The following is a 229,810-nucleotide window of genomic DNA, read 5'->3' as shown; positions in this document are numbered from 1 at the left end:
TACCAGTAAAGGTGGCGTGCAGAAGGGACCCTTCTGAGTCGGACTGTCGAATGCAGACAGAGACTCGCTGATGGGGTGCCAGCATGCGAAACTGATAGGGCGCCTTCATAGGCATAAATGGAGAGACGTAAAAGCTCTTTTCACTGCTTTGACGAATCTGATCACTCTTACTGTTGGTTGGGATCAGGTAGCTGTGTCGTTCACCGAAGGTGTTGTTTACTTCGTAAAGAATGACACCAAGGTTGCCGTCACAGTCGTAACAGTAGAAGACACTGAGTGGATTAAAGACGTACCCAAACATTCTGGGGTAGCAGAGTAATTTGATACTGTGACCATACTCAGACAGCTCGTATTGCAGCAGCTGCTCTCTCACCTGTTCAGCGAGGTCTCGGTCGCTCCCTTCGCCATGATCACGGTTTTTAAAGCTAAATAGATTCCAACGCTCTTTTGAGAACAGAGTCAGATTAGCGTCGAGGCTATCTAGCTCATCAAGGTCAATCAACATTGAGGCAACTGAGTAGATGAAACGGTGACGCTTAGGCTTGAAGCGGTGATGCATCACCTTGCCTTCATAGAGCGCGGAGCTAAACATTAGGCTGCGCTCTCGGATGTTTGCGTTGTTCTAACGGGCTCTTGAACATGAATACGTCCATTGGGGTTGTCGACGGTCCAAGGTCGCAAAGCGCCTCCGAGCTGTTCCGCAACTGCGAGGCCTGATTGGATACCATCTTCGTGGAAACCATAGCCCATCCAAGCACCGCAGAACCAACTGCGTTGTTGACCTTGAATGGCCCAAATCTCCTTCTGTGCCTCAATGGAACGTTGATCAAACGCAGGGTGGTCGTATAGGAAACTGCCAAGAATCTTATCGGCTTTAGGTTCTTCGATAGGATTGAGTGTGACAAACACATCTTGTTTGGTTTGCAGAGGCTGCAGTGCGTTCATCCAATAGGTCACTGCAAGCTCACCTTCGCCTTGATCGCTTGAGGCCAGATAGTTCCAAGCTGACCAAGCACCTTTACGGACTGGCATCTGGTTAGTGTCAGTGTGTAACAGCGCACGATTGCGTTGGTAAGGAAAGGCGCTCAGAAGTCGCTGCTCTTCCGGTGTTGCGTCAGACAGCATCTCAAGGGTCTGATCAGCATGACATGCAAATACCACCTGGTCGAAGCGACGCTTCTGTCCGTGGTGATCGATCAGAGTAACTCCGTCAGCATCGCGTTCGACACGGTGTACGCGAGCATTCAAGATGACGCCATCACCCAGTTGCTCAGCGATTTTATTAACGTATTGGCGACTACCACCTATCACTGTACGCCACTGTGGGCGGTCCTTCACTTGAACGAGACCATGGTTCATGCAGAAACGCATAAAGGTCTCTGCAGGGTAGTCCAGCATCTTATCCATGGGCGTTGACCAGATTGCAGCGCTCATGGGCAGAAGGTGCTCATTAATGAAGGTTTGACTGTAACCCTCGCGCTCCAAAAGCTGTCCAAGCGTTAATTCGGCCAGACTAGGGTCGTTATGGAGTCGATCAGAATCTTTGTAAAAAGCTAAGATCTCACGAAGTAGACCCCAATGTTTAAAAGAGAGGAGGTTGCGGCGCTGTGTAAAAAAGCCGCCCAAGCCAGAGCCACTATACTCCACTTTGCCTTTCTCTAGTGAGACGCCGAAGGTCATATTGGTATCGGTAGTGTCTACTTCGAGATATTTGAAGAACTCGACCAGATTGGGATAGTTAACGGGGTTGAATACAATAAACCCTGTATCCACCGGAACGTTGCCTTCGGGAGTGTCGATCTCAACGGTATTTGAGTGGCCGCCAAGGCGATCATCTTTTTCAAAAAGTGAAACGTTATGGCGTTTACTTAAAAGCCAGGCGGCGGATAATCCGGAGATACCAGAACCGATAACTGCGATATTCAATGGTTTTAAAGGCCTTACATTCATTATTGAGTCCATGCAAAAACAAGCTTGAATTTCGTTACGAACAGTCTACCTTGATAGATCAAAAGATGTCGGTTATTTTCAAAAAAGTGGCCAACGGTCAATTTTTACTATTTACTGTTCAAAATGTGATCCATTTATAAACCCTCTAACGTAGTGAAAGCGATGACTGATAACAGATCCGAGGAAACTGATGTGACTGCAGCAGTGGCAATAGCGGAGCAAAAAAAGAAGAAGGAGCGGGATGCATGGTCAGACCTGCTCGCGTCGCTTTCTGAAACCCGCAGTAAAGCGGATTTCAGCCGCTTATACGAACATTTTGCACCCAGAGTGAAAGCGTACATTATCCGTTTTGGAATGCCGGTAGCGGCAGCCGAAGAGCTGACACAGGAATCGATGCTGGCCGTATGGCGTAAAGCGCACCTGTACACGCGCAGTAAAGCCAGTGCCAGTACCTGGATTTTCACATTGGCAAGAAACCAATGCATCGATCGCCTTCGCAGAGAGAAAGCGGTTGAATACGAGTTACCTGAAGAAGAGATCGATCCCGATCAACGTCATTACGGCGAGCATGCCGTTCTCGAAGAGAGAATGAGCGGAGCGATCGCCAAGTTGCCTGAAGCTCAGGCACAGGTTCTCTACCTCTCATATTATGAGGGTAAGAGTCATTCAGAAATTTCCGAGCAGTTAGGTATACCGCTCGGCAGCGTTAAATCGAGATTGAGATTGGCATTCAGCAAACTCAAAGCTCATTGGGGAGAAGAAGAGTGAAAATAAGTCATCATCTTGACGATGCTACCCTTATGGCACGTGCCGCCGGCGCGCTGTCTGATGGTATGACACTGTTGGTTGATAGTCATCTTCACTGGTGCAAGACCTGTCAAACTAAAGCTTGGGAAGCAGAGTGTATCGGCGGTGAGTTACTTGCTGACATCCAACCGCAAGCGATGAGCGAAGGCTCTTTAGACTCCATTTTGGGTATGCTCGATGGTAGCGAAGAGGTGGTTGCTGAACGAGCTGTTAAATTCAAAGGCAGTGCAGAAGTTCCAGAACCTCTGGCGCAAATTGTCGGATCTGACCTGGATGCCATTGAGTGGAAGCGTCTTGGCCCGGGTGTGCAACATTACGATTTTAATTTCCCTGGAGAGGGAGCGTGTCGTCTTCTTAGAATTCAGCCTGGCGTCTCTGTGCCGCACCATACCCACAAGGGTAATGAGCTGACGATGATCCTTCGTGGCTCGTACAGTGACGATGTGGGGCGTTTCTGTCAGGGCGATGTCGCAGATCTTGATGAAGAGATCAAACACCAGCCGATCGTTGATACCGGTTCTGAGTGCATCTGTCTGATCGCAACTGAAGCGCCACTTAAATTTACAGGTATTATGGGTCGTCTGGCTCAGCCATTCATTGGTCTGTAATCACTATTGAAATAAGAAGACCGGTTTTAAAGCCGGTCTTTTTTTTGGGGAAAACATGAATATCGTCTGGTTTCGCAATGACCTTAGAGTAGCCGCAAACCCAGCATTGGAAGCTGCGCAACGTAATGGATTGGCCACGGTGGCCCTTGTCTGTCTGACTCATGAGAGCTGGTCGGAACATAACGAATCGCCTCAACGTATGGGGCTATGGCGAGATCGGTTACTGCAGGTTAAAGGCGAGCTTGAATCTCTCAATGTGCCCTTAAAAGTGATTCAGGCAGGGCACTTTGATCACTGTGCCAGTGCCATTAGAAACCTGGCAACAGAGTTGTCAGCAACTCACTTTTTCTTCAATCACGAGTATCCACTAAATGAGCAGTTGCGCGATGATGCAGTCGTTGCAGCCCTTCAACCTGATGTGAGCTGTCAGGGTTTTCATGGTGAGGTGATCATTCCACCCGGAGAGGTTAAAACTCAAACGGGTACAGACTTTAAAGTCTATACCCCATTCTCTCGTGCATGGCGGGCAGCGTTACCTCGATTTGACTACTCAATTAAAGCGATGAACACCCCTTTCCCAGAGACCGCACTTCACTCTGATGACATCCCAGACGATCTTGGCTGGCGCCCACTGTCCTATGATAAAGAGTTGTGGCCCGTTGAGACCGAAGCGATCCGTGAACGTGTCTACGAGTTTGTCCGTGAACGGGAGTTGGATTACAAAGAGCATCGTGACTTTCCAGCAATCAACGGGACCTCCCAGTTATCGCCTTACTTGACCATTGGTGCTGTGTCACCACTACAGTTGATGCATGTTCAAAGACAGGAGCGTGAGAACGATGGCTGGTTAGAGAGCAGTTGGCTCAATGAGATCATCTGGCGTGAGTTCTATCGTCACCTGACGGTTGCGTTTCCAGAGCTGTCTAAACTTGAGCCGTTTAGACCAGAAACTGAGCAGAAGATTCAGTGGTTGGATCGTGAGCCGCTGTGGCAGGCTTGGTGTCAGGGTGAGACAGGGTTTCCGATTGTCGATGCAGCGATGAAACAGCTGTTAACAACAGGTTGGATGCACAATCGACTGCGTATGGTCGTGGCCAGCTTTTTAACTAAATTAATTGGCATCGATTGGCGCCGCGGTGAGAAGTTCTTTATGGAGCATCTGATTGATGCTGATTTCCCATCCAACAACGGTGGTTGGCAGTGGTCTGCTTCAGTGGGTGCTGATGCCGCTCCCTATTTTCGAATCTTCAACCCGACTGCGCAAAGCGAGAAGTTCGATGCCAAAGGTGAATTTCTTGTGAAGTGGTTGCCAGAGCTGGCCGCGCTACCGCCTAAAGAGCGTCATAAGCCGGGGGCAGGGCAGGCGTTTGGTCGTCCCGCGCCGATCATTGATTACTCTCTTGAGCGAAAACGCGCGTTGGACGCTTATAAAGAGGGCTAGGATCTGGCACACTTCCTTCCAAGTTTTTTGGGAGAGTGTAAATGGATTGGGAAAGGCTGCTAACGCGCAAACGTTATGGTCACGACGAAGTAGAATCGGCGGAGCAGGGTCGAAGCCACTTCCACAAAGATCATGACCGAATCATCTTTAGTAGTGCTTTCCGTCGCTTGGGTCGTAAGACGCAAGTGCACCCTATGTCCCTCAACGATCACATCCATACTCGTCTGACTCACTCCATTGAGGTAGGCAGTCTTGGGCGTAGTCTGGGCATTCGTGCCGGCGAGTTGATTGCTGATCAGCTGCCAAAGGGCATATCGCCTGATGACTTGGGGATGATTGTTCAGTCGGCCTGTCTGGCTCACGATATTGGTAACCCCCCTTTTGGTCATGCTGGCGAGTACGCCATTCGTGATTGGTTCCGTCAGCGTCAAGAGGATCAGCGTTTCTCGCAGCTCTCTGAAGACGAGTTTTTAGATCTAAAAACCTTTGAAGGTAATGCGCAGGGGCTCAGGGTCGTCACCAAGATCGAGAACCATCTCTTTGATGGTGGTCTGCGCTTAACCTACCCAACTCTAGGAACACTATTGAAATACCCTTGGACAGCTCGTCACGGTGGTAAGAAGGGTAAGTTCAGCTGTTATCAAGCGGAACTTCCTTTAGTAGCATCACTGGCCAAAGATCTTGGTCTGCCTCAGCTTGAAGAGGATCGCTGGGCGCGTCACCCTCTGAACTTCCTAATGGAGGCGGCGGATGATATCTGTTACGCCATATTGGATCTTGAAGATGCTATTGAGTTGAACCTGCTTAGTTTCGATGAGGTTAAACCTATCTTGTCAACGCTCTGCGGCGACCTGGAGTTTGATGATGAGATCTTCGCGACCCAGGCCTCTGCACGACGTAAGATTTCGGCACTTCGTGGTCGAGCGATGGAGAACATGGTCGACTCAGCGGTGCAGGTTTTTGCCGATCAGCTGCCAGAGATCTTGTCAGGTCAATATCAGGGTGAGCTTCTCAGTGATGGCGATCCCATGGTTAGAGATGGGTTGGCTGCAGCGAAACGTATCGCCCAAGAGCGGGTCTTTCCAGACAATCGAAAAGCAGAGCTAGAGGTGGGTGCCTATACTATTCTAGGTGTGTTGGTTGAGGCTTTTATCGAGGCGGTCTGGGAGCAGCACCAAAAGCAGGGAGAAGATCTCTGTTATCGCAGTGAAAAGATTATCGGTCTGATGGGGATTCATGCCCCCTCTTCGGGTGAGTCGCTCTATCAAGGCTACATGCGTGCCTTGGACTTTATTAGCGGTATGACCGACTCCTATGCAAGCTACCTTGCTCGACAGATCGGTGGAGGAATAAAGGTTTAATATGGCATCACTTCAAGATCAGCTTAGTCGACTCGTCTACAGCACGGAAAAAGGTAACCTCTGTCCTGATTGTGGCGAAGCGTTAACCGCTTGTATCTGTTCAGAGCAGGCAGAGCAGACGCGCATTGCCGCAATGGATGGGGTAGTTCGCATTCGTCGTGAAACCTCTGGGCGAAAAGGCAAAGCCGTCACTACCATTTCCGGTGTGCCAAGAGTTGAGTCTGAATTAAAGACGCTTCTGAAAAAGTTGAAGCAGGGGTGTGGTTCAGGCGGTGCTGTCAAAGAGGGAATTATTGAGATTCAAGGTGATCACCGCGACAAACTTAAAACCCTCTTAGAGAAAGAGGGTTTTACCGTTAAGTTAGCGGGCGGTTAGAGGCCGATTGCTCGCTCCGAGAGTGCCAGTTCCATTCGGGCGCGCAGCAAAGAGTAAAGCTGTATTGCCGCATCAATCTCCTCTTTGCGGTTCGTAAGACTCTCGATATTTAAGCCCAGCGGTAGATCCAATTCGGCGCAAGATTCCAAAATCATCTGCAAGTTGGTGTAACAGATCTTAATAGACTCTTTAAGTGGCTGATCGGCATCCAAAATTCGGTAGCTGGTCGCCTCTGGTACCGAAATACCCAACCACTTCATAAACTCAAGGGTCTTCTCACTGCCACAAGGTGTGAAAGTCAAAATGATTCGTGCCGGCTCCATATCGAGCTGTTTGCAGCGACGAGCATAGGAGGTCAGCATGTCGATGGTCGCTTGTGCGTTATAAACCGCTTGCGAGATGAAGAAGTGACAGCCCTCTTTCTGCTTGGTCACCATGCGCTCGTGTTCATCGCCTTTTTTCTGATGGCGCTCTGCGATACAGACACCGCCAAGGGCAATTGTTTTATGAGACTCTTCCAGTGATTGGTAGGCATCATTCAAACTGAACTTGTAGTCACCTTCCGAGGAGGGGGCGCCAACCAGGACGATATTGTTCTGGTGGTAGGTCTCAGTCGTCTCTTCTACCCACTCTTCAAACTCTTGTCGACTACCTTGAGCAACACTGTTGTAGGTGATGGTTCCGCAGCCGCTCTTTTCGTGAAGCAATTTAGCGTAGTGGCGCGGGTCACGTGTTTGAGCAAAGGGGAATGGGCGAGGTGTGTCGATGCGAGTGCTCTCGTCCTGAATGTCATAAACGATAATGCCATCGAACGCGATATGGTCGAGTCGTTCCAGCAGCTTGTCAGCAATGCCTGACATCACTTCATCTTCGGTGCCCATTTTGGGTGGGGTAGTACCGATGACATAAACCCCTTGGTCCGTACCGATTAATTTGTCCTGAAGTGAGCAGCTCATCTCTATTCCAATTGCTTCTTTTAAGTGTGGCTTAGTATAAACGTGAGTGGATTTCATGAAAATTGCATATCCCATGAAATTTTTTTCTTAAGATATGCATGACGTTCAATTTAGAGCTTTCGAACGACGTTGACACCGTCGCGCAGAGTCAGAAAGACGTTTTCCACCTCGGGGTCCTCTGCAATCAGTCGGTTTGTTTCAACTAACACATCATCGATATCGGATTCTGGTTGAATGACCTTGCCAGACCAGAGCACGTTATCAAGTACGATTAAGCCACCTGGGCGAGTCAGCTCTTTAACCTTTAAGTAGTAGTTTAGGTAGTTGCGTTTGTCGGCATCGATAAAGGTGAAATCCAATGGGCCATCAAGTTGATCTGCAAGAGTTTCAAGGGTGTCGATGGCAGGACCAAAGATCACGTCAATCTTTTTGCCGTGTTCGCTTCGCTCATAAAAGGTTTTTGCGAAGTCGATCGCGCGTGGGTTGGTTTCACAGCAGATAAGCTTGCCATTATCCGGCATGCCTTCCGCAATGGATAGCGCTGAATAGCCTGTGAACATACCAATTTCAAGGGCGCGTTTCGGCTGAGCAATCGCAGAGAGCATCTTAAGTGTTCGGCCGACCAGGCGGCCAGATAGCTTTTGTGGCCATCCCATATTTTGGTTGGTTTGGTCGATCAACTCCTGCAGGAGTTCGGGCTCTGCTGAAGTAGAGATAAAGGCATAGTCTTCGACCTGTTCGTCGACGAGAAAGTCAGGCATGGGATACTCAGTTATTGATTAAGGGTGGAGATGATGGCGCTGCCCCACATGGTGACGCTCTTTCCATCTTCGGTCCAAAGGTATTGGCAAAGTTTAATATCAGACTCAATGCAGCTTTGCTGGCTGATTGCGACACCGGTAGGTAGGGTTTGGCAGCCCTGTTCTGGCTCCTTGCCCACTCCATACAGACGTGCGCTCAACAGCGAGCGATAGAGAGACTCGGTTTCGCACACCCAGTGCTTTCCTTCATCGCTAAGAGCGTTGGCGGTTGGAGTGAGTGCAAGTGCAGCGAGCGATCCTAAAATTATTTGTCTAACTTTCATTTTAATCTCTGTGCAGGTCCGTACAATATCGCTAAAAGGAGATTATAACTATGAACGAATCGCTATACATCTTTCTGTTAACCGGCGTCTTCTCAATGTCGGCTGCGCTGAGTGTAGGTGCCATCAACAAAATGCCAGAATCTGATCGTCCTGCATGGTTTGCGGTGAAGCAGAATATGGTCATGATGGTGGTGCTCGGTAATCTTGCTGCGCTAACGCTGGTGGGTTCTCTGGCCTATGGATTTCAGACCTTGCACTGGTCGATTCCATTGAGCTCAATGTTCATCACCTTCCCGATCGTGCATCAGTTATTGGTGGTCAAATTGATCGGTGCTACCAAGGCACTATTCTTAACAGTTCCTGCTACCTTGGCCTCTATTGCGGTGCTCTATATCTACTGGCCCTAATCGTTAATTTGTCCTACCTAAAAACGCAGCCTCGGCTGCGTTTTTTGTTTTTAGTTCTTATGACGCAAAAATGTTGCGATGTTATGTGTAAATCTAATGTAAACCTAAGAGAGTGTTTTTTGCCGTTTATCAATAATATATTTTGATTTTGTGCTTACAATCTAATTTTAATGCAAATATTTTGCATAAATTAAAAATTATTGGCGTTTTATTTGTGTGTTAGTATTGTTTTTTCATATCTATAATTTGCATTAGTTTCGTTAATTTTTTGTAAATATAATTAAGTTACTGTCTATTTCTCAATAATGACGCAAAATTTGTGCGTAAATTAGAAAATATTGTTATTTATATGATTTATATGGGTTGCATTGGTAGTTTTTGCAAAAATTTCTCATTAAATTAAAGATAAACGCAAATATTTTGCGTTAAGTGTTGGAATGCTTGGTTGGGTTGTGTATATTTTGAGCAATGGACGATTTAATCGTCATCACTGGCTTTAGGATTTGTAATCTGTGGATGCAAAAGATTGGGAGATAATTCGTGCGCTCCAGCAAGATGGACGTCGCACCACGAATGAGATCGCGGATAGCGTTCGTCTCTCAGGCTCGGCCGTGTCTCGCCGTATCGCACGTCTAGAAAAAGACGGCATCATTTCTGGTTACACCGCACTCGTAGATCCCGATAAGGTTGGTTATACCGCCACCGTCATGGTTGAAATTACGCTCGATAGCCAGTCTGATGCGGCTCAATCAGAGTTTGAGCGTGCGGTTGCTAAGGTCCCGAGTGTCAGATCCTGTTACCTAATGAGCGGCGATGCGGATTATCTATTAAAGGTAGCAGCAAGAGATTTGCGTGACTTTGAACGGTTGCGCCGAAAGGTTTTGAGTGATTTACCGCATGTTTCACGTATGCAGACGTCGTTTGCTTTACGCGAAATCGTCAATCACTTGGAGTACGCGCCGGAGAGCGCATAAAAATGGTTAAACGTAATGAAAATTGGGTGTGAATCGTGGATTCAAAAATGATTGTAGCTCTTGATATCGGTACCTCTAAGGTCGTCTGTATGGTGGCCGAGATCGGTACGGACGGTGATATTGAGGTCGTGGGCGTCGGCTCTCACCCATCACGCGGTTTAAAACGCGGTGTGGTCGTTAACATCGAATCTACTGTGCAGTCGATCCAGCGAGCGGTTGAAGCGGCTGAGTTGATGGCGGGAGTCAAAATTCACTCAGTCAGTGTGGGCGTCTCTGGTAGCCATATTGCGAGTCAAAACTCACACGGTATTGTTGCTCTGCAGAGTAAAGAGGTGACTCAATCAGACGTAGAGCGTGTCATTGAGGCTGCTCAAGCGGTCGCGATTCCGGCGGATCAGCGCATTCTGCACATCCTTCCGCAAGAGTATTTGATTGATAACCAAGAGGGCATCAAAGAGCCGCTTGGCATGTCCGGTGTGCGTTTGGAAGCTAAGGTTCATCTGATTACCGGTGCGACTAACGCCATTCAGAATATTGAGAAGTGTGTTCGCCGCTGTGGTCTTGAGATCGATGCCGTAGTTCTTGAGCAGTTGGCATCGGGTTACGCGGTGTTGACTGATGATGAGAAGGATCTGGGTGTCTGCATGGTTGATATCGGCGGTGGTACCACCGATATCGCGATCTTTACTCAAGGTTCAATTCGTCACACAGCTGTGATTCCTGTTGCGGGCGATCAAGTCAGCAATGATATTGCCATGGCATTGCGCACCCCAATGCAGCATGCCGATCAGATCAAAATGAAGTACGCCTGTGCATTGGCGCAGTTAGCGCGTGCTGATGAGACGATCAAAGTTCCAAGCGTCGGTGATCGTCCTGCGCGAGATCTATCACGCCAAGCTCTGGCTGAAGTGGTGGAGCCGCGTTATGAAGAGCTGTTTACCCTAGTTCAGCAAGAGCTTCGCCGCAGTGGGTTTGAAGATCTAGCGGCAGCCGGCATCGTCCTGACCGGCGGTACTTCGAAGATGGAAGGCGCGGTTGAGCTCGCTGAAGAGATATTCCACATGCCTGTTCGTTTGGCTAAGCCAACGGGTGTAGGCGGTGTTGATGATCTGTTGAGTAACCCTATCTACGCAACGGCGATTGGTCTGTTGCTCTACTCGGCGGATAACGACCTTGATCAGCATGTGGATGCCGAAACAATGACCGATTTTGGTTTGATGCCGGACGATATTGCTGAGCATCAGCCTGAGAAAAAACGAGTTAAAAAAGAGCCATCAGAAGGGTGGGTCTCTAAAACAAAATCTTGGTTAAAAGGTAACTTTTAATCAGAGCTTAGTTGGCAGTAACCGGCAAAGATCGGGCCTGCCTTACATAAAACCTGGAGGAAGATATGTTTGAGTTAGTAGAAGATACAAACGAGAACGCAGTAATCAAAGTTGTCGGTGTCGGTGGTGGTGGCGGTAACGCAGTCAACCACATGGTCGCGTCGGATGTAGAGGGTGTAGATTTTATCTGTGCCAATACCGATGCTCAGGCACTTGGAAAAATGGCCGCTAGTACAGCCCTTCATATCGGTGGTGATATGACGAAAGGCTTGGGTGCGGGCGCTAACCCGGATGTTGGTCGTCAGGCAGCGGTCTCTGACCGTGAACAGATTGCCGACTCTCTGCGTGGTGCCGACATGGTCTTCATCACTGCTGGCATGGGTGGTGGTACCGGTACGGGTGCTGCACCGATCGTTGCCGAAGTGGCTAAAGAGATGGGAATTCTGACGGTGGCGGTCGTCACTAAACCCTTCCCATTTGAAGGCAAAAAACGCATGAAGATTGCGGAAGAGGGTATTCGTGAGCTGCAGGAGCAGGTCGACTCTCTGATTATTATCCCTAACGAGAAACTGCTTCCTGTGCTAGGTAAAAACACCAGCTTGATCAAAGCCTTTGGTGAAGCCAACGATGTACTTAAGGGCGCCGTTCAAGGCATTGCTGACCTCATTATCCGTCCGGGCATGATCAACGTCGACTTTGCAGACGTTCGCACGGTGATGTCTGAAATGGGCATGGCCATGATGGGTACCGGTCATTCGCGTGGTGATGAGCGTGCAGCAGAAGCGACGGAAGCGGCGATTAAGAGTCCACTGCTTGAAGATGTTGATCTGAAAGGCGCAAGTGGCATTTTGGTGAACATCACAGCGGGTATGGACCTTAGCCTGGGTGAGTTCGCTGAAGTGGGTGAAATTGTTGAAGAGTACGCGTCAGACAATGCGACCATTGTGGTCGGTACCGTTATCGATCCAGATATGAGTGAAGAGCTCAAAGTCACGGTAGTAGCGACTGGTTTAGCTCAGGCTCAACAGGCGGGTGCCCGTGTTGTAAACAGTGATGTGACAACCGGTGGCCCAACGCAAGTAGAGGTGAAAACGGCGCCACCTACAGCCTCTGATTTCAGCCAGCTTGAGTTGCCAACAGTAATCCGTAATCGTCAGGCTCAACAAGCCGAGCAGGCGGTTGAGATGGAAGAGCCAGTACAACAGAAAACCGGTACTGATGATATGGAGTTCTTGGATATCCCAGCCTTCCTGCGTCGTCAGGCCGATTAATTAAGTTTTAAACCGTCCAGGTTTCCCGCTCCCCATTATTGGGTGAGCGGGTCTTTTACTGCGACGAGCAGAAACTCGTGATTCCCATCACCCCCTTTAATAGGGCTGTCGATGTAGGTCACTACTCTCATCTCTAACTCGGACATCAGCGTTTTAAAACGCTCCTCCAGCTCTTTATAGAGATCCGTCGATTTGACGATTCCCCCCTTGCCTATGTGCTCCTTTCCTAACTCAAACTGAGGTTTCACCAGTGTGACTAGGTAGCTCCCTCTGTCCAGTAGTTGGCAAAGTCCCGGCAAAATAAGGGTTTGCGAAATGAATGAGACATCCATAACGGCTAGATCAAACTGTCCAGTGGGGCTGTGTGCTTTTAGCTCAGGCTTGAGTTCACGCGCGTTATAGCCTTCAAGGCAGGTCACCTTTGGGTTGGATCTCAGCTTCTGTGCCAGCTGGTCATGTCCCACTTCAATACCTAGTACAGAGGCGGCACCCTGTTGAACGAGGTAATCGGTAAAGCCACCGGTTGATTGTCCAACATCGATGGCATGAACATCGTTAAGATCAATTTGGCAGATCTCAACGGCGCCTTTCAGTTTCAGTGCACCACGCGAAACGTACTGGTCGACTTCAGACAGAGTCACCTGAAACTCAGTCGACTCGGGAAGCTTGATGCCGGGTTTGCTTAAGATGCGCCAGGCTTTATCAAGGTAGCTAACGCGCCCCTCTTTAATGGTACGTTGTGCTTGCGTGCGACTATCACACAGACCTTTATCCAGCAGTAGTTGATCAGCGCGTTTCATCTTGGCTCCCAAATTAGTTGGCTAATAGTAAACAAAGTTCTACTACTTGTCAGAACCAGGATCTCTGCGATAATGGCCTGAGTTTAATATTCTTGATCAGGAGCGCTTCATGTCTAATCGCAGCACCATCTCTACACCCAATGCACCGGCTGCCATTGGTACCTATTCACAAGCTGTCAAAGTGGGTAACACGGTCTACATCTCAGGTCAGATTCCTTTGATTCCAGAATCGATGGAGCTGGTGACTGAAAGCTTCGAAGCGCAGGCCGTTCAGGTGTTTGAAAATTTAAAAGCGATTGCTGAAGCGGCAGGTGGCTCGCTCAACGAAGCAGTGAAATTGACTATTCTTTTGAGTGATATGTCGCACTTTGCCAAGGTCAATGAGGTGATGGCGCGTTACTTCGACGAGCCCTATCCAGCGCGTGCTGCGTTTGCTGTGAAAGAGTTGCCTAAGTCAGTCGATATCGAGATCGATGCCATCATGGTGACAGCCGACTAATCATGCCTCGTCCTCTTGTTGCTGAGATCGATTTAGCTGCCCTCAAACATAATTTGGCACTGGCCAAGCAGCAAAATCTGCAGGCCAAAACTCTGGCCGTGGTTAAAGCGAATGCTTATGGTCATGGCGCTGTTAAGGTGGCGCTAGCCTTAGAGTCTGATGCCGATGCCTTTGGTGTTGCCTCTATCGAGGAAGCGCTAGAGCTGCGTGAGGGTGGCCTTAAAGCGCCTGTTCTGCTGCTTGAAGGTTGCTTTTCAGAGGAGGAGTTAGCCTCTTGTGAGCGTCAAAACTTTTGGGTGGTCTGTCACAGTGACTATCAAATTGAGTGGCTAATTCGCTATCTGTCGACGACCGATTGGCGACCACAGATCTGGTTAAAAGTGGACTCTGGTATGCATCGCCTCGGTTTTGATGCAGATGCCGTAGCGGGTGTAATGGAGCAGTTCTCCTCTATAGAGGGACTGCCTATACCGGTTATGATGAGTCACTTTGCCTGCGCCGATCAGCCTGCCCATCCTCGTAATGAGGTTGCACAGTCGCGGTTTAATCCAGTCAAAACTAACCTCAGTAGTTTTGCTAACTCTGCCGGAATTTTTACCCAAGCAACGCCTGCTGATAGTTGGCAGAGGCTAGGCATTGGGCTTTATGGTGGAACGCCGAGTGAGCTGGGTTTGCAAGGTTTGCAGCCTGCTATGACGCTGAAAACAGCCATTATTGCGTTGCGCGATATTTCACCGGGTGAGTCGGTGGGTTACGGTGCAACCTATACCGCGGAATCAACTCGTAAAATTGCGACGATCGCCATTGGGTATGCCGATGGCTATCCGCGCCAAGCGAAGCAAGGTACACCTGTGTTGGTTAATGGTGTTGAAGCACCGATCGTCGGTCGTGTCTCAATGGATATGATTACCGTTGATGTGACCGATTTGCCGTCAGTGTCGGTAGGTGATGAGGTGATCATGTTCAATGAACAGTTACTTGCGGATAGGGTCGCTAAATGCTGCGATACCATCGACTACACGCTGTTTGCGGGGCTAACAGCGCGTGTTCCTAGGCGGTATTCTGAGTGAGTCTCTGGAAAACGCTGTCAGAGCGGGTGACAGGCTGAAGGCCAGTCACCATGACTCCGTAATACGTTACGTGCACCGGTGACTGGCTTTAGCCTGTCATCCGCCTTCTATTTACGCTCCAACCTACCACATCAAATCATCAGGAATCGCGTAATCCGCATAAGGATCATCCTCATCACTCACCTGTTGATCGCTAGACAGAGGAATGATTCGTTCAGGACGACGCTGTTCTATTCGTTCTGCCACAACGGCCGGTACTAAAGCATAACCTTCACCGAGTTTAGCGACCCGTATCTGGGCGCGAGTAAGCGGCTGAAACATCGATTCATCGATGTAGATGTGCTTGATGGTCTTGCCATCAGCGAACTGGTAACGAGTCTCTGCGCGCTCTGATATCGTAATTTGATGATGTTCAATCAGCTGCTTCACTTGAGCATCGATCGCTCTCTCGGCCTGTTCGGCATCACGTGCCTCATTCAAGGCGCGATCTTGTGCCGCTTTCTGCTCGCGTTTGGCTTGGATATCCGCTTGCTGTTTGGCTTTTTCTGCAGCGACCTCATCAGGAGACTGCTTTTTCTTTTTGCGCTTCTCAATCGTCGCCTTTTTTGCCTGTTGTTTGTTAGCAAGGCCCGCTTTTAACAATTGGTCTTGAAGTGATCCCGCCATGACACCTGTTTCCATAAGTTCTAGAATGCGCGGAGTTTAACATAGCTTTTTCATTGAGGTATTTGTGAATTTAGTTGAGTGGTTAACCCTATTAGCGGTCTGTACTTTGGGGGCAGTTTCACCCGGTCCCAGCCTTTTGGTTGTTGTAAACCAGGCGTTAAATGGATCCCGTGTTCATGGTCTATTAACTGCAATCTCGCACGGTTTAATGGTCGGTGGTTGGGCTCTATTGACGGTCGTAGGGTTAAGTCAGCTGCTGGCTCGTTTGCCTTGGATAGAGGTGGGTTTAACCGTCATCGCCGCCCTTTATCTACTGAACATGGCACGCGGCGCTTGGCAGGGTGGATCGATGAAGATTGCGCCTGAAGAGCGCGCGCGAACCAGTTATTGGCAGGCGATTCGTGATGGGGCCGTTATTGCGACCTTCAATCCTAAGTTGATGCTCTTTTTTATTGCGATTTTTGCCCCTTTTGTCGGCTCTGAATCAACCTTTGAAACGCAGACGCTGCTGGTCGTAACGCCCTGGGTTACTGATACCCTCTGGTACATCATCGTTTCGCTACTGCTAAGTACACGCAAAAGCTTGGCGCTACTGGAAAAGCACGAGCAGCGAATCAATCGAGGCATGGCGGTGGCATTGACGCTTCTGGCGGGTGTGATGCTGTCAGGTCTGCTTTAACTTCATTTGCAATAGCCTAGCGGGGTGCTTATACTTCGCGCTCCTCATTCGAGGTGTTTTTGTGGTGGCTCCATTGGTCCTCCCGCAATGATAAACCGTGAACCTGGTCAGGCCCGGAAGGGAGCAGCCACAGCGGTCGACTCATGTGCCGGGATGTGGCTGGTGGGGCCATCTCCATTTCTGGTAAAAATTCCCGCTGTTTGACTCTCCCTCACCAACGATAAATGTTAGTATCGGGTTAAAATTTTCCGACCACTGAGGATAGGATGAGTTATCAGGTTTTAGCCCGTAAATGGCGTCCCCGTCGTTTCGTTGAAACGGTAGGGCAGGAGCACGTTCTAAAAGCGCTTGTGAATGCGCTCGACGAGAACCGGTTGCACCACGCCTATCTGTTTACCGGCACGCGAGGTGTGGGTAAAACCTCCATTGCACGTCTGTTTGCTAAAGCGCTGAACTGCCAAGAGGGCGTCAGCTCGGAGCCATGTGGTCGTTGTAGCTCCTGTATCGAAATTGCTGAAGGTCGATTTGTTGATCTTATCGAGGTCGATGCGGCTTCACGTACCAAAGTGGAAGATACCCGTGAGCTGTTAGAGAACGTGCAATACGCACCAACTCAAGGTCGCTACAAAGTCTACCTAATAGACGAGGTACACATGTTGTCGACCTCGTCATTCAATGCCTTGTTGAAGACGTTGGAAGAGCCACCACCGCACGTTAAATTCCTACTGGCGACAACCGATCCACAGAAACTGCCAGTGACCATTTTGAGTCGTTGTCTTCAGTTCAACCTGAAGAACATGGCGCCAGAGAAGATCGTCTCTCACCTTCAGTTTGTACTGGGCGAAGAGTCCATCCCCTTTGATGACGCTTCACTCTGGCTGATTGCGCGTTCTGCGGATGGGTCTATGCGTGATGCGCTGTCGTTGACCGATCAGGCCATTGCGTTTGGCTCTGGTGCGCTGCGTGAAGGTGATGTGCGTGCTATGTTGGGTACCATTGATCATCGCTTGGTGTTTGATCTACTGGATGCGATTGTGGCCGGTGACGGTAAAGCAACGATCGATCGAGTAGCAGCCATGGCTGAGTTTTCGCCCGATTTTGCTGGTGTATTAGCTGAGATGATCTCGATTCTGCATCGAGTAGCCTTGGCTCAAGTGGTGCCTGCTGCGATCGATAATAGCTTAGGGGATCAGGCTCAGATTCAAGCGCTTGCTGGCAAGGTGCGTGCAGAAGAGATACAGCTCTACTACCAAATCGCATTAACAGGCCGTCGTGATCTGCCGATGTCACCGAACCCTCGTGAAGCATTAGAGATGTGCTTGTTACGTATGTTGGCCTTCCGTCCTGTCGATCAGCGTCCTATCGATGCGCCACCCGTTAAGCCGTCTGAGATCTCTAGGCCTGTTGAAAATGAGCCTGCTGTCAGTGAGCCGGAACCACAGCCAGCGATCGAAACGCCAGTTGTTGAAAAGCCGCTAGAGACTCAAGCGACGCTAGCGCAGCCAGAGTCTGCTCCAGTGAATGATCCCCCGCCATGGGAGGATATTCCCGCTGAGGCCTATGCAGATCAGGAGCCAACGGCAAAAAAGTTTGAAGCGGACTCGATGGAGGCCGTATCGGCTCCGTTGGAGTCCGCTAGGGTTGAGCCATCTGAACCATTTAAGCCAGCTGAGCCCATGGATAAACTCATGGATGAGCCGGCTATTGACCCTGTTGAATCTAACGACAGTGCGATTGATCTGTTTGGCGAAGAGACGCCACTAGCCACTTACGATAAGCCGGATGAGCAACCAGTAGTTGAAGAGGTTAAGCCAGTAGAGGCAGTTGAGCCGGTTGAGCAGAAAGAACAGGCTAAAAAAACGCTAGAAAAATCAATTACGCTCTCCAATTTTGCGCTTGAAGATTGGGTGCATTTGATTGCCCAACTGGATCTAACCGGTATGACCGAGAGCTTGGCTAAGGCGATGTCCCTTGAGACACTTCAGGGGAACCGTATGGTGTTGCACTATACGGCTGAGCAGGAAGCGCTCTTCAATGATCAGCACAAACAACGTATTGCTGATGCGATTACCGCCTTTTTCCAAGAGCCGATGTCGGTTGATTTTCAGCTGGCTGAACAGACTCGTGAAACGCCGGTGAACTACCGTATTCGCCGTGCTGAAGAGCGACGCATAGCGGCGGTAAGGCATTTGAAACAAGATCCCAATGTGGAACGATTAATTGAGATGTTCGATGGACAGTTAGATGAACTCTCCGTTGAGCCTTTAGAGATAGAGTGAGGTCATAGTTATGATGAAAGGTGGAATGGGCAACCTAATGAAGCAGGCCCAAAAGATGCAAGAGGACATGCAGAAAGCGCAAGAGGAGATCGCTCGCGCTGAAGTGACGGGTGAAGCGGGTGCAGGTCTTGTCAGCATCGTTATGAACGGTCGTCACGACGTAAAACGTGTCAGCATCGATGACTCTTTGATGGAAGAGGATAAAGAGATTCTAGAAGATCTTATCGCTGCAGCGGTTAATGATGCGGTGCGTAAGGTTGAAACCACCAGCCAAGAGCAGATGTCGAAAATCACCCAAGGTATGGGTATGCCACCTGGCTTTAAGATGCCGTTTTAATTATGTCGTTAACCCCTAAGCTAGAATCGCTAATCAGCGCACTGCGTCGCCTACCGGGAGTGGGCCCTAAGACGGCTCAGCGTATGGCGTTGCACCTGTTAGAGCGTGATCGCGATGCTGCCATCCAGATCAGTGGTGCGCTGGCTGATGCTGCTCAGAATATTGGTGAGTGTGAACAATGCCACTCGCTCTCTGAGCAGGCCGTCTGCGATATCTGCAGTAATGCAGCGCGTGATCGTAAAACCTTGTGTGTTTTGGAATCACCGATTGATCTGATGGCGATCGAGCAGACGGGGGGCTACGCAGGCCTCTATTTTGTATTGGGCGGGCACCTGTCGCCGATCGATGGAGTAGGGCCGGAAGATTTGAAAATCGATCAGCTTTTGGATCGAGTCTACCAGGGCGAGATTAACGAACTGGTGTTGGCCACCAATCCAACGGTAGAGGGTGAAGCGACCGCTCACTACATTGCCGAACAGCTTCGCGATGTTGATGTCAGTATCAGTCGTATTGCTCACGGGGTGCCTGTAGGTGGCGAGCTTGAGTACGTAGATGGCGGTACTCTGGCGCATGCGCTGGCCGGTCGCCGCCAGATGGAGCGATAAGTTGATAGATTTTAGCGGTTACGACTTTGCCAAGCTGAGACAAGCGGCCAAAAACCCAATCTGGATCGATACCGAAGAGCAGTTGGCTCACTACTGTCAGCAGTGGTTAGAGGTGCCGTTGATTACCTTGGATACTGAGTTCATTCGTACCTCCACCTTCTACGCAAAGCCAGGCCTGATTCAAGTCGCTGATCAGCACAGTGTTTATCTGATTGATCCACTGCCTATAAAACGCTGGCGCCCATTCAGAGAGCTGCTAGAAGCGCCTCAGGTCTTAAAGGTTCTGCACGCTTGTGGAGAAGATGTTGAGTTGTTTAAACATCGCTATAAAGCGGCACCCTCACCGATGTTTGATACCCAAGTCGCGGCCGCTTTTTGTGGTTGGGGTTTCAGTATGGGACTTCAGCGTCTTGTTAAACATGCGCTGGATATCGATCTGGATAAGGGTGAAACCAAGTCCGACTGGCTACAACGCCCGCTAACTGATAATCAGACACTCTATGCGGCACTGGATGTCTGCTACCTAGCCGAAATCGTTCAGATGCAGTTTAAAGAGCTTGAGAAGTTGGGGCGCACCGAGTGGGTCAAAGAGGAGTGCGAAGAGCTAGTTGCCAGTGTCATTGCTAACGAAGCGAATATTGATGACTACTATCGACGTTTCTCACAGCTCTGGAATATTCCGACGCGTAAGTTAGCGGCTCTGCGAGACCTGACCATTTGGCGTGAACGCACCAGCCGTTTGAGGGATAAAGCCCGCAATCGCATCTTGTCTAACCATCAGATTATCGATGTGATTCAGCAGTGGCCCAATAAGCGCGACGATTTGAGAAAAATTGAAGGGTTGCGTTCAGGCAACGTCTGGGATTTTGGTAACGATATTATTCGCTGCCTGAAAAATGCCGATAAGTCAGCCCAAGATAACCCGCCAGAGCCGATTGAGCAGCCGCTGAAGTTCAAGTTTCATGCTCACCTTAAAGCCTTGCGTGCAGTTGGTGCCAAAGCGGCGGAGCAACACAATGTGGCGCCGGAGCTGATGCTGAGAAAACGAGATATTGAAGCGTTGATTCGCACAGGTGTTGAGACGGGTCATTATGAATTGCCAGATAGCCTATGTGGATGGCGTAAACCTTTGATTGGTCAGGCTCTGCTTGATCAGCTAGCAGAATTAAACGAGTCAAACTGATGTTAATTTGTTCTATTTATAAAAGCTCAAAAAAAGATGAGATGTATCTCTACGTTGATAAGCGTGAAGGCTTAGAGCGTGTTCCGGATGCCCTTATCGAGATCTTTGGTACTCCTGTTCACTCTATGGATATGCCATTAACTGCCGAACGTAAATTGGCGCGCGCCGATACCGCAAAAGTGCTTGAAAGCATCCGTGACCAAGGTTTTTACCTGCAGATGCCGCCTCCTAAAGAGGACTATATGCTCGATATCCACATGGATCGTCCAGAGACAGGCGTCCGCTAATGTCAGAGGTGTTTTGGCGCAGTAAATCACTGGAACAGATGACCCACGACGAGTGGGAGTCTCTCTGTGACGGCTGTGCCCTCTGTTGTCTGCACAAACTAGAGGATGAGGATACAGAAGAGGTCTACTACACCACCGTCGTCTGTCACCTTCTGAATACCGATAACTGCCAGTGCACGGATTATCCTAACCGATCCACTCGCCAGCCCAGTTGTGTCAAATTGCATCCAAAAGATGTCGAAGAGTTCCACTGGCTTCCGCAAAGTTGTGCCTACCGCCTGATCTATGAGGGGCATGAGCTTCCACAATGGCATCCGTTGGTCAGCGGTGATCAGCGCAGTGTCATCGAAGCTAACGCTTCTGTCTTGAGCTACTACGAAGTCAAAGATAACGAAATCACAGAAGATGAGTTCATCGATTACGTGATTGAGCCTGAATAATCTTCTTTTGCATGATCAATAAATCCTTAAATTTTGGTTTAAATGATTATGATTCTCATTTAGAATTGTTAGATAGGTTAAAGGATATTCATTGTGTCTCAAATTCAATGTGCCAATCTCTGGCAGATGAAACGGGGTATTCAAAGTGTTATTGAAGGGTTTACCCCCGCTTTGGATGCTGCTGTGAAAGCGCGTTTGGAGGAGCTGGGGTTCCATCAAGGCGCTCGCGTTTTATGTACTCAAGCACCTCGTTTGGGCGCTCCTAAATTGTATAAAGTGGGTAACGCAGTCTACTCACTTGAAAAGACAATCGCAGAGTGTGTGATTGCACATCCGGTCACGTCTGAATAATGAAACAACTACTACTGGTCGGAAGCCCCAACTCGGGAAAATCGATGCTGTTCAATCGTCTTACCGGTATGAATCAGCGTGTGGCAAACTTTCCTGGAATTACAGTCGATACCTCAACAGGGCCAGCGGTCGGTCGATCAGACTTATTAGTAGTCGATTTTCCTGGCGCTTACTCTTTAACCCCTCTTTCGGGCGAAGAGCAAGTTGCTGTAGATGCCTTCTATAAATTGTTGGACGTTCCTGTCGGTCACATAGAAGCCGTTGTCTGTGTTGTCGATGCGACCCGCATGGAAAAAGGTCTGGTATTTGCGTTGCAGGTTAGGGAGGCCTGTCGACGTGCTGGTCATCCAGTGATGATTGTGACCAATATGCATGATGTTCTTGAGCGTCATAATCAGAGCGTTGATGCTGAAGGGCTGTCGCAACGCTTGGATATGCCGGTCATTCCGATCTCTGCAAAGAGCGGTGTAGGCGTCGATCAAATCATTACACGCTCAGGGCAGGGGATAGAGGTTCCAAAGAGCGAGCTAAAAGAGGATCTGATTGCGTTTGACGCATCTGTGTTCCGAAATCTAGCGGAATCGTTGGCGAATGAGTTTGGTCCCAAAGGGGACTACCTGCTTCTGGTTCATAACCGAGCGGATCAATTCTTCCTCAGTACCCTGACGGGTGGTCTGAGTTTTCTGTTGATCATGTTTTTACTCTTCCAAGCGATATTCAGTTGGGCCGCTCCTTTGATGGATGGCGTAGAGTCACTGATTGGACTCACGGCAGACTCTGTGTTGCCTCTGATACCAAGCGGTATGCTGCATGACTTTGTTAAAGATGCTCTATTTGGCGGGCTGGGTGCTTTTTTGGTGTTTGTACCTCAGATTTTTATTCTGACGTTGATCGTCGGTTTTATGGAAGATTCAGGGTACCTTGCTAGGGCCGCTGTCATCTGTCACAGACCGCTTCGCGCTTTTGGTCTAACTGGTAAAAGTTTTGTCCCAATGTTATCGGGTGTCGCCTGTGCTATCCCAGGCATCTATGCAGCACGAACCATAGAGTCACCAAGACGTCGCTGGTTAACCTACTTTGCCATTCCGCTTATGCCTTGTTCGGCTCGACTACCTGTCTATGGGCTTCTTATTGTCGCGTTTATTCCCAATGAGTCACTTCTAGGTGGTGCAGTAGGGTTGCAAGGTCTGGCCATGTTGGCGATCTATCTATTCGGAATCGTTATGGCCTTGTTGATCGTGTCGTTACTCTCTAGAGTAAAGGCAGGTAAGGGGAGTGATCTCCCATTTGTTCTCGAGATGCCTCCCTATCGTCTACCGGGTGCAAAAACTTTAGGCCAGTTGGCCTGGTCACGCAGTGGTGATTTTGTGAAACGTGCAGGCCCCGTGATCTTCTGGGTCAGTGTGGTGGTCTGGGTGTTAGGCTACTTCCCTAATCAGGGGGCAAATTTGGGTGAATCCTGGTTGGGGGCTATTGGTAAATTCATAGCGCCTATCTTTGAACCCATCGGCCTGGATTGGAAGTACGGTGTTGCCATTATCGCGTCGTTCCTAGCGCGTGAGGTCTTTGTCGGCACACTGGGTACACTCTATGGTATTGAAGGTGCCGAGGAGGAGTTTACATCCTTGGCTCAACAGATTCAGGATTCTGGCATCTCTTTGGCTTCTGGAGTCGCTCTGTTTGTCTTCTTCGCCATTGCTGCGCAGTGTGTCTCAACTCTAGCAACGTTGCGCAGGGAGAGCGGTAGCTGGTCGCTGCCGGCCGGTCTGTTTGTGGGGTATGGTGTTTTGGCTTACAGCTTGGCTTTTGTGGCTTTTACTCTGATAGTTGGCGATTAGAGACTGGATTGTTTCCTGGACAGTGAATGACTACATCATTTTGAATTAAAAGATTGGCGAACTGATCATCGGGGCAGTCATTCGTAAACAGTCTTGATATGTCCTTAATGTGCCCTAGTTTCACCATGGGTGTTCTGCCAAATTTGGAGTTATCGCTACAAAGGAGTACCTCTGAGGCATTTGCTATAATGGCTTGTGACACTCTGACCTCCCTGAGGTCGTAATCAAGCAGGGTGCCATCTTGTTGAATACCGCTGATGCCTATGATTGCGTACTCCATCTGAAAGGTGTTTATGAGGTCTGTCGCTGGAGAGCCGACAATGCCACCATCACTGTTTCGAACTTCGCCACCTGCAACAATGACTGTGAAGTCACTCTTAGAGGATAAGGTAACAGCGACATTCAAGTTGTTGGTCACTACGGTCAGATTTTGTTTGCTCAACAGGGCTTCGGCGACTGCCTCTGTTGTGGTGCCGATATTGATAAATAGGGATGCGCCATCGGGGATATAATCAGCAACGAGTTTTGCAATAGTTTGTTTAGCGTCCGAATTAACACTTTTACGAGTTTTATAAGAGCTGTTTGTTGTGCTGTTTTCAACCGCACCAACACCACCATGATAACGTTTTACGCGCCCCTCCGTTTCCAATTGAGTGACATCACGTCTTATAGTTTGGGGCGTCACTTCAAGTGATGAAGTGAGTTCATCTATAGTCACAAAACCACTTTCAGCGATCTTATCGAGTATGAATTCAAACCTGCGATGTTGGCGCATCTAACATTCCGTAATTAACTTTTTTATTATCATAGTCATATATCAGACTTATAGCTATTGGGCTTTTTTACACTCCATCTGCTGCAAGGTAAGCATTAAGTTTGGCTTTGTTCTCTGTATCGATTCTTAAGCCAAGCTTCGTTCTTCGCCAAAGGATATCTTCAACAGTTTTTGCCCATTCATTATCCTGTAACCAGTTAACCTCTAATTCATAAAGGTTATAGCCAAAATGCTGCCCCAGCTCTTCAATATTTGTTGTCTTACCAAGTATATTGAAAGTGTCTGTTCCATAGGTTCTTAGCATTCGTTTTGCCCAACGGTTGTCTAGGAATGGGTATTTCATCTGAATCTTACTAAGCAGATTGTCACTATCTGTTAGTTCATAGTCTCCACCAGGAAGAGGGATACCCGCTGTCCATGCTCTACCCATTTGGGGATGAAATTTTTCAATCTCTCTCAAAGCGGACTCGGCAAGTTTTCGATAAGTGGTAATCTTTCCACCAAACACATTGAGTGCTGCTGCTCGTCCGTTGACAGAATCTACCTTTAGAACATAGTCCCTAGTTGCCTCAGTGGCTGAGGAGGCATTGTCATCGTAAAGGGGACGAACGCCAGAGTAGGTCCAGACAACATCAGAATCTTTTAGTGGTTTCTCAAAGTACTCAGAGGCAGCTTTCAAAAGATATTCTTGTTCTTCTGGAGTACAGTAAGCTTTTTCGGCTGGACCTTCGTGATCCACATCAGTTGTGCCAATTAAAGTGAAGTCATCTTCATAGGGGATAGCAAAAATGATCCGGTTATCACTCTGTTGGAAGATATAGGCTCGATCGTGAGCATAAAGTTTCTTTACAACGATATGGCTTCCGCGAACTAGCCTGACGCCATGTTTTGAGTTCAGGTGAAGACTGTTATTAAGGACATCTGCTACCCAAGGACCAGCGCAATTGATAACCGTTTTCGCGTGAACTTTCATTTCTTCATTAGTGATTAAATCTCTGACGGTAACCCGCCATAAACCATCCACTCTTTCTGCGGTCTCAACACGTGTCCTAGTGTGAATTGTGGCGCCACGATCTTCTGCGTCTCTTGCATTGAGGACTACTAGACGAGCGTCATCAACCCAGCAATCGGAATACTCAAACCCTTTCTTTAGTGACTTTTTAAGAGGGATACCTGTTTTGTCTTCAGCAAAATTAAGAGTTTTAGTGGCAGGTAAAATTTTTCTGCCCCCTAGATGATCATAGATAAACAGTCCTACTCTTAATAACCAACTTGGACGAAGCCCTTTGTGGTGCGGTAAAACGAAGCGAAGTGGCCAGCTTATGTGCGGCATGGCTTTTAGTAAACGCTCTCTTTCGATAAGTGCCTCGCGAACCAATCTGAACTCATAATATTCAAGGTAGCGTAATCCGCCATGAAACAACTTAGTTGAGCCTGAGGAGGTTGCTTGAGCCAGATCGCCCATCTCGAAAAGAGAGACCGTTAATCCTCTACCAGCTGCATCACGTGCTATGCCACAACCGTTTATGCCACCACCTATAATAACCAGGTCTTTTACATCATTATGTTGTATTTCGTTCATTTGTGTTGTTTTTCTTCATTCGTTTATATTCGTATTAGGTGAAAGCTAACAAAAAGAAAATTTAAGTCAATAAAAATTTTCTCTTGACTTCGTTTGCTTTCGTTTGCGAGTATCGACTCTAACGAATGATTTCTAGATCACTTCGTTGATAAAAATAATGAAGATGGAGAAAGACCATGAAGAAAAAGCTAGCCTTGGCTGTCGCGTTTGCTTCGGCAACAATCACAAGCGCTGCTTATGCAGACATCAACGCTGCTAAGAAGTGGGTTGATAGTGAGTTTCAACCCTCCGCACTCACTAAAGAGCAACAAATTGAAGAGATGCAGTGGTTCATTAATGCTGCGAAACCATTCGCTGGAATGGAAATCAATGTGCTCTCAGAAACTATCCCTACACATACCTACGAGTCTACGGTTCTCGCAAAAGCCTTTGAAGAAATTACGGGTATTAAGGTAAATCACCAATTGTTGGGTGAAGGGGAAGTTGTTCAGGCCGTTCAGACTCAAATGCAGACTAAACGTAATCTTTACGATGCTTATGTGAACGACTCAGATTTGATTGGTACTCACTCTCGTCTTCAGTTGGCTCATAGCTTGACTGATTTCATGAACGGTCCCGCTAAAGACATTACTAACCCTAATCTTGATCTAGACGATTTCATGGGTCTTGAGTTTACGACTGGTGCAGATGGTGAAGTATACCAACTGCCAAGTCAGCAGTTTGTTAACCTTTACTGGTTCCGTAAAGACTGGTTTGATCGCGAAGATCTCCAAAAACAGTTCAAAGATATCTATGGCTATGATCTAGGTGTGCCTGTTAACTGGTCCGCTTATGAGGACATTGCGGAGTTCTTCTCCGTTCACGTCAAAGAGATTGATGGAACTCCAATCTACGGCCATATGGATTACGGTAAACGTGCCCCTGACCTTGGTTGGCGTATGACGGATGCCTGGTTATCTATGGCGGGTGCCGGTTCTGCTGGTCAACCAAACGGACGTCCTATTGATGAATGGGGTATCCGTATGGAAGAGGGTAGTTGTAATCCAGCTGGTGCTAGTGTTTCTCGTGGTGGTGCCGCAAACGGTCCTGCTGCAGTTTACGCTATTCGTAAGTGGGATGAATGGCTACGTAAATATGCTCCTCCAGGTGCCGCATCTTATGACTTCTACCAATCACTTCCTGCACTGAGCCAAGGTAATGTTGCTCAACAGATTTTCTGGTACAGCGCGTTTACGGCTGACATGGTTAAATCTCAAGCCGAGGGCAATAATACGGTTGATGCTGAAGGAACACCATTGTGGCGTATGGCTCCAAGCCCCCACGGCCCATACTGGCAAGAAGGTCAGAAGGTCGGTTACCAAGATGTTGGTTCTTGGACCATCCTAAAATCGACACCTGAAGATCGTGCCAAGGCGGCTTGGTTGTACGCTCAGTTTGTGACTTCAAAAACAGTTGATGTGAAAAAGTCTCACGTAGGTCTTACCTTCATTCGTGACTCTTCTATTAATCACGAATCATTCACAGAGCGAGCTCCAAAACTGGGTGGTCTAGTTGAGTTCTACCGTTCGCCAGATCGTAATATGTGGTCTCCAACCGGTGTCAACGTTCCTGACTATCCTAAGCTTGCTCAAATTTGGTGGCAGCAGATTGGTGACGTGAACTCGGGCGCATTCACACCTCAAGAAGCAATGGATCGTCTAGCTCAAGAGATGGACATCACCATGGCTCGTATGGAGCGTGCAGACAAAGGTGCAAACGTTTACGGCGGTTGTGGTCCTCGTCTGAACGAAGAGAAGGATCCATCTTACTGGTTGGGTCGTGAAGGTGGTCCTAAGGCTAAACTTGCTAATGAGAAGCCTCAGGGTCAAACCGTTAATTATGATGAGCTAGTGAAAAGCTGGACTAACTAACGGTTAAAACGGGGGGGCCGTAGGCCCTCTCGATTTCTTTCTCAGAGATATTTCCATGAATTTAGAATTAAAAGATGTTGCAAAGCGCGTCGGCGCCGAAATGCATATACACGAGACAAATCTCGTTCTTGAACCAGGTGAGTTTAATGTTTTACTTGGTGCGACAAATGCCGGTAAAACAACCCTGATGAAACTGATGGCAGGACTGGATTCGCCAACAGCTGGTTCGGTTTTGTACGGCGGTGTAGATGTTACGAAAACACCACCTCAGAAGAGAAGCATCAGTTTTGTGCATCAGTTCTTTATTAATTATCCCCATTTAAGTGTAAGAGATAACATTATTTCGCCACTTAAATTATCAAAAATGTCTGATGCGGAGATTAATAAACGACTGGAAGCTACCGTTGATCTGCTTCGTTTAGGACCTATGTTAGATCGAAAGCCTCATGAGCTTTCAGGTGGCCAACAGCAACGTTGTGCGTTGGCTAGAGCCCTTATTAAAGACTCTACAGCTGTATTTCTTGATGAACCACTTGCGAACTTAGATTATAAGTTGCGCGAAGAGTTGCGTGCAGAGTTGCCCAGTATTTTTGCTGATCGTGGCTCAATTGTTGTTTACGCAACTTCAGAACCTGCTGAAGCTTTGATGTTAGGTGGTCATACCGCTGCTATTAATGAAGGTCATATTGCGCAGTTTGGTGCCACCTCTGATGTTTATCGTACGCCAGTCAATCTGACTGCTGCAGAAGTATTTTCCGATCCTCCTTTAAATACAATCAGTGTTAAAAAGTATGATGGTTGCATTCATTTGAGTGAAACTTTGAGTTGGCCGGCACAGGGCACAGCCCAACATATGCCTGATGGAAACTATACACTGGGTATTCGTCCTCATTTTGTTAGACCGACTGGACATGGAGATAGTGCAATTGAGTTAAACGGTCGTATTCAGGTAACTGAGCTATCCGGTTCAGAAAGCGTCGCTCATTTTTCCATGGGGGGTGGCACTTGGGTCTCGCAAGCGAATGGACTGCACCCATTTAAGGTGGGAGAGCGCCACCATTTTTATCTTGATAGCAGTAAATGCTTCTACTTTGATTCCCACGGACAAGCGGTTAGGTAGTAACAATGGCTAAAATAAAACTCGATAATATAAGACACTCCTACTACCCCAATCCATCGTCTGATGATGATTTTGCCTTGAAACGGGTTCACTTTGATTGGGATGATGGCGGTGCTTACGCGCTACTGGGCCCCTCTGGTTGTGGTAAAACGACCTTGCTAAATATCATTTCGGGTCTTTTAGAACCAAGCCACGGCAAGTTGCTTTTTGATGATAATGAAGTTACGAGCCTCTCTCCATCGGAGCGTAATATTGCTCAAGTGTTTCAGTTTCCCGTGATCTACGACACGATGACGGTTTACGATAACTTGTCTTTTCCATTGAGAAATCGTGGGGTCGATGAAGCTAGGATTGATGTAAAAGTCAGAGAGATCTCATCCATGCTGGAGATCGATGATCTTTTACAAACTAAAGCGGCAGGGCTTTCCCCAGATAACAAGCAAAAAATCTCCCTAGGTCGAGGTCTGGTGCGAGAGGATGTTAACGTGATCATGTTTGATGAACCGTTGACCGTCATTGATCCACATTTGAAGTGGAAGCTTCGCTCGAAGCTGAAAGAGCTGCACCAGAAGGTCAAAACAACAATGATCTATGTGACGCATGATCAGACAGAGGCGCTCACATTTGCGGATCAGGTTGTAGTGATGAACTTCGGTCAGGTACTGCAGGTTGGCACTCCAGATGCGCTTTTTGAAAGACCTGAACATACCTTTGTTGGTCATTTTATTGGTTCACCAGGTATGAATGTATTGCCTGTTGAAATAGTTGACGGTCAAGTATCCCTTGGTGGCCACTTCCTTGAAGTAAGCAGTCCTATTGTTGAAGCTGAAGGTAAATCTTTAGAGATAGGTGTGCGTCCCGAGTTTGTGCGAATCGCCGAGCAAGGCATACCGGCAACGGTGGTCAATGTTATGGATGTTGGGCGTCATAAGGTCTTACAAACGTTAGTAGGCTCACAAAAGGTCTTCGCAGTTTTAAATGAGGATCAGCCTGTTCCTGAAGGGAGCACTTACCTTACTTTCGATAAGCCGCAAACTCGTCTTTACAAAGATGGGTGGTTGGTAGATCTAACCTATGAGTACGAGGTTTTATAACAATGAAAACCGAAAACCCTAGAGCTTGGCTCCTCGTTTTACCTGTTATTTTATTGGTGGCTTTTAACGCACTAATACCACTGATGACAGTAGTGAATTACTCCGTTCAAGAGACGTTTGGTAATAATGTCTTTTTTTGGCAGGGCGTAGATTGGTTTGAACAGGTTCTGCATTCAGAACGCTTCCATGATGCCTTGGGGAGGCAGTTCCTCTTCACAGGTATTATTCTCGCGGTGGAAATTCCTCTCGGTGTTGCAATAGCCTTGGCGATGCCTAGAAAGGGAATATGGGTTCCTATTTGCTTGATCTTAATGTCGCTGCCACTTCTTATTCCATGGAATGTTGTTGGCGCAATGTGGAACATATTTACTCTTCCAGATATTGGTCTAATGGGCTACGGATTAAACTGGCTTGGTATTGATTACAACATGACACAGAGCCCATTGGCTGCTTGGGTCACGCTAATAGTTATGGATGTTTGGCATTGGACTTCGTTGGTTGTACTGCTCTCTTATGCAGGTCTTGTCTCAATTCCCGATGCTTACTATCAAGCAGCTGAGATTGATGGGGCCTCCAAATGGTCTGTGTTCAGATACATTCAATTGCCCAAGATGAAGCAGGTTTTGATGATTGCGATACTGTTACGGTTTATGGATAGCTTCATGATCTATACAGAACCCTTTGTATTGACCGGTGGTGGCCCTGGTAATTCCACAACTCTGTTGTCTATCGACCTGGTTAAAGTAGCGCTTGGTCAGTTTGACTTAGGACCAGCAGCGGCTATGTCACTCATATACTTCGCGATCACTCTACTGGTGAGTTGGGTGTTCTACACAATAATGAATAAAGATGTGAAGGATTAAGGGGGCGTTATGAAACTTAAAAGCTTAGCTCCAATTTTTTATATTATCTTTTTGATGTTGCCAATTTACTGGTTGCTATCAATGAGCTTTAAAACAACCAATGAGATTCTGAGTGGCTTCTCCTTTTTTCCGCAAGAGTGGACTTTGGAAAACTACGCAGTCATTTTCAATGATCCAACTTGGTATTGGGGCTACATAAACTCGACAACTTATGTGCTCATAAATACAGTGATTTCACTCTGTGTTGCACTGCCAGCGGCCTATGCTTTTAGCCGCTACCGTTTCATGGGTGATAAACATCTATTCTTCTGGTTGCTGACTAACCGAATGGCACCGCCAGCAGTATTTGCCTTGCCATTCTTTCAGTTGTACTCAGCCGTTGGTTTATTTGATACTCATATTGCTGTGGCTTTAGCCCACTGTCTTTTCAATATCCCGCTTGCTGTGTGGATTTTAGAAGGGTTCATGAAGAGTATTCCGAAAGAGCTTGATGAGACCGCTTATGTTGATGGTTACTCCTTCCCACGATTCTTTGTGACTATTTTTATGCCCAATATTAAAGCGGGTATCGGTGTCGCCGCGTTCTTCTGCTTCATGTTCTCTTGGGTCGAATTGTTGTTGGCAAAAACATTAACATCAATTGATGCTAAGCCGATTGCAGCGACAATGACTAAGACAGCATCGAGTGCTGGTTATGAGCTGGGTCTGCTTGCTGCTGCGGGTTGTTTGACCATAATTCCTGGTGCCATTGTTGTTTACTTCGTAAGAAATCACATTGCGAAAGGTTTCGCGATGGGGAGGGTGTAATGTTTAGTTGGATGGCTTGGACTTTGCCTACGGCGTTGGTGTTTGTCTTTATCTTTTCATGTATTGGAATTCTAGCCTTTCTGGAGGTGAAGTACCCAGGTGGAGCAGAGCGCACAGGTGTGCTTGGCCTAACCACGACTCGTGGAGATCGTCTATTTATCTCGATCTTAGGTACAGTGTTTATTATGCTTGGGTGGTTGGGCTTGATGGGTACACCTCTCTGGGGTGGTTTGATTCTATCTATTATTTGGGCCGTATTCGTTTTTAGGAAAGTCTAGTGGAAAATTACGTTCTATCTATAGACCAAGGAACCACCTCTTCACGGGCAATCTTATTTGACCAAGATCTTAAGATTGCAGCCTCTGGTCAACAGGAATTTACTCAGTACTTTCCGAAGTCTGGTTGGGTTGAACATGATCCTGAAGAGATCTGGTCAACCACAGCTGGAGTGTGCCGACAGGCCATCGAGAGAGCGGGAACCGATAGTTCGCATATTAAAGCGATAGGCATAACGAATCAGCGTGAGACGGTTGTTGTCTGGAATAAACACACTGGCAAGGCTGTCTACAATGCGATTGTTTGGCAGGACCGAAGAACGGGTGAATTTTGTAATGATCTGAAATCTAAGGGCTATGAAAAAACCTTTACTGAAAAGACAGGTCTGCTGCTTGATCCCTATTTTTCTGGAACAAAGCTAGCTTGGATCTTAGATAATGTCGAGGGCGCTCGTGCCTTAGCTGATTCAGGCGAACTGCTTTTTGGAACGGTCGATAGCTATTTGATTTGGCGTCTTACTGGTGGTGCGGTGCATGCAACTGATGCTACCAATGCTTCACGAACACTGATCTACAATATTCATGACGGGTGTTGGGATGAGGAGCTTCTTGCGATTCTGAATATCCCAAGGAGTATGTTGCCAGAGGTAAAAAACTGCGCCGATGACTTTGGTAAAACTCGCGAAGATCTGTTTGGCGGTAATGCGATACCGATTTGTGGTGTGGCAGGCGACCAACAGGCCGCATCAATAGGGCAGGCTTGCTTTCAACCTGGAATGCTCAAATCGACTTACGGTACGGGTTGCTTTGCTTTGCTCAATACAGGTGACCACTGCGTTAAATCAGAGCATAGACTGTTGAGTACGATTGCTTACCAGTTTGATGGAAAACCTACTTATGCTTTAGAGGGATCCATTTTCATTGCGGGTGCTGTCGTGCAGTGGTTACGTGATGGTTTGAAAATCATTCGTGATGCTAAGGATACCGAGGCTTTAGCGAGTGAGGCTAAGCCGGAGAATCGTGTCTATCTTGTTCCTGCTTTTACAGGGCTTGGAGCACCGTATTGGGATACGGAGTGTCGTGGCGCCATTTTTGGTCTTACTCGTGATACTGGCTTTGCTGATCTGGCTAGAGCCGCGCTTCGATCGGTTGCCTACCAAACTCGCGACCTATCCGACGCCATGCGATCAGACTGGCTTAATTCAGGTGGAAGTAAAGCAGAGGCGGTGCTGCGAATTGATGGCGGTATGGTGGCTAATGATTGGATGGCACAGTCTCTTGCAGATATCTTACAGGCACCTGTAGATCGACCTGAAATTATTGAAACCACTGCCTTGGGTGCTGCGTGGCTTGCAGGTATGCATGTTGGCTTCTATCCAGATCAAGAAGGGTTCGCAAAAACTTGGGCTCTGAATAAGCACTTTGAACCCGTTATGACGGTTGATGACGCCAACGAGCGTTATGCAGGTTGGCGTGACTCAGTTGCTAGACTGCTAATTTCGAAAGATGACCTCTGATGTACCATTAAAGACACAAGCTCTTCCTAGCGTATTAGTCTTGCCGGCGTGTTTAACGCCGGTTTTTTTATGGTATTTCCGAGCCTTTTGCTGCGGTCATAAGCTCAAACCAGGTCTCTCGATCAAGCTCAACATGATTGACCTGATGCAGCGCCTTTATTCGATCTAGATTGTTTGTGCCAACAACAGGAAGAATATTGGCAGGGTGCACTCTTAACCACGCCAGTGCGATATGTTCACGCTGACACTGTTGGCTCTGCTCGATTCTGTTTAGTAAGCCCTCAAGCTCTGAATTGAGTGGTTGGTTAAACAGTTGTCCACCCGCCAGTGGTGACCAAGCCATTGGCAGTAGCTGATCGAGTTGCATCGCTTCCAGCGTTCCATCCCAGAGTGAACACTGTTCAAAGAGATTGATCTCAATTTGATTGGTGATCAGTCGATTCGTCATTTTCGACTGCAGTAGTTTCCACTGCCACACTGAAAAGTTAGAGACACCTACGGTTCTGACTAAACCCTCTTTAATGAGATCGTCCAGTGCTTCTCCCGTCTCCTCGGCATCCATCAGTGGATCAGGTCTGTGAATTAATAGGGTGTCTAGGTAGTCGGTATGTAAGTTCTTCAGACTCTGTTTGACCTGCTGAAATAGGTATTCACGCGAGGTGTCATAATATTTAACTCGTCGCTCTGGGTAGTGATCTGAGATCAAAGCGATATCACATTTGCTAATCAGCTCCATCTGGCCTCTTAGGGATGGATTGGCTTTCAGCGCGCCGCCAAAGAGTTGCTCACACTGATAGTCACCATAGATATCTGCGTGATCAAAGGTCGTTATTCCCTGAGCCAAACAGGCTTGGATTTTGGTTTCGGTACTGGAAGTGGTTGGCTTGGACTCTGCGAGTCTCCAGACACCATAAGCCAGTTCGCTAAATGTTAGATCGGAATGAAGAGTTTTGATTCGTTTCAATCTAGAGCCCCGATTTTTAGATTTTTTACCAGTCTAAAGATTGTCAATTTGAGGTTCAATATAGCAATCAAATAGCCAAAAAAAAGAGCGCCGAAGCGCTCTTTTTCAGTGTGTCGGTAATCTTAGGATTACTGACCCATCTGCTGCTTGATAAGGTCACCGATAGTCGTTGGACCAGCAGTTTCAACTTCAGCGTTCTGTACCGCTTTAAGAGCAGCTTTCTCTTCAGCTTGATCTTTCGCACGGATAGAGAAGGTGATAACGCGGTTGCGACGATCAACACCTACAATCTTACCTTCAACGCTGTCGCCAACGTTTAGAGCAGTTGTAGCGTCTTCGATGCGCTCTGCAGCGATGTCAGATGCTTTAAGAACAGCTTCGATACCTTCAGCAAGTTCAACAGTAGCAGCGCGTGGCTCAACTGCTGTAACAGTACCAGTAACGATTGCGCCTTTCTCGTGGCCCGCTAGGAACTCAGAGAATGGGTCGCTTTCTAGCTGTTTAACGCCAAGAGAGATACGCTCTTTCTCTGCGTCAATAGACAGGATAACTGCTTCAACTTCGTCGCCTTTCTTGTAGTCGCGAAGTGCAGCTTCAGCATCAGCTTCCCAAGTGATGTCTGACATGTGTACTAGGCCGTCTAGATCGTTGTCTAGACCAACGAAGATACCGAAGTCAGTGATCGTCTTTATTGTGCCAGATACTTTATCGCCAGCAGCGTACTGCTCAGAGAATGCAGCCCATGGGTTAGTTGTACACTGTTTGATACCCAATGAGATACGACGACGCTCTTCATCAACGTCTAGAACCATAACTTCTACAGCATCACCAACCTGAACGATTTTAGATGGGTGGATGTTTTTGTTAGTCCAAGACATTTCAGAAACGTGTACTAGACCTTCTACGCCATCTTCTAGAGATGCGAAACAGCCGTAATCAGTTAGATTTGTAACCTTACCTGATACACGAGTACCTGCTGGGTAACGGTTCTTGATCGCTTCCCATGGATCTTCAGATAGCTGCTTAAGACCTAGAGAGATACGACCGCTCTCTTTGTCGAATTTGATGATCTTAACGTCGATCTCATCACCTGGAGTTAGCATTTCGCTTGGGTGAGAGATACGTTTCCAGGCCATGTCAGTGATGTGTAGAAGACCGTCAACGCCGCCAAGGTCGATGAACGCACCGTAGTTAGTAAGGTTCTTAACGTAACCTTTAACTGCTTGGCCTTCTTCAAGATCAGCAAGGATCTCATCACGCTGCGCGCTGTTAGCTTCTTGAAGCACTGCGCGGCGAGAAACAACAACGTTGTTACGCTTCTGATCAAGTTTGATCAGTTTGAATTCAAGTTCTTTGCCTTCTAGGTGATCAACGTCACGTACTGGGCGAACGTCTACCAATGAACCTGGTAGGAAGCCTTGGATGTTGTTGACGTTTACAGTGAAACCACCTTTAACTTTGCCAGAGATGTAACCTTTTACGATCTCTTCCGCTTCAAACTTAGTCTGAAGAACTTCCCATGCTTCTGCACGTTTCGCTTTCTCGCGAGAAAGTTTAGTTTCACCGAAACCATCTTCTACAGCTTCTAGTGCAACTTTAACGTCATCGCCAATGTTGATTTCAAGTTCGTTCGCATCGTTAAGGAACTGAGAGCGTGGAATAACCGCTTCAGACTTAAGACCAGCGTTAACAGTTACCCAATCAGCATCGATATCAACAACAGTACCAGTGACTAGGGTACCTGGAGTCATCGCAAGTTCTTGGAGGGATTCTTCAAACAGTTCAGCAAAGCTTTCGCTCATGAAAGTGTCCTATTTTGGGTGCCAGGGGATGGCACACTAGCCTATGACATCAGCTTCATAGGGTCGGTTCATCGTCATCTCCGATGACTTGCTAAGCTGATGGATGCAAGCTGACGGAGTTATAAAGAGGGCGAAATTATACAGGAGTGTCAGCGGTGTGCAAAGCGGAATTGGTGTTTTTTTGAGCAGTGGACAGCGGTTGGGAATAGTCTCGAGAAGAAGGGGAAAGAATTACAAATCGCTAGAGCGGTTTGATCGCGTTTTGTCGCTGCGCTCCAATTCGCTCCTACAGTCGAGCTACGTAGATAATTTTTTCCGAAGTCCTGCTGTAGGAGCGAATTGCCCGAAGGGCAAGCCGCGAAAGATTCGCTTAGCGAATCGTATCTCACATTCCGCTATCAACCCGCCAAACGAGACTGATCCTCTTGGAAGAACATCTCGATCATATCGATGCTCAGCTCACTGGCTTCGCGAAGCACGGCTTCACTGTCGGGATCAGTGATCTCTTCACCGGGTGCTGTCTCTGTCAGTAGCTCATCAAGCGTCTTAATAGGTTGTTCACCCTTTGCCATGCGACGCTGATTCTCTAGAACGATTTGAGCCTGCTCCATCTGATCGCGTTGGGACTTTAACTGCTCCTCATTAAGCGGTAGCCACTGCATCGATTTCTGCTCATTGATCAAGGCGATGGTGTCACGCATGTGCTGAAAATCAGGATCAGTTTGCGTTCTTTGAGTATGGCGGTTTTGCAGCTCAGGAACCCAACGATCGAGTGATGAGTAGCTGCCATAACGAACAGGCCTTACTTTGTCCCAAGGTAGGGCAAAGTCGAGAGCGCTTTCACCGATTTCGCTCTGATCAAACATCGATGGAAACTCGATATCTGGAGCTACCCCTTGGTGCTGAGTACTCTCACCAGAGATACGATAGAACTTTGCGGTTGTGAATTTTAGCTGCCCATGACGCAGTGGTTGAAGAGTCTGCACAGTCCCTTTACCGAATGTGCGACTGCCAACGACCAGCCCTCGGCGGTAATCTTGTATGGCACCGGCGAAGATCTCCGAAGCCGATGCACTGAGTCGATCAATCACAACGGTCAAGGGTCCAGTCCAAGTGGTCTCTGGGTTGTAGTCGCCCAGCACATCGACCCGACCTTCAAGATCACGAATCTGCACGGTTGGACCACGGCTAATAAATAGACCCACCAGTTCATTGGCCTCTCGCAGTGAGCCACCTCCGTTTTCGCGTAGATCAACAACCAGAGCATCAACCCCCTGTTGCTTGAGGTCTTCAATCAGTACCGCTACATCACGAGTCGTGCTGCGGTAATCCTTGTCCCCTTTTCTAAGGGCAGCAAAATCGATGTAGAAGGTTGGGATGTCGATGATGCCAACTTTATAGATGTTGCCGTCACGCTCAACCTCCATGATCCGAGACTTGGCCGCTTGCTCTTCAAGCTTTACACGCTGTCGCTCTAATTTGACGATCTTGCGTGTGCTCTTGTCAGCCGAAGTGGATGGGATGATCTCTAAGCGTACGATGGATCCTTTAGGTCCACGGATCCTGTCAACGACATCATCCAAGCGCATACCCACCACATCTTCGATCTCACCATCCATGTCTTGTCCGACACCCACGATCAGGTCGGCAGGTTTCAGCTGGCCGCTCTTATCGGCCGGGCCCGCCGGTACAAGACTAACGATCTTGGTGAACTCATCTTCTCTCTGCAGGACAGCGCCGATCCCTTCAAGTGATAGACTCATGTTGATCTCAAAGTTCTCTGAGGTCGCGGGTGAAAAATAGGCGGTATGCGGGTCGTAAAGACGTGCCAAGGCATTAGCATATGATTGAAAAATATCTTCGCTATTGGTCTGCAGTGCACGATTAAGTTGCGATTCGTAACGTTTGATCAGTGTCTCTTTAGCTTCAGAAACACTCTTGTCAGAAAGTTTTAGATTTAACACGGCGCTTTTAAGACGCAGTGACCAGTATTGATCCTGTTCGCCTTTCGATTGAAACCAAGGTTTCTCTTCACGACTGATCGGAAGTCTGTCGTCTAGAGTGAAATCAAATGTTTGGTCCGATTTTAGAACGTCGATCATCTGCTCTGTGCGCTCCTGAAAACGGGTCAAAAAGCGTTCGTAGGCGGCAAATGCAAAGGTTAGATTGCCGGAGCGCATGTCGTCGTCCAGAGTGCGCTTGAAGTGAGCTAAAGAGTCGATATCGCTCTGCAGTAGGTAGCTTCTTGTTGGGTCGATAGTTTCAAAGAAGTTGTTGAAGAGCTTCTCAGAGAGTTCATCGTCGACGGCCTGTTCACGGTAGTGATGAGATTCCAATCCCGCGACCAGCGACTGAATGGCATTCGAGTGGACGGCCTCAGGCTTAAGAGAGGCCTGTGCTCCTGTCGCTATCGATAATGATAAAACCAAAAAGAGCTGTAACGCTCGCATCCCAACACTCCAAAATCGCAATAAAAGTAAAAATCTAATAGAGAGCAGTTTAGGCCAGCTCTCCTCATGATGTAAAATAACTTTCTTTTACTACGCGGGAGTGGTTGCGGTGGTTTTGCGAATTGCGGGTTTAGCGATTTTTTCTCTGATGTTGGCCGGTTGTGATAGCGCCTCTGACCGTGACGAGATCGAAGATAAAGAGGCGTTTCGAAAAGAGCTAATAGAGAAGGCACTGAATGACGATACTCGCAAAGCAGGGGAGGCTTTCCTAGCTGAAAATCGTCAAAAGCCGGGTGTGATTGTTCGTAAGTCGGGACTGCAGTACCGTGTCATTTCCGAAGGACAGGGCAAGCAGCCAGAGTACGACAGTGTTGTACTGGTTGAATATGAAGGTCGCCGTGTCGATGGCGGTGTCTTCGATAAGACCGAAGCCGGAAAGCCGATCAAATTCCCGCTCAATCAGGTGATTAAAGGTTGGCGAGAAGGCTTGGGGTTAATGAAAGAGGGGGCTCAATATGAGCTCTACATTCCTGCTGACTTGGCCTACGGCGCGCGCAGTCCCAGTCGTGAAATTCCACCCAATTCAGCTTTGATATTTGATGTTAGGTTAATAGAAGTACTCGAGAAGGGTGCGGAGAAACAGTAATGGAACAAGAGCGTTTTAACCAAGATCTACTGACCTTTTTAGCAGATAGTCCAACCCCTTTTCATGCCACGCAGCAGATGGCAGATCGCTTAAGTCATGCTGGCTTCAAAGAGCTGTTGGAACACGAAGCCTGGAATCCTGTCACTGGCGAGAGTTACTTTATTCGTCGTAACGGTTCATCGATCATCGCTTGGCGTCATACCGGCAACTTTGATGCAGGATTTAGAATGGTGGGCGCTCATACCGACTCACCCTGTCTTCGCGTCAAGCCGACGCCAGAGCTATACCGACAAAACTATCTGCAGCTTGGCGTTGAAGTCTATGGCGGAGCGCTGTTGAACCCCTGGTTTGATCGCGACTTGTCATTGGCTGGTCGAGTGACCTATCGCCAAACCGATGGCTCTTTAGACAGCTCGCTAATCGATTTTAAAGAGGCGATCGCGACGATTCCAAGTCTTGCGATTCACCTAGACCGCGAGGCCAATAAAGATCGAACGGTTAACCCACAACTTCACCTCCCTGTACTGCTAGGCCAGGCGGAACAGAAGCATGATTTCAGAGCCTTATTGAAATCTAAATTGCTTGAACAGGGGGTGACAGAGGTCCAGGAGGTTCTAGATTACGAACTCTCTTTCTACGATGTTCAAACGCCTGCAATGGTGGGATTGAACAGAGAGTTTATCGCCTCGGCTCGCTTGGATAATCTGTTGAGCTGTTTCATCGGTTTGCAGTCTCTACTCGACAGTGATGGTCAGCAGGCCGCTGTTTTGGTCTGTACCGACCACGAAGAGGTAGGCAGTGCGAGTGCCTGTGGTGCTCAAGGCCCAATGTTGGCCCAGTGGCTAGAGCGACTCTTGCCGAACAACGAAGAGCGTAACCGTGTGATTAGCCACTCCATGATGATCTCCGCCGATAATGCCCACGGTGTGCACCCCAACTATGCCGATAAACATGACGAGAATCATGGTCCGCTGATTAATGCAGGACCGGTCATCAAAATTAACTCTAATCAGCGCTACGCCACCAACAGTGAAACCAGTGCAACCTTCCGCGCCATTGCGCAGGATGTAAATGTGCCAGTACAGAGCTTTGTGGTTCGATCTGATATGGGGTGTGGTAGCACGATTGGTCCGATTACCGCATCGGAAGTCGGTATTCGTACTGTGGATATCGGCTGCCCGCAATTTGGTATGCACTCAATTCGTGAGTTATGCGGCAGTGAGGATGCACACTCGCTCTATCTGATTCTGCAACACTACTACGATAAAGCCAGAGTGTAAGAGGATTTAGACGTGTTACAAACGGTTCAAGAGCTGAATGATTTTTTAACAAACCACTTTCCGCAAGGTGAAGGCTTTGGTGCCGTTGAAGAGGCGGGAGATGGTTGGGTATTGATGCGATTAACGGTTGAAGATAGTCATTTGCGTCCAGGTGGTACGGTCTCAGGTCCAACCATGATGGGGATGGCGGATGTGGCCATCTGGTCTGCGTTGCAAACTAAGATTGGCCCATCGCCGATGACCGTGACCGGTAACCTAAACATCAACTTCTTAAGTAAGCCTAAGCCCGTTGATATGTTGGCACGTGCACGTGTACTTCGCGTTGGTCGAAGAAACGGGGTTGGTGAGTGTTACATCTACTCGGGTGATGAAGATTCGATGGTGGCGCACGTTACAGCAACCTATTCGATACCGGCAAAGTAAGGCCTTTAAAACAGACTCAACGACAAGGATTGGTCGATCATGGAAATTCAAGTTAACTACCTCGATAACTTACGCCTAGAAGCGAAGTTTGACGACTTCACCGTGATCGCCGATCAGCCCGTTCGCTACAAAGGCGATGGCTCAGCTCCCGGTCCATTTGACTACTTTTTGGCTTCATCAGCGCTGTGTGCTGCCTATTTCGTAAAGGTCTACTGCGAAGCGCGAGGCATCTCTACCGATAATATCCGTCTTGCTCAGAACAACATTGTCGATCCTGAGAACCGCTACAAACAGATCTTCAAAATCAGTGTTGAGTTGCCAGAAGATCTCAGTGATAAAGATCGCACCGGTATCCTTCGCTCCATTGAACGTTGTACCGTGAAAAAAGTCGTGCAAGAGGGTCCTGAGTTCCAGATAGAGGTCGTCGACAGTCTTGATGAGGATGCCCAAGCTCTACTAGCGATTGCTACCGACAGTGAAACCTTCATTGAAGGTAAAGACGCGCCACTTGAACAGACCATCGCAAAGATGACACAAATTCTTGCTGATCTGGGGATGAAAATAGAGGTAGCCTCCTGGCGCAACATTGTCCCCAATGTCTGGTCACTGCACATTCGTGATGCGGCCTCTCCCATGTGTTTTACCAACGGTAAAGGGGCCACAAAAGAGGCGGCACTGGCCTCTGCTTTGGGTGAGTTTTTAGAGCGACTCTCCTGTAACTTTTTCTACAACGATCAGTATTTTGGCCAAGAGTTGGCTGAATCAGAGTTTGTCCACCGCCCAGATGAATGCTGGTTTGAACTGACAGAAGAGGATGATATCCCAGAGGGGTTATTGGATGAGTACACTCTTGAGATCTACGACCCTGATCAGGATTTAAGTGGCTCTAACTTAATCGATACCAACTCTGGTAATGAGGATAGGGGGATCTGCGCTCTACCATTCCAGCGTCGATCGGATGGTGAAACGATCTACTTCCCATCGAACCTGATTGAAAACCTCTTTTTGAGTAACGGTATGAGTGCCGGCAATACCCTTGAAGAGGCTCAGGTTCAGTGTCTTTCTGAGATTTTTGAACGTGCGGTTAAACGTCAGATTCTTGAGCAGGAGATTGCGCTTCCCGATGTGCCCTCGCAGGTGCTTGAACGCTGGCCGGGTATTGTGGAGGGCATCAAGGCGCTAGAAGAGCAGGGCTTTCCTGTTTTGGTTAAAGATGCCTCGTTGGGCGGTCAGTTCCCAGTCGCCTGTGTCACGCTAATGAACCCTAAAACGGGCGGTGTGTTTGCCTCGTTCGGTGCCCACCCCAGTCTGCATGTCGCTATTGAAAGAAGCCTGACTGAATTGCTGCAGGGCCGCAGCTTTGAAGGGTTAAACGACCTGCCACCACCGACCTTTAACTCACATGAGCTGACTGAACCGAATAACTTTGTTGAGCACTTCATCGACTCCAGTGGTGTTGTGAGCTGGCGCTTCTTCAGTGACGCCTTTGATTACGAATTTGTGGATTGGGATTTCTCAGGTACCAACAGAGAGGAGGCTGACAGGCTGTTTGGTATTCTGGAGTCGATGGGTAAAGAGTCCTATCAAGCGAACTATGATGACCTGGGTGTACCGGCGGTTCGAATTCTGGTCCCAGATTACTCTGAGGTCTATCCCGTTGAAGATCTGATTTGGGATAACACCAATAAATCACTGGAGTTTCGCGAGGCGATTCTCTGTCTGCACGAGTTGTGTGATGAAGACCTAGAGGAGTTGCTGGTTCGTCTAGAAGAGAGCGAGCTGGATAACTACACTGATATCCGCACGTTGATCGGCATTGAGTTTGATGAGAACAGCGTCTGGGGGCAGCTCACCATTCTTGAACTAAAACTGCTGATTCACCTAGCACTAGGTCAGTTACCTCAGGCTAAAGAGTTGGTTGAGGCCTTCTTGCAGTACAACGATAACACCCTAGATCGCGCGCTGTTCTATCGTGCAATGGATGCTGTCATTGAGGTGGAGTTAGATTCAGATATGGCCCTTGAGCACTATCTAAACAACTTTACCCGCATGTTTGGTAAAGATCGGATTGAGGCTGTGGTTGGCTCGGTGAATGGAACAATTCGTTTCTATGGTCTTGAGCCAGTCGGTATGCAGCTCACGGGATTAGAGCGCCATCAACGACTGATACAGAGCTATCAGAAACTGCATCAATGGCGTGCCTCTAAATAGTTAGGCCCTCAGTTACTGAGAGCGCTAACCTGTTTACTGGTCTGTTCAACCGAATACTTGCCTTTAGCATCCTTGGCCACACGACCCATCGCTACAAAAGGGTCGTGTACAAAGAGTAAACGTCCACCCCGACTTTCAAGCCCTTCAAGCAGTTGTCGTTTTTCATCAATCAACTGCTCTGGAAAACGGTCATAGCCCATGGTGATGGGGAGATGAACCCAGGCGCTGCCGGGAATAAGATCCCCAGGGTAAACGACCGGTCCCTCTGGCATCTCGACTTCTGGCAGTATTTGGCCGGGTGTATGCCCTGAGCTCTCATGCAGTGTCCAGCCATCTCCCAGTGTTGCTGACTGTTGGCCCTCAGGAATGATCTCTAATCGACCTGACTCCTCCAGCAGTTTGATCAACATAGGTATGTAAGAGGCGCGATCACGAGCATGAGGGTCGTTTGCGCGCTGCCATTGGACTTCACCGACTAAGTATTTCGCATTTGGGAAGAGCAGGTAAGGATCCTCACCCTCTTGCCACTCAGACAGTAGCCCGCCTGCGTGGTCAAAATGGAGGTGGGTCAATAGAACAATGTCGATCTCTTCGTGGGAGACACCTTCAGCCTGAAGATTTTTGATCAGGCAGTGCTCTTGCTCTTGAATACCATAGCGATCTTTCATCTCGGGGCTGAAGAATGCGCCAACGCCAGTCTCAACCAAGATGTTACGTTTTGGGCTGCTCTCCTGAACCAGCATGGCGCGGCAGGCTAAGGGAATACGGTTAAGCTCATCAGGCTCTATCCAGCGTTGCCATAACGCGCGAGGCGCATTACCAAACATTGAACCGCCATCCAGCTTCTGTGTATTCCCCTCTATCGAGGTAATGCTACGCATGATTAAGCAAACTCTTCGGTGTCGATCTCAGTTTGTTGACCGGCACTATAGCGCTCACCGGCCACGGTATCGCGGTTAATGAGTTGTTCTAACTCATTAACAATGTCGCTACTCAGTGTGACATCGGCTGCGCCTAGGTTGTCACGCATGTGCTCGACAAAGCGAGTGCCTGGAATCGAAACAATCGAGGGATCCTTTGCACGGATCCAGGCCAGCGCTAATTGCGCTGGGGTACAGCCAGCACGCTCAGCAATGGCAACATAGTCACTCAGTAGCGCTCTGTTCTGTTCAAAGTTCTCTGGGTAGAAGCGTGGCATGGCACGGCGAATGTCTTTTTCAGCCAGTTCGTCCAAGTTGTCGATTGTGAGACTTAAAAAGCCACGTGCCAGTGGGCTGAAGGCGACGAAGGTAACGTCTAGTTCACGGCAGGCGTCGAGAACCGCGATCTCTGGGTTGCGAGTCCAAAGTGAATACTCAGTTTGGATAGCGGCAACGGGGCACTCTTTATGGGCGGCTCGCAAGGTGTCAGCTGACATTTCTGAAAGACCGTAGCTCGCAATTTTACCCTCTTTGATAAGGTCAGCCATGGCGCCTGCACTCTCTTCAATTGGAACGTCAAAGTCACGACGGTGCAGGTAGTAGAGGTCGATTTGATCTGTTTGAAGGCGTTTTAAGCTGGCTTCACACTGTGCTTTGATGGTTTCAGGGCGGCCGTCTAGTGCTTTACCTTTTTCAGGGTCGATGTAGAGAACACATTTTGATGCCAAAAAGATCTCATCGCGGACCGACTTGAGCGCTTCGCCAACAACTTTCTCATTTTTGCCGCCACCGTATAAGGTCGCCGTATCAAAATGGCGGTAGCCCATCTCAAAGGCTTCACGAAACCCTTTGATCGCCTCGTCATCTGATACCGGGGTGTTGTAGGCGTGTGACATGTTCATACAACCCAAACCGATTGGGTTATTGCGTAGCATCTCAAGTTTGCTCATGAAAAATCCTTAAAAATGAGTCAATTTGTACAGAAGATTAACAAGTTAGTGCGGACGAGTGAACTCGAAAAGGGGAATTAGGTATTCGAAAAAAGAAAAACGATTCGGTGCCAGAATGGACTCTGGCACCGTTATTGAGGTTAGGCTGTTGCAGCGTTTAGAGCGGCATCGTAGTTAGGCTGTTGCGCAATCTCTGGAACCAGTTCTGAATGCAGTACTTTGCCATCACGAATCACCACAATGGCTCTAGCCAGAAGCCCACGCATACCTGAATCGATGATTTCGACGCCAAAGCTTTTACCAAACTCTGGGTTACGGAAGGTGGATGCATTACTGACCCTCTCTAGACCTTCGGCACCACAGAAACGTGCTTGTGCAAACGGTAGGTCTGCTGAGACATTAATCACCTCAACGCCATCATGACTCGCCAACTGCTCATTGAACGTGCGGACTGAGGTGGCACAGGTTGGAGTATCGATACTCGGAAAGATGTTCAAAACAACCGTTTTGCCTGCGAGGTCAGACAGAGAGAACTCAGACAGGTCGGCAGCTGTGAGTGTAAAGTCTGGACAGTCGCTCCCAGCAGCAGGAACATCTCCATAGGTATGTAAAATATCTCCGCGTCGCGTAATTTGAACCATGTTATTACCTCATTATATAGAGTGATTTAGTTATAGGTATACTCATTACGCTAGCGGCAGACACTTGGATTTAATTACTCAGAGGCAGTGATTGCCTGTTTGATTTTTTTGTCAGTCTTATATTGGCTAAGTGCGTAGACTGACCAGATGGCAGCTGGGATCCAGCCAATCAATGTAAGCTGAAGTATTAAACAGAAGATTCCCGCTATAGGGCGACCGATGGTAAAAAATTGCAGCCAAGGTAGAAGCAGGGCAAGTAACAGTCTCATAAGATTTCCTTTTGGTTTAGATATCTTAACAGTAGTACAAAGTTTAAAAATTGCCCCAAAAAAAACCGGCTACTGCCGGTTTTTTTTAATGTTCCAACGATTAGATTCGTTCGAAGATGACAGCGATACCCTGACCACCACCGATACACATGGTTACTAGCGCGTATTTGCCACCAGTACGTTGCAGCTCGTGAATCGCCTTAGTCGCGATGAAAGCACCGGAACAGCCAACAGGGTGGCCTAATGCAATAGCGCCACCGTTCGGATTGGTTTTGTCTGCAGGAAGACCTAGACCTTTAGAGACTGCAATCGCTTGAGCGGCAAAGGCTTCGTTAGATTCGATCACATCCATATCATCAATGGTTAGGCCGGCACTCTCTAGTGCGGCTTTTGATGATGGGATAGGGCCTTCACCCATGATGTGGTTAGGTACACCGGCAACCGCGTAAGAGACGATCTTAGCGATAGGTGTCTCACCGTTTGCTTTAGCGGTTTCAGCATCTGCAAGCACAAGGAAGGCTGCACCGTCATTGATGCCTGAAGCATTACCTGCTGTAACAGTACCGTCTTTCTTAAATGCAGGACGCATGCCGCTCAGTTTTTCTGCGGTCGTACCTGGTTTAGGGTGTTCGTCCGTATCAAACACAGTTTCGCCTTTGCGAGACTTCAGTGTGATTGGAACGATCTGATCTTTGAATCGACCTTCATTAATCGCTACTTCAGCACGACGTTGTGACTCTGCCGCGAACGCATCTTGCTCTTCACGAGAGATGTTCCATTTTTCCGCCAAGTTTTCAGCCGTGATCCCCATGTGACCAGCGCCAAATGGATCGGTCAGAACGGACACCATCGCGTCAATCATGCCAGTATCACCCATGCGAGCACCGGTACGCATAGCAGGTGCCATGTAAGTACCGCGTGACATCACCTCGACACCACCGCCAACAGCATAGTCGCATTGACCTAGCTCGATCTGTTGAGCACTGGATACCACCGCTTGAAGGCCTGAAGCACATAGGCGGTTAACAGCCATCGCAACTGAGTTCATAGGTAGACCTGCCTGGATAGAGGCAACACGTGCAACGTAGGGGTAGCGTGATTCTGTTGGAATACAGTTACCAACCGTCACGTAGTGGATCTTCTCGGGATCCGCTTTAGAACGTGCAACCGCCTCTTTCATAACAGTGCCCGCTAGCTCTGCTGGCTCCATAGAACTTAGGCTGCCACCAAAAGCACCGATTGGTGAACGCATTGCGCTTAGAACAACTACTTCACGTGTCATCTGCATATCTCCTTATGCACAATTAATTTTGGTATTCCGACAATATATAGGGTTATCGCTACAAATACATGACCAAGTCGACTAATTGATAGTTATAATCAAGAAAAAATTTGAGGTGTTTATGTTTGTTCTTTTCGATATGGATGGCGTGTTGGTCGATTCCGAACCGCAGTGGAAGCTTGTGGAACAGGAGGTGTTGGCTAAGTTTGGTATCCATATGGAGATCGAAGAGCTCAAAAAACACGCCGGCGCAACGACCTTTGATTTCATGACCAAGATGAACCGTCTCTACCCAGAGAAAGGCCTGGTGGTTGAAGAGATGGTTGACCAAGTCATTTCGGAGATGGAAAAACGGTTGGTGACACTGCCGTTGATGAAAGGGGTAATGGCATTCATCGACCAGCTTCAAGCCGATGCCGTTCCAATGGCGATTGCCTCCAGTTCGGCGATTAGATTGATTGAAGCGGTGATTAAGACTCATAACTTACCGATCACTGTCTATGCCTCAGGCTCAGAGATTGGACTATCTAAACCTCACCCCGAGGTGTTCCTACAAGCCGCGAAACGGATCGGTGCTGATCCTTGGCAAGTGCTCATCATCGAAGACTCTGTCAATGGAACGATTGCCGGTAAAGCAGCTTCGATGTCGGTGGCTGTTGTGCCGGAGAGTTTCCCACCAAGATCTGAATTGTCGATTGCGAATCATGCCTTTGAATCGATGACCGATCTGCATGATTATTATCGTCAAGGTGGGTTTAGCTACCTAGGCTAATTTTAGGGAGCCTACGAATAGGTCCATGACATCTCAGGCTCCCTAGGGTTTCTGTGAAGAGGCTTCCTCTGCCTGTGCTTGAATAGCCTCTTCATGGATATCGAAACTGTGCTCAGACTTCTGTTCCGCCAAGCCCTCTAATGGCTCCAGAGTTTCATCGGTCAGTGAGTCGCTCTCAACTATAGAGTAAACGGGCTGATCCGTTTCATTAACCCCTTGTACCGCCTCAACCACTTCGTCTGGGAATAGCTCTTCAATCGCAGTGTCGGGTAGATCCTCGGTACGAGGGTCAAACTCTGCAATGACCTGTGTTTCTGGCATCGCAGGGATAAACTGCTCCTGCTCTTCGATCGGTACGGGTGGTTTTTGTACCTGTCTGAATAGTGTAAACACGACCAGCATCAGCAGAATAACCACGAATCCCAAGAACAACGAACCGGGTGCAAAAGAGCCCAGTAGCATTGAGCCTAACAGTGGCCCTGCAATACTGCCAAGGCCATAGCTCAGCATCAGTGTCGAGGAGGCGGCAACACGCTCCTCACTGCGAATCAAGTCGTTGGTAATCGCTACCGCTATTGAGTAGATCGCCGCAATCATCGCCATGAACAGTGAGGTCGAAAGAATCAGCAGCACAAACTGATCAGAACCAAACAGTGATGCTCCCAGAGCTGCTAGAGCTGCGACGAGGGCGGTTGCCGTTAACACTTTGCTTCGTGTGACGCGGTCACAAAGCCAACCAATGGGCCAAGCGAACAGCATCGCGCTCATAACCGATATCGACATCAAGGTAGCAATTTGATCCGTTGCAATGTCGCTCAATGTGGCATAGAGCGGAACCAGTGCGTAGAACGAACCGATCAACAGCCCGCCACAAAATGCTGAAAAAAGCCCCAGCGCCGATTTACGCCAGAGTCGCTGCAGTGACATGAACTCTGCAGTCTCTAGGGGCGGTGATTGAAGGCGTGACGCAGAGAGAGGGATGACGGCTGCGATCAGTAGAAGCCCCGCAATGATGAAGGCTGTGGATATTTGCAGGCCAGAGGAGTGGCCGAGAATGACCTGCCCTGATGCTGCCGCTGAATAGGCTGCAATGGTGTACAGAGAGAATAGGGTAGCGCGGTTGTTGTCGCTAGCCACGGCGCTAAACCAACTCTCTATCGCAATGAATAGACCAGCAACGCTGAACCCGCCGATAATCCTGAGTAGACTCCAAACCCAAAAATCCTCAGCGAAGGGGTAGAGCAGAGCGGCCATCGCGGCAAGACTGGCCAGTGTCGAGAATGCCCGAATGTGTCCCACTCTGATCAGCAGCCGTTGAGCAAAGATTGAGCCAATCACAAACCCGATAGAGTAGAAGGTCATGATCCAACCAATCTCGGTTGGCGGTGTATTCGCCATACCCAAACGAACGCCAATCAGCGACATCAAATAGGCATTGCCAGACGCTACAAGCATCAGGCTCATGAATAGAGCCAGAAGAGAGATAAATATTAGGCGCATATTGGGCGTTACTTGCCAGAGGTGGAGTTTTGAAAATCGTTTAGCCGCTTCATTTCGACATCAAACAGCACTTTTAAGGCCTCTCGCACATGTCGAACGTGGTCCATGGCAGCCGATCGAGCCCAGGCCGATTGTCCTGTGGTCACTGCCTGGTAGATTTCGCTGTGGTGTTTATCGACCACCTGCTTAAAGCCCCCTTTCTGGTTGAAGTTTCTAACAGCCTCTTGAATGCTAATCAGCGTCAGATCCTTCAAACTTGACAAGGTGTGTATCAATACCGAGTTGTGGGATGCCTCGATCACGCGTCTATGAAACTCATGGTCCAAGTTGGCATCCCAATCGGGGGCTACCGACTCCATCTTCTTGAACGCCTCACGAATGCGATACTGATCGCGAGCGGTCGCTCGTTGTGCGGCTAGAAAGCAAGCTTGCCCCTCCAGCTGTTCACGGACCTCAAGAATTTCCAGTACAGCCTTGGGATCCTGACCAAACAGATTGATCAGAGCGGACTTGTTTTCTGAACTGGTGACCGCGCAGGAGACAAATGATCCTCTACCGTGGTGCGTTTCAATGATCCCTTTACCCGAGAGTATATGCAGTGCCTCTCGAACAATGGTACGCGACACACCTAGACGTGCAGAGAGGGATCGTTCAGACGGGATCTTGCTCTCCGGTCCTAACTCACCATCAGCAATCAATTTTTGCAGATATTGAGTGACTTCATTAACAGCGCTGCTTGCAGATTGGCTCATCTATTTCGCATCTCGGTATGGATTGGTCAGACCAGTTTTCCACGCCATCAATTGAAACGCAAGCCCCATCTGGGTTTGAATGCATAAACGTTTCATCGAGTGAGTGACCATCAAATCAGTGGTTTGATTTCAAGTGGTCATACCAGTAGACAGCTGCGTAAGTTTTTGTGACAGCATCGCTCTATTGGTCTGTCTACTACTCCAATTTAAGAGGTTGAACTTATGCTCGAACTGAAACGCTTAGATATTGAAGATGCTCGTCTGTTAATCGAAGGGGCTCGAAACCGAGCTAATGAGATTGGTGTACCTATGTGTATCGCGATAACAGATGAGTCAGGGAATTTGATCGCTTTTGAACGTATGGATGGCGGTAAAACCACCAGTGTAACCATCGCTCAAGACAAAGCCTACACCGCAGCGGCTGCTCGCAAAGCGACGCACGAGTACAACGCTGCATGTACACCCGGCTCGTTGGTGTTTGGTATTCACACCTCGATGGGTGGACGTCTGTGTGTTGTGGGCGGCGGTTATCCCGTGGAGTCAAATGGACAAGTAGTTGGTGGCATCGGATTGAGTTCTGGTACACCAATGCAGGATATGGAGTGTGCTCAAGCTGGTATAGAGTACTGGCAACAGCAGACTCAACAATAAAAAGTACCCAGAGTGGGGTCGGAGATCAGTATGCAGAGTGCAGTGGCTAGCCCGGATCGTGTTGCTAAGCGTCAACGCATTGCTCAGCGATTTAATGAGTTCATTGATTCGCACTACGTCATCAGTGACAGCGAAACGTTAAAGCCTTATGAGTGTGACGGCCTTTCAGCCTATTGCGAAGAGGCGTTGATCGTTGTTTTGCCATCAACGGTAGAGCAGGCACAGAAGGTTCTTAAAATTTGTCACGAAGAGAACATCCCTGTGGTAGCTCGTGGTGCAGGTACCGGTTTGTGTGCCGGTGCTATGCCTCATGGTGATGGCGTGGTCTTATCGATGGCGAAGTTCAATAAGATCCTCGAGATCGATACTGACGCTAGAGCGGCTCGCGTTCAACCGGGTGTTCGCAACCTAGCGATTAGTGAAGCGGCAGGTGATTACAATCTCTATTACGGTCCAGACCCTTCGTCGCAAATAGCCTGCACCATTGGCGGTAACGTGGCTGAAAACTCAGGGGGTGTCCACTGCCTTAAATACGGTTTGACCGTGCATAACCTGTTAAGTGTTCAGTTCCTGACGATGGAAGGTGAGCTGCTAACCATCGGCTCAGAAGGTCTTGATAGCTGTGGTATGGATCTGATGGCGCTGTTCACAGGATCCGAAGGGCTATTGGGTGTGGTCACCGAAGTGCGAGTGAAGCTGCTGCCAAAACCTGAGCGTGCTCAGGTAGTGGTTGCAGGATTCGACTCGGTACCCAAAGCGGGTGATGCCGTCGGTGAGATCATTGCTAAGGGTATCATTCCTGGCGGTCTTGAGATGATGGATGGCTTTGCCATTAAAGCGGCTGAAGATTTTGCCAAAGCGGGCTACCCCGTCGATGCTCAGGCTCTATTGCTATGTGAGGTCGATGGCACCGATGAAGAGGTGGCGGAGCATATTGAAGCGGTTGAAACGCTGTTTCGTGAACTGGGAGCCACCTCGGTTCGCACATCTCAAAGTGAAGAGGAGCGTGCACGTCTATGGGCTGGGCGTAAATCAGCCTTCCCAGCCGTTGGACGTATTTCACCAGACTACTACTGCATGGACGGGACGATTCCGCGTGGTCAGCTAACGCATGTGCTGCTCGAGATGCAGAAAATGTCAGAGCACTACGGTCTGCGTGTGGCCAACGTTTTCCATGCCGGCGATGGCAACTTGCACCCACTGATTCTCTTTGATGCGAACGTACCGGGTGAGCTGGAGCGCACCGAAGAGTTCGGTGGCAAAATTCTTGAACTCTGTGTTGAGGTGGGCGGCTGTATCACGGGCGAGCACGGCGTAGGCTATGAAAAACTCCGTCAAATGCCGGCTCAGTTCAGTGATTCAGAGATCGAGCAGTTCCACAAAGTGAAGCGTGCCTTTGATGCCAAAGAGCTTCTTAATCCCGGTAAAGGTATACCGACCTTGAGAAGTTGTCAGGAGTACCGTTCGTTGGATCTTGATCTAACGCCCAATGCTCAGGTTAGCGCCAATAGCAATACTGATGCAGGAGAGTTCCGTGTCTGATTTAACCAATGAATTGATTAGCCAAGTCCGTGATGCGGTTGAGGCTAAAGAGACGCTGGCTATTTCAGCGGGTGGCAGTAAAGCCTTTATGGGACGTCAGATCGAGACGGATCGTACCATCGATGTCAGTGGTCACACAGGCATTGTTAGCTACCAACCGGTTGAGCTCGTTATGACCGCACGTGCCGGTACCAGACTTGCAGAGATTGAGTCTGCACTATCTGAACACAATCAGATGCTGGCCTGTGAGCCGCCACGTTTCGGTGGCAAAGCAACCTTAGGTGGTACATTGGCCGCTAACGTCTCAGGTCCGGGGCGCCCTTGGTACGGATCCATTCGTGATCATGTATTAGGCGTCAGGTTGATCAATGGCGAAGCGGAACAGCTGCGGTTTGGTGGTCAGGTGATGAAGAATGTCGCCGGTTACGATCTTTCGCGTCTGCAAGCGGGTGCGATGGGTGGATTAGGCCTAATGACCGAGATCTCTCTAAAAGTACTGCCTAAACCAGCGACTACCCGCACTTTGAAGTTCGCAATGGATCAAGCCGAAGCGATACAGCGCATGAACTCCATGTCAGGTCAGCCAAAGCCGATTACAGCGGCTTATTGGCACAACGGAGAATTGTTTGTTCGTCTGGCAGGTGCAGCCTCAGCAGTTGATGCGACTGCAAAAATTTGGGGTGGTGATGAACTGGCTCCAGAGGTTGCCTTGGCTCTTTGGGCGGATCTGCAAGATCAGAAACCAGCCCTATTCAATGCGGAAAAAGTCTGGCGCTTCTCCGTTAAGGGCAGTGCGGATGTCCTACCCATCGAAGGGGATTCATTAATCAACTGGGGTGGCGCTGAGCGCTGGTATGCCGGTGATCACAGTTTCGATCGTATGGTGGAGCTAGCAGAGAGTGCTGGTGGACAGGTTTCACTCTACCGCGGAGGTGATCGTACTGACGAGGTACTTCATCCGGTTAATCCATCAATTCAGGCTCTGCAACAACGCATTAAAGCGTCTGTCGATCCGCAGGGGGTATTCAATCCCGGCCGTGCGTTTGGTTGGTTGTAGGAGTCAGTGCAATGAAAACGAATATAGTTCAAACCTTCCTAGCGACGCCCGAAGGACAAGAGGCGGAAGAGATTCTGCGTAGCTGCGTTCACTGTGGTTTCTGTACAGCAACGTGCCCAACCTACCAAGAGTTGAATGATGAACGAGACGGCCCGCGTGGTCGAATCTATCTGATCAAACAGCTGTTGGAGACCGATGAGGTGACCGAAAAAACTCGGACACACCTAGATCGCTGTCTGACCTGTCGTTCATGTGAGACGACCTGTCCATCGGGCGTTCAATATGGACGTCTAGTTGATATAGGTCGTGGCATTGTTGAGAAGAAATTGGATCGCCCTGTTACGGAAAAAGTGGTTCGCTGGGGATTGAAACAGGTTCTGCCTCACGCTAACCGCTTTGGTCCGCTACTAAAAGTAGGTCAGGTGTTTAAACCGATTCTACCTGGCGCTCTGGGTAAGAAGGTCCCGCCTAAACGTAAAGCCTCTCCTTGGCCAGCCAAACGTCATGCTCGAGTTATGATGGCTCTTGCCGGTTGTGCTCAACCCAGTGCTGCACCCAATACCAATGCGGCAACGGCTCGGGTACTGGATAAGCTAGGAATCACTCTGGTTGAAGCACCACAAGCTGGATGCTGTGGAGCGGTGAATTACCACCTGTCGGCACACGAAGCGGGTCTTAATGAGATGCGCAAGAACATTGACGCCTGGTGGCCAGCGATTGAAGGGGGTTGTGAAGCCATTGTGATGACCGCGTCTGGTTGCGGTGCCATGGTTCAGGAGTACGGGCATCTATTAAGAGATGACCCAGACTACGCGGAGAAGGCCAAGCGTGTGAGTGAGCTGACAAAAGATATCAGTGAGGTGCTGCTGGCTGAAGATCTGTCACCACTTGCTCCCAATACTGATGGTGAAAAGATCGCGTTCCACTGTCCTTGTACCTTGCAGCACGCTATGAAACAGAGCGGCTCCGTAGAAAAAGTACTCGAGAAAGTGGGCTTTGATCTGGCCAAGACCAAGGATAAGCATCTCTGTTGTGGTTCCGCGGGCACCTACTCGATTCTTCAGCCGAAGATCAGTCAAAAGCTGCTAGCCAATAAGGTTGAGGCACTGACAGGGGATAAACCGACACAGATCGCTACCGCGAACATTGGGTGTCAGTTACACATTGAGACAGCTTCGCCGGTACCGGTTAATCACTGGATTGAACTGTTGGATCGATAAGATCGCAGTCACTATTAAAGGGGCCTTGTTAGGCCCCTATTTATTTGTCACTGCTTCTATTTTTCAGTTTCGGATTCGGGTGTGACGAGATGATCTCGGTTCCAAAGAGTGGGGTAGAGCGGAATCCAAAGTGCTACCAGGGCGAGGGTGCCAAAGCCACCAAATAGAATGGAGGGGACCGCACCAATCCAGGCGGCAAGTGCACCTGATTCAAATTCACCCAGTTGATTGGAGGTTGCAATAAAGAGTGAGTTAACCGCGCTGACCCGTCCGCGCATCTCATCGGGTGTTTCAACCTGAACCAGTGTTGAGCGAATCACAACACTGATCATATCGGCGGCGCCAAGAACAAACAGAGCGGTCAGCGATACCCACATCACTTCAGAGAAACCGAAGACCAGAGTGCCCAAGCCAAAGACCCAGACGGCCGCATAGAGCCAACGCCCGGAGTGTCGTTGAATCGGGTATTTTGCAAGCAAGAACGACATCGCAACGGCCCCCGCCGCTGGTGCGCTTCTTAACAGGCCTAAACCGACTGAATCGGTCTGTAATATATCGTGCGCAATCATCGGTAGAAGAGCAGTAACGCTGCCGATTAGAACCGCCAGTGTATCGAGCATTAACGATCCCCATACCGGTTTGTTGCGCCAGACGTGGACAAAGCCCTCAAACAACTCTTTGCGACGCTGCTCGCTTCGGTCCCGTTTGATGGCTGTATCTTTCATGCCAAACAGCGTCACAATCGATATTAAGACGAACAGCATGCTAGTGGCATAGAGTGTGCCGGCTCCAAAAATATAGATGACGCCACCTAAAGCCGGACCAATAATTGTAATGGTCTCACGAGCTGAAGCGGTCAGTGTCATCGCTTGGGTCAGAAGCTGGCGCGGCACCAGATTCGGCACCATCGCTTGCCCCGCAGGCATGCTGAAGGTTCTAGAGACGCCCAGCATGAAACAGGCTATGTAGATGATCCCTTCTGTAATGGTCTCAGTGAAACTGGTTAAGGAGAGCGCACCAATGGTGATTAACAGCAGCACCCGACTCCAAATCATCACCTTATGACGATCGTATCGATCGGCCATGTCGCCTGCGTGCAGCGTAAACAGAATCTGAGGTACATAACGCGCCAGACCAACCCAGCCAAGCGCCATAGCGCTTTCGGTCATCAGGTAGACCTGCCAGCCCAAGCCGATCAGCATCATCTGAATCGCCATGCCGGAGGTGAGTTGGCTGGTGAGGAACCGAACAAATAATCCCTGTTTTAATAGCCTGGTGTCACTCACTGGTCTGAATCCTTAGAGGGGTTTCTGGCCTCTTCATGACTCTCTAATCTATGGCCTGCATCAATAAATTTTGGCAGACGCAAATTGCCAAATATGGCGGCCAGTCGGGTTAGAAAAATGACTAACATTGCCAAGTAGGAGAGGAGTATCGGGTCGACGTAACCTTCGCCTAATACAAATACCATCGCACCGAGTATGGTGCAGGTGGCATAGAGTTCGCCGTCGCCACCGCCAAGAATCATCGGGTCTTCATTGGTTAGCACATCACGGATAAGGCCGCCTGCAACGGCTGTGATACAGGCCATCATGACGACCAGTAGGGGCGATAGATCAGCCATCTGGGCCTTTTGCGCACCGATGATTGCAAAAAGTGAGATACCGGCGGCATCGAATATCAGCAACAGTCGGCGCGGGTAGCGAAGATAACGCGCTAAGATAAAGGTCACGAGACCCGCAATCAGTGCCGTTGATATATACCAGGTCTCTTCAAGCCAAAAGATGGGGCCGTTGTTGATGGTTAGGTCACGAATAGTCCCTCCACCTACCGCAGTGACGACGGCTAATACCATGACGCCAAAGATGTCGATGCGCTTACCGGTGGCGGCTAAGGCACCGGTGATAGCAAATACAACCGTCCCTAGAAACTCGGCAGCGAGTAGTGGCTGACTAAACAACAAAAGCCTCCCTTTGCTCTCTATGGATGCAAGCTTATCTGTGCGACAATCGGACTCATATTTATATGGGTCAGTGTTGGTATGAATTGTGCATTCTTTCACTCAAATCATCCATGAGTAAAGGATCTATTTGATTATGAAAATTTCTGAAGCGGGCGTTAAGTTTGGTACCAGTGGCGTTCGAGGCTTGGTCAGTGAGCTAACCAATGAGGTCGCGTACGCCTTTGCTGCTGCGTTTTGGCAAGCGGCAGGTCAAGGGACCCGTGTTGTTATAGGTCATGACTTACGACCCTCCAGCCCGCAAATTACCCGAGCCTGCATGGCGGCCATGAGAGACTTAGGTGTCGAGGTGATTTATGTCGGTGCATTGGCAACACCAGCCGTCGCCTACTACGCGTCTAAGATGCATGCGCCTGCGATTGTGGTGACTGGCAGCCATATCCCGTTCGATCGGAACGGCATTAAGTTTTACAGCGTCGAGGGTGAGATCAATAAGGCACATGAAGAGTCGATCTCATCGGCCGAGGTAGTGCTGCCTCAAATTATTGAGTGTCCAGAACTGCCTGCGATTGATGCTGGTGCTAAGTCGGCTTACCTATCACGCTATGTTGACTGTTTCGGTCAAGATCTTTGTTCTGGCTTGAGGGTCGCTATCTATCAGCACTCAAGTGTTGCTCGTGATCTGTTAAGTGAACTGTTCGAGGCAATGGGGGCAGAGGTGATTGCCCTTGGCAGGACAGAACAGTTTGTGCCTATCGATACTGAAGCGGTGCGTACAGAGGATATTGAACAGGCTAAGCGTTGGGCGTCTGAGGTTGGATTTGATCTTTTGGTCTCTACCGATGGTGATGCGGACCGTCCTCTCATCGCCGATGAGACAGGGACCTTTTTCCGCGGTGATATTCTGGGTGTCCTCACAGCAAAGGCGGTCGGTGCAGAAGCGGTTGTGACTCCCGTCAGCAGTAATACGGCACTGGAATTAAGCGGTTGGTTTGATCAAACGCTGCGTACACGAATAGGCTCACCCTATGTGATTGCAGGAATGGAGTCGGTTGCAGAGGGTGTTGTTGCCGGTTTTGAAGCGAACGGTGGATTTTTGTTAGGTAGCGATGTTGGACTGAATGGGTCAACGCTTTCAACGTTGGCGACGCGTGATGCTGTTCTGCCAATGCTGGCGGTCATCTACCTCGCCAAACAGAATCAGCTTAAGGCCAGTCAACTGTCGGCCGAGCTGCCAGAGCGATACACCGCATCGGATCGCATTCCAGGGATAGCGACCGAGTGGAGCCAATCGATGTTACAGCGTCTGAATGAGGGACAGCTGCAGTTTGAATCGCTAATGCCTTGGTCTTTGGGTGGTATTCGATCAGTCGATCAGACCGATGGTTATCGTGTCGACTTTGATACTGATACGATTGTCCATCTTCGTCCCTCTGGTAATGCTCCAGAGCTGCGCTGTTATGTCGAGATGAACAGTGAACAGGATGCGACAGAACTCTGTCGTCGGGTACTTAACAAGGTCGAGCAACTGTTTAAGAGTGAAGTATAGATGTTAAATTTTGCTGCTAACCTATCGTTTCTATTTTCAGACCTTCCCTTTTTAGAGCGTTTCGTTGCGGCAAAAAAAGCCGGTTTTGATTCGGTCGAGTATCTTTTCCCGTACGACTATCCTGCGGAACAGATTAAAGACCTTTTAAATGAGTCTGGTTTGGAGCAAGCGCTGTTCAATGCCTCTGCCGGTGATTGGGGTGCGGGTGAACGTGGGCTAGCGGCGCTGGTCGGTCGCGAATCTGAGTTTAAAGCCTCGATTGAACAGGCGGCCTCTTATGCCGAGGTGTTGGGCAATCGACGTCTGCACATCATGTCCGGGCTAGCCGATTTTTCCGATCCAAAGGCATTTGAAACCTATCTGAATAATTTAACCTGGGCGGCCGATCAACTGAACTTATCAGGTATCAATGTGTTAATTGAGCCGATTAACAGTCGTGATATGCCAGGCTACTTTTTAACGACACCTGAGCAAGCTGCAGAGGTGATTGAGTTGGCCAATCGCACAAATTTAAAAATGCAGTTTGACCTCTACCATGCTCAGATTATGTGCGGGGATCTTATTACCCGTTTAGAGCGATACTGGCCTCTGATTGATCATATGCAGATCGCATCCGTGCCCGATCGCAATGAACCATCCAGCGGCGAAATCAACTACTCCTACCTCTTTAACTGGCTCGATCAAAAAGGGTATCAAGGATTCATTGGTTGCGAATATCGACCTAAAACAACGACTTTAGAGGGTTTGGGTTGGTTGTCTGACTACAAAAGGTCATCTAATGGATAAACCCAAGGCGCTTCTTGTTGCCGGCATTAGTGCTGAGCTAAAAGGTATGTTGGCGGAGGTGGTTGAACTGGTTCCGCTAAATAAGCAGGGTGATGCGAATCAGTTTTTAGCGGATCAGGGTGCCGATTTTGAATTGGTGGTCACCAGTGCCGGCAAAGGCTGTGCAAACGCATTGATGGAGCAGCTGCCCAATCTTAAAGTGATCTTTAACTGGGGCGTTGGCTATGACAAAGTGGATGTCGAGTTTGCGACTTCGCGCAATGTGTATGTGACCAACACACCCGACGTGCTTAACGAGTGTGTGGCGGATATGGCGATTGGGATGCTGATCTCACAAGCGCGCTGTATGGGCGAGGCTGAACGCTTTGTTCGTCGCGGTGAATGGCTTAGCAACCCAACACCACCGATGGGGCAAAAAGTCAGCGGTAAGCGCCTGGGTATTGTCGGATTAGGACGCATTGGATTGGAGACTGCTAAGAGAGCCGAGGCGTTTTCAATGCAGATTCGCTATCACAATCGTCATCCACGGGAGGATGTCGACTACGCTTATGAAGCGTCGATTGTTGAGCTGGCAAAATGGTCCGACTACTTGCTTCTGCTCTGTCCAAGTACGCCAGAGACCTATCAGATGATCGATCGAGAGGTGTTACAGGCCTTGGGACCACAAAGTTCGCTGATCAATATCGCCCGCGGTGCGGTGGTGGATCAAAAGGCACTGGTTGATCTTCTGCTGTCCGGTGAGTTGGGTGGTGCGGCGTTGGATGTCTTTGAGAGAGAGCCAGAGGTGCCAGAGGCGCTAATGGATCTGCCTAATGTGTTGCTATTGCCACACGTTGGTAGTGCCACGTTTGAAACCCGAACGGCAATGGCCCAGTTGGTTGTCGATAATGTAAAAGCCTATATCGAATCAGGAAGCCTGGTTACTCCCGTCAATTAGTCCAGTAGGTAAATGCTGGTAAAGAACCAGAGGGTGATGGCTGTGCTGGCAAAAATGATGGCCAGTCTAACCCAGCTGTTTGGAATCCTCTTGGAGATGATGCCTGCTGCATAGCCCCCAATCAGTGTGCCAACCAGCAGTATCAATGTTTCGTTCCAGCTAATCAGATCATTGATTAGGAATAGCACAATGGCACAACCTGAAATGGTCGATGAGTAGAGCAGTTTAAGTGCATTCATCTCATTAACAGAGCGATAGCCTGCTAAGCTGCAGTAACTCAGCAGTAATATCCCCAGTCCTGCATTAAAGAATCCACCGTAGATTGATACGCCAATAAAAAGCAGGGTAAATAACCCGTTTTGTGCTTTATCGATATGGCGATGTTTTTGGCTCCACTTTTGTAATGTCTTATTAAACTGTCCGCCAAAAATAAACAGCAGAGTCGCGAAGAGTAGTAGCCAAGGCACGGCTTTTTCAAATTCGCTGTTAGAGGTTTGTGTTAACAGGTAGGCACCTATTATTCCGCCGATCGCAGAGATAAAAGAGAAGATCAGAAGTTTTTTAGGTGAATCTTTTATCTCTTGTCGAAGCGCATAGGTGCCCGAAAGATAGCCAGCTGTTGCAGCAAAGGTGTTGCTGGCATTGGCGATGACAGGGGGAACCCCAACAGCAATCAGAGCGGGGAATGTGATAAAACTTCCACCGCCAGCAAGAGAGTTTACGATGCCACCTAAAATACCTGCAGCGGCAAGAAATAGAATCTCTTCCAAACTTATTGACTCTTTAGCTGATTGATTAAATGCCAAATTGATAAGGCTAAAGAGACCGCTGCCGTGACAATAAGCACCTCTGCCATAGTGATCCCTTTAATGATCTCTGGCGTGTAGCCACATAGCTCCCAAGGTTCAAATATTGCCGGAAGCCAAAGGTGAAGGGGAAACCAGTTTGGGAAAGGGTCGCTCAATGTGCAGCTGCTCTCAAACCAGTAGCGCTCGATCCCTAAAACTTGGTAGCTCTGGTAAAGCAGAAAAGCCATCAGTGGAACAAGTAAAAAGGCGAGCAGCGTCTGTATAGAACGCGCTGAGAAGATCTTCCCGGATACTGCCAAGAGAAGGGCGCCAAAGAGTGTGGCACGAATCTGTACGCAGAGAGCACAGGGACCGTAGTCGAGTAGGTATTGAAAAACTAAAGCCCCAGCCTCGAGGCCTAACGCGAGTAGAAGGGTGTAGCTCCAGATGAGCGGTTTTGGCGATTCTCTAAACTTAAACATGGCTTCTTTGAATGGTTATTTTCTAGGTGATTCTAATCATCTTTTTATTCGCTGTCGCTATTAAAAATTAGAACTTTGTAAATTTATTTAAATGGATTTATTCGTGGTTTAATTTAATTGTTTGGTTTAGGTTTTTTAAATATTTTTATTTATTTAAATTTTTATATTGAGAAAACTATTTATTTTTATATATTATGTTGGCGTTAAATTAAAACTGTGCATCCCCTTTGCCAACTATTAATAGTATTAGGAATTTTTGATGAGCGATTTTATTAAAACTCTTTTGCGCAAAAACTCTCTTCGTAAACAGTGCCAATCGGTTGGTGCAGATGAGATCGAAAAAGTGATTGCCGATCTAACGGATATTCTTGAAGAGCGTCGCGCTGAGGAAGCTGCTTTACTAGAGCAGAACCGTGCAAAGCTGGAGGCGATTGAAGCGATTCGCCAGAAGATGCGTGAAGCGGGTATTGCGCTCGATGAGCTAACTGGTATCACTGAATCGGCGCCTAAATCTCGTAAAGAGGTGAAAGCTAAGTACCAGATTACCGATGCAAGTGGTCAAACCCATGCCTGGACAGGTCGCGGTCGCACTCCAACTGTATTCGCAGAGTACATGGCTTCTCGTGGTATCACAAAAGATCAACTGCCAACCATAGATTGATATATAATCGCCCTATGAGTGAAGGCCCTTCCTCGGAAGGGTCTTTTAGTTTCTATGTTTTGAGGTTGCGTCCGCATGTCTGATGAAAAACTGCAAAAAGTGTTGGCGCGCTCCGGTGTAGGCTCACGTCGTGAGATGGAGCGTTGGATCGAAGAGGGTCGAGTCGAAGTAAACGGCAAATTGGCGACTCTTGGTGATCGTGTTTCTGCTGAAGACCAGATTAAGGTCGATGGCAAATCTATTGAACTGAACAGTGCGGGTAGCCAAACGGCTCGAGTTCTTATCTACAATAAACCCATTGGTGAAGTCTGCACTCGCCATGATCCTGAAGGCAGGCCAACTGTCTTTGATAATCTGCCGAAGCTTAAATCTGAGCGTTGGGTTGCGATCGGTCGTCTCGATATCAATACATCGGGTCTTTTGGTTTTTACTACCGATGGTGAGATTGCTAACAAGATGATGCACCCATCGAGCAACATTGACCGCGAATACGCGGTTCGAGTTCTAGGTGATGTCAGTGATGCTGTACTCAAGCGTTTAACCGACGGTGTTCTGCTTGAAGATGGCATGGCTAAGTTTACCGACGTTCGTTACTTCAATGGTGAAGGTGCCAACAAATGGTTCCACTGTTGTGTCATGGAGGGGCGTAACCGTGAAGTTCGTCGTCTTTGGGAGTCGCAAGAGCTGCAAGTTAACCGTCTAAAGCGTGTCCGTTTCGGGCCGGTATTCCTCCCCAGTGACGTTAAGGTAGGCACTTGGCGTGAGCTTGGTCAGAAAGAGGTCGACATTCTAACGGATGAGCTGATGCTGGAGCGTCGTAAAGTGCCTTCGATCAATCCCGAAGATCTTGATCGTAAAGAGCGCGAATACAAACGCCAGAAGATACGTCAAACCACCGATCATAACCGTGATTCAGCCCGACAGGACCGCCGTAAGCGTAAGGTTCGTGTCGTGGGCAAGCGTGGATAGGGTCTTCTTCTCTCAGTCTGACTGGATGGGGTGGATAGTGGTGTCAGACCAGAGGTCAGACACCAGTGTATTAAACTCACTACGCAGCTGCGGGTCTGACCTCTGGTCTGACCCAGCTCTTGCACTGTTTTCCAGATAGGCATTAAATTCTAACTGCGGATGACAGGCTGAAGGCCAGTCATCTCTACTAAGATCGCGGCCTTTTTAAGACCGCTCCAACGTTGGTAATGGCCAGCCTTTAGGCTGGGTATTCGCTCTCTAGCTAAAATCCGCAGCGGTCATTGCACCTTGTGCATCTATATTCTGTCCGTTGACTCCTTTGCTATCAGGTCCCATTAGGAATAGATACGCAGGTTGGATATCGTCGGGTGTTGCAATGGTGCTTGGGTCCTCTGCAGGGTATGCGTAGGCACGCATTGCAGTGGCGGTACCGCCTGGATTGATGGCGTTGATGCGGATGCTTGGGTCATTCTCTAGCTCGTCAGCTAAAGTCTCCATCAGTCCCAGTGTGGCGAATTTAGAGACGCAGTAGGCACCCCAGTAGGCACGGCCCTTGGTCGCAACCCCCGAAGTGACAAAAATGACTGAGGCGTCTTCGGATTGTCTAAGCAGTGGCATTAGGGTCTGTGTCAAGATGAACGGTGCATTGACGTTCACGCGCATCACCTGTTCCCAGATGATCGGGTCGTAGTTCTCAATCGAAGTTCTTAGACCAAGAATCCCGGCATTGTGCAGGATGCCATCTAGCTTGCCAAAGGTCTCATCCAGTAAGTTAGCCAGCTCAATGTAGTCGGGTTCGCTTGCCTTGTCGAAGTCGATCGGCACGATGGCAGGCTGTTTACAGCCTAGCGCTTCAATTTCATCGTAGACAGCTTCAAGCTTCTCTTCGGTACGGCCCGCTAATATGACGGTCGCGCCTGCTTTGGCGTAGGCGATAGCTGAGGCTTTACCAATTCCATCACCGGCACCGGTTACCAGAATGGTGCGTCCTTCAAGAAGTTGCTCGGGAGCGTCGTAGGTAAACATGCTTAGACCTTTTAAATAAATTGTTCATTAAGAAATGAGAGAAGATTCTCGGACTGATGAAGTACATGAGTTGCTTGCCACTCCCTATAATCCTCGCCCTGCGCTAGGTAACCGAAAGTGCAGGCTACCGTTGGTGTGCCTGCCGATTTACCAGCGACAATGTCGCGAATATGGTCGCCAAAGTAGAGTGAGTGCTCTGCTGCTGCATCAACCGTTTTAAGCGCTTTGATGATCCCTTCTGGATCGGGTTTTGATTGGTTGACGTCCTCTGGGCAGATGCAGACACTGCAGCGATCAGTGAGTTGCAACTGTTCAAGCACGATATCCGTCAATTCGCGAGGTTTGTTCGTCACAATGCCCCAGGGAATCTGCTGCTCTTCAAGCCAGCTCAACGCTTCGTTAAAGCCGGGAAACAGACCGCCACTCTCGACGGGGTTACTTCTATACAGAGAGAGAAACTCATTGTGAAGTGCTGTCTCATTGGCAATGAACTGCTCTGGGAAAGCGGCCTTAAGCATCGGCTTTCCGCCGTTCGAGGCATTGTCCCTAATTAGCTGAAAATCGGGCTCCGCGAAGCCGTGGTTCTGTGCCTGCTGACAAATGACGCGATAAAAGTCCGGGGCTGTATCCAGCAGTGTGCCGTCTAGATCAAAGAGTGCAGATCTCATAGTGGTTTGGTCGCGGCAACCAGATAGTTCACGCTGACATCATTAGCATTCAGTGCGTAGACTTTGGTCAGTGGGTTGTAGGTCATGCCGGATAGGTCATCCACCTCCAGTCCAGCAGCACGCATGTGGTTGGCCAGTTCAGCCGGGCGGATGAACTTGTTGAAGTCGTGTGTGCCGTTGGGAACCAGTTTAAGCAGACGCTCTGCACCCAAAATGGCAAACAGGTAGGCTTTCGGGTTGCGATTTAAAGTCGAGAAAAAAACGCGTCCACCTGGTTTGGTTAGGGCTGCACAGGCTTTTACGACCGAAGCTGGGTCTGGAACGTGTTCTAGCATCTCCATGCAGGTGACGACATCAAAGCGCTCTGGGTTCTGTTCAGCGAACTCTTCCGCTGTTGTGCGGGTGTAATCGACTTTAACGCCAGACTCTAGGCCGTGCAGTTTGGCGATTTTTAGTGGCGCTTCACCCATATCAATGCCGCTAACTGAGGCGCCGCGGTGCGCCATCGCTTCCGATAAAATGCCACCGCCACAGCCGACATCTAATACCTCTTTGCCGGCCAGATCAGCATGACGATCAATGAAGCCAACTCGCAGTGGGTTGATATCGTGAAGGGGTTTGAATTCACTCTCTTTATCCCACCAGCGTGATGCAAGCTCTTCGAATTTAGAGATCTCTTGTGGGTCGATATTCAGGTTTGTTTGATCGGTCATTTAGGCTACCAAAGTGGCAATTCATTAACGGTTAATGGTGCTAGTTTATCACCCCTTTGAATAAGGCCCAAAAGCTGATTTGATTCAATTGTTTGTGTTATGATGTGGACTTTATTTTTGCACCGGGTGGCGGTGCGAACAGAAGACTAAAAGGAACGCCAGATAATGGGTGACCTAACCAAAGAAGTTCTTCCGGTAAATATCGAAGACGAACTGAAGCAGTCCTACCTAGATTACGCAATGAGCGTGATCGTCGGCCGTGCACTACCTGATGCGCGTGACGGCCTAAAACCGGTTCACCGTCGTGTGCTGTTTGCGATGAATGAGCTGGGTAATGATTGGAATAAACCCTACAAAAAATCCGCTCGTGTGGTTGGTGATGTAATCGGTAAATACCACCCTCACGGCGACAGTGCGGTTTACGATACGATCGTTCGTATGGCGCAAGACTTCTCTATGCGCTACATGCTGGTAGACGGTCAGGGTAACTTTGGTTCGGTGGACGGTGACTCTGCTGCGGCAATGCGTTACACCGAAATTCGAATGAAGAAGATCTCTCACGAGCTTCTTTCGGATCTGGATAAAGAGACGGTCGATTACGTCGATAACTACGACGGTACCGAAAAGATTCCAGCGGTCCTTCCGACTCGTGTGCCTAACCTGTTGGTCAATGGTTCAGCGGGTATTGCGGTAGGTATGGCGACGAACATTCCGCCCCACAACTTAGGTGAGGTGGTTCGAGGCTGTTTGGCACTGATCGAGAACTCGGATATTACTATCGATGAACTGCTTGAGTTTATCCCAGGTCCAGACTTCCCGACGGGCGGTATTATCAATGGCCGTGCAGGTATTTTGCAGGCCTACCGAACAGGTCGTGGCCGTATCTATGTTCGTGCAAAACACCACGTTGAGGAGCACCCGAAAAACGGTCGTCCTATGCTGGTTATCACCGAGATTCCTTACCAGCTCAACAAAGCGCGCTTGATCGAAAAGATCGCTGAGCTGGTCAAAGAGAAAAAGATCGAAGGTATCAGCGAACTTCGCGATGAGTCAGACAAAGATGGTATGCGTATCGTTATTGAGTTGCGTCGTGGTGAAGTGCCTGATGTCATCATCAATAACCTATTTGCGCAGACACAGCTGCAGAGCGTGTTTGGTATTAACATGGTGGCGTTGGTTGATGGTCAACCGCGTCTATTGGATCTGAAAACGGCGCTTGAGTGTTTCGTTCGTCACCGTCGCGAAGTTGTCACACGTCGTACGGTTTACCTACTGCGTAAAGCGCGAGAGCGTGGCCACATCTTGGAAGGTTTGGCGATCGCATTGGCAAACATTGATCCTGTCATTGAACTGATTAAGAAATCCCCAACCCCTGCGGAGGCAAAAGAGGCGCTGATTGCGACCGCTTGGGCGCCTGGTCAAGTGTTGGATATGCTAGAGCGTGCAGGTGAAGATGCCTGTCGTCCAGAAGGTTTGGAAGCTCAGTTCGGCCTGCGTGACAACAGCTACTACCTATCGCCAGCTCAAGCGCAAGCGATTCTCGAATTGCGACTACACCGTCTAACCGGTCTAGAGCACGAAAAGCTGATTGAAGAGTACCGCGATCTTATCGAGCGTATTGCAGAGCTTTTAGAGATTCTTGGCTCACACGTTCGTTTGATGGAAGTGATTACTGAAGAGTTGAACGAGCTGGTTGCAGAGTACGCAGATGAGCGTCGCACTGAGATCACTGCGTCTATGCAGGATCTAACCATTGCTGATCTGATCACCGAAGAGGAGATGGTTGTCACTATCTCGCACGGTGGTTATGCGAAGACACAGCCGCTTGAGGCCTACCAAGCACAACGTCGCGGCGGTAAAGGTAAGTCTGCGACAGCAATGAAAGATGAAGATTTTGTCGAGCATCTGCTGGTGACTAACAGTCACGATACGATCCTGTGTTTCACCAACTTCGGTAAGGTCTACTGGCTGCGCGTGTTTGAGATCCCTCAGGCAAGCCGTACCGCTCGTGGTCGACCTATGGTCAATATTCTGCCGTTGGCAGAGGGTGAGCGCATCAGCACGATTCTTCCTGTTAAAGAGTTTGATGATGAGCGTTGCGTATTCATGGCGACAGCCAATGGTACCGTGAAGAAGACCCGTCTATCGGCCTTCTCTCGCCCACGCAGTACAGGTCTGATTGCATTGGATATCGTTGAAGGTGACCGCCTAATCGGTGCATCACTGACAAACGGTAGCGACGATGTGATGCTGGTGACCTCTGCGGGTAAAGCGATTCGCTTCAATGAAACAGATGTTCGTGAGATGGGTCGTACCGCTCGCGGTGTGCGTGGCGTTAAGTTGGATGATGTCGCTAAAGTGATCTCATTGATGGTGCCTAAGGAGGGTGGTCAGGTGCTGACTGCTTCTGAGAAAGGCTATGGTAAGAAGACAGCGATCACAGAGTTCCCAATTCGTGGTCGTGGCGGTATGGGTGTCATTGCTATGCAGTGCACCGATCGTAACGGTGCGTTGGCCGGTGCTGTCCAGGTATTTGATGGAGATGACATCATGCTGATCAGTGATCTTGGCACCATGGTTCGTACCCGTACTTCTGAGATCTCCTCACTCGGTCGAAATACCCAGGGTGTCCGACTCATTCGCGTAGCGGATGATGAGACTCTGATCGGTATCGCTCGAATCGAAGAGCCGGAAGAGGATGAAGATGCGACTGATGCAGCTGGAGAGGGTAACTCAACAGAAACTAATGCATCAGAAGAGAGTCAAGTTGCACAAGAGGAGTCTGATGATTCCGACGGCAGCGAAGAAGAGTAATTGAGGCTCGGAACCCCTATTAAATGAATCGTCTATTTAATTTCAGCGCTGGCCCTGCAGCGCTGCCAACGGAAGTACTAGAAATCGCCCAATCTGAAATGTTGGATTGGCATGGCAAAGGCCTCTCTATTATGGAGATGAGCCACCGTAGCGCTGAGTTTGTTAGCGTTGCTGAAGGGGCTGAACAGGATTTGCGTGATCTGATGAACATCAGTGACGACTACGCTGTCATGTTCCTTCAAGGGGGCGCGACCAGTCAGTTTGGTATGGTGCCGATGAATCTGTCACAAGGTGGCAAGGTCTCGTACATCAACACGGGTGTTTGGTCGAAAAAAGCGATCAAAGAGGCAAAGCGTTTTGCGGATGTCTCTATCGCTGCCTCAACTGAGTCATCAAACTTTTGTGAAGCGCCGCTGCAGTCTGATCTCTCTATTGATTCGACGGCTAACTACCTTCACTACACCACCAATGAAACCATTGGCGGCGTTCAGTTTGATTACATTCCAGACGCGGGTGACGTGCCGCTTGTGGCTGATATGTCTTCGGACATACTCTCTGCGCCTGTTGATGTCTCACGCTTTGGTTTGATCTATGCGGGTGCTCAGAAGAATATCGGACCTGCCGGCTTAACGGTTGTGATCGCGCGTAAAGATCTATTAGGCAATCCCTTAAGTACAGCGCCGACTATGTACGACTATGCGGTTCACGCTGCTGAAGGGTCGATGCACAATACGCCGCCGACACTGGCCTGGTATCTGTCAGGTTTAGTATTTCAGTGGATTAAGCGCCAGGGTGGTTTGTCTGCAATGGCGGAATTGAATCATCGCAAAGCGTCTAAACTCTATGCTGCGATTGATGCAAGTGACTTTTTTGCCAACCCAGTTGCTGTGCGAAACCGTTCGATCATGAACGTTCCGTTCACACTGGCGGATTCTGCTCTGGATAAAGCCTTCCTGGCCGAATCTGAAGAGGCAGGGTTGTTGAATCTTAAGGGGCATCGTTCTGTCGGTGGTATGCGTGCAAGCATCTACAATGCTGTGCCCGAAGCAGCGGTTGATGCACTGATCGATTTTATGGCTGATTTCGAAAAGCGCCGAGGCTAACAATGGATCAGCAGAATCTCTACCAGGGGCTGACTCAAGATGAGGCGCTGACACAGGTGCGTGATGAGATCGATCAGATTGATCAAGAGATTCATGCTCTGTTGAACAAGCGTGCTGAGTGTGCCCAAAGAGTGGCTGATATTAAGCATAACTTTGGTGCGAATTCGCCGGTTTTTTATCGACCTGAGCGAGAAGCGCAGGTGCTTCGTAAAGCGATGCAGCGCAATCAGGGACCACTTCCTGATCAGGAGATTGCACGTCTGTTCAGGGAGGTGATGTCGGTCTGTCTGGCGCATGAGCACCGTATGAATGTTGGGTTTGTTTCAACCTCTGAATTAGATACTGAGCAAGCTGCTCTGAAACAATTTGGTCACTCGGTTGAGCCTATTGCATTCGCTAGTGCATCGGAAACCTTGCTGAGCTTAGCGCAGGGAGCGTTGCACTACGCGGTTCTTTCAGTAAATAGATTGCCTGAGGTCTTGTCGTTATTGGTGACTCATCAGTTAAACGTTGTTGGTGAGGTAACTCTCCATGGTGATGAGGCCTTTTTAGTGTTAGGGCATCAAGAGGTTTCGGCATCGGGCGATGATAAAACAGCATTGATTGTTGAGAGTGCCGAATCAGTGGTTACTGATTCGAAGCGAAATATCACTGATGGGTCCCTAACCTACATGGAGCTTGATGGCGCTAGGTCGATTGAACAGCTTCAATCCATGCTGGGGCCAGAACTTAACTTTCACTACCTGGGACTCTTTCCCAAAGCGGTTTTTTAGGAACTAAAATCGTGCCTGTAGATCAAAAAACTTTAGCAGTATCGGGTGTTCAACAGTTAACACCTTACCAACCTGGTAAGCCCATCGAAGAGCTTGAGCGTGAGCTGGGGATTACTGAGTCAATTAAACTGGCCAGTAATGAAAACCCGTTGGGCCCAAGCTCTATCGCACTTAAAGCAGCTATTGATAGTCTACAAGATGCAACGCTCTACCCTGATGCGTCGGGAACAGAGCTAAAACGCACCTTGAAGGCTCATTATGGGCTAGCAGAGGATCGTTTAACCCTGGGTAATGGATCTAATGATCTACTAGAGCTGATCGCAAGAGTATTTGTTCGCCCTGACGATGAAGTGATCTACTCGGAGTACGCTTTTATTGTCTATCCGCTGGTGACACAGGCCTGTTGTGCCGTTTCCGTGGTTACCCCAGCCAAAAAGTATGGTCACGATCTAGACGCTATGGCTAATGCCATTACTGACAAGACGCGTCTTATCTTCTTAGCCAATCCCAATAACCCAACCGGCACGGTCTTCTCTGAAGACCAGTTTCGCGCGTTCATGGCTCGTGTGCCTGAGCAGGTTATAGTGGTTTTGGATGAGGCTTACACCGAATATTTAACGGCCGAACGTATGCCGAACGGACTGTTGCTAGCTGATGAGTTCGATAATTTAATCGTAACTCGAACTTTTTCCAAAGCCTGGGGCTTAGCAGGGCTTCGTTGTGGTTTTGCTTATGCTTCAGTCGCCGTTACCGATCTGTTAAACCGTGTTCGTCAGCCATTTAATGTCAGTATTGCGGCATTGGCAGCAGCTCAAGCGGTTCTTTCGGATTCTGAATACCTGAAGAGAAGCCAAGAGGTAAATCAGCAGGGCCTTAAACAGATATCCGAAGGGCTCGCTGAATTGGGTGTCAGCTATGTTCCTAGTCAGGGCAACTTTGTCTTGATCGATTTGCAGCAGCCTGCCATGCCGATCTACCAATCCATGTTATTGGAGGGTGTCATTACGCGCCCAGTTGGCAATTACGGACTCCCTAATCATCTTCGGGTCAGTATCGGTCTTGAGCACGAAAACGCTCGCTTCTTGAAAGCCCTAGCTGAGGCGCTTGCTTAATGTCGTTTAAAGCTGAGCGCCTATTAGTCATTGGACTGGGTCTGATCGGCGGCTCTTTTGCGCGTGCTGCAAAAGAGTTGGTTAGCGTTCAGCATGTGATCGGTTTCGATCTCAATCAAGAGGAGTGCGACCTAGCGTTGGCTCTCAATGTGGTTGATAGCATCGCAACGGATCTTGAATCAGCGGTAAAACAGTCTGATCTCATTCTATTGGCCGTTCCAGTCAAAGCGATAGAGAAGGTGATGCTGCAGATCGCTCCTTGGCTAAAGCCTGAGGCGATCTTAACCGACGTTGGCAGTACAAAGCTGAATATTCTTGAAGCGGCTAAAGCTATTTGGCCTGAGGGTCTGCCAACAGGATTTATACCTGGCCACCCGATAGCGGGCGCAGAGAAAAGTGGTGTATCGGCATCGCAAACGGATCTTTTCAATCATAAAAAAGTGATCTTAACGCCTCCTGAGGGAGCCTCTAGCGAAGCGACGCTAACTCTGGCCCGAGTCTGGCAGGCAATTGGTGCTGAAGTGGTTCAAATGGAGCCTAAGCGTCATGATCAGGTCTTAGCGGCGACCAGCCATTTACCTCATCTCTTAGCTTTTTCACTCGCAGATACCTTAGCAGCAGAAGCTGAGAGTACCGATATCTTTCGTTATGCGGCCGGTGGCTTTAGAGACTTTACCCGAATTGCAGCCAGTGATCCGACCATGTGGCATGACGTCTGTTTCGCCAACCGTGAGCAGTTGCTAGAGCAGATAGATCGCTTTATGACGGGTGTGCAAGATCTAAGAGCTGCTGTTGATCAGGGTGACAGTCTACGCTTATTGGGCATTTTTACCCGTGCTAAAGCCTCCCGTGAACATTTCTCTTTGGTATTAGAGCGTGCTGGCTATGCTGAGCTCAGAGGTGATGCCATTGATACGCTGGTCTCATCTCCCACGGCTAAGTTGAGCGGTGAGTTACGAGTGCCCGGCGATCGTTCAATCTCGCAACGCGCCATTATGTTGGCAGCGATTGCCGAGGGTGTCTCCGAGATCGAGGGGTTAATTGAGAGTGAAGATACTCTAGCAACGATTCAGATCTTCCGTGATTTGGGCGTGGTTATCGAAGGTCCACACCAAGGTAGAGTAAGAGTGTTTGGTGTGGGTCTAAATGGACTGCAAGCGCCGTCAGCGCCTCTCTATTTTGGTAGCTCAATGACCTCGTTAAGAATGTTGTTAGGTCTACTCTCTGCTCAAGACTTCGATGTGAGGTTAACGGGCAGTGAGCAGTTATCCAAGATCTCGCTGCAAGAGATTATCGATCCACTGACACAGATGGGTGCCTCCATCGACAGTAATACAGGCTCGCTGCCAATCACTATTAAGGGTGGTCAGCGCTTTAAATCGATTACTTATGCGCCAAGTCATGCCAGTGCTCAGATTAAAGGTGCATTATTGTTGGCGGCCATCAGTGCGGGTGTTGAATTAGAGGTTTATGAGCCGAATACGACGCGTGATCACACTGAACGTCTCCTAGATGCCTTTGGTGTTCAATTGGTGAGAGAGGGGCGTCGACTGTTTATCGAGTCGGGCGTTTCGCTAAAAGCCTGTTCGGTTCAGGTACCAGCGGATCTGAGTTTCGCCTTCGCCTTCGCGGTGGGTGCTCTTTTACAACAAGAGTCGAGTCTGGTTATTGAAAATGTCAGTGCGAATCCCACTCGACTTCACTCTTTGCGTCTACTTGAACGCATGGGTGCGCACATTGCGCTGAATAACAATCGTCATGCGGGCGGTGAGCCGGTCGCTGATTTAGAGGTAAAAGCCTCGTTGTTATCAGGTATCGAGTGCCTCTCATCTGAGTTGGCCTCGGTTGGGGATGATCTCCCTCTACTGCTGTTAGCGATGGCGTCTGCTCAGAGTGATTCGACTATATTAGGTATCGATCGAATTCCAGAACGACAGAGAGCCCTATTCAAGACGACAGTGGATGAGTTAAGTAAAGCGGGTGCCGACATCAGTATGTCACATACTGATGTCACTATTTCGCCGGTTTCAGATTGGCGTCCCTGTGAGTTGGAAGCTGCAGAGCACCCAGCACTTGCACTCGCTCTACTGATGTTAAGTTTACGTTTTGATCGTTCCATCCGAATTAACGGATGTCGAGCAATCAGTACCGCCTTTCCTGAACTGATTGATCAGGCGCGAAGGGTCGGTATTAAATTGATTGAGGAGTAGTGGATGGATCCACTCAATAATGAAAATTCATGCCCTATCATTACCGTTGATGGGCCAAGTGGTTCAGGTAAAGGTACGATCTGTCGATTGCTGTCGCAGGAGCTTGGTTGGAGCTTGTTGGATAGCGGGGCTTTGTATCGCCTGACGGCTTTGGCTGCGAACCATCATGGTGTTGATCTTAGTGATGTAGAGGCACTGCAGGTGTTGGCTGAGCATCTCGATGTGCGCTTTGTTGCCTCTGAACAGGGCGATGAGGTGACTATTTTACTTGAAGGTGAAGAGGTCACTCATGCTATTCGTGCGGAGCAGATAGGTAACGATGCCTCTAAAGTGGCCGCTATTACTGAAGTGCGCTCTGCACTGTTGAAACGTCAACGCGATTTTGCTCAATCCCCCGGCTTGGTGGCCGATGGACGTGATATGGGAACCGTTGTATTTCCTCAGGCACCGTTGAAGATCTACTTGGATGCCTCCGCAGAGGTTCGCGCGGATCGTCGTTATAAGCAGTTGATAGATAAGGGGCTGAGTGCTAGCCTTGAAACTATATTAGAAGATATTCGTGCGCGAGATGATCGTGACATGAACCGTTCGGTTGCGCCACTTCGCCCAGCCGATGATGCCGTGATTCTCGATAGTACATCTATGTCTATCGATGAAGTTATGAAAACTGTGCTAGAACAAGCACGCCACAAAGGGTTGCGTTAGCACTCCGTAAACTGAGGCTTAGACCATGAGCGAAAGCTTTGCAGATCTGTTTGAAGAGAGTCTTGAACAGGTCAATATGACACCAGGTTCCATCATTACTGGAACCGTAGTAGGTATTGAAAATGACTTTGTTGTTGTAACAGCGGGTCTTAAGTCAGATGGGGTTATTCCCATCGATCAGTTTAAAAACGGTGCAGGTGAGCTTGAAGTCGCTGTTGGTGATGAAGTGCAAGTGGCGCTTGAATCCCTAGAAGATGGCTTCGGTGAAACCAAACTTTCGCGTGAACGTGCCAAGCGTGCAGAAGCATGGGCTGTTCTTGCAAAAGCGTATGAAGCTGGCGAGACGGTTACTGGTCGCATCAGTGGTCGTGTCCGTGGCGGCCTAACGGTTATGGTTAACGGCATCAACGCCTTCCTACCGGGTTCTTTGGTAGATACTCGCCCACTGCGCGATACCAGCCATCTTGATGATCAAGATCTAGAGCTTAAAATTGTTAAACTCGATGAGAAGAGCAACAACATTGTTGTGTCACGCCGTGCGATTCTAGAAGAGGCCAACAGCGAAGAGCGCGAGAAGCTGCTTGAGCAGATGGAAGAGGGCGCAACGCTTAAAGGTATTGTTAAGAACCTTACTGATTACGGCGCGTTCATTGACCTTGGCGGTATCGATGGTCTTCTTCACATTACCGATATCTCTTGGAAACGTATCAAACACCCAAGTGAAATGCTTAATGTTGGTGATGAGATCGACGTTAAGGTTCTTCGCTACGATCAAGAGCGTAAGCGCGTATCCCTAGGTATGAAGCAGTTGGCTGCAGATCCTTGGACTACGGCTATCGAAAACTATGCTGTGGGTCAGCGCGTTACTGCTAAGGTGACTAAGCTTGCTGACTATGGCTGTTTTGCACAGATCGGTGAGGGCGTGGAGGGTCTAGTTCACGTCTCAGAGATGGATTGGACTAACCGCAATATCCACCCATCTAAAGTTGTTCAGGTTGGCGATGAGGTTGAAGTTCAGATTCTCGATATCGACCAACAGCGCCGCCGTATCTCTCTAGGTATTAAACAGTGCCGCGAAAATCCTTGGAATGCCTTTGCATCGTCAACGAACAAGGGTGACAAAGTTTCTGGTACTGTCCGCTCAATCACTGACTTCGGTATCTTCATCGGCTTAGATGGTGGTGTAGACGGTCTAGTTCACCTGTCTGACATCTCTTGGGATGAGTCTGGCGAAGAGGCCGTTAAACGTTTCAATAAAGGCGATACGGTTGAAGCGGTTATCCAGCAAGTGGATGCAGAGCGTGAACGTATCTCTCTGAGCATTAAAGCACTTGCCTCTGATCCATTTAGCAGCTTTGCTGAAGCGAACGGTAAGGGCTCTAAAGTTACCGGTACGGTTGTAGCAGTGGATGCTCGTCAAGCTGAAATTGAAGTGGCTGAAGGTCTAAACGCTATTTTGAAAGTGGCTGAGTTTGCCCGTGAACGAACTGAAGATCTATCTGCAGAGCTCTCTGTGGGTGATAGTGTTGAAGCGATTGTGATCAATGTTGATCGTCGTAATCGTTCTATCTTCTTGTCAGTTAAAGCGATTGAAGCCAAAGAGCAGCAAGAAGCACTTAAAGCGGTTCAGTCTGCTCCAAAAGATATGGATGTAGGCGCAACGACGATTGGTGATCTCATCAAAGAGCAGATGGGTAAGAAAGAGTGATAGAAAACAGGGTGAGCTTATTACCCTGTTTTCAGTATCGATAGGAAGTGGGTATGACTAAGTCTGAGCTGATCGAACGCCTAATAGACAAACATCCGGAACTCTCTGTGAAAGATGTCGAGTTGGCAGTGAAAATCATGTTAACTCAAATGGCTGATACCTTAGCCGATGGCGAGCGTATTGAGATTCGCGGATTCGGAAGCTTCTCACTTCACTATCGTGCCCCCCGCGTCGGTCGCAACCCAAAAACGGGTGAATCCGTTTCTCTGCCGGCCAAGCATGTACCACACTTTAAGCCTGGCAAAGAGCTGCGCGAGCAAGTGAATGCAAGCTTGAAAGATGAGTATTAAGTTTGAGAGCGATTAAACTTCTTATCACGTCAGCGATTGCTCTGTTGGTTCTTTTAACGGGCATTGTTCTCACCATTCATAATACAACACCGGTCATCATTGATTTGGTCTGGGTGAAGCTACCCGAAGCAAGCCTATCGATCTGGTTGATCATCTCAATGGTTGTCGGCCTGTTAGTCGGTATTCTATTGACCAGTGCACGAGTGCTGACACTGCGTGCTAAATTGCTCAATTCGGCTCGTAAGTTGCGTAATGCTGAGCAACAGATTGAGACGTTGAATCGTGAGGTTCAACGAGGCGCAGAATGAGTGCCAACTCCCCCTACCTAATTTTTCTCTTTCTACTGATTGCCGTTGCCATAGGTTGGTACCTGGGTAATCGACGCCTGAAAAGAAAAGATCGTCGCAATCAAGCACTACCACCAGCCTATCTGTCAGGTCTTGATCACCTCATTGATAACCGAACGGAAGAGGCGATCGAATCGTTCATTCATGCCCTTGAGGTTAACTCTGACAATTTGCCGGCACACATTGCGTTGGCCAAGCTGCTGAGGCGTAAAGGCGATATCGATCGTGCCGTTCAAATTCATGAGCGCATGTTAAAGCGTAAAGATCTCTCAGTTTATGATCGTCAGCGTGTGAAATTGGCCTTAGCACGAGACTTTTTTGCTCTAGGCTTGCTAGATCGTGCAGAAGACGCTGCTGCACCTCTAGCCAAACAGACCGACTATCCAGAATTAAGATATCGCGCCATCGTTCTGCTAATCCGTCTCTATGAGCAAGAGGGTGAGTGGCATCGGGCGCTGCAAAGTGCTGATATTTTGCCAAAGAAAAACCGTATAGAGCTTGTTAATGAGCTCTCACACTATCACTGTGAGCTTGCCCAAAATCACATCTCTAATGGTGAATTAGACCCTGCACTTAAAGAGTTAGAGTTTGCGTTGTCTACCGATGCAAAGTGTGTTCGAGCCAATCTCATCTCAGCTCGAGTATTCATGTTGAAGTCGCAATGGCGTTCGGCGATTAGAGCCTTGCAAAGCATTGCCGATCAAGACCCACTGTTTATACCAGAAACACTCAATCCACTCAGGCGATGTTTTGACGCTTTAGGTGATGAGCTTGGTTTGAGCCAGTATCTAAATGACTTAATGAAGCAGTACCCCTCAACCAGCGTGATGCTTGCCTTGGCTGAGTTGAAAAGAGATAGGGAAGGGGTTTTTGCTGCGGGCCTATTTATCACTGAGGCGTTGAAGAGTCGCCCATCAGTAAAAGGTTTTAACCGCCTAATTGATATGCATATTGAGCATGGCTCATCCAGTGCACGAGAGAGTCTGTTGAATTTGCGGTCGTTGACGCAGCAGCTCGAGATGTCAAAACCGGTCTACCGCTGTGGTCATTGTGGTTATGCAGCACGCAGTTTAGTTTGGCAGTGTCCAAGTTGTAAGCGATGGGGTAGTATCCGCCCAATCCAAGGTTTAGAAGGTGAATAGAGTGTCCATTGAAGATAACAAACGCGTTATTGTTGCCCTAGATTATCCAGAAGCTGATAGCGCCATTGCGATGGCTAAGCAGTTAGATCCTGAGGTCTCTCGTGTCAAAGTGGGTAAGGAGCTATTTACTCGTTGTGGGCCTGATGTGGTTGAACGTCTGCACGCTCTCGGTTTTGAAGTCTTCTTGGATCTTAAGTTTCATGACATCCCCAATACCGTTGCAAAAGCCTGTGGTGTTGCAGCCGAGCTGGGGGTCTGGATGGTTAATGTCCATGCCAGTGGCGGCCGTCGAATGATGGAAGCGGCTCGTGAAGAGGTTGAGAAGCGTAGCCAGGGGCCGCAACGTACCTCCTTGATTGCGGTGACCGTGCTAACGAGTATGGAGCGCAGCGATCTGGCCGAGATGGGTTTGGATATCGATCCCATTGATCAGGTTAAGCGCTTAGCCACATTGACAGAGAGTTCAGGACTTGATGGCGTGGTCTGTTCAGCACAAGAGGCGGCTGCAATCAGAGCTCAAGCCTCCGATCAGTTCCAGCTTGTGACTCCGGGTATTCGCCCAGCGGGTTCTGTAGTCGGTGATCAGCGTCGCATCATGACACCTGCTGAAGCAATCGCTGCAGGTAGCACCTATTTGGTGGTTGGGCGTCCAATAACCGGTGCAGAAGATCCTAAAGCCGCGGCCATTGCGGTGCAGTCAGAAGTAGATTTGGCTTTAGGTTCAAGGTAAACATTTTGAGGTGTCTGGCCTTTAGCCTGACACCACTTTCAAATGACACGCATTACTGGATAACCGCTGTTAAAGTGGTGTCAGGCTGAAGCCAGACACCTTACTGCGAAAAAATATAAATATTTTTTGGTGTTTTTTGATCCATGGTCTAGTGTGAATAGTGAGAGTAAGGATTGCTCTCATTTCAAATAAGACATGGAGGTTCACTATGAACATCAAATCTCTCTCTACACGAGTTCTAGCACCACTCTTCTTTACACTGTTTTCATCGACTGCGATGGCAGGTTATCCGGTTAACATTAATTCAGCAGATGCCGTTGAGCTGGCGGATGCTTTGGATGGGATTGGCCAATCTAAAGCTGAAGCGATTGTTGCTTACCGTGATGCGAATGGTCCGTTTAACTCTGTTGAAGCGCTCACAGCAGTTCGTGGAATAGGTGTCGCCACCGTTGAGAAAAATGTGGAATACATTCTTCTTGAACCGGCTAAACCTATGAGTGAATAACGAATAGTGCTTAGGAGGCTCCAGAGGGGCCTCCTAAACCTGATTAAAGTACGAAGAAGAGTGTGAGAGGAATGAATGCCAGGCTGGCTAAATTTCCGATCAGTACAATAGAAGCAACCGTCTCAGGTTGCTGATTGTAGCGCTCAGCAAACATATAGTTCAGAACCGCCGGTGGCAGTACGCTAAATAACACAATGTAGGCGGTGAACTCTTTAGAGAGACCCATAATCCAAGCAAAGGGTATCGCGAATACTAGGCTGCTCAATGGTGAAAAGATGGCTCCATAGACACCGATCTTCCACTGGCTTAGATCGACACTGATCATCCTTACCCCTAATGCAAACAGCATCAATGGAATCGATATCTGGCCCAACATATCGATGGGTGTAGCCAGCCATGTAGGCAATGGCAATTTGAATAGCGCCCAAGCTAATCCAGCAAAGGTTGATAAGATAATCGGATTCTTAAAAAGCCCTGTGAGTTTGGCGTTCTCATCAACAATATGAATGCCCAGACTGAAGTGCAACAGGTTGCTCACTAAGAACATCACCACAAAAGCGGCAAGGCCGGCATCCCCAAAAGCCAGAAGTGCTAGAGGCAGACCTAGGTTGCCACAGTTGTTGAACATCATTGGCGGAACAAAGGTTTTAGAAGAGATGCCCAGAAGCTTCGCAACCGGTTTCATCACTATTCCTGCACCTAGCACCATGACGATCGACCCTAACGCTAGATCTAAGTGTGCGTACAGATCAAAACTCTTTCCAGCCATAACACTGAATATAAGCGCCGGCAAAAAGATATCCATGTTGATGCGGTTTGCGACTTGTAAGTCGGGATTTGCCTTTCTTGCGTAAAGGTAGCCAGCAGTGACTATGGCAATGATTGGAAATACGGTTGAGAAGACCCGCTCAAGCAGTAATAAAAGATCGGCGCTGGTTGTCATTGAGAGTCCTGACATCAAAAAAATAAGTATGGCAAAGGATACTCCAAATAGACTCAATTTTTCATATAACAAAACGTTACTATTGAATTAAATTGGTTATTTATTTCGCATATGCGTAAAAACTTTCAATTATCCGTAGCAAAAAGAGGGTGTTGTCGTAATAGTGCTACACTTGTCGCTAAAATCTGAAATATCTCTGGACTAAAGTCGAGTGCCTGTGTAGTGTTTTTACATAAATCAAAGCTAGACGCAGATTGACTGCGCTTCAAACGATCAACCAGGTACCTTTTTTACAAGGTCCAAGCGTCAACGGAAATGGCGCAAAAGGGAGAGTACTGTGAACGAAATCATTGAAGATATCGACCCAATTGAAACGGATGAGTGGCTTCAGGCATTAGAGTCAGTTGCGCAACATGAAGGCAGCGATCGAGCGTCTTACCTTCTTAGAAAATTGGGTGCCAAAGCGGCTGAGTTAGGTGTTGAAAACTGTTCAGAGTTGAGCACACCCTATAAAAACACTATAGCGCCACAGAACGAAGCGCCTCTTCCTGGTGATCTATTTATGGAGCGCCGCATCCGTTCCTTCATCCGCTGGAACGCGATGGCGATGGTGATGCGAGCGAATGACAACGATGAGGGACTTGGCGGTCACATCTCTTCATTTTCATCTTCAGCAACACTTTATGATATCGGTTTTAACCACTTCTTCCGTGGTAACGAAGGCGAGCAAGATGCTGATATGGTCTTCTTCCAAGGCCACATCTCACCAGGCATCTATGCACGTGCTTACCTTGAAGGCCGTCTGACTGAAGAGCAGTTAGACAACTTCCGTCGTGAAGTTGATGGTAATGGTCTATCGTCTTACCCACACCCTTGGTTGATGCCTGATTTCTGGCAGTTCCCAACCGTCTCTATGGGTCTAGGTCCAATCCAAGCCATTTACCAGGCACACGTGATGCGTTACATGTCTGCACGTGATTTGGTTAAACGTGGTGATCGTAAAGTTTGGGCATTCCTAGGTGATGGTGAGTGTGATGAACCAGAATCCTTGGGTGCTATCTCACTGGCTGGTCGCGAGCAGTTAGAGAACCTTATCTTCGTTGTTAACTGTAACTTGCAGCGTTTGGATGGTCCGGTTCGTGGTAACGGTAAGATCGTTCAAGAGCTAGAGAGTGTCTTCCGCGGTGCGGGTTGGAACGTCATCAAGTGTCTATGGGGTCGTCACTGGGATCCGCTGTTTGAGCGCGATAAGACGGGTCTACTGCAGAAGCGTATGGACGAAGTGGTCGACGGCGAACTTCAGAACATGAAGGCGAACGGCGGTGCTTACACACGCGAGCACTTCTTTGGTAAATACCCTGAGCTTCTTGAGCTGGTTAAGGATATGTCTGATGACGATATCATGAACCTTAACCGTGGCGGTCATGACCCATACAAAGTGTACGCTGCCTACAAGGCTGCGGTTGAGCACAAAGGTCAGCCAACGGTTATCTTGGCTCAAACTGTAAAAGGTTACGGTACTGGTAAATCGGGTGAAGCGAAAAACGATACTCACTCGATGAAGAAAGTGGCACTGGATGATCTTAAAGATTTCCGTGATCGCTTTAATATTCCAGTTGAAGATGATCAGCTAAAAGAGCTGCCATACTACCGCCCAAGTCCAGATTCACCTGAGATGAAGTACATGTTGGGTGCGCGTAAGAAACTTGGTGGTTTCTACCCAATTCGTCGTACTGAGTTTGAACAGCTTGAAGTGCCTGCTCTGGATACCTTCGCAGGTCAGCTTAAATCGAGTGGCGAACGTTCGCTATCAACACAGATGGCATTTAACCGTGTGCTAAGTTCTATCGTTAAAGATAAGAATCTTGGTGAGCGAGTCGTGCCGATCGTCCCTGATGAAGCACGTACCTTTGGTATGGAAGGTATGTTCCGTCAGTTGGGCATCTACACCTCTGAAGGTCAGAAGTACGTACCGCATGACCATGACCAGATCATGTTCTACAAAGAGAGCAAGTCAGGTCAGATCCTTGAAGAGGGTATCAACGAGTCGGGTGCATTCTCTGCATGGCTGGCTTGTGCAACAGCTTACTCGAATAGTAACTGTACGCTGATTCCGTTCTACATCTTCTACTCAATGTTCGGTTTCCAACGTGTTATGGATCTAACTTGGGCGGCGGGTGACTCACAAGCGCGCGGTTTCTTGATTGGTGCAACCTCAGGTCGTACGACGTTAAATGGTGAAGGTTTGCAACACCAGGACGGTCATTCACACCTGATGGCGCAGATGATTCCAAACTGTATCTCTTACGACCCAACTTACGGCTATGAAGTTGCGGTGATTGTGCAAGACGGCATGCGTCGTTTGTATCAAGAGCAAGAGAATAAGTTCTACTACATCACTACCCTTAATGAGAACTACCAGCATCCTGAGATGCCTGTCGGAGCTGAAGAGGGTATTGTTAAGGGTATCTACCTGCTTGAAGAGGGTAAGAAAGCTGATCTTCGTGTTCAGCTGTTCGGTTGTGGTTCAATCCTTCGTGAAGTGCGCGAAGGTGCCACCATCCTTCGTGAGGAGTTTGGTGTTGAGGCCGATGTCTGGAGCACAACATCGATCAACGAACTGACTCGCGATGCGATGGAAGTGAATCGCTGGAACATGCTTCACCCAGAAGAGCAACCACGTGAGTCCTTCCTAGAGCAATCTTTGAAAGGTCACGAGGGTCCTGTTATCGCTTCTACAGATTACATGCGTATGTATGCTGATCAGCTGCGTGAGTACATTCCACGTCGCTACAAAGTACTGGGTACTGATGGTTTCGGTCGTTCAGATACACGCAGCAAACTGCGTAGCTTCTTCGAAGTTAACCGTTACTACGTCGCTGTAGCAGCGCTTAAAGCACTTCAGGAAGAGGGCAAAATCGAAGCTTCAGTTGTCGCTAGCGCGATTCAGAAGTTCAACATCAACCCGGATAAACCAGCACCTTGGACGGTTTAAGTCGATTGAGAACTTTGAAGAATTCGTAAGGAGATAACTGTGAGTACTATTACTGTAAACATTCCAGATCTCAGCGGCGCAACTGACGTTGATGTGATTGAAGTACTTGTGGCTGCTGGGGATGTGGTCGCTGAGGGCGATAGCCTGATTACACTAGAGACCGATAAAGCCTCTATGGAAGTGCCTTCACCGCAAGCAGGTAAGATTGTGTCGATGGCAATTTCAGAAGGCGACACGGTCAATGAGGGCGATCTGTTAATGGAAATTGAGATTGCCTCTTCTGAGTCTGCACCGGCTGAAGCAGCCGTTGCTGAGCCAGAATCGGTTGAGCCTGTCTCTGCGCCTGTAGAGTCGGCTGCTCCAGTGGCGGCTGCGTCGACTATCGAACAGGTTCTAATTCCAGACCTGAGCGGTGCATCTGATGTGGATGTAATCGAGGTGTTGGTCGCTGTCGGTGATGCGGTGTCTGAAGGTGATAGCCTAATCACTCTAGAGACAGACAAGGCTTCTATGGAAGTTCCCTCTCCAGCATCGGGTGTCGTTAAAGCGCTAACGATTGCCGAGGGTGACAAGGTCAATGAAGGCGATCTACTGATCGAGCTTGAAGTAGCCGGTGCAGCTGCGCCAGTATCAGCACCTGTTGAAGCTTCACCTGCTGCGGCACCTGCTGAAGTGTCAGCGCCTGTTGCAGCGGCACCGACAGGCGGCGTTGAGTCTGTATTAATCCCAGATCTAAGTGGTGCATCGGATGTCGATGTGATCGAGGTGTTGGTCAAAGAGGGTGATAGTGTCGCTGAAGGCGATAGCCTGATTACGCTTGAGACCGACAAAGCGTCAATGGAAGTTCCGTCACCAGCGGCTGGTGTCATTAAATCGATGAAGATCAGCGAAGGCGATAAAGTTAACGAAGGTGATCTTCTATTAGAGCTTGAGGTGGTAGGCACTGCTCCTGCAGCAGCTCCTGTTTCTGCACCTGCACCTGCACCAGCGGCTTCAGCGCCTGCTCCAGCGCAGTCAGCAGCACCTGAGAAACCAGCTCCAGTTGCATCAACAACGGATTTAGTGGATCTAGAGAAGCGTAATCGCTCAGTTCATGCTGGTCCTGCCGTTCGCGCCATTGCGCGTGAGTATGGTGTGGATCTCTCCAAAGTAACGGGTTCTGGCCGCAAGGGTCGTATTGTTAAGCAGGATGTTCAAGCCTACGTTAAAGGTGCGCTACAGAAGTTGGATTCAGCTCCTGCTACCGCGGTGACTGGTGGAAGTGGTATACCTGCAATTCCTGCGGTAGATCACAGTAAGTTTGGTGAGATCGAGAAAGTTAAGCTAAGCAAGATCGATAAGATCACCCGTGACAATATGTCTCGCTGCTGGTTGAACATCCCTCATGTGACTCAGTTTGATGATGCTGACATTACCGAACTTGAAGCCTTCCGTAAGGAGATGAAGGATGAAGCGGCTAAGCAGGGTGTGAAACTGACACCACTTCCTTTCTTGATCAAAGCGGCTGCGATTGCACTAACGCGTCATCAGAAGTTTAACGCTTCTCTGGATGCGGATGGTGAGCACATTGTCTACAAGAAGTTTGTAAACATTGGTATTGCGGTTGATACCCCTAACGGTCTGATGGTTCCTGTTATCAAGGATGCAGACAAGAAGAGTATCTACGAGCTCTCTAATGAAGCGATTGAGCTGGCGGGTAAAGCGAAGGAGCGTAAGCTCAAGCCAAATGAGATGCAGGGAGCGTGTTTCACAATCTCTAGTCTTGGTGGTATCGGCGGTACAGGTTTCACCCCTATCGTGAATGCGCCTGAAGTAGCTATCCTGGGTGTCTCTAAAGCGGATATCAAGCCGCGTTGGAATGGTAAGGAGTTTGAGCCTCGCTTGATGCTGCCACTCTGCCTGTCGTATGACCACCGTGCGATCAACGGCGGCGATGCGGGTCGATTCCTAACAGATCTTAACGGATTGCTAAGCGATATTCGTCGTTTGGTTTTGTAAGTTAAGAGAACTCACTTATAAAAGCCCTGCACTGCAGGGTTTTTTTGTTTCAAACTCTCTGTTTTTTACAAAGTAAAATGTATTTTGTTATTCGGAATTAGCGATCGTGATACGCTTTAAATTTGGAGGTGCATTATGATTCAAGGGTTTTTAATACTGCTGGCATTTCAGCTGTTGGGTGAGTCGCTGGTTGTTGTATTGGGGTTGCCGCTACCGGGTCCTGTCATCGGTTTGGTTCTGCTGTTGTTTGGTCTGTTAGGGCTCGGCCGTATTCCAGATTCACTTAAAATCACCAGCGATGGATTGCTATCGAATTTAGCGCTTCTGTTCATACCTGCAGGTGTGGGATTGGTGCTGCACTTTGATCTACTGGCCAGCGAGTGGTGGATCATTATATTGGCTCTATTGATATCGACCATTCTGGCGACAATTGTGACGGCGGCTCTGTTTCAGTGGTTAATGAAGCGGGTAGGGGGTGAGAAGTGATTATAGGAACCGACTTTTGGGTCTACTTTGCTGCCCGACCTCTGATATGGATTGTGTTGACCTTGGCTGTGTTTACCTTGGCGAATTTGCTCTATCAACGTGCAGATCGTTCGCCCATCTTACATCCTGTCTTGATCAGCATGGTTGTCCTGATTCTTATGTTGTTGGTGACCGGAACGCCTTATGAGACCTATTTCTCAGGTGCTCAGTTTATTCACTTCCTACTCGGGCCTGCGACGGTGGCGCTGGCAGTACCGATGTTCCAATATTTTGATGAGATTCGTAGGCTCTGGTTGCCGATATTAGTCTCCAGTGCAGTGGGTGCACTGGTGGCCTCACTCTCTGCAGTTGGTGTGACTTGGCTATTTGATGCTCGATTTGAAACCATGATGTCAGTAGCACCGAAGTCAGTTACCTCGCCTATCGCTTTGGGTATTGCGGAGAAGATTGGAGGGTTACCCTCCTTGGCCGCTGCTTTGGTGTTAGTGACCGGGGTGATGGGTAGTATTTTGGTGCCGATCATTCTTAAGCGAATGCGAGTTGAGGATCAGGCTGTTCGAGGCTTCGTATTGGGTTTGACCTCCCATGGTTTTGGCACGGCCGTAGCGTTGGAGGTGGGTGCAGTAGCCGGTGCTTTTGCTGGCTTGGCGATGGGATTGACCGGTCTATTAACAGCCTTCCTACTACCAATTGTTATCGGCTGAATTTGAAATAGAGAGGCAACAGCAGTAAAGTTCGCGCCGAGATTGAAGGATTAATAGGTCATTATTGCCAATGAGTACTCCACTAGAGCGCTACAAAAAGGATTTGCAGCGCGACGACTTTTCATACGACGCCACTCAAGAGATGGCCGTTGAACACTTGCAGCGACTTCATGATCAGCTAATTGAAGCTGAGAATGCGCCGGCTCCAGGACTTCTGGGTCGTCTTAAGCAAAAAGTGGTGAAAGAGAAGGTGGAGCCGATTAAAGGTCTCTATTTCTGGGGTGGTGTGGGTCGTGGTAAGACCTACTTGATGGATACCTTCTATGACACGCTGCCCTTCGAGAGAAAGATGCGTACGCACTTTCACCGTTTCATGCAGCGAGTCCATGCTGAGCTGAAAGCTTTAGATGGCACTAAAAACCCTTTGGTTACCATCGCTGAGAAGTACTCGAGAGAGACGCGGATTATCTGTTTTGATGAGTTTTTCGTCTCTGATATCACCGACGCGATGATCCTGGGTAGCTTGCTTGAAGAGCTATTTGCCCGCGGCGTCTCTCTTGTAGCGACCTCCAACATCGTGCCTGATGGTCTCTATGAGAATGGTCTGCAACGTGCGCGCTTTATGCCAGCCATTGCGCTGCTTAATCAGTACACCGAGGTCGTGAACGTCGACAGTGGCATCGATTACCGTTTAAGAACACTTGAGCAAGCTGAACTCTACCACTGGCCACTGGATGATGGTGCTGATGAGTCGCTTGAGAAGAGCTTTAATGGTTTGGCACCAGATCTTGAAGAGTTAGAAGAGAACCTGTCGATTGAGATCAACAACCGCATGTTAACGGCTCGTAAAGCTTGTGAGGATGTGATCTGGTTTGACTTCAGTGCGCTGTGTGAAGGGGCGCGCTCACAAAACGACTACATTGAGTTGGCGAAACTCTACCATGCTGTACTCCTAAGTAATGTTCCACAGCTTGGGCGTACCAATGATGATGCAGCGCGTCGCTTTATCAACCTAGTCGATGAGTTTTATGACAGCGGTGTGAAGTTGATTATCTCAGCCGAAAAGCCCATTCATGAGATCTACACAGAGGGTCGATTGGAGTTTGAGATCGAACGAACCAAATCTCGACTGCTTGAGATGCAGTCGCATGAGTACCTGGCGAGAGAGCATAGAGCGTAAGTTGAAAGCGGGTGACAGGCTGAAGCCAGTCACCGAATGTGCTATCTACAACCTGTCCGTGTCTGGCTTCAGCCTGACACGACCCTATCGGCGGTTTTCCAGAGCTTAAAGCAACGCTTCCAACCACCTAAAAAAAATTCAATTTACACTGGTTTTATAAGCATAAATTCCTGTATAATCCGCGCTCCGCGTAATTGCGGAATGGAAGGTTGTGATTACCACACAACGAATAATTATAAGGTAAGTCGGGATCTATCCTCGATTTTGATTCGAGACTTATAGTAGGAAAATACAATGTCATACACTGTTAGCGCTAAGCCAGCCGAAGTAAAACGCGACTGGTACGTTGTTGACGCAGAAGGTAAAACCCTTGGTCGTCTAGCAACTGAAATCGCTCGCCGCCTACGCGGTAAGCATAAAGCGGAATACACTCCGCACGTTGATACTGGCGATTACATCGTCGTTGTTAACGCTGAAAAAGTACACGTTACTGGTAACAAACGTAACGACAAAATGTACTACCGTCACTCTGGTTTCCCGGGTGGTCTTAAAGAAGCAAACTTCAATAAGATGATCCAGACTTTCCCTGAGCGTACGATTGAACTTGCTGTTAAAGGCATGCTGCCAAAAGGCCCTCTAGGTCGTGCGATGTACAGCAAGCTGAAAGTATATGCAGGTACGGAACATCCGCACACTGCTCAGCAGCCTAAAGAATTGAACATCTAAGGGAAAACGAACAATGGCAACTACTCAGTACTACGGCACTGGCCGTCGCAAAACTTCCACTGCCCGCGTTTTCCTGCGTCCAGGCACTGGTTCTGTTTCTATCAACAACCGTACTCTTGAGCAGTACTTCGGTCGTGAAACTGCACGTATGATCGTGATGCAGCCACTTCAACTGACTGAAACTGCTGAGAAATTCGATGTATACGTAACGGTTACTGGCGGTGGCGGTTTCGGTCAAGCTGGTGCTATACGTCACGGTATCACTCGCGCTCTTATGGAGTACGATGAGACTCTACGTCCTACACTTCGTCAAGCTGGTTTCGTTACTCGTGACGCTCGTGAAGTTGAACGTAAGAAAGTGGGTCTACGTAAAGCACGTAAGAAACCACAGTTCTCAAAACGTTAATTCGTTTTCGGCTCTACAGCCACAAAAAAACCCAAGCAATCGCTTGGGTTTTTTTTCGTTATAACCTTATGATTATTTAGTCTCTCTAAACACCCCTGAATACGACTATTGGCGGGCCTTTCCTTGACCTGTCACCTTGAAAAAATAGGGTCTTTTCTTTACCATTTCGCGCCAGATAGAGGTCTCAATCCGATAGTTCGAGATCTCATGTTAAACGGATTTTATCTTTCGTTTCGCTCCGTCTATTTGAGGTGATCCCTCGATTAGACCAATTAAGGGAGAGTAGTTGATGAGCAATGACGGCGTAAATAAAGGCCGGCGTCGACTTCTAATTGGTGCTACATCTGCAGCGGGTGCAGTGGGCGCAATTGGAGTAGCCGTACCTTTCGTCGCTTCCTGGAATCCTAGTGCCAAGGCGAAAGCCGCTGGTGCACCTGTTAAGGCGGATATCAGCAAGCTAGAGCCAGGTCAGCAGATGATTGTTGAGTGGCGTGGTAAGCCTGTATGGGTTGTACGACGCACTGAAGAAGCATTGGCGAACCTAGAAAAACTTAACGGCCAGTTGGCTGATCCAAGTTCAGAGAAACCTCAGCAGCCAGAATACATTCCAGGAACCTCTGCTCGCTCTTTGCGCCCAGAGATCATGGTAATGGTTGGTATCTGTACACACTTGGGCTGTTCACCAACTTACCGCCCTGAAGTGGCTCCAGATGATATGGGTCCTGAGTGGTTGGGCGGTTTCTTCTGTCCATGTCACGGTTCTCGTTTTGACCTGTCTGGTCGTGTTTATGCGGGCGTTCCTGCACCGACTAACCTGGTCATTCCTCCTCACTCTTACCTTGATGACAACACGCTTGTTATCGGTGTCGATACGGAGACTGCATAATGGCTGGTTCACGCAATAAGGGTAATCCAGGCTTCATGGGCTGGATCGATGATCGTTTCCCAGCGACAGCACTTTGGGATGATCACCTAGCAAAATACTACGCACCAAAAAACTTTAACTTTTGGTACTTCTTTGGCTCTCTTGCTCTATTGGTTCTAGTTAACCAGATCCTAACGGGTATCTGGCTAACAATGAGCTACAACCCAAGTGCTGAAGGTGCCTTTGCCTCTGTTGAATACATCATGCGTGATGTTGAATACGGTTGGTTGCTGCGCTACTTGCACTCTACCGGTGCATCGGCCTTCTTCGTAGTTGTCTATCTACATATGTTCCGTGGCATGATGTACGGTTCTTACCGTAAGCCTCGTGAGCTTGTGTGGCTGTTTGGTATGACCATCTACCTAGCGCTGATGGCTGAAGCGTTCATGGGTTACCTACTTCCTTGGGGACAGATGTCTTACTGGGGTGCACAGGTAATTGTATCGCTATTCGGTGCTATTCCTGTCGTAGGTGCTGATCTGCAGCAGTGGATTCGTGGTGACTTCTTGATCTCAGGTATCACTCTGAACCGCTTCTTCGCGCTTCACGTTATTGCGCTGCCAATCGTCATTCTAGCGCTTGTAGTACTTCACATCATCGCACTACACGAAGTGGGCTCTAACAACCCAGACGGTGTAGAGATCAAAGAGAAGAAAGATGAGAATGGTGTACCTCTAGACGGTATCCCTTTCCACCCTTACTACACAGTTAAAGACATTGTCGGCGTTGTCGTCTTCCTGTTTGTTTTCTGTACGGTTGTATTCTTCTTCCCTGAGGGTGGCGGTTACTTCCTAGAGAAGCCAAACTTTGAGCCTGCGAATCCGCTGAAAACGCCTGAGCATATTGCTCCGGTTTGGTACTTCACACCTTTCTATGCAATCCTGCGTGCGATTACTTTCCCACTGTTTGGCTTGGATGCTAAGTTCTGGGGTGTCGTTGCAATGGGTGCTGCAATTGCGATCCTGTTCGTACTGCCTTGGCTAGATCGCAGCCCAGTTAAGTCGATCCGCTACAAAGGCTGGTTGTCTAAAATCTGGTTGCTCGTATTTGCGATCTGTTTTGTCATTCTGGGTGTTTTAGGTGCGATTCCAGCAACGCCAGAGCGTACTCTGCTTGCTCAGATCTGTACTGCTTTGTACTTTGCATTCTTTATCCTAATGCCATGGTACACACGCATGGAAAGCACTAAACCAGTACCAGAGAGGGTGACAGGCTAATGAAAAAGTTTCTACTTACTCTAGTAGTGGCCCTTATTCCATCAGTAGCTTTGGCTGCTGGTGGTGCAAAAATGCCACTGGAACATATTGAACTGGATCGTACCAACGAAGCCTCTTTGCAGCGTGGTATGGCGACGTTTGTTAACCGTTGTCTTGGCTGTCACTCAGCTCAGTACCAGCGTTACGAGCGTTCAGCGACGGATCTAAACATCCCTGCGAATCTGGTTGAGGAGCACCTCATCTTCGGTGACAAGAAGATCGGTGAGCAGATGACGATCGCTATGAAGTCTTCTGATTCGGCAACATTCTTCGGTAATCCTCCACCAGATCTAACGCTAGAGACACGTCTACGTGGTCCAGATTGGGTATACACTTACCTTAAGAGCTTCTACAAAGATGAGTCGCGCCCATGGGGTGTTAACAACGCCGTCTTTAAAGATGTGGGTATGCCTAATGTGTTGGAAGATCTTCAAGGTACAGTGACACTTCGTTGTTCACAGGAAGAGCTGCTGCACCGTGGTTTAGAGTCTGAAATCGATCCACTAACAGGTGTCGCTAAACCAGGCTGTCTAACGGTCGATAATGGCACTGGTTCACTTGAGCCTGCTGAGTTCGATAAGGTGATCTACGACCTTGTTAACTACATGGCTTACATGGCGGAACCGTCTAAAGCAGATTCGCACCGTATCGGTACGAACGTATTGATCTTCTTGTTCTTCTTCTTCTTTATCGCGTTTGCATTGAAGAAAGAGTACTGGAAAGACATACACTAAACGTTCGATTTCTGTTAAATTATAAAATCTACGTATTCCATCGGGGTGCGTAGATTTTTTGTTTCTAATATCTGTTAATTTTTGGAGTAGTAGATGGGCGTGGTAGCTAAACGTTCTTCAATGACCTTTTTCTCTGATGGAGCTGATCATTACAGCCATCGAGTTCGCATTGTTCTGGCGGAAAAAGGTGTAGCGGTTGATATTGTCGACTGCCAAGATGATGAGTTGCCAGAAGATGTTGCTGCTCTTAACCCATACAACAGCCTACCAACACTGCTTGATCGCGAACTGGTTCTGTTTGAATCGAATGTGATGATGGAGTATTTGGATGAGCGTTTTCCACACCCTCCATTGTTGCCGGTATATCCTGTAGCGCGTGCAGAGAGCCGACTCTACATCTACCGTATTCAACGCGACTGGTGTCGCTACGCTGATACCATTCTTAACAAGAAGGGTAGCGAAGAAGAGATCGATGCTGCACGCAAAGAGCTGCGTGACAGTCTAGTGGCAATCTCGCCGATCTTCCAAGAGAAGCCTTACTTCATGAGTGAAGAGTTTAGCTTGGTCGATTGTGTCATTGCTCCCATTCTATGGCGTCTGCCTGCGATGGGTATTGAGCTTCCAGAAGCTCAGTGTAAGCCGCTGATCGCTTACATGGATCGCCTATTTGATCGTGAATCTTTCCAAGAGTCACTATCAGAAGCAGAGCGCGAGATTCGCGAGTAATCTGTGTCTGAACTAACCCCCTCGCGTGGTTACCTACTAAGAGCCCTCAATGAGTGGCTCTTAGATATGGATCTAACGCCCCATATTGCTGTTGATGCTCTGGTACCAGGCACCGATGTTCCTCAAGAATTTGTCAAAGATGGGCAGATCACACTCAATATAGCGCCCGGCGCTGTACGTGATCTCTACATGGACAATGAGGCGCTCAGCTTCAACGCTCGCTTTTCAGGAACGCCTCGACAAGTCTATGTACCGATGGCGGCGCTGATCGCTATTTTTGCCCGCGAGAACGGCGTCGGGATGGGGTTTGGTATGGAGCCGGGTGCCGAAGCACTTAATCTTGTGCTAGAGAAGGCGCATGCAGAGCCGGGTAGTACTGAAGCAGTGACGGCAGAAGCCTCAGCTGCTAAACCTGATGCTGCCAAAAGGCCTGGCTTGCGTGTCGTTAAATAGGCGATGAGATAATAAAAAGGGAGCAATTAGCTCCCTTTTTTGTGCCTGTTAGCTGCTTATGGCAGTGGTACGTACTCAAATACTTTAACAATGCGCTGCACACCGGGTACTTCACGCACAATCGCTACGGCTTGATCGGCTTCGCGCTGGCTAACCAAGCCCATCAAGTAGACAATGCCATTTTCGGTGACAACCTTAACGCGTAACCCCTCAATTGACTTGTCACTTAAGAGTTTCAGTTTAACGCGGCTGGTTAGGTAGATGTCGTTACTGCGTACAATCGTCGAGCTTGGTCCTGCAATTTCAAGTTCGTTATGGATGCGTTTGACTTCACGTGTCTGCCCAACGATCTGCTCAGCCTCTTGGCGAACATTCTCATTAGGTACCTGACCCGTTAATAGCACTTGGCCGTTAAAGCTTTTCACATTGATGTGAGATTGAGCCAGTGGTGCCGATCCTTTACTTAGGTTGACCATAACCTTTAGCTCAATGGCTTCATCTTCGATGATGTTACCCAGTGTGCGATTTCCAATGTCTTCGCGAATTGGCTCCTCACGTGATGAGCTTACGATGGTAGAACAACCCGTTACTAGAGTCGTTGTCATCACAAGAGTGGCTAGGACTTTTTTCATGGCAAGTTAAGCTCCAAAAAGTTGATATTCAATAAGATCGAGAAGGCATTGAAGGGTCAGCATCTGTGCCAGGTGGATCGCTGGATCATCCTCTGCTGCTACGCAGATCTCAATCTCTGTTGGCTCCATTAGTGCGGTAATATTTCCGCCGTCACGACCCGTGATCGCGATCACCTGCATTTCACGGTCGTGTGCCGCTTGAATTGCTTGAATGAGGTTACGATCATTACCTGAAGATGAGATTAATACTAAAACATCTCCGGGTTGACCCAATGCCTGGATTTGGCGCGCATAGGTCTGAACATAGCCAGACTCTTCTGCGGTACCGGTAGTGACACCGGAGTCAGCCCCAAGAGCGATAGCAGGCAGGCCCGGGCGCTCTTCACGAAATCGCTGCATAAGCGTCGTTGTGAAGTAGTTAGCGATCGATTGACTCGCGCCATTACCGGCGCAGATGATTTTGTGCTCTGACATTAAACAGGCTAGCAGCTGTTCAGAGGCGTCAGCGATCACCGGCGAGTAGTGCTCAATGGTTTGAGCGCTAATGCCTAAGGCGGTGTGTAACTGATTGACGATTCTCTCTTCGAGTTCCATATGACTACTAGCTATCGGGTCTAAAGGCATCTTTATACCATAGACAGTTGCTTATCTCGCCCCCTGTAGTGAGAGAAATGACATCAAATCTAAAGTTGTGGTTTGCATAACGTCTATTTTGGCCGATCCAGAGATGTGCGGCTTTAATCAGTTTGCGCTGTTTGCTGGCCGTGACGCTCTCGGCGCCCGACCCATAATGGGGATTGGATCGGACTCTTACTTCAACAAAAACGATGGTATCGGAGTCCAGCATCACTAGATCAATCTCCCCAAAACGGTAATTCACGTTTCGGTTTAGATATTTTAGACCCTGTTTACGAAGATACTGCTCAGCGATCTGTTCGCCCTGGTTGCCGATGGTTTTGCGGTTCATAGTCTCATCCTTGAGTGGTTATGAACTTAGTTTAGCTGAACCTCTTGAGTCTGCATGTTGATAGTCTCTGGCTGAGGCTCCTCCAAAGGGTCACTCTTTAAGGGCTTGGTTTCAGGTATCTGTGGTTCGCCCAATAAAACAGGTATACCTTGATCAAATTGTGCCCAGAGTAGCTGACGATTAAATCGTCCTGATGGGTCTAAGCTTAATCGGCCTGTCTCCCCTTGCACCGTTAGCTCTGGTGAACTCTTTAGCTGACTTAGGAAGGGGTAGACTTTGACCGCGTCTGAACCCAGTGCGTAGAGGCGTCCAAGTCGACTCGCGCTGTCGGGTCTCTCGAGTGCTAATGAGAGGTTCAAAGCTGTCGTTGGCTGAAGTAACCAGGGTTGGTCTGGGAATTGGATGCGATTAAGGTCGACGTCCCTTGTCTCATTGAAGTTGCCTTCAAAGTGGTGGGAAGTCGCATAAATGGGGTAATCACCAGCAAAATGGAATGCGAGCATGGGAGTCAGTTGACGTGCATCCTGTGGTTGAGCGGCCAGCAGAATGGCATCAATATCGCGTCTTGGACGCTCATCAAACTCCAGCGACTCGCCTAACAGTTTTTTAATCGCGTTGTATCGCTCAGTACTTTGATCCGTATTGAGCAGTTGGCTGACCTGACTGGATAGATCGCCATTCAGCTCATAACTCAATTCGGCAACGGCTTCTGCGCCGCTAGATTCTAGGTTCTGTCTGAAATCATCCGCTAAACGAGCGCCCCATGCCGCGGCTGGGGTGATCAGTGCAAAGCGTTTGTGTCCTTCTAGAGTGGCTCTGGTGACAACCTGTTTGATCTCTTGGTCCGAACCTAAATCGAGTTGAAATAGGTTGTCAGTCAAACGGTCAGTTCGGTTAAAGGTGATAAAAGGGACTGGAAGCTTGCCGTTATTTCCCAGTTCATCAATCAATTTACCGCGCAATGGCCCAATCACTAGGTCGGCTTGCTGCTCTATTGTATAGGCGATGATGCTCTCAGCACTGACACCCTCTGTATCAAGGCTCACTAACTCAGGCGCCTCAAACCCACGTTGTGAGCGCGATTTAAGCGCAGCAATAACGCCCTCTGAAATGATTCGAGCCGGCTCAGCCAAGGGGCCGCTGAAGGGTAGGGCAATTAGGATACGTTTGGCAGAGATAACATCACCATCGAGAAGAGACGCGAGAGCTGCGGGTGGCGTATTACTTGCTGGGTGCTTGTCCCAGAGTGTTCGCCATTGTGAGGCGACTTCACGTTGGGCTGTTAAATCGTTTATTGGAGCAAGCTGCAGTGCGAGTTCAATCCACCCTTGGGTAACAAATCCATAGTTTGAGAAGTTGGCCGCAACCAAGGTTTCATTATCGACTTGGTTAATCAGTGCCCAGATTTGGTCGTTGATACTCTGCTGTTGATCGAGCGAAAGCTCGTTAAGTTCACTCAGAGATAAAACGGCACTGAGCGGGTTGTTTTGCTGTTCGAAAATGTCTGCTTTGAGCAGTGCGATCTCAACACGCTGTTCGCTGTTAAGTGTAGGAAGGTTTTGATCCGTTAAGCGGTTCAGCGCTGACCCACTATCACCCAGCTTAAGGTAGGCTTTTGCCTCTAATTGAACGACGTTGAAGGCGTTATTACTGTTGATGCCTGCTAGGTTGATGACTGACAGACTGTTCGCCGCCTCTTTGTAACGTTGCTGATCAAATAGCAGGTTAGCGGCTTTAAGGCGAAGTACCGCTGCTTGATCACCACGAGCATTGATCGCTTGTAGCAAAATGTCTGCGGCCGTGCTTGCCTGCTTTGGCGAATCCGGTGTTTTATCGACGACGGTTGGTTTTTCTAGTTGCGGAGTACAGCCTGCCACTAGTAAAGCTAATATTGCGCTTCTTCCTAACAACTTCAATGCGTTGCTCATGTTATAGTCCACACCCTGTAACTCAAATCGGATGGATATCATATGTCTTTGCCTACCCTGTATGTTGTGGCAACGCCCATTGGAAATCTTGCGGACTTTACGCCTCGTGCGCAGCAAGTGTTAACCGATGTCGACCTTGTTGCGGCTGAGGATACTCGCCATACAGGAAAGCTTCTGCAGCACTTTAACATTAAAGCGAACTTGATATCAGTACATGATCACAATGAGCGCCAACGCGCGGGATTGATTATTGATCAGTTGGCGGCTGGAAAGAGTGTTGCTCTAGTGTCTGATGCGGGAACTCCGCTCATTTCGGATCCCGGCTTTGTTCTGGTGCGGGCCGTTAAGGAGGCTGGTTATGCCGTCTCACCGATTCCTGGGTGTTGTGCCTTTGTTGCCGCTTTAAGTGCCTCTGGCATGCCTTCTGATCGCTTCTCATTTATCGGCTTTCTACCAGCTAAAACGGGTGCTCGAGTCAAAGCGTTAGAGCAGTTGTCTGATCGTGAAGAGACGCTGATTTTTTATGAATCGACCCACCGCATCGTCGACTCCCTAAAAGATATGCAGAGCGTCTTTGGTGATCAGCGAATGGTGGGCGTGGCTCGAGAGATCACAAAGACGTTTGAGACTATCCACTCAGCACCCATTGCAGAGCTGATTGAGTGGATGTTGGCTGACGCTAACCAGCAACGTGGTGAGTTCGTTGTGATGGTTGAAGGGGCTGTCAAAGAGGAGGGCTCTTTGAATGAAGAGACTCTTCGCGTACTCAATTTATTGGCTGCTGAACTGCCTCCCAAAAAGGCCGCTGCCATCACTTCTGAGATCACGGGTGTTGGAAAAAAAGAGCTCTATCAGCAGCTAATTTCCTAGGGGGCCGTTTCGAAGCGTGCTATGCTTCACTCTGAGTCTTTTAGACAGTCGCCGCTCTGCTTGCAGAGGGGAGGAAAGTCCGGGCTCCATAGGGCAAAGTGCCAGATAACGTCTGGGCGGCGTGAGCCGACGGAAAGTGCAGCAGAAAGTATACCGCCTAAGCGCTTCGGCGCCGGTAAGGTTGAAAAGGTGCGGTAAGAGCGCACCGCGTGGGTGGCAACACTCCACGGCGATGGTAAACCCCACTCGGAGCAAGACCAAATAGGGACCTGTTAGGCGTGGCCCACGCTAGGTCCGGGTAGGTCGCTGGAGGTTAGGAGTGATCCTAATCCTAGATGAATGACTGTCCACGACAGAACCCGGCTTATCGAAAGACTCACCCAATACCAAAAAGGCCGCTCTCAAATAGAGCGGCCTTTTTATTGGTCACTACCGCCTAATCTTTATATTTTTTATGGCACTCTATGCACTGGTTTCTAAGGCTGTGCAGTGTGTCTTGAAAACGCTTCAGATCGTTTGGAGTCTCTTCTGAAAGTTTCTCGGTGGTTGCAACAAACTCCGCCATCATCGATTGAAATTCAGAACCCTCGCTCCAGATCGATGCATTAGCATCACCCCAGGGGGCTTTAGGTTCAAACTGGGAAGCTAAGGGCTGTGTCGCTTTGACTAGATTGGCCGAATACTTCTTGATCAGCTCTGGCTGAAAAGAGATTCGCTCTTTGGCCATATCGTCCAGTGGTGAAAAATTACGCCGTACCTCCTTAAAGCTGTCAGTACGAAGCGAATGCCACTCTCTAAAATACTTCCCATCGGTCTCTTGGGTGTAGTGTTGGTAACCCAAAACGGATAAACCGATCATTGCCAGTAAACCGATCGTGATGATGGATATTTTTCTGTTCATGTCATTTGCCTGAATTGAGCTCTATTCATAGATTACAAATTTCGCTAGGGTAGCAACCCGTTTAGCTTTTGTGCCGTATACGATACCTCATGCGTAGCCGTTCAGGCAGATAATTTAACAATAGGTGTTAGGGTTTTGGTTAACGTTGGTTTTTTGGATGGTGGTGTAGGTCAGGAGATCTTTCAGCGTGCGGGCAAGCCACGTCACGCTCTCTGGTCTGTCGAAGTTATGATGAACCAGCCTGATATTGTTCGTCAGGTGCACTCGGATTATCTTAATGCTGGTGCGAGAACACTCTGTCTAAATACCTACACCGCGACCCCAACTCGTCTCAAGCGAGCGGGTGTCACTCATCCTATTGAGTCCATCTACAGCTTGGCCAGCAAAACGCTAGAATCCATTCGTGAATCCTCTGACACTCATTTTGATATTGCAGGTGTGTTGGCTCCGATTGAGGGGAGCTATTTACCCAATCCGCCACGCAGCTACCAAAGCCTGTTAGATGAGTTTCGATTGATCTGTGCGCTGCAGCCAGAGGTTGATCTGTTAATGATCGAAACGATGAGCAACTCCACTGAAGCGCGTGCTGCATGCCGGGCTGCACAAGAGACCGGTAAGCCTTTTACTCTTGGTATCCGTGTTGAACCCAATGGTCTGTTGAGATCAGGGGAGTCGATAGAAGATCTCTTAACCGCTGTGAAAGAGTTTGATCCCAATGGGTACTGGATCAACTGCTCTGCACCCGAGGAGGTGCCTGCAGCATTGAAACAGATCGCTGACCATCACAAACCCTTTGGTGCCTACGCTAATGGCTTCTCATCTGTTGAGCCCCTGGCTGCTGGTAACTCGGTCGCCGAGTTGATGGAGCGTAAAGATCTTACCCCGCATCAGTATGCCGAACTGGCGCTGGATTGGTTTGAAACGGGTGCTCGGTTAATCGGTGGTTGTTGCGCGATCTCTCCCAAGCACATGCAGCAGACGGCCGAGTTGCTCTCTCTTCAGGGTGCGCAGTTGGTGCCGGTCTCACAGATCCTGAAACCCTAACCGCTACTAAGCCACTAGGCGGTCGTTAGGTGCGCACCATCATGGTGCATAACTCTGCCCATTGACTGTGCATTTTTGGTGCGTACTCTCAATCTGTTTATATTTTATCCTATAAAAACAAAGGTTTATAATTTCTGGTACCCTGTTTGCAGTAGCTTCATAACGAATACTTAGATGAACTGTTATGAGTCGACTACTGCTCTCTACCGATCTGGATGGAACCCTTCTAGATCACTACACCTATAGTGCCGCGCCCGCGGACACACTCTTTCCGCTATTAAATCGGCTGAATATCCCTTGGATTTTCAATACCAGTAAAACAGCACCTGAGTTGATTGCGCTGCGAAGCCAGTTGGCCAACTCACACCCCTTCAGTGTCGAGAACGGTGGAGCTATTTATCTGCCCAAGGGGAGTCAGTTAGCAGCTGATTGGGAGATGCAAGAGCACCTCGGGTTTAACGTCATCAATCTTGGCCTGACACGCTCTGAAATTTTGTCACGAGTTGAGCCTTTCAGATCGCAGTTCAACTTCTATGGTCTGTCGGAGATCTCTGCTGATGAGATGGCTGCTTTGACCGGGCTCTCGCTTGAACGGGCTCAGTTAGCTCTGGATAGGAACTTCAGCGAACCCCTGGTCTGGAGAGACTCTGAAGAGCAGCTTCAACGTTTTGCGCTATCTCTAGCGAAGGTGGGTATCCAAGTCGTTAAAGGGGGGCGTTTTGTCCACCTGCAAGGTGAAGTATCAAAAGCGCTCTCTCTTGCGTGGTTGATCGATCAGTATAAAACGCTTTGGAACAGTAGTGTCGAGAGTGTTGCGCTGGGTGATGGTGAGAACGATCGCGCGATGCTTGAGATGGCGGATATTGCCATACAGGTTCGATCTCCCGTTCATAGCTTTCCAGTTATTAATGCCTCAGGTGAGGTGATTCAAACAGATCTTTGCGGGCCAGAGGGTTGGTATCAAGCGGTTAAGGCCTTGATCACTGATCGATTCCCCGATGCATTTTAATTTAGGAGTATTTCATGGGCGATTTTTATCAAAACGGTATCATTACAACGCTGCATAATTTGTCAGATAGACCGGTTGAAGCGCTTGAATCAGAGTTGATGGAGTTCTCTAAGCAGCGGCCAATGGGGTTGATCCTACCCTGTCTCTACTCGGAGTTGGAGACCGAAGCGATGCCCAATATTCTTGAGCATCTAAAGCAGGTCCCCTACCTGTCACAGATCGTGATCGGTCTAGATAGGGCCGATGAACAGCAGTACCGTGATGCCTTAAAATTTTTCTCCGATCTTCCACAAAATACCAAAGTGCTCTGGAATGATGGCCCACGTCTGCGTGCCGTTGATGAGATTTTGCAAAGTCATCAGCTATCCCCCGATCAACCCGGTAAGGGGCGGAATGTTTGGTTCTGCATGGGTTATGTATTGGCATCGGGTGTTGCCGAGTCTGTGGCAATGCACGACTGTGATATTTTGACCTACGATCGTTCTCTGCTGGCGCGACTTATCTACCCGGTTGCCAACCCCAACTTCAACTACGAGTTCTGTAAGGGGTTCTATGCGCGGGTGGCTGACGGCAAGATTAATGGTCGTGTCAGTCGATTGTTGGTTACCCCGCTGTTAAGAGCACTGAAGAAAGTGTGTGGGCCTCTCGATTATCTGGAGTATCTAGACAGTTATCGCTACCCCTTGGCGGGCGAGTTTTCGTTCAGACGCGATGTGATGAATGATATTCGTATCCCATCCGATTGGGGTCTGGAGATTGGCGTATTAAGTGAGATGACTCGCAACTACTCCAACAACCGCCTCTGTCAGGTTGATATTGCCGACATCTACGATCACAAACATCAGGATATCTCGCTCGATAATGAGAATGCCGGACTCTCTAAGATGTCGATCGACATTACCAAAGCGGTGTTCAGAAAGTTGGCGACCAATGGCATTGTCTTTAATCAAGAGACCTTCCGAACCATTAAAGCGACCTACTTCCGGATTGCTCTCGATTTTGTAGAGACCTATCGAAACGATGCTTTGATCAACGGTTTGAAGTTAGACGTTCATCACGAGGAGCAGGCTGTTGAGCTGTTCGCTCAGAACATTATGAAGGCGGGAACTCACTTCTTGGATCATCCAATGGAGACCCCCTTTGTACCAAGCTGGAACCGCGTGATCAGTGCCTGCCCAGATGTGCAGCAGATGATTTTAGATGCGGTCGAAGCGGATATGAGCGAATTTGGGGAGGGTTGATCATGGTGATACTAAACCACACTCCGCTTGAGCAACGCGTAGCCGCACATCTAACGGCACTCTTCCCTGATAAGGATGTTCATGAGCTGACCCGGCAGTGTCTAAAGGTTATGCAGATCTCGGTGGATACCCCCTCTCCTGAACCACATCGAAATATATGGGATCAGTCTGATGTCATGCTGATCACTTATGCTGACTCGCTTAGGAAAGAGGCTGAAGTGCCCCTTAAGACATTGAATGACTTTGTAAAGAGTCGTCTTTCAGAGAGCATCTCGGTGGTTCATCTGCTGCCATTCTTTCCATTCAGTTCCGATGATGGCTTCAGTGTTATGGACTACACCACGGTCAATCCCAGCTGTGGAGATTGGTCTGATATCCGTTCCATGACCCAATCTTTTAAGGTTATGGGTGACCTGGTCATCAATCACTGCTCAAGTCGCAGCCTCTGGTTTGAGAACTACAAAAAAGGGATCGATCCAGGGGCGGGTTACTTTTTTGAAGCCGAGCCTGAATGGGATCTGTCGCAGGTGGTTCGCCCCAGAACTTCGCCTCTTCTTAAAGAGGTACGTACTGTGAATGGCGAGAAGCACGTTTGGTGCACATTCAGTCATGATCAGGTCGATCTAGATTTTACTAATCCAGATCTGCTGCTAGAGATTCTCTCGATCATACATCTCTATCTGGAGCAGGGGATACGTTGGTTCCGCCTCGATGCGGTGGCTTATTTGTGGAAGGTGCCTGGCACCAGCAGTATCAACTTGCCAGAGACTCATGAGGTGATACGGCTGCTACGACTGCTCATAGAGCACCACTCACCGGACGCCGTCATCATTACCGAGACCAATATTCCCAACTCGGAAAACCTCACCTACTTTGGTAACGCTAATGAAGCGCATCTGATTTATAACTTTTCCCTCCCTCCGTTACTGATTAATACCCTGGTGACAGGTGATTGCACTCATTTGAAGCAGTGGTTGATGACTATGCCTCCTGCCCAATATGGCACAACCTATCTCAACTTTATCGCGTCACATGATGGTGTTGGCTTGCGACCGACTGAAGGGCTGCTGAGCGAATGGGAGATCGACAACCTAATTGGCACCATGCAGAGGTTTGGTGGTCGAGTCAGTTGTCGAACGGACGCCGAAGGAAACTCCAAGCCTTATGAGATCAATATTAGCCTTTGGAATGCTATGGCTGGCACGCATCAGTCGGGTCCTGATGGGCTTCAGTTTGCACGCTTTATCTGTGCAGCAGCAGTAATGATGGCGCTCGAGGGTGTTCCGGCTTTCTACATTCATTCATTGTTAGCGACAGAAAATGATGTCGAACGCATCGAGCACACGGGTAGCTTTAGGTCGATCAATCGTCATGTGTGGGATGCTGATCGATTGGAACAACAGCTCTCTGCAGAGACCCATCACAAAAAGGTGTTCGAAGCGATGCAGGCTCTGCTGAAGGTTCGTCGCAAGCAGCCGGCCTTTCACCCCAACGCGACCATGTACACCTTGCACACAGGGGAATCGCTGTTTGCATTCTGGCGTCAAAGTATCAATCGCTCCCAGAGTATTTTTGCCGTCTATAACATCACCAATGAGCCGCAGACCTTTAATTTGTCGCAGTTGAACCTGGTGATCACCGATGAGTGGACAGATCTCGTTAGTGGAGAGGTGTTTGATGACCGGCTGGCACAAGTGACACTGCGCCCCTATCAATATCTTTGGTTGACCAATAAACCAGCCTAATTCTTTCAGTTATTTGGCACATCGCATAAGCTTGACCTATTAGGGGTTGAGTAGAGCGATGGTGCCAATGAAAGCCATAGTGTTTAGTGCTAGAAAAGATGAGAAGAGTTACCTGATCGACGCCTTTGAGGCTTCAGGTCATGAGGTGATGTTTGAAGAGGTACACCTTAATCGAAAAACTGCCGAGTTGGCGGCCGGTTTCGATGCTGTTGTCGTGTTCGTCAATGATCAGTTGGATGAGTCTTGTCTTGAGAGGCTGGCAGAGCTCAGCGTTAAAACAGTGGCGCTTCGTTGCGCGGGTTATAACAACGTCAATTTAGATGCTGCTAAACGGCTTGGTTTATCGGTTGTACGAGTGCCGGCCTATTCGCCATATGCGGTAGCCGAGCATGCTTTAACGCTTCTGATGACACTCAATCGACACGTTCACAAAGCCTACAATAGAGTGCGAGAGGGTAACTTTTTGCTGGATGGCTTGGTGGGGCGTGATATTCATCGCAAGACGGTTGGGGTAGTCGGCACCGGTAATATTGGTTCAGTCTTCTGCCAAATTATGAGGGGCTTTGACTGTCGTCTGTTAGCCTATGATCCTAATCCCTCTCAAGATCTAATCGAGCAGGGCGTTGAGTACGTAGAGCTTGATAGCTTGCTGGAACAATCAGATTTTATATCCTTGCACTGTCCGCTCACGGCTCAGACGCATCATCTGATTAGTGAGCGTGCATTGGCACTGATGAAACCTAAGGCTATGTTGATCAATACCTCTCGTGGAGGTCTGGTCGATACCAAGGCGGTTATCAATGCACTTAAACAGGGTGGGTTGTCGGGTCTAGCTATCGATGTTTATGAAGAGGAGTCGGATCTCTTCTTTGAAGATCAGTCTAATCGGGTCATTGCGGATGACGATCTGATGCGCTTGATGACCTTTCCCAATGTGATAGTGACCGGGCATCAGGCCTTTTTGACCGAAGAGGCATTAACTAACATTGCTCAGACAACGGCGAACAATCTAACCTGTCTGGAGCAAAACGCCTCTTGTGAGAACCAGCTTGTTTGAAGGTAACCCATGATAAAAACCGTTTTTCTTGATCGATCAACGCTTGGTCCGACGGTCTCAATAACCAAGCCAAGTTTTGAACATGATTGGATTGAGTACGATCGCACCGCTCAGTCTGAAGTGGTCGAACGTCTGCGAGGCGCCCAGATTGCGATCTCTAATAAGGTGCCTATTCGTGCCGAGGCTTTTGAGCAACTGCCTGACTTAAAGTTGATTGCCGTTGCTGCGACAGGTTATGACGTGATTGATGTGGAAGCTGCTCGTGCCCATGGGGTTAGTGTGGTGAATGTTCGTGGCTATGCGACTAATACAGTCCCTGAGCATGTGTTAGCCCTTATGTTTGCACTGCGTCGTTCCATTGTTGGTTATCGCCAAGATGTTATTGATGGTGAGTGGCAGAGAGCTCAGCAGTTCTGCTTTTTTAACCACCCGATCAAAGACCTTGCTGGTACAACCATGGGAATCGTCGGTCGGGGTGCATTGGGTAGCGCTCTGGGGCGTCTCTGCTCGGCACTTGGCATGAAGGTTCTCTATTCTGGACGTAAAGGTGAACAGAACCCGCCTGAGGGTTATACCCCCTTCGATCAATTTCTAGCTCAAAGTGATGTGATCTCACTTCACTGCCCGCTGACCCCGGAAACGCGCGGATTGATTGGTGCGGATGAGTTTGCGCAGATGTCTCGACAACCTATTCTGATCAATGCTGGTCGGGGTGGTTTGGTGGATGAACAGGCGTTAGTTGAAGCGATAAACAGTCAGCAGATTGCAGCAGCGGGCTTCGACTGCTTAACCTCTGAGCCAATCAACGACGACCACCCGTTTCACGCTATCCTCACCAGGCCAAATGTCATAGTGACACCTCATGTTGCCTGGGCAAGTGAAGAGGCGATGCAGACTTTATGGGATCAGTTGATCGGTCATATCGATAATTTTCACAAAGGTGAGCCAAGCAATTTGGTGAACTGATTCTCCTCTCTGGAAGATGTTCTCATGGCGGATGTCAGGCTGAAGGCCTGACACCGTCACTCCGTAGTTATTTTCTTGCACCGGCGACTGGCTTTAGCCTGTCACCCGCTCTCTTATTACGCGCGATATTTCTACTACCGCCCCGCTTTTACACCCCTAATAGATGAATTTATATCCACTTTTTTGAAGTTGCATTGCAGCTTGTGTGGGGCTATAGTGGCGTGGAGTGGTAAAAAGTGGGTTAAAGTGGGTCATAGTGGAGAAATGGTGGGGGAGCCGGCTCTTCGCGTGAGTGGCGATTTAAGTCGCAACTCAAGAGATTCACAGATAGGAGTGGTAACGAATGTTCCGTGGGGTCAACAAAATCAATTTGGATGCGAAGGGGCGCATGGCATTGCCTGCGCGCTATCGCGACCAAATTGCAGACTGCTGCGAGAACCAGTTAGTAGTTACCATCGATACAGAAACTCGCTGTCTACTTCTCTATCCGTTACCGGAGTGGGAAACCATTGAGAAGAAGATTGAGTCTCTACCAAGCTTTAACCCCGCGGCCCGCCGCATCCAGCGTCTGTTGATAGGTCATGCTACTGATCTTGAGCTGGATGCGAACGGCCGTTTTCTATTACCACAACCCCTTCGTGAATATGCGCAGATGGACAAGAAGTTGGTGCTTCTTGGTCAGGGCCGCAAATTTGAGATCTGGAGCGAAGACCAGTGGTTAGCCGCTCGAGATCAATACCTGGCTGAGACCGATGAGTCGAGCGCTCTGCCAGATGATCTTCAAACGCTTTCGCTTTAGGGGGTGACTCAATGAGTGACTCTTTCAAGCACATCACAGTCCTTCTGAACGAAGCGGTCGACGCGCTGGTGCAAGATCCAGCTGGAATTTATGTCGATTGCACCTTTGGTCGTGGCGGCCACAGTGCGTTGGTGTTAGAGAGATTGAATGAAGAGGGTCGTTTAATTGCTATCGATAAAGACCCTGAGGCGATCGCTTTTGCTCATCAACGTTTTGCGGATGAGCCGCGTTTCTCAATTGAGCATGGCTCCTTCTCACGACTTCAATCCTTTATCGAAGCGCGTGGTTTAACGGGCAAGATTTCTGGCGTTTTGATGGATCTGGGTGTTAGCTCACCGCAGCTGGACGATCCCAAGCGTGGCTTCAGCTTCCAGAATGATGGTCCATTAGATATGCGGATGGATACAACGTCTGGCGAGAGTGCCGCGGACTGGATCAATCGTGCCTCTGAAAAAGAGATCGCCGATGTTCTATTTACCTATGGCGAAGAGAAGTTTGGTCGTCGCATGGCGGCGGCGGTTGTTCGTGAGCGAGAGATAGAGCCTATAACCACAACGGCTCGTTTGTCCTCGATCATTGCAGAAGCTAACCCTAAATGGGAGAAAGGCAAGAACCCAGCGACTCGTGCCTTTCAGGGGATTCGAATTCATATCAATAAAGAGCTTGAAGATGTTGAGCAGGTTCTTGATCAATCCCTAGAGGTGCTTGCTGTTGGTGGGCGTCTTGCAGTCATCAGTTTCCACTCGTTAGAAGATCGAATTGTTAAGCGCTTTATTCGTACTTATGTGAAAGGGGATGAGCATCTTCCTGCAGGTATACCGGTTACGCAGGATATGTTGAATCAACGGCTGAAGGCGATTGGTAAGGCGGTCAAAGCGGGCAAGGATGAGGTGTCTGATAACCCACGCTCCCGAAGTGCGGTGATGAGAATAGCGGAGAAACTCAAATGATCCCATTCTCTATACCCTTCAAGGATAGGCTGGCCATAAAGCAGAAGCCAAAGCAACAAACTAAAGAGCTGCCCATGTTAGAACTTGGTCAGCTTTTTGCACCTCTGGTCTCTGGCTTTTTATTGATTGCTTTCATCTTTATCTCAGCCTTGGCGGTGATCTACACCGCTTACGACTACCGTCGTCTGTTCAATCAGCATCAGGTCCTGGTGCGTCAAAGTGACGAGCTACGCATTGAGTGGGGGCAGCTGTTGCTAGAGCAGTCGGCTTGGGGTGCAAACAACCGAGTTGAAGTGTTGGCAGAGCAGCGCTTAGGCATGAAGATGCCTAAAGCTAATGAGATTAGGCTGGCGATCGATGAGTAACGAAGAGGTGGTACAGACTCAAGCGGCAAAAGGCTGGCGGCTGTGGTTGGTCTTCATTGCGCTCGTGCTAATCTCTGGTGTGATTGTCGCTAAGATGGTGTCGCTCTATACAGCGGAGCAGGCGTTTCTGCAGAAGCAGGGTGATGCTCGATCGCTTCGCACTCGCTTAACGCCTGCGCATCGCGGCTTGATTACCGATCGCCATGGTGACCCCTTGGCGGTCAGTGCACCGGTGGCGACCATTTGGGCTGACCCTAAAGAGACTGATCTACAAAATTCAAACTTGCCTCAGTTGGCTCGTCTGTTGAGTCTTAACCCGCAATCACTACTCAACTCTCTAAAAGAGAATCCATCACGCCGCTTCATGTACCTTAAACGACAGGTGACGCCTGAATTGGCAGAGCATGTGAATGATCTCAATATTCGTGGTATCCATGTCGATCAAACCTTCCGTCGCTTCTACCCGACCGGCGAAGTGTCAACTCACTTAGTTGGGTTCACAAATGTGGACGGAAAAGGGCAAGAGGGCTTTGAGTTGGCCTTTGATGAGATGCTGCATGGCGAACCTGGTCGAGCGCTGGTTCTTCAGGATCGCAAGGGACGCACCATCAAACACCTAAAATCTCTGCAGGAGGCAGATCCAGGTGAAGATTTAGCGCTCAGTATCGATCTGCGTTTACAGTATTTAGCCTACCGTGAGCTCAAAGACGCGGTTCAGACGCATAAGGCCGATTCGGCATCGGCAGTTATTCTCGATGTTCGTACTGGTGAGGTATTGGCCCTAGTTAATCAGCCCTCTTACAACCCGAACGATCGCCGAAATTTAAACCCTAACGGGCTGCGTAATCGTGCAGTTACCGATATTTTTGAACCGGGCTCAACGATGAAGCCGATCACAGTTGCCGCCGCCTTAATGAGTGGCGATTACCAGTTTGAGGATGTGATCGATACTTCGCCAGGTTATATCCGAGTTCGAGGTTCATCCATTCGTGATCACCGTAACTACGGTGAACTGGATATGACAGGCATCATCACCAAATCGAGTAACGTCGGTGTCGTTAAGCTGGCGCTATCGATGGAGAGTGACGCGGTTCGTAACCTGATGTTTAACATGGGACTGGGTCAGCCCACCAATACCGGTTTTCCAGGCGAGCGCTCAGGTGTGCTGCCTTTCCTAAGTGAACGTCAAGAGGTAGAACGTGCGACCTTGTCCTACGGATATGGTCTATCGGTGACGCCGCTGCAGTTAGCTCAATCGTACATTCCCTTCGCGAATCAGGGCGTTAAATTACCCGTATCACTCTACAAATTGGACGAAAAACCTAAGGGTGAGCGTGTGATGCCAGCCGAGGTGGCTACCCAGGTGCTTGGCATGATGGAAACGGTTGTCACGCCAATTGGAACGGCTAAACAGGCCGCGGTGACCGGCTACCGTGTTGGGGGTAAAACGGGTACAGCTCACAAAGCCGTTGCTGGCGGTTACGCAGAAGATGCCTATGTCTCAGTATTTGCCGGCATCGCACCGATCAGTGATCCACGAATTGTCATGGTGGTGATGGTTGATAACCCTAAAGGCCAAGAGTATTACGGCGGTGCGGTTGCTGCGCCCGTCTTTTCACGGGTGATGGGCGGTGTACTGCGCTTGATGAATATCCCACCCGATAACTGGGAAGAGGCAAGTATGCAGGTGGCCTCAAAATGACTCAGTTATCAATGCAGTGGAATCTTAATGAACTCCTAATGCCATTTGGCCTAAGGAGCTCTGAAGTATCTGTTACGCGACTATCGCAAGACAGTCGAGAAGATCAGACCGGCTCTCTGTTTGTGGCGCGTTCGGGTGCCAACTACAGTGCATGCGATTTCGCTGAGCAGGCCGTTACCAAAGGGGCTAAAGCGGTTCTGTTGCAGGGTACGGTAGCCGAGGCATCTGAGTTAGCTGAAAAACTGAATGTTGAGGTGATCGCTTGGCAGCCTGAGACCTGCTCTTTGGCTCAGCTAGCGGATCGCTTTTACCGCTCACCCTCTCATTCGATGACGCTGGTCGGTATTACCGGTACCAATGGTAAAACTTCCTGTGCTCACTTCCTCGTTCAACTGCTCTCACTATTGGGCCGTCGAGCCGCTATGTTGGGCACGATAGGTATTGGCTTTTTAGACAATCTTAAGGTCTCTAGTCATACCACGCTTGATCCGATTGCCTTGCAAAGAACTCTGGCTGAGTTGCTTGAAGCGGGCGCTGACAGCGTAGTGATGGAGGTGTCGAGCCACGCCATTGATCAGGGGCGAATCGATCAGCTAGCCTTTGATTTAGTGGCCTACACCAACCTGTCACGTGACCACTTGGACTACCACGGTTCGATGGAAGCTTATGCCGCCGCCAAAGCGAAGTTGTTTGACGCCTATGGGGCACCGCTGCAATTGATTAATGCTGATGATGAGTACGCGGTAACTTTGTTAAATAAGCCAACTGACGCAAGTCGCTTAAGCTTCTCTACGAGATCGAAATCAGCAGATGTCGCTTCGTACGATCCTAAGTTTAGTGCCAAAGGACTCTCATTTACGCTAGAGATGATGGATCAAACCATTAGGGTAGACGCACCACTGATGGGTAGTTTTAACCACTCCAATCTGACCTTGGTGATCGGTGCAGCGGCGATGCTGGGTTATGACCTAAGTGATGTAGAGCGATCTGTCTCTAAAGTTCAGCCGGTGCCGGGTCGTATGGAAGTAGTCTCTAACGCAACCGAGCCTTGTGTCATCGTCGATTATGCCCACACGCCGGATGCGTTAGAGAAAGCGCTAACCGCCTGTCGAGAGCATTTGGCCGGTGGCGAATTGCTGACTCTGTTTGGCTGCGGCGGTGACCGTGATCGTGGAAAACGCCCAATGATGGCAGCCATTGCCGAGCAGTTGGCTGATCGGATTTGGGTGACCAGTGACAACCCTCGCACCGAAAACCCTCAAGCGATTATTGATGAAGTGATTCAAGGTTTTGCTGGCGATAAGCCTGTCCTTGAAGTGATCGGTCGTGCCGATGCGATTGATCAGATTATTGCTCAGGCATCGGTTAACGATATCGTTTTGATCGCCGGTAAAGGTCACGAAGATTATCAAGAGATCAATGGCGAACGCCTGCCCTTCTCAGATCAAAAACAGGCTCTGTCAGCATTGAGAGGAGGTGTCACACTATGATGCGCGACTACTCTCTGATAGAGCTTGCGGCCGTATTAAACGCTGAACTTAAAGGTTCAGATACAAAGATTGAACGTGTGATTACTGACAGTCGCAAAGCCGGTTCGGGTGATCTCTTCGTCGCTCTAAAAGGAGAGCGATTTGATGCTCATGCGTTCGTTGAACAGGTTAGTCAGCAAGGAGCATCGGCCGCTGTTGTCGATCATCCACTCGAGTTGCCTATTGCCCAGCTGGTCGTAGCCGATACCCGAATAGCATTGGGACAACTGGGTGCGCTGAATCGTCAGCAATTTTCTGGTCAGTTGGTTGCTGTGACAGGAAGTGCCGGTAAAACCAGTGTTAAAGAGATGTTGGCACTGATGTTCTCCTCGCTGGCGCCCACTTTGGCTACTCAGGGCAATTTGAATAATGACATTGGTGCACCACTGACCCTGCTTGAGCTCTCACCCGAGCATCAGTTTGCAGTGATTGAATTGGGTGCTAGCGCAGTCGGTGAGATCGATTACACCGCTGCACTGACTCAGCCAAATGTCGCTATTCTTAACAATGCAATGGAAGCCCATGTAGAGGGGTTCGGTAGCCTTGAGAATATCGTGCAGGCTAAGTCAGAGATCTATAACGGCCTCGTTGAGAGCGGAGTCGGAATCGTTAATTTAGATGATCCGCATGCCCAGGTTTGGACAGATAAACTGGATCGTTTGAATAAGTGCTGGATCGGTTTTGGTTTGAACGAATCAGCAGAGTTATCCGCAACGAATCTGAGAGTGAATGACCAGGGTTGCTTTGGATTTACTTTGAAATATCAAGGCAATCAATACGCTGTTCAGCTCTCTGTTATGGGGCGTCACATGGTCTCCAATGCGCTTGCAGCCCTGGCTGCTTGGGTCGCTTCGGGTCAGTCGATTGCCAGCGCGATCAAACCGCTGCAAAACTACACAGGGTTCAAGGGGCGCCTGCAGGTTCATTCACTCAAGCCCTCTCTTGCATTGATTGATGACTCCTACAACGCCAGTCCTTCCGCCGTTAAAGCCGCAATCGATACTCTGATGACTCTCGATGGCGAGCACCTACTTGTTCTAGGTGATATGGCCGAGTTGGGTGCTGACGCGGAGGCGCTTCATTCAGAGATCGGTCGTTATGCCAAGCAGCAGGGGGTTGATCGTCTGATGGCAACGGGTCCTCTGATGGCCAATGCGGTGTCAGCTTTCGGCGAAGGGGCGAGTCATTTCGCTTCGCGTGATGAATTGATTACTGAGTTAACACATAACCTGCCTAAAGAGGGTGCTCTGCTGGTTAAAGGTTCACGAAGTGCAGCGATGGATCGTGTCGTCGATGCACTAATAGAGATGGAAAAATAGTATGTTGGTCTACTTAGCGGATTACCTTTCTCAGTTTTATAGTGGCTTCAATGTCTTCAAGTACATTACGCTGCGCGGCATTATGGGTGTGTTAACGGCCCTCGCTATGGCGCTGTGGATGGGGCCGCATCTGATTAGAAAACTTCAGATAAAACAGATCGGTCAGGCCGTTCGCAACGATGGGCCAGAGTCACACCTAAGCAAAGCTGGCACACCGACTATGGGCGGTGCGCTGATTATTCTAGCGATTATCACCAGTACCTTACTCTGGTCAGACTTAACGAACCCCTATGTTTGGGTGACGCTGTTTGTTCTGGTGGTGTTTGGTGCTGTTGGTTGGGTGGATGACTGGCGCAAAGTCATTGAGAAAGACTCACGAGGTCTGCCTGCAAAGTGGAAATACCTGTGGCAATCCGTGGGCGGTGCCGCGGCCGCTGTGGCGCTCTTTTGGTTGGCCGAAACACCCGCTGAAACCGATCTCTTGATTCCGTTCTTCAAAGATACCGCGCTGTCACTGGGTCTGCTTTTTATACCCTTCGCCTATTTTGTCATTGTCGGAAGTTCCAACGCAGTCAACCTAACCGATGGTTTGGACGGCTTAGCCATTCTTCCAACGGTTATGGTGGCAGGTGCACTGGCGGTTTTTGCCTACCTAACGGGTCACGTTAAGTTTGCAGAGTACCTCAACATCCCTTACATCCCTGGCGCCGGTGAGTTGATCATTCTGCTCGGCGCCATTATTGGAGCCGGTTTAGGATTCCTCTGGTTTAACACCTATCCAGCGATGGTCTTTATGGGTGATGTAGGTGCGCTCGCGCTAGGCGCTGTATTGGGTGTGGTCGCGGTTATTGTTCGCCAAGAGCTAGTACTACTCATTATGGGCGGAATTTTTGTGCTGGAAACGGTCTCAGTCATTCTGCAAGTGGCGTCGTTCAAATTGACGGGCCGTCGCATCTTCAGAATGGCTCCGATCCATCACCACTTTGAGTTGAAGGGTTGGCCTGAGCCACGAGTCATCGTCCGTTTCTGGATCATCAGTTTTGTACTGGTGTTGATCGGCTTAGCCTCATTGAAAATACGATAGGAAATAACGTGTCACTGATTACCAGCGATAAGCGCAGAATCATTATTGGCTTAGGTCAAACTGGCCAGAGCATTGCACGCTTCTTTGCAAGTCGTGGTCTGCCGTTTGCCGCTTGTGATACACGTGAGACAGCTGCTGCAATTGATGCATTCCGTCATCAGTACCCTGAAGTTGAGCTGCAAACCGGTCCACTCAATGGTGAATGGCTGAGTCAGGCAGATGAGCTAGTGATCAGTCCAGGTGTCGCTAAAGATCAGCCTGCGATTCAGGCAGCCATAGCATCGGGTGCTAAATTGATCGGTGATATTGATCTGTTTGCACGCGAGGTAACGGCTCCGATCATTGCGATTACCGGTTCCAATGGTAAAAGTACCGTTACGACGCTAGTTTGGCAGATGGCCGTCGATGCCGGATGCCGTGCAGAGATTGGCGGCAATATTGGTATTCCGGTTCTGGATCTATTGGCCAAGCCGGCTGCCGATCTCTATGTTCTTGAGCTCTCCAGTTTTCAGCTTGAAACCACACATGATCTCAAAGCATCAGCAGCGACCGTATTGAACATGTCGGCTGATCATATGGATCGTTATGACGGTATGCAGGGGTATCATGCAGCGAAACACCGCATCTATCGCCACTGTCAGCAGGCGATTTTTAATCGTGAAGATGCTCTTTCAAGACCTCTAGTACCGAACAGCACTAAACAGACCTCCTTTGGTTTGGGAGCGCCCGACCTTAATCAGTACGGCCGATTGATGGTTGAGGGTAAGCCTTGGTTAGCAAAAGGTGCTGAGGCCCTTATGCCAGTTTCCGATATGAAGATGCGTGGCGAACACAATGAGTTGAATGCATTGGCGGCTCTGGCTCTGTGCGAATCTCAGGGGCTGGAACTATCGTCCCTTTTAAAGACCCTGTCTCAATTCCCGGGACTCGAACACCGCTGTCAGTGGATTGCAGAGCGAGAGGGTGTTAGCTGGTTCAACGACTCTAAAGGAACCAATCTTGGCGCTACACTGGCTGCCGTTGTGGGTCTTGGAGAGACGCAAGAACGCACACACTCATTAATCTTGATCGCGGGTGGACAAGCGAAAGGTCAGGATTTCTCAGGCCTAAAACTACCTAGCCAGCGCTACCTAAAATCACTCATTCTGATCGGGGAAGATCGCCAGCAGATGGCCGATGAGATCGGTTTTGAAACAACCTGTTTTGCTGATTCATTGATGGACGCAGTGCGTTTGGCTGAGTCTAAAGCAGAGTCGGGTGATGCGGTTCTGTTATCCCCAGCTTGTGCAAGTTTCGATATGTTCACAGGGTTTGAAGATCGTGGTCATCAGTTTGTGGCGGCCGTGAGAGAGGTGTTGTCATGCGATTAACACTTTCCCATTTTAGTAAGCTTTGGAATTTTAAATTGCCTGCGGAACTGCGTGTTCCTCAGGGCACTCTACCTTTCGATCCACTGTTGATGATGAGTATGCTAGCGCTGATGCTGACAGGCCTTGTCATGATCTCTTCAGCCTCTATGGATGTTGCAGCGGCTAAATTTGGTGGGCCATTCTTCTTCATTTTCAGGCACGGCCTATTTGTTGTGGCAGCGCTGTTAGCGGTTGCACTGCTGGTGAGAATTCCCATTACTGTATGGGAGCGTTTCTCAGTCTGGCTGCTCTTCTTGGGGCTGTTGTTGCTGTTGATTGTTTTAGTGCCTGGCATCGGCCGCGAGGTCAATGGTAGTCAACGTTGGATCGGGCTGGGTAGCTTCAATCTTCAGGCCTCAGAGGTCGCTAAGGTCTGCATGGTGATGTTTATTGCGGGCTATCTGGTGCGCCGTCTACACGAGGTTCGATCGACTTGGAAAGGGGTTGTGAAACCTGCTATTCCACTGGCGTTCTACGTTTTTGCACTCTACCTAGAGCCGGATTACGGTGCCATCGTTGTTACAACTGCAACGGTTATGGGCATGATCTTCCTGGGTGGAATGCGACTGTTACAGTTAGTCACTGTTGTTGGCGTTGTCGGAGTGTTGGTCGGTGCGATGGCGTTGACTCAAACCTACCGTTTGAAACGTCTGCAGTCTTTCTCGGATCCTTGGGCGGATCCATACGGTGCTGGCTATCAGCTCTCTCAAGCGCAGATCGCTTTTGGTCGTGGAGAGTGGTTTGGAACCGGTCTTGGTAACAGCGTACAAAAACTCTTCTACCTACCCGAAGCCCATACAGACTTTGTCTATTCAGTTTTCGCGGAAGAGCTCGGTCTGATCGGTGCCATGGCGGTTGTTGTTCTCTATGTGGTTTTAATCGCTCGAATCTTCTTGATCGGTCGCCAGGCTGAGAAGCAGCAACGCTTTTTTATGAGCTACATCTCCTACGGTTTCGGCTTCATTCTTGCGGGTCAGGCGATGATCAATATCGGTGTGAACGTGGGCGCCTTGCCAACCAAAGGTCTGACACTGCCGCTGATGAGTTACGGTGGTTCATCACTGATTATCTGTGCGGCGATGATCGCCATCGTGCAGCGCGTCGATTATGAACTGAAACGTGAGCGCCTCGGTATGAAGCCCGTTGAGAGCCGTTGGAGTCGATTCTGGTCACGCTGGACACAGGAGGCCTCTCATGAGTCAGTCTAAACGCCTACTCATTATGGCCGGCGGTACCGGCGGGCATGTCTACCCAGCACTTGCCGTGGCTGATCTGTTGCGTGCTGAGGGTCACCAGGTGGAGTGGTTAGGTTCTGTTCGTGGTATTGAGAATCGAGTGGTCCCTGAAGCGGGCATTAGGTTGCATGCCATTAACGTCTCAGGCCTAAGAGGGAAAGGCAAACTGAGCCTTATTGCTGCGCCTTTCAAATTGATTAAGGCGCTATGGCAGGCCTTCAAGGTAGTAAAACAGGTTCAGCCAGATGCCGTTTTGGGTATGGGTGGTTTTGCATCGGGGCCTGGAGCCCTAGCCGCTTGGCTACTTAATAAGCCTCTGGTGATTCATGAGCAAAATGCAGTCGCTGGATTGACGAATACACAGTCTCGTCGATTTGCTAAACGTGTTCTCCAAGCCTTTCCCAACGCCTTTAAATCGGGCGCACAAGGTGAAGTGGTTGGTAATCCTATTCGTGGCCCTATTTTGGATGTTGCAGCGCCTGATGAACGGTTTGCAGGGCGAAGCGGGGCCATCAATTGTCTAGTAGTGGGGGGCAGTCTGGGTGCATTAGCGATCAACGACTTGGTACCTCAAGCTGTGGCTAGATTGTCATCGCAAGAGCGCCCCAATCTGTGGCATCAATCTGGACCGACGCACATTGAACGTTGCCAACAGGCTTATGCAGATGCCGGTGTTGAAGCCGAGGTCGTGCCCTACATTGAATCCATGGATGAGGCTTATGCCTGGGCCGATTTAGTGATCTGCCGAGCGGGGGCATTAACCGTCTCTGAAATTGCTATAGCCGGTGTGCCTGCTCTATTTATTCCCTTCCCTCATGCGGTTGATGACCATCAAACAGCAAACGCTCAGTATTTGGTTGACGCTAAGGGTGCAGACCTAATTGCACAAAAGAATTTAACAGCCGAGGGACTCTCTCAATGGCTGAAACAACATCAATCTCGAACCGATCTGTTGGCCATGGCTAACGCTTCGCGTTCTCAGGCGAAACCAGACGCAACCCGTCAGGTCGCTGATATCTGTTTGGAGGTGGCCCTATGAGCCCAAAAGCCGGACATCGTAAAGAGTATGAAGTGCCAGAGATGCGCCGTATTAACCGAATCCACTTTGTGGGCATCGGTGGTGTGGGTATGTGTGGCATCGCCGAAGTGTTATTGAACCAGGGTTATGCTATTTCCGGTTCTGATATCCGTGAGTCGGCAGTGACCAATCGACTTAAGTCACTCGGCGCGACCATTTTTATTGGCCATGCGGCTGAGAATGTCGAGGGGATAGATGTCCTAGTCACCTCAACAGCAGTCGATCAAACCAACCCAGAAGTTGCTCGCGCCAAAGAGCAATTAATACCGGTGGTTCGTCGAGCTGAAATGTTGGCCGAGTTGATGCGCTACCGCCATGGGATTGCAGTGGCAGGCACACACGGTAAAACAACGACAACCAGTTTGGTTGCCTCTATTCTCGCAGAAGCGCAACAGTCACCCACCTTTGTAATTGGCGGTCGTCTAACCAGTGCAGGCACCAATGCTCAGCTTGGGCGCAGTCGTTACTTAGTCGCTGAAGCGGATGAGTCTGATGCCTCATTCCTGCACCTGCAGCCGATGGTGGCGATTGTCACCAACATCGATGCCGATCATATGGATACCTACGACGGTGACTTCGGCAAGTTGAAGCAGACCTTTATCCGTTTTCTGCAGAATCTCCCATTTTACGGACTGGCCGTTATGTGTATCGATGATCCCGTCGTGCGCGAATTGATGCCAGAGGTTGGGCGACCCATGCTTAGTTATGGCTTCTCCGAGGATGCAGACTTCCAAGCCTATGACCTAGAGCAGAATGGACTGCAGAGCCGTTTTAAGGTGAGACGTCCAGGTGGACTAAGTGATCTTTCGGTCTGTCTAAATATGCCAGGACGCCACAACGTGTTGAACGCACTCGCGGCGATTGCCGTTGCAACGGATGAAGAGATCGACGATGCCGCGATCTGTCGAGCATTGGAGAAGTTCGAAGGCGTCGGACGTCGTTTCCAGGTGTTGGGTGAGCTGCCACTAGAGAGTGGTAGCGTGACACTGGTCGATGATTATGGTCATCACCCACGTGAGGTTCAAGCGGTGATCAGTGCGGTCGAAGAGGGCTGGCCGGGTCGTCGCTTAGTGATGGTCTATCAGCCTCACCGCTACACACGTACGCGTGATCTCTATGAAGATTTTGTTCAGGTGTTGCAACGTCCCGATCAGCTACTGCTGCTTGAGGTCTATGCAGCCGGTGAGGAGGCGATTCCAGGCGCGGACACACGTTCCCTCTGCCGTTCTCTGCGTCAACGTGGCAAAGAGCCCATTTTTGTTGAATCAAATGAGCACATAGCCGAGATGTTGAAAGAGGTTCTGCAACCGGGTGATCTGCTTCTGACTCAGGGTGCAGGGAACATCACAACGCTGGCTCACCAGCTACGTGAACACTGGGGTGAGGTCTAAGTCTGATGGCTGAATCGATTACTAAATACTCCAAACAAGAGCTGCAAAGCCTAGGTCGTGTCGCCGTTATCATGGGTGGCAATGCGTCAGAACGTCAGGTATCTCTGAACAGTGGTAATGCGGTATTAGCGGCGCTGCAGAGTGCCGGTGTCGATGCGTTCGCACTGGATTTGACAGGTAATGGACAGAACCCATTAACTCAATTAGTCGAAACCGAATTTGATCGCGCGTTTCTGATTGTCCACGGGCCTGGTGGAGAAGATGGCCAGCTACAAGGCGCTCTTGAACTGATTAATAAGCCTTACACCGGCAGCGGCGTCGCAGCCTCTGCGGTGGGAATGGATAAGATGCGCACCAAGCAGCTCTGGTTAGGTGCCGGTCTACCCACTCCAGCCTATGCGTCGCTTTGCCCAAGCAGTGACTTTGATCAGATCGTTGAGGATCTCGGACTGCCTCTGATGGTGAAACCCGCTAATGAGGGGTCGAGTATTGGCATGAGTCGTGTCAGCAGCGCTCAAGAGTTACGTGATGCTTATGCTGTGGCGGCTCAGTTTGATAGCCGAGTGATCGCCGAACAGTGGGTCAATGGTCCTGAGTTCACCGTCGCAATTCTAAATGGCCGTGCACTGCCCATTATTCGCCTTGTGACACCCCATGAGTTTTACGACTTCGATGCTAAGTACCAAGCGAATGACACTCAATACCTGTTTGATACCGGCCTGGACAACGAGCAGATCGAAGAGATGCAAGGTCTGGTTGAGCAGGCTTTCCATGTAGTCGGTTGTAGTGGTTGGGGGCGCGTGGATTTGATGATGGATCAAGCGGGTCAGTTTCAGTTGTTAGAGGTAAATACCACACCGGGTATGACCGATCACAGTCTGGTGCCTATGGCGGCAAAACAGGCCGGAATTAGTTTTAGTGAACTCTGTGTCGAAATTGTGATGGAGGCTCGATAGTCGTGGCCTTCAGCCTACCTTGGAAAAAAACGATCCCCACTCAAGTGGCTGAGATCGTTGAGACTCAACAGTCAGCTGCGCAAGAGGCGGAGATCCTCTTTGAGCGAGCTGATCGTTTGGTTGAGTCCGAGGTGGCAAATGAGTCGGATTGGATCTGGAAGCCGGTGTTGGTACTGACCATCTGCGGGATTTTGCTGTCACTGATATTCACAGCGGTTCGCGAGTATACCCAGTGGTTGAATCGTCCTGTAGAGACCGTTGTTGTCGATGGAGCAACCCGTCACATCGATAAAACTGTCATCGCGAATCAGGTAGCAGCGGGTATCAATGGACGCATTTTGGAGCTCGACCTTGGCGCCATTCAAGAGCGACTTGTTGAGGAGCCATGGATCAATGAAGTTGAGGTGCGCCGAGCTTGGCCACCGGCTTTACAAGTGAAGTTGATTGAAGAGGTTCCTGTTGCACGTTGGGGAAATCGAGGCTTATTGAATCACCAGGGTGACATCTTCTGGCCAGAGAGGGTCGATGCTTATCAAGCCCTGCCCGAGTTGTCAGGACCGTCCCACGAGACGGTTCGAATTATGCAGCAGTTTAGGGATCTAAACTCACTGTTTATTCGATCGGGTATTACCTTGGCTGGACTGGAGTTGGAGTCTCGAGGTGCTTGGACACTGCATCTCAATAATGGAATCAAAGTGGTCGCAGGTCGTGATGACCTGATGCCCAGACTAAGGCGCTTCATACAGGTCTATGAAACGCAGCTGATTAAGCAGCAAGAGTCAATTGAAGAGGTTGATATCCGTTACACCAATGGTGTGGCGGTTAAATGGAAAAAGGGTTCAGGAACCAAGCGTTCCTAAAACAGGTTTTCACGACTCAATCAGCAGAATTTGAGCGTGAGTATTTAAATGCTTCATCTCTATTGGGGAATAGAGTTGAAAGGGGGAGAGAAGATGTTTCAGTTAATTGATCAGGCTGCAGAAGGCGCAAAGATCAAAGTGGTCGGCGTCGGGGGTGGCGGCGGTAACGCGGTTGCTCATATGCGTACACAAGCCATGGATGGGGTTCAGTTTATCTGTGTGAATACTGATGCCCAGGCGTTGAGTGATATTACTTTAAGTGAGGCGCTGCACATTGGTCGCGAAACGACCAATGGTCTTGGCGCGGGTGCTAATCCAGAGGTTGGGCGTGCCGCGGCTCAAGAGAGTCGAGCTGCGATTGCTGAACAGTTGGCGGGTGCCGATATGGTGTTCATTACGGCCGGCATGGGCGGTGGTACAGGTACCGGGGCAGCGCCAGTGGTTGCCGAGGTTGCACGTGAATTGGGTGCGCTGACGGTTGCGGTCGTGACTAAGCCGTTTAAGTTTGAAGGCAAGAGCAGAATGCGTATTGCGGATCAGGGTATCTCTGAGCTTAAAGAGGCGGTTGACTCGTTGATTATAATTCCCAACGAGAAGTTGATGAGCGCGCTTGGTAGTAAGGTGACGTTGATTAAAGCCTTTGCGGAAGCCAATAATGTTCTTAAAGGGGCGGTCGAGGGCATCTCTGATCTAATCACTCGTCCAGGCATGATCAATGTCGACTTTGCCGATGTGCGTACTGTGATGACAGAGATGGGCATGTCGATGATGGGCACTGGCCGGGCATTAGGTGATGAGCGTGCTCGAATTGCGACAGAGCAGGCGGTTCAAAGTCCTCTTTTAGAAGGGGTTGATCTTAAAGGGGCTAAGGGTGTCTTGGTCAATGTAGCGGCAGGGAAAGATCTAAGCCTGGGTGAGTTTTCGGAAGTGGGCGATCTGGTTGCAGAGTACGCCGCTGAAGATGCCACTATCGTGGTCGGCACGGTAGTCGATGAAACTCTGGGAGACGAAATTAAGGTTACGGTTGTAGCAACAGGGTTAAGTTCTACTCAGCAGAACGTTATACCGGAACCTGTGTTGGTTGTTGAAAACAGAGAGCCTAAAGCGAAATTGGACATCAATACGTTCGAGCTTCCTGAGATTCTGAAACGAACTAATATTGAAGCACTGCTGGATAAGCCGGAGCCTGAAGATCCTTACGCGGATCTCGATTACTTTGATGTTCCGACCTATCTTCGTCGCTGAACGGAACCTGAATATTTTTTGAGTAAACGCTAGGAAGCGGGGTGGCTTTCCTTTATGATGTGCTGTTAATACGTCATAACTGGATTGGTTGCCCCCGCGGATGATTAAACAGCGCACACTCAAAAACAGCATTAAAGCGACAGGTATCGGCCTGCATTCAGGTCAAAAAGTCTACCTGACCTTGCGCCCAGCCCCTGTTAATACGGGTATTATCTTCCGTCGTGTGGATCTTGATCCCGTGGTTGAAATCCCTGCTGTTGCGCACAATGTCTCTGACACCACGCTGTCAACCAACATCTCTATGGGTGGCGCTCGTGTTGCGACGATCGAGCACCTTTTATCTGCTCTGGCGGGTCTGGGTATCGATAATGCCTACATCGAGCTGAGTGCTGAAGAAGTCCCGATTATGGATGGCAGTGCCGCTCCTTTTGTTTTCTTGGTTCAGTCTGCCGGTATTGAAGAGCAGAACGCGCCTAAACAGTTCATCCGTATCCTTAAAGAGGTTCAGGTTGAACACGAAGGTAAGATTGCTAAATTCCTTCCGTTCAATGGATTCAAAGTCGGTTTTCAGATTGAGTTCGATCACCCAGTATTTGAAAACCGTACTCAGCATGCTGCCCTCGATTTTTCGAGCACCTCCTTTGTTAAAGAGGTAGCACGTGCGCGTACTTTTGGTTTTATGCGTGATATCGAATACCTACGTTCTCAAAACTTGGCGTTGGGTGGCAGCTTTGATAACGCAATTGTTGTTGATGACTACCGTATCCTCAATGAAGATGGCCTTCGTTACGAAGATGAGTTCGTTAAACACAAAATTCTTGATGCAGTCGGTGATCTCTACCTACTCGGTAAGAGCTTGATCGGTGAGTTCTACGGTGATAAATCAGGTCACTTCCTGAATAACCGTCTGCTACGTACGCTTCTAGAAGATGAATCTGCATGGGAAGTGGTGACCTTCGAAACTGACGATCACAAAGCCCCCATATCATATCAGCGTCCAGCAGCGGCTGTCTGATTGAGCAAAACATGTTATAAAACAGGGCCGACTTAGATCGGCCCTATTTTTTTGCAAAATAGCTAAGGGTTTACTCAGTAAAAGGTTGTTTTTAGGCTGAGTGCCCCCATAAAAAACTTAATTAATAATGACTCACTAGTTGACCCAATCATGCTTACCTCTTTCCTCTCTAAAATTTTCGGCAGTAAAAACGATCGTGAACTTAAACGTATGGGCCGCATCGTTAAACAAATTAACGAACTAGAACCCGAGTTTGAATCACTCAGTGACGAGGGGATCAAAGAGAAAACGGCTCAATTTAGAGAGCGACTCGAACAGGGAGAGTCTCTAGATAAGCTCCTACCTGAAGCCTTTGCCAACTGTCGTGAAGCGTCAAAGCGCGTGATGGGTATGCGCCACTTCGACGTACAGTTGATCGGTGGTATGACACTGCATGATGGCAAAGTGGCTGAGATGCGTACCGGTGAAGGTAAAACCCTAGTTGCGACGCTTGCGGTCTATCTAAACGCAATCTCTGCCAAAGGTGTTCACGTCGTAACCGTCAACGACTACCTGGCAAGTCGTGATGCTGAGTGGATGCGTCCACTCTATGAAGCACTGGGTCTATCAGTGGGTGTCGTTGTATCAGGTCAGGATGGTGAGACCAAACGCGCCGCCTATGCCTGTGATATCACCTACGGTACCAATAATGAATTTGGCTTCGACTACCTTCGTGACAACATGGCGTTCAACCTGACCGATAAGGTTCAGCGTGATTTCAACTTTGCCGTGGTCGATGAGGTGGACTCGATTCTGATCGATGAAGCACGTACCCCGTTGATCATCTCAGGTCCTGCTGAAGACAGTTCAGAAACCTACAAAGCGATCAACACACTGATTCCACATCTGACTCAATTTGAAGGTGAGATTGATGTCAAAGATGAGACGCAGGTAATCAATGAAGATTTCCACGTTGATGAGAAGAACCGTACCGTTGAGTTGACCGAAGCGGGTCATGAAAAAGTTGAAGGCATGTTGATCGAAGCGGGTCTTCTTGCGGAAGGCGATAGTCTCTATGCTCCGCAGAACCTAACTCTATTGCACCATGTCCTAGCGGCACTTCGCGCACACCATCTGTTTGTTAAAGATCGTGACTACATCGTTCAGGGTGGTCAGGTTGTCATCGTCGATGAGCATACTGGTCGTATCATGGCGGGCCGTCGTTGGTCAGAAGGTCTTCACCAAGCTGTTGAAGCGAAAGAGGGTGTTGAGATCCAGATGGAGAGCCAAACCTTGGCGTCGACCACCTTCCAGAACTACTTCCGTCTCTACAACAAGCTATCGGGTATGACCGGTACAGCGGATACAGAAGCGTTCGAGTTACGTCAAATTTATGGTCTGGACGTAGTGGTGATTCCGACTAACCGTCCGATTCAACGTATCGATTACAACGATCTGGTCTACTTGTCGATCGAAGATAAGTTCGAAGCGATCGTTAAAGAGGTTAAGCACTGCCAAGAGCAGCAACGCCCAATTCTAGTGGGTACTGCGTCAGTCAGCTCTTCTGAACTTCTTTCGCAGATGCTTGATAAAGCAGGCATCAAACATAACGTACTGAACGCCAAGCAACACGACCGAGAAGCGGGTGTCATCGCTGAAGCGGGTCGTCCAGGTGCAGTCACCATTGCAACCAATATGGCCGGTCGTGGTACCGATATCATGCTTGGCGGTAAGCTTGAAGTTGAACTTGAAGCACTAGGTGAAAATGCTACAGAAGAGCAGATCGAAGCCGCTAAAGCGGATTGGTCTAAGCGTCATGAAGCGGTGCTTGAGGCGGGTGGTCTACACATCATCGGTACTGAGCGTCACGAGTCTCGTCGTATCGATAATCAGTTGCGTGGTCGTGCTGGCCGCCAAGGTGACCCAGGTTCGTCACGTTTCTTCCTGTCACTTGAAGATGACTTGATGCGTATCTTCGCTTCCGATCGTGTTCGTAACATGATGAAAGCGCTAGGTATGGAGAAAGGTGAAGCGATTGAGCATAAGATGGTCTCCAATGCCATTGAGAAAGCTCAGCGCAAAGTGGAAGGCCGAAACTTCGATATTCGTAAGCAGCTTCTTGAGTATGATGATGTTGCTAACGACCAGCGTACCGTCATCTACGATCAGCGCAATGAGTTGATGTCGAGCGATGATATTTCTGAAACCATCGATGCGATCCGTGAAGAGGTGGTTAACGACACCATCAGCACCTTTATTCCACCTGAGTCACTCTCTGAACAGTGGGATATCCCGGGTCTGGAAGAGGAGATCAAAACACGCTTTGCCGTTGAGATGCCGATTCAGCAGTGGCTAGATGAGGACGATAACCTCTACGAAGAGACACTGCGCACACGCATTCTTGATCAGATCGTTGAAGTGTATCGCCAGAAAGAGGCGTTGGTCGGAACCGAATCCTTCCGTAATTTCGAGAAGCAAGTGATGCTTCAAGTGCTGGACCAGCTTTGGAAAGAGCACCTGCAGACGATGGATCTACTTCGTCGTGGCATTCACTTACGTGGTTATGCTCAGAAAAACCCGAAACAGGAGTACAAACGTGAGTCGTTTGAACTGTTCCAGGGGCTTCTAGAGAACATCAAAGCCGACGTTGTTCGTATCATCAGCCACGTTCAAGTGCGTGCTCCTGAAGATGTTCAAGAGATGGAGCGTCAGCGTCGTGAAGCGGCTGAGAAACAGGCCATGGACTTCAAACACGATGCTGCGACGGGAATGCAGGGTGAAGAGACTGATAGCGGTATTGAAGGCGAAGAACAACCAGCAACCTTCAAACGTGATGATCGTAAAGTAGGGCGTAACGAACCTTGTCCTTGTGGATCAGGCAAGAAATACAAAGCCTGTCACGGTAAGATCTCTTAAGCAAAATCGATCATTAAAGGCTGCTCATTGAGCGGCCTTTTTTGTGCGCGTTACTTTCGATCGGTTATTTTCTAGCCGTTATTTTGAAGGGTTAAGCAGAGAGAGTCGACAATCTCTCAATCTGTCTGCGACGCAACTCAGATCCTAGCTCGGCACCCGAGAATCCATCAGCCATCACCTGTTTTGGCTGAACAGCTGCGACTGACTCAACGGCTGTCGCTAAGTCAGCAGAGTTGAATCGGTTATCCTGCTGCAGTGCGTCGTGAATATGGATCAGAGGCTCAGCGGCGGTGGGTTGCTTGATCAATTTAAGATCGTTGATTAACTGAAGTTTTTGTTCGGCATCAGCTGTTGGGAAATTCGACAGAGTCGCTGAGTGTCTAGAGAAGGCAATCGCTAGCGATTTGAAACGGTTGGGGACTTTGAGTTTGAGCGCTAAGGCGTCAACCTCCTCGGTGCTCAGATTCGCAAGGTGGCACAACAGAGCAAATCGCTCCTCAGCCGCTTCAAGTAGTGGACTATCGACGCTATGCAAATCCTGCAACGCAATCCTGTCCAGTGGTGCCAGCAGGTAGTTGGCATGACTCTTTGCTAAGGTAGTTAAGAACTGACTGGGTGTCTTAGTATTTAGCGCTCGCTCAAACTCCTGCCAAACCCGCTCTGTGGTCAGATGGTCCAGCTCACCCGAGGCGCTCATACCCTGCATTAATGCTAGGGTCTCAGGTGCGACTTTGAAACCAAGGTGGGCAAAACGCGCATGGAAACGGGCCACACGAAGTACGCGGAGGGGATCCTCTAAAAAGGCGTCAGAGACGTGCCTGAGTAGGCGAGCATTTAGATCTTTTTGGCCGTTGAATGGGTCGGTAATGACGCCAGTATCACTCTTGGCCATCGCATTAATCGTCAGGTCTCTCCTGAGTAGATCCTCATCCAGGGTGACGCTTGGATCAGTATGGAAGGTGAACCCTTTGTAGCCGCGGCCACTTTTGCGTTCGGTTCTGGCTAAGGCATACTCTTCGTGCGTTTCAGGATGGAGGAAGACGGGAAAGTCACTGCCAACCGGCCTATAACCCGCTTCAAGCATCGCTTCTGGTGTGGCACCGACGACGACCCAATCTCGGTCTTTAACCTCAAGACCGAGTAGTTCGTCACGCACAGCACCACCCACCAGATAGATCTGCATGGTTAACCTTTTTCGCAGTGCTCAGGGAAGGCCAATACCCAGCGTTCAAAACCGCCATCAATGCTGTAGACCTCTTCAAAGCCACGCTCACAAAGGAAAGCGGCTGCAGATTGGCTGCTCATACCGTGGTAACAGCAGACAAGAATGGGCGAATCGAATTCGTGGCTATCGATGAACTCTTGTAGGTTGTCATTGGTTAGATTAACAGCGCCTTTGATGTGATTGTTGGCAAAGCTCTGTCCATCACGAATGTCGGCTACAACGGCGCCTTTCTCAATGAGTTCTAGGGCATCTTTTGCAACGACGTGTTTAAATTGATTCATTTAGTATCCTTAGTCATTCTTAACGATTTAACTCTTGGCTTGAGATCGAGAAGATCGATCCATCCTCTAGTCTCAAAGCCGTTAACTCTCCGCCCCAAACACATCCGGTGTCGAGAGCGTAATGATTGGGTGCCACTCGCAGCCCTAATGCCGCCCAGTGACCGGTAATCTGTTTGTGAGAACTGACCTGTGTCGGTAGTTCAAACCAGGGGAGGAAACCCTCAGGCTGTTCGTCTAATCCACCGTTTGCGTCAAAGTCCAATTTACCAGAGGGTTTAATATAGCGCATGCGGGTGAAGTAGTTAGTGATCGTTCGCAATCGATCGAAGCCAATGATCTCATCTTTCCATTTGGCGGGTTTATTGCCATACATCTGTTCGAAATAGTGGACGGACAGGGTGCTGTTTAAGCAATCAGTCACCTCTTTCGCCAGTTGCTCAGCTTGTTCTAAGGACCAGATGTGGGGAATGCCTGCATGGGTCATCACATAGCCTAAGGCGTCGCAGCGTTGAATCAGTGGTTGTTGTATAAGCCAACTCAGTAACTCATTGCGATCTTGCGCCTGCATGATCGGTTTTAATGTTTTTCCTACCTTTCGATCGACACCTGAGGCAAGTGCTAACAGGTGCAGGTCATGATTGCCAAGAACAATGCGCGCGCGAGGTCCAAGTGATTTTATAAATCGCAAAACCTCTAAGGAGTCAGGACCTCGATTAACCAGATCGCCAGCAATCCATAGCTGGTCATCTTCACTGAATTGGAGTGAATCAAGTAGGGCGATCAGTGTTCGATAGCACCCTTGAATATCTCCGATGGCATAGGTCGACATTGCGTTGTTAAAACCGCTTAGTTAGGCTGAAAGGCCATAGCATATAGGAATTCTTCAGTGGACCCAAAAGGATGATTGATCACTCGTTTAGCGCAGTCTGCAATACGAGCACTAAACTGCTAATCCTAGGCTCACTGCCTGGTAAAAAATCGATCGCTGAGCAGCAGTACTATGCCCACCCTAGAAATGCGCTTTGGCCTATTCTGTGTGACTGGCTGCAGATGCCAAATTCAATGAGTTACGAACAGAAGTTGGCCGCAGCCTTGGAAGGTGGGATTGGGTTTTGGGACGTCGTTGCTGAAGCCGAACGGCCGGGATCACTGGATTCAGATATCAAGTCATCGACTGTTCACTACAATCCAATTGATCAACTCATCGAGAGCTTGCCCAAGTTGAAGTGCATTGTTTTAAATGGCGGGGCAGCGATGAGGCTATTCAAACGAGCTGGGTTTGATCAGTTTGCTAAAGCAAAGGGGATAGACTTTTTTCAGCTGCCGTCGACCAGTCCGGCGCATGCATCGATGACCTTAGATGAAAAAAGAGTTGCGTGGCACTCTGTGCTGATCGACTCTCTGAAAGAGTAACGTACATCCATTCGATATTATTGGAGGTGTTTGTATGGCATTAGCTACATTTGCTGCAGGTTGTTTTTGGGGTGTTGAACTGCGATTTTCCGATTTGACGGGTGTGACCGGCACTCAAGTGGGTTACATGGGCGGTGCTCTCGATCAGCCGAGCTACCAGGATGTCTGTACTGGCCAGACGGGTCATGCCGAGGTGGTGCAGATCGAATTTGATGAACACCTTATCGCGTATGAAGCCCTTTTAGACTCTTTTTGGCAATGGCATGATCCCACCACGCTGAATCGACAGGGACCTGATGTTGGCACGCAATATCGTTCAGCGATCTTTTATCAAGATGATACGCAACGCATCTTAGCGGAGCAGTCAAAAGCGGTTCTTGGAACCAGTGGCGTGTTTGCGAACCCTATCGTGACTGAGATTGTGCCGGCTCAAACCTTCTGGCCTGCAGAAGAGTACCATCAACAATATCTTAAAAAACGAGGCGCCTCTGCATGTGGAATTTAGCCACATCCAACCAATCCGCTCTTAAGTTGATTATTGGTAACCACAACTACTCAAGCTGGTCACTGCGTGCTTGGTTTTTTATGAAGCGATCAGGCCTCTATTTTGATCTGGAACGTTTAGCCCTGTTTGAGTCGGACTTCCATGAAAAACTCTCCCAATACAGTGATGCAGGGCGTGTGCCGGTGCTGATCGATTCTGAGCTTCAGGTTTGGGATTCCCTAGCAATCTGTGAATACCTCAGTGAAGCGCATCTAGCAGGATTAGGTTGGCCAGAATCCCTGCAAGATCGTGCTAAAACGAGATCCATAGTCTCTGAGGTCCACTCTGGTTTTGCCAATCTAAGGCATGCGCTACCGATGAACTGCCGTGCACAGCGATCGATCAGTGTGTCTGAGACGGTGCGATCAGAGATTGAGCGTATTGATCAGATCTGGAGTGATCCTTGGTTCATTAATGCTCGCGAGAAGGGAGTCGACTTAGGTATACTAGATGCATTCTTTGCACCGATTGCTTCTCGTTTTCATACCTATCAGATCGAACTGACAGAGCCTGCCTCACAATACCGAGATTGGCTGCTGCAGACCCCAGAGTTGATGGAGTGGTATCAACTAGCCTCAGAAGAGACTGAGGTGATTGAAGACGAAGAGGTAGGTACACCTCTTTAACTCGATTGATGCCACGCGCGTCATTTGGAATGGTATGAACACCAAATCTCCCGTGAAGCCAGAGTTTTTGCTCTTGATGGCCGCTTTGCAATGTCTAATGGCGCTCTATGTCGATGCGATGTTGCCTGCCCTGCATGAAATTGGATCTGATCTTAACGCCCTCGACAACAACCGTTATCAGTTTGTTATTACTAGCGTTATGTTGGGTCTGGCTGTAGGGCAGTTTTTCTATGGCCCCCTTGCCGATGCCTGGGGTCGAAAGCCTGCGGTCTATCTTGGCTTTACACTGATGCTGATCGGCACCCTGATCTCTCTGTTTGCAGAGACCTTTGAGGTCATGTTGGTGGGACGAGTGTTACAGGGGTTAGGTGCAGCGGGTCCGCGTGTTGTTACCATGGCGATTGTGCGTGATAAATACGTTGGGCCCGACATGGCGCGTGTGATGTCACTGATCATGACCATCTTTATATTCAGTCCCGTTGTGGTCCCTATGCTGGGCCAACTGGTATTGCTTGTCGCCGATTGGCGAGCAGTGTTTGGCATGCTGTTGGTGCTGACAACGGCGGCCTGGATCTGGTTTTCTCTACGCCAAGAGGAGACGCTTAATCCAGAGCATCAATCGACTCTCTCCTTTAAACCAGTGATGAAGGCGATGCGTCAGGTTGTGACGACCCGCGAAGGGTTTATCTACACCTTTGCCGGCGGCTTGGTACATGGATCATTGATTGGCTTTTTGGTCTCCGTACAGGGGATACTTCAAGGCATCTACGATACTGGCGCACTCTTTCCGGTCTACTTTGCAATGATGGCGCTTGGGGTTGGGATATCCTCTTTCATGAACTCAAAGCTGGTCTACCGCTTTGAGCTCAGAAAGTTGGTCATCTTTGTCATGGCGTTATCGGGTCTAATTTCATTGCTAGAGGCGATCGTCATTGGTGCTTGGCAGCTGACGGTTCCTCTACAGGTGTTTATCCTGATGATGATTGTTACGACCTTCTTTTTTGGCTTGTTGTTCGGCAACCTCAACGCGTTGGCAATGGCGCCCTTCGGTAAAATCGCAGGTGTCGCTTCAGGCACTATTGGGGCCTTTACCATGTTGCTGGGTGTCTTGGTTGGCTCGCTGATCGGCATGCAGTTTGATGGCACTGTTCTGCCTCTACTGATCGGATTCGCGGTTACAACCCTATCAGGCTTAATGTTAGTGATTCTCTTTTCAAAACCCAGAGTGCAACGTGTTGAGGTGCCACACTGATCATGAGTGATCAAACATCAGCTCTGCTCTCACCCGGCCAGGAAGATCTCTGGTTTTTGCCCTTAGGGGGTTCAGGCGAGATCGGTATGAACATGAATCTTCTCGGTCACGCCGGTGACTGGATCATGATCGACTGTGGTGTCACCTTTGACGAGGTGGTTGATCCTGAATCGCACCGCACTGCAGCTGTAGTGTCAGCCGACCCCAAGTTCATCTCGCGTCAAAAAGAGAACCTTAAGGGAATTGTCATAACCCATGCCCATGAGGATCACTTGGGAGCTCTGCCGTTCCTCTGGCCACGCTTGAAAGCACCCGTATACGCTTCGCCTTTCGCGGCAGAGGTGCTAAGAAGAAAACTGGCACAGCATGGCTTAGATGGCCGAGTACCTATTCATGTGATCAACCAACGGGAGCGATTTACTCTCGGTAACTTCACCCTTGAATTTCTACCTATTACGCACTCGATTCCAGAAGCACAGTCTCTGCTTATTGAAACGGCTGTTGGTACGGTACTGCACACCGCCGACTGGAAAATCGATTATGACCCAGTCATTGGTGAGCCGTTCGATGAGTCACTCTATAAAGGGCTCTCTAAACTGAATATTCGTGCACTGCTTTGTGATTCGACCAATGCGCTGAAACCGGGAATGTCGAAATCAGAGTCGATCTGTTATCGCGGCATTTTGAAACAGCTGGAGTCGGTTCAAGGTCGAATTGTGGTCAGTTGCTTTAGCTCCAATTTGGCCCGCCTTGTCACAGTTGCCCGTGTAGCAGATGCTTTAGGTCGACGCTTTGCTCTGATTGGTCGTTCTCTAAAAAACATCTACTCCATCGCCAAAATGACCGGTTACTGGCCTGATGAGCTAGAACCCATTGATGAGTCTCATTTGGGTTATCTTCCAGCCGAAGAAGTGTTCGCGATTGCGACCGGTAGCCAGGGAGAAGAGCGTGCAGCACTGAATCGCTTAGCGCTAGACTCCTATCCTCATTTTTCAATGGAGGAGGGCGATCTGGTGTTGATGAGTTCGTTCCTTATTCCCGGAAATGAGCGGTTGGTAGAGCGGATGTTGGATCGTTTTAAAGCGCGCAAAGTTAAAGTGGTTGAATCGGCCACCAGCTCGACGCCGATTCATGCATCTGGCCACCCTTGTCAGGCTGAATTAGCCGATATGTACTCTTGGGTACAACCGATTATTGCGGTGCCATTGCATGGTGAGCCTGAGCACATCAAAGCGAATGCCGAGATTGCTCGTAAGTACTCCGTACCGGTTCAACTGATCGGTGAGAATGGCGATCTCTACGAGTTGGCGCCAGGTCATCGTATTCACTATGCCAAGGTGCCCGCCGGCCGTCTTGCTCTCGTTCAATAGCGGTCTGATTTTTGCAATGTGTCTGTTAGCTTTCAACTGGCGTCCTAACCACACTACCCCGTTACTCTTGGTAGCCAATCGAGATGAGTTCCATGACAGGCCAGCTCTGCCTATGCACTGGTGGCCTGTTCATCGAAGTGACTCTTCAGAGGTGTTGGCCGGCCAAGATTTAAAAGCCAAAGGAACTTGGTTGGGGTTCAATCGCTCTGGTCGATTCGCATTTTTGACGAACATTCGCCCTGGTTATATTGGCGTAGAGGGCGCTCGCAGTCGGGGTGAGATTCCACTGCTGTTCTTAAACTCAAACGAATCAATCCAGAAGATTGCTCAAGCGTTAAAAGAGAATAGAGATCAATATGCCGGCTTTAATTTGATTGTTGGTGAGCCTGGGGCGTTGTTTTGGATGAGTTCAAACAGTCCTGACCTTCAGCCAATAGAACCCGGAGTACATGCTCTGAGTAATGATGCACTTGATACTCCATGGCCTAAAGTGACACTGGCACGCCAACAGATCTCCGAACAGGGTGTGTTGCTAGAGACTCAACTGAACGGATCTGGTCTATTAATGGACCCTAACCTAGCGAATGACGCTGAACTTCCAGATACCGGTATCCCTGCCGATTGGGAGCGCTTACTCTCTTCTCAGTTGATTATCAGTGAAACCTACGGCACTCGATCTCGCTGCTTGTTCCGACTATCTGGTGGTCAGTATGATGTTGTTGATCAGCAGTTAGATAAAACCGGTGCTGTCGTGTCAGAACAGCCGTTTAGTTGGTTTGTCGGGGAGTAACAGATGTTTGGAATAGTGGATTTCTACACCTATCTTATTGGGACAATCATTATTATTTTGCTGCCCGGTCCCAACTCTATGTACGTCGCTACGGTAGCAGGGCGCCGTGGCGCTCTCGCAGGGTTTCAAGGCGCGGCGGGTATTTTTGTAGGGGATCTGACGTTGATGACACTGTCAGTCGCCGGTGTGGCGAGCCTGATTCAAACCACCCCAATTCTCTTTACGCTGCTTAAATATGCCGGTGGACTCTATCTGATGTGGCTCGGTTTTGGTCTGCTAAGATCGCTTTTCACTAAACCTCAAAACAGTGATTCGGACATCGATTTGCCCAAGGACTCTAAACACCCGTTTAGAGTAGCGCTGACGATCAGCCTTCTTAACCCCAAGGCAATACTCTTTTTTGTCTCGTTCTTCATTCAATTTGTCGATCCAAGCTACGACAACCCCTGGCTCTCTTTCGCCATTTTGGGTCTGGTTGTTCAACTCTGTTCACAGATCTATCTTGCGGTGTTGATTCTTATGACGATCTATTTCAAGTCTCTTCTAGCAGAGGGGGGGAAACTTTCAGGCTTTGCGAAAGGGTTAGCGGGATCACTGTTTATGGGGTATGGTCTTAAACTAGCACTATCAACTAACTAGTGTTCAGTTTTTGTATTAATAACCCGATCCTTTGGTCCAGGTATGAAGCTTATATTGAAAATAGCTCTATTGTTAGCGTTAACACTACAGGCTCCCCGGATCGCTGCTTCTGATGCCGAATTACTCTCTCAACTGAGTCAACAAGAGCGTGACTATCTCGAGAATAAACAGACCATAAGAATGCCCACCTATAGCAATTGGCGCCCCTTTAACTATGTTGATGCGGGTCAGCCGAAAGGCTATCTAATTGACTTAACTCGACAAATTAGCCAAAAGCTAGGTCTTGAACTGCGCTTTGTTAATGGGTTTGAGTGGTCGCAGCATATGGAAAAATTGGCCGATGGCCAGTTAGATGTTGTCGGTAATATGGTGCTGACTGAAGAGCGCCAACAGCGCTATCTTTTCAGTGAAAAGCAGACACTAGAACTGTTGACTGGGCTAGTCAGTTTAAAAGGGTACACGCGCTTTTCCGATCTGGATGGTCAGATTGTTGGTATTCAGAAAGACTCAATTTTTGAGAGCTATTTTAAGAAGCATTATCCTCAGGTTCGCTATAAAGAGTACTTATCATTTGATGAGATGATGGCCGCTCTGTTGAACGGTAAGGTTGATCTCTTTGTAGAGAACTATTCGATTGCCAACTATCTGATCAACCATACCCACCTCTTTAATGAGGATCTGCAAGTTAGACTGCTAGAGTCTGAATCGGGACTGCAGTTAAATATGCATTTTGCGTTTAACCCGCAAGATAGAATGCTGAAAACCCTTTTTGATAAAGCCTACGATAGCTTCAGCCCTGATGAAATCAGGGCGCTACAAGAGCTGTGGGGCATGGTGCCAAACAGTGAATTGAGCCCTTTCACTAAAGAGAGCTTACAAAAGCTGCTCTATCTCTTTTTCGCCACACTGGGCGTCATATTTCTGCTGCTTTACCGCTATCTACTTCTATCGAAACAGAGCTCAAAAATAGCGCAGATTAACAAACAGTTAGAGCAAGAGCATTCTGAACTAGAGCGTTTGAATCAAGCTTACGCGGAACAGGTGGCAAAAGTTCAAAGCTCTGAAAAACTTTCAAAAGCTTATCTCAGTGCCTTAACCAAGATGGGTAATATGTTTGCCGTGATAGGTGTTGAGAGCCTGAAGGTAATCGATGCTGACGATAAGACTGCGCAGTGGTGGGGGTATCAAACTGCTGAAGAGGTTATCGGTAAAACCATACCTGATTTGATGGATATCACACCAGAGTTTGCTCGCCAATTTCACCTCGATGCTAAACGTCAAGGTGTCGCAATCCGAGTTCAAAAACAGCTGCGCCCAGCACCAGGTACTGAGGCCAAAGTGGGTGAAGTCTGCTTGATCTATCAGCCGGCTAAAGATGGAGTCGAGGCTCATACCATCCGTTTAATGCGCGATGTTTCGGAAGAGCAGGCACTCCGTCAAGCATTAACGGATAAAGCTGAAGAGGCTGAAAGACTCTCACTGGTTAAAAGTGAGTTTTTGGCCAATATGAGTCATGAGATTAGAACACCTATGAATGCGGTGCTGACCTTGGCTCAAACCTTAGCGCGTGCTGAAAACGCCAATAAACCCGTACTCGAAAAAGCGAAAAAAATCCTAAGAGCGGGGCAGTCATTACAAAAGCTGATCGACGATATTCTGGATTTTTCTAAGATAGAGAGCGGTAAGCTCAAGCTGGTGACTACCGAATTCTATCTGGATGAACTGCTTGAAACCGTTGCTCTACTCATGTCCAGCTCAGTTAAAAGTAAGAACGTTCACCTGGCGATTACACCGAGCTATCAGGGTAACCTCAAAATATCAGGCGACCAGCAACGCCTGGAACAGATTTTGATCAATCTGATCAGTAACGCGATCAAGTTCACTTCGAGGGGCTCTGTTGAGTTGACGGTTAATGTGATCAATGCAGACTCTGTACCCCGTCTTCGCTTTGCGATTCGTGATACTGGCATCGGCATGAGTGATGAGGTTTTAGCTAAAATTCTAAGGCCTTTTGAGCAGGGCGATGGTTCGATAACGCGTAAATTTGGGGGGACTGGTCTAGGGCTTAGCATTACCCAGCAACTTCTCTCATTAATGGGAAGTGAGTTAAGTTTTGAGTCCCAGCAGTTCCGAGGCACTACCGTCTCCTTCGAATTGACTCTGCCTGTGAAGGTTATTGAACCTGATCCTATAACAGAGGCTAGAGTTCTTATTGCCTGTAAAAACCCCTTTACACGTAATTCACTTGTGGCTGTTGCCAAAACGATGGGTCTAGACCATGAAGTAGGACAGACGCAGAGTTATCTGATCTATCAACTCCTTTCAGCCATAAAAGCGGATCGCTCCTTTGACTCTGTCATTGTCGATGAAGAGATGTCCGGCAATAACCTGCAGCGTCTAGAAGCAGAGATCCAGAGTGAGTTACTGAGCAAGGGCGTTAATTGGTCTGGAAAACTGGTTACAGTTACCAGTCCTGTCAGTCATATTGAAGAGTATGAGAACAGCCCCTATGACTGTTTGATAGAACCTGTTACCAGTTCTACGTTAAAACGCATCATCAATTCTGATGCCCAGCCTGAGACAGAACATATTCCAAGTCAGCGACTTTTAAACCGAACACTGTTAGTGGTCGATGATAATCTTTTCAATCGTGATTCAGCTCGCGAGTTTCTTGAAGCGGAAGGGGCCTCAGTGATTCTTGCCAAGGATGGTAGTGAGGCGATCAAACTCTTAAGGGCGGCAGAGTTACCGATAGATTTGGTATTGATGGATGTGCAAATGCCAGTCATAGACGGTCTTGAGGCGACTCAAAGGATTCGTGCCCTGCGGCGGTTTGAAAATTTACCCATAATTGGTATGTCGGCAGGCGCCTATGCTGAGGATATTGAAAAGGCTTTAGAGTCCGGCATGAATAACTACATCACTAAACCGGTCGATATTGAGAAAGCCGTTGTCGCAATTGCAGAACTGATTGCGCCTGAAGCACTGAAGGAAAATGCGATCTCAACTAACACCAATCAATGCGATATAGATAGGCCTCAAAGCTACTTTGATATAGCACTGGCTAGAGATTATTGGAGCAGTGATGAAACGGCTAAAAAGTATGTTGCACAATTCATTGAAAAATACGCCCAAACTCTTGAGTCGTTGCAGCAAGAGTCCGATGAGCTAAATGTTGAGTTTATCCATAAAATGAAGGGCGCTAGCAGTATTTTGGGAATGCCACAGCTCACCGAAAATCTAATGCTTCTTGAAGCCCTTCTTCGTAATGGAAAAAAATTATCGGCTGAACAGGTCGCCACACTGGTGGCTGTTTGGGCAGAGACAAAGCGCGAAGCTTTGACAAGTTTGGAACCATAAATAACCGATGACCAAGCAAGAACAGGGTGTCTCTAAGGTCGTGACAACCAATCAGGCCGGTTTGCATGAGCGTCTCGATGAGATTGTATTGCGTAACTTAAATAACCCATTTCGCAAACCCATTGCCGACCATACTCAGGTCGCCTTTGATCAGGTGACCGATTGGCTCAAAGGTCGTTCCGGAGAGCTTATCTTGGACTCTTGCTGTGGTATTGGTGAAAGTTCACGTCATCTTGCCAATCGATACCCAGACGCCAATGTCATAGCCGTTGATCGTTCTGCTTATCGTCTTAGTAAGCACGAAAACTGCTTCACGGGTGAGCTTGATAACCTACTCTTTGTGCGAGCGGATTTAATCGACTTTTGGCGCCTGGCTGCAGCTTCAGAGTGGCGTCTAGCCAAGCATTTTATTCTCTACCCCAACCCTTATCCTAAATCAGCTCAGGTTCAGAGACGTTGGCATGCCAGTCCTGTATTCAGTGATCTATTGACCTTGGGTGGGGAGTTAACCGTTAGAAGCAACTGGAGACTCTACATCGAGGAGTTCGTCAGGGCACTGGCGTTGGCGGGTCATGAAACTAGCGTACAGTTATACAGCGCTGACCAACCGATGAGTGCATTTGAACGGAAATATTGGGAGAGTGGTCAGCAGAGCTGGCAGTGCGTAGCGCAGCTTTCAGAGTCTGGCTCAGCTTTAAAACCCTAAGATCCTAAGAGCCTCTTCATCCTGTATGCGCCTGTTGAACGCTTGAATCAGCCCCGCCTTGGCCGTTGACTCAGAGGCTGATGAAGCCGATTTAATGGACAGAGTTGTGGCATGCTCCACCTTAGATTGACCATCCAAAAAGCGAATTGATAAATCGGCTTTGGCAATGTGAATGCCATAGGCGCTACTGATTTCTTCAATGACCTGGCACTCGACGGTTATAACACCAGATGAGGAGTTGATCTCAAAACCGGCTTCTAGGATTAGACGCTCCAGTGAGCCTTTAAAGCTCATGCAGCTTTGTTCGGTTTTTAGCATTACCGGGTGGTTGGTTTGGTAATCTTTAATGGCAGATTCAGTGTCTGCAACCTGGTTGCTGTACTTTTCCCCAATCTCCGATTCCCCCAGCTGTTTCATAAGAGATATTAATGGCTGTTGAGCCTTTAGATCGGTTAGCTGTTGTCGAGCACTTGCCCAGTCAGAGAGAGTCTTGATTGGCTGTGCAGAGGAGGCGGTTAATCTGGGGTCTATTTCGTTTTTGAGGTTCTTAATTAAGGCCGTTTTTTTCAACGCTAGCAGGGTCGCGGTTCGTTGCGGTGCAATCACATCCTGTTTAAGGATCTCATATCCACCCAAAGGCAAACGCTCGGTTCTGCTTTGAATCGACGACTCCACCACTCGCTCAGTATATTCACGACTGTCTCTAACCGACGAAAGGCGCTGCTCTTGTGTGCTGGATAGTTGAACTAACAGTCTCTCGGCAAGATGAGCTAATGCAGCCTGCTCAGAGGCTTGTGCGCTGCCTCCCTCACCGACACCGTAAAATTGATCACCTGTGTTGACTAGCGGACTCATCAACCAATCAGGAGTCTTAGGTTCTGCGACAAGGATGACGGGTTCTCTGCTTGCACACCCAGTCGTTACAAAACTGGCCAACATTAGAAAAGCGAGAATGAATCTGCGGGTCATAGCTGGTTCTCTAAACGCGCCTGTTCACTCTTCTGACGTTCAACACGCAAAATGGCTTGGTTAATGATCTTGTTGGGCTCTTTTACCAACTGATCGGCTAACCGGTAGAGCTGCTCAGCTTGGCTAGTTTTACCGAGCTGCTCTTTAACAACGGCTAAATTGTAAGCCGCCACATAGCATTGGTCACCTGTACTGGTTAGAAGCTCGGAGAAGAGCACTTCAGCTTTGTCGATGCGGTGATCCTCAACGTACTCGATACCATACTCCAAAAGGTCCTCTTGCTCGCTGCTGTAGTCGATCTCTGGATCATCGAGCAGTTGCACTATGACAGTTGCCTCATAGGGAGCTATGTAAGTCATGAACTGATCGGTGATCTCATCAGCTAGGTTGCTTAGGACACTCTCGGGTGTTGGAAGAGAGTAGGCGCTGTCACGACAAGCATCGTGACTCTCTTTTGCCGTGAAGCGTTCAGAGAGAATCAGGTCCCCGCGTTCAGTATCAACGAGTCGGATGGTAGCGTGCAGGTTGGAGTGCATCTCATCACAAGGGATGTAGCGCTCACGAGTTTTTTTGCACTTCTGATCGGCACACTCAACACGAGTAACGTAGTAGAGCGAGTAGTCGGTGGTCTGAATCTCCACCTCACCAGTAATCAGTCCTTTCGCACCGATCAGCTGACCGATCTCAACAGACGTCTGTTCATCGACTAGCCCAGAGTGTTGAAGTTTTTGCTCGTCTAAAATTGATTCAAGATCCTTACGGTTGACCACGGTAAAAAAGGTCTCACCTGCCACCCTATGGTTGGTGACTCGAGATTCAATGCTGTTCGCCACACCGGAGTAGTCATTCTCAAATGGAAGCACCGCAACGACTTTGGTGGCGGCAGCCCGATCACTGATGGCTGGATTGATCAGGGTAATCTTAGCGGTCGATGAGCAGGCCGTAAGAAATAAAGCGGTGACCGCTAGGCCAAGGCTTTTTAATTTACAGTTTGTTAAGTTCACGCTCGGCACTCTGTTGTTGCGCTTGAGGAGAGGGGTCTTGCATCACCTCGTTAGAGGAGCAAGCCGAAAGTGATAAAGCTATCAGTAGTAGAGTAAATAGAGGTTTCATCAACAACTCACTTATCTAGTTGATCAATCTGAGAGTCGATCGCGTTATTGATCGTCGCTTTTTCAACGCCCATCAAAATGAAGATGACCTCTGTTTCAGGGTGCTGCCAGTAGCTCACTTGTTGTGAGTTATTAATTGTCAATTCGGAGGTTTGTCTTGCGACTTGAGTGACGACGCGTTCAGCCGTCATCTCATCGGCACCCGTTGAACGTTGATAGGAGTCTAGTTTGCTTTTAATCTGAGCCTCGACCTGTTGTGCGATATCAGCACGAGCATTAATGGCCGCCTCTTTACGAGAAAAATCATACCCTAGCTTGCTCAACGGAGCAGATCCTACGCCGACATAACGATCGGCCTCCATGTAGCCACCACAAGCCCAAATAGGTGCTTGTTCACCGTGGATGACGCATTCGCCACCTTCGACTAGATCGGGTTTAGGCAGTTCACTGCTGCAGCCGGCAAGGGTTGTTAAAAGTGTCGCAGTCATCAGTAACTTGGTGCGTAGATTCATGATCATTATCCATTAGAGATTACTCATATGATGGTCACATATTTCCATAGAAATGTCAGGGTTATTTTTAGATGAAAATTGACAGTCAACGGATTAAAACTCACCCGTGTGATTACCCCTTTACGGACAGATCACGTAAAATAACCAAAATCACAAATCAGAGTGTGTCATGGATAACCGCAGAAAAATTCGCGCTGCCGTCTCTCTTCTCTCATTCATTGGGATTGTTGCCCCATTTATGTTTTTAATGGGTGCCGAAAATACCGAAGAGGCCTTTAATGAAAATGCCAGTTGGGTGATTAAAAATACGCTGGTGTGGATTGTTGTGATGTCTCTGTTGTTGATCAAGAATCCTAAGTTTTTTGGCGACGAAACCCCCTTCGATATACTGCTTCGTTACGCTATACGTCTGTTTAAATCAAACGCTTCAGATCGATAGTGAGCCGTTGATCAATGCTTAAACTGAACGTTCTATCTCTCTCTAATCTTCGTGGTGATCTGCTCGGTGGTTTAACCGCTGCGGTGGTCTCACTCCCTTTGGCGCTCACATTTGGTGTCGCCTCTGGCGCAGGCGCGGAGGCGGGACTTTATGGCGCGATCTTAATCGGTCTCTTTACCGCGCTGTTTGGTGGAACCGCTACTCTGATCTCTGAGCCTACTGGACCGATGACCGTAGTGATGACCGCTGTGATCAGCACTCTAGTGGCTGCGAACCCTGAAAATGGTCTGTCTATGGCGTTTACCGTGGTGATCATGGCAGGGATATTCCAGATCGTGTTTGGTTATCTCAGGTTGGGCAAATACATCACCCTGATGCCCTATGCAGTGGTTTCTGGCTTTATGTCAGGCATCGGATTCATACTGATTATTCTGCAGATAGCCCCTGCGTTAGGGCAATCTCCACCGGCGGGCGGGGTGGTAGGTACCGTAACTCATTTGCCAGAGTTGATCATGAACGTGCACTTCAGTGAGTTGTTGCTGTTCTTAGTGACACTGGGTGTGTTGTTTAAAACGCCTGAAAAATACAAAAAGTTCGTGCCGCCTCAGTTGATTGCACTGGTTCTTATTACTCTGGTCTCTGTGATCATCTTTAGCAGTGATGGAGTCCAACGCATTGGTGAGATCGATGTGTCACTGCCTTCAATGACCTTGCCCTATTTCACCTATGATCAGCTTCAGATTATGTTGGTCGATGCGATGGTGTTGGGCATGCTTGGTTGTATCGATTCAATGCTTACCTCGGTCGTGGCGGACAACCTGACCCGAACAGAGCATGACTCCAACAAAGAGCTGTTTGGACAGGGGTTAGGCAATATCATGTCTGGTCTGTTCGGTGGTCTACCAGGTGCTGGTGCCACTATGGGCACCGTGGTCAATATTCAGTCTGGAGGGCGAACACCACTCTCAGGTGTTATAAGGGTTCTCGCACTGGCAATAGCTGTGTTTGGAGCAGGTTCATTGATCGAAAATATCCCTTTAGCGGTGCTGGCTGGTATTGCGGTAAAAGTGGGTGTCGATATTCTGGACTGGTCGTTCATTAAACGGGTTCACCTTGTCTCTAAATACAGCACGATGATCATGTATGCCGTTCTACTACTAACGGTCTTTGTCGATCTGATCGTTGCGGTGGGTGTCGGTGTCTTTGTCGCGAACGTCATCATCATCCGTAAGTTATCCGATGTTGAGGCTGAGAAGGTTCGCTCTATGTCCGATGTCGATGATGAGATTCCGCTGACCCCTGAACAGCAGTCCCTGTTGAATGAGGCGAATGGCCGTATCCTACTGGTCTACCTTTCGGGAGCGATGATTTTTGGTGTCTCCAAAGCCTTAGCCCGTGAGCGAAAAGACATCGCTAAACACGATGCGGTTATTTTTGATCTCAGTGACGTCAGCTATTTAGATGACACCATGACGCTCTCCATTGAGAACGTCATACTCGAAGCCTTAGATCTTGGTAAAGAGGTGCGTCTAGTGATGGCACCGGGCGCTGAGAAAGATCGATTGATTCGCCTTGGCCTTGATCAGCGCCTCCCGGCTGATCGTATAACAGAATCAAGAACCGAGGCATTGAGGCAGTCACTTTCCAGTTTATAAGCTAAGCTGAAGCAAAAGAGATTTGGAGGTCTACTATGTTCAGTTTGATCTTTAAGACAGTTCGCCACCTGTTACTCAGGGTATTGCTTCCGCTCAGTCTGCTCTTTTCAGGCGCGGCCTCAGCTAAAACGGTTAAAGAGATCCTTGCACTTGAAGAAGCGCCACCAGGAGTGGTGTTTGAAATTTTGGCGCCTAATCCACAACAGTGGCAACGGATTCAACCTCGTTTGATGGGTGCCATAGACTCTTTGCGATCAGCTTTTCCAGATCTCGATATTGCGGTGGTTAGCCACGGCAATGAACAGTTCGCTCTGACCACTGAGAATGAGAGTAAGTTCCCACTTTTGCATCAAGGGGTTCGTGATCTAGGTGAATCTGGCGTGGATCTGCATGTGTGTGAAACCTTTGCGAGTTGGAGCAACGTCACAGCAGAGGCTTTTCCAGACTACGTAGACGTTGCCCCTTCCGGTCCCGCGCAGATCAATAACTACGTTGCGATGGGGTATCTGTTGGTGGATCAGTTCGCGTTTTAATTCGCTCTCTGATTTAACATCTCTTTAATCTCAGCCAGCTGTTTTTGAAGATCAGCGATGGTTGGCTCATTGGCCTCGATCGCTTCCTCTTTAAGGATGCGCTCATGCTCCTCATTCATCACATTGACGACAATACCGATCACCATGTTCAAGAAGGCGAAGGCCGTTAAGAATATAAAGGATAGATAGTAGATCCAGCTTAGACTGTAGACCGTCATCGTTTCGTACATCACATCGGTCCAATCCTCAAAGGTCATCACCCTAAAGAGTGTCAACATCGACACCGCGACATCGCCCCAAAGGTCGGGGTTAATCGCAGCAAACAGCGTCGCACCAATAGCAGCATAGACGTAGAAAATGATGAACATCAGCAGAAGGACGTACCCTAGCTGAGGCAGTGCTTTGATCAACGAGTTCAGCAGCATTCTAAGTTCAGGAATGATGCTGACCATTCGGAAGACGCGGAACACGCGAACTAGACGTGCGACCAGAGCGGTATCGGCCTGACTGACAGGGATCAGGCTGATCACAACCACTAAGGTGTCGAATAGGTTCCAGGGATCCTTAAAGAAGGTGCGCTTGTTCTCATCGGCAATGAAACGAACCGTGATCTCGACCAGAAAGAAGACGGTAACAGCGATATCCAGCCAACCAACAATCATCTCAGCGGTGTCAGAAAGGTCAAAGGTCTTGGCACCAATCAGGAGCGCCGAGCCAATAATCACCGCAATTACGGTGAGCTCGAAGAGTTTGTTAGAGCGGATTTTAACGAGTGTCGATAGTAAAGCGTTGCTGTTCATTGGCTTAGAAATTCACTACATAAAATGGACGCTGATAGTAATTGAAAATACTGGAGTTGTGGAGAGGGTAGCTCTTGAGCTCTGTGTGAAAATTAATGAAGATCTATGCTGTACCGTTTAAGCGTCTCGAAACTGATCATCTCAAGTGTTTTTGCATTAGTTGCGGATAGATTAACTCTCGGGGCGCACCCTGAAACCTCAGCTTCCTCCCATCGTTGAGCACATAGGCACCAAGAGTCGCCTGGCTTTAAACCGGGGAACTGATATTCAGGCCGGGCGGTAATGAGATCATTCCCTTTGCGAAGTGAGAAGAGCAGAAACTCCTCCGTCATCACAGCGCAGACCGTGTGGGTTCCGCGATCATATTCATCTGTGTTGCAACATCCGTCTCTGTAATAGCCAGTTAGCGGATCACTGCTACACGTTTCAAGTGGCGTGCCTAATACGTTTAACTGTTGGTTGTTCATCTGTTTTACCTTAATGATTTATCGACTTATCCTATATAGGCCACCATTGGGTGCGTCACTCAACACTAAAATTGAGCCATCATTGGCCTGTTCAACGTCTCTAACTCTTCCCATCTCATCATTGAATAATCTCTCCTCTGAAACGGGCAGATTGCTATCAGGATCTATGACGATTCGGTAGATGCTTGTGAACTTCAAAGCGCCAACCAAAAGATTGCCCTGCCATTCGGGAAACATCTCTCCGGTATAGAAGGTCATTCCCGATGGTGCAATGCTTGGATCCCAGACCCAGAGAGGATCGGTATATCCATCGGGTGATGAGTTAAGACCTATATCCCCACCTATGTACTCCTTACCGTAAGAGACGGTTGGCCAACCGTAGTTGTTATCTTGCTCAATGAGATTGATCTCATCACCACCGCGTGGACCATGTTCATGAGACCATAAAAGTCCTGTATTAGGCTGTAATGCAAGACCTTGTGGGTTTCGATGACCCATCGAGTAAATCTCAGGCAACCAATCTTTCTGAGTATTGGCTGGCTCCGGCTCAACAAGGTTCAGTCGAATAATTGATCCAGCATGATTGGAGGGGTTTTGAGCGTTACTGCGATCACCACGGTCGCCCAAAGAGGCAAACAGGTAGTTGCCCTCTATGACTATCCGACAGCCGAAGTGTGCACCGGAGGGAGAGCGATGGTTGGAGACAAAAATATCCTTGGGTGTTAAAAGCTGATACCCATCCAATTTGGCCGATGCAATCGCTAAGCCTGCGCCACCTTTTAACGGTTTGCTGTAGCAAAGATGTACCCTATTTGATTGTTCATCATAGGCGACATCGAGAAGCCCGCCTTGCCTAAAACTTGCTACAAACGGGGTGGGTAAAACAGCTCTTTGCTGCCCGGTTGTAAGGTTAATGCGCAAAAGGGCACCGGCTCTTGCTGTAACCAGGACCTCTTCATCGTTAAGGACAGCGATACCCCAAGGGTGAGAAATGTCTGAACCTATTTTTTCGATGGTGAAGGCGAGTGAAGCCTGGCTTAGTAGTAAGGCTGATAGGAGAGTGATGGCTTTCATTTCAGATACCGTTGGTTTTTATGTAGTTACGGTATTTGGGCTGGGGTGGATTGTGGTGAAGTGATCATCTTAACCGCGGAGCTATGAAGAGTGAGCCCGACGTGGTTTTTGGACAGATTTATGAAAACACCATCTATGTTTTCACCTTTTCGGGACTTGGTGCTCAATTCAAGGCCAGATTTGCGATTACACGTCCTGTGTAATCGTCCTTCGGACTGCCTTCGGCATCCCAAAATGCAATCCATGCATTTTGGTGAACTGACTGCGTCAGTGCTCTTATATTCGGCCCACCAACGAAAAAAGGGAAGTGCACTTTGAAGTACACTTCCCTTTTTTACGTTGGTAGCGGGGGCCAGATTTGAACTGACGACCTTCGGGTTATGAGCCCGACGAGCTACCGGGCTGCTCCACCCCGCATCAACGTGGGGCGTATTATACATAGGTTTAAGGTTGCTACAAGCCTGTTTCTAAAATATTACGATATTCTTCCACTATTTTTTTAGTTTGGTACTCTTTGTAGCCTATTTTAAGGAGTATGGCGTTGCATGATTACTATTTAGGCTTACCTCAGTGGCAACATCCTGTTTGGGAGGGTGGCTGTTTGGCAGGGGGTGGAACTGCGCTACAACGTTATGCTCGTCAATTTTCATCGGTTGAGGGAAACACGACTTTTTATGGTTTGCCTAAACCGGATACGGTGAAGCGTTGGCGGGATGAGACGCCTGATGACTTTCGATTCTGTTTTAAGTTCCACCAAGATCTTTCTCATCGCAGTGCTTTAGAGGTGGCTAATCCTAAAGTGGCCGAGCAGTTTGAAGTGTTGGAGCCGCTGGCTCATAAAATCGGGCTGCTCAACTTGCAGCTACCAAAAAGCTTTAACAGTGAGGGGATTGAGTATATCCATCGATTTCTGTTGGCTCTACCTAAAGCCTTCAACTACTCGGTTGAAGTTCGTCACCCTGAGTTCTTTGCGAAAGGGGATGAGGAGAGGGCGTTTAATCAGATGCTGCTGGAGACAGGCGTCAATCGTGTGATGTTCGACACCCGTCCCATTTTTGCAGTAAACGCCATGGACTCGGCTACCTTAGATGCTCAGCAGAAGAAGCCAAAGGTACCCTTACATGTCATTGCAACCGGTCAGCATCCGCAGGTTCGTTTCATATCGACCATGCAGTGGCAGGAGTCTGATCGCTATTTAGATCAGTGGGTCACTAAGGTGTTGCAGTGGATCGATGAGGGGCGAGTACCTTATCTCTTCTTTCATACTCCAGATTGTGCTGAAGCACCGGAACTGGCTGCGCGTTTTGTCGATAAGTTGAAAGAGGCAAAACCCTCTGTGCAGGGGGCAACGCCTGAGCTGCTCGCGTCGGAACAGAGCTCTCTATTTTAGAGAGTCCGTTCTCCTAGTGTAACGCGTGAGTTTGTGCCAGTGTGAAGGGGGCAATGGTCGCTTGAAAGGTCTCATTTTCGTCGGTGATCATGTCGTAGTGACCCTGCATGGCACCCACCTCAGTCGCTAAGACCGTGCCGCTGGTGTAGCTGTAGCTTTTGCCCGGTTCAATGGTGGGCTGTTCACCGACAACTCCTTCCCCTAATACCTCTTGTGTCTTCTCATTACCATCGGTAATCAGCCAGCGGCGGCTCAGTAGCTGGATAGGCATAGGGTTATGGTTGGTGATGGTGATGTGGTACGAAAAGACGTAGCGATGTGTCTCTGGATCCGATTGGTCGGTCAGATAGTCGGTTGTCACATCGATCGCTACGTTTCGGCTCAGTTCATAATCTTGCATGTATAGACAGTCTCGTCGTGCAGTGCTTATTCAGCGCTGTTTCGTAAATCATAGATCGCGTCAGCGATGGCGACAAATTCAGCGAGAGAGAGGCGCTCAGGGCGTAATCCAGGATCAATACCCAAGGCTTCAAGTTGCTCGCCGGTAATCCAACCCTTCATATTGTTACGCAGAGTTTTACGTCGCTGACTGAAACCGGTTCTGACAACGTCAGCCAACAGCTCAGCACTTTTTGCTTGTATGGGTAGCGTTTTGTGCGGAATCAATCTAACAATGGCGGAATCGACCTTCGGTGCCGGATTAAAGGCGCCGGGTGGTACGATAAAGAGCTTCTCTACCTGACAGTAGTACTGCGCCATTATGCCAAGGCGGCCGTAGTGATTTTCCCCCGGCTGTGCAGCTAGACGTTCCACCACCTCTTTCTGCAGCATGAAGTGCATGTCGCTGATCAATCCTGAAAAACTCAAGAGATGGAAAATCAGCGGCGTTGAGATGTTGTAGGGCAGGTTGCCGATCACGCGAAGTGGGCGCTCATCTTGTTGCAGTGACGAGAAGTCAAACTTGAGAGCATCCGCCTCGTGAATCTTAAACTTATCTTCATACCTAAAAAACTTGGTACGCAGGACTGGGACGAGATCACGGTCTAACTCTACCGCTTCCAGCGCACCGGCGAGCTCTAGAATCTCTTCTGTAAGTGCACCTAAACCGGGACCAATCTCAACGAGGTGCTCTTCAGGTTTTGGATTAATCGCAGAGATGATACGACCAATAATAGTAGGGTCGTGCAGAAAGTTCTGACCGAAACGTTTGCGGGCCACGTGCCCAGGGTTTTTACTGCTCATATCAACCTATGATTGTTTACGGTTAGAAGCCATCTCGGCAGCATAACTAAGGGCGGTCTGCAAAGAGCCTGCATCGGCTCTGCCTGTGCCGGCAAGATCCAACGCGGTGCCGTGATCGACTGAGGTGCGCACAATAGGCAGACCCAAGGTGATGTTCACTGCTTGGCCAAACCCTTTGTACTTGAGAACCGGCAGCCCTTGGTCGTGGTACATCGCAAGCACCGCATCAGCGTCTTTTAGATGATGTTCGGTGAAGAGCGTATCGGCAGGGAGTGGGCCAATCAGGTTAACACCCTGTTCCCGGTAGCTATTCAATACCGGTTCGATCGTGTCGATCTCTTCACGTCCCATATGGCCGCCTTCGCCAGCATGGGGGTTTAAGCCTGCAACCAAGACGCTGGGTTTGTCACAACCAAAGTAGTGCTTCAGATCATCCAACAGAATATCGATGACCGAACGAAGTAGCGGTTGCGTTACCGCTTGAGGCACTTCAGATAATGGCAGGTGTGTCGTTGTAAGAGCAACTCGTAGCCCTTCGGTCGCCAACATCATAACAACCTGATCGACGTCACAACGCGATTGTAGAAACTCTGTATGGCCTGTGAAGGGGTAACCGGCATCATTGATAACACCCTTATGAACCGGTGCTGTGCAGATGGCATCAAACATGCCACCCAAAGCCCCGTCTACAGCTAAACGAAGGGTATTCAGAACATAGACGCTATTGAGCGGATCCAGTTGGCCTGGAATAACATCGGCATTCGATGGGGTGCCAATGTAAAAGAGCTCTCCAGGCTGACAGCCAACGGCAGGCTGGTCTGGATCAAACTCATGCAGTTTGATCGGCAAGCCTAAGAGTTTTGCGCGATCGACAATAATGTCAGGGTCACAGATGATGACCAGTTGGTGCTCAGAGCCTTGCTGGGCAATCTGAACACAAAGGTCTGGACCGATGCCGGCCGGCTCGCCCGGGGTCAGTGCAATTCGAAGAGCCACTACTTCACCTTAATGTCGACGTAGGCTTCTGAGCGAAGTTCACGTAACCAAGTGGAGAGTGCTTCATCGTACTTACGTTTACGGATTTCTGAGCGGGCTTGGTTTTCACGCATCTCAGTGGTGAAGTCCTGTTGGCGACGCTCTTGTACTTGTACAATGTGCCAGCCAAAGCGGGATTCGAAAGGCTCGCTCACCTCATTAATAGCCAGTTTGTCCATCTGCTGTTCAAACTCAACAACCATCTTGCCCGGTTGTATCCAGCCCAGTTCACCACCCAATGAGCCGCTGCCCGGGTCATCGCTGTAGCGGCGCGCCAACTCTTCAAATGGCTCGCCCTCTTTGTATCGTGAGTAGAGCTCTTCAGCGAAGGCTTGAGCCTGTGCTGATGTGCGAATCTCTGAAGGGGCTACCAAAATGTGGCGTGCTCGAGTTTCTGTTACCAGTGTGGCTTGATCGCCACGACGCTCGCGCAACTGCAGTAGGTTAAAGCCTGAAGGGGTTCTAACCACTTTAGAGACTTCGCCATTTGATAGACCCGACACAGCAGAGAATATTTGGGTCGGTAGCTCTTGTGCTTTACGCCAACCCAGGTCACCGCCATTCAGCGCATTGGGTGCGTCCGAGCTGCGTACTGCTAGATCCGCAAAATTAGCGCCTTGATCCAGTTCGGCTTTGAGTTGGTTGGCGCGCTCTTGAGCAGATTTAATCTGTTCTGGTGACGCAGGTGAAGGGAGAGCCACTAGAATGTTGCTCAGTAGATATTCACTGCGGTCTTGGTTCTTCGCCAAATCTGAATTGAGGTAGTTCTGAACCTCTTGGTCCGTTACGGTAACTCGACGGTTGACGTTGCTCTGCTGAACACGGCTAATGATCAGTTCACGACGAATCTGATCACGCACCTGCTGATAGTCACGCCCTTCGTTGATCAACGCTTTACGGAAATCACTCAGGGATAGGTTGTTCTGCTGAGCGATGCGGTTCATCGTACTGTTCAGCTCACTATCACTGACGCGAATGCCTTGGCGCTCTGCCAGTTGCAGTTGAATACTCTCAATGATCAGCTGCTCTTTGACTTGATTAGCCAAAACCTCAGCGGGTGGTAGCTGAGCTTTACGTGCCGTTAATTGAGCACGGATATCACGAATTCGCTGATCCACTTCGGAGCTCATGATGATGCTTTCGTTAACTACGACGGCAACACGGTCCAGTGCAACGGGCTCTGCAAGCACGGAGCTGCTTGAGAGGGCAAGAATCGCCGATGCGATCAAATGTTTAAAAGTTGTCACGGTCATCCTCGTTATAACCCGTTAAATCCTCAAGGAACTGACGACCTTCGCTCTGGCCAAAGGCGCCCAGACCGCGAAGAATGAATTGAATGTAGAACTTGTTCTCACGTTCGAAATCGCTGCTGCCGTCGACAATGCTTCGCTGTCCGGTAAAGCGCACCTTCCAACAGCAGTTTTCGTACTCGATACCGGCAAGCGTCTCTAGGTTTTCAGACTCTTTGATATCTTGGGTGTATCGTGCAACGCCGCTCCACTCTGTCGTGATCGGCCAACGCGTGGCCAGATCGATCTGGTTGAAGGTGTTGTTACCGTCACTGCTCTGCGTTTTACGTAGGTTTGCGTAGAGTAGTCGCTCATCATCTGGACGGTAGTAGGCACGATAGTTTTCGGTCAGTAACGCAGCTGTTTCACGATCAATGCGCGAGTCATGGCTCAGCGTCAGCACTTCAGAGGGCTTCCAGCTGGCGTAGACAGCGTAATCCGATTGATCTGCTGTACCGGTTGAATCGCCTGGGCGAGCATCGTGATCACCAAAGTAGTGAGCCTGTGCAATGCCTGCCGAGATCAGCTCACGCCCCGTTAGACTGTAGACTTTGCTCTCTAGACCTAGGGTTGCTTGATCGGTATGGCTGACACGGTCATTACCGGAGTAGCCTAAATTATCGAACAGGTTGCCGTAGCTAAAGCCAAGGGCGCCTGAGTCAAAGTTAAGTGTGTCTGTATCCTCACCATCAACATGTATCAGTTTGATGCGTGGCTCTAGCGTCTGAGTGGCAATCTCGCCCTGACGTTCAAAGATCAGGCCTGAATCCAACGAGGCAAACAGGTTGGTGTGCGACGCACTGCTATTATCTGAGAAGTCATAGCTTGAGTGCCAAACGCCCGCTTCAGGTCGTAGGTAACCCCAAGTGGTCTCCGCGCTGTAACCGATTGACTGGCGGGCATGAAGACGACTGCCGTCGGTTGCGCTCTCATTGGTTGAATCAAACTGTGTGTACTGCACGGCGAGATTCAGCACTGTCTCATTCAGACTTTGGCTGGTACTGAAGTTGAGCTGAGGCATGCGCTTGTAGCTGGTTGAGTTATCTAGAATCTGATAATCATTAACCAGTGCCGATGCACTCCAGCCATTACCGCTATAGGCTACTTGAGCACGCTGAGAAAGTACATCAGCAGCCGGTACTGCCAGCGTTACCGGCGTTAGGTCGTCAAAGTAGTTGTCATCACTGACGCGAGTGAAGCTGACATCACTCGACCAGTTGGGTGCCGGAGTGCCGGTATGATTGAAGTCGATCAACCAACGTTCACTCCCCTGAAGATCATCATCGGGAAGCCAGCTGGTATTCAGCGTGTTCATGCTGAAGCTGTTGAGGTAGCGCGCCTCGTTTTCAAACAGTACGCCACGCTGTTCGATGATGCGCGTCGTTAGCGTGTCATCGATGTTAGGCGCAATATTGAAGTAGTAGGGCAGAGCCAGATCGTAACCATCCTGCTCGCTGGTGCTGAGGGATGGATAGAGTAAGCCCGTTCTGCGCGTGTCATTCAATGGCCAGTAGAAGTAGGGCAGGTAGAAGACCGGTACACCAGCAACTTCAAATCGGGTATTCCACGCCTCTCCATACCCCTCTTGAGGATAGAGCTCCATCTGCGCTGCTCGAATGCCCCAATCGTTATTACCCGGTTCACAGTAGGTAATCAGTGTATCTTCGGCTTCAACGCGCTGATCACCAAAGCGTGTCATCGCTTCTGCATCACCGCGCATATGTTGATCATGCATGACGAAGCGCGCTTCATTGGCGATGGCGATCTTATTGTTCAGGTCAGCAGACATGGCATCTGCAATCATCAACAGGTTGGGTTCACGGTAACGCACATCGCCACGCAGTAGGGCTTGTCGCGATTGCGCTTCAAACTCGGCGAGGTTGGACTTAATCTGGCGACCGGACTCTTCGATGATGACGTTGCCACGTAGAATAGATAAACCATCGAGATCGGCATCGGACTCATCAGCGTTGATGACGGTGCTGCTCTCTTCGTTACCGGGAGCCAGATCGCCAACCCAGATGTCAGGCTCATCATAGCGACCTTTGCAGACCAGTCCTTCAGCATCCAGAGGTGCTAAACGAACCCAGTCTAAATTGATGTCACGTCGGTCATCACTAGGGTCACGAATGATGGCCCGAGCTGGAAGAGTGACTGCCTCAATCGGCTCATCTGTCGCTTCGCTCGTTGCAGTTGTTGCAACAGCTTTTGTGTCAGGCTCTGGTTTAGCGTCCGTTTTAACGGGTTCAGGTTTGGCGGCGATTGTCTGTTCTGGTTTCTGCTCTGGCTCGGCGGTCAGAGAATTTTTGGGCTCTTGCTCTTTTTTGGGCTCTGGCAGCGGTTTAGGCAGCGTTTTTGTGATCTGTGCTTCGATCGCATCTTCAGTTGCTGAGATGCGAGTTAACGGAACCGGCTCAGGTTTGTAATCGGCAGAAGCACCGCAGCTCCAACCTCGGTCAGTCTGCTGACAGTCCCAGGCGCCCGCTGCATTAGCGGCGTTTGAACCACCTGCAACAACCAAGCCTAAAATGATTTTTGTAATTGCGTTTTTTTCGAAGGGCATTGAATGCGATCCGCTGGCTACCGAGACGACGTTTAAGTAGCCTCAAAAGTCGAGTAATATTGGGCACTTATAATAAAGATTCCCGCTCTTCAGTACCAGAGGTTAACGTAAATGGGTTCGCGCCAAGCGCAATTAAAAAACTGGGCTAGACAGGTTTGGCCCTATGCCGATCGCGACCAGCTAGAGATTACCCCTGTCAGCGGTGATGCCAGTTTCCGTCGATACTTCCGTGCGTCGACACCTACAGCAGAGTTAATCGCTGTGGATGCCCCACCAGAGAAAGAGAATTCAGAGCCATTTGTGCGTATCGCTAAAGAGTGGTCTGAAAAAGGCATTCATGTGCCTGAGGTGGTGGCTGATGATCTTGCTTTAGGCTTTATGCTGCTGGAGGATTTTGCTGATCAGCAGCTCTTAGATCGCCTGAAATCCGAAGGTGATGCGCCCTATCTTCAGGCATTAGAGACGCTGTTGGGTATTCAGATGCTGCCGGCTGAGGGCTTGCCCAATTATGATGCCGCCGTGCTGACACGTGAGATGAATCTTTTCCCAGAGTGGTTCTTAGGTGAGATGCTTGGCATCACAGAGGGCTGGGATAGCCTTCTAGAGAAGACCTATCAGCAGTTGATCGAGTCGGCGTTCAGTCAACCTCAAGTTTGTGTGCATCGCGACTATCACTCGCGCAATCTGATGCCGTTAGCCGATGGCGGACTGGGTGTGATCGATTTTCAGGATGCGTTGATCGGGCCTGTCACCTATGACTTGGTGTCACTGTTACGTGATAGCTACATTGAGTGGCCAGAGTCAGTCGTCGCTGAGTGGGTAGAAAACTACCGCCTCATGTTGATGGATGTCGGTTTCTCTTTGCCAGACTCAGTAGGTTTTAAAAAACTGTTCGATCTGATGGGGATGCAACGCCAGCTCAAGGTGTTGGGTATCTTCTCCAGACTCTACCTGCGTGATGGGAAATCGGGCTACCTTAAAGATATACCATTGACTTTCGAATACCTCTATCGAGCTGCGTCGGCCCATTCGGAATTCTCCGATCTAAAAGAGGCGCTATCAGGGCTGATACCCGCCATGTGCCAACACCAACTGCTTGGTCAGCATATCGCTCCAGAGTGGCCGAAATTGTGAAAGCTATGATTTTAGCGGCGGGCTTGGGAACTCGAATGCGCCCGCTGACACTGACAACGCCTAAGCCTCTGATACCGGCTTTGGGTAAGCCTTTAATTGTCTATCAGATTGAAAATCTAGTTCGCGCCGGCATTACTGATATTGTCATCAACCACGCTTGGCTCGGTGAGCAGATTGAGCAAACACTGGGCAGTGGCGAGCAGTTTGGTTGCTCACTGCGTTATTCTGCCGAGCAGGAGCCTCTTGAGACGGCAGGTGGTATTCGTAAAGCACTGCCTATGCTCAGAATAAAAGATTCAGATCAGCCGTTTATTCTGGTCAATGGGGATGTCTATCTCTCCCAAGAGTATTCAGATCTGGATTTAACCCTGGATTCAGACGACCTGGCTAAACTCTGGTTAGTTGATAATCCAAGCTGGCACATTGATGGCGACTTTGCCTTGTCAGATCAGCGAATCTCAATTCAGGGCGATGAAAAGCTGACCTTTGCTGGAGTGAGTCTGTTACGACCTTCACAGTTTGATGCGTTGGCTCTTAACGAAAAAGCGGCATTAGCGCCGCTTTTACGCAGAATGATAGAGCAGTCTAAAGTGGCCGGTGCTAAGCTAGGCGGATATTGGAATGATGTGGGTACGGTGGATCGCCTTGCCGATGTTGAAACCTTTTTGAAAGAGGCGGATTGATGAATCCTCAAGCCATAGGCGAACAAATTTTTCGATACCGTACCGGTGTCGTGTTAGGTGCACTGGTAGGCCTGTTTACCGGGGGTATCTGGGGTCTGATTTTTGGTGGTTTTTTAGGCTTTCAGTTAGAGCGCGGCATTCGTTCAGCCAAGCAGATGGCACCACAGTTAATCTTCTTCCGAGCGACCTTTGCTGTCATGGGGCGTATCGCAAAAGCGGATGGGCGGGTGACCGAAGATGAGATCGCATACGCCCGCTCCGTGATGGATCGAATGCAGCTCGATGAGTCCAAGCGTCGAGAGGCGATCGAGTACTTTACCGAGGGTAAGTCCCCAGACTTTGATCTGGATCCACTGTTGCGCCCACTTGCTGCAGTCTTTAGACATCGTAATGACCTGCGCATGATCTTTTTTGAATTGCAGATGGCAGCGGCTTTTGCCGATGGTGAAATCAGCGATGCCGAGCGTTTGGTGATTGTCGATATCTGTCAGCGACTGGGTCTTAAGCGCGATGCCATTGATGCTCTGATTCGTCGAATGCAGGCACAAAGCAGCTTTCATCAGCATTGGCAGGGCGGTGCACCGACTCAGCAGCGTATCGATGAGGCCTATGGTGTACTCGGTGTCGATGCCAGTGCCACCGATGCACAGGTAAAACGGGCTTGGCGTAAGCTGATGAGTCAGCACCACCCCGATAAGCTGGTCTCAAAAGGTTTGCCAGAAGAGATGATGCAGCTGGCTAAAGAGAAGGCGCAAGAGATCCAGGCGGCCTATGACCTGATTCGAGAGGTCCGCAAAGCCAGTTAACGGCCCATTAAAAGAGTCTTCAGTTTTTCTTTCTGTTGTCTCTTTTAGCACTGACTTAAAATGAACCCAATTAAACAGCTAGGTTAGACCCATGAAAGATTTTTTGATTGCCCCTTCGATATTGTCAGCGGATTTTGCTCGCTTAGGTGAAGAGGTTGAAAACGTATTGGAAGCAGGCGCCGATATTGTCCACTTCGATGTGATGGACAATCACTACGTTCCTAACCTAACCATCGGACCAATGGTCTGTAAGGCACTGGTTAACCATGGCATTCAAGCGCCAATTGATGTGCATCTGATGGTTAAACCTGTCGATCGTCTGATCGGTGACTTCATTGATGCTGGCGCCAGCTACATCACCTTCCACCCTGAAGCGTCTGAGCATATCGATCGCTCACTGCAGATGGTGCGTGACGGGGGTTGTAAGTCAGGTCTGGTGTTCAACCCAGCAACGCCGCTGCACTACCTTGATCATGTGATGGATAAAGTCGACATGATTCTTCTAATGTCGGTGAACCCGGGTTTTGGTGGTCAGAAGTTCATTCCAGGAACGCTGGATAAATTGCGCGAAGCACGTCGTCGTATTGATGAGTCTGGTTTGGATATCCGACTGGAGATAGACGGTGGTGTAACGACCAGTAATATTGCAGAGATCGCTAAAGCGGGTGCCGATACGTTCGTTGCAGGCTCTGCGATCTTCAATACCGATGACTACAAAGCAACCATCGACACAATGCGAGCGGAGCTAGCTACCACGCGATGAGACTCTTTGCCGATCAAGCGCCCAAGCTCATCATGTTAGATCTGGATGGAACTCTAGTCGATTCCGTTCCAGATCTTACCGTCGCGGTTGATCAGATGTTGAAAGCTGTTGGTAAACCCGAGGCGGGTGATGCCAAAATTCGAACCTGGGTTGGTAATGGTGCGCATGCGCTGGTCGCTAGGGCGCTGTCGGATGCAATGGACTATCCAGCTGATCTTCAAAATACGCAGGAGTATCAGCACGCCTATCAGTTGTTTCTTCACTACTACGAAGCGTCTAATGGCGTGACGGCTTGTACCTACCCTGGGGTTAAAGAGGCGCTAGCGCGTTGGAGTCAAAAAGGCATTAAGCTGGCGGTTGTTACTAATAAGCCTATGCAGTTCACAACACCATTAATTGAAGGGGTGGGTATTGCTCATCTGTTTGATTTTGTGAGCGGTGGCGACTCGCTACCTAAACGTAAGCCCGAACCTGATCAGTTACTGGATATCATGGTTAAAGCGGGTGTGAATGCCGACGAATCGCTCATGGTGGGTGACTCTTCCAATGACATTAATGCCGCTCATGCTGCCGGCGTAGCCGCTCTGGCAGTGCCTTACGGATACAATCATGGGCTCCCTATTGAAGAGTGCAACCCAGATCAAGTAGTCGAGTCACTGGACTCTTTTCACCACTAATTGGCTATTAACTTTCAAGGATTGATGGTTAGCGCTTTATGGATAAGCTCTCCTTTTCGCTGTTCATTATTTTTGCTGGTCTGGGCAGTGGCTACCTGCTGCGCAGAGTCGTTGAAGCGTCTCTTATTAGGCTCCCTTTTGCGTTAACAACACTCAGTCGTGTGACGCGTGATTTAGGTATCATGGTGATGATACCCATCGCCTTTCTATTAGCGATCTGGGTGCTCGAGTTTACCGATACGACTCTGCTGGCACTGCCTTTGATCTGCCTATTTGCTTTGATAGTCGGCGGTCTGTTGGGGTATGGCTTAGGGCTATTGAATAAACAGGATCGTCCCGGTCGCGCTGTGATGGGCTTAACCACCAGCTTCACCAACATTGGTGCCATGGGCTCCTTGGTGGTCTACCTCTTTTTGGGTGAAGCAGGTTTTGCATTGGTTACCCTCTATCGCCTGTTCGAAGAGATCTTCTATTTTCTGGTGGGGTATCCGGTCGCGCAGTGGGTTTCAGGTAAAGGGAGTGAGGGGCTGACTCGTTTTCAGCGACTCATTAAGGTGATTAAGCAGCCATTTCTTATCGCCATTTTAACGGCGTTTAGCCTTGGGTTTCTGTTTAACCTCAGCGGAATAGACCGCCCTCTATTTCTAGACAGTGCGAATGATTGGGTCATTCCGATCGGGACCTTCAGTATGCTGGTGTCGGTCGGCTTGGGATTGAAAGTGACCAGTATCGCGCGCTACGCCAAATATTCACTGCAAGTGGCCATTACCCGCGTCACTCTGGTACCGCTGTTGACCCTCTCTATGGCCTGGTTGGTTGGATTGGGCGAATACGCCGGTGGCTTGGCGCTCGGCGTCGTGTTGATATTGAGCTCCATGCCCCCTGCGGTCAACTCAGTGGTGGCCAGCGCCTATTACGATTTGGATGTTGATCTGGCTAACTCAAATTGGATTGTCTCGACGCTTTCGATGGCGTTGGTGGTTCCTTGGCTCTACTTCGCTCTGCATTTAATGCAATTGGTCTAGGATCGCCTAAAGGCTAAGGATTTTCTTCTAAAGAGGTTGCGAACCCGATTGGGATTGGGCATCGTACAGCATCACCAAAAGATAACAGTGATTGTTATAACAGTTGCGCGTGCGCTGCGAGCACGAAGAAAGGAAATACCATGGATATTAAAGAGGCATTAGCCTTAGTTGTTGCGGGGCATCACCTATCGCGTGATGAGATGACCGCGGCTATGCGCCAGATCATGACAGGTGAGGCGACCGACGCACAGATTGGTGCTTTTCTAACAGCGCTTCGCATTAAAGGCGAAACGGTAGAAGAGATTACCGCAGCAGCCGATGTTATGCGCTCTCTAGCAGTGCCGGTGAGCGTCACAGACCCTCAAGCGGTGGATATTGTCGGTACAGGCGGTGATGGTTCAAACCTGTTTAATGTCTCTTCTGCGACCTCGTTTGTTGTCGCAGCTGCGGGCGGTACTGTAGCAAAGCATGGTAATCGTTCGGTCTCTTCAAAATCAGGTGCTGCAGATCTTCTTGAGGCGGCGGGGATTCACTTGGCGCTGAATCCAGAGCAGGTGGCTCGCTGTATTGATGAGGTGGGAGTCGGCTTTATGTTTGCGCCTCAGCATCACAGTGCGATGAAGCATGCCATCGGTCCTCGTCGTGAGTTGGCGATGCGCACGCTGTTTAATGTTTTGGGTCCTCTGACCAACCCAGCGGGTGCCAAACACTACCTCATGGGTGTGTTTGATGAGTCTCTATGTCGTCCTATGGCTGAAGCTTTGCGCAGCTTGGGTGCCGTGCACGCTTTGGTCGTTCACTCTAATGATGGTCTGGATGAGATCTCGCTTGCGACCACAACGCAGGTGGCAGAGCTGAAAAACGGTGAAGTGACTGAGTATGAAATTACCGCTGAAAGCGCCGGTTTAGAGGCGCAAACCTTAGAAGGTTTGCAGGTGGCTGATGCGAACGAAAGTCTTGCTCTGATTCGAGCAGCGATGAGTGGTGCCAACCCTAAAGCAGCCGATATGGTAGCGCTGAATGCGGGTGCTGCACTCTACGCGGCAGACAAGGTTGAATCACTTAAAGCGGGTGTCCAGTTGGCGGTCGAGACGATCGCATCCGGTGCGGCGTTAGCGAAAATGGAAGAGCTGGCTCGTTTCAGTCAGGCGTTTAAGGAAGCCTAATGTCAAATATCCCAACGGTACTAACCCGAATTATTGATCGTAAATTTGAAGAGATTGCCGAGCGTTCAGAGCAGGTCTCTATCACTGATCTGAAAGCTCAAATTGAAGCGAACCGAGGCGGTGCCACTGATCCGCGCGGTTTCGTGAAATCGATGCGAAATGCATTGGCAGAAGGTCGCTCGGCCGTCATTGCTGAGATTAAAAAAGCGAGCCCCAGTAAAGGGGTGCTACGTGAACAGTTCCACCCAGCTGATATCGCGCAATCTTATGCCGTCGGCGGTGCAAGTTGTCTGTCGGTATTGACCGATGTTGATTTCTTTCAGGGGGCTACTGAGTACCTACAGCAGGCTCGTGCAGCCTGTTCGCTACCGGTCATTCGCAAAGACTTTATTGTCGATGAGTACCAGGTCTATGAAGCGCGTGCCATGGGTGCGGATTGTATACTGCTGATCGTCTCGGCGCTGGATGATGCCAAAATGAAAGAGCTCAACGACCTAGCTATATCGCTGGGTATGGATGTGCTAATCGAAGTGCACGATCGTGACGAGCTGCTCCGTTCTCTGCCGCTGGGCAACACCCTAGTGGGTATTAATAACCGTAACTTGCACACCTTTGACGTTAGCTTAGATGCCACCATACAGCTGTTGGCGGACATTCCTGATGATCGTATTGTAGTCACCGAGAGTGGTATTTTAGGGCCCGACGATGTGGCGCTAATGCGTCAGCATCAGGTTAACTCCTTCTTGGTGGGTGAGGCATTTATGCGTGCCGACGTGCCGGGTGAACGTCTGGCTGAGCTGTTTAAATAAAAGGATTTTATTATGCACGTTGAAGTGAGCTGGGAAGGGAAAGAGCGTTTTAAAGCGATTACCGACTCTAAGTTTGAAGCACATATTGATCGTGATTTAGAGACTGGGCCGCGTCCAATGGAATACATCCTGGTTGGCTTAGGTGGCTGTGCCAGTGTTGATGTCATGAGCATTCTGAAAAAAGCGCGCCAAGATGTGGTGAGCTGTGTTGCCTCCATTGATGCTGAGCGAGCAGACGCTGTGCCTGCTGTCTTCACTAAGATCCATCTGACCTTTAAGGTCACTGGCCACAATCTTAAACCGGCCGCGGTTGAGCGCGCGGCTCGTTTATCGGCAGAGCAGTACTGTTCAGTCTCTAAGATGTTGGAAGGCGGTGGAGTCGAGATTACTCACAGCGTGGAGATCAACGACGTATAATCCCGCACTGGACTTGCAAAAGGGCGCGCAGATCAGTATGATCACGCGTCCTTTTTTATATCAACCTCCTTGCTTTTGGAAAGATCGGCTGTAAAGGGGCCGGTCACTGACGATCCAAAGGCTAATAAACCGTAAGGAGCTACAATGCGTCACTACGAAGTACTGTTCATGGTTCACCCGAACCAGAGCGAGCAAGTGCCTGCAATGATCGAGCGTTACACGACTCTGATCGAAGGCGATAACGGCAAGATCCACCGTCTAGAAGACTGGGGTCGTCGTCAATTGGCTTACTCAATTAACAATGTACACAAAGCACACTACGTTCTTATGAATATCGAAGCTACTCAAGCTGTAATGGACGAGCTAGAAAACTTGTTCCGCTACAACGATGCTGTGCTACGTAACATGGTTATTCGCACTAAAGAAGCGATCACAGAGCCATCTCCAATCAAAGCTGCTGAAGCACGTGAAGAGCGTAAGCCTCGTCGCGAAGAGCGTCCAGCGCCAGCTAAAACTGAAGAAACTGCTCCAGCAGCAGCTTCTGAAGAATAATTTAAGTAGGAGATATTCAGATGGCACGTTTTTTCCGTCGTCGTAAGTTCTGTCGTTTCACTGCAGAAGGCGTTACTGAGATCGATTACAAAGATCTAGACGTCCTAAAAGGTTACATCACTGAAACTGGCAAGATCGTACCTAGCCGTATCACTGGTACTAAAGCTAAGTACCAGCGTCAGCTAGCTACTGCTATCAAGCGCGCTCGCTACGTAGCACTTCTTCCATACACTGACGGTCACGACCGTTAATAGTGATTGATAGCTCTATAGCTATCTTTGGGTGATTGTTTAATTTTTTACTGCAGGTATACCTGCAGCCTAAATGAGGTTTGAGAGATGGAAGTTATCCTCCTCGAGAAGATCGGTAAACTAGGTGCACTAGGCGATAAAGTTAACGTTAAAGCTGGCTTTGGTCGTAACTACCTGATCCCACAAGGTAAAGCAGTTTCTGCAACTGCTGCCAACGTTGCACGCTTCGAAGAGCGTCGTGCTGAACTAGAAGCGGCTGCTGCTGAAGCACTTGCTGCTGCGACTGCACGCGGTGAAGCTCTAGAAGGCAAAGAAGTAACTATCACAGCTACTGCTGGTGATGAAGGTAAACTGTTCGGCTCTATCGGCGCACGTGACATCGCAGAAGCGATCACTGCGGCTGGTGCTGAAGTAGAGAAGAGCGAAGTTCGTCTTCCAAACGGTGTTCTACGTAACATTGGCGAATACGAAATCGTTGTTCAACTACACGCAGAAGTATCTGCTACAGTGAACCTTAAGATCGCTGCTGAGTAATCAGACGCTTTCTTAAAAAAACCGCGCTTCGGCGCGGTTTTTTTATGCCTAAACAGGTATAGTTACTTGCTCTAATCATTTTATTTCTGCAGTAATTAGACCATGCTCGATTTCCAAGACGACGATCTCACACAGGCCAAAGTACCCCCTCACTCGATAGAGGCGGAACAGTCGGTGCTGGGTGGCTTGATGTTGGACAACAACGCATGGGACGTTGTGTCGGAAGTCTGTCTGGAACAGCACTTCTACACCGGTGGGCATCGCATGATGTTCCGCACCATGCAGAAGTTGATCGATCAAGGTCGTCCAATCGATGTGGTGACGCTTTCTGAAGAGCTGGACCGTACCGGCGAGCTGGAACGTGCTGGCGGGCTAGAGTATCTAGTTGATCTTGCGCGCAACACGCCAAGTACATCCAACATTCGAGCCTACTCAGAGATCGTTCGCGATCGTGCCTTGCTGCGTCAGATGATTTCGGTCTCAACAGAGATCTCAGACTCCTCCTTCTTCCCTGATGGTCGTTCGGCCGATGAGGTGTTGAATGAGGCGGAATCTAAGATCTTTCAGATTGCAGAGAACCGTCCCAACCAGAGTGGCCCTCAATCGGTTAACCCACTGCTTAAAGCGGCCGTTGAACGTATTGATGAGCTGTTCAGTAATGGCGATGCACTGACCGGTCTAACCACTGGCTTTGACGACCTGAACGAACGCACCGGTGGTCTCCAGCCGTCAGATCTGATCATCGTCGCCGCAAGGCCATCGATGGGTAAATGTATTGTTTCAGGTTCACGATTAGTCGATCCTAAAACGGGTTCACGATTAACGATCGATGAGATGGTTGCCGAACAATATGGTTCAGTTACTGCAGTTAATGATCAGTTTAAGTTAGTGGAAGCCCGTGCTTCACAGTTTGTGGATGATGGCGTTAAACCTGTATTTGAAGTCAAAACCGCACTCGGTCGATCGATTAAAACAACGTTAACTCACCCATTTTTAACGGGTAAAGGGTGGAAGAAACTAGCCGATATTTCCACTGGTGAAAAAATTGGTGTGCCAAGGGTGCTGCCAATTTTTGGCTCGACACCCTTGCCAGAGTATCAAGTTAAAGCACTGGCTTATTTCTTAAGCGATGGCGGTACCACGCAAACTAACCCCATCTTTACTAATGTAAATAAAACCATTGTTGCTGACTTTAAACAGGCCGTTGAACAGTTTAATTCGGTTAAGGTGACTCGTACGAGTTACGATCATCGTGCGCCAAGCTACCGTGTTTCTGGGCGCTCTGAAAATACCAATCTAATGAGAGTTAGATTTGCAGCATATTTAGAAAACGCGATGCAAAGGTTTGGACTCTCAGGTAAGGCGTTAGCCAATAGATTATCACTCCAGCCGTCGACAATTAGTGCCTGGCGTAATGCCGTTTCTGTGCCAAATCCATTAGGTTACCAGTCCCTTTGTGATTTTTTTGGAAGCGAATTTCAACAGGAGACTCATGAGGTTTATGAGTCTAGTTCAACGTTAATTAACCCGGTGACAGTGTTCTTGAAAGAGCAGGGTGTTTGGGGTTGTTTAGCGCATGAAAAGGTTATTCCAGAAGCAGTTTTTAGCTTGCCAAAAAGTCATTTGAAGCTCTTCCTAAATCGTATTTTTGCATGTGATGGTGGAGTCTCATTCAGTTCAACTGGGCAGATTCGGATTAGTTACAGCAGTGCCAGTGAATCCCTAGCGAGTGATATCCAACATTTGCTTTTGCGTTTTGGAATAGTTGCCAAGCTAAGAACTAAGACGCACCACAAGCGTGACCAGTTCGAAGTTGAGCTGATTTCGCGCGAATCGATAGAAACCTTTATCACTCAGATAGGAATGATTGGTAAAGAGGATCGTCTTGCAAAAGCCAAAGCTGAGTTGTCATTAAAAAGATCTCACACAAACCGAGATGCACTGCCGGATTCAGTCAACGACTATATCCTTGAACTGAAAGGCGAGCAGAGCTGGCCAGATCTATTTGCACAGAAAGGGTTAGAGTGTCCGAATGGATTTAATCCACATTTACAGGGTGTAAGTAAGCGTTCGTTAAGTCGCCAAAAAGCTCGTTTTTATGCAGAGCTCTTTGATGATAGCTATCTGATGAGTCTCTCTAGTTCTGATCTATATTGGGATGAGATAGTTTCGATCGATTATGTTGGAAATGATCAGGTTTATGATTTAACCGTCCCTGAACTACACAACTTTGTCGCTGAAGATATTTGTGTCCATAACACCACCTTCGCTATGAACCTGGTGGAAAACGCCCTGATGGGGGACGATAAACCGGTTCTAGTCTTCAGCCTCGAGATGCCTGCCGCTCAGTTGATGACACGTATGTTGTCATCGCTTGGTCGTATCAACCAGACGCGTGTACGTAACGGTCAGTTGGAAGATGATGATTGGCCAAAGCTGACTGCGGCCGTCAACATGCTGAAGAACAAACCCTTGTATATTGATGATCAGCCGGGTATCAGCCCCAACGAGATGCGAACCCGTGCCCGTCGTATTGTGCGTGAGCATGGTGAGATCGGCATGATCATGGTCGACTACCTTCAGTTGATGCAGATTAAGACCGGTAAGAGTGAAGGGCGTACCGCCGAAATCTCAGAGATCTCCCGCTCGTTGAAAGCGCTAGCCAAAGAGATGAACTGTCCGGTGGTCGCATTGTCGCAGCTTAACCGTTCCCTTGAGCAGCGCCCAAATAAACGCCCAGTGAACTCCGACCTTCGTGAATCAGGTGCGATCGAGCAGGATGCTGACGTCATCATGTTCATCTACCGTGATGAGGTTTACAACGAAGATTCGCCCGAGAAAGGCGTTGCTGAGATCATCATTGGTAAGCAGCGTAATGGCCCGATTGGTACCACCCGATTGGCCTTTATCGGTAAGTACACCCGTTTCGAGAACCTGGCACACAGCTACGAATATCCACCGGATGAGTAAACAGCAGGAAAGTGACTGGCTTTAGCCTGTCATCTGCTGTTGCAGCCTTTTCTAGAGATTCACTGTTTGTAGTGAGCGGATGACAGGCTGAAGCCAGTCACCAAGACCTTGGGAGCTCGCTGACACCGTCAATAAAACTCGGTCAGATGAAACGGCTCAGATGCTTTTAACGGCTTACACCACTCTACCAGTTTCGCTCTTTCGGTCGCGTTCATTTCTGGAAAGCGAAACTCTAAGTATTCAAGCGCACACAGTAATAGTATCTGGCCCATTCCAGGCGTGGCTCCAACGACTCTTGGCGGGTGTTCAGCGAGCTCATCTAACAGGCGTTCAATGGCTCGTAAGCGACGAGTAGGTAGTACGCTGTTACGGTTCTCGTCAGTCGCCAGTGATTTGTTAAAGAGCATCATCCAGACGGTTGCATCGAGTAAACCGATGGCTCTGCCTGCCAGCGACATCTCTTGAATGGCTTGAGCATTGGGAAAAAGCGGAGGGTTGGGTGCGCGGCGCTCCAAGTACTGCATGATCAGCAGGGTTTCGGTCAGGGTAGTGCCATCATCCAGAATCAGCGTGGGGACTTTGACACTGGGGTTGGCCTGAACCAGTTCAGGAGTGTTTGATGCGGGATCAACCCAAACCATGCTGCACTCTGAGTCTAGCCCTTTAAGCATGATCGCGATGCGCACCGCCCGTGCATAGGGCGAGGTATGTGAGAGCATTAACTGCATGGCTAAGCCTCTTTCATCAGGTTGGCACGGAACTGCTCTGGCAACGTCACCACTTTGCGTGCGTCATAATCAAAGAAGACAATACCTGTCTTAACGTGCGCTATCTCGACGGCGGTCGCTTTGTTGGTCATTAGATAGAAAATATCGCAGCCATACTTGTTGAAGTCTCCGACCGTGATGTCGATCTGGATTTGGTCTCCATGGAAGCCTTCTGCCTTATAGACGATGGCGCTGTCGGTCATGATGATGCCTAATCCCTCTACATCCATCTCGGTGTAGCCATACTGTCTGAAAAAACGGGTACGCGCTTCGTGTACAAAACTTAGAACCGAGTCATTACCTAGGTGGTTGCCGTAGTTGATATCGCTGATACGAACATCCATTACCGTTGAAAATAGGTAGTTATCGGGCATATCAATTTTTATACGTGCCATGGGCTGTAAATCCTTCTTGTAACACTAATCCCTATATGAGAACTTAGCCTGTTATCGCACACAGCACTAGTGCTTTTAAGGAAATCTTATGTCTTCTGCTTCAACCAATGTAAAACTCTACCCCGTTGCGCAAGCACTAGGGGCGTCGACTCCGCCAATCATCATCTCGTTGGGCGGTCTGGTCAGCCTCTCTCTTAATGCACCGCAAGACCTGATCACCATGCCGGTGTTTCTGTTCAATTTAGGGGTTGCGCTTAGTACTTTGCCGGCGGCCTTTATGATGCGTCAGTTCGGTCGAAAAGCCGCTTATCTGTTTGCCGCCATGGTCTGCGTGTTTGCGGGTATTGTCGCGGGGGCGTCGATCATCAATCAGTCGTTTATCTGGTTCTGTAGCGGCACCTTCTTGGCGGGTTTCTACGCGGCGCATGTACAGAGCTACCGGTTTGCCATTACCGAAGGGGTGGCGAGTGAAGAGCAGGGTAAGGCGATATCACGCGTTATGATTGGTGGTCTAGCGGCTGCGATTATTGGTCCACAGGTCGTTGTCTGGACTGAAGGCGCACTAGAGGCGCAATATGCCGGTAGCTTCCTGTCGATGTCCGTGTTGGGTGTGTTGGCCATTGTGCTGTTGACACAGTTAAAACCGGTAGAGTCCACTTCTAAAGTGAAGTCGGGTGGCTCAAAGCTGGAAGCGCTGGCGCTGCTTAAACGTCCCGCCTATCTGACAGCGGTTGCTGCCGGTGTGGTCTCCTATGGCCTAATGGCCTTTGTCATGACGGCCGCACCGATCGCCATGGTCTCGCACGGTCACGAGGTGCATCAAGCGGCGCTGGGTATTCAGTGGCACGTATTGGCGATGTTCGCGCCGAGCTTCTTTACCGGGAAATTAATGGCTAAGTATGGCAAAGCGCGTATCACAGCCATAGGACTTCTACTCATTGCGCTCTCTGGATTGATCGCGCTGTTTGGCTTGGAACTGACTCACTTCTGGGGATCGCTGATTCTGTTGGGTATCGGTTGGAACTTTGGCTTCATTGGTGCGACGGCTTTGGTGGCACAGAGTGTTCCGGAAGAGGATAAGAGCGTTGCCCAAGGTTTAAACGACTTTTTGATCTTCTCCATTGTAGCGGTCGGCTCGTTTATGTCCGGTTTGCTACTCAACTCGACCAGTTGGCAGGTACTTAATCTGGTGATCTTCCCGATTGTTGCGTTGGTGCTTGGTTTGATGCTGTTTAATCAAAAGCGTTCTAGTTGAGGATAAGTTGGCCTGAAAATTGCTTAACTTTATTTAGGGCTTTATTGAGCTGTTTTAGCCCCATCTGTTTCGAATGAGCGGTGTTATTTTGCAAATTCTCTCTATGTATTTGCAATTTGCAACGCAAAATAGTTAAAAGTTGGTTGCTATATGAACAGTGCTTCAAAAACGATTTATGACAAGTTAGCGATTAAAGTCGCCTTTTTAATGGTGTTGCTATCGCTGCCAGCACTCGTGCTGAGCCTGTGGGGCGCTATCGCTAATGATGGTGCGTTCGGGCCAGTTATGGTCCAGGGTGTCTTGTTCATCTGTTTGATCATCGCGTCGCTGCGTTCTATTCCACTGCGTTATCAGCACCGACTGATGATTTCGATCCTGGTTATCTTTATAGCGGGTGCAGTGGCAACGCTTCGTTATTCAAACCCAACGGTAGGTTATACCTACAGCCTGATCATCACACTGTTGATGTGTCTGTTGCTTCCTCGTTTGGCGGTCTTTGCTCTCTTAGCCGTAATGAATGCCTCGGTAGGCGCTGCTGCCGTTTTTATCTTTGATCTGTCCGTGGTTCGAGTGCTGCTTCAGTTCGTCACCTTTACCGGGTTGACGATCATTGGGCTTGAGGTGTTGTTTGAACTGTTAAGTCACCATAGAGCTTCTTATAAATTTTATAAGAGGAGAGGGCTCGACAAAAGGCGGTCTCATCTGAGGCTGACATCGCTTTTTTTGAATACGGTCTGGAAACTGGGCTTTTAAAAGGGGATGCCGTCAATGCATCTCGATTCGGTCTGTCGAAGTCTGATGCCCCGATAGTGTTTAGCGACTATACGCACTGCTTTCCAGAGAAGAGTCTGGCAGCTATTAGTGAAGCGGTTGATAAACTAGTCAAAGGTCCGGTAGGCACTCATACCAATTTTGTACACGGTATGCGTATCCAGCCAAGTGGAGTGTTGTGTAATTTTAAATTGGTCGGTCAGTCCATAGAACGTGAGGGTGAAAAGCTATTTGTCGGTGTTTCAATTGATATCACTGAAGAGGTTCAGCTCGCCAAAGAGGCCGAAGACTTAACCGACCAAATCAATCTTATTTCAAATGCTGGTGGAGTTGGTTTGATTGAGTTCTTCCCTGGAACTCTAACCTTTACATGTAATTCTGAAGTCGCTAAGCGATTGGGTATTGATGACTCAGATGAGGAGCGTTCAATAGAGCTCTTTTACGCTCATCAGACGGAAGATATTAGACAAGCTTTTATCAAACCCAGAGAGGATTTGGCTCATTCTAACAAGGGTGAACTGCAATCTTTTGTGCACCCTTTTTACTTAGCTAATGGCGATCTGCATTACTACCGTGTGACTCGAATCAGGCGAGAGCTCAATGGTCGAGTTTCATTCCTTGGCTTATCTTTGGATATAACCGATGAAATAAATTCACAGAAATCAGCGCAACAGAAAAACCAGTTGTTGGAACTTATAGCTGAAAGTGGGAATTTCGGTTTCTTTGAGGTTGATCTAGAGTCTGGAACGATGACGGGTAACAAAGTTTTAATGGCGCGCGAAGGGCTGTCTGAAGCTGATACGGTTGGGATGGATCAGGTTCTGTCTAAAATACCTGAAGAAGAGCGAGCAGGGTTTAATGCAAATGTTCAGCATGCTATCGAGGCTGGTATCGGGGCGGTGACGTCGTTTATTCACACTTATCAACCGGTAAACTCCGATCCTATTATTGTGAAAGTAACGGCAACAACCCTATTAAAAGACGATAAGTTATTTGCCTTTGGTACATCAATCGATGTTACCGAAGAGCACAAGGCTAAGGAAAAAGCGGTATCAGCTTCACAAAAATTACTTGCCGAACAAGAGCGGCAAAAGCAGATGTACGCCGTAATCGGCCATGAATTGCGCACCCCAGCGGCCAGTCTGCAGATGATGCTGGATGATCTTGAAGAGGGAGAGACGCTGGATAATGCGCTTGTCGGAAGCAATATTGAGCATCTGTTGGGTGTAATCGATACTTTGCGTGCAGTGGCTCAGCCGGAACGTATGGCGCAAGCCGCATTTAAAGATGTTGTGATAGATGAAATTCTCACGGCTCAGGTTGCAAACCTGTCGGGTCTTGCAGAGCGATCGGGTGTCGAACTTACCGCGAACTTAACGAGTTTAACCAGTGACACAGTTCATATTCAGTCTTCGTTACTCAGACAGGTCACCGCGAACCTCATTAAAAACGCCATCATTCACTCGGGTGGGGATAAGGTTCACCTCCATGCCAGTAGCGAATTAAAAGGGGATCACACCAAGGCGTTGACGATTCGAATCTCAGATAACGGTAAGGGTATTTCTGACTCTAAAATAGATACTCTGTTTGAGGCATATCAACGCGGTGACACTAACGCAGAGGGAACTGGCTTGGGTCTGTTTGTCTGCAAAGAGATAGTGGCTTTGATGGGCGGGGATCTTCATTATGAAACCTCTGAACAGGGCGGCGCTGAATTTGTGATCGAGTTAGTGGTCAATCTATCCAAACAGACTAGTGAAACTCCAGTGCCGATCGATAATCCACTGGAGGGTAAGCGAGTCTTGATGGCAGAGGATAATAACGTCATCCAGATGCTAACCGCCAAGATGTTGAAAAAGCAGGGCGCTAGTGTGGTTGTTAACAGCGATGGCCAACAGGCCCTAGACGCCTATGCCGAGGGTGCTTTTGATCTGGTGTTGTCTGATATCTTTATGCCGGAACTGGATGGCTACGGTCTAGTGAAAGGGCTGCGTGAGAGAGGCTATACTGGCCCCATTGTCGGTCTGACGGCAGCCACCATCGGCGCAGAGACCGATCTTATGTTAGAGGCCGGCGCTGATATCGTGATCTCTAAACCGATCGAACTGGCTAAACTCCAAGCCTTCTTGATTGAGTATGACAAATAAGCAGTGCAGTAAGTGAGTTCAGACAATAAAAAACGGGCCCTAGAGGCCCGTTTTTGTCAGTTTGAAAGGTTATTTCAAACCGAGAATGCGTGCAGCGTTCTCTTTCATGATCAGAGGTTTTACCTCCTCTTTAACGTCGAGTTTTTCGAAGTCAGCAATCCAGCGATCAGGTGTGATGACAGGCCAGTCAGAACCAAACAGCATCTTCTTCTTAAGCATACTGTTCATGTACTGCAGCAGGATTGGTGAGAAGTACTTCGGAGACCAACCAGATAGATCCATGTAGACGTTTGGCTTGTGTGTCAGTACTGACAGCTGCTCTTCCTGCCATGGGAAGGCTGGGTGTGCCATAACGATGGTCATGTCTGGGAAGTCTGCAGCAACATCGTCAAGGTAGATCGGCTGTGAGTACTTAAGACGCATGTTCATGCCACCAGGTGCACCCGCACCCACACCGGTCTGGCCGGTGTGGAATAGGGCGATAGCACCCTCTTCAGCAATCGCTTCGTATAGAACGTACGCTGAGCGATCGTTCGGGTAGAAGCCCTGCATGGTTGGGTGGAACTTAAAGCCTTTCACACCAAACTCACGTACAAGGCGGCGCGCTTCACGAGCACCTAAGCGGCCCTTAGCTGGGTCAATAGAGGCGAACGGGATGAGGATGTCATCATTCTCAGCACAGATGCGTGCTACCTCTTCGTTTTCGTAACGCTTAAAGCCGGTGTTGCGTTCTGCGTCTACTGGGAAGATAACCGATGCGATCTTGCGCTCACGGAAGTAAGCCGCTGTCTCATCGGGTGATGGCATCATGTTGTGGCCAGCGGGGTTCTTGAAGTACTTCGCAAAGGCTTCTTGGAACTCAAAGTAGCCATCATCACGATCACAAGAGCAGGGCTCTTCCGCGTGTGTGTGGAAGTCGATGGCGATGATTTCGTCTAGATTAATCATTCTCTATCCCCTTAAAGTGAGATCACGTGGTCATCGGGTGACTCAACGTATAGTGATTCCATTATATCAGCACGGCGAGCCATGACAGCGCGCTGGTTGATTGAGCCTTTATCAGTGATCTCGTTACCATCAATCGATGGCAGTTCAGACAGTACTGTGATGCGTTTAACACGTGTTGAACTACCGGTACTGGTGCCCGCCATCTGCTCAAGACGTTCAGCCATCACCTCTTTAACGTGAGGTTGAGCAACCAATGTTTCGTTGTCCATCTCTTTGCCACCAGGAACCAGCGCCTGAAGGTGAGCCCAGTCTGGGAAGATCATCGCTGCAATGTAACCACGGTCACGACCACAAATTACCGCATCTTGCACGTAAGGTGCGAAGTGGTGGATCAGTGAAGCACGCAGTGTGCCTACGCTGACCCAAGTACCGGTATCGAGTTTAAAGTCTTCAGAGACACGGCCATCAAACAGAAGGCCACGGTTAGGTTCGTTCGCGTCGATCCATTTAACCGCATCGCCTAGACAGTAGAAGCCCTCTTCATCGAATGCTTTCTTAGTCTGCTCTTCGTTGCGCCAGTATCCAGGGGTGATGGTGACCGCTTTAACGCGAATCTCAGTCTTGTCACCGTTTGGAAGCAGTTTAAGTGTAATGCCTGGTGCTGGGCTGCCAACAACGCCTGAAGCGGACTCTTCAACGGATGCGAACAGGACAGACGGTGCCGTCTCAGTGGCGCCAAGGCCGGTTACCATTGGAACCTTCTTACCGGTGTGTTCAACCGAAAGCTCGTCAAGTTGATCCCAGACGTGCTGAGCCAGGCCAGCACCGGCGAAAAAGAACATCTTCAAGTTTTTGAACAGCGATTTAGCGATGTCAGGATTCGCTTTTAGCTCTTTCGCCATCAACTCGTAACCCTTAGGCACGTTGAAGTAGATGGTTGGTGAGATCTCTTTTAGATTCTCCATAGTGTGGTGAATCATCTTCGGTACCGGTTTACCTTCATCAATGTAGAAGGTACCACCGTTGTAGATCGCCATTCCGATGTTCTGGTTACCACCAAAGGTGTGGTTCCATGGTAGCCAATCAAGAATAACGGGCTTCTCATCTTTCAGGAATGCGTAGACCGAACGCACCATCTCTTGGTTTGCACAGATCATCTGCTGAGTGTTGATCACCGCTTTTGGCATGCCGGTTGAACCGGAAGTCCATAAGAACTTTGCGATCGCATCACCAGTTAGAGCGGCGTGTGTTGCGTCAGCTTCTGCTGAAGCTTCGCAATTGAGCGCCACGTCAAGGTGGGTCACATCATAGCTTAAGCCATCCGTTGCGTGGTCTGCTGAACAGGTCAGTACCGGTGCTTTATCGCTGTTAACAGCATCAATTGCATCACGGTAAGGACCTAGGTTATCGGTAAAGATAAGACCCGGTGTCAGTGTGTCAAAGACGTGACGCAGTTTGCCGTAGTCGCTCGAGATTAACGAATATGCAGTCGAGATGGGTGAGAAAGGTACACCGATGTACATCGACGCTAGAGCAACCAATAGGTGTTCTGTCGAGTTGCCTGACAGGATAACCACTGGGCGATCGTTGCTCAGGTTTTGCGACAGCATCCAGCTGGCAATTGAACGTACACGCTCAAGTGTCTGTGCGAAGGTGAGTGATTCCCACTCACCATTTTCACCGCGCTGGCTGATCAGTACAGTGTCTGGGGTCTCTTTAGCCCAGTGAACCAGTTTATCGGTTAGCTTAACTGGGTAGTCAGCCAATGGCTCTGCACTGGTGACGTATTGCACGCCTTCGGCAGCGTTCTCAATCGTCACGCCGAAGTCGTTGATATTTACTGAATGAAATTCTGCAGTCATTTTTATCTCCTGATGCCTAATGCATCTAAGCGTTAAGCATCAAATTTGTAGTCCGCAATTCCGTCAGCTGCGGAATTGAAGTTAGCCACTTTTGCATACACCTGAGGTAACTGGTGCGCATTGTAGAACTTGGCTAGCGCGATCATGTTGCCAAAGAACTCTGGATCGTTGCTCTGTTCAGCAGTTGCTTTCAATGCAATCTCGCCAAGTTGCCATGCTGTCAGTAAGAAGCCCAGTGCATCCAGCATTGGGACTGCGCCAGCATTCAGTTGCAGTAGATCAGCCTCTTCAGCCAGCAGGGCAGGGAGGGTGTCACGAACGGCTGCGGTTGCTGCGGTAAGGTCCTGGCCCAGTTTGGCAAGATCCGTGTTTGCAGTGAGCTCATTAGCGACAGCATCGATCTCTTCAAGTAACTGAGTCAGTGCTACACCCTTATCCATACGAATCTTACGGAACAGCAAGTCGCTACCTTGAACACCGGTAGTACCTTCGTAAATGGTCGTGATGCGAGCATCACGCATAAACTGTGCAACGCCCGTCTCTTCAACAAAGCCCATGCCGCCAAATACCTGAATGCCGGTACCGGTCATTAGGTTGGCCTGTTCGGTCGCGAAGGCTTTAAAGATTGGAGTGAGTAGTGCAATACGCGACTCTGCTGCAGCTTTTTCAGCTTCGTCCGTTGCGTGTTCTGATTGATCAAACAGTGCTGCGATTAGGTAACCTAACGCGCGCTGACCAGTCGCAAATGACTTCATGGTCATTAGCATACGCGCAACATCGGGGTGCTGTGCGATGGCTACGCGACGCTCACCATTAGCAAAGTGACGACCCTGTGGACGTTCAAGTGCATATTCACACGCCTGCTGATATGCGATTTGAGAAAGAGCTACACCCTGTACACCGACAGATAGGCGAGCTTCGTTCATCAGAATGAACATTGCCATCAAGCCTTTGTTCTCTGGACCGACTAATTCGCCGAAACAGTTGTCCTTGTCACCGTAGCTCATTGAACAGGTCGGGCTACCGTGTAGACCGGTTTTGTGTTCGATGCCGGTACAGACAACGTCGTTAAATTCACCCAGTGAACCATCGTCATTAATACGGTAAGTGGGTACAGCAAATAGAGAGATGCCACGGCTACCTTCAGGAGCATCCGGTGTGCGAGCTAGAACAAAGTGAACCTTGTTCTCAGTCATGTCGTGCTCACCGTAGGTGATGTAGATCTTTTGACCTTTAATTAGGTATTGGCCGTTATCCTGAGGAATCGCTTTGGTTTTGAGCTCACCCAAGTCAGTACCAGCGCTAGGCTCAGTTAAAGCCATGGCAGCAGTCCATTCGCCGGTGATGAACTTCTCGATGTAACGCGCTTTCTGCTCTTCCGTGCCGAACTTCATTAGGATTTCACTACAGCCCTGAATGACTGCGTGGAACATGACAAACGAAAGGTTAGCGCTATGCCACATCTCGTTAACAGGCTGCGCGATGAATTTAGGCAGCTCCTGACCACCGAAATCCATAGGTAGGGCTAGGCCCATCCAGCCGTCTGCTGCGAACTGATCGAACGCCTCTTTCCAACCGGTAGGTGTGAAGACTTTGCCATCTTCAAAGCGACAACCTTCGTTGTCACCCACAGCATTCATTGGCGAAAGCGATTTTCCAGCCAGTTCACTGGCCGCTTCTAGAATGGCTGCCACAGTATCGGCATCGAAATCAGCCAAAGCTTCATTGGCGTTCAGACCGGTATTTTCAACAGCGTTCTGAACCAAAAACTGCATCTCTTTTAGCGGAGCTTGATAGTCACTCATCGTTAACTTACCTCTGCTTAATGATTATTTGGCGGCCATGCGGATCGCACCATCAAGGCGGATCACTTCACCGTTTAACATCTGGTTTTCGATGATCTGCTGTGCAAGCATTGCAAACTCATCTGGATTACCAAGACGTGAAGGGAAAGGTACAGATGCCCCAAGCGCTGCCTGAACCTCTTCAGGTAGTTCGTCCATCAGCGGTGTGCGGAATAGACCTGGAGCAACCGTCATGATGCGGATGCCAAGTTTCGCTAGTTCACGCGCTAGTGGTAGTGTCATTGCTGCTACACCGGCTTTAGATGCAGAGTAAGCCGCCTGACCAATCTGACCATCAAATGCAGCAACCGATGCCGTGTTGACAATCACACCGCGCTCGCCAGAATCACCTGGTTCGTTGTTCTGCATGACGTTCGCAGCCAAACGTGCAATGTTGAATGTACCGACTAGGTTGATGTTTACAATGCGCTGGAAGCTCGCAAGGTCGTGTGGGCCATCACGGCCAACCAGACGTTTAGCACCGCCAACACCAGCACAGTGAACAACCCCTGAGAGTGCACCAAACTTAGCTGTTGCTGCTTCAATACACGCGCTTACAGAAGCTTCATCAGAGACGTCAGTTTTACAAAAGATCGCCGAGTCGCCCAAATCGGCTGCAACACGGTTGCCGCCTGCTTCATTGATATCTGCGATACATACCTTGCCACCCATCGCACTTAGACGACGTGCCACTGCTTCACCAAGGCCTGAGCCAGCGCCAGTCACTAGAAATAGTTTATCTGCAATCTGCATAGTGAACTCCGGCCGCTTACTGCTGTGGCTGTTTTTTACGGTTTAGGAATTTCTCTAGACGAGCAACAACGTCTGGGTGAGTCTGTGTAATACCGCAAAGTAGAGACTCAGTGTACATGCCGTCGTCATGAGACATGCTGTCGATGTGACGAAGGCCTGTTGTCATAGCCCAGTTTGAGTAGGGTGAGTTGGTGGCAATGTGTGCTGCTAGCTCTTTTGCTTTCTCCAGTGACTGGCCATTTTCAACAACGTAGTGTGATAGGCCTAGGCGGTAGCCCTCCTCAGCGTCGACATCACGACCCGTTAGCATCATCTCAGTCATGCGGCCGGCACCGATAACGCGTGCAACGTTACGTGATGCACCACCACCCACGAAGATACCGTGGCGGCCTTCTGGTAGGCGGTAGTAAGTGCCTTTTTCAGAAACACGAACGTGTGCACAGGTTGCTAGCTCAAGGCCACCACCGATAACAGCACCCTGCATAGCGGCAATTACTGGAAGGCCTGAGTTTTGAATATGTCCAAAGGTGCGGTGCCACATGTTTGAGTGCTTAACAACATCTAGGCCTTGGCGTGCTTTGTGTTCCGCAAGATCAAGACCTGAACAGAACTCTGGGCCAGCACCCGAGAAAATCACGACACGTACATCTTCAGGCATGGTGATAAATACCTGTTCGATCTCAAGACACAGTTCGTCGTTGATCGCGTTTTTCTTCTCAGGACGGTTAAGGTGTAGGTGGCCGATGCCGTCTTCAACAGTGAACTGGATGTAAGTGTAGTTGCTCATAAGAAGCCTCATTTTGTTTGGGTGCTATGAAGCACAGTGTCTGTCTGATATTTGTTTATCATATAAACAATTAAAGGGCTCAGCAATATGCTTTGGTCTAAAACTGTTTAGTAACTAAACAATTTTAATTTAAGTACAAAGTGTGTTTACAATATCCCTATCTTTTTAAGTGCTTTATAGCTGCTGTATTAGTGTTAAGGGTAAAGAATGGCGAGTCGTTCAAAACGTAAAAATGAATTAGATGTGGATCTTGGCCTATTGGGGAGCTCCCTAGGTTACCACCTGCGTCGTGCTCAGCTTGCTGCCTTTAATGGGTTTTCCAAAGGTTGTGCTGAGTTAGGCATCAGTCCAGGTCTGTTTTCAGTGTTGGAAATTGTTTACCGCAACCCTGGCCTGACGCAGACCGCAGTGGCGAATACCCTTGGTACTGACCGTTCGGCTATGGTCGCAGCGATCGATAAGCTAGAAAAAATGAATCTGCTAGAGCGTTGTGCTGCCGAGAATGACAGACGATCCTATGCGCTCAGAATGACTGAGCATGGCAACGAGTGGTACCAAGCGGCAGAGAAGAAGGTGCAGGCTAACGAAGAGGCCTTCTATGAGCCGTTACAAGATTCAGAGCGCGAACTACTGGTCGATATGCTGACTCGTTTATCGAATCGAGCTGAGGCTCAGTAAAAGCATGACCGCCTCAACGAGCATGAATCCCATTCCCCAGTTTGGGCTCTACGGTGAATCCAATATTGATGATCCGGTGTTTGTGCATGTTGAGAACATAGCCAGTCGCAGTCGCGATAATGGTTGGTCTATTCAACCACACCGACATGGACGAATGTTCCAAATCATTTTTGTCTTTGATGGCATGGCTGACGTCACTATCGATGATCATAATCACTCTTTGACAGGCCCCTTTGCGATTTCATTGCCTGCCGGTGTTGTACATGGCTTTCGATTCTCGCCCGAAACTGAGGGTGTCGTGCTGACATTGGCAGAACCGCTGTTGACCAACGAGTCCTATGAGCGTTGTGAACCCTATTTTGGTTCCCTGTTTGCTGGTGCATCGGTGATCTCTCTAGTCGGTCAAGAGCGCATTGTTCAGGAGATTCAGGGTTACTTAGGCATGATCGAGCGGGAACTGGCCTCTGTCGATATGGGGCACTCATTGGTCTCGGAATGGTTAGCCCGAGCGACGTTGATGCAGCTGCGCCGTTTGCTAGTCACTGATGCTGATAGCGCGCCATCACTTCAAGCCGCCAAACCGGTAATACGATACCGAAAACTGATCGAACAACACCTCTATGACCACCTGTCGGTAGAGCAGTATGCGTCGTTTATCGGTATCTCTGCTGATCATCTTAACCGCCTCTGTAAACAGGAGGTGGGTAAAACCGCCAAGGCGATGGTGCAAGAGCGATTGCTGTTGGAAGCCAAGCGCCGTCTGGTGTTCACCCGTGGTAGTGTCGAAGAGTTAGCCTTTGATCTGGGCTTTAAAGATCCTGCCTACTTCTCGCGTTTCTTCAAGAAACTCACTGATCAAACCCCTGCTGTCTACCGTAGTTCTCATAACTACGACTCTAATTAAGATCGGAAAAGTACTATTAATGATCGTTAATGGCCCTGTTGGGAGCAGAGCCGTCGGTCCATTATGTTTGAACGATTTTGAATCATCTCGAGAGCAGAATAATGAAAACATTGAAGACACAAGTAGCGATCATTGGTGGCGGCCCTTCGGGTCTGTTGTTAGGACAACTGTTACACAAGAAAGGGATCTCTAACGTCATACTTGAACGTGTAACGGGTGATTACGTATTGGGTCGTATCCGCGCAGGTATCCTTGAGCAGGGCTTTGCAGATCTAGTCCGTGAAGCCGGTGTTGCTGAAAACATGGACAAGTGTGGTCACGTTCATGAAGGTGTCGTCATTGCAGTAAATGGTGAAAATCATCGTATCGACCTTAAAGGTTTGACAGGCGGTGACGTCGTTGTCTGTTACGGTCAGGTCGATATTACTGAAGACCTAATGGCTGCTCGTGAAGCAACTGAAGGCTTGGATACTTACTATGAAGCATCGGATGTTCAGCCACATGATGTGAAGAGTGATAATCCTTATGTGACATTCACTCACGGTGGAGAAGAGTACCGTCTTGAGTGTGACTTCATCGCGGGTTGTGATGGCTTCCACGGCGTTTCACGTCAAACGATTCCTGAAGATGTACGTACTGAGCACGAGCGTGTCTACCCATTCGGTTGGTTAGGTCTACTGGCTGATGTGCCTCCATGTCACGATGAGCTTATTTATGCGAAATCAGAGCGTGGCTTTGCCCTAGCATCACAGCGCTCACCAACTCGTTCACGTTACTACATTCAGGTACCTTTGACTGACAAGGTTGAAGATTGGTCTGATGAAGCGTTCTGGGAAGAGCTTAAAAAGCGCCTACCTAAAGAGGCGGCTGACAATGTTACTACTGGACCAGCACTTGAGAAGTCTATTGCACCGCTCCGTTCATTTGTTTGTGAGCCAATGCAGTACGGCAATCTTTTCCTAGTCGGTGATGCGGCACACATCGTACCGCCAACAGGCGCTAAAGGTCTTAACCTGGCTGCTTCTGATGTGGCAACGCTATACAAGATTCTGACTAAAGTTTATGAAACGGGTGATCGTAAATACATTGATCAGTACTCTGAAATCGCACTGCGCCGCGTTTGGCACGGTGAACGTTTCAGCTGGATGATGACTAACATGCTTCACGACTTTGGTGACGAAGTTAGCGATGCAGGTACTGATCCAGAAATGCGTCAGCGCTTTATGGATTCTGAGCTCAGCTACTTCATGAACTACGAAAATGGTCGTCGTGTTATTGCCGAGCAGTATGTAGGTCTTCCTTACGAAGATGTAAAAGAGTAATTTTACGCATCTGCTAAAAACGCCAGGCTGCTTAGTTGCAGCCTGGCGTTTTTATTTGGTCATTCACTTCAGGTTATAGCCAATCTTATGCAGGAACAGCATGCCTGCAATCATCACAACCAATGCTCCAAGAAGTGCTCCAAGGTAGGAGCCAGATAGGTCTGCAACGTAACCGGCAAAAATCGGTGCAACGATCTGAGCAACCCCAAAGCTGATGGTCAGTTTTGCCATCGCTTTCGCTGGGTTGTAGGGGAATGCGCGTCCGACAATGGCCAGCGTTAAGCTGACGATTCCGGCAAAGGTGCCTCCCCAACAAGCGGCGGCAATGAAACTGGCCAAACTTTGGTCGGTCACAAGCGGCAAGATAAACGAAATGATTTGAATGATGTAGGCCAATTGCAGGGCTTGTATCTGTCCAATGCGGTTAGCTACCTTGTCCCAGATCAGTGCCGACGGCGCCGCACAAAGCCCCACGATGACCCACACCCAACCACCTTTGCCTGCTAACTGGGGTGTGTTTTGTAAAATATCGATAATGAACGTGGCACTGATCACGTAACCAACACCGGCACAGAAATAGGTGGCGATCAGTAGGTTCATAAACCGTGAATCAGGCTCTTCAGTTTGATTTGACGTACCTGCTTCAAATTTAGGTGGGTAGGGCATCCAGAGCCAAGCTGGAATTAGAAACACAGCGCCCATCAATGCAAGGTCTTGCCACTGTTGATCCCAGCTTAGATCGGCCGAAAATAGGGCTGTGATCAAACCGGTAAAGACAATACCGATACCCATGCCGATGAAATGGACCCCTAATTGTGGCTTGAAATGATTGGCGCGCAACCAGTTTATGACCAGTCCAGAGGCGAGCAGCAGCCCCGCGGTACTGGAGATGCCAGAGAGAAATCTGAGTATTGACCAGAGCAGGTGATCCTCTGTAAGGCCAGTACCATACGTAGTGACCGTCGCAAGAATTAGATAAAAACGGTAGAGATGAAGTTTTGCTGACAGCTCTTTGATATTCGCCGCTAAGATAGCTCCGACTAAATAGCCGATGTAGTTGTAGGTTGCTAACCAGCCTCCCACTAACTTTGAGAGATCTGTCTGCTCTAGCATTTGCGGTAGCAGAGGTGTGTAAGCGAATCGAGCTATGCCAACCGTCAGGATCATTGAACAGATGCCAGCAAAGATAACTTTGTTGCGCTCAATGATTAAATGTCTGTTTGAATCTGTGCTGCTCACAATGCTCAATTCCTAAAGGTGATCGATCACTCTAATGCGAAAAAGTAGATAAATGTATTAAACCTTTAGTGCATCGATTTTAAGATGCGGAATGTCGGTTCAATAGAAAAAGACGACCCAAGGGTCGTCTTTTTGTTGCTCAATGAAGATTACTTCATTGTTGGCATTGTGAACTCTGGACCAGCACTTAGACCGGTTGGCCAGCGAGCTGTGATTGTCTTCATGCGAGTGTAAAAGCGAACGCCGTCTGGACCGTGCATGTGCAGTGGACCGAATAGCGAACGTTTCCAGCCACCGAAGCTGTGGAATGCCATTGGTACTGGGATTGGCACGTTTACACCGACCATGCCTACTTGTACGTTTTCACAGAAGTTACGAGCCGTGTCACCGTCACGTGTGAAGATAGCCGTGCCGTTACCGTATTCGTGTTCGTTGATTAGGTTCAGTGCCTCTTCATAGCTGTTAACACGAACAACCGAAAGCACAGGACCAAAGATCTCTTCGTTATAGATGCGCATGCCAGGCTTAACGTTATCGAAAAGAGTTGGGCCAACAAAGTAGCCGTTGTCATGATCAACCACTTTGAAGTTACGGCCGTCAACGACAAGCGTTGCTCCTTCTTCTACACCTGAATCGATGTAACCCAATACTTTGTCAGCGTGAACACGGCTAACTAGAGGGCCCATGTGTGGCTCTGGTGAAGACATACCGTTGCCTACAGACATCTTCTCGATCTCTGCAGTCATATCTTTGATTAGGTGATCAGCAACTGCGTCGCCCACACATACAGCTACAGAGATAGCCATACAGCGCTCGCCTGCAGAACCGTATGCAGCACCCATTAGAGAGCTAACAACCTGTGATGGCTCAGCATCTGGCATTACGATCATGTGGTTCTTAGCACCGCCAAGAGCCTGAACACGTTTGCCGTGTGCACTCGCTGTTGAGTAGATGTACTCAGCGATTGGCGTAGAGCCTACGAAGCTTACTGCCTGAACTGCTTCATCTGTAAGAAGAACGTCTACTGCCTCTTTGTCACCGTTTACGATGTTGAATACACCATCTGGTAGGCCCGCCTCTTTAAGCAGCTCTGCTAGACGCATAGTCGTTGATGGATCTTTCTCAGATGGCTTCATTACGAAGGTGTTACCGCAGGCAATTGCTACTGGGAACATCCACATTGGAACCATTGCTGGGAAGTTGAATGGGCTGATACCCGCACACACACCCATAGGCATCATCTGACTGTAGCTGTCTACGCCACGGCCAACGTTTAGGCTGTGCTCGCCTTTCTGAAGGTGAGGGATACCACAAGCAAACTCAACAACTTCAAGACCACGAGTTAGTTCGCCTTTCGCGTCAGAGAAGACTTTACCGTGCTCAGAAGTAATTAGCTCAGCAAGTTCATCAGCGTTAGCTTCTACTAGCTCTTTAAACTTAAACATGACGCGAGCGCGCTGAAGTGGAGTCACTTTGCTCCAAGTTTTAAAAGCTTCTTGTGCATTGGCAATCGCTGCACGAGTCTCATCTGCAGTTGAAAGCGCAACCTCTTTAGTTTGTGCGCCAGTCGCAGGGTTGTAGACAGGTGCTGTACGACCTGAGTTTGAAGCGACGTGCTGGCCGCCGATGTAGTTACCTACGATAGACATAGAACTTCTCCTTTATTGGTATGGAGTTATTAGACATCATCATATTTGTTGTAACAATATAAAATAATTAATGTATGATATATCAAAATTGATAGATCAATTGGGTGGGTTATGCGCAGTTCAACATTTAACTGGGAAGATGCTCGTTACTTTCTTGCCGTTGCTAGGGCAGGGCAGATGGGAAAGGCGGCTGAGAGCCTAAATATCTCGACGATTACACTGTCTCGTCACCTCTCTTATTTGCAACAGAGGACTGGAACTCCGCTCTTTATCCGCCTGAGTAAAGGACTGAAACTGACCGACGAAGGCGTGCGTTTGATGCATTACCTCGAGCGTGCAGAGGCCGAAATAGAAGCAGCCGGCGAAATCTTTGGTAGTGATAGCAGCTCCGTCAGTGGCACTGTGCGTGTCGCAGCGCCAGAGGGGTTTGCGCTGCGCGTGCTGACACCGCAGTTGTCATCTTTTCTTCAGGATAACCCAGATCTAAATATAGAAATTGTTCCTCAGTCACGCGGCTTTTCGTTATCAAGGCGTGAAGCCGATATTGCGGTGATGGTGGGTAAACCAACCGAACCCAAGCTGGACTCTATCTGCATAGGTAGCTATAGCCTTGGTCTCTATGCATCTCAACAATATATTGATCAATACGGTATGCCGGACTCTATTGAGGATTTATCGGAGCATCGTTTGATCGGTTATGTGGAAGACCTTCTTTTTTCGGACAAACTCAATACACCTCGCTCTGTATGGCCTCAGTGGCAATCACAAACAGCAATCTACTCTCCTATTGGTCAGGTTGAAGCAGTTAAAGCTGGTTTAGGTATCGGTATGCTGCACCGGTTTCTACTAAGAGAGAGTGATCAACTGGTACGTTTGACCCCTGAGATTGAGGTACAAAGAGAGTTTTATCTTGTATATCACCAGAGTACCGAGAAGGTACCTCGAATCGGTGCTACCCTCGAATTTATGAAGGGACTAAAAGCTGAGTAGTGTCTATGAATGATGTGATGATTTTAGGAGCTGGCGCACTGGGTGCATATGTCGGTGGGTGCATTGCTGAGGCGGGTTACAGTGTACAACTGGTCAATCGCTCAAGCAGTAATGCTGAAGTGGTAAACGCTCAGGGGCTCAAAGTTGAAACCAGTGATGATACCTTTGTTGTTCACCCAAGTGCGGTGCAGTTAGAGCACGCGTGCGATGCTCGTTTTGTACTGCTGTTCACTAAAACCTACCAAAGTGTAGAGGCTATCAAGGCCATTGAACCAAAACTATCACCTTCATCGATCATAGTAACGCTTCAAAACGGTTTGGGTAATGGTCTGCGAATCGCTGAACATGTTAAACAGTCTGTGATTCATGGCGTTACGATGATTCCCGCAACTCAGGTTGAGCCTGGCTTTGTTCGCTCGCACGGGTTTAGCGATACTTGGTTTGGCCCACTCAATCCCAATGATCAGCATGCGCTTTCTGCAGCGATTGAGTTGGAGAAAATATTAACAGAGGCGGGTATTACCGCTGCCAATGTCGATCAGCCTTTGAACAAGATCTGGCAGAAGGCCTGTTTCAATGTCGCTATGAACGGAGTTTGTGCTTTAACTGATGCCGGCCCGGGTATTGTTAATGACACTAAGGCGTTGAAGCGGGAAGCTCACGCGTTGGCCGATGAGGCTGTCAGCGTCGCGAACGCAATGAATGTGACTGTGGATACAGAGGCGCTGCATAACCTAATCAACTTCGCTTGTGCCGAACACCGCTTTCATCAGCCCTCTATGTTGCAGGACGTGCGGGCGGGCCGCTTAACAGAGGTCGATTCGTTGAATGGATTTGTTGTTGAACAAGCGAAGCGGTTGGGTGTTTCGGTTCCCAAAAATGAGCTAATGACGGCACTCATATTTGCACGCCAGATTTCATCTGAGTTCTGGTCAGGAGTGAAGTAACTGAGTGGCTACAACTCTTTAGGATAGGTGTGAATCAATCGCCAGTAGGTGTATCCAAACAGACCCGTAGCGAGTATTGACCAGAATGGGGCAGCACCCCAAAAGAACCACTCGGCTGCAGCCCAAAGTCCTGTAAATATGACAGTACCGTAGCGGCGAGCTTTGGGTTTGAAAAAAGCTAGGTCATCGTCGCGAATCACAATTTGTATCCTCAGGTGGATTGCATATAAAAATGAAGCGTTTATTCTAAACGCATATTAGATATTCGAGCTAATTGAGTTCGAACTGCACTATTAGGAAACAGCGTGTCTACGTCACATCATTACACACTCAAGGTTGAGTGTCCCGGCCGTACTGGATTGGTGGCCGCAATCACTACTTTTTTAGCGAATCGTGATTTTTTCATTGTCGAAATGAAGCAGTTTGATGACGAGGTGTCGGGTCGTTTTTTCAGCCGTTTAGAGTTTACTACTCACACGCCATTGGATTTAGACCTGATAGCCGACGAGTTTAATCGTGAAGTTGCGGATGCGTTAGAGATGAACGCTCAGTGGCGCAGCGCTAAAGCGCCCATGAAAACTCTGATACTGGTTTCGCAACACGATCACTGTCTGATGGAGCTGCTCTACCAGCAGAAACGTGGTGAGCTCAATATCGAAGTGACAGGCATTCTGTCTAACCACCCAGACCTTGAGCCTGTCGCCAATTTCTACGGCTTAGATTTCGAGTTGTTGCCTACCCTGGAGACAAAACTTGAGACCAAAGCTGCTCGTGAAAAGCGCATTCTGCAAGCGTTCAAAGAGACAGGTTCTGAGTTGGTGATACTGGCTCGATACATGCAGATTCTGTCGCCAGAGCTCTGTTCGGCGTTGGCAGGGCAGTGCATCAATATACACCACTCATTCTTGCCAGGCTTCAAGGGCGCTAGACCCTATTTCCAAGCCTATGATCGCGGTGTGAAACAGATTGGTGCGACCGCTCACTATGTTACTTCTGATCTTGATGAAGGTCCGATCATCGAACAAGAGGTGGGTCGTGTTGATCACAGTTTTGGCCCTGATGACTTGCGAGATATGGGTCGTAACATGGAGAATCTGGCGTTATCCAAAGCCGTTCGTGCTCACACCGAACAGCGCGTCTTTGTGAATGGCCTTAAAACGGTCGTTCTCTCTTAGTTACAACGCATTTAGGTTCTGCAAATAGTGCTCGGCTGTTTGCAGAATCTCTGTTTTCTCCTCTTCAGGCTTTTTATCCCAGTTACGATAGACCATCGCGGTGCGTGGGTTGTTGCTGAAACGGCTGGCGTGGCGATGTTGGAAGTGCCAATAGAGGCTATTGAATGGGCAGCTGTTATCCCCCGAGCGTTGTTTCACATCGTAGTGACACCCTTTGCAGTAGTCGCTCATTCGATTGATGTACTGGCCTGATCCTGAATAGGGTTTGGAAGCTAGCAAGCCGCCGTCGGCAAACTGACTCATACCGAGGGTGTTGGGCATCTCTACCCACTCAATGGCGTCGATGTAGATGCCTAGATACCAGGCATCAACCTGTTTAGGATCAATGCCAGCCATTAAACAGAAGTTCCCTATAACCATCAGTCGCTGAATGTGGTGCGCGTAGGCGTACTCCAGTGACTGATCAATGCACTGGTGCATGCAGTTCATTTTGGTCTTACCATCCCAGAAAAAGTCGGGGAGATGCCTATCTGCATTCAGGGCATTCATGCTGGGGTATTCAGGTAGATTGATCCAGTAGATGCCACGAACAAACTCGCGCCAACCTAGAATCTGCCTGACAAAGCCCTCTATCTGAGCAAGATCGATACGTTCGGGTTGCTCGCGGTATGCTTGAATGGCTCGCTCAATCACCTGTGCCGGTGAGATCATTTTACAGTTCAGAGCGAAGGAGATTCGTGAATGGTAGAGACTCCATTTGTGCTCCGAGTTCGCCGTCATCGCATCCTGAAATTTTCCAAACAGAGGAAGGCAGTGAGTGCAGAAAAACTCCAGTAACTCCAACGCTTCACTTCGAGTTGTTGGCCAGACGAGCTGTTTGCCCATCTCACCAAAGTAGTTGATGCCGTGTCGATGCAAGCGTTGTCGAATCTCTTCTGTGTTGTGAGCAAACACCAGGGGTTCTGGTATATCCTCAAGATCCGCTTTTTTAAACGCTTTTTGGTTCTCGGTATCGTAATTCCAACGTCCGCCCTCGGGCTCTTTGCCCTGCATAAGGTAGCCATGTTTAACCCGCATGCGCCGGTAGAAGGCCTCCATACGGTGTCCAGTATTAGGTTTAAACTCTTTGCTGATCGCTTCAAATGGCAGTAGGAAGTGCTCGGTGTCGAACTCACGCAGACCGGTCCCTTCTGGTAGTGATAGGTTGCGACACTGTTCAAGAAGACGTATCTCATCAGGTCGCTGATACTCAATCTGTGTAAAACCGTGGCGTTTGATCAAATGGTTGATCAATGAGTCTAGGGATTCAAAATCGGCGGTCTCATCAAGCGTTAAATGAATGACCTGATGACCAGCGCTTTTAAGAGCCTCGGCAAAGCGCTGCATCGCCATAAAAAAAGCGGTGATCTTTTGCAGATGGTGTTTAACGTAGTTCTGCTCTTGGTGCAGTTCAGCAATGAGGTAGGTAACTTCGTCTGATTTGTCACGAAACCAGCTGTGTTTGGCGTTGAGTTGGTCGCCGAGTACCAGTCTAAGGGTGCTCATCGCTGTTGCTTAGCCTCGCGTCGACAGCGCTCCGAGCAGTACTTCACCTGCTCCCAATCGCGCTCCCACTTTTTGCGCCAGTTGAAGGGCTTTTGGCACTGCTCACAGATTTTGCTTGGTAGATTGAGTTTGTGGTGCATTATTTCATCTCGATGGGCCAGTCGTGGTAGTCGACACGATCGATTGGCAGCATCATCTCTTCACCGCCCCAACGCTGTATAAATAGCCCCTCAGGGTCATAGGTTTGTGTCTGCTTCGCCAGATTGAATTGTCGATGGCCGCGCGGGTCTGCACCAACTCCACCTAAGTACTGCCAGTTCCCCCAATTACTGGCCAGATCAAAATCGATCAGCGCCTCTTCAAAGTAGGCCGCACCGTAACGCCAGTCAATGCCAAGCTCATGCACTAAGCAGCTCGCCACCAGCTGTCTGGCGCGATTGGATTGATAACCCGTTGCTTTCAACTGACGCATGGCAGCGTTGACGATTGGGTAGGGGGTGGTGCCTTCAATCCAGGACTTCATTCGTTCTGGGTAGAAAGAGGTTAAGGGCTTACGATTAAATGGCCCAGTCTGGTGATAGATCTTGTTGCCCCACTTGTGGGCATACCACTGGAAATAGTCACGCCACAGCAGTTCAAAAAATATCCAGTAGGTCGAGTCATTTGCAACCACATCTTCCTCATAACGATTCAGCCTCTCAATGATGCGCTTGGGTGACAATACCCCTAGCGCTAACCAGGGACTGAATTTAGTCGAGCACGCCCACTCATCCAGACCATTCCTAGTCTCCTTGTAGGTGGCGGGTAGATCACTGGAGAAATAGTGTTCGAGATGGTCTAACGCGCTCTGCTCAGAACCGTTGAAGGCATTCTCGCTAGAGCAATCAATGTTGAATGTGGAACCCTGTTTATCGCCGAGAGGAGGTAGGCTGTCAGGTTCAGCAATACGGGCATCAACCTCGATCGACTCTATCTTCTTTCTAAAGGGGGTGAAGCTATCCGGCAGTTCCGCTAGGGCAAAGGGAAGTTGTCGCTCACCGTAAAGAGTGTGCGTCTCTAACACTGTTATCACTAGGTGCGGAAAGCGTGATGCGATCTCTTTAAGAGCGCTCTGCTCATAGCTGCCAGTGTGTCGAGAGGTGACTAAATGCTCGACTTGATCACGTAAAATGACCTGGCTTAACGCTTCGACGTAATCGCTTTCAATCACTTCTAACGCCTGGTTCAGCAGGCTAAGTTTGCTGTGCAAGCTTGACAGTGCTTGGTTTAAAAACTGTTGGCGATGCTTACCGATTCCTTTGAAACCAAATCGATTGGTGCGCTTATCCCTGGGGTGTTGGATGAAGAGACAGGTTAGCTGTTCGCTGTTACGGGCTTTATTAAAGACGGTGTTGTCATCAAGGCGTAAGTTGTTGGTGAACCAGAGCAGTGTGTGTCGATACATGGGGCGATCCTATGGTTGAATCTTTGATACGCACTGCTCTGGGCTTTAGAGCACGGAGTGACTGGAATCAATCGGGTTGGAAAATAGATCCTTTGATAGCCGCTTTGACCGTTTTGACAATCAACACCGTTAGCAAAATAGAGACCAGTGTCAGCATCAGGTGGCTCAATGTTTGGAAGAAGAGAGTCTGGCTCTGCTCAAACATGATCAGTGTGCCAATGGTGAAGGCGGCAATTGGGAAAGAGTAGGCCCACCAAGAGACAAAGAAGGGGATTCTTGCAAAACGTGGAAGCTGCGACACAAGTAGCAGAACCAAGAACATCGCCGCGTAGTAGAGGATGTGTGCAAAGTTATCGACAACGCCCTGATTGAGCTTCAAATAGGCAATAAATCCGACCGCGGGCGGCGCGATCATGATAAACAGTGTCGGCAGTAACTTCTCTGGGAGTGGCTCGTGAAAAATGATGCGGTTAAAAACTAATACCTTTAACACAATCCAGTAGACTATTCCGATCGCAAAGAAGAACCAGCTGACCTCGGTAAAGCCCAGCGTAACCCCGCCAATGGGTGCAATGATGTTGCCCACAATCGGGATGAACCAAGCCGGGGTGGTATGTTGTACCTGCCAGCGAGCGTGGTGTATCCATTGATTCATCAAATAGAGCGTCAAGATCAGTTGGATTGAAGCACCCATCCACCATACGGCCGTTGCCAGAGGTGCCATGATCTCCGCTAATGCGACCGCGATCAGCATTAAACCGATGGAAAAAGCAGGGAAGAAGCTGATTTTGATGGGGTGATTAAACTCGGCAATCACCTGATGAGCATGACGGCGCATCTTTAATAGGTAGCTGATTGCCAGTGTTGCTAATAGAACGGCCGTAATCACTAACAGTACTTGCCACACAAGGTTAGTAATACCTAGAACCTCAGAGGCTTTTTTCCAAGCGAGGGTTAAGCCACCCATTCCCATTACCGTTGCGAACAGAGCCACCGGCATATGGGCTAGACGAGATGTCACATCATTCATTGTTTAATCCTGTGAAATTAGATGGATCTAATATAAGGGCTAACCTTAATGGCAACATTAAGATTGATCAATTGCTATCACCTCTATGGCATCTCTACTGATCGAAAACTGAATGTTGAAGCGCTCCAAACTGATTCCGTAAATACGTGTCTCATCAGAGTGAAAGGCGGGTCTAGGGTCTTGCCTTAGAACCTCTTCAATGAGTGTCGATAGTTGTGGCTCTTTAGCGATAACCTCTAAGGCCTGTTCAGAAAATTGAATAGGTTGTTGCAAGGGTTCGGGCTGTTCCATGCCGGGGTAAACGGCATCTGGCAGCGCGTCGGAGTAGGGGATGTAGGGTTTGATATCAAAGACCGGAGTGCCATCGACAAGGTCGATACCGGACAGATTCAGGTGAACCCCTTGGTTTGTATTGATTGAGTCGAGTTTCACAACCGATAACCCCATGGCGTTGGGGCGATGTGTGCTGCGTGTGGCAAACACGCCTAGCTTCTCGTTGCCACCTAGGCGGGGTGGTCGAGTTAAAGGCTTCCAGCCGGCATTCAGGTTCTCACTGAACTGAAAAATCAGCCAAACGTGAGAGCAGTGCTCTAACCCCCTAACGGCATCAGGGTCGTTGTAGGGTGAGACTAGCTCCAATACAGCTTGCGCGGAGGGCGCAAGGCCAGGCTGGCGCGGTGCGCCAAACTTCTCTTTGAATGGTGTTTTGATGAAACCGATCGGTTCAATACTGTGCATTCAGTTACATCTCTTCAATCGGTCTATCAGGAACGGCAGCGTCATCGTAGGCCCCCCAAATGGTTTGATCGAACTGAATGACGGATCCCGTCATCATGCCGCTGTCCTCTGAAGCCATCCATAGCACCGCTTTAGCGACCTCATCAGTCTGAAGAATTCTGCCTGCCGGAAGGGTGGCTGCTTTCCGATCAATAAATGAATCATCCCCCGTCTCTTGAGCGATCAGCTCTCGCTCGTGATCAGAGTTCATCCAGCCTATATCGAGCTGATTGACGCGAATTTGGTTTCTTAACAGGGCATAGCCAGAGTTTCTGGTGAGTGTCGCCAAGGCACCTTTTGATGCGCAGTAGGGGGATAGAAAAGGTTGTCCGGCATGTTCTGACATCGATCCAATGTTGATGATGGCTCCTTTGATCTTCTCGCGAATCATCACTTTGACACTCTCTTGCATGAGAAAGAAGGGCGCCTTTGTGTTGATGGCGAACATTTGATCGAACAGTTCTGGAGAGGTCGTCAGTAGGTTGCCTCTATCCGTTAATCCTGCCGCATTCACCAATAGATCAACCCGTCCAAACTGCTGATCGGTCTCGGCCACAATGTTGCGAACCTGGTCTATTTGATCGAGTTCAGCCGCAACAAAATGGGTTTTAATGCCATACTGTTCCGCGATCTCTGAAGAGACCTGTTTGCCTCTGATCTGGTTGCGGCCGGTGATAACAATTCCTGCTGCGCCTGCTTGGGCAAATTGGTGTGCGATGGCTGCGCCCAAGCCTTGAGTGCTGCCTGTAATGATTGCTACTTTTCCATCGATACGGTTCATCAATCTGTCCTAGTTTGATACTGACATCACCATACTGTTAAGAAAGGTTTGTGAAAAGTCTTATCGTCCTGGCGTTCTACAAATACTAATCGCTTCAATGTAAACCGTACCCGCTGCTTTGAGTGCTTCAGATGCTCGGTCAAAGGTGGTCCCGGTGGTATGAATATCATCGATCAATAGGACGTGACTGGGCGCTGGCTGATTGCAGTAGAAGGTCGAACCTAAATTGGTTTTACGTTCTGCACGATTGAGTGAGGCTTGATGGTCTGTTCGACGCTTTTTTTGAAGGGATTGTCGATCAAGGGGGAGCTTTAAATAGCGACTCAAATGTTGGGCAATGATCTCCGCTTGATTAAAGCCACGCAGTGCACAATCGATTGGGTGACTGGGTATCGGTATCAGTGTGGGTTGGGTGCCGAATCGAGAGAGATCGATCTGCTTTGCCAGCAGCTGGCTCATCCAGAAAAGGGGCTCTGGATTCTTTCCCTGTTTGATCTTCTGGAATAGCTCTCGCATGGGGAACTGGTAGATCAGTGGTGATTGTGCGGTATCAAAATGAAACCACTCGCCATAGCAGTCTGGGCAGGATTCGTCTGGTTGATTAAGAGGGTAAGCGCAGACCTGGCAGGGGGTGCTGTTTTTAGCAAGGTCTGCAAAGCAACCCAAACAGAGTGGCTCATTGAACGGTTTGCTTAGTCTGCATAATGGACATTTTGCTGAGTCAAATAGCCACTCAACGATCGACTCTATCTGAAACATCAGTCTGGCCTCCTTGCCTATGATAAATTTAGTTTAGTCAGCGTTTTTAACTCTGTAAAATAGTCGCTCAAACTTAATCTGAAAGGGGCAGTGCGCGGTATGAAGCAGCGTTTTTTTGTGACGGGCACTGAGGTCTCTTCACCCGTCAATGAATTCAGTTGTGCGCTTTTAAAGCAGGCTAATCAGAAAGGGTTTAGCTCTCTGGGTCTTAAGCCCGTTGCGACTGGCTGCAGTGAAGTGGATGGAGAGTTAAAGAGCCAAGAGGCGCTGAATTTAATGGCGTGCTCCTCCATTGAGCTCTCCTATCTTCAGGTGAATCCTTTCTCGCTAGCCGCAAATGCTTCGCCACACATTGCTGCTGAGATGGCGGACGTTAGAATGAGTGCTGATCGAATTAAAGCCTACATGAGCGGTGCACTGATGCGTTCGGTCAACCTGGCATTGGTCGAGGGAGTCAGTGGATGGCGGGCGCCCATCAATGATCGTGAGTCGATGGCTAGCGTCGCACAGGCGCTTGGCTTTTCAGTGATATTGGTCGTCAATCTGAATGAGAATGCGATCAATCAGACCTTGTTAACCGTCGAAGCGATTCGTCGTGATGGTCTCGCTTTGGCCGGCTGGGTCGTGTCACAGACTCAGTGTGACTCTGATGAACGAGCAATCGAGTGGTTGCGCAGAGTGGTTCCAGCGCCTTATTTAGGTTCTCTCGCTAGCGAAGGGGGTGAGTCAGATCGGTTGGATTGGGCGCCACTAGGACTGTAAAAACCGCTCAACAATCTTTGTAAAAAGCGCAGGCTTCTCTGCGTGTGGCCAGTGCCCAGTCCCCTCGATGATTCTGAGTTGAACTTTGGGGAAGCGTTTAACCACCTCGTTTTGGTATTCAGGCTTGATGTAGTCTGATTCGCTGCCTTTGATGAAAAGAGTTGGGCCTAGGTATTCCCCCTCACTCATTGGGCTGGCGATCTGATCATACTCGCGCTCAAGTGCCTCTATGTTCATTCGCCAATCAAACCCAGCCTCTGTGCGATAGAGGTTCTTCAGAAGAAACGCTCGAATACTAGCATTGTCAATGTGATGACTTAGGTGTTGATCAGCCTCGGTTCGGCTTTTGATCTCGTTCAGTGGGACCTGTTTTAGCCCTTTGAACACATCGGTGTGGTGGTGAGGGTATTGCACGGGAGCAATATCAACCACGATTAATCGTGAGACTCGTTCGGGATTATTCAGTGCCAGCTCCATGGCGATCTTTCCGCCCATAGAGTGCCCCAATAGATTAAATTGCTGCAACCCAAGTTGGTCGGCCAGTGCCAGGACGGAGTCTGCAAAGGTGCTGTAGTTAAACTGATCAACCTGAGGAGAGCGGCCATGGTTCAGCATGTCGGGAGCGATGACATCAAACTGCTGTTGCAGTGCTTTGATGGGACCGCCAAGATTTTCCCAGCTGCCGAATAGGCCGTGTAACATCAAAAGCGGTTCACCAGAACCGCTTCGATGAAAGTGCAAGCTCATCGCTTACAGAACGTCCAGTAGCTCAACGTCAAATAGAAGCGTTGAGTAAGGAGGGATGCCGCCCGGAGAACCTTGCGCACCGTAGGCTAGGTTGTAAGGGATAAATAGGCGCCATTTAGAGCCTTTAGGCATCAACTGAAGGGCTTCAGTCCAACCTGCGATTACACCTGTTACGGGGAATTCGATCGGTTGACCGCGCTCGACAGAGCTGTCGAAGACAGAACCGTCTGTGAATGTGCCGTGGTAGTGAACGCGTACTTTGTTAGCCGTTGTTGGCTTTTCAGCATCCGCATCACCTGCTGATAGGATTTCGTATTGCAGACCCGATTCAGTCACCGTTACTTCATCACGCTTTGCGTTGTCGTCTAGGAACTGTTGGCCAGCAGCCGCTTTCTCTTTGGCTTCTGCTTCTTGTTTAGCGCGTAGGCGTTCAGTCAGCTCGTTGAATGCCGCTTGTAGATCTTCTGGTTCTACGTGCATCGCTTCGCCGGCGAAAGAGGCTTTAAGGCCAAAGGCAACTGCGTTGATGTCTACGCCGTCAAAACCGTTTTGTGCCAGTTGGTCACCCATCTGACGACCAATGCCGTAGCTGGCGCGCTGTTCAATTGTTTCTAATGTAATGTCGCTCATGATTATCCAAATGTTTCGTTTAAGAACGGCGCGCAGGGTAACATATTCGTTACTGTTGAACGAATAGCAGTGGGTCTACGCGTTGGTTATTCAGACTCACGCCCCAGTGTAGGTGGGGTCCCGTCACTCGTCCGGTGGCACCTACCAGACCGATCTGTTGTCCCAGATCGACTTGATCACCGACTTTAACGTCAATTTTGCTCATGTGGCAGTACATGGTGGATAGGCCATGGCCATGGTCGATGATCACGGTATTGCCATTGAAGAAGTAATCTCCTACGGCGGTTACTTTGCCTTTAGCCGCTGCTTTAATCGGTGATCGATCGGGTGCAGCAATGTCCAGTCCAGAGTGGGGTGCACGAGGCTGATCATTGAAAAAACGTTTAAGTCCAAAGGCGCTGGAGTAGGGGCCTTCAGCAGGCATAGCCAAAGTCAGTATTGGGTCTTCGTTTTTGGTAAACAGTTTGTAGGCGCTCTTTTGCTCAGCCGACTCTCGTTTCCAACGTGCAACCTGTTTGGGGTCGGGTTCGACGTATTTACGCTGCTTAATCTTCAAACGCTGTTCTGGATAGGCTTTATCGTCTAATTGAAAGGTTAGAGTCTTGCCACTGAATTTGAGCTCCTGTGCTTTGCCAACGGTTGCCTTAAGGCTAATGCCGGCAACGGCAGTCCACTGTCCCTCTTGATCGACAACCATCACTCGGTAACCGTCATACGTCACTTCAGGTGCAGGTTCGCTGCTGGGCAGGCCTAGGTCTACGATGGCGATACCGCCCGGTACACGAGACTCTGTGGGCAGTGCTTTTGCAGTTAGGCTGAATAGAGCCAGTGACAGTGTCATCAGAAACAGGGGTAATCGCATACTCTCTCCCTTAATTATTAGTGTGCTTATCAATCGTTGGTTTCGGTGTGGATATCTGTAACCGTTGATGTGATGGAGCCTTTTTGCAGTCGAATATTGATACTCTGCCCGGCCTTAACTTGGCGTGAATCGCGTATCACCTCGTGCTGATCAGTCGTCGCCAATGCATAGCCACGCTCAAGCGTCGCTAGCGGGCTAATGGCCTGAAGGCGGCCCACCTTTTCAGCCAGCTCCAGCTTTCGTCGATCAATTTTACTCTTCGTAAGACTCTCTAACCGACTCATCAGTTGTTTAACCTGTTCCTGATGAGCAGTAAGAGTTCTACTCGGATTGAGACGACTAAGCTGGCTTTGGTTCTGATTGAGTTGGCTGCGTTTGTCGCGCATCAATCGGTTCATCGCGCTGTGCAGTCTCAGCTCCAATTCGTCACTACGCTGAACCTGTTCGCGGATACGCTCTCCGGGGTGTCTAAGCCGCTGTTGTAGGCTCTTTAACTGTGCCTGTTTTGCTGACAATAACCAATCAAACCGCTGTTTAAGAGCGCGCTCAGCTCGATTGATGTTGGCTAATATCTCTGCGCCATTGGGGCTGAGTAATTCGGCTGCTGCTGACGGAGTAGGGGCTCTTAAATCCGCCACCATGTCGGCGATGGAGAAGTCGACTTCGTGCCCGACCGCCGAAACGGTCGGGATGTTTGAGTTGGCTAGACTGAGCGCAACGACCTCTTCGTTAAAGGGCCAGAGATCTTCAAGCGAACCGCCACCGCGACCCACAATGAGTACATCCGCGATCCCTTCGCGGTTTGCCAGTTCAATCGCCTTAACAATTTGCCCAGTGGCTTCATTGCCTTGAACCGCCGTTGGGTAAAGTCTGACGGGTAGTCCAGGGTAGCGACGTTTGAGTACCGTCAAGATGTCGTGAATCGCTGCTCCAGTGGGGGAGGTGATCACGCCTATGCATTTAGGGTGTTCAGGGATCGGTTTTTTGCGGTCCGCTTCAAATAGCCCTTGCGCTTGCAGTTTTAGCTTTAGTTTTTCGAATAGGACTTGGAGTTGCCCTTGGCCATCTTGCTCCATAGCGCTACAGATCATCTGATAGTCGCCACGCCCTTCGTAAAGACTCACGCGTCCGGTGACAACCACCTGGTCACCCTCCTTGGGGGCAAAGTTCACCCGCAAATTGTTACCACGGAACATGGCGCAGCGAACCTGAGCTTTCTGATCTTTAAGGGTGAAGTACCAGTGGCCAGAGCTTGGCTTGGCTAAGTTGCTGATTTCGCCAACGACCCTGATCGAAAGAAACGAGTTCTCCAACAGCGATTTTACCTGCTTGTTCAGTTCGCTAACTGCGATGGCTGTTCGATTTGAAGAGGTTTGAACATTCATCCGGTCATGCTAGCGGTTGTTGCTTCTTTTTAACAGAAAAAATCCTATTGTGCGGCGCAGAAAAAAGGGTGAAAAATGCCGCTATTTACTGCGACTTTAGATTGATAAAAAAGGCGAATTTTAGTAATGTATTGGGCTAATTTTTTGCCCATTTAGACAGGTTTTTTAGAATGTTACGAATTGTTGAAGAGGCTTTGACCTTTGATGATGTACTTCTCGTTCCCGCTTATTCAGAAGTGTTGCCTAACGCCGTTAGTTTGAAAACACGTCTGACCAAGGGTATCGAACTCAACATCCCACTGGTTTCTGCGGCGATGGATACCGTGACTGAATCTCGTCTTGCGATTGCTATGGCGCAAGAGGGTGGTATCGGCATCATTCATAAAAACTTAACCATCGAACAGCAGGCTGAAAATGTTCGCCGAGTGAAAAAGTTCGAGGCGGGTGTTGTTACTGATCCAGTCACTTGTCAGCCGACTACAACGGTTCGTGAAATCATCGCGCTGTCTCGTGAAGTGGGCTTCTCTGGTTTTCCTGTTGTTGAGAACGGCGACCTGGTTGGTATCGTCACTAGCCGTGATGTTCGCTTTGAAGAGAACCTAGACACCCCAGTCTCTAACATCATGACACCCAAAGAGCGTCTAGTGACGGTGGGTGAAGATGCGACTCACAAAGAGATCTCTGACCTTCTGCGTAAACACCGTATCGAGAAACTTCTAACCGTAAACGAGCAGTACCAACTGACCGGTATGGTGACGGTTAAAGATATGAACAAGGCGCAGGCTTACCCTAATGCGGCTAAAGATTCTCGCGGTCGTCTACTGGTAGGTGCTGCGGTAGGTACTGGTGCGGATACAGAAGCTCGCGTTGCAGCACTGGCTGAAGCGGGTGCCGATGTCATTGTTGTTGATACGGCACACGGTCACTCAAAAGGTGTTATTGATCGTGTTCGTTGGGTTAAACAGAACTTCCCAGATGTACAGGTGATCGGCGGTAACATCGCAACAGCAGATGCTGCCATCGCGTTAGCGGATGCGGGTGCTGACGGCGTTAAAGTAGGTATCGGCCCTGGTTCTATCTGTACGACACGTATCGTCGCAGGTATCGGTGTGCCACAGATCAGTGCGGTAGCCAATGTGGCTGCGGCGATGGCTGAGCGTGGCGTGCCTCTGATTGCTGACGGTGGTATCCGTTTCTCGGGCGATATTTCGAAAGCAATTGTTGCGGGTGCCTCTGCGGTGATGGTGGGCTCTATGCTTGCCGGTACTGATGAAGCGCCAGGTGAAGTTGAGCTGTTCCAAGGCCGTGCTTTCAAGTCATACCGTGGTATGGGTTCGTTAGGTGCGATGTCAGGATCCACTGGCTCTTCAGATCGCTACTTCCAAGATGCGAAAGCGGGTGAAGATAAGCTTGTCCCAGAAGGTATTGAAGGTCGTGTACCTTCGAAAGGTCCGCTGGCAGGCGTTGTACACCAGTTAATGGGCGGTCTTCGTGCCTCTATGGGTTACACCGGTTCAGGCGATATCGATACCATGCGCACTAAACCAGAGTTTGTTCGCATTACCAATGCAGGTATGAGCGAGAGCCACGTGCATGATGTCAGCATCACCAAAGAGGCACCAAACTACCGCGTCGGTTAAGACTCGATAGTTATAATTTCAGTGGGGTAACTCAGGTTGCCCCATTTTTAGTTTTAAGGGCAGCTTGCCCGCAGTTGGAATCAGAAAGAAATGAGCCAAGATATCCATTCGCAACGCATACTTATTCTAGATTTTGGATCGCAGTACACCCAGTTGATCGCACGTCGTGTTCGTGAAATCGGCGTCTACTCTGAGATCTATGCTTGGGATATGGACGAAGCTGACATTCGTGCCTTCAATCCAAAGGGTATCATCCTAGCCGGTGGTCCTGAGTCTGTGACAGAGTTGGATTCGCCACGTGCTCCACAAGTGGTTTTCGATCTAGGTGTTCCGGTTTTGGGTATCTGTTACGGCATGCAGACCATGGCAGAACAGCTTGGTGGTAAAGTGGCTTCGTCGGACGAGCGTGAGTTCGGTTATGCACGTGTCCGTTTGATGGATAACGCCAGTCGCCTGCTGGAAGGTATCGAAGACCACATGGCAAATAACGGTGTCATGTCGTTGGATGTATGGATGAGCCACGGCGATAAGGTCGTTGAGTTACCTGAGGGCTTCTCAATCATCGCTGCGACTGAGTCAGCACCCGTTGCGGCTATGTGTGATCCTGCTCGTCAGCTTTACGGTGTGCAGTTCCACCCAGAGGTGACTCATACGAAACAGGGTCTGCGTATTCTAGAGCGTTTTGTCCGTGACATCTGTGGTACTGAAGCACTGTGGACGCCGGCCAATATCATTGCGGATCTGGTTGAGCGTGTTCAAGCTCAGGTGGGTGACAATAAAGTATTGCTTGGCCTATCGGGAGGTGTCGATTCCTCTGTGGTTGCAGCGCTTCTGCATAAAGCGATCGGCGATAAGCTGACCTGTGTCTTTGTTGATAACGGTCTTCTTCGTAAGAACGAAGGCGATCAGGTCATGGAGATGTTTGCGAACAACATGGGTGTTCGTGTTATTCGTTCTGATTCTGAAGATCTTTTCTTGGGTCGTCTTAAAGGTGAAGCGGATCCTGAGAAGAAGCGTAAGATTATCGGTAATACCTTCATTGAAGTATTTGATGATGAGGCGGCTAAACTAACTGAGTGTCGCTTCTTGGCTCAGGGCACCATCTACCCGGATGTGATTGAGTCGGCTGCCTCGAAGACCGGCAAGGCGCATGTGATCAAGTCGCACCACAACGTGGGTGGTCTTCCTGAAGATATGGCATTTGAGTTGGTTGAGCCACTGCGTGAACTGTTTAAAGACGAAGTTCGCAAGATCGGTCTTGAACTGGGTCTTCCCTACGATATGGTCTACCGTCACCCCTTCCCAGGCCCTGGTCTCGGTGTTCGTATTTTGGGTGAAGTTAAGAAAGAGTATGCCGACATTCTTCGTGAAGCGGATGCGATCTTTATCGAAGAGCTGCATAAAGCGGATTGGTACCATAAAACGAGCCAAGCCTTTGCCGTATTCCTACCCGTTAAGTCGGTAGGGGTTGTGGGTGATGGCCGCCGTTACGAATGGGTGATTGCGATTCGCGCCGTTGAAACGATCGACTTCATGACCGCTCGCTGGGCTCACCTACCTTACGAGCTGCTAGAGACGGTCTCTAGCCGTATTATCAATGAAATTCCGCAGGTCTCTCGTGTGACATACGATGTTTCGAGCAAACCACCTGCAACCATTGAGTGGGAATAATCGATGTTTCTTTTAAGTTCAGGTGTTTTTCTCTGGTCATTAGCGCACCTTCTTAAGCGCATAGCACCCACTTTTAGGGCCTCTTTAGGCAATCTTGGAAAAGGCCTGATCGCTGTTGCGATTCTGATCTCAGTGTTAATGATGGTGTTTGGTTATCAGCAAGTTGAGACGACTTACTACTGGGGTCGCAACCCCGCGATGGTGGGTATCAATAACCTGTTGATGCTGCTGGCTGTCTACCTACTGGTCGTTTCAGTCGTTAAAAGTGCATTGGCAAACCGTGTGCGTCATTTGCAACTGAGCGCTGTCAAAACCTGGGCGATTGCGCACTTGATGGTTAATGGTGACAGCGCGTCGTTTGTTCTATTTGGTGGTCTGCTCGCTTGGGCCGTGATCAGCGTGATACTGATTAACAAAGCGGGTAAGCCTGAACTTGAAAAACGACCAACGAGTCTTGTTCGTGAACTGATTGCCGCCATCGTTACGGCTGTTCTGTTTGGTGCCATAGCCATGGCTCATATGAAACTGGGCTACCCAGTTTTTGGTTAAGGGTCGACTGAGCGTTTAGGGATGAAGCAGATGAAACCATTAATCTTTGGATATCTCATTTTAATGGTCTCTATGCTGCTTCAGTACCAGGTCATTTGGCCTGCTGAGGCTGTGTTGCTGTCTCACTGGTCAGAAGGTCCAGCCAGTCTTCTGTTTCTTCCTCATGGCATCAAAGCGCTGTTGATCGTTTTGGTCGGACCGATTGCGGTTTTACCTATCACTTTAGCTCATTTAACGACCGATATCCTGATCGGAGTCGATGCCGGAAGGGTTCTCTTCTCTGCGTTTGTTAGCTCGGTTGTCATGTTAATACCGATGTTGATGTTTAACTACGTCTCGCAACGTCCACTCTTATCGGGTGTAATGGGATCAGGGTTCTCATTGCCTCAAATGACTCGGCTGACCTTCTCGGTTGGTTTGATTGCTGCACTTCTTAATGCATTGGCGAATGCGGCCTGGTATAGCGAGAGCGGTGTAACGCTTTTGGCGTTTCGATATTTAACGGGTGATCTGTTGGGTATATTCGTGGCGCTTTTGCTTTGGAGTCTATTGTCTCGAATTGCTCATAGAGTGAGTCGTTAGTTGTGCTGCAGATTGCGTTATTTGCGCTACTCTCTGTTGGATTGGTTATCCAATATGAAGTGATCTTTCCGTTAGAGTCCTATCTACTGCCTGCTTCAGCGGCTAGTTTTCTTTACATTCCGCATGGCATTAAAACGGTGATGGTGGTGTTGTCTGGTTATCGAGCGTTTCTGCCGATTTTTACCGCCCATCTTATGGCCTATGTGATATGGGCGGTTCCGACACCGTCGATCGCTTTAGATGCCCTAGTCAGTACACTGGTGATGTTTATTCCATTGGTTATTTGGAACTTTAATCGACTTGCACCACTGTTGGCGCCCCTGCCTATTGCTGACGACTCTAAAGTGGTTCTGTTCAGAATTGTTCTGGCTGTCGCTTTTGTATCATCACTGTTTAATGCACTTTTGCATACTCTGCTGTTCACTAATGAGCCGATCGGACTGTTGTCGTTTAGATTCATGGTAGGTGACTTACTAGGTACTTTGCTCGTACTGACTCTGTTGATGCTGTCTAAGAAACATCTAGTTAATCTTATTAAGAAGCAGGTAAACTGACTTTTTAGTCAATTTTGCCATGTGGAATACCTTAGTTGATTGCTAGGTTTAATAAGTCTGCTATACTACACAAGTTGATAGCAGTGAGAGCCTTTTAAGGCCGCAGTTCCTGCTGAGTAACTGAAGGATCTCTTTATGAGCACTTTGAAATTTTATCTAGGTTTGATCAAGCTAATTGATTCAACCTCAAAAGAGCTGGGTTTGGATTCGTTGACTGATTCTGACCGTCAAGTTCTGAACATGCTTTGGGAAGTGGCTGATCATAATACGGCTAAAGCTTCTCTTAGCTACGAAGTCTTTGCTGACTCTGCAATTGCAAAAGGGATTAAAGTCTCTCGCTCGCAATTCTTTAAGTCATTGAAAAAACTTGAAGATGTTGAGTTGATTAAGCGTGTTGAAGGGCCTCGTAGCTCTACTTACCAGCTGAAAGCTGAGTAATCGCTCGTTAAAAGCAAAACATCAGATTAAAGCTGCACACTGTGCGGCTTTTTTGTTTTTGGGGTGCAAGTTACCATAGGGTTTTAAAATTTAGGACGTAATGTGGACGATCAGTATTGGATGAGGCAGGCGCTTGAGCTAGCGGCGCAGGCGGGTGAGCACAACGAAGTGCCTGTGGGTGCAATTGTTGTCCTTGATGATCAAGTCATAGGTCGTGGCTTTAATCGTCCAATCAGCGGCTGTGATCCATCAGCACATGCAGAGATCCAAGCCCTCAGGGATGCTGCTAATCGTCTTGAGAACTATCGCCTTGTGGATGCAACGCTCTATGTAACGATCGAACCCTGTTCTATGTGTGCTGGTGCCATTGTGCACTCTCGTATCAAGCGATTGGTGTTCGGAGCCTTGGAGCCCAAAGCGGGGGTGGCAACTAGCCAAGCTCAATTTTTTGTTCAGCCTTGGCTCAATCATCGTGTGGAAGTGCAGGGTGGGTTACTGGCAGATGAGTGCTCATCAATGATCAGTGACTTCTTTGCACGCCGTCGAGATGAAAAGCGACAAGCCAGGCTCAACAAGTTTGGCGAGGCCTCTAATCCAGAGGTTTAAGTTTGATAGAACGGTTTTGATTCAACCGCCTGAACGGTTCAATGATCTGCGTATACTTTTGAATGTTGTTCACATAGATGACGGGTTCACTACCGCGAGCCTCTCCATGACGGGTTTTGGCCGCAATCTCTGGATCTTCAAGTAGTGGTAAAAACTGCGCTACATCCTCCCACCTGTCAGCATTTTTGCCGCCACGTTGAGTCAGTATGCGAGCATCCTCTAGGTGTCCAAAGCCAACATTATAACCGGCCATGGCTAACCAAAGTCGTTCGGGCTCTGGAATACGATCAGGCACTTTTTCTTCCATTTTTCTCAGGTATTTTGCACCCCCGATGATGCTCTCTCTGGGGTCTGTTCTCTCCTCAACCCCCATCTCTTCTGCTGTCGCTTGCGTGAGCATCATGATGCCTCGCACGCCTGTGCTAGAAACGGCATCCTCATCCCAGTGCGACTCTTGATAGCCCACCGCGGCGAGAATGTGATGATCGAGCCCAACCAACTCGCCTGCTTCAACGAAGTAGGGGTTTAAAGGCTTATAGCGCTCCTCAAGTGCCATGCGAAAAGCGTGTGTCTCGACAAAGTTAAGGGGATTTTTGGGTGGGGTAGAGTCTCGGTTGAGCTGCTCAATCAGCCTCTTGGATTCGGGTTTTTCTAACCAATCGCTTACGGCTCGGTTTAGAGTTTGATCTTCACTTTTTAGCGAGTACCAAACAGCAGGAGCGTCGCTTTGGATCTCAAAGGCTTTTGCTAACTCGGGGTGATAGCTTTTCACCCGACTGAAAAGATCGGAAGGTACAACCGCGAAGGTGGCCTCCCTGTTCTGTAATAGGGTCATCAGGTCTAAATGATTGAGTTCCTCAAGAAGGTCAACTTCTATATCGGGTTTGATGCTGAGCAGTTGGGCCGCCTCGGCACTGCCATCCAAAGCAATAATGTTGCCCTCTTTGATATCAGCGAATGATTTAGGACGCTTGAATCCTTGGGTCTTTCTGTAGATAACCAGTGTGCGGCTGTCGCGATAGCTTGGATGGGGTTGGTATATCGACTCTCGAGATGGCGTTAGGTGAAGATTGGCAGCTGCAATATCGGCTCGACGATCACGCAAAGCCTGAAAAACATGTTGATGATCTTCCGCGATAATGAATTCGATACCGACACCTAGATGATCGGCAAAGTTTGTCGCCAGTTGATACTCAAAGCCTGTGCGAGTCTGATCAATATCGAGTGTGGATAGGGGGGCTGCAAGTGAAACGACACGTAGATAGCCTCTATCCGTTATCTGTTCGATCAGCGGTTTTCGGTTGGCACTGGTCAAGACAATCCAAACCGCCAGAAACAGAATGCCGGCAGTATAGATATACGGTCTTAATCTTGGTGCTTGTCGAAGGATAAACATTCGTAATGATTAGCTGCTAGCTCTCCCTAATTGCGTCAGTTTGCGCTAAAATTGCACGTTTTCCAACGCCTGATTCGCAGGATCACCAAGAGGCCTCTGAAACCATGCTCGTTTTGCGCGGAGCTCCAGCTCTTTCTGCCTTCCGTCACGCTAAGCTTTTTAACGCTGTTAGCCAAAAAGTTCCGTCAGTTACCGGACTTTATGCGGAGTTTGTTCACTTTGCCGATATGAACTCTGAGTTGAGTTCTGAGAAATACTCGATTCTTGAGCGTGTCCTACGATATGGGCCAAAAGCGGATCAGCAAGATCCCAAAGGCAAACTTATTCTGGTTGTTCCTCGTCCAGGTACTATTTCACCTTGGTCCTCTAAAGCGACTGATATCGTGCACAACTGTGGCTTGGATGCGATTGATCGTATTGAGCGCGGCACGGCGTTTTACGTTGAGAGTGTGGCAGAGCTAAGCGAGCAAGAGTTGAGCGATGTTCAAGCCGTGCTTCATGATCGCATGGTTGAAGCGGTCATGAGCGACCTAGAGCAAGCTAGCTCACTATTTAGACACGAACAGCCACGCGAAATGGGTCGTGTTGATATCCTGGGCGGTGGTCGTGAAGCCTTGGCTACCGCTAACCAAACATTGGGTCTAGCACTGGCTGAAGATGAGATCGATTACCTTGTCGATAGCTTCAAAGAGCTAGGTCGTAACCCCGCTGATGTCGAGTTGATGATGTTTGCACAGGCGAACTCTGAGCACTGTCGTCACAAGATCTTCAATGCCTCTTGGGATATCGATGGAGAAGCGCAGCAGAAATCTCTGTTCGGTATGATCAAGAACACCAATGAGCTAGGCGGCGAAAAAGTTCTATCAGCGTACAAAGATAACGCGGCCGTGATCGAAGGTTGGCAGGCACCGCGTTTCTACCCGAACTCTGAATCTCAACAGTACGGCTACAATGATGAGCCTGTACACATCCTGATGAAGGTTGAGACGCATAACCACCCAACCGCTATTGCGCCTTTCTCGGGTTCTGCAACGGGTTCTGGTGGTGAGATTCGCGACGAAGGTGCAACAGGTCGTGGTGCTAAACCTAAAGCAGGTTTAACCGGTTTTACGGTCTCTGATCTCAATATTCCTGGTTTTGAGCAGCCTTGGGAGTCGAAATACGGTAAGCCTGAACGCATTGTGTCGCCACTCGATATCATGATCGAAGGTCCAATTGGTGGTGCGGCGTTCAACAACGAATTTGGTCGTCCAAACCTGAACGGTTATTTCCGTACCTTTGAACAGTCGGTACCTGGCGCAAACGGTGAAGAGGTACGTGGATACCACAAACCGATCATGCTGGCCGGTGGTATGGGTAACATCCGTGCTGACCATGTTGAAAAAGGTGAGATCGAGGTTGGTTCTAAACTGATCTGTCTAGGCGGGCCTGCAATGTTGATCGGTCTGGGCGGTGGTGCTGCATCCTCGATGAGTTCGGGCAGTTCATCAGCCGATCTTGATTTTGCGTCTGTACAACGTGGCAACCCAGAGATGGAGCGTCGCTGTCAGGAGGTTATTGACCGCTGTTGGCAGCTAGGTGAAGCCAACCCCATCGAGTTTATCCACGACGTAGGGGCAGGTGGTCTTTCGAACGCATTCCCAGAATTGGTAAAAGACGGTGGTCGTGGTGGTTACTTCCAGCTACGTAACGTCAACAACGATGAGCCAGGAATGGCTCCGCTAGAGATCTGGTGTAACGAAGCGCAAGAGCGTTATGTGATGTCGGTTAAACCGGCGGATCTGCCACGTTTTGAAGAGATCTGTCAGCGTGAGCGCTGTCCTTATGCTGTAGTCGGTGAAGCGACAGAGGATCACCACCTTACTCTTAACGACACCCACTTTGAAAATAAACCGGTCGACCTACCAATGAGCGTGCTCTTTGGTAAACCGCCTAAAATGCACCGTTCTGTGACTCGTGCACAGTACGAAGTGCCTGCGTTTGATAGCAGCAACATTAAACTGGCTGAAGCGGTTGAGCGTGTGCTCAAGCTGCCAGCAGTTGCCTCTAAATCTTTCTTGATCACCATTGGTGACCGCTCGATTACTGGTCAGGTTGTTCGTGACCAGATGGTCGGCCCTTGGCAGGTTCCCGTTGCTGACTGTGCGGTAACCTCGACAGGTTTTGTCGGTTACACCGGTGAAGCGATGGCAATGGGTGAGCGTACACCACTGGCTGTGGTTGATGGCCCTGCATCTGGTCGTATGGCGATTGGTGAGACACTCACCAACCTTGCTGGTACCCCGATTGAAGCCCTAAGTGATGTGAAGCTGTCAGCCAACTGGATGTGTGCTGCAGGTCACCCTGGTGAAGATGAGAAACTGTACGATACCGTTCGCGCGGTAGGTATGGAGTTGTGTCCTGAACTGGGTATTACGATTCCAGTGGGTAAAGACTCGATGTCGATGCGCACTGTATGGCAGGATGCTGATGAGCAGAAGTCTGTGACATCGCCACTCTCACTGGTGATCTCTGGCTTTGCACCCGTCTCTGATGTTCGCCGTGTACTAACTCCTGAGCTTCGTACGGATCAAGGTGAAACGGATCTGATTTTGTTGGATCTAGGGCAGGGTAAAAACCGCTTGGGTCTATCGGCACTGGCGCAGGTATTTAACGAAGTGGGCGCTGATGTTCCAGATCTTGATGATGCCGATCAGTTCGCTACTTTCTTTGCCGCCATTCAAGGCCTAAATGAGCAAGGTTTACTGCTGGCTTACCACGACCGTTCAGACGGTGGTCTACTGGCGACCATCACTGAGATGGCGTTTGCCGGTCGCACTGGTGTTGACCTGAGTTTAGATCTCCTTGCGTCTGATGAGTCTGAAATTGCAGCGGCGCTGTTTGCAGAAGAGCTCGGTGCGGTTGTTCAGGTTAAGCGTGAAGATACTGAGCAGGTACTGACTGAATTGAATGCGGCCGGTATCGGTGAGATCGCATCAGTGGTTGGTGCTTTGAATCCTGATGATCTGTTGAACATCAGCTTCGATGATGAAGAGGTTTACTCTGAGAGTCGAGTAACGCTGCAGCGTTGGTGGGCAGAGACCTCTTATCAGGTGCAATCACTGCGTGACAACTCTGACTGTGCTAAGCAAGAGTTTGACGCACTGTTGGATGCTGAAGATCCTGGTCTGAATGCTGATCTTTCCTTTGATGTGAATGAAGATATCGCTGCACCCTTTATCTCGACTGGGGTTCGTCCAGAGATGGCTGTTCTGCGTGAGCAGGGTGTTAATGGTCAAATTGAGATGGCTGCTGCGTTTGATCGTGCCGGCTTCAATACGGTTGATGTTCACATGAGTGACATCCTCGCTGGTCGCATTGAGTTGGATCGCTTCAAAGGTTTGGTCGCTTGTGGTGGTTTCTCTTACGGTGACGTATTGGGTGCGGGTGAAGGTTGGGCGAAATCGGTGCTATTTAATGACCGTGCGCGTGATCAATTCAGTGCCTTCTTTGAGCGCCAAGACAGTTTCGCACTGGGTGTCTGTAACGGTTGTCAGATGCTCTCTAATCTACACGAACTGATTCCAGGTGCTGAGCTGTGGCCACACTTTGTGCGCAATGAGTCTGAGCAGTTTGAAGCTCGTGTGGCGATGGTTGAAGTGCAGAAATCGAACTCACTGTTCCTAGCGGGTATGGAAGGTTCGCGTATGCCAATCGCTGTTGCACATGGCGAAGGTCGCGCTGAATTTGCCGATGCGTCGCATCTGGCTAATCTAAGTGGTTCAGGTACCGTGGCGTTGCGTTATGTAAATAACCGCGGCGAATTGACGCAGAACTACCCAGCGAACCCGAACGGTTCACCAGAGGGGATTACCGGTGTTACCTCTGCCGACGGTCGTGTCACCATCATGATGCCTCACCCAGAGCGAGTGTTCCGTGCCGTACAGAACTCTTGGGCTCCAGATCATTGGAGTGAAGATGGTGCATGGATGCGTATGTTCCGTAATGCACGTAAGTGGGTTGGCTAAGCCACCCACTGTTAGCCACTCAATTTAGAGTGTCGAACGCATAAAAAAGGCGACCTAATGGTCGCCTTTCTTCTATCTTTTTTCTGACTATTCGAACAGTCCGAAGGTGATGCGATCGAATAGAGAACGCTCCTCATCTGCTTGCTCTGATGTGTCAGTCGCCTCTGTCGCTGGCGCTTCATCGGCACGCACCGGTTGAGCCAGTGAGCTGGTTGGTTGAATCGGCTCCGCCAGTTCTGTCCCTTCACCGAGCAGGCCAAAGCTTGCGGTGTAGATCAGATCATTGCGTGGTGCTTTGAATGAGCGAACCTGGTAGTCAGGGAAGTTGGTTGCCAAGACAGTACTCGCATCAGCGGCCAGTTCAGTCAGTCCAAGCTCAGTGTAAGCTTCTGCCATGATTGCCAAGGCATCCGGTGTTGCCGGAGTCTCTTGTAGGTTCTCAACCACGTAACGACCACGGTTTGCGGCTGCCAGCCATGCTTGACGTTTCATGTAGTAGAGTGCGACGTGGATTTCGTAGGTGGCTAGACGGTTTTTGAGGTACTGCATACGACGTTGCGCGTCGGCGGCGTACTCGCTGTCTGGGAAGCGGTTAATCAAGGTTGTAAAACTGTCGAACGAGTCGCGTGCTGCACCTGGATCACGCTGAGCCACATCAATGGGTAGGTATTTAGCAAAGAAAGAGCGCTCGGCTTCAAAGGCGCTTAACCCTTTCATGTAGTAGGCGTAGTCGACGTTGTCGTGATTAGGGTGTAGACGAATGAATCGATCGGCTGCGGCTGCAGCAGAGGTGTTTTGGTTCATTCTAAAGTGTGCGTAGATCAACTCTAGCTGTGACTGTTCAGAGTAACGGCCAAATGGGTAGCGCGCTTCAAGAAGTTGTAGTTTCTCGATCGCGAGCTGGTTATTGCCCGCATCAATTGCACTTAGCGCCTCTTCATAGAGCTGCTCCTCAGGAACATCTGGCTCTATTTTCTCCCCATTGCTACTACAACCCACCAGTAGGGTGGCAGCGAAAAGAGCGGGAATCAGTCGGTTAAAACGCATGTTTACATCCTAATCTATATACAGCGGTTCAGCGCTGCGATCTCTATTGAGATATACTATTCAATATTCCTTATTTAAACACAGAGCTTAGCTCACCAAAACACTCTTAGAGCCAGATAGAGCAATAATGTCAGAACATATTCACCTTGAAGCCGTTGTACCCGATGAACTCTACGGTAAACGACTCGATCAAGCCGTTGCGCAGATCTTTCCCGACTACTCCCGTTCACGCCTGCAGGGGTGGATAAAAGAGGGGGAGTTGACCGTTGATGGCAAAGTGCTGCGTACGCGCGACAAGCTGACCGGTGGTGAAAAGATTGTCGTCGACGCTCAAATCGCAGTCATTGAAGAGCATAAGGGTGAGGATATCCCGCTCGATATCGTGTTTGAAGATGAACACATTCTTGTGCTGAACAAACCCTCGGGTTTGGTGGTACACCCTGCGTCGGGTCATGCCGAAGGAACACTGTTGAATGCTCTGTTGCATCACGCCCCAGAGGTAGCTCAGGTACCGCGGGCCGGTATTGTGCATCGCCTTGACCGTGAAACCACTGGCCTGATGGTTGTGGCTAAAACTATTCAAGCGCAGACTGATCTTGTTGAACAACTGCAAGAGCGTTCTATGGGTCGCGAATACGAAGCGGTTGTTCAGGGTGTCATGATTGGTGGTGGTACGGTAGATGAGCCAATGGGTCGCCACAGTAAGAACCGTCTCAAAATGGCGGTTGTGGGTCTGGGCAAAGAGGCGATCACACACTATCGCGTGTTGAAGAAGTTTCGTTCACACACTCATATTCGCCTGAAGCTGGAGACAGGTCGTACCCACCAGATTCGCGTTCACATGGCGCACATTAAATACCCACTGGTCGGCGACCCGCTCTACGGTGGTCGTTTCCGTCTGCCGAAGAACTGCAGCGAGCGTATGGTACAGACCTTGAAAGGGTTTCGTCGCCAAGCGCTGCATGCGAAAAAGTTGGAGCTTTGGCACCCCTTTACCGGTGAGCACTGCAGCTGGGAGATCGATCTTCCAGACGATATGCAGCGCCTGCTGACCGTTCTTGATAAAGATGCGACGAAATACGATTACGAACTATGAACCTAATCTGGGCTGACTGGCCGGCACCGCCGAACATTAAAGCGCTCTGTACGACGCGCCAGGGTGGTGTCAGCTCAGCGCCATTTGATCAGCTTAATTTAGGTGATCACGTTGGGGATGACCCCCAAGCCGTCTTGGATAACCGTCAGTCTCTTCTGAATTCACTCTCTCTAGTAAAACCGGCACAGTGGCTGAAGCAGGTTCACGGTGTTGAAGTGGTTGAAGCCTATTCAGATCAACAGATTCGTGAAGCGGACGCCTGTTACACAACAGAACCTGGAGTTGCGTGCGTCATCATGACCGCAGACTGCTTGCCCGTTCTATTTACCAATCGATCAGGTAGCAAAGTGGCAGCTGCGCATGCCGGCTGGCGTGGCTTAGCGGAAGGTGTGTTAGAGCAGACGCTTTCGCAGTTTGATGATCCGTCTGAGGTCATGGTGTGGATGGGGCCGGCGATTGGTCCCGATGCGTTTGAAGTGGGTCAGGAGGTGTATGACCGTTTCGTTGACGATCTGGCCCAGTCGCGTGACGCATTTAAGCCCAGCCCCTCGCATAATGAGCGCTGGGTAGCTGATATCTACCAACTAGCTCGATTGCGTCTAAACAGAGCCGGTGTTCGTCAGATTTTTGGCGGCGGTTTATGTACTTACACTGATTCGGAGCGCTTTTTCTCTTACCGTCGCCAAGCTCAAACGGGGCGTATGGCCAGCCTAATTTGGATGGAAGCTAATGAATAGCTCCGGTTTGGCTGGGCTCGGTATTACCCATCCTATTATTCAGGCGCCGATGGCGGGTGTGTCGACACCTGAACTGGCCGCGGCGGTCTCTAATGCAGGGGCGTTGGGCTCTATTGCGGTTGGAGCTGTTAATGCTGATACCGCGCGTCAATTGATCCAGAGAACGCGGGCTTTGACGGATCAACCGTTCAACGTCAATCTGTTTTGCCATCAGCAACCTCAGCGTAGTGCTCAGGTCGAGCAAGCGTGGATTGAGCGCCTAACTCCGCATTTTGATCGTTTCGGCGCGAATCCACCCGCTCAATTGAATGAGATCTACCTAAGCTTCCTAGATGATCCCAATATGTTGGCGGTGCTGTTAGAAGAGCAGCCTGCGGTTGTCAGCTTTCACTTTGGTCTGCCCGAGGCCGCTTGGATTAAGCAGTTACAAAACAGGGGTGTCCTGACGCTGGCCTGTGTCACCTCGTTGAGCGAAGCGCAGTTAGCGATTGCTGCGGGTGTTGATGCTTTGGTGGCTCAGGGTGTTGAGGCAGGTGGGCATCGCGGTCTCTTCGATCCTCACCAGGATTCACGGCTAATGACAATGGATCTGGTCACTCAGTTGGCCTCTTTTGTTGAACAGCCAATTATTGCCGCAGGCGGCATTATGACAGGGGCTGATATTGCCGCCGCGTTGAGTGCTGGCGCTGTGGCTGTGCAGATGGGAACAGCCTTTGTGCTCTGCCCTGAATCTTCGGCCAATGCTGGATATCGAGCCAATCTAAGTCGTGGCGCTGCGGTTAACACCGAGATCACATCAGCCATCTCCGGTCGACCGGCTCGCGGCATTATCAATCGAGCCCATACAGAGATTGAGCCTGACAACAGAGCGGATATTCCCGATTACCCTCTGACCTATGATGCGATGAAACAGTTGGCTACAGCTGCTGCTGCACAGGGCGATGAGGGGTATGCCGCACACTGGGCTGGCACGGGTGCTGGGTTGGCGAGATCCATGCCTGCTGCGCAGCTGGTCGAGACACTCGTGTCAGAGCTGCAAGCTTCACTCAACTCATAAAATCCGATAATCAGATTGCCTAATTTTTAGTAGTCGATATATACTGTTTATTCATACAGTATATTTATCGATTGATTAGGTATTAACGATGGCGATTACGCAGATAGCTGATGCGGTCGATCTTACCGCTGACCATTTAAAAATTCCTTTCTATACAGAGAGTGTGCCGGCTGGGTTTCCATCACCGGCTCAAGATTATATTGATAAGACGTTGAGTCTTAATGAGCTCTGCATTAAGCACCCCAATGCTACCTATTTCGTCCGTGTCGATGGTGACTCTATGGACGGTGTGGGTATCTACAAGGGGGATGTCTTGGTGGTTGATCGATCGCTGACCGCTCAGCATGGTGACGTGGTGATTGCCAGTGTCAGCGGTGAGATGACGGTGAAGACGCTGCAGCTACGTCCACGCGTGCGTCTGGTTCCACAGAACCGACGCTACTCGCCCATCGAGTTGAAAGAGGGGAGTGAGCTGCAGGTGTTTGGTGTGGTGGTCAGTGTTGTCAGGGTGTTGAAGTAGTGTCGCAAGTGATCGCGCTGGTAGATTGCAATAACTTCTATGTCTCTTGCGAGCGACTGTTTCGCCCAGATCTGCAGGGCGTGCCGATGGTGGTGCTCTCTAATAACGATGGTTGTGCCGTCGCGCGCAGTGCCGAGGTGAAAGCCCTAGGCGTCAAAATGGGGGTACCTCGGTTTCAGATTGAAGAGCTGATAGAGCAACACGGTATCTGCACCTTCTCGTCAAACTACACACTCTACGGCGATATCTCTGCGCGTGTTATGAATACGCTGGAATCGATCGCCCCGCGAGTGTTTGTCTACTCAATCGACGAAGCTTTTATGGATCTGTCGGGGCTGCAGAAAAACTACTCACTGTTGGAGTTTGGTCGTTTCACTAAAAGCAAAGTGGAGAAAGAGGTTGGTATACCGGTATGCGTTGGCATATCGACCACTAAAACCTTGGCGAAGTTGGCCAATCAGGGGGCCAAAAAGTACCTCTCTACGGGCGGTGTTGTCGATTTAACCGAGGTCGAACGACAGCGTAAGTTGATGGCGATGACCGAGGTAGGTGATGTCTGGGGTGTCGGACGTCGTATCAGTCAACGTCTGGAGTCGATGGGCATTAAGAGTGCATTGGATCTTGCCGATGCTGACCCTAAATGGATACGGAAACACTTCTCGGTTGTGTTGGAACGGACGGTGTCTGAACTTAACGGGGTCTCTTGTATCCCCTTTGACGATACCCCGCCGGTCAAGAAGCAGATTGTCGTGTCGCGCTCCTTTGGTGAACGCATCACCGAGCTAGCGGAGATGCGCAAAGCGATTGCCGGTTTTATTACTCGTGCTGCAGAGAAGCTGCGTAAAGAGGGGCAGGTGGCTCAGCATCTGCAGGTCTTTTTGCGCACCAGTCCGTTTGCAAAGAGTCAGCCGCAGTATGCCAACTCCACCAGCGAACGACTGGTGGAGCCAACGGATGATACGCGACAGCTATTGGCCGCTTCGATGCGCCTGATAGAGCGTATCTGGTTAGGTGGTTATCAGTTTGCCAAAGCGGGTGTGATGTTGAGCGACTTTTACGATCCAAAGCTTCAGCAGCAGACGCTATTTTGTGCGGACGGGGAGAGTCGCAGTGAAGCGTTGATGACCACCCTGGATCAGATTAACTATAAAACAGGTCAAGTACAGTTTGCCCGTCGTATCGATCGGAATCCTTGGGATATGAAGCGTGAAATGCTCTCTCCGCGTTACACCACCAGTTGGTTAGAGTTACCGCGAGTCAAATAGAGAGGTGTTAAATAGTTAAAATAATGTCGTAAAAGTTTCATTAAACCCCTTGAAATAGTCAGACTTACCCTCACATAAAAGATAGAAACATTCATTGGCCTTGCTTCGGGAGGCCGCTATCAGTGGAGGCTAAGATGCGCCCAGATAAATTTACTTCAAAATTGCAGGAAGCACTGTCAGATGCTCAGTCATTGGCCGTCGGTAAGGATCATAATCAGATTGAACCTATCCACCTGCTCGCTGCGTTGATCGATCAGCGTGGTGGATCAATTCGTCCCCTGCTCAAGCAGGCTGGTGCGGAGCTGCCGCAGTTAACCCGTAAAGTGGGTGAGGCGCTTGAGCGACTGCCAGTGGTCAGTTCGCCCGATGGTGATATTCGCCTATCTCAAGATATGGCTCGTCTATTCAATCTAACCGACAAACTCGCTCAGCAGCGCGGCGATCAGTTCGTGGCGAGTGAGCTCGTCATACTGGCTATGCTGAGTGATAAAGGTGATGCCGGGAAAGTCTTGCAGGCTGCGGGTCTTACACAAGAGAAACTGGTTGAAGCGATTAATGCGGTAAGGGGAGGTGAAGCGGTGATGGATCCTAATGCAGAAGAGAGCCGTCAAGCTCTGGATAAATACTGTGTTGATTTAACAGAGCGGGCAGAGAGCGGCAAGCTTGATCCGGTGATTGGGCGCGATGATGAGATTCGTCGCACCATTCAAGTGCTCCAGCGTCGCACGAAAAACAACCCTGTACTGATTGGTGAGCCGGGCGTAGGTAAAACCGCCATCGTTGAGGGCCTCGCGCAACGGATCATCAACGGCGAAGTGCCAGAGGGGCTGAAACATAAGCGAGTGCTGTCGCTCGATATGGGATCTCTAATAGCCGGTGCAAAGTTCCGCGGTGAATTCGAGGAGCGATTGAAGGCGGTCCTTAATGAGCTCTCTAAGCAGGAAGGGCAAATCATTCTGTTTATCGATGAGCTTCACACCATGGTCGGTGCCGGTAAGGGCGACGGTGCGATGGATGCCGGTAACATGCTGAAGCCTGCATTAGCACGCGGTGAGCTGCACTGTGTGGGCGCGACTACTCTGGATGAGTATCGTCAGTATGTAGAGAAGGACGCAGCGCTTGAGCGTCGCTTCCAGAAGGTGATTGTTGATGAGCCGAGTGAAGAGGATACGATTGCGATTCTACGTGGTCTTAAAGAGCGCTACGAAGTACACCACGGCGTCGACATCACTGATTCTGCGATCATCGCGTCTGCAAAGCTGAGTCAACGCTACATCACCGATCGTCAGTTGCCTGATAAAGCGATCGATCTGATCGATGAGGCGGCATCCCGTATCCGTATGGAGATGGACTCCAAACCGGAAGAGATGGACCGTCTGGAGCGTCGTCTAATTCAGTTGAAGATGGAGCGTGAGGCGCTGAAAAAAGAGAAGGATTCAGCGGCTAAAAAACGCTTAGAAGAGCTCGAAGAGACCATCAGTACTCTAGAGAAAGAGTACTCAGATCTAGAAGAGATCTGGAAGGCGGATAAAGCGGTACTGCAGGGTTCTCAGCAGATTAAAGAGCAGTTAGACCAGGCCCGTATCGAGATGGAGCAGGCACGTCGTGCAGGCGATCTGGCGAAAATGTCAGAGATACAGTACGGCAAGATTCCAGAGTTAGAGGCGCAATTGCAAGCGGCCGATAGCGAAGATGAATCTGAGGCTCAAACGGAGTTGTTGCGCAATAAAGTCACCGAAGAGGAGGTGGCTGAAGTGGTCTCACGCTGGACCGGTATTCCAGTCAATAAAATGCTCGAGGGCGAGCGTGACAAACTGCTGCGCATGGAGCAAGAGCTGCACAAGCGAGTCGTCGGTCAGGGTGAGGCGGTTGAAGCCGTCTCGAATGCGGTGCGCCGTTCAAGAGCGGGTCTGGCTGATCCGAATCGCCCGAACGGTAGTTTCCTATTTTTAGGCCCTACTGGTGTTGGTAAAACTGAACTCTGTAAAGCGCTAGCCAGCTATCTATTTGATACCGAAGAGGCGATGGTGCGCATCGACATGTCAGAGTTCATGGAGAAACATTCGGTTGCTCGATTGATTGGTGCACCTCCAGGCTATGTAGGCTATGAAGAGGGCGGTTATCTAACCGAAGCGGTTCGTCGTAAGCCTTACTCGGTCCTACTGTTAGACGAGGTCGAAAAGGCGCATCCCGATGTCTTCAATATCCTGTTGCAGGTGTTAGAGGATGGTCGTCTGACCGATGGTCAGGGTCGTACCGTCGATTTCCGCAATACCATCGTGGTGATGACCTCGAACCTAGGCTCGGATCTGATCGCGGGTTACAGCGATGATCAGGATTATGAGCAGATGAAAGGGGCAGTCATGGAGGTGGTGGGTACCCACTTTAGACCGGAAGTGATCAACCGTATCGACGAAGTTGTGGTGTTCCATAGCTTGCGCAAAGAGCAGGTGGCAGGCATTGCAACCATTCAGTTGGAGCGTCTGCGTAAACGCCTTGCTGAGCATGAGCTGGGACTCAGGTTGACATCAACGGCCATGGATAAGTTGGTGGAGGTCGGATTTGAGCCAATTTATGGTGCAAGGCCACTCAAACGTGCGATTCAGCAGTGGATCGAAAACCCATTGGCGCAGCGTCTATTGGCAGGCGACTTCATGCCTGGAGCCGAAATTGCGGTCGATGTGGCGGACGGTGAATTTACCTTCCGCTAGCTCTACTACGGTGCTAAATCGGGGTCTGGCCTTCTGTCAGACCCCGTTATTGTGAAACCGCTATTTAAACCGCTATCATTGCGCTTCTACCAAATTTTGAGGCACCTCCTTGCTTAGCTATCAACACGGCTTTCACGCCGGAAACTTTGCCGATGTTCACAAACATCTCACCCTTCAACTTCTACTGAATGCGCTCAATAAAAAGGCGAAACCTTGGAGCTATTTAGAGACGCACTCGGGTCGTGGGTTATATGACCTCTCGTCAGAGCAGGCGCAGAAGACCGGTGAGTTTCGTGATGGGGTGGCCAAGCTGTGGGGGCAAAAACAGCCGGAAGCTGTTCAGCAGTACCTGTCAGCCATCGCTGAAGTGTCTCAATCTGATCAGCTTCTTCACTACCCTGGATCACCGACACTGACGGCCCTAAATACACGTGAGCTGGATCAGATTCATCTAATGGAACTGCACCCACAAGAGGTTAAAGAGTTAAAGCGCAATATGCGCCTGTTTGCCAATGTTGGGGTGCACCACCGAGATGGCTATGAAGGAGTCTTATCACTACTCCCCCCTAAACCTAATCGGGGACTTCTATTGATCGACCCCGCTTATGAGGTGAAAGAGGAGTATCAACAGGTGGCGAGCTTTGTCGGAGAGGCAATGAAACGCTGGCCCAATGGTCAAATTGCTGTCTGGTACCCACTGCTGGCGGCTAATCGTCATGAGAATATGCTGAAAGCGATGGTTCGACAGCTACCGGATGTTGGTGTGTTGGATTCACAGTTTATTGTGGCTGAGCCCAAAGAGCGGGGTATGTACGGATCTGGAATGTTGCTGATCAATCCCCCTTGGCAATTTGATCAGCAGTTAGATGAGTTGCTACCGAATGTGTTAGCTCAACTCAACGCAGAAGCGCCAGAGACGACGCTTCGTTGGCTGAAACAGGCGCCTTAAGGCGTCAATTTAGAGAAACGGTGGGCTAGTAAAGTGCCTGCTCATCTTTTACCACCTCAATCAGCAACTCAATGAACAGTTCATCGGCTTCGCTGCGCTCTAAACCAATGTGAACGCTGGTGGTGTCATTGAGCTCATCAGCGATTAACTGAACCGCATTCTCTTGGCCCATATGCTTGCGCGCAATCTCTTTGGCGGTTGAGCAAATTTCCGGCTCCATCAGTACCTTTCGAGTAAAGCGAACCAGCTCTTCAATAACGCGATCTTTCTGTTTTACATCGGAAATCGAAACCATTGTTTTTCTCCCTATGACCTTCTTGAACTATAACTCGCACAATGAAGTCGCGCTAGCAAGATGGAGGTTTTTTGTGAAAATGTCGAAATCGTTGAAAAGTTGCTCTTTTTTTAAACAATTTAGCCGCTGCGACGGTTGAAGTTACTGCGCTGCAGTGCGAAAATTTAAAGCTTACTGTTATATGCAAATAACCCCGCGTGTAGCAGGCATTTAAAAGGCTTACTAAGCATTACCCAGCTCAGGTCTAACGCTGCTGATAGAGAGATCCTTGTTTCAGTGGTATCGAGTGCTTTTTGTGTTAGCGCACACCCGTATTGATGACGTTTTGGCGGACAATCCCGCTGGCGCTACACCCACTCATTCATGAATCAGACAAAGACAGAGTGTTGAATAGACAACACAATATTGAGGGTAAAAAGGTGGAACTACTTTCAGGTGCGGAAATGGTCGTACGCGCGCTTCGTGATGAAGGCGTTAAGTACATCTACGGCTATCCTGGTGGCGCATTGCTACACGTTTACGATGCGATCTTCCAACAGGATGAAGTTGAGCACATTCTTGTTCGTCACGAACAGGCAGCAACACACATGGCAGATGCCTACGCTCGTGCAACTAACAAAGCCGGTGTTGCGCTAGTAACATCTGGCCCAGGTGCAACGAATGCGGTTACTGGCATTGCAACGGCTTACATGGATTCGATTCCAATGGTCGTGATTACAGGTCAGGTTATGAGCTACCTGATCGGTGAGGACGCATTCCAAGAGACGGATATGCTAGGCATCTCTCGTCCGATTGTTAAACACAGCTTCAGTGTGCAGCGTCCAGAGGATATTCCTTCGATCATTAAGAAGGCATTCCACATCGCACAGAGCGGTCGTCCGGGTCCAGTGGTTGTCGATATCCCTAAAGATATGACGACGCCAACTGAGCGTTACCCATACGACTACCCAGCAAACGTGAAAATGCGCTCTTACGGCCCTATCAGCCGTGGCCACAGTGGTCAGATTAAGAAAGCCGTTGATATGTTGCTTGCGGCTAAGCGTCCTGTGATCTACACCGGTGGTGGTGTCATCATGGGTGACGCAAGCGAAGAGCTGGTTAAACTGGCACAAGAGCTTAACTACCCAGTGACTAATACCCTAATGGGTCTTGGCGGCTACCCAGGTACTGATCGTCAATCATTGGGCATGCTGGGTATGCACGGTAGTTACGAAGCCAACATGGCAATGCACCACTCAGACTTCATTCTGGCGGTGGGTGCGCGATTCGATGACCGCGTTACCAACGGCACTGATAAGTTCTGTCCTACGGCGCGCATTGCACACATTGATATCGATCCTGCGTCGATCTCTAAGACGATCGATGTGGATGTGCCGATTGTAGGTCCTGCTAAAGCGGTTCTTAAAGAGATGCTTGAGTTGGTGGCTGAAGCGAAGACTCAGCCAGATGCTGAAGCGATCGCAAACTGGTGGAAACAGATCGATGAGTGGCGTCAACGCCACGGTGGCCGTTTTGAGCTAGGCGACAAAATGAAGCCTCAGCAGGTTATCGAGATGCTCTCTAAAGTGACTAACGGCGATGCCTTCGTCTGTTCTGACGTTGGTCAGCACCAGATGTTTGCGGCTCAGTACTACAAGTTCAACAAGCCAAATCGTTGGATTAACTCTGGCGGCCTAGGCACCATGGGCTTTGGTCTTCCGGCTGCGATGGGGGTTAAGTTGAACTTCCCTGAAGCTGACGTTGCCTGTGTTACCGGTGAAGGCTCTATTCAGATGAATATCCAAGAGCTATCGACCTGTAAACAGTACGATCTGCCAGTGAAGATCATCAACCTTAATAACCAATCATTGGGTATGGTACGTCAGTGGCAAGATATGAACTATGAGTCACGTCACTCGCAGTCTTACATGAAGTCACTACCAGACTTTATCAAGCTGGTTGAATCTTACGGTCACGTTGGTATGAAGGTGGAGCGTTACGAAGATCTAGAAGGCGCAATGCGTGAAGCGTTCGCCATGAAAGATCGTCTAGTCTTTATGGACATCTATGTAGATCCATTTGAGCACGTCTACCCTATGCAGGTTCCACGCGGCTCTATGCGTGATATGTGGTTGAACAAAACGGAGAGGACTTAAACGATGCGTCATATCATTTCAGTTCTCCTAGAGAACGAACCCGGTGCACTGTCACGTGTTGTTGGCCTGTTCTCACAGCGCAACTACAACATTGAATCGCTCACGGTAGCCCCAACTGAAGATCCAACGCTGTCTCGTTTGACAGTAACAACCATCGGTAATGACCGTGTTGTTGAGCAGATCACCAAGCAGTTGAACAAGCTAATCGATGTCGTGAAGGTTGTTGATCTATCGGAAGGCGATCACATCGAACGTGAAGTTATGATGATCAAGCTGAAAGCAAACGGTCAGATGCGAGCAGAGATCAAGCGTACTGCTGATATCTTCCGTGGCCACATCATCGATGTAACGCCGAACACCTACACCGTTCAGTTGATTGGTGACTCGGCTAAGCTGGATGCCTTTATTGCAGCCTTAGGTACCGCATCGATCCTTGAAGTGGTCCGTTCGGGCGTATCTGGTATTGCTCGCGGCGAGAAAGTATTGAGCGTATAACGCATCTCATACTACGAAAATCCCGGCTTTTGCTGGGATTTTTTTTGTCTAAAAATAGACTTGTTTGCCTCCCTGTTTAGGGATAAGGTTGACTGATCGGTCCAGATTTCTGATGACCAATCAAACTTCGATCACTAAGTAAGGAACACCAATAATGAAACGTGTAGTTTTGAAAACACTCGCTCTTTCAGTAGCGGTATCTTCAGCATCGGCTCAAGCGGCAGACCTAAATCCAGCTGTTGTTTTTGACATGGGTGGTAAGTTCGATAAATCGTTTAACCAGTCTGTTTATAACGGCATGGAGCGATTTAAAGAGGAGAGCGGTGTTAACTACCGTGAGTTCGAGGTGACTAACGCATCACAGCGTGAACAAGCGATCCGTCGTTTTGCGCAGCGTGGTGCTAATCCAATCATCAGCGTTGGTTTCGCCCAAGCTGCGGCCGTTGATAAAGTGGCCGGTGAGTTCCCAGATGCACGCATCACTCTGATCGATATGGTGGTTGATAAGCCAAACGTTCAGTCAGTTGTCTTCAATGAACACGAGGGTTCTTTCCTTGTCGGTATGCTTGCCGCAATGAAATCAGAAACAGGGACTGTCAGCTTTGTCGGTGGTATGGATATCCCACTGATTCGTAAGTTTGAGTGTGGTTATGCTCAGGGTGCTCAGTACGTTAACAAAGATATCAACGTGATTCGTAACATGACCGGTACGACGCCAAGCGCTTGGAATGACCCAGCGAAAGGTGCCGAGCTGGCTGTCAGTCAGTTCGACCGTGGTTCTGATGTTGTCTATGCAGCAGCGGGTGGTACGGGCGTTGGTGTTTACCAAGCTGCGGCTGACTCTGGCAAATACGCAATTGGTGTCGACTCTAACCAGAACTACCTGCAGCCAGGTACGATGCTAACCTCTATGGTTAAGCGTGTTGATGTAGCGGCGTATAACTCGCTAAAAGCGATGCAGGATGGCACTTGGTAAGCGGGTTTCCAAGCGCTTGGTCTAGCGCAGGGTGGTGTCGATTGGGCGCTTGATGAGCACAACGAAGCGTTGATCACCGCTGAGATGAAATCGGCTGTTGAAGCTGCGAAAAAAGCGATTATCGCGGGTGAAATCAAAGTTCACGACTACATGAGCGACAACAGCTGTCCAGCACTCGACTAAGATAGAGGTCTAACCGAGTGGTGACACAACCTATACAGGATCCCAATCGGGATCCTGTTTCTTATTCAATTCAGTTAGCGAAGATTAATAAACACTTCGGTGCCGTCAAAGCCAATGTCGACGTTGATCTGAATGTCGTCAAAGGTGAGATACACGCCATCGTAGGTGAAAACGGTGCCGGTAAGTCAACACTGATGAGCATCCTCTATGGGTTTTACGAGGCCGATAGCGGTTCTATCTATGTGGATGGCAAAGTGGTCAGTATCACTGACTCGAAACGCGCTATCGAGCTAGGGATTGGCATGGTCCATCAACACTTCATGTTGGTGGATAATTTCACGGTGCTTGAGAATATCGTGCTGGGCGCTGAAGGTAGCTGGTCTTTAACGCATTCACTCGCTAAAGCACGTAAAAAACTTCAAGAGATCTCAGACCGTTATGGGCTGAATGTTGATCTGGATGCGGTGGTTTCACATCTACCAGTCGGTTTGCAGCAGCGTGTAGAGATTCTTAAAGCGCTCTATCGTGACGCCAAAATTCTGATTCTGGATGAGCCTACCGGTGTTTTAACCCCTCAAGAGGTTGATCAACTCTTTGCGATTTTAAAAACACTTAAATCACAGGGCGTCAGCGTTCTACTGATCACCCATAAGCTGCAAGAGGTGATTGCGATCAGTGATCAGGTCTCTGTTATGCGAGCTGGGGCGATGGTAGCGACCGTGAATACGGCGGAGACCAGTCGTGAAGCACTTGCTGAGCTTATGGTCGGTCGCAAGGTTCTATTACGGGTAGATAAACAAGAAGCAAACCCAGGTGCAGCGCTTCTTAAAGTAGATTCGCTAACCTGGCGGGATGACGCCAATGTGCCTCGTTTGGACGATGTCTCGTTCAGGGTGAATGCGGGTGAAATTGTCGGTGTTGCTGGTGTATCTGGCAATGGTCAAACAGAACTTCTAGGTCTGCTGTCGGGCATGCTCGATGTGCAGCAGGGGCAGATTAATATTGAAGGGGTCTGCATTGATGCTCAGCATCAAATGACACCTAAACAGATTCGTCACCTCGGTGTCGGACATGTGGCAGAGGATCGGCACCGTGATGGTATGGTGGGTGCGTTTAGTGCAGAAGAGACGGCCATCATGGGCTTTCAAGATGAGCCGGAGTTTAATGGCTCGATTCTGCAAAATCGCTCCGCCATCACTGAGCACTGTCAGGAACTGATGAGTACCTTTGATGTTCGTCCAGTGGATCCTAATCTTAAATCGGCCAGTTTCTCTGGCGGTAATCAGCAAAAACTCTGTATCGCACGTGAGATGAACGCCGCACCTAAGGTGTTACTGGTGGGACAACCGACACGTGGCGTCGATATCGGTGCGATCGAGTTTATACATCAGCAGATTGTTGCGCTGCGTGATCAAGGAAGTGCTGTGTTAGTCGTCTCTGTAGAGTTAGAAGAGATCCTGTCGTTGTGTGATCGAGTGCTGGTGATGTCAGAAGGGCGCATCGTGGGTAATGTGTTGGCTTCAGAAACCGATGCGCGCTCGTTAGGGTTAATGATGTCCAGCTCAAGAAGCGGTGATCAAATGGCTCAGCAGGGGGGGCAATCATGAGTCGTCGTGCAAAGCTCCCTGCTTGGGCAGACATTGGACTAATTCCGTTAATCAATGTCTTGTTGGCGTTTTTGTCAGCCGGTGTTGTGGTGGCTCTGATTGGTGAAAGCCCATTAGAGGCGGTGCAAGTACTTATTCGTGGCGCCTTTGGATACGATGAAGGGGTTGGCTATACGCTCTACTACACAACCAACTTTATCTTTACCGGTTTGGCGGTAGCCGTCGCATTCCATGCGGGGCTATTCAATATCGGTGGGGAGGGGCAGGCGTATATAGGTGGTTTAGGTGTGGGACTGATCTGTCTCGCTTTAGATCATCTTTTGCCATGGTGGGCTCTGCTACCTCTGGCCATTATTGCTGGATCCTTATTTGGTGCTGCTTGGGCGTTTATACCCGGCTATTTGCAAGCTTATCGCGGTAGTCATGTGGTGATTACTACCATTATGTTCAACTTCATTGCGTCTGCATTGATGGTCTATCTATTGGTGAATGTGCTGATTCAACCGGGTTCGATGTCACCAGAGACACGAGCGATTGCTCCCGAATCGACACTGCCGCTGATGCATGAGTTCTTTGCGTTTTTTGGGATCAAGATTACTCAAACGCCGCTTAATCTGTCTCTTTTTGTTGCACTATTGGCTTGTCTGTTTGTCTGGGTGCTTATTTGGAAAACTCGTTGGGGCTATGCCATTCGCATGATCGGTTTCAATGAGTCAGCTGCGGTCTATAGCGGAATCAATCCAAAACGAATGGTCGTCATTGCGATGATGATTTCAGGCTCTTTGGCCGGATTGGTCGCAATCAACGAGGTGATGGGGGCACAAGAGCGTGTCGGTTTAGACTTCGTCTCGGGTGCTGGGTTTACTGGCATCGCTGTCGCCTTGATGGGGCGCAATCATCCTTTGGGTATTATCATTGCTAGCTTGCTGTTTGGCGCGCTATTTCAGGGTGGGGCAGAGTTGGCGTTTGAGTTTTCAACCATCACACGTGATCTTGTTGTGGTGATTCAAGGCTTGGTCATTCTGTTCTGCGGTGCTCTGGCCTACATGATGCGTGGACCGCTGGAGCGACTCTTTGCATTGGTTTCCCGCTCAAGTCAGGAGGAGCGATAATGGAGTTTTCTGTTCAGTTAATCTCTGCATTAGATTCCACACTTCGTCTGGCGGCACCGTTAATTTTATGTGCCATGGCCGGTCTCTTTTCAGAGCGCTCGGGCATTGTAGATATCGGCTTAGAGGGCAAGATGCTAGCGGGTGCCTTTGCTGCGGCGGCAATGACGGCTGTAACGGGTTCGGTCTGGTTAGGTCTGCTTGCTGCCATATTGGTCTCAATTATGATGGCGTTACTGCACGGTTTTGCCTGTATCACCCACCGAGGTGATCAGGTGGTCAGTGGTTTGGCTATCAATATCTTAGCGGCCGGTTTGACTGTTGTGTTGGGCATCGCTTGGTTCCGTCGCGGCGGGCAGACACCCTCTCTTACATCAGATGAACGCTTTGGTCCGCTAACCTGGCCGTTGAGTGAGTGGTTGTCGGGTGTGCCGCTGCTAGGGTCCATCTATACAGAGCTACTCAGTGGGCACAATCTGTTGGTCTATGTCGCTTTAATGGCGGTCCCGCTGACCGCTTGGATTGTTTTTAAAACTCGTTTTGGACTGCGTCTTCGTGCAGTCGGTGAGAATCCGCAGGCGGTTGATACCGCCGGGATTTCAGTCGCTTGGTTGCGTTACCGTGCCGTCATTATGGCGGGTCTGCTCTGTGGTTTAGCAGGTGCTTACCTCTCTATCGCGTTGGGTGCAGGTTTCATTAAAGATATGTCGGCCGGTAAGGGTTACATCGCCTTGGCCGCACTTATTTTTGGTAAGTGGCGTCCATTCCCCGCACTCTTCGCTTGTCTTCTATTTGGCTTCTTAGAGGCCGTTGCAACCCGCATGCAGGGGGTTCAACTGCCCGTTGTTGGCGAAATCGATGTGCAGTTGATGCAGGCACTTCCTTACATTCTTACCGTTATTCTGTTGGCGGGTTTCATTGGTCGGGCGATCGCACCTAAAGCGATTGGTACCCCTTACAGTAAAGATCGAGCATAACAATGGCACAGCACAAGATTATTTTAGACACAGACCCTGGTATCGATGATGCGATGGCGATTTTTACCGCGATGGCACACCCTGATATTGAGCTGTTGGGCCTTACAACAACCTTTGGCAATGTCTCTGTTGATCAGGCTACTCAAAATGCCCTTACGCTGGTTGAGATGGCCGGCTCTGAAACGCCCGTTGCACAGGGTGTTGCGACGCCGATGATCAAGCCTCTAGCGGAATTTCCAGACTTTGTTCATGGAGTCGATGGGTTTGGTAATCTCAATTTAGCACCCCCTAAGAGAACATCGCTCCCTCAATCGGCGGCTGAATTCATTGTCGATCAAGCGAATCAGAACCCGGGTGAGATCGTTATCGTTGCGATTGGTCCTTTGGGTAACTTAGCTCAGGCGCTGCAGCTGGACCCTGAATTACCTAGCAAGATTAAGCAGGTTGTTATTATGGGTGGCGTGATTGCGAGTGATGGGAATGTCTCTCCGGTAGCTGAGGCTAATATTCTCTCTGATCCGCACGCTGCCGATAAAGTGATGGCTGCGGCTTGGCCTTTGGTCATGGTAGGGCTCGATGTAACTCATCAGATTATGTTGCCTCGATCACTGTTTGATCGTATTGCTAAAGAGAACGCCAAGGTGGGTTCATTTATGCAGAGTGCGGCTAAATTCTACATCGACTTTTACTCTAGCGTGCGGAATATTGATGGCTGCTATTCGCATGACGTTTCGGCCCTCGCTTATGTTGTGCATCCTGAGTTATTTGAAACGGTTTCAGGCCCAATCTGTGTTGCGACAGAAGGCGTTGCTATGGGTCAAACCATCATGAGTCGATTTGGCATACCCTATATGCTGGATTATTGGAAAGATCGTCCTGATCAGATGGCCTGCATGGGTGTTGACGATGCTGGCGTGGTCGATTTTTTCGAAACAGCAATGACAAACAGTTACTGGAGCTAGTGGTATGTCGAATTTTTTAGAAGCGGTCGATTATCAATCGGAAGGTGCCAGCGAGGCGTTTGTGAAATCGCTGCATGAGACCGGCTTCGGCGTCCTCAAAAATCACCCTATTGCCGAAGCGCAGGTTCGAGCCATTTATGACCATTGGCAGGCCTTTTTTAATAGCGATCGCAAATCTGACTTTGACTATAACGTCGGTACTCAGGATGGCTTTTTCTCCAGCAAAATTTCTGAAGTGGCGAAAGATCATACAGTTAAAGACATCAAAGAGTATTTTCACTACTACCCCTGGGGGCAGTGCCCTGAAGATTTGCGGGAGGAGTTACAGGCTTACTATTCTCAAACCAGCTCATTAGCCTCTGAGTTGCTAGGCTGGGTCGAAGAGTTTAGCCCTGAAGAGGTGAAAGCAGGCTACCGTGAGCCACTACCCAACATGATCAATGGCAGTGAGCAGACGCTGCTCCGTGTGCTTCACTACCCTCCCTTTGATGGTAATGAAGAACCAGGTGCTATCCGTGCGGCCGCACACGGTGACATAAACCTGCTAACGATTTTGCCGGCGGCCAGTGAGCCAGGTTTGCAGGTTCTCAGCAAAACAGGTGAGTGGCTTGATGTACCGGCTGAGTTTGGTAATTTGATCGTGAACATAGGCGATATGCTGCAAGAGGCATCGGCAGGTTATTTCCCGTCGACCATACATCGAGTGATCAACCCTGTTGGTGGCGCAACCAAAAAATCGCGCATCTCACTGCCGTTGTTTCTTCACCCTAGACCAGATGTGGTTCTATCGGATCGATACACAGCGGATAGCTATTTAAAAGAGCGGCTCAAAGAGTTGGGCGTTATCTGATCCTAAACCCGGCAATGTTCGGGTTTTTTTAGCGCAAAAATATCTGGAATATTCTTTGCATGCTAGGATAACTGGATGATCAATTATAAGGCGATGCAATGAGCGCTTATCTATCGACCCTAGAGTCGATCTATCTCCCTGCAGTGGTTATGTTTTCTCTATTGGTTGGCAGCTTTCTGAATGTTGTGATTCATCGCCTGCCGATTATGATGATGAATAGCTGGCGCCGTGAAGCCGCTGAATTCTTGGATCAGCAGGAGATAAGCGATGATCAACCTATCTCATTGTCTCAGCCACGCTCACGCTGCCCTCAATGCGGACATGCAATACGCTGGTATGAAAACATCCCAATCCTCTCCTATCTGTTAATTTTGAAAGGGCGCTGTTCAGGATGTGCCAGTTCGATCTCTATGCGTTACCCAATGATCGAAGGGTTGACGGCTGTAGTGGGTCTCACTATTGCGCTCTATTTTGGCTTTACTCTTCAGATGTTGGTGATGCTGTTCGTCAGTTACTCTCTGATTGTCTTGATCTTTATCGATGCAGATCATCAGCTGTTGCCCGATCAGATCACCTTGCCCCTTCTTTGGGCGGGTCTACTGGTTAATCTGGTATTTGGCTGGGTCCCGTTGGACTCTGCAGTGACTGGTGCGATGCTTGGCTATCTGGTTCTTTGGCTGGTGTTCTGGCTGTTTAAGTTGGTAACAGGTAAGGAGGGTATGGGCTACGGCGACTTTAAGTTGCTGTCGGCTCTTGGGGCTTGGGGTGGCTATGCGATCCTTCCCGGAATTATTCTGATCTCATCCGTTGCGGGTGTTATCTATGCACTTGTCGGCGCGTTGTTTGGTCGTCAGGATCTCACTAAACCCATGCCGTTTGGCCCATTTTTAGCCTTAGCTGGATGGCTGATGTTGATTTGGGGTGATCAAATTAATCAATGGTATCTGTCGCTTCTTCTATAGATTCGTTAGACTTGCAGCATATTTTTTAAGGGCTTAAACATGACTGACCAGATTGACCCAGAGACGTCTGACGCGACCAGTGAAGATAGCGTAAAGCGACCTCGTGGTATCTATTTGTTACCAAACCTATTTACGACGGGAGCACTGTTCTCAGGTTTCTATGCTGTCATTTCGGGCATGAACGGTCATTTCACTGCAGCGGCAGTCGCCATTTTTGTTGCTATGATTTTTGATGGTTTAGATGGTCGTGTGGCTCGAATGACAAACACACAATCTAAGTTTGGCGCTGAATACGATTCGCTGTCAGATATGGTCTCTTTCGGTGTGGCTCCCGCTCTGGTTAGTTTTACTTGGGTATTACAGAGCTTAGGAAAGTTTGGCTGGGTGGCTGCCTTTATCTACTGCGCCTGTGCTGCACTTCGTTTGGCACGATTTAATACTCAGATTGGCTCTTTGGATAAACGCTACTTTATGGGGCTGCCGAGCCCAGCGGCGGCGGCAACCATTGCTGGATTGATCTGGTTTATGACTGAAAAGGGGATAGACCCAGCCCCATTTGCTTGGTTGATCGCACTCTATGTGGCGCTCATTGGTCTCTCTATGGTGAGTAATGTTCTCTACAACAGCGGTAAAGAGATCAACTTAAAAGGGAAGATCACCTTTGTAAAAATGATTGTGATCGTACTGGTTGTCGCCTTTCTAGCGACAGATCCTGATCTCTACCTGTGGCTTATCTTTCTTGCTTACACTGTATCAGGCCCTATTCAATGGCTGCTTAGAAGTAGAAAACGACAAGCAGAGTAATACATCATTAGAAAGCCACCTTCGGGTGGTTTTTTATTTGTAAGGCATTTGTCAGCTTAGCGACTAATATTAGAGGTATAGCGATAGGAGATTAATTATGTTGATCGGTAAGCCTTCCAAAATTCTAAGCAGTGAAATCACATCTGAATCGGTCTATTTTTCTAGGCGTTCGCTATTGAAAGGACTGGGTTTGGTCGCAGGTGCTGCTTCGATGCCTAGCTATGCGCTGACACAACCCAAGAGTTCCGATCTGCCACTCTATCCTGGTCCTGACTGGTTAAGACCGAAGCTCGAAAGCGCAAAGACAACTTGGAGCGTCGATGAAGAGTTAACGCCTTACGATTCGGTCATTACCTACAACAACTTCTACGAGTTCGGCCTCAATAAAGAGGATCCGTATGAGAGAGCTCAGAATTTTAAGACAGACCCCTGGCAGGTTGAGATAGTGGGTGAGGTAGAGCGCCCGGGTATCTATAACCTGGAGGATCTTCTTGCAAAAGTGGACATAGAAGAGAGGATCTACCGCTTTCGATGCGTAGAGGCATGGTCGATGGTCATTCCTTGGCTCGGTTTCTCTCTGGCTTCACTGATAAAGCAGTTGAATCCAACTTCAAACGCTAAATACGTTGAGTTTGTCACGCTTGAAGACCCAGAGCAGATGCCGGGTCAGCGTTCACTCTTCAGTACCATCGATTGGCCATACAGAGAAGGGTTAAGAATAGATGAGGCAATGCATCCACTGACGTTGTTAGCGGTCGGTGTTTATGGTCAAGCGATGCCTCCACAGAATGGCGCGCCGCTTAGGTTGGTAGTGCCTTGGAAATATGGCTTCAAAAGTATTAAGTCTATCGTGCAGATTCGATTCAGGGAGACCATGCCGCAAAATACTTGGCGCTTAACGGCTTCTCAGGAGTATGGCTTTTATGCCAACGTCAATCCGAATGTAGATCACCCCAGATGGTCGCAAGCGACAGAGAGAAGGCTACCATCATCACTGTTTAATCCGAGAATCATAGAGACTCAAATGTTTAACGGCTATGAAGAGGTCGCACCTCTCTATGCTGGGATGGATCTCTCTAAATGGTATTAACCAGCAGGGGCTTATCTAGACGGCTCATCTGGATAGCACTTTTTACGTCGTTGGCCTTGCCATTGATATGGCTGGTCTACTTGGCCTATAGCAATCAGTTGGGAGCTGATCCAGCGAAAGAGCTTGTCGATGAATTAGGGCAGTGGGCAATTCGGTTTTTGATCCTGACACTCTGTGCATCAACCTTCAGTCGGCGTTTGAATATAAAGTTTTTGCTGCAACATCGGAGAATGGTGGGGCTGTATGCACTCTTTTATGCGGTGCTCCATCTTTTGGCGGTATCGACCTTTATTCTTGGCTGGCGTGTTGATCTGCTGATTAGAGAGTTAACGGATAGGCCCTATATTATGTTGGGTATGGCTGGGCTTTTGTTGCTCATCCCTTTGGGAATTACATCCACAAAAGGGTGGCAGAAAAAATTGGGTCGTAAATGGACAACGCTTCATAAATTGATCTACCCAGCAGCTATGCTAGCGCTGTTACACCTGGTACTACTAATAAGGGCAAGCATTTTAGAGGCGATGATCTATACGCTTTTAATATCTCTACTTTTAATAGAACGATTGTTTAGAAAAAGAAAACCTAAAAAGAGAGAGTGAACTAACACATAAATCCCAGACGTATCCTATATTGAATGTGTTGAATCAATAAAAACAAACTCAAAGTTCAGCTTTGAAAGGAGTGTAACAATGATTCTGCAGCATCTTTCGGGTGTGTTCTATCACCCAGTAAAAGAGTGGAAGTCAATTGATAAAGACTCTTCACTAACACTAAACAATGTCATTATTCAGCTGGTACTGCTGGCACTTATACCACCTATATCGTTATTCATAGGAACTACCCAGGTGGGATGGAGTGTCTCCTATGGTGAATATCACCTGTTGGCGAGCGAATCCGCCTTTGGAGCCGCGGTAGCATTTTACATTGCTATATTAGGCGTCATCGCCGGGTTGACCTACAGCATACGTTGGATGGAGAAAACCTATGGTGCCAACGCGGGTGTTGATGAGTGTGCGCGTTTAGCGCTATACACTGCAACGCCGATGTTGCTGGCAGGGCTCATTGGCCTCTATCCAATGCTGTGGCTCTGCGTGAGTGTCGGAATGTTAGCGGTAGCTTTTAGTGTCTATCTGCTCTACACAGGAGTACCCGTCATAATGCATATTGAAGAGGAGAGAGCGTTTATGTTCTCTACATCAATATTGACGGTTGGTCTTGTAGCGCTTGTCACCATTATGGCTGCGAGCGTTATTCTGTGGAGTACAGTCGTACCGCTGACCATATTAAGTTAAATTTATTTCCCTCAAGGGTTGACGCTCTGTTCAACCTAAGTATAATTCGCGCTCTCGATTACGGAGTCACACCTGATTACAGGTTGATCAGTAACCGAGAGGTGCGAATTAACTGTTTGTTTTTTAAGCAAATAATTGAAAGTTTTTGACGCATAAGACAGTTTTTAATTTTTAAAAAAATATTAAAAACTTGTTGACATGTGATGATGCCCTCAATAATATACGCACCTCGCTTGAGACGAGTACTCAAGCAGCCACCAAGAGATCGGTGGCACGCTCTTTAACAATTAATCAGGTAATGCGTGTGGGCGCTTGTTGAGGTTGAGCACAAAAGCTTAACAAGACAAGCAACCTATATGTGAATTCATTTAGCGTAATGTTTTTCTTGA

The 229,810-nt window shown here is 49.1% G+C and carries 223 protein-coding genes, 1 tRNA gene and 2 other RNA genes (1 of these 226 cut by a window edge); 154 read left to right on the top strand and 72 right to left on the bottom strand.

Annotated elements, in window-relative coordinates; genetic code table 11:
* Window positions 1-592, bottom strand: partial view of a DUF1365 domain-containing protein gene (locus XMM312_RS03750; RefSeq protein WP_173481380.1) — the 5' portion only. It extends 203 nt beyond the left edge of the window; the window shows 592 of its 795 coding nt (coding positions 1-592); the start codon lies at window positions 590-592; its stop codon lies off the left edge, out of view.
* Window positions 592-1,950, bottom strand: coding sequence for an NAD(P)/FAD-dependent oxidoreductase (locus XMM312_RS03745; RefSeq protein WP_173488732.1), 1,359 nt, complete (start codon window positions 1,948-1,950; stop codon window positions 592-594). Before XMM312_RS03745 ends, XMM312_RS03750 begins: the two co-directional genes overlap by 1 nt.
* 162 nt (window positions 1,951-2,112) lie before the next feature.
* Between XMM312_RS03745 and XMM312_RS03740 the strand changes: the two genes are divergently transcribed.
* The 5 genes from XMM312_RS03740 to XMM312_RS03720 are packed head-to-tail and all read left to right on the top strand — an operon-like array spanning window position 2,113 to window position 6,543.
* Window positions 2,113-2,718, top strand: coding sequence for a sigma-70 family RNA polymerase sigma factor (locus tag XMM312_RS03740; protein WP_173488731.1), 606 nt, complete (start codon window positions 2,113-2,115; stop codon window positions 2,716-2,718).
* Window positions 2,715-3,365 carry a ChrR family anti-sigma-E factor gene (locus tag XMM312_RS03735; protein WP_173488730.1) on the top strand — a complete coding sequence of 217 codons (651 nt, stop codon included), beginning with the start codon at window positions 2,715-2,717 and terminating at the stop codon, window positions 3,363-3,365. Before XMM312_RS03740 ends, XMM312_RS03735 begins: the two co-directional genes overlap by 4 nt.
* Before the next feature lie 55 nt (window positions 3,366-3,420).
* Window positions 3,421-4,806 carry a deoxyribodipyrimidine photo-lyase gene (locus XMM312_RS03730; RefSeq protein WP_173488729.1) on the top strand — a complete coding sequence of 462 codons (1,386 nt, stop codon included), beginning with the start codon at window positions 3,421-3,423 and terminating at the stop codon, window positions 4,804-4,806.
* Window positions 4,807-4,847: 41 nt separating this feature from the next.
* Entirely contained in the window at window positions 4,848-6,167 is a 1,320-nt protein-coding gene (locus tag XMM312_RS03725; RefSeq protein ID WP_173488728.1) for a deoxyguanosinetriphosphate triphosphohydrolase, read from the top strand.
* 1 nt (window position 6,168) lies between these two features.
* A complete protein-coding gene (locus XMM312_RS03720; protein ID WP_173481374.1) occupies window positions 6,169-6,543 on the top strand; it encodes a translation initiation factor Sui1 in 375 nt (124 codons plus the stop codon).
* Here XMM312_RS03720 and XMM312_RS03715 read toward each other — a convergent pair.
* The 3 genes from XMM312_RS03715 to XMM312_RS03705 form a co-directional block, all read right to left on the bottom strand.
* The gene (locus XMM312_RS03715) at window positions 6,540-7,499 is read right to left on the bottom strand and encodes a hypothetical protein (protein WP_173488727.1); all 960 of its coding nucleotides are present in this window, start codon (window positions 7,497-7,499) and stop codon (window positions 6,540-6,542) included. The genes XMM312_RS03720 and XMM312_RS03715 overlap by 4 nt on opposite strands.
* Before the next feature lie 110 nt (window positions 7,500-7,609).
* Window positions 7,610-8,260: an O-methyltransferase gene (locus XMM312_RS03710; protein ID WP_173481372.1), complete on the bottom strand. Its 651-nt coding sequence runs from the start codon at window positions 8,258-8,260 to the stop codon at window positions 7,610-7,612.
* Window positions 8,261-8,271: 11 nt separating this feature from the next.
* Window positions 8,272-8,583 carry a hypothetical protein gene (locus XMM312_RS03705; protein ID WP_173484612.1) on the bottom strand — a complete coding sequence of 104 codons (312 nt, stop codon included), beginning with the start codon at window positions 8,581-8,583 and terminating at the stop codon, window positions 8,272-8,274.
* A 50-nt stretch (window positions 8,584-8,633) separates the two neighbouring features.
* On the opposite strand from XMM312_RS03705, the gene XMM312_RS03700 reads away from it, so the two are divergent.
* The 4 genes from XMM312_RS03700 (at window position 8,634) to ftsZ (XMM312_RS03685) (ending at window position 12,560) form a co-directional block, all read left to right on the top strand.
* On the top strand, window positions 8,634-8,990 hold the full coding sequence (locus tag XMM312_RS03700) for a hypothetical protein (protein WP_173481370.1): 357 nt from the start codon (window positions 8,634-8,636) through the stop codon (window positions 8,988-8,990).
* Between the two features lie 512 nt (window positions 8,991-9,502).
* The gene (locus XMM312_RS11650; RefSeq protein WP_173481369.1) at window positions 9,503-9,964 is read left to right on the top strand and encodes an Lrp/AsnC family transcriptional regulator; all 462 of its coding nucleotides are present in this window, start codon (window positions 9,503-9,505) and stop codon (window positions 9,962-9,964) included.
* 47 nt (window positions 9,965-10,011) lie between these two features.
* The gene (ftsA, locus tag XMM312_RS03690) at window positions 10,012-11,289 is read left to right on the top strand and encodes a cell division protein FtsA (protein WP_173481368.1); all 1,278 of its coding nucleotides are present in this window, start codon (window positions 10,012-10,014) and stop codon (window positions 11,287-11,289) included.
* Window positions 11,290-11,354: 65 nt separating this feature from the next.
* Window positions 11,355-12,560: a cell division protein FtsZ gene (gene ftsZ, locus XMM312_RS03685; RefSeq protein ID WP_173481367.1), complete on the top strand. Its 1,206-nt coding sequence runs from the start codon at window positions 11,355-11,357 to the stop codon at window positions 12,558-12,560.
* A 35-nt stretch (window positions 12,561-12,595) separates the two neighbouring features.
* Here ftsZ (XMM312_RS03685) and XMM312_RS03680 read toward each other — a convergent pair whose 3' ends face one another.
* Window positions 12,596-13,360 (bottom strand): TlyA family RNA methyltransferase, encoded by a 765-nt coding sequence (locus XMM312_RS03680; RefSeq protein ID WP_173484613.1) that lies wholly within the window; start codon window positions 13,358-13,360, stop codon window positions 12,596-12,598.
* Between the two features lie 109 nt (window positions 13,361-13,469).
* Here XMM312_RS03680 and XMM312_RS03675 point away from each other — a divergent pair, with 109 nt between their 5' ends.
* Both XMM312_RS03675 and alr read left to right on the top strand, forming a co-directional pair.
* A complete protein-coding gene (locus XMM312_RS03675) occupies window positions 13,470-13,859 on the top strand; it encodes a RidA family protein (protein ID WP_173481365.1) in 390 nt (129 codons plus the stop codon).
* A 2-nt stretch (window positions 13,860-13,861) separates the two neighbouring features.
* The gene (alr, locus tag XMM312_RS03670) at window positions 13,862-14,929 is read left to right on the top strand and encodes an alanine racemase (RefSeq protein ID WP_173488726.1); all 1,068 of its coding nucleotides are present in this window, start codon (window positions 13,862-13,864) and stop codon (window positions 14,927-14,929) included.
* 123 nt (window positions 14,930-15,052) lie between these two features.
* Here alr and XMM312_RS03665 read toward each other — a convergent pair whose 3' ends face one another.
* Entirely contained in the window at window positions 15,053-15,595 is a 543-nt protein-coding gene (locus XMM312_RS03665; protein WP_173481363.1) for a DUF2058 domain-containing protein, read from the bottom strand.
* 64 nt (window positions 15,596-15,659) lie between these two features.
* Here XMM312_RS03665 and XMM312_RS03660 point away from each other — a divergent pair, with 64 nt between their 5' ends.
* From XMM312_RS03660 to XMM312_RS03615, 10 genes are all read left to right on the top strand, one after another.
* Entirely contained in the window at window positions 15,660-16,274 is a 615-nt protein-coding gene (locus XMM312_RS03660) for a LysE family translocator (protein ID WP_173481362.1), read from the top strand.
* 71 nt (window positions 16,275-16,345) lie between these two features.
* Window positions 16,346-16,442, top strand: an RNA gene (gene ffs, locus XMM312_RS03655) — signal recognition particle sRNA small type.
* 98 nt (window positions 16,443-16,540) lie between these two features.
* Window positions 16,541-18,553 (top strand): DNA polymerase III subunit gamma/tau, encoded by a 2,013-nt coding sequence (dnaX, locus tag XMM312_RS03650; RefSeq protein ID WP_173481361.1) that lies wholly within the window; start codon window positions 16,541-16,543, stop codon window positions 18,551-18,553.
* Window positions 18,554-18,563: 10 nt separating this feature from the next.
* Window positions 18,564-18,890 carry a YbaB/EbfC family nucleoid-associated protein gene (locus XMM312_RS03645; RefSeq protein ID WP_173481360.1) on the top strand — a complete coding sequence of 109 codons (327 nt, stop codon included), beginning with the start codon at window positions 18,564-18,566 and terminating at the stop codon, window positions 18,888-18,890.
* A gap of 2 nt (window positions 18,891-18,892) precedes the next feature.
* Window positions 18,893-19,495, top strand: a complete 603-nt coding sequence (gene recR, locus XMM312_RS03640) for a recombination mediator RecR (protein WP_173481359.1) — start codon at window positions 18,893-18,895, stop codon at window positions 19,493-19,495.
* On the top strand, window positions 19,443-20,678 hold the full coding sequence (gene rnd / locus XMM312_RS03635; protein WP_254442830.1) for a ribonuclease D: 1,236 nt from the start codon (window positions 19,443-19,445) through the stop codon (window positions 20,676-20,678). The genes recR and rnd overlap by 53 nt, the downstream gene beginning before the upstream one ends.
* Window positions 20,678-20,965 (top strand): YcgL domain-containing protein, encoded by a 288-nt coding sequence (locus XMM312_RS03630; RefSeq protein WP_173484617.1) that lies wholly within the window; start codon window positions 20,678-20,680, stop codon window positions 20,963-20,965. The genes rnd and XMM312_RS03630 overlap by 1 nt, the downstream gene beginning before the upstream one ends.
* On the top strand, window positions 20,965-21,405 hold the full coding sequence (locus XMM312_RS03625; protein ID WP_173483100.1) for a YcgN family cysteine cluster protein: 441 nt from the start codon (window positions 20,965-20,967) through the stop codon (window positions 21,403-21,405). The genes XMM312_RS03630 and XMM312_RS03625 overlap by 1 nt, the downstream gene beginning before the upstream one ends.
* A 93-nt stretch (window positions 21,406-21,498) precedes the next feature.
* On the top strand, window positions 21,499-21,756 hold the full coding sequence (locus XMM312_RS03620; RefSeq protein WP_217362075.1) for a FeoA family protein: 258 nt from the start codon (window positions 21,499-21,501) through the stop codon (window positions 21,754-21,756).
* Window positions 21,756-23,594, top strand: a complete 1,839-nt coding sequence (locus tag XMM312_RS03615; RefSeq protein ID WP_173488725.1) for a ferrous iron transporter B — start codon at window positions 21,756-21,758, stop codon at window positions 23,592-23,594. The genes XMM312_RS03620 and XMM312_RS03615 overlap by 1 nt, the downstream gene beginning before the upstream one ends.
* Here XMM312_RS03615 and XMM312_RS03610 read toward each other — a convergent pair.
* Together XMM312_RS03610 and glpD are read right to left on the bottom strand one after the other, a co-directional pair.
* Complete coding sequence (locus XMM312_RS03610; RefSeq protein WP_173488724.1) at window positions 23,572-24,369, bottom strand: DeoR/GlpR family DNA-binding transcription regulator; 798 nt, start codon at window positions 24,367-24,369, stop codon at window positions 23,572-23,574. The genes XMM312_RS03615 and XMM312_RS03610 overlap by 23 nt on opposite strands.
* Window positions 24,370-24,436: 67 nt before the next feature.
* Window positions 24,437-25,951, bottom strand: coding sequence for a glycerol-3-phosphate dehydrogenase (glpD, locus tag XMM312_RS03605; RefSeq protein ID WP_173488723.1), 1,515 nt, complete (start codon window positions 25,949-25,951; stop codon window positions 24,437-24,439).
* 176 nt (window positions 25,952-26,127) lie between these two features.
* Between glpD and XMM312_RS03600 the strand changes: the two genes are divergently transcribed.
* The 7 genes from XMM312_RS03600 to glpK are packed head-to-tail and all read left to right on the top strand — an operon-like array spanning window position 26,128 to window position 33,537.
* A complete protein-coding gene (locus XMM312_RS03600; RefSeq protein ID WP_173481353.1) occupies window positions 26,128-27,861 on the top strand; it encodes an ABC transporter substrate-binding protein in 1,734 nt (577 codons plus the stop codon).
* A gap of 55 nt (window positions 27,862-27,916) precedes the next feature.
* Entirely contained in the window at window positions 27,917-28,981 is a 1,065-nt protein-coding gene (locus tag XMM312_RS03595; RefSeq protein ID WP_173488722.1) for an ABC transporter ATP-binding protein, read from the top strand.
* A gap of 5 nt (window positions 28,982-28,986) precedes the next feature.
* Complete coding sequence (locus XMM312_RS03590) at window positions 28,987-30,075, top strand: ABC transporter ATP-binding protein (RefSeq protein WP_173488721.1); 1,089 nt, start codon at window positions 28,987-28,989, stop codon at window positions 30,073-30,075.
* A 2-nt stretch (window positions 30,076-30,077) separates the two neighbouring features.
* A complete protein-coding gene (locus tag XMM312_RS03585) occupies window positions 30,078-30,938 on the top strand; it encodes a carbohydrate ABC transporter permease (RefSeq protein ID WP_173481350.1) in 861 nt (286 codons plus the stop codon).
* Window positions 30,939-30,947: 9 nt separating this feature from the next.
* Window positions 30,948-31,745, top strand: coding sequence for a carbohydrate ABC transporter permease (locus tag XMM312_RS03580; protein ID WP_173481349.1), 798 nt, complete (start codon window positions 30,948-30,950; stop codon window positions 31,743-31,745).
* Window positions 31,745-32,023, top strand: coding sequence for a DUF2160 domain-containing protein (locus XMM312_RS03575; protein ID WP_173488720.1), 279 nt, complete (start codon window positions 31,745-31,747; stop codon window positions 32,021-32,023). Before XMM312_RS03580 ends, XMM312_RS03575 begins: the two co-directional genes overlap by 1 nt.
* Entirely contained in the window at window positions 32,023-33,537 is a 1,515-nt protein-coding gene (glpK, locus tag XMM312_RS03570; RefSeq protein WP_173488719.1) for a glycerol kinase GlpK, read from the top strand. Before XMM312_RS03575 ends, glpK begins: the two co-directional genes overlap by 1 nt.
* Before the next feature lie 67 nt (window positions 33,538-33,604).
* Here glpK and XMM312_RS03565 read toward each other — a convergent pair whose 3' ends face one another.
* The 3 genes from XMM312_RS03565 to XMM312_RS03555 form a co-directional block, all read right to left on the bottom strand.
* Entirely contained in the window at window positions 33,605-34,501 is an 897-nt protein-coding gene (locus XMM312_RS03565; RefSeq protein ID WP_173488718.1) for an aldo/keto reductase family oxidoreductase, read from the bottom strand.
* Window positions 34,502-34,629: 128 nt separating this feature from the next.
* Window positions 34,630-36,303, bottom strand: a complete 1,674-nt coding sequence (rpsA, locus tag XMM312_RS03560) for a 30S ribosomal protein S1 (RefSeq protein WP_173481345.1) — start codon at window positions 36,301-36,303, stop codon at window positions 34,630-34,632.
* A gap of 398 nt (window positions 36,304-36,701) precedes the next feature.
* On the bottom strand, window positions 36,702-38,753 hold the full coding sequence (locus tag XMM312_RS03555; RefSeq protein ID WP_173488717.1) for a carboxy terminal-processing peptidase: 2,052 nt from the start codon (window positions 38,751-38,753) through the stop codon (window positions 36,702-36,704).
* A gap of 109 nt (window positions 38,754-38,862) precedes the next feature.
* On the opposite strand from XMM312_RS03555, the gene XMM312_RS03550 reads away from it, so the two are divergent.
* The 4 genes from XMM312_RS03550 to XMM312_RS03535 are packed head-to-tail and all read left to right on the top strand — an operon-like array spanning window position 38,863 to window position 43,313.
* Window positions 38,863-39,399 carry an FKBP-type peptidyl-prolyl cis-trans isomerase gene (locus XMM312_RS03550; RefSeq protein WP_371731459.1) on the top strand — a complete coding sequence of 179 codons (537 nt, stop codon included), beginning with the start codon at window positions 38,863-38,865 and terminating at the stop codon, window positions 39,397-39,399.
* Window positions 39,399-40,679 carry a M18 family aminopeptidase gene (locus XMM312_RS03545; RefSeq protein ID WP_173488716.1) on the top strand — a complete coding sequence of 427 codons (1,281 nt, stop codon included), beginning with the start codon at window positions 39,399-39,401 and terminating at the stop codon, window positions 40,677-40,679. The genes XMM312_RS03550 and XMM312_RS03545 overlap by 1 nt, the downstream gene beginning before the upstream one ends.
* 12 nt (window positions 40,680-40,691) lie before the next feature.
* Entirely contained in the window at window positions 40,692-41,102 is a 411-nt protein-coding gene (locus tag XMM312_RS03540) for a PaaI family thioesterase (protein ID WP_173481342.1), read from the top strand.
* Window positions 41,103-41,141: 39 nt separating this feature from the next.
* Entirely contained in the window at window positions 41,142-43,313 is a 2,172-nt protein-coding gene (locus XMM312_RS03535) for an OsmC domain/YcaO domain-containing protein (protein ID WP_173488715.1), read from the top strand.
* A gap of 8 nt (window positions 43,314-43,321) precedes the next feature.
* Here the strand turns inward: XMM312_RS03535 and XMM312_RS03530 are convergent, their stop codons facing one another.
* The 5 genes from XMM312_RS03530 to XMM312_RS03510 form a co-directional block, all read right to left on the bottom strand.
* Window positions 43,322-44,194, bottom strand: coding sequence for an MBL fold metallo-hydrolase (locus XMM312_RS03530; RefSeq protein WP_173488714.1), 873 nt, complete (start codon window positions 44,192-44,194; stop codon window positions 43,322-43,324).
* Window positions 44,195-44,196: 2 nt separating this feature from the next.
* Window positions 44,197-45,183 carry an aldo/keto reductase gene (locus XMM312_RS03525; RefSeq protein ID WP_173481339.1) on the bottom strand — a complete coding sequence of 329 codons (987 nt, stop codon included), beginning with the start codon at window positions 45,181-45,183 and terminating at the stop codon, window positions 44,197-44,199.
* Window positions 45,184-45,323: 140 nt separating this feature from the next.
* Window positions 45,324-45,824, bottom strand: coding sequence for a thiol peroxidase (tpx, locus tag XMM312_RS03520; protein WP_173481338.1), 501 nt, complete (start codon window positions 45,822-45,824; stop codon window positions 45,324-45,326).
* 74 nt (window positions 45,825-45,898) lie between these two features.
* On the bottom strand, window positions 45,899-46,093 hold the full coding sequence (locus XMM312_RS03515) for a YqaE/Pmp3 family membrane protein (RefSeq protein ID WP_173481337.1): 195 nt from the start codon (window positions 46,091-46,093) through the stop codon (window positions 45,899-45,901).
* 100 nt (window positions 46,094-46,193) lie between these two features.
* Window positions 46,194-47,375 (bottom strand): acetyl-CoA C-acyltransferase family protein, encoded by a 1,182-nt coding sequence (locus XMM312_RS03510; protein ID WP_173481336.1) that lies wholly within the window; start codon window positions 47,373-47,375, stop codon window positions 46,194-46,196.
* Window positions 47,376-47,496: 121 nt separating this feature from the next.
* Between XMM312_RS03510 and XMM312_RS03505 the strand changes: the two genes are divergently transcribed.
* Window positions 47,497-48,147, top strand: a complete 651-nt coding sequence (locus XMM312_RS03505) for an HAD family phosphatase (protein WP_173481335.1) — start codon at window positions 47,497-47,499, stop codon at window positions 48,145-48,147.
* Window positions 48,148-48,189: 42 nt separating this feature from the next.
* Here the strand turns inward: XMM312_RS03505 and XMM312_RS03500 are convergent, their stop codons facing one another.
* Together XMM312_RS03500 and XMM312_RS03495 are read right to left on the bottom strand one after the other, a co-directional pair.
* Window positions 48,190-49,647, bottom strand: a complete 1,458-nt coding sequence (locus XMM312_RS03500) for an MFS transporter (RefSeq protein ID WP_173481334.1) — start codon at window positions 49,645-49,647, stop codon at window positions 48,190-48,192.
* A gap of 8 nt (window positions 49,648-49,655) precedes the next feature.
* On the bottom strand, window positions 49,656-50,399 hold the full coding sequence (locus XMM312_RS03495; RefSeq protein ID WP_173481333.1) for a FadR/GntR family transcriptional regulator: 744 nt from the start codon (window positions 50,397-50,399) through the stop codon (window positions 49,656-49,658).
* A 222-nt stretch (window positions 50,400-50,621) separates the two neighbouring features.
* Between XMM312_RS03495 and XMM312_RS03490 the strand changes: the two genes are divergently transcribed.
* From XMM312_RS03490 to glcF, 4 genes are read left to right on the top strand one after another with little or no spacing between them, the layout of a single operon-like run.
* Window positions 50,622-51,050, top strand: coding sequence for a heme-binding protein (locus tag XMM312_RS03490; protein WP_173481332.1), 429 nt, complete (start codon window positions 50,622-50,624; stop codon window positions 51,048-51,050).
* Window positions 51,051-51,080: 30 nt separating this feature from the next.
* Window positions 51,081-52,592, top strand: coding sequence for an FAD-linked oxidase C-terminal domain-containing protein (locus XMM312_RS03485; RefSeq protein ID WP_173481331.1), 1,512 nt, complete (start codon window positions 51,081-51,083; stop codon window positions 52,590-52,592).
* Window positions 52,585-53,649 (top strand): glycolate oxidase subunit GlcE, encoded by a 1,065-nt coding sequence (gene glcE / locus XMM312_RS03480; RefSeq protein WP_173481330.1) that lies wholly within the window; start codon window positions 52,585-52,587, stop codon window positions 53,647-53,649. The genes XMM312_RS03485 and glcE overlap by 8 nt, the downstream gene beginning before the upstream one ends.
* Before the next feature lie 11 nt (window positions 53,650-53,660).
* A complete protein-coding gene (gene glcF / locus XMM312_RS03475) occupies window positions 53,661-54,869 on the top strand; it encodes a glycolate oxidase subunit GlcF (protein WP_173484634.1) in 1,209 nt (402 codons plus the stop codon).
* A 56-nt stretch (window positions 54,870-54,925) separates the two neighbouring features.
* On the opposite strand, the gene XMM312_RS03470 is transcribed toward glcF, so the two are convergent.
* Window positions 54,926-56,155 carry an MFS transporter gene (locus XMM312_RS03470; protein ID WP_173483086.1) on the bottom strand — a complete coding sequence of 410 codons (1,230 nt, stop codon included), beginning with the start codon at window positions 56,153-56,155 and terminating at the stop codon, window positions 54,926-54,928.
* Entirely contained in the window at window positions 56,152-56,931 is a 780-nt protein-coding gene (locus XMM312_RS03465) for a trimeric intracellular cation channel family protein (protein WP_371739685.1), read from the bottom strand. Before XMM312_RS03465 ends, XMM312_RS03470 begins: the two co-directional genes overlap by 4 nt.
* Window positions 56,932-56,965: 34 nt before the next feature.
* Between XMM312_RS03465 and XMM312_RS03460 the strand changes: the two genes are divergently transcribed.
* The 3 genes from XMM312_RS03460 to XMM312_RS03450 are packed head-to-tail and all read left to right on the top strand — an operon-like array spanning window position 56,966 to window position 60,101.
* A complete protein-coding gene (locus XMM312_RS03460) occupies window positions 56,966-58,378 on the top strand; it encodes a phosphomannomutase (protein ID WP_173488713.1) in 1,413 nt (470 codons plus the stop codon).
* Complete coding sequence (otnI, locus tag XMM312_RS03455; RefSeq protein ID WP_173481326.1) at window positions 58,379-59,164, top strand: 2-oxo-tetronate isomerase; 786 nt, start codon at window positions 58,379-58,381, stop codon at window positions 59,162-59,164. It begins immediately after the preceding gene.
* The gene (locus tag XMM312_RS03450) at window positions 59,157-60,101 is read left to right on the top strand and encodes a 2-hydroxyacid dehydrogenase (RefSeq protein ID WP_173483085.1); all 945 of its coding nucleotides are present in this window, start codon (window positions 59,157-59,159) and stop codon (window positions 60,099-60,101) included. The genes otnI and XMM312_RS03450 overlap by 8 nt, the downstream gene beginning before the upstream one ends.
* Here the strand turns inward: XMM312_RS03450 and XMM312_RS03445 are convergent.
* Both XMM312_RS03445 and XMM312_RS03440 read right to left on the bottom strand, forming a co-directional pair.
* On the bottom strand, window positions 60,098-60,871 hold the full coding sequence (locus XMM312_RS03445) for a sulfite exporter TauE/SafE family protein (RefSeq protein ID WP_217362073.1): 774 nt from the start codon (window positions 60,869-60,871) through the stop codon (window positions 60,098-60,100). The two genes, XMM312_RS03450 and XMM312_RS03445, sit on opposite strands and share 4 nt — an antisense overlap.
* A gap of 2 nt (window positions 60,872-60,873) precedes the next feature.
* Window positions 60,874-61,371 carry a disulfide bond formation protein B gene (locus XMM312_RS03440; protein ID WP_173488712.1) on the bottom strand — a complete coding sequence of 166 codons (498 nt, stop codon included), beginning with the start codon at window positions 61,369-61,371 and terminating at the stop codon, window positions 60,874-60,876.
* A gap of 259 nt (window positions 61,372-61,630) precedes the next feature.
* On the opposite strand from XMM312_RS03440, the gene XMM312_RS03435 reads away from it, so the two are divergent.
* Window positions 61,631-62,032 carry an H-NS family nucleoid-associated regulatory protein gene (locus XMM312_RS03435; RefSeq protein ID WP_173483084.1) on the top strand — a complete coding sequence of 134 codons (402 nt, stop codon included), beginning with the start codon at window positions 61,631-61,633 and terminating at the stop codon, window positions 62,030-62,032.
* A gap of 75 nt (window positions 62,033-62,107) precedes the next feature.
* The gene (gene rluB, locus XMM312_RS03430) at window positions 62,108-63,001 is read left to right on the top strand and encodes a 23S rRNA pseudouridine(2605) synthase RluB (RefSeq protein WP_173488711.1); all 894 of its coding nucleotides are present in this window, start codon (window positions 62,108-62,110) and stop codon (window positions 62,999-63,001) included.
* Between the two features lie 258 nt (window positions 63,002-63,259).
* On the opposite strand, the gene XMM312_RS03425 is transcribed toward rluB, so the two are convergent.
* From XMM312_RS03425 to ubiG, 3 genes are read right to left on the bottom strand one after another with little or no spacing between them, the layout of a single operon-like run.
* Window positions 63,260-64,027, bottom strand: a complete 768-nt coding sequence (locus XMM312_RS03425; RefSeq protein WP_173488710.1) for a YciK family oxidoreductase — start codon at window positions 64,025-64,027, stop codon at window positions 63,260-63,262.
* Window positions 64,028-64,038: 11 nt separating this feature from the next.
* The gene (locus XMM312_RS03420; protein ID WP_173488709.1) at window positions 64,039-64,695 is read right to left on the bottom strand and encodes an HAD family hydrolase; all 657 of its coding nucleotides are present in this window, start codon (window positions 64,693-64,695) and stop codon (window positions 64,039-64,041) included.
* The gene (ubiG, locus tag XMM312_RS03415; RefSeq protein WP_173488708.1) at window positions 64,692-65,408 is read right to left on the bottom strand and encodes a bifunctional 2-polyprenyl-6-hydroxyphenol methylase/3-demethylubiquinol 3-O-methyltransferase UbiG; all 717 of its coding nucleotides are present in this window, start codon (window positions 65,406-65,408) and stop codon (window positions 64,692-64,694) included. The genes XMM312_RS03420 and ubiG overlap by 4 nt, the downstream gene beginning before the upstream one ends.
* 165 nt (window positions 65,409-65,573) lie before the next feature.
* Here ubiG and gyrA point away from each other — a divergent pair, with 165 nt between their 5' ends.
* From gyrA to XMM312_RS03355, 12 genes are all read left to right on the top strand, one after another.
* Window positions 65,574-68,222, top strand: coding sequence for a DNA gyrase subunit A (gene gyrA, locus XMM312_RS03410; RefSeq protein ID WP_173488707.1), 2,649 nt, complete (start codon window positions 65,574-65,576; stop codon window positions 68,220-68,222).
* Window positions 68,223-68,245: 23 nt separating this feature from the next.
* Complete coding sequence (gene serC, locus XMM312_RS03405) at window positions 68,246-69,325, top strand: 3-phosphoserine/phosphohydroxythreonine transaminase (RefSeq protein ID WP_173481317.1); 1,080 nt, start codon at window positions 68,246-68,248, stop codon at window positions 69,323-69,325.
* Window positions 69,326-69,327: 2 nt separating this feature from the next.
* Window positions 69,328-70,098, top strand: a complete 771-nt coding sequence (gene pheA / locus XMM312_RS03400) for a chorismate mutase (RefSeq protein WP_173488706.1) — start codon at window positions 69,328-69,330, stop codon at window positions 70,096-70,098.
* Between the two features lie 11 nt (window positions 70,099-70,109).
* The gene (gene hisC / locus XMM312_RS03395; protein WP_173488705.1) at window positions 70,110-71,210 is read left to right on the top strand and encodes a histidinol-phosphate transaminase; all 1,101 of its coding nucleotides are present in this window, start codon (window positions 70,110-70,112) and stop codon (window positions 71,208-71,210) included.
* Window positions 71,210-73,420: a prephenate dehydrogenase/arogenate dehydrogenase family protein gene (locus XMM312_RS03390; RefSeq protein WP_173481314.1), complete on the top strand. Its 2,211-nt coding sequence runs from the start codon at window positions 71,210-71,212 to the stop codon at window positions 73,418-73,420. Before hisC ends, XMM312_RS03390 begins: the two co-directional genes overlap by 1 nt.
* A gap of 3 nt (window positions 73,421-73,423) precedes the next feature.
* Window positions 73,424-74,125, top strand: coding sequence for a (d)CMP kinase (cmk, locus tag XMM312_RS03385; protein ID WP_173481313.1), 702 nt, complete (start codon window positions 73,424-73,426; stop codon window positions 74,123-74,125).
* Window positions 74,126-74,150: 25 nt separating this feature from the next.
* Entirely contained in the window at window positions 74,151-75,833 is a 1,683-nt protein-coding gene (gene rpsA, locus XMM312_RS03380) for a 30S ribosomal protein S1 (protein ID WP_173481312.1), read from the top strand.
* 53 nt (window positions 75,834-75,886) lie between these two features.
* Window positions 75,887-76,183 carry an integration host factor subunit beta gene (locus tag XMM312_RS03375; RefSeq protein WP_173481311.1) on the top strand — a complete coding sequence of 99 codons (297 nt, stop codon included), beginning with the start codon at window positions 75,887-75,889 and terminating at the stop codon, window positions 76,181-76,183.
* A 2-nt stretch (window positions 76,184-76,185) separates the two neighbouring features.
* Window positions 76,186-76,491, top strand: coding sequence for a LapA family protein (locus XMM312_RS03370; RefSeq protein ID WP_173488704.1), 306 nt, complete (start codon window positions 76,186-76,188; stop codon window positions 76,489-76,491).
* On the top strand, window positions 76,488-77,672 hold the full coding sequence (gene lapB / locus XMM312_RS03365; protein WP_173481309.1) for a lipopolysaccharide assembly protein LapB: 1,185 nt from the start codon (window positions 76,488-76,490) through the stop codon (window positions 77,670-77,672). Before XMM312_RS03370 ends, lapB begins: the two co-directional genes overlap by 4 nt.
* A 1-nt stretch (window position 77,673) precedes the next feature.
* On the top strand, window positions 77,674-78,402 hold the full coding sequence (gene pyrF, locus XMM312_RS03360; protein ID WP_173481308.1) for an orotidine-5'-phosphate decarboxylase: 729 nt from the start codon (window positions 77,674-77,676) through the stop codon (window positions 78,400-78,402).
* A gap of 208 nt (window positions 78,403-78,610) precedes the next feature.
* Complete coding sequence (locus XMM312_RS03355; RefSeq protein ID WP_173481307.1) at window positions 78,611-78,907, top strand: ComEA family DNA-binding protein; 297 nt, start codon at window positions 78,611-78,613, stop codon at window positions 78,905-78,907.
* A gap of 43 nt (window positions 78,908-78,950) precedes the next feature.
* Here XMM312_RS03355 and XMM312_RS03350 read toward each other — a convergent pair whose 3' ends face one another.
* Window positions 78,951-79,850 (bottom strand): AEC family transporter, encoded by a 900-nt coding sequence (locus XMM312_RS03350; protein WP_173483077.1) that lies wholly within the window; start codon window positions 79,848-79,850, stop codon window positions 78,951-78,953.
* 337 nt (window positions 79,851-80,187) lie between these two features.
* On the opposite strand from XMM312_RS03350, the gene aceE reads away from it, so the two are divergent.
* The 12 genes from aceE (at window position 80,188) to XMM312_RS03290 (ending at window position 92,439) form a co-directional block, all read left to right on the top strand.
* Entirely contained in the window at window positions 80,188-82,845 is a 2,658-nt protein-coding gene (gene aceE / locus XMM312_RS03345) for a pyruvate dehydrogenase (acetyl-transferring), homodimeric type (RefSeq protein WP_371731528.1), read from the top strand.
* 39 nt (window positions 82,846-82,884) lie between these two features.
* Window positions 82,885-84,843: a dihydrolipoyllysine-residue acetyltransferase gene (gene aceF, locus XMM312_RS03340; RefSeq protein ID WP_173484329.1), complete on the top strand. Its 1,959-nt coding sequence runs from the start codon at window positions 82,885-82,887 to the stop codon at window positions 84,841-84,843.
* Between the two features lie 135 nt (window positions 84,844-84,978).
* Complete coding sequence (locus tag XMM312_RS03335; RefSeq protein ID WP_173488703.1) at window positions 84,979-85,329, top strand: CidA/LrgA family protein; 351 nt, start codon at window positions 84,979-84,981, stop codon at window positions 85,327-85,329.
* Window positions 85,326-86,033, top strand: a complete 708-nt coding sequence (locus tag XMM312_RS03330) for an LrgB family protein (RefSeq protein WP_173484331.1) — start codon at window positions 85,326-85,328, stop codon at window positions 86,031-86,033. Before XMM312_RS03335 ends, XMM312_RS03330 begins: the two co-directional genes overlap by 4 nt.
* 70 nt (window positions 86,034-86,103) lie before the next feature.
* Entirely contained in the window at window positions 86,104-87,213 is a 1,110-nt protein-coding gene (gene zapE / locus XMM312_RS03325) for a cell division protein ZapE (RefSeq protein WP_173481302.1), read from the top strand.
* A 294-nt stretch (window positions 87,214-87,507) separates the two neighbouring features.
* Window positions 87,508-87,939, top strand: coding sequence for a 50S ribosomal protein L13 (rplM, locus tag XMM312_RS03320; RefSeq protein WP_173481301.1), 432 nt, complete (start codon window positions 87,508-87,510; stop codon window positions 87,937-87,939).
* A 13-nt stretch (window positions 87,940-87,952) separates the two neighbouring features.
* Complete coding sequence (rpsI, locus tag XMM312_RS03315; protein WP_173481300.1) at window positions 87,953-88,345, top strand: 30S ribosomal protein S9; 393 nt, start codon at window positions 87,953-87,955, stop codon at window positions 88,343-88,345.
* Window positions 88,346-88,634: 289 nt separating this feature from the next.
* Window positions 88,635-89,231 (top strand): ubiquinol-cytochrome c reductase iron-sulfur subunit, encoded by a 597-nt coding sequence (petA, locus tag XMM312_RS03310; protein WP_173481299.1) that lies wholly within the window; start codon window positions 88,635-88,637, stop codon window positions 89,229-89,231.
* Window positions 89,231-90,487, top strand: a complete 1,257-nt coding sequence (locus XMM312_RS03305; RefSeq protein WP_173481298.1) for a cytochrome bc complex cytochrome b subunit — start codon at window positions 89,231-89,233, stop codon at window positions 90,485-90,487. The genes petA and XMM312_RS03305 overlap by 1 nt, the downstream gene beginning before the upstream one ends.
* Window positions 90,487-91,260 carry a cytochrome c1 gene (locus XMM312_RS03300; RefSeq protein ID WP_173481297.1) on the top strand — a complete coding sequence of 258 codons (774 nt, stop codon included), beginning with the start codon at window positions 90,487-90,489 and terminating at the stop codon, window positions 91,258-91,260. Before XMM312_RS03305 ends, XMM312_RS03300 begins: the two co-directional genes overlap by 1 nt.
* A 93-nt stretch (window positions 91,261-91,353) precedes the next feature.
* Window positions 91,354-91,986 (top strand): stringent starvation protein SspA, encoded by a 633-nt coding sequence (sspA, locus tag XMM312_RS03295; RefSeq protein WP_173483075.1) that lies wholly within the window; start codon window positions 91,354-91,356, stop codon window positions 91,984-91,986.
* A gap of 3 nt (window positions 91,987-91,989) precedes the next feature.
* Window positions 91,990-92,439: a ClpXP protease specificity-enhancing factor gene (locus tag XMM312_RS03290; RefSeq protein ID WP_173483074.1), complete on the top strand. Its 450-nt coding sequence runs from the start codon at window positions 91,990-91,992 to the stop codon at window positions 92,437-92,439.
* Between the two features lie 56 nt (window positions 92,440-92,495).
* Here XMM312_RS03290 and XMM312_RS03285 read toward each other — a convergent pair whose 3' ends face one another.
* The 4 genes from XMM312_RS03285 to XMM312_RS03270 are packed head-to-tail and all read right to left on the bottom strand — an operon-like array spanning window position 92,496 to window position 95,966.
* Window positions 92,496-93,071 (bottom strand): BON domain-containing protein, encoded by a 576-nt coding sequence (locus XMM312_RS03285; RefSeq protein WP_173483073.1) that lies wholly within the window; start codon window positions 93,069-93,071, stop codon window positions 92,496-92,498.
* A 6-nt stretch (window positions 93,072-93,077) separates the two neighbouring features.
* The gene (locus XMM312_RS03280) at window positions 93,078-93,695 is read right to left on the bottom strand and encodes an SIS domain-containing protein (RefSeq protein WP_254442828.1); all 618 of its coding nucleotides are present in this window, start codon (window positions 93,693-93,695) and stop codon (window positions 93,078-93,080) included.
* A complete protein-coding gene (locus XMM312_RS03275; RefSeq protein WP_173484333.1) occupies window positions 93,673-94,038 on the bottom strand; it encodes a YraN family protein in 366 nt (121 codons plus the stop codon). The genes XMM312_RS03280 and XMM312_RS03275 overlap by 23 nt, the downstream gene beginning before the upstream one ends.
* Window positions 94,039-94,064: 26 nt before the next feature.
* Window positions 94,065-95,966 (bottom strand): penicillin-binding protein activator, encoded by a 1,902-nt coding sequence (locus XMM312_RS03270; RefSeq protein WP_173488702.1) that lies wholly within the window; start codon window positions 95,964-95,966, stop codon window positions 94,065-94,067.
* A 42-nt stretch (window positions 95,967-96,008) separates the two neighbouring features.
* Here XMM312_RS03270 and rsmI point away from each other — a divergent pair, with 42 nt between their 5' ends.
* Entirely contained in the window at window positions 96,009-96,836 is an 828-nt protein-coding gene (gene rsmI / locus XMM312_RS03265; protein WP_173483070.1) for a 16S rRNA (cytidine(1402)-2'-O)-methyltransferase, read from the top strand.
* Window positions 96,837-96,868: 32 nt separating this feature from the next.
* An RNA gene (gene rnpB, locus XMM312_RS03260) (RNase P RNA component class A) lies at window positions 96,869-97,219 on the top strand.
* 53 nt (window positions 97,220-97,272) lie between these two features.
* Here rnpB and XMM312_RS03255 read toward each other — a convergent pair.
* Window positions 97,273-97,737, bottom strand: coding sequence for a cytochrome c (locus tag XMM312_RS03255; RefSeq protein ID WP_173488701.1), 465 nt, complete (start codon window positions 97,735-97,737; stop codon window positions 97,273-97,275).
* Window positions 97,738-97,872: 135 nt separating this feature from the next.
* On the opposite strand from XMM312_RS03255, the gene XMM312_RS03250 reads away from it, so the two are divergent.
* The 22 genes from XMM312_RS03250 (at window position 97,873) to secA (ending at window position 124,631) form a co-directional block, all read left to right on the top strand.
* On the top strand, window positions 97,873-98,781 hold the full coding sequence (locus tag XMM312_RS03250) for a homocysteine S-methyltransferase family protein (RefSeq protein ID WP_173483069.1): 909 nt from the start codon (window positions 97,873-97,875) through the stop codon (window positions 98,779-98,781).
* A gap of 184 nt (window positions 98,782-98,965) precedes the next feature.
* Window positions 98,966-99,790 carry a mannosyl-3-phosphoglycerate phosphatase gene (locus XMM312_RS03245; protein ID WP_173483068.1) on the top strand — a complete coding sequence of 275 codons (825 nt, stop codon included), beginning with the start codon at window positions 98,966-98,968 and terminating at the stop codon, window positions 99,788-99,790.
* A gap of 14 nt (window positions 99,791-99,804) precedes the next feature.
* Window positions 99,805-101,031 (top strand): glycosyl transferase, encoded by a 1,227-nt coding sequence (locus XMM312_RS03240; protein ID WP_173481286.1) that lies wholly within the window; start codon window positions 99,805-99,807, stop codon window positions 101,029-101,031.
* A gap of 2 nt (window positions 101,032-101,033) precedes the next feature.
* Entirely contained in the window at window positions 101,034-102,776 is a 1,743-nt protein-coding gene (locus tag XMM312_RS03235) for an alpha-amylase family glycosyl hydrolase (protein WP_173488700.1), read from the top strand.
* Window positions 102,777-102,855: 79 nt separating this feature from the next.
* Window positions 102,856-103,833 carry a 2-hydroxyacid dehydrogenase gene (locus tag XMM312_RS03230; RefSeq protein ID WP_371743464.1) on the top strand — a complete coding sequence of 326 codons (978 nt, stop codon included), beginning with the start codon at window positions 102,856-102,858 and terminating at the stop codon, window positions 103,831-103,833.
* A gap of 9 nt (window positions 103,834-103,842) precedes the next feature.
* Window positions 103,843-104,799, top strand: coding sequence for a D-2-hydroxyacid dehydrogenase (locus XMM312_RS03225; RefSeq protein WP_173481284.1), 957 nt, complete (start codon window positions 103,843-103,845; stop codon window positions 104,797-104,799).
* Between the two features lie 343 nt (window positions 104,800-105,142).
* Window positions 105,143-105,598, top strand: coding sequence for a division/cell wall cluster transcriptional repressor MraZ (gene mraZ / locus XMM312_RS03220; protein ID WP_173481283.1), 456 nt, complete (start codon window positions 105,143-105,145; stop codon window positions 105,596-105,598).
* A gap of 11 nt (window positions 105,599-105,609) precedes the next feature.
* Window positions 105,610-106,548, top strand: coding sequence for a 16S rRNA (cytosine(1402)-N(4))-methyltransferase RsmH (gene rsmH, locus XMM312_RS03215; RefSeq protein WP_173481282.1), 939 nt, complete (start codon window positions 105,610-105,612; stop codon window positions 106,546-106,548).
* A gap of 74 nt (window positions 106,549-106,622) precedes the next feature.
* Window positions 106,623-106,913 carry a cell division protein FtsL gene (ftsL, locus tag XMM312_RS03210; protein WP_173481281.1) on the top strand — a complete coding sequence of 97 codons (291 nt, stop codon included), beginning with the start codon at window positions 106,623-106,625 and terminating at the stop codon, window positions 106,911-106,913.
* Window positions 106,906-108,615, top strand: a complete 1,710-nt coding sequence (locus XMM312_RS03205; RefSeq protein WP_173488698.1) for a penicillin-binding protein 2 — start codon at window positions 106,906-106,908, stop codon at window positions 108,613-108,615. The genes ftsL and XMM312_RS03205 overlap by 8 nt, the downstream gene beginning before the upstream one ends.
* Window positions 108,612-110,105, top strand: a complete 1,494-nt coding sequence (locus XMM312_RS03200; RefSeq protein ID WP_254442827.1) for a UDP-N-acetylmuramoyl-L-alanyl-D-glutamate--2,6-diaminopimelate ligase — start codon at window positions 108,612-108,614, stop codon at window positions 110,103-110,105. Before XMM312_RS03205 ends, XMM312_RS03200 begins: the two co-directional genes overlap by 4 nt.
* On the top strand, window positions 110,102-111,463 hold the full coding sequence (gene murF / locus XMM312_RS03195) for a UDP-N-acetylmuramoyl-tripeptide--D-alanyl-D-alanine ligase (RefSeq protein WP_173488697.1): 1,362 nt from the start codon (window positions 110,102-110,104) through the stop codon (window positions 111,461-111,463). The genes XMM312_RS03200 and murF overlap by 4 nt, the downstream gene beginning before the upstream one ends.
* Before the next feature lies 1 nt (window position 111,464).
* Window positions 111,465-112,547: a phospho-N-acetylmuramoyl-pentapeptide-transferase gene (gene mraY / locus XMM312_RS03190; protein WP_173481278.1), complete on the top strand. Its 1,083-nt coding sequence runs from the start codon at window positions 111,465-111,467 to the stop codon at window positions 112,545-112,547.
* Window positions 112,548-112,555: 8 nt separating this feature from the next.
* Window positions 112,556-113,917 carry a UDP-N-acetylmuramoyl-L-alanine--D-glutamate ligase gene (gene murD, locus XMM312_RS03185; protein ID WP_173488696.1) on the top strand — a complete coding sequence of 454 codons (1,362 nt, stop codon included), beginning with the start codon at window positions 112,556-112,558 and terminating at the stop codon, window positions 113,915-113,917.
* Window positions 113,908-115,164, top strand: a complete 1,257-nt coding sequence (gene ftsW / locus XMM312_RS03180) for a putative lipid II flippase FtsW (protein ID WP_173488695.1) — start codon at window positions 113,908-113,910, stop codon at window positions 115,162-115,164. Before murD ends, ftsW begins: the two co-directional genes overlap by 10 nt.
* Window positions 115,151-116,230, top strand: coding sequence for an undecaprenyldiphospho-muramoylpentapeptide beta-N-acetylglucosaminyltransferase (gene murG, locus XMM312_RS03175; protein WP_173488694.1), 1,080 nt, complete (start codon window positions 115,151-115,153; stop codon window positions 116,228-116,230). The genes ftsW and murG overlap by 14 nt, the downstream gene beginning before the upstream one ends.
* Entirely contained in the window at window positions 116,227-117,660 is a 1,434-nt protein-coding gene (gene murC / locus XMM312_RS03170) for a UDP-N-acetylmuramate--L-alanine ligase (RefSeq protein ID WP_173488693.1), read from the top strand. The genes murG and murC overlap by 4 nt, the downstream gene beginning before the upstream one ends.
* Before the next feature lie 5 nt (window positions 117,661-117,665).
* The gene (locus tag XMM312_RS03165) at window positions 117,666-118,616 is read left to right on the top strand and encodes a D-alanine--D-alanine ligase (protein WP_173484340.1); all 951 of its coding nucleotides are present in this window, start codon (window positions 117,666-117,668) and stop codon (window positions 118,614-118,616) included.
* Between the two features lie 2 nt (window positions 118,617-118,618).
* Window positions 118,619-119,476 carry a cell division protein FtsQ/DivIB gene (locus XMM312_RS03160; RefSeq protein ID WP_371731456.1) on the top strand — a complete coding sequence of 286 codons (858 nt, stop codon included), beginning with the start codon at window positions 118,619-118,621 and terminating at the stop codon, window positions 119,474-119,476.
* A gap of 93 nt (window positions 119,477-119,569) precedes the next feature.
* Window positions 119,570-120,721 carry a cell division protein FtsZ gene (gene ftsZ / locus XMM312_RS03155; protein WP_173481272.1) on the top strand — a complete coding sequence of 384 codons (1,152 nt, stop codon included), beginning with the start codon at window positions 119,570-119,572 and terminating at the stop codon, window positions 120,719-120,721.
* A 100-nt stretch (window positions 120,722-120,821) separates the two neighbouring features.
* Window positions 120,822-121,736 carry a UDP-3-O-acyl-N-acetylglucosamine deacetylase gene (gene lpxC, locus XMM312_RS03150; RefSeq protein ID WP_173481271.1) on the top strand — a complete coding sequence of 305 codons (915 nt, stop codon included), beginning with the start codon at window positions 120,822-120,824 and terminating at the stop codon, window positions 121,734-121,736.
* A 150-nt stretch (window positions 121,737-121,886) separates the two neighbouring features.
* A complete protein-coding gene (gene secA / locus XMM312_RS03145; protein ID WP_173488692.1) occupies window positions 121,887-124,631 on the top strand; it encodes a preprotein translocase subunit SecA in 2,745 nt (914 codons plus the stop codon).
* Between the two features lie 91 nt (window positions 124,632-124,722).
* Here secA and XMM312_RS03140 read toward each other — a convergent pair whose 3' ends face one another.
* From XMM312_RS03140 to XMM312_RS03130, 3 genes are read right to left on the bottom strand one after another with little or no spacing between them, the layout of a single operon-like run.
* Entirely contained in the window at window positions 124,723-125,814 is a 1,092-nt protein-coding gene (locus tag XMM312_RS03140) for a hypothetical protein (protein ID WP_173481269.1), read from the bottom strand.
* A gap of 2 nt (window positions 125,815-125,816) precedes the next feature.
* Window positions 125,817-126,137: a thiosulfate sulfurtransferase GlpE gene (gene glpE / locus XMM312_RS03135; protein ID WP_173481268.1), complete on the bottom strand. Its 321-nt coding sequence runs from the start codon at window positions 126,135-126,137 to the stop codon at window positions 125,817-125,819.
* Window positions 126,138-126,156: 19 nt separating this feature from the next.
* Window positions 126,157-126,966, bottom strand: coding sequence for a symmetrical bis(5'-nucleosyl)-tetraphosphatase (locus tag XMM312_RS03130; protein ID WP_173481267.1), 810 nt, complete (start codon window positions 126,964-126,966; stop codon window positions 126,157-126,159).
* Between the two features lie 71 nt (window positions 126,967-127,037).
* On the opposite strand from XMM312_RS03130, the gene XMM312_RS03125 reads away from it, so the two are divergent.
* From XMM312_RS03125 to XMM312_RS03085, 9 genes are read left to right on the top strand one after another with little or no spacing between them, the layout of a single operon-like run.
* Entirely contained in the window at window positions 127,038-127,550 is a 513-nt protein-coding gene (locus XMM312_RS03125; protein ID WP_173481266.1) for a DNA-deoxyinosine glycosylase, read from the top strand.
* A gap of 34 nt (window positions 127,551-127,584) precedes the next feature.
* On the top strand, window positions 127,585-128,055 hold the full coding sequence (msrA, locus tag XMM312_RS03120) for a peptide-methionine (S)-S-oxide reductase MsrA (protein WP_173481265.1): 471 nt from the start codon (window positions 127,585-127,587) through the stop codon (window positions 128,053-128,055).
* The gene (locus XMM312_RS03115) at window positions 128,043-128,720 is read left to right on the top strand and encodes a glutathione S-transferase (RefSeq protein WP_173481264.1); all 678 of its coding nucleotides are present in this window, start codon (window positions 128,043-128,045) and stop codon (window positions 128,718-128,720) included. The genes msrA and XMM312_RS03115 overlap by 13 nt, the downstream gene beginning before the upstream one ends.
* Window positions 128,721-128,754: 34 nt before the next feature.
* Entirely contained in the window at window positions 128,755-129,972 is a 1,218-nt protein-coding gene (locus XMM312_RS03110) for a multidrug effflux MFS transporter (RefSeq protein WP_173481263.1), read from the top strand.
* A 2-nt stretch (window positions 129,973-129,974) separates the two neighbouring features.
* A complete protein-coding gene (locus XMM312_RS03105) occupies window positions 129,975-131,342 on the top strand; it encodes a ribonuclease J (RefSeq protein ID WP_173481262.1) in 1,368 nt (455 codons plus the stop codon).
* 16 nt (window positions 131,343-131,358) lie between these two features.
* A complete protein-coding gene (locus XMM312_RS03100) occupies window positions 131,359-132,132 on the top strand; it encodes an NRDE family protein (RefSeq protein WP_173481261.1) in 774 nt (257 codons plus the stop codon).
* Window positions 132,133-132,135: 3 nt separating this feature from the next.
* Entirely contained in the window at window positions 132,136-132,771 is a 636-nt protein-coding gene (gene leuE, locus XMM312_RS03095; RefSeq protein WP_173481260.1) for a leucine efflux protein LeuE, read from the top strand.
* Between the two features lie 42 nt (window positions 132,772-132,813).
* Window positions 132,814-136,131, top strand: coding sequence for an ATP-binding protein (locus tag XMM312_RS03090; RefSeq protein WP_173481259.1), 3,318 nt, complete (start codon window positions 132,814-132,816; stop codon window positions 136,129-136,131).
* A gap of 7 nt (window positions 136,132-136,138) precedes the next feature.
* Window positions 136,139-136,837, top strand: coding sequence for a tRNA (guanosine(46)-N(7))-methyltransferase TrmB (locus XMM312_RS03085; RefSeq protein ID WP_173481258.1), 699 nt, complete (start codon window positions 136,139-136,141; stop codon window positions 136,835-136,837).
* On the opposite strand, the gene XMM312_RS03080 is transcribed toward XMM312_RS03085, so the two are convergent.
* Genes XMM312_RS03080 through XMM312_RS03070 form a run of 4 tightly spaced genes read right to left on the bottom strand, consistent with a single transcriptional unit; the run spans window position 136,826 to window position 139,430 of the window.
* Window positions 136,826-137,806: an LPP20 family lipoprotein gene (locus XMM312_RS03080; protein WP_173481257.1), complete on the bottom strand. Its 981-nt coding sequence runs from the start codon at window positions 137,804-137,806 to the stop codon at window positions 136,826-136,828. The two genes, XMM312_RS03085 and XMM312_RS03080, sit on opposite strands and share 12 nt — an antisense overlap.
* A complete protein-coding gene (locus XMM312_RS03075; protein WP_173481256.1) occupies window positions 137,803-138,810 on the bottom strand; it encodes a CsgG/HfaB family protein in 1,008 nt (335 codons plus the stop codon). Before XMM312_RS03075 ends, XMM312_RS03080 begins: the two co-directional genes overlap by 4 nt.
* Window positions 138,791-138,919, bottom strand: coding sequence for a hypothetical protein (locus tag XMM312_RS11595; protein ID WP_256368157.1), 129 nt, complete (start codon window positions 138,917-138,919; stop codon window positions 138,791-138,793). The genes XMM312_RS03075 and XMM312_RS11595 overlap by 20 nt, the downstream gene beginning before the upstream one ends.
* Before the next feature lie 7 nt (window positions 138,920-138,926).
* Window positions 138,927-139,430: an LPP20 family lipoprotein gene (locus XMM312_RS03070; RefSeq protein ID WP_173481255.1), complete on the bottom strand. Its 504-nt coding sequence runs from the start codon at window positions 139,428-139,430 to the stop codon at window positions 138,927-138,929.
* A 169-nt stretch (window positions 139,431-139,599) separates the two neighbouring features.
* Between XMM312_RS03070 and XMM312_RS03065 the strand changes: the two genes are divergently transcribed.
* The 3 genes from XMM312_RS03065 to XMM312_RS03055 are packed head-to-tail and all read left to right on the top strand — an operon-like array spanning window position 139,600 to window position 142,057.
* Window positions 139,600-139,869 (top strand): hypothetical protein, encoded by a 270-nt coding sequence (locus XMM312_RS03065; protein ID WP_173481254.1) that lies wholly within the window; start codon window positions 139,600-139,602, stop codon window positions 139,867-139,869.
* A gap of 14 nt (window positions 139,870-139,883) precedes the next feature.
* Window positions 139,884-141,524: a SulP family inorganic anion transporter gene (locus XMM312_RS03060; RefSeq protein WP_173481253.1), complete on the top strand. Its 1,641-nt coding sequence runs from the start codon at window positions 139,884-139,886 to the stop codon at window positions 141,522-141,524.
* 35 nt (window positions 141,525-141,559) lie between these two features.
* Window positions 141,560-142,057, top strand: a complete 498-nt coding sequence (locus XMM312_RS03055; RefSeq protein WP_173488691.1) for a DsrE family protein — start codon at window positions 141,560-141,562, stop codon at window positions 142,055-142,057.
* Here XMM312_RS03055 and XMM312_RS03050 read toward each other — a convergent pair.
* The 4 genes from XMM312_RS03050 to XMM312_RS03035 all read right to left on the bottom strand — a co-directional run bounded on the left by XMM312_RS03050 (window position 142,054) and on the right by XMM312_RS03035 (window position 144,815).
* On the bottom strand, window positions 142,054-142,857 hold the full coding sequence (locus tag XMM312_RS03050) for an ion transporter (protein WP_173481251.1): 804 nt from the start codon (window positions 142,855-142,857) through the stop codon (window positions 142,054-142,056). The genes XMM312_RS03055 and XMM312_RS03050 overlap by 4 nt on opposite strands.
* A 92-nt stretch (window positions 142,858-142,949) precedes the next feature.
* Entirely contained in the window at window positions 142,950-143,324 is a 375-nt protein-coding gene (locus XMM312_RS03045) for a DUF2237 family protein (RefSeq protein WP_173488690.1), read from the bottom strand.
* Between the two features lie 18 nt (window positions 143,325-143,342).
* On the bottom strand, window positions 143,343-144,398 hold the full coding sequence (locus tag XMM312_RS03040; protein WP_173488689.1) for a PQQ-dependent sugar dehydrogenase: 1,056 nt from the start codon (window positions 144,396-144,398) through the stop codon (window positions 143,343-143,345).
* Between the two features lie 340 nt (window positions 144,399-144,738).
* Window positions 144,739-144,815 (bottom strand) — tRNA-Met (locus XMM312_RS03035).
* A gap of 124 nt (window positions 144,816-144,939) precedes the next feature.
* Here XMM312_RS03035 and XMM312_RS03030 point away from each other — a divergent pair.
* On the top strand, window positions 144,940-145,788 hold the full coding sequence (locus tag XMM312_RS03030) for a DUF72 domain-containing protein (RefSeq protein ID WP_217363705.1): 849 nt from the start codon (window positions 144,940-144,942) through the stop codon (window positions 145,786-145,788).
* 13 nt (window positions 145,789-145,801) lie between these two features.
* On the opposite strand, the gene apaG is transcribed toward XMM312_RS03030, so the two are convergent.
* Genes apaG through lptD form a run of 5 tightly spaced genes read right to left on the bottom strand, consistent with a single transcriptional unit; the run spans window position 145,802 to window position 151,917 of the window.
* Window positions 145,802-146,188 (bottom strand): Co2+/Mg2+ efflux protein ApaG, encoded by a 387-nt coding sequence (gene apaG / locus XMM312_RS03025; protein WP_173481247.1) that lies wholly within the window; start codon window positions 146,186-146,188, stop codon window positions 145,802-145,804.
* Between the two features lie 26 nt (window positions 146,189-146,214).
* Window positions 146,215-147,030: a 16S rRNA (adenine(1518)-N(6)/adenine(1519)-N(6))-dimethyltransferase RsmA gene (gene rsmA / locus XMM312_RS03020; RefSeq protein WP_173481246.1), complete on the bottom strand. Its 816-nt coding sequence runs from the start codon at window positions 147,028-147,030 to the stop codon at window positions 146,215-146,217.
* 6 nt (window positions 147,031-147,036) lie between these two features.
* On the bottom strand, window positions 147,037-148,026 hold the full coding sequence (gene pdxA / locus XMM312_RS03015; RefSeq protein WP_173483049.1) for a 4-hydroxythreonine-4-phosphate dehydrogenase PdxA: 990 nt from the start codon (window positions 148,024-148,026) through the stop codon (window positions 147,037-147,039).
* Window positions 148,026-149,312 (bottom strand): peptidylprolyl isomerase, encoded by a 1,287-nt coding sequence (locus tag XMM312_RS03010; RefSeq protein WP_371740262.1) that lies wholly within the window; start codon window positions 149,310-149,312, stop codon window positions 148,026-148,028. Before XMM312_RS03010 ends, pdxA begins: the two co-directional genes overlap by 1 nt.
* Entirely contained in the window at window positions 149,299-151,917 is a 2,619-nt protein-coding gene (gene lptD, locus XMM312_RS03005; protein ID WP_173488686.1) for an LPS assembly protein LptD, read from the bottom strand. Before lptD ends, XMM312_RS03010 begins: the two co-directional genes overlap by 14 nt.
* A 111-nt stretch (window positions 151,918-152,028) precedes the next feature.
* Here lptD and XMM312_RS03000 point away from each other — a divergent pair, with 111 nt between their 5' ends.
* The 13 genes from XMM312_RS03000 to dnaB all read left to right on the top strand — a co-directional run bounded on the left by XMM312_RS03000 (window position 152,029) and on the right by dnaB (window position 163,704).
* On the top strand, window positions 152,029-153,051 hold the full coding sequence (locus XMM312_RS03000) for an aminoglycoside phosphotransferase family protein (RefSeq protein ID WP_173488685.1): 1,023 nt from the start codon (window positions 152,029-152,031) through the stop codon (window positions 153,049-153,051).
* A gap of 5 nt (window positions 153,052-153,056) precedes the next feature.
* On the top strand, window positions 153,057-153,734 hold the full coding sequence (gene murU / locus XMM312_RS02995; RefSeq protein ID WP_217363877.1) for an N-acetylmuramate alpha-1-phosphate uridylyltransferase MurU: 678 nt from the start codon (window positions 153,057-153,059) through the stop codon (window positions 153,732-153,734).
* Window positions 153,734-154,540 (top strand): co-chaperone DjlA, encoded by an 807-nt coding sequence (gene djlA, locus XMM312_RS02990; protein WP_173488683.1) that lies wholly within the window; start codon window positions 153,734-153,736, stop codon window positions 154,538-154,540. The genes murU and djlA overlap by 1 nt, the downstream gene beginning before the upstream one ends.
* Before the next feature lie 91 nt (window positions 154,541-154,631).
* Window positions 154,632-155,303 carry a ribulose-phosphate 3-epimerase gene (gene rpe, locus XMM312_RS02985; RefSeq protein ID WP_173481239.1) on the top strand — a complete coding sequence of 224 codons (672 nt, stop codon included), beginning with the start codon at window positions 154,632-154,634 and terminating at the stop codon, window positions 155,301-155,303.
* Window positions 155,300-155,980 (top strand): phosphoglycolate phosphatase, encoded by a 681-nt coding sequence (locus XMM312_RS02980; protein ID WP_173488682.1) that lies wholly within the window; start codon window positions 155,300-155,302, stop codon window positions 155,978-155,980. The genes rpe and XMM312_RS02980 overlap by 4 nt, the downstream gene beginning before the upstream one ends.
* 38 nt (window positions 155,981-156,018) lie before the next feature.
* Window positions 156,019-157,005 carry an AEC family transporter gene (locus tag XMM312_RS02975; protein ID WP_173481237.1) on the top strand — a complete coding sequence of 329 codons (987 nt, stop codon included), beginning with the start codon at window positions 156,019-156,021 and terminating at the stop codon, window positions 157,003-157,005.
* Window positions 157,006-157,145: 140 nt separating this feature from the next.
* The gene (trpD, locus tag XMM312_RS02970) at window positions 157,146-158,171 is read left to right on the top strand and encodes an anthranilate phosphoribosyltransferase (protein WP_173481236.1); all 1,026 of its coding nucleotides are present in this window, start codon (window positions 157,146-157,148) and stop codon (window positions 158,169-158,171) included.
* Window positions 158,171-158,980 (top strand): indole-3-glycerol phosphate synthase TrpC, encoded by an 810-nt coding sequence (gene trpC / locus XMM312_RS02965; RefSeq protein ID WP_173488681.1) that lies wholly within the window; start codon window positions 158,171-158,173, stop codon window positions 158,978-158,980. The genes trpD and trpC overlap by 1 nt, the downstream gene beginning before the upstream one ends.
* Before the next feature lie 12 nt (window positions 158,981-158,992).
* Window positions 158,993-159,397 (top strand): OsmC family protein, encoded by a 405-nt coding sequence (locus tag XMM312_RS02960; protein WP_173488680.1) that lies wholly within the window; start codon window positions 158,993-158,995, stop codon window positions 159,395-159,397.
* Between the two features lie 144 nt (window positions 159,398-159,541).
* Window positions 159,542-159,949, top strand: coding sequence for a 30S ribosomal protein S6 (rpsF, locus tag XMM312_RS02955; RefSeq protein ID WP_173481233.1), 408 nt, complete (start codon window positions 159,542-159,544; stop codon window positions 159,947-159,949).
* 20 nt (window positions 159,950-159,969) lie between these two features.
* Window positions 159,970-160,200 carry a 30S ribosomal protein S18 gene (rpsR, locus tag XMM312_RS02950; protein WP_173481232.1) on the top strand — a complete coding sequence of 77 codons (231 nt, stop codon included), beginning with the start codon at window positions 159,970-159,972 and terminating at the stop codon, window positions 160,198-160,200.
* An 87-nt stretch (window positions 160,201-160,287) separates the two neighbouring features.
* A complete protein-coding gene (gene rplI, locus XMM312_RS02945; protein WP_173481231.1) occupies window positions 160,288-160,734 on the top strand; it encodes a 50S ribosomal protein L9 in 447 nt (148 codons plus the stop codon).
* 102 nt (window positions 160,735-160,836) lie between these two features.
* Window positions 160,837-163,704 (top strand): replicative DNA helicase, encoded by a 2,868-nt coding sequence (gene dnaB / locus XMM312_RS02940; RefSeq protein WP_173488679.1) that lies wholly within the window; start codon window positions 160,837-160,839, stop codon window positions 163,702-163,704.
* Between the two features lie 128 nt (window positions 163,705-163,832).
* Here the strand turns inward: dnaB and XMM312_RS02935 are convergent, their stop codons facing one another.
* Both XMM312_RS02935 and XMM312_RS02930 read right to left on the bottom strand, forming a co-directional pair.
* Entirely contained in the window at window positions 163,833-164,432 is a 600-nt protein-coding gene (locus tag XMM312_RS02935; RefSeq protein WP_173483038.1) for a glutathione S-transferase family protein, read from the bottom strand.
* A gap of 2 nt (window positions 164,433-164,434) precedes the next feature.
* The gene (locus XMM312_RS02930) at window positions 164,435-164,866 is read right to left on the bottom strand and encodes a thioesterase family protein (RefSeq protein ID WP_173488678.1); all 432 of its coding nucleotides are present in this window, start codon (window positions 164,864-164,866) and stop codon (window positions 164,435-164,437) included.
* Window positions 164,867-164,954: 88 nt separating this feature from the next.
* Between XMM312_RS02930 and XMM312_RS02925 the strand changes: the two genes are divergently transcribed.
* The 3 genes from XMM312_RS02925 (at window position 164,955) to XMM312_RS11645 (ending at window position 169,039) form a co-directional block, all read left to right on the top strand.
* Window positions 164,955-166,121, top strand: a complete 1,167-nt coding sequence (locus tag XMM312_RS02925; RefSeq protein ID WP_173488677.1) for an MFS transporter — start codon at window positions 164,955-164,957, stop codon at window positions 166,119-166,121.
* Window positions 166,122-166,271: 150 nt separating this feature from the next.
* Window positions 166,272-166,874, top strand: a complete 603-nt coding sequence (locus XMM312_RS02920) for a hypothetical protein (RefSeq protein WP_173488676.1) — start codon at window positions 166,272-166,274, stop codon at window positions 166,872-166,874.
* A gap of 56 nt (window positions 166,875-166,930) precedes the next feature.
* A complete protein-coding gene (locus XMM312_RS11645) occupies window positions 166,931-169,039 on the top strand; it encodes a PAS domain-containing sensor histidine kinase (RefSeq protein WP_173488675.1) in 2,109 nt (702 codons plus the stop codon).
* 69 nt (window positions 169,040-169,108) lie between these two features.
* Here the strand turns inward: XMM312_RS11645 and XMM312_RS02910 are convergent, their stop codons facing one another.
* Genes XMM312_RS02910 through XMM312_RS02890 form a run of 5 tightly spaced genes read right to left on the bottom strand, consistent with a single transcriptional unit; the run spans window position 169,109 to window position 175,233 of the window.
* The gene (locus XMM312_RS02910) at window positions 169,109-169,987 is read right to left on the bottom strand and encodes an amidohydrolase family protein (RefSeq protein WP_173481225.1); all 879 of its coding nucleotides are present in this window, start codon (window positions 169,985-169,987) and stop codon (window positions 169,109-169,111) included.
* 11 nt (window positions 169,988-169,998) lie between these two features.
* Window positions 169,999-171,849 (bottom strand): feruloyl-CoA synthase, encoded by a 1,851-nt coding sequence (locus XMM312_RS02905; RefSeq protein WP_173488674.1) that lies wholly within the window; start codon window positions 171,847-171,849, stop codon window positions 169,999-170,001.
* A 32-nt stretch (window positions 171,850-171,881) separates the two neighbouring features.
* Entirely contained in the window at window positions 171,882-173,654 is a 1,773-nt protein-coding gene (locus XMM312_RS02900) for an acyl-CoA dehydrogenase (protein WP_173488673.1), read from the bottom strand.
* A 24-nt stretch (window positions 173,655-173,678) separates the two neighbouring features.
* The gene (locus XMM312_RS02895) at window positions 173,679-174,446 is read right to left on the bottom strand and encodes a 3-hydroxyacyl-CoA dehydrogenase (protein WP_173481222.1); all 768 of its coding nucleotides are present in this window, start codon (window positions 174,444-174,446) and stop codon (window positions 173,679-173,681) included.
* A gap of 16 nt (window positions 174,447-174,462) precedes the next feature.
* The gene (locus XMM312_RS02890; RefSeq protein WP_173481221.1) at window positions 174,463-175,233 is read right to left on the bottom strand and encodes a crotonase/enoyl-CoA hydratase family protein; all 771 of its coding nucleotides are present in this window, start codon (window positions 175,231-175,233) and stop codon (window positions 174,463-174,465) included.
* Between the two features lie 207 nt (window positions 175,234-175,440).
* Between XMM312_RS02890 and XMM312_RS02885 the strand changes: the two genes are divergently transcribed.
* From XMM312_RS02885 to pobA, 3 genes are all read left to right on the top strand, one after another.
* Window positions 175,441-175,911: a MarR family winged helix-turn-helix transcriptional regulator gene (locus XMM312_RS02885; protein ID WP_173481220.1), complete on the top strand. Its 471-nt coding sequence runs from the start codon at window positions 175,441-175,443 to the stop codon at window positions 175,909-175,911.
* 4 nt (window positions 175,912-175,915) lie between these two features.
* A complete protein-coding gene (locus XMM312_RS02880; protein WP_173481219.1) occupies window positions 175,916-176,815 on the top strand; it encodes a helix-turn-helix domain-containing protein in 900 nt (299 codons plus the stop codon).
* 110 nt (window positions 176,816-176,925) lie between these two features.
* Window positions 176,926-178,137 (top strand): 4-hydroxybenzoate 3-monooxygenase, encoded by a 1,212-nt coding sequence (pobA, locus tag XMM312_RS02875; RefSeq protein WP_217362084.1) that lies wholly within the window; start codon window positions 176,926-176,928, stop codon window positions 178,135-178,137.
* A gap of 63 nt (window positions 178,138-178,200) precedes the next feature.
* On the opposite strand, the gene XMM312_RS02870 is transcribed toward pobA, so the two are convergent.
* Together XMM312_RS02870 and XMM312_RS02865 are read right to left on the bottom strand one after the other, a co-directional pair.
* Window positions 178,201-179,376, bottom strand: a complete 1,176-nt coding sequence (locus XMM312_RS02870; RefSeq protein ID WP_371731454.1) for a YbfB/YjiJ family MFS transporter — start codon at window positions 179,374-179,376, stop codon at window positions 178,201-178,203.
* Between the two features lie 149 nt (window positions 179,377-179,525).
* Window positions 179,526-181,025 (bottom strand): CoA-acylating methylmalonate-semialdehyde dehydrogenase, encoded by a 1,500-nt coding sequence (locus XMM312_RS02865; RefSeq protein ID WP_173488672.1) that lies wholly within the window; start codon window positions 181,023-181,025, stop codon window positions 179,526-179,528.
* Between the two features lie 111 nt (window positions 181,026-181,136).
* Here XMM312_RS02865 and XMM312_RS02860 point away from each other — a divergent pair, with 111 nt between their 5' ends.
* Entirely contained in the window at window positions 181,137-182,015 is an 879-nt protein-coding gene (locus XMM312_RS02860; RefSeq protein ID WP_173484364.1) for a LysR family transcriptional regulator, read from the top strand.
* A gap of 5 nt (window positions 182,016-182,020) precedes the next feature.
* Entirely contained in the window at window positions 182,021-182,962 is a 942-nt protein-coding gene (locus XMM312_RS02855) for a ketopantoate reductase family protein (protein ID WP_173488671.1), read from the top strand.
* An 8-nt stretch (window positions 182,963-182,970) separates the two neighbouring features.
* Here the strand turns inward: XMM312_RS02855 and XMM312_RS02850 are convergent, their stop codons facing one another.
* Window positions 182,971-183,162 (bottom strand): hypothetical protein, encoded by a 192-nt coding sequence (locus XMM312_RS02850; protein ID WP_173481213.1) that lies wholly within the window; start codon window positions 183,160-183,162, stop codon window positions 182,971-182,973.
* A gap of 105 nt (window positions 183,163-183,267) precedes the next feature.
* Here XMM312_RS02850 and purU point away from each other — a divergent pair, with 105 nt between their 5' ends.
* Window positions 183,268-184,137, top strand: coding sequence for a formyltetrahydrofolate deformylase (gene purU / locus XMM312_RS02845; RefSeq protein WP_173481212.1), 870 nt, complete (start codon window positions 183,268-183,270; stop codon window positions 184,135-184,137).
* Here purU and XMM312_RS02840 read toward each other — a convergent pair whose 3' ends face one another.
* The 7 genes from XMM312_RS02840 to XMM312_RS02810 form a co-directional block, all read right to left on the bottom strand.
* On the bottom strand, window positions 184,138-185,682 hold the full coding sequence (locus tag XMM312_RS02840) for a cryptochrome/photolyase family protein (RefSeq protein WP_173488670.1): 1,545 nt from the start codon (window positions 185,680-185,682) through the stop codon (window positions 184,138-184,140). It lies immediately after the preceding gene.
* Entirely contained in the window at window positions 185,679-185,822 is a 144-nt protein-coding gene (locus XMM312_RS02835; RefSeq protein WP_173481210.1) for a DUF2256 domain-containing protein, read from the bottom strand. The genes XMM312_RS02840 and XMM312_RS02835 overlap by 4 nt, the downstream gene beginning before the upstream one ends.
* A complete protein-coding gene (locus XMM312_RS02830) occupies window positions 185,822-187,126 on the bottom strand; it encodes a DASH family cryptochrome (protein WP_173488669.1) in 1,305 nt (434 codons plus the stop codon). The genes XMM312_RS02835 and XMM312_RS02830 overlap by 1 nt, the downstream gene beginning before the upstream one ends.
* A 67-nt stretch (window positions 187,127-187,193) precedes the next feature.
* A complete protein-coding gene (locus tag XMM312_RS02825; RefSeq protein ID WP_173488668.1) occupies window positions 187,194-188,156 on the bottom strand; it encodes an SLAC1 anion channel family protein in 963 nt (320 codons plus the stop codon).
* Window positions 188,157-188,213: 57 nt separating this feature from the next.
* Window positions 188,214-188,894, bottom strand: a complete 681-nt coding sequence (gene tsaA, locus XMM312_RS02820; RefSeq protein WP_173488667.1) for a tRNA (N6-threonylcarbamoyladenosine(37)-N6)-methyltransferase TrmO — start codon at window positions 188,892-188,894, stop codon at window positions 188,214-188,216.
* A gap of 4 nt (window positions 188,895-188,898) precedes the next feature.
* Window positions 188,899-189,714 carry an SDR family oxidoreductase gene (locus XMM312_RS02815; protein ID WP_173481206.1) on the bottom strand — a complete coding sequence of 272 codons (816 nt, stop codon included), beginning with the start codon at window positions 189,712-189,714 and terminating at the stop codon, window positions 188,899-188,901.
* A gap of 60 nt (window positions 189,715-189,774) precedes the next feature.
* The gene (locus tag XMM312_RS02810) at window positions 189,775-190,473 is read right to left on the bottom strand and encodes a ComF family protein (RefSeq protein ID WP_173481205.1); all 699 of its coding nucleotides are present in this window, start codon (window positions 190,471-190,473) and stop codon (window positions 189,775-189,777) included.
* Window positions 190,474-190,572: 99 nt separating this feature from the next.
* Between XMM312_RS02810 and bioD the strand changes: the two genes are divergently transcribed.
* Window positions 190,573-191,235, top strand: coding sequence for a dethiobiotin synthase (gene bioD / locus XMM312_RS02805; protein ID WP_173481204.1), 663 nt, complete (start codon window positions 190,573-190,575; stop codon window positions 191,233-191,235).
* Here bioD and XMM312_RS02800 read toward each other — a convergent pair.
* Genes XMM312_RS02800 through xseA form a run of 4 tightly spaced genes read right to left on the bottom strand, consistent with a single transcriptional unit; the run spans window position 191,224 to window position 194,859 of the window.
* Complete coding sequence (locus XMM312_RS02800; RefSeq protein ID WP_173481203.1) at window positions 191,224-191,982, bottom strand: alpha/beta fold hydrolase; 759 nt, start codon at window positions 191,980-191,982, stop codon at window positions 191,224-191,226. The genes bioD and XMM312_RS02800 overlap by 12 nt on opposite strands.
* Before the next feature lie 3 nt (window positions 191,983-191,985).
* Entirely contained in the window at window positions 191,986-192,612 is a 627-nt protein-coding gene (locus XMM312_RS02795; RefSeq protein WP_173481202.1) for an FKBP-type peptidyl-prolyl cis-trans isomerase, read from the bottom strand.
* A gap of 49 nt (window positions 192,613-192,661) precedes the next feature.
* Window positions 192,662-193,474 carry a peptidoglycan DD-metalloendopeptidase family protein gene (locus tag XMM312_RS02790; RefSeq protein ID WP_173481201.1) on the bottom strand — a complete coding sequence of 271 codons (813 nt, stop codon included), beginning with the start codon at window positions 193,472-193,474 and terminating at the stop codon, window positions 192,662-192,664.
* 29 nt (window positions 193,475-193,503) lie between these two features.
* Window positions 193,504-194,859 carry an exodeoxyribonuclease VII large subunit gene (gene xseA, locus XMM312_RS02785; protein WP_173481200.1) on the bottom strand — a complete coding sequence of 452 codons (1,356 nt, stop codon included), beginning with the start codon at window positions 194,857-194,859 and terminating at the stop codon, window positions 193,504-193,506.
* Window positions 194,860-195,029: 170 nt separating this feature from the next.
* Here xseA and guaB point away from each other — a divergent pair, with 170 nt between their 5' ends.
* The 7 genes from guaB (at window position 195,030) to tadA (ending at window position 200,899) form a co-directional block, all read left to right on the top strand.
* Window positions 195,030-196,499 carry an IMP dehydrogenase gene (guaB, locus tag XMM312_RS02780; protein WP_173481199.1) on the top strand — a complete coding sequence of 490 codons (1,470 nt, stop codon included), beginning with the start codon at window positions 195,030-195,032 and terminating at the stop codon, window positions 196,497-196,499.
* 90 nt (window positions 196,500-196,589) lie between these two features.
* Window positions 196,590-198,170, top strand: a complete 1,581-nt coding sequence (guaA, locus tag XMM312_RS02775; protein WP_173481198.1) for a glutamine-hydrolyzing GMP synthase — start codon at window positions 196,590-196,592, stop codon at window positions 198,168-198,170.
* A 3-nt stretch (window positions 198,171-198,173) separates the two neighbouring features.
* Entirely contained in the window at window positions 198,174-198,719 is a 546-nt protein-coding gene (locus XMM312_RS02770) for an NnrU family protein (protein WP_173481197.1), read from the top strand.
* Between the two features lie 30 nt (window positions 198,720-198,749).
* Window positions 198,750-199,301 carry a hypothetical protein gene (locus XMM312_RS02765; protein WP_173488666.1) on the top strand — a complete coding sequence of 184 codons (552 nt, stop codon included), beginning with the start codon at window positions 198,750-198,752 and terminating at the stop codon, window positions 199,299-199,301.
* A 2-nt stretch (window positions 199,302-199,303) separates the two neighbouring features.
* Window positions 199,304-199,855, top strand: coding sequence for a hypothetical protein (locus tag XMM312_RS02760; RefSeq protein ID WP_173488665.1), 552 nt, complete (start codon window positions 199,304-199,306; stop codon window positions 199,853-199,855).
* Between the two features lie 135 nt (window positions 199,856-199,990).
* Window positions 199,991-200,293: a hypothetical protein gene (locus tag XMM312_RS02755; RefSeq protein ID WP_173488664.1), complete on the top strand. Its 303-nt coding sequence runs from the start codon at window positions 199,991-199,993 to the stop codon at window positions 200,291-200,293.
* A 102-nt stretch (window positions 200,294-200,395) separates the two neighbouring features.
* Complete coding sequence (tadA, locus tag XMM312_RS02750) at window positions 200,396-200,899, top strand: tRNA adenosine(34) deaminase TadA (protein WP_371731755.1); 504 nt, start codon at window positions 200,396-200,398, stop codon at window positions 200,897-200,899.
* Here the strand turns inward: tadA and mltF are convergent.
* Window positions 200,883-202,295 carry a membrane-bound lytic murein transglycosylase MltF gene (mltF, locus tag XMM312_RS02745; RefSeq protein WP_173488663.1) on the bottom strand — a complete coding sequence of 471 codons (1,413 nt, stop codon included), beginning with the start codon at window positions 202,293-202,295 and terminating at the stop codon, window positions 200,883-200,885. The two genes, tadA and mltF, sit on opposite strands and share 17 nt — an antisense overlap.
* Before the next feature lie 104 nt (window positions 202,296-202,399).
* Here mltF and purL point away from each other — a divergent pair, with 104 nt between their 5' ends.
* A complete protein-coding gene (gene purL, locus XMM312_RS02740) occupies window positions 202,400-206,302 on the top strand; it encodes a phosphoribosylformylglycinamidine synthase (RefSeq protein WP_173488662.1) in 3,903 nt (1,300 codons plus the stop codon).
* A gap of 87 nt (window positions 206,303-206,389) precedes the next feature.
* Here the strand turns inward: purL and XMM312_RS02735 are convergent, their stop codons facing one another.
* Entirely contained in the window at window positions 206,390-207,349 is a 960-nt protein-coding gene (locus XMM312_RS02735) for an outer membrane protein assembly factor BamD (RefSeq protein ID WP_173481191.1), read from the bottom strand.
* A 127-nt stretch (window positions 207,350-207,476) separates the two neighbouring features.
* Between XMM312_RS02735 and rluD the strand changes: the two genes are divergently transcribed.
* The 7 genes from rluD to XMM312_RS02700 all read left to right on the top strand — a co-directional run bounded on the left by rluD (window position 207,477) and on the right by XMM312_RS02700 (window position 215,684).
* Window positions 207,477-208,445 carry a 23S rRNA pseudouridine(1911/1915/1917) synthase RluD gene (gene rluD, locus XMM312_RS02730; RefSeq protein ID WP_173481190.1) on the top strand — a complete coding sequence of 323 codons (969 nt, stop codon included), beginning with the start codon at window positions 207,477-207,479 and terminating at the stop codon, window positions 208,443-208,445.
* Window positions 208,442-209,182 carry a peptidoglycan editing factor PgeF gene (pgeF, locus tag XMM312_RS02725; protein ID WP_173481189.1) on the top strand — a complete coding sequence of 247 codons (741 nt, stop codon included), beginning with the start codon at window positions 208,442-208,444 and terminating at the stop codon, window positions 209,180-209,182. The genes rluD and pgeF overlap by 4 nt, the downstream gene beginning before the upstream one ends.
* The gene (locus tag XMM312_RS02720; RefSeq protein ID WP_173488661.1) at window positions 209,175-210,239 is read left to right on the top strand and encodes a nitronate monooxygenase family protein; all 1,065 of its coding nucleotides are present in this window, start codon (window positions 209,175-209,177) and stop codon (window positions 210,237-210,239) included. The genes pgeF and XMM312_RS02720 overlap by 8 nt, the downstream gene beginning before the upstream one ends.
* An 88-nt stretch (window positions 210,240-210,327) precedes the next feature.
* Window positions 210,328-210,759 carry a translesion error-prone DNA polymerase V autoproteolytic subunit gene (gene umuD / locus XMM312_RS02715; RefSeq protein WP_173481187.1) on the top strand — a complete coding sequence of 144 codons (432 nt, stop codon included), beginning with the start codon at window positions 210,328-210,330 and terminating at the stop codon, window positions 210,757-210,759.
* Window positions 210,759-212,024, top strand: a complete 1,266-nt coding sequence (gene umuC, locus XMM312_RS02710) for a translesion error-prone DNA polymerase V subunit UmuC (RefSeq protein ID WP_371743463.1) — start codon at window positions 210,759-210,761, stop codon at window positions 212,022-212,024. Before umuD ends, umuC begins: the two co-directional genes overlap by 1 nt.
* A 134-nt stretch (window positions 212,025-212,158) precedes the next feature.
* A complete protein-coding gene (gene clpB, locus XMM312_RS02705; protein WP_173488660.1) occupies window positions 212,159-214,735 on the top strand; it encodes an ATP-dependent chaperone ClpB in 2,577 nt (858 codons plus the stop codon).
* A 109-nt stretch (window positions 214,736-214,844) separates the two neighbouring features.
* Complete coding sequence (locus tag XMM312_RS02700) at window positions 214,845-215,684, top strand: 23S rRNA (adenine(2030)-N(6))-methyltransferase RlmJ (protein WP_173488659.1); 840 nt, start codon at window positions 214,845-214,847, stop codon at window positions 215,682-215,684.
* A 25-nt stretch (window positions 215,685-215,709) separates the two neighbouring features.
* Here the strand turns inward: XMM312_RS02700 and XMM312_RS02695 are convergent, their stop codons facing one another.
* On the bottom strand, window positions 215,710-215,979 hold the full coding sequence (locus XMM312_RS02695; RefSeq protein ID WP_173481184.1) for a hypothetical protein: 270 nt from the start codon (window positions 215,977-215,979) through the stop codon (window positions 215,710-215,712).
* Window positions 215,980-216,398: 419 nt separating this feature from the next.
* On the opposite strand from XMM312_RS02695, the gene XMM312_RS02690 reads away from it, so the two are divergent.
* The 13 genes from XMM312_RS02690 (at window position 216,399) to XMM312_RS02630 (ending at window position 229,421) form a co-directional block, all read left to right on the top strand.
* Window positions 216,399-218,114, top strand: coding sequence for an acetolactate synthase 3 large subunit (locus XMM312_RS02690; RefSeq protein WP_173483003.1), 1,716 nt, complete (start codon window positions 216,399-216,401; stop codon window positions 218,112-218,114).
* A 3-nt stretch (window positions 218,115-218,117) separates the two neighbouring features.
* A complete protein-coding gene (gene ilvN, locus XMM312_RS02685; RefSeq protein ID WP_173482278.1) occupies window positions 218,118-218,609 on the top strand; it encodes an acetolactate synthase small subunit in 492 nt (163 codons plus the stop codon).
* Between the two features lie 154 nt (window positions 218,610-218,763).
* A complete protein-coding gene (locus tag XMM312_RS02680) occupies window positions 218,764-219,585 on the top strand; it encodes a BMP family ABC transporter substrate-binding protein (RefSeq protein ID WP_371743462.1) in 822 nt (273 codons plus the stop codon).
* A gap of 203 nt (window positions 219,586-219,788) precedes the next feature.
* Window positions 219,789-221,375, top strand: coding sequence for an ABC transporter ATP-binding protein (locus tag XMM312_RS02675; protein WP_371743461.1), 1,587 nt, complete (start codon window positions 219,789-219,791; stop codon window positions 221,373-221,375).
* Window positions 221,372-222,487 carry an ABC transporter permease gene (locus tag XMM312_RS02670; RefSeq protein ID WP_173482280.1) on the top strand — a complete coding sequence of 372 codons (1,116 nt, stop codon included), beginning with the start codon at window positions 221,372-221,374 and terminating at the stop codon, window positions 222,485-222,487. Before XMM312_RS02675 ends, XMM312_RS02670 begins: the two co-directional genes overlap by 4 nt.
* Window positions 222,487-223,461, top strand: coding sequence for an ABC transporter permease (locus XMM312_RS02665; protein ID WP_173482281.1), 975 nt, complete (start codon window positions 222,487-222,489; stop codon window positions 223,459-223,461). Before XMM312_RS02670 ends, XMM312_RS02665 begins: the two co-directional genes overlap by 1 nt.
* Before the next feature lie 2 nt (window positions 223,462-223,463).
* Window positions 223,464-224,423 (top strand): nucleoside hydrolase, encoded by a 960-nt coding sequence (locus tag XMM312_RS02660; RefSeq protein ID WP_173482282.1) that lies wholly within the window; start codon window positions 223,464-223,466, stop codon window positions 224,421-224,423.
* A gap of 4 nt (window positions 224,424-224,427) precedes the next feature.
* Window positions 224,428-225,273 carry an isopenicillin N synthase family oxygenase gene (locus XMM312_RS02655; RefSeq protein WP_173482283.1) on the top strand — a complete coding sequence of 282 codons (846 nt, stop codon included), beginning with the start codon at window positions 224,428-224,430 and terminating at the stop codon, window positions 225,271-225,273.
* Window positions 225,274-225,371: 98 nt separating this feature from the next.
* Window positions 225,372-226,235, top strand: a complete 864-nt coding sequence (locus tag XMM312_RS02650; protein WP_173482284.1) for an A24 family peptidase — start codon at window positions 225,372-225,374, stop codon at window positions 226,233-226,235.
* Between the two features lie 39 nt (window positions 226,236-226,274).
* The gene (gene pssA / locus XMM312_RS02645) at window positions 226,275-227,039 is read left to right on the top strand and encodes a CDP-diacylglycerol--serine O-phosphatidyltransferase (protein ID WP_173482285.1); all 765 of its coding nucleotides are present in this window, start codon (window positions 226,275-226,277) and stop codon (window positions 227,037-227,039) included.
* Window positions 227,040-227,136: 97 nt separating this feature from the next.
* Window positions 227,137-228,129, top strand: a complete 993-nt coding sequence (gene msrP / locus XMM312_RS02640; protein WP_173482286.1) for a protein-methionine-sulfoxide reductase catalytic subunit MsrP — start codon at window positions 227,137-227,139, stop codon at window positions 228,127-228,129.
* A complete protein-coding gene (locus tag XMM312_RS02635) occupies window positions 228,120-228,728 on the top strand; it encodes a sulfite oxidase heme-binding subunit YedZ (protein ID WP_173482287.1) in 609 nt (202 codons plus the stop codon). Before msrP ends, XMM312_RS02635 begins: the two co-directional genes overlap by 10 nt.
* A gap of 90 nt (window positions 228,729-228,818) precedes the next feature.
* Window positions 228,819-229,421 carry a Yip1 family protein gene (locus XMM312_RS02630; RefSeq protein WP_173482288.1) on the top strand — a complete coding sequence of 201 codons (603 nt, stop codon included), beginning with the start codon at window positions 228,819-228,821 and terminating at the stop codon, window positions 229,419-229,421.
* Window positions 229,422-229,810 lie beyond the last annotated feature (389 nt).

This window comes from Marinobacterium sp. xm-m-312, from assembly GCF_013283295.1.
Taxonomy (GTDB): domain Bacteria; phylum Pseudomonadota; class Gammaproteobacteria; order Pseudomonadales; family Balneatricaceae; genus Marinobacterium_E.
This window is presented reverse-complemented; position numbering and strand designations above follow the sequence as displayed.

What these genes read in the sequence shown, in the direction of transcription:
- XMM312_RS03745 (WP_173488732.1), bottom strand. Translation starts at nt 1,950, where the DNA reads ATGAATGTAAGGCCTTTAAAACCATTGAATATCGCAGTTATCGGTTCT.
- XMM312_RS03740 (WP_173488731.1), top strand. Translation starts at nt 2,113, where the DNA reads ATGACTGATAACAGATCCGAGGAAACTGATGTGACTGCAGCAGTGGCA.
- XMM312_RS03730 (WP_173488729.1), top strand. Translation starts at nt 3,421, where the DNA reads ATGAATATCGTCTGGTTTCGCAATGACCTTAGAGTAGCCGCAAACCCA.
- XMM312_RS03725 (WP_173488728.1), top strand. Translation starts at nt 4,848, where the DNA reads ATGGATTGGGAAAGGCTGCTAACGCGCAAACGTTATGGTCACGACGAA.
- XMM312_RS03720 (WP_173481374.1), top strand. Translation starts at nt 6,169, where the DNA reads ATGGCATCACTTCAAGATCAGCTTAGTCGACTCGTCTACAGCACGGAA.
- XMM312_RS03715 (WP_173488727.1), bottom strand. Translation starts at nt 7,499, where the DNA reads ATGAGCTGCTCACTTCAGGACAAATTAATCGGTACGGACCAAGGGGTT.
- XMM312_RS03710 (WP_173481372.1), bottom strand. Translation starts at nt 8,260, where the DNA reads ATGCCTGACTTTCTCGTCGACGAACAGGTCGAAGACTATGCCTTTATC.
- XMM312_RS03705 (WP_173484612.1), bottom strand. Translation starts at nt 8,583, where the DNA reads ATGAAAGTTAGACAAATAATTTTAGGATCGCTCGCTGCACTTGCACTC.
- XMM312_RS03700 (WP_173481370.1), top strand. Translation starts at nt 8,634, where the DNA reads ATGAACGAATCGCTATACATCTTTCTGTTAACCGGCGTCTTCTCAATG.
- ftsA (WP_173481368.1), top strand. Translation starts at nt 10,012, where the DNA reads ATGATTGTAGCTCTTGATATCGGTACCTCTAAGGTCGTCTGTATGGTG.
- ftsZ (WP_173481367.1), top strand. Translation starts at nt 11,355, where the DNA reads ATGTTTGAGTTAGTAGAAGATACAAACGAGAACGCAGTAATCAAAGTT.
- XMM312_RS03680 (WP_173484613.1), bottom strand. Translation starts at nt 13,360, where the DNA reads ATGAAACGCGCTGATCAACTACTGCTGGATAAAGGTCTGTGTGATAGT.
- XMM312_RS03675 (WP_173481365.1), top strand. Translation starts at nt 13,470, where the DNA reads ATGTCTAATCGCAGCACCATCTCTACACCCAATGCACCGGCTGCCATT.
- alr (WP_173488726.1), top strand. Translation starts at nt 13,862, where the DNA reads ATGCCTCGTCCTCTTGTTGCTGAGATCGATTTAGCTGCCCTCAAACAT.
- XMM312_RS03665 (WP_173481363.1), bottom strand. Translation starts at nt 15,595, where the DNA reads ATGGCGGGATCACTTCAAGACCAATTGTTAAAAGCGGGCCTTGCTAAC.
- dnaX (WP_173481361.1), top strand. Translation starts at nt 16,541, where the DNA reads ATGAGTTATCAGGTTTTAGCCCGTAAATGGCGTCCCCGTCGTTTCGTT.
- XMM312_RS03645 (WP_173481360.1), top strand. Translation starts at nt 18,564, where the DNA reads ATGATGAAAGGTGGAATGGGCAACCTAATGAAGCAGGCCCAAAAGATG.
- recR (WP_173481359.1), top strand. Translation starts at nt 18,893, where the DNA reads ATGTCGTTAACCCCTAAGCTAGAATCGCTAATCAGCGCACTGCGTCGC.
- rnd (WP_254442830.1), top strand. Translation starts at nt 19,443, where the DNA reads ATGGCGGTACTCTGGCGCATGCGCTGGCCGGTCGCCGCCAGATGGAGC.
- XMM312_RS03630 (WP_173484617.1), top strand. Translation starts at nt 20,678, where the DNA reads ATGTTAATTTGTTCTATTTATAAAAGCTCAAAAAAAGATGAGATGTAT.
- XMM312_RS03625 (WP_173483100.1), top strand. Translation starts at nt 20,965, where the DNA reads ATGTCAGAGGTGTTTTGGCGCAGTAAATCACTGGAACAGATGACCCAC.
- XMM312_RS03615 (WP_173488725.1), top strand. Translation starts at nt 21,756, where the DNA reads ATGAAACAACTACTACTGGTCGGAAGCCCCAACTCGGGAAAATCGATG.
- XMM312_RS03610 (WP_173488724.1), bottom strand. Translation starts at nt 24,369, where the DNA reads ATGCGCCAACATCGCAGGTTTGAATTCATACTCGATAAGATCGCTGAA.
- glpD (WP_173488723.1), bottom strand. Translation starts at nt 25,951, where the DNA reads ATGAACGAAATACAACATAATGATGTAAAAGACCTGGTTATTATAGGT.
- XMM312_RS03600 (WP_173481353.1), top strand. Translation starts at nt 26,128, where the DNA reads ATGAAGAAAAAGCTAGCCTTGGCTGTCGCGTTTGCTTCGGCAACAATC.
- XMM312_RS03595 (WP_173488722.1), top strand. Translation starts at nt 27,917, where the DNA reads ATGAATTTAGAATTAAAAGATGTTGCAAAGCGCGTCGGCGCCGAAATG.
- XMM312_RS03590 (WP_173488721.1), top strand. Translation starts at nt 28,987, where the DNA reads ATGGCTAAAATAAAACTCGATAATATAAGACACTCCTACTACCCCAAT.
- XMM312_RS03585 (WP_173481350.1), top strand. Translation starts at nt 30,078, where the DNA reads ATGAAAACCGAAAACCCTAGAGCTTGGCTCCTCGTTTTACCTGTTATT.
- XMM312_RS03580 (WP_173481349.1), top strand. Translation starts at nt 30,948, where the DNA reads ATGAAACTTAAAAGCTTAGCTCCAATTTTTTATATTATCTTTTTGATG.
- XMM312_RS03575 (WP_173488720.1), top strand. Translation starts at nt 31,745, where the DNA reads ATGTTTAGTTGGATGGCTTGGACTTTGCCTACGGCGTTGGTGTTTGTC.
- rpsA (WP_173481345.1), bottom strand. Translation starts at nt 36,303, where the DNA reads ATGAGCGAAAGCTTTGCTGAACTGTTTGAAGAATCCCTCCAAGAACTT.
- XMM312_RS03555 (WP_173488717.1), bottom strand. Translation starts at nt 38,753, where the DNA reads ATGCGAGCGTTACAGCTCTTTTTGGTTTTATCATTATCGATAGCGACA.
- XMM312_RS03545 (WP_173488716.1), top strand. Translation starts at nt 39,399, where the DNA reads ATGGAACAAGAGCGTTTTAACCAAGATCTACTGACCTTTTTAGCAGAT.
- XMM312_RS03535 (WP_173488715.1), top strand. Translation starts at nt 41,142, where the DNA reads ATGGAAATTCAAGTTAACTACCTCGATAACTTACGCCTAGAAGCGAAG.
- XMM312_RS03530 (WP_173488714.1), bottom strand. Translation starts at nt 44,194, where the DNA reads ATGCGTAGCATTACCTCGATAGAGGGGAATACACAGAAGCTGGATGGC.
- XMM312_RS03525 (WP_173481339.1), bottom strand. Translation starts at nt 45,183, where the DNA reads ATGAGCAAACTTGAGATGCTACGCAATAACCCAATCGGTTTGGGTTGT.
- tpx (WP_173481338.1), bottom strand. Translation starts at nt 45,824, where the DNA reads ATGGTTCAAATTACGCGACGCGGAGATATTTTACATACCTATGGAGAT.
- XMM312_RS03515 (WP_173481337.1), bottom strand. Translation starts at nt 46,093, where the DNA reads ATGAGACTGTTACTTGCCCTGCTTCTACCTTGGCTGCAATTTTTTACC.
- XMM312_RS03510 (WP_173481336.1), bottom strand. Translation starts at nt 47,375, where the DNA reads ATGACACGTGAAGTAGTTGTTCTAAGCGCAATGCGTTCACCAATCGGT.
- XMM312_RS03505 (WP_173481335.1), top strand. Translation starts at nt 47,497, where the DNA reads ATGTTTGTTCTTTTCGATATGGATGGCGTGTTGGTCGATTCCGAACCG.
- XMM312_RS03500 (WP_173481334.1), bottom strand. Translation starts at nt 49,647, where the DNA reads ATGCGCCTAATATTTATCTCTCTTCTGGCTCTATTCATGAGCCTGATG.
- XMM312_RS03495 (WP_173481333.1), bottom strand. Translation starts at nt 50,399, where the DNA reads ATGAGCCAATCTGCAAGCAGCGCTGTTAATGAAGTCACTCAATATCTG.
- XMM312_RS03490 (WP_173481332.1), top strand. Translation starts at nt 50,622, where the DNA reads ATGCTCGAACTGAAACGCTTAGATATTGAAGATGCTCGTCTGTTAATC.
- XMM312_RS03485 (WP_173481331.1), top strand. Translation starts at nt 51,081, where the DNA reads ATGCAGAGTGCAGTGGCTAGCCCGGATCGTGTTGCTAAGCGTCAACGC.
- glcF (WP_173484634.1), top strand. Translation starts at nt 53,661, where the DNA reads ATGAAAACGAATATAGTTCAAACCTTCCTAGCGACGCCCGAAGGACAA.
- XMM312_RS03460 (WP_173488713.1), top strand. Translation starts at nt 56,966, where the DNA reads ATGAAAATTTCTGAAGCGGGCGTTAAGTTTGGTACCAGTGGCGTTCGA.
- otnI (WP_173481326.1), top strand. Translation starts at nt 58,379, where the DNA reads ATGTTAAATTTTGCTGCTAACCTATCGTTTCTATTTTCAGACCTTCCC.
- XMM312_RS03450 (WP_173483085.1), top strand. Translation starts at nt 59,157, where the DNA reads ATGGATAAACCCAAGGCGCTTCTTGTTGCCGGCATTAGTGCTGAGCTA.
- XMM312_RS03440 (WP_173488712.1), bottom strand. Translation starts at nt 61,371, where the DNA reads ATGTTTAAGTTTAGAGAATCGCCAAAACCGCTCATCTGGAGCTACACC.
- XMM312_RS03435 (WP_173483084.1), top strand. Translation starts at nt 61,631, where the DNA reads ATGAGCGATTTTATTAAAACTCTTTTGCGCAAAAACTCTCTTCGTAAA.
- rluB (WP_173488711.1), top strand. Translation starts at nt 62,108, where the DNA reads ATGTCTGATGAAAAACTGCAAAAAGTGTTGGCGCGCTCCGGTGTAGGC.
- XMM312_RS03425 (WP_173488710.1), bottom strand. Translation starts at nt 64,027, where the DNA reads ATGTTTACCTACGACGCTCCCGAGCAACTTCTTGAAGGACGCACCATT.
- XMM312_RS03420 (WP_173488709.1), bottom strand. Translation starts at nt 64,695, where the DNA reads ATGAGATCTGCACTCTTTGATCTAGACGGCACACTGCTGGATACAGCC.
- ubiG (WP_173488708.1), bottom strand. Translation starts at nt 65,408, where the DNA reads ATGACCGATCAAACAAACCTGAATATCGACCCACAAGAGATCTCTAAA.
- gyrA (WP_173488707.1), top strand. Translation starts at nt 65,574, where the DNA reads ATGGGTGACCTAACCAAAGAAGTTCTTCCGGTAAATATCGAAGACGAA.
- serC (WP_173481317.1), top strand. Translation starts at nt 68,246, where the DNA reads ATGAATCGTCTATTTAATTTCAGCGCTGGCCCTGCAGCGCTGCCAACG.
- pheA (WP_173488706.1), top strand. Translation starts at nt 69,328, where the DNA reads ATGGATCAGCAGAATCTCTACCAGGGGCTGACTCAAGATGAGGCGCTG.
- XMM312_RS03390 (WP_173481314.1), top strand. Translation starts at nt 71,210, where the DNA reads ATGTCGTTTAAAGCTGAGCGCCTATTAGTCATTGGACTGGGTCTGATC.
- cmk (WP_173481313.1), top strand. Translation starts at nt 73,424, where the DNA reads ATGGATCCACTCAATAATGAAAATTCATGCCCTATCATTACCGTTGAT.
- rpsA (WP_173481312.1), top strand. Translation starts at nt 74,151, where the DNA reads ATGAGCGAAAGCTTTGCAGATCTGTTTGAAGAGAGTCTTGAACAGGTC.
- XMM312_RS03375 (WP_173481311.1), top strand. Translation starts at nt 75,887, where the DNA reads ATGACTAAGTCTGAGCTGATCGAACGCCTAATAGACAAACATCCGGAA.
- lapB (WP_173481309.1), top strand. Translation starts at nt 76,488, where the DNA reads ATGAGTGCCAACTCCCCCTACCTAATTTTTCTCTTTCTACTGATTGCC.
- XMM312_RS03355 (WP_173481307.1), top strand. Translation starts at nt 78,611, where the DNA reads ATGAACATCAAATCTCTCTCTACACGAGTTCTAGCACCACTCTTCTTT.
- XMM312_RS03350 (WP_173483077.1), bottom strand. Translation starts at nt 79,850, where the DNA reads ATGACAACCAGCGCCGATCTTTTATTACTGCTTGAGCGGGTCTTCTCA.
- XMM312_RS03335 (WP_173488703.1), top strand. Translation starts at nt 84,979, where the DNA reads ATGATTCAAGGGTTTTTAATACTGCTGGCATTTCAGCTGTTGGGTGAG.
- zapE (WP_173481302.1), top strand. Translation starts at nt 86,104, where the DNA reads ATGAGTACTCCACTAGAGCGCTACAAAAAGGATTTGCAGCGCGACGAC.
- rplM (WP_173481301.1), top strand. Translation starts at nt 87,508, where the DNA reads ATGTCATACACTGTTAGCGCTAAGCCAGCCGAAGTAAAACGCGACTGG.
- rpsI (WP_173481300.1), top strand. Translation starts at nt 87,953, where the DNA reads ATGGCAACTACTCAGTACTACGGCACTGGCCGTCGCAAAACTTCCACT.
- petA (WP_173481299.1), top strand. Translation starts at nt 88,635, where the DNA reads ATGAGCAATGACGGCGTAAATAAAGGCCGGCGTCGACTTCTAATTGGT.
- XMM312_RS03305 (WP_173481298.1), top strand. Translation starts at nt 89,231, where the DNA reads ATGGCTGGTTCACGCAATAAGGGTAATCCAGGCTTCATGGGCTGGATC.
- XMM312_RS03300 (WP_173481297.1), top strand. Translation starts at nt 90,487, where the DNA reads ATGAAAAAGTTTCTACTTACTCTAGTAGTGGCCCTTATTCCATCAGTA.
- sspA (WP_173483075.1), top strand. Translation starts at nt 91,354, where the DNA reads ATGGGCGTGGTAGCTAAACGTTCTTCAATGACCTTTTTCTCTGATGGA.
- XMM312_RS03285 (WP_173483073.1), bottom strand. Translation starts at nt 93,071, where the DNA reads ATGAAAAAAGTCCTAGCCACTCTTGTGATGACAACGACTCTAGTAACG.
- XMM312_RS03280 (WP_254442828.1), bottom strand. Translation starts at nt 93,695, where the DNA reads ATGCCTTTAGACCCGATAGCTAGTAGTCATATGGAACTCGAAGAGAGA.
- XMM312_RS03275 (WP_173484333.1), bottom strand. Translation starts at nt 94,038, where the DNA reads ATGAACCGCAAAACCATCGGCAACCAGGGCGAACAGATCGCTGAGCAG.
- XMM312_RS03270 (WP_173488702.1), bottom strand. Translation starts at nt 95,966, where the DNA reads ATGAGCAACGCATTGAAGTTGTTAGGAAGAAGCGCAATATTAGCTTTA.
- rsmI (WP_173483070.1), top strand. Translation starts at nt 96,009, where the DNA reads ATGTCTTTGCCTACCCTGTATGTTGTGGCAACGCCCATTGGAAATCTT.
- XMM312_RS03255 (WP_173488701.1), bottom strand. Translation starts at nt 97,737, where the DNA reads ATGAACAGAAAAATATCCATCATCACGATCGGTTTACTGGCAATGATC.
- XMM312_RS03245 (WP_173483068.1), top strand. Translation starts at nt 98,966, where the DNA reads ATGAGTCGACTACTGCTCTCTACCGATCTGGATGGAACCCTTCTAGAT.
- XMM312_RS03240 (WP_173481286.1), top strand. Translation starts at nt 99,805, where the DNA reads ATGGGCGATTTTTATCAAAACGGTATCATTACAACGCTGCATAATTTG.
- XMM312_RS03235 (WP_173488700.1), top strand. Translation starts at nt 101,034, where the DNA reads ATGGTGATACTAAACCACACTCCGCTTGAGCAACGCGTAGCCGCACAT.
- XMM312_RS03225 (WP_173481284.1), top strand. Translation starts at nt 103,843, where the DNA reads ATGATAAAAACCGTTTTTCTTGATCGATCAACGCTTGGTCCGACGGTC.
- mraZ (WP_173481283.1), top strand. Translation starts at nt 105,143, where the DNA reads ATGTTCCGTGGGGTCAACAAAATCAATTTGGATGCGAAGGGGCGCATG.
- rsmH (WP_173481282.1), top strand. Translation starts at nt 105,610, where the DNA reads ATGAGTGACTCTTTCAAGCACATCACAGTCCTTCTGAACGAAGCGGTC.
- ftsL (WP_173481281.1), top strand. Translation starts at nt 106,623, where the DNA reads ATGTTAGAACTTGGTCAGCTTTTTGCACCTCTGGTCTCTGGCTTTTTA.
- XMM312_RS03205 (WP_173488698.1), top strand. Translation starts at nt 106,906, where the DNA reads ATGAGTAACGAAGAGGTGGTACAGACTCAAGCGGCAAAAGGCTGGCGG.
- XMM312_RS03200 (WP_254442827.1), top strand. Translation starts at nt 108,612, where the DNA reads ATGACTCAGTTATCAATGCAGTGGAATCTTAATGAACTCCTAATGCCA.
- murF (WP_173488697.1), top strand. Translation starts at nt 110,102, where the DNA reads ATGATGCGCGACTACTCTCTGATAGAGCTTGCGGCCGTATTAAACGCT.
- mraY (WP_173481278.1), top strand. Translation starts at nt 111,465, where the DNA reads ATGTTGGTCTACTTAGCGGATTACCTTTCTCAGTTTTATAGTGGCTTC.
- ftsW (WP_173488695.1), top strand. Translation starts at nt 113,908, where the DNA reads ATGCGATTAACACTTTCCCATTTTAGTAAGCTTTGGAATTTTAAATTG.
- murG (WP_173488694.1), top strand. Translation starts at nt 115,151, where the DNA reads ATGAGTCAGTCTAAACGCCTACTCATTATGGCCGGCGGTACCGGCGGG.
- murC (WP_173488693.1), top strand. Translation starts at nt 116,227, where the DNA reads ATGAGCCCAAAAGCCGGACATCGTAAAGAGTATGAAGTGCCAGAGATG.
- XMM312_RS03165 (WP_173484340.1), top strand. Translation starts at nt 117,666, where the DNA reads ATGGCTGAATCGATTACTAAATACTCCAAACAAGAGCTGCAAAGCCTA.
- ftsZ (WP_173481272.1), top strand. Translation starts at nt 119,570, where the DNA reads ATGTTTCAGTTAATTGATCAGGCTGCAGAAGGCGCAAAGATCAAAGTG.
- lpxC (WP_173481271.1), top strand. Translation starts at nt 120,822, where the DNA reads ATGATTAAACAGCGCACACTCAAAAACAGCATTAAAGCGACAGGTATC.
- secA (WP_173488692.1), top strand. Translation starts at nt 121,887, where the DNA reads ATGCTTACCTCTTTCCTCTCTAAAATTTTCGGCAGTAAAAACGATCGT.
- XMM312_RS03140 (WP_173481269.1), bottom strand. Translation starts at nt 125,814, where the DNA reads ATGCAGATCTATCTGGTGGGTGGTGCTGTGCGTGACGAACTACTCGGT.
- glpE (WP_173481268.1), bottom strand. Translation starts at nt 126,137, where the DNA reads ATGAATCAATTTAAACACGTCGTTGCAAAAGATGCCCTAGAACTCATT.
- XMM312_RS03130 (WP_173481267.1), bottom strand. Translation starts at nt 126,966, where the DNA reads ATGTCGACCTATGCCATCGGAGATATTCAAGGGTGCTATCGAACACTG.
- XMM312_RS03125 (WP_173481266.1), top strand. Translation starts at nt 127,038, where the DNA reads ATGATTGATCACTCGTTTAGCGCAGTCTGCAATACGAGCACTAAACTG.
- msrA (WP_173481265.1), top strand. Translation starts at nt 127,585, where the DNA reads ATGGCATTAGCTACATTTGCTGCAGGTTGTTTTTGGGGTGTTGAACTG.
- XMM312_RS03115 (WP_173481264.1), top strand. Translation starts at nt 128,043, where the DNA reads ATGTGGAATTTAGCCACATCCAACCAATCCGCTCTTAAGTTGATTATT.
- XMM312_RS03110 (WP_173481263.1), top strand. Translation starts at nt 128,755, where the DNA reads ATGAACACCAAATCTCCCGTGAAGCCAGAGTTTTTGCTCTTGATGGCC.
- XMM312_RS03105 (WP_173481262.1), top strand. Translation starts at nt 129,975, where the DNA reads ATGAGTGATCAAACATCAGCTCTGCTCTCACCCGGCCAGGAAGATCTC.
- XMM312_RS03100 (WP_173481261.1), top strand. Translation starts at nt 131,359, where the DNA reads ATGTGTCTGTTAGCTTTCAACTGGCGTCCTAACCACACTACCCCGTTA.
- leuE (WP_173481260.1), top strand. Translation starts at nt 132,136, where the DNA reads ATGTTTGGAATAGTGGATTTCTACACCTATCTTATTGGGACAATCATT.
- XMM312_RS03090 (WP_173481259.1), top strand. Translation starts at nt 132,814, where the DNA reads ATGAAGCTTATATTGAAAATAGCTCTATTGTTAGCGTTAACACTACAG.
- XMM312_RS03085 (WP_173481258.1), top strand. Translation starts at nt 136,139, where the DNA reads ATGACCAAGCAAGAACAGGGTGTCTCTAAGGTCGTGACAACCAATCAG.
- XMM312_RS03080 (WP_173481257.1), bottom strand. Translation starts at nt 137,806, where the DNA reads ATGACCCGCAGATTCATTCTCGCTTTTCTAATGTTGGCCAGTTTTGTA.
- XMM312_RS11595 (WP_256368157.1), bottom strand. Translation starts at nt 138,919, where the DNA reads ATGAAACCTCTATTTACTCTACTACTGATAGCTTTATCACTTTCGGCT.
- XMM312_RS03070 (WP_173481255.1), bottom strand. Translation starts at nt 139,430, where the DNA reads ATGAATCTACGCACCAAGTTACTGATGACTGCGACACTTTTAACAACC.
- XMM312_RS03065 (WP_173481254.1), top strand. Translation starts at nt 139,600, where the DNA reads ATGGATAACCGCAGAAAAATTCGCGCTGCCGTCTCTCTTCTCTCATTC.
- XMM312_RS03060 (WP_173481253.1), top strand. Translation starts at nt 139,884, where the DNA reads ATGCTTAAACTGAACGTTCTATCTCTCTCTAATCTTCGTGGTGATCTG.
- XMM312_RS03055 (WP_173488691.1), top strand. Translation starts at nt 141,560, where the DNA reads ATGTTCAGTTTGATCTTTAAGACAGTTCGCCACCTGTTACTCAGGGTA.
- XMM312_RS03050 (WP_173481251.1), bottom strand. Translation starts at nt 142,857, where the DNA reads ATGAACAGCAACGCTTTACTATCGACACTCGTTAAAATCCGCTCTAAC.
- XMM312_RS03045 (WP_173488690.1), bottom strand. Translation starts at nt 143,324, where the DNA reads ATGAACAACCAACAGTTAAACGTATTAGGCACGCCACTTGAAACGTGT.
- XMM312_RS03040 (WP_173488689.1), bottom strand. Translation starts at nt 144,398, where the DNA reads ATGAAAGCCATCACTCTCCTATCAGCCTTACTACTAAGCCAGGCTTCA.
- apaG (WP_173481247.1), bottom strand. Translation starts at nt 146,188, where the DNA reads ATGCAAGATTATGAACTGAGCCGAAACGTAGCGATCGATGTGACAACC.
- rsmA (WP_173481246.1), bottom strand. Translation starts at nt 147,030, where the DNA reads ATGAGCAGTAAAAACCCTGGGCACGTGGCCCGCAAACGTTTCGGTCAG.
- lptD (WP_173488686.1), bottom strand. Translation starts at nt 151,917, where the DNA reads ATGCCCTTCGAAAAAAACGCAATTACAAAAATCATTTTAGGCTTGGTT.
- XMM312_RS03000 (WP_173488685.1), top strand. Translation starts at nt 152,029, where the DNA reads ATGGGTTCGCGCCAAGCGCAATTAAAAAACTGGGCTAGACAGGTTTGG.
- murU (WP_217363877.1), top strand. Translation starts at nt 153,057, where the DNA reads ATGATTTTAGCGGCGGGCTTGGGAACTCGAATGCGCCCGCTGACACTG.
- djlA (WP_173488683.1), top strand. Translation starts at nt 153,734, where the DNA reads ATGAATCCTCAAGCCATAGGCGAACAAATTTTTCGATACCGTACCGGT.
- rpe (WP_173481239.1), top strand. Translation starts at nt 154,632, where the DNA reads ATGAAAGATTTTTTGATTGCCCCTTCGATATTGTCAGCGGATTTTGCT.
- XMM312_RS02980 (WP_173488682.1), top strand. Translation starts at nt 155,300, where the DNA reads ATGAGACTCTTTGCCGATCAAGCGCCCAAGCTCATCATGTTAGATCTG.
- XMM312_RS02975 (WP_173481237.1), top strand. Translation starts at nt 156,019, where the DNA reads ATGGATAAGCTCTCCTTTTCGCTGTTCATTATTTTTGCTGGTCTGGGC.
- trpD (WP_173481236.1), top strand. Translation starts at nt 157,146, where the DNA reads ATGGATATTAAAGAGGCATTAGCCTTAGTTGTTGCGGGGCATCACCTA.
- trpC (WP_173488681.1), top strand. Translation starts at nt 158,171, where the DNA reads ATGTCAAATATCCCAACGGTACTAACCCGAATTATTGATCGTAAATTT.
- XMM312_RS02960 (WP_173488680.1), top strand. Translation starts at nt 158,993, where the DNA reads ATGCACGTTGAAGTGAGCTGGGAAGGGAAAGAGCGTTTTAAAGCGATT.
- rpsF (WP_173481233.1), top strand. Translation starts at nt 159,542, where the DNA reads ATGCGTCACTACGAAGTACTGTTCATGGTTCACCCGAACCAGAGCGAG.
- rpsR (WP_173481232.1), top strand. Translation starts at nt 159,970, where the DNA reads ATGGCACGTTTTTTCCGTCGTCGTAAGTTCTGTCGTTTCACTGCAGAA.
- rplI (WP_173481231.1), top strand. Translation starts at nt 160,288, where the DNA reads ATGGAAGTTATCCTCCTCGAGAAGATCGGTAAACTAGGTGCACTAGGC.
- dnaB (WP_173488679.1), top strand. Translation starts at nt 160,837, where the DNA reads ATGCTCGATTTCCAAGACGACGATCTCACACAGGCCAAAGTACCCCCT.
- XMM312_RS02935 (WP_173483038.1), bottom strand. Translation starts at nt 164,432, where the DNA reads ATGCAGTTAATGCTCTCACATACCTCGCCCTATGCACGGGCGGTGCGC.
- XMM312_RS02930 (WP_173488678.1), bottom strand. Translation starts at nt 164,866, where the DNA reads ATGGCACGTATAAAAATTGATATGCCCGATAACTACCTATTTTCAACG.
- XMM312_RS02925 (WP_173488677.1), top strand. Translation starts at nt 164,955, where the DNA reads ATGTCTTCTGCTTCAACCAATGTAAAACTCTACCCCGTTGCGCAAGCA.
- XMM312_RS02920 (WP_173488676.1), top strand. Translation starts at nt 166,272, where the DNA reads ATGAACAGTGCTTCAAAAACGATTTATGACAAGTTAGCGATTAAAGTC.
- XMM312_RS02910 (WP_173481225.1), bottom strand. Translation starts at nt 169,987, where the DNA reads ATGATTAATCTAGACGAAATCATCGCCATCGACTTCCACACACACGCG.
- XMM312_RS02905 (WP_173488674.1), bottom strand. Translation starts at nt 171,849, where the DNA reads ATGACTGCAGAATTTCATTCAGTAAATATCAACGACTTCGGCGTGACG.
- XMM312_RS02900 (WP_173488673.1), bottom strand. Translation starts at nt 173,654, where the DNA reads ATGAGTGACTATCAAGCTCCGCTAAAAGAGATGCAGTTTTTGGTTCAG.
- XMM312_RS02895 (WP_173481222.1), bottom strand. Translation starts at nt 174,446, where the DNA reads ATGCAGATTGCAGATAAACTATTTCTAGTGACTGGCGCTGGCTCAGGC.
- XMM312_RS02890 (WP_173481221.1), bottom strand. Translation starts at nt 175,233, where the DNA reads ATGAGCAACTACACTTACATCCAGTTCACTGTTGAAGACGGCATCGGC.
- XMM312_RS02885 (WP_173481220.1), top strand. Translation starts at nt 175,441, where the DNA reads ATGGCGAGTCGTTCAAAACGTAAAAATGAATTAGATGTGGATCTTGGC.
- XMM312_RS02880 (WP_173481219.1), top strand. Translation starts at nt 175,916, where the DNA reads ATGACCGCCTCAACGAGCATGAATCCCATTCCCCAGTTTGGGCTCTAC.
- XMM312_RS02865 (WP_173488672.1), bottom strand. Translation starts at nt 181,025, where the DNA reads ATGTCTATCGTAGGTAACTACATCGGCGGCCAGCACGTCGCTTCAAAC.
- XMM312_RS02860 (WP_173484364.1), top strand. Translation starts at nt 181,137, where the DNA reads ATGCGCAGTTCAACATTTAACTGGGAAGATGCTCGTTACTTTCTTGCC.
- XMM312_RS02855 (WP_173488671.1), top strand. Translation starts at nt 182,021, where the DNA reads ATGAATGATGTGATGATTTTAGGAGCTGGCGCACTGGGTGCATATGTC.
- XMM312_RS02840 (WP_173488670.1), bottom strand. Translation starts at nt 185,682, where the DNA reads ATGAGCACCCTTAGACTGGTACTCGGCGACCAACTCAACGCCAAACAC.
- XMM312_RS02835 (WP_173481210.1), bottom strand. Translation starts at nt 185,822, where the DNA reads ATGCACCACAAACTCAATCTACCAAGCAAAATCTGTGAGCAGTGCCAA.
- XMM312_RS02830 (WP_173488669.1), bottom strand. Translation starts at nt 187,126, where the DNA reads ATGTATCGACACACACTGCTCTGGTTCACCAACAACTTACGCCTTGAT.
- XMM312_RS02825 (WP_173488668.1), bottom strand. Translation starts at nt 188,156, where the DNA reads ATGAATGATGTGACATCTCGTCTAGCCCATATGCCGGTGGCTCTGTTC.
- tsaA (WP_173488667.1), bottom strand. Translation starts at nt 188,894, where the DNA reads ATGCACAGTATTGAACCGATCGGTTTCATCAAAACACCATTCAAAGAG.
- XMM312_RS02815 (WP_173481206.1), bottom strand. Translation starts at nt 189,714, where the DNA reads ATGAACCGTATCGATGGAAAAGTAGCAATCATTACAGGCAGCACTCAA.
- XMM312_RS02810 (WP_173481205.1), bottom strand. Translation starts at nt 190,473, where the DNA reads ATGTTTCAGATAGAGTCGATCGTTGAGTGGCTATTTGACTCAGCAAAA.
- bioD (WP_173481204.1), top strand. Translation starts at nt 190,573, where the DNA reads ATGAAGCAGCGTTTTTTTGTGACGGGCACTGAGGTCTCTTCACCCGTC.
- XMM312_RS02800 (WP_173481203.1), bottom strand. Translation starts at nt 191,982, where the DNA reads ATGAGCTTGCACTTTCATCGAAGCGGTTCTGGTGAACCGCTTTTGATG.
- XMM312_RS02795 (WP_173481202.1), bottom strand. Translation starts at nt 192,612, where the DNA reads ATGAGCGACATTACATTAGAAACAATTGAACAGCGCGCCAGCTACGGC.
- XMM312_RS02790 (WP_173481201.1), bottom strand. Translation starts at nt 193,474, where the DNA reads ATGCGATTACCCCTGTTTCTGATGACACTGTCACTGGCTCTATTCAGC.
- xseA (WP_173481200.1), bottom strand. Translation starts at nt 194,859, where the DNA reads ATGAATGTTCAAACCTCTTCAAATCGAACAGCCATCGCAGTTAGCGAA.
- guaB (WP_173481199.1), top strand. Translation starts at nt 195,030, where the DNA reads ATGTTACGAATTGTTGAAGAGGCTTTGACCTTTGATGATGTACTTCTC.
- guaA (WP_173481198.1), top strand. Translation starts at nt 196,590, where the DNA reads ATGAGCCAAGATATCCATTCGCAACGCATACTTATTCTAGATTTTGGA.
- XMM312_RS02770 (WP_173481197.1), top strand. Translation starts at nt 198,174, where the DNA reads ATGTTTCTTTTAAGTTCAGGTGTTTTTCTCTGGTCATTAGCGCACCTT.
- XMM312_RS02765 (WP_173488666.1), top strand. Translation starts at nt 198,750, where the DNA reads ATGAAACCATTAATCTTTGGATATCTCATTTTAATGGTCTCTATGCTG.
- XMM312_RS02755 (WP_173488664.1), top strand. Translation starts at nt 199,991, where the DNA reads ATGAGCACTTTGAAATTTTATCTAGGTTTGATCAAGCTAATTGATTCA.
- mltF (WP_173488663.1), bottom strand. Translation starts at nt 202,295, where the DNA reads ATGTTTATCCTTCGACAAGCACCAAGATTAAGACCGTATATCTATACT.
- purL (WP_173488662.1), top strand. Translation starts at nt 202,400, where the DNA reads ATGCTCGTTTTGCGCGGAGCTCCAGCTCTTTCTGCCTTCCGTCACGCT.
- XMM312_RS02735 (WP_173481191.1), bottom strand. Translation starts at nt 207,349, where the DNA reads ATGCGTTTTAACCGACTGATTCCCGCTCTTTTCGCTGCCACCCTACTG.
- rluD (WP_173481190.1), top strand. Translation starts at nt 207,477, where the DNA reads ATGTCAGAACATATTCACCTTGAAGCCGTTGTACCCGATGAACTCTAC.
- pgeF (WP_173481189.1), top strand. Translation starts at nt 208,442, where the DNA reads ATGAACCTAATCTGGGCTGACTGGCCGGCACCGCCGAACATTAAAGCG.
- XMM312_RS02720 (WP_173488661.1), top strand. Translation starts at nt 209,175, where the DNA reads ATGAATAGCTCCGGTTTGGCTGGGCTCGGTATTACCCATCCTATTATT.
- umuD (WP_173481187.1), top strand. Translation starts at nt 210,328, where the DNA reads ATGGCGATTACGCAGATAGCTGATGCGGTCGATCTTACCGCTGACCAT.
- clpB (WP_173488660.1), top strand. Translation starts at nt 212,159, where the DNA reads ATGCGCCCAGATAAATTTACTTCAAAATTGCAGGAAGCACTGTCAGAT.
- XMM312_RS02695 (WP_173481184.1), bottom strand. Translation starts at nt 215,979, where the DNA reads ATGGTTTCGATTTCCGATGTAAAACAGAAAGATCGCGTTATTGAAGAG.
- ilvN (WP_173482278.1), top strand. Translation starts at nt 218,118, where the DNA reads ATGCGTCATATCATTTCAGTTCTCCTAGAGAACGAACCCGGTGCACTG.
- XMM312_RS02680 (WP_371743462.1), top strand. Translation starts at nt 218,764, where the DNA reads ATGAAACGTGTAGTTTTGAAAACACTCGCTCTTTCAGTAGCGGTATCT.
- XMM312_RS02670 (WP_173482280.1), top strand. Translation starts at nt 221,372, where the DNA reads ATGAGTCGTCGTGCAAAGCTCCCTGCTTGGGCAGACATTGGACTAATT.
- XMM312_RS02665 (WP_173482281.1), top strand. Translation starts at nt 222,487, where the DNA reads ATGGAGTTTTCTGTTCAGTTAATCTCTGCATTAGATTCCACACTTCGT.
- XMM312_RS02660 (WP_173482282.1), top strand. Translation starts at nt 223,464, where the DNA reads ATGGCACAGCACAAGATTATTTTAGACACAGACCCTGGTATCGATGAT.
- XMM312_RS02655 (WP_173482283.1), top strand. Translation starts at nt 224,428, where the DNA reads ATGTCGAATTTTTTAGAAGCGGTCGATTATCAATCGGAAGGTGCCAGC.
- XMM312_RS02650 (WP_173482284.1), top strand. Translation starts at nt 225,372, where the DNA reads ATGAGCGCTTATCTATCGACCCTAGAGTCGATCTATCTCCCTGCAGTG.
- pssA (WP_173482285.1), top strand. Translation starts at nt 226,275, where the DNA reads ATGACTGACCAGATTGACCCAGAGACGTCTGACGCGACCAGTGAAGAT.
- msrP (WP_173482286.1), top strand. Translation starts at nt 227,137, where the DNA reads ATGTTGATCGGTAAGCCTTCCAAAATTCTAAGCAGTGAAATCACATCT.
- XMM312_RS02635 (WP_173482287.1), top strand. Translation starts at nt 228,120, where the DNA reads ATGGTATTAACCAGCAGGGGCTTATCTAGACGGCTCATCTGGATAGCA.
- XMM312_RS02630 (WP_173482288.1), top strand. Translation starts at nt 228,819, where the DNA reads ATGATTCTGCAGCATCTTTCGGGTGTGTTCTATCACCCAGTAAAAGAG.